The 212,442-nt window shown below is 66.5% G+C and carries 149 protein-coding genes, 8 tRNA genes and 6 pseudogenes; 116 read left to right on the top strand and 47 right to left on the bottom strand.

Annotation, left to right across the window (positions count from 1 at the left end; all coding sequences use genetic code 11):
• Positions 1 to 446: 446 nt before the first annotated feature.
• Entirely contained in the window at positions 447 to 1,112 is a 666-nt protein-coding gene (gene eda / locus DSM100685_RS02355) for a bifunctional 4-hydroxy-2-oxoglutarate aldolase/2-dehydro-3-deoxy-phosphogluconate aldolase (protein ID WP_152349752.1), read from the bottom strand.
• Positions 1,113 to 1,183: 71 nt separating this feature from the next.
• Positions 1,184 to 2,173, bottom strand: a complete 990-nt coding sequence (locus DSM100685_RS02350) for a sugar kinase (RefSeq protein ID WP_152349751.1) — start codon at positions 2,171 to 2,173, stop codon at positions 1,184 to 1,186.
• 365 nt (positions 2,174 to 2,538) lie between these two features.
• On the opposite strand from DSM100685_RS02350, the gene DSM100685_RS02345 reads away from it, so the two are divergent.
• Positions 2,539 to 3,978, top strand: coding sequence for an MFS transporter (locus DSM100685_RS02345; RefSeq protein WP_152349750.1), 1,440 nt, complete (start codon positions 2,539 to 2,541; stop codon positions 3,976 to 3,978).
• A gap of 813 nt (positions 3,979 to 4,791) precedes the next feature.
• Here the strand turns inward: DSM100685_RS02345 and uxuA are convergent.
• The 3 genes from uxuA to uxaC all read right to left on the bottom strand — a co-directional run bounded on the left by uxuA (position 4,792) and on the right by uxaC (position 9,141).
• A complete protein-coding gene (gene uxuA / locus DSM100685_RS02340; protein ID WP_152349749.1) occupies positions 4,792 to 5,922 on the bottom strand; it encodes a mannonate dehydratase in 1,131 nt (376 codons plus the stop codon).
• Between the two features lie 121 nt (positions 5,923 to 6,043).
• Positions 6,044 to 7,681 (bottom strand): mannitol dehydrogenase family protein, encoded by a 1,638-nt coding sequence (locus DSM100685_RS02335; RefSeq protein ID WP_152349748.1) that lies wholly within the window; start codon positions 7,679 to 7,681, stop codon positions 6,044 to 6,046.
• 44 nt (positions 7,682 to 7,725) lie between these two features.
• Positions 7,726 to 9,141 (bottom strand): glucuronate isomerase, encoded by a 1,416-nt coding sequence (gene uxaC / locus DSM100685_RS02330; RefSeq protein ID WP_152349747.1) that lies wholly within the window; start codon positions 9,139 to 9,141, stop codon positions 7,726 to 7,728.
• 188 nt (positions 9,142 to 9,329) lie between these two features.
• On the opposite strand from uxaC, the gene DSM100685_RS02325 reads away from it, so the two are divergent.
• From DSM100685_RS02325 to DSM100685_RS02305, 5 genes are all read left to right on the top strand, one after another.
• Positions 9,330 to 10,373: a LacI family DNA-binding transcriptional regulator gene (locus DSM100685_RS02325; protein ID WP_152349746.1), complete on the top strand. Its 1,044-nt coding sequence runs from the start codon at positions 9,330 to 9,332 to the stop codon at positions 10,371 to 10,373.
• A gap of 525 nt (positions 10,374 to 10,898) precedes the next feature.
• Positions 10,899 to 12,263, top strand: a complete 1,365-nt coding sequence (locus DSM100685_RS02320) for an ABC transporter substrate-binding protein (protein ID WP_152349745.1) — start codon at positions 10,899 to 10,901, stop codon at positions 12,261 to 12,263.
• A 184-nt stretch (positions 12,264 to 12,447) separates the two neighbouring features.
• Entirely contained in the window at positions 12,448 to 13,386 is a 939-nt protein-coding gene (locus DSM100685_RS02315; protein ID WP_152349744.1) for a carbohydrate ABC transporter permease, read from the top strand.
• Between the two features lies 1 nt (position 13,387).
• Complete coding sequence (locus tag DSM100685_RS02310; RefSeq protein ID WP_152349743.1) at positions 13,388 to 14,296, top strand: carbohydrate ABC transporter permease; 909 nt, start codon at positions 13,388 to 13,390, stop codon at positions 14,294 to 14,296.
• Between the two features lie 641 nt (positions 14,297 to 14,937).
• On the top strand, positions 14,938 to 15,834 hold the full coding sequence (locus tag DSM100685_RS02305) for a YesL family protein (RefSeq protein ID WP_152349742.1): 897 nt from the start codon (positions 14,938 to 14,940) through the stop codon (positions 15,832 to 15,834).
• 261 nt (positions 15,835 to 16,095) lie between these two features.
• On the opposite strand, the gene DSM100685_RS02300 is transcribed toward DSM100685_RS02305, so the two are convergent.
• Entirely contained in the window at positions 16,096 to 17,046 is a 951-nt protein-coding gene (locus DSM100685_RS02300) for a hypothetical protein (protein WP_152349741.1), read from the bottom strand.
• 666 nt (positions 17,047 to 17,712) lie between these two features.
• Here DSM100685_RS02300 and DSM100685_RS10665 point away from each other — a divergent pair.
• The 7 genes from DSM100685_RS10665 (at position 17,713) to DSM100685_RS02260 (ending at position 29,272) form a co-directional block, all read left to right on the top strand.
• On the top strand, positions 17,713 to 20,757 hold the full coding sequence (locus DSM100685_RS10665; RefSeq protein ID WP_163200860.1) for a 3-keto-alpha-glucoside-1,2-lyase-like domain-containing protein: 3,045 nt from the start codon (positions 17,713 to 17,715) through the stop codon (positions 20,755 to 20,757).
• Positions 20,758 to 21,146: 389 nt separating this feature from the next.
• The gene (gene rplJ / locus DSM100685_RS02285) at positions 21,147 to 21,668 is read left to right on the top strand and encodes a 50S ribosomal protein L10 (RefSeq protein WP_152349740.1); all 522 of its coding nucleotides are present in this window, start codon (positions 21,147 to 21,149) and stop codon (positions 21,666 to 21,668) included.
• 99 nt (positions 21,669 to 21,767) lie between these two features.
• On the top strand, positions 21,768 to 22,151 hold the full coding sequence (gene rplL / locus DSM100685_RS02280) for a 50S ribosomal protein L7/L12 (protein WP_150353962.1): 384 nt from the start codon (positions 21,768 to 21,770) through the stop codon (positions 22,149 to 22,151).
• 236 nt (positions 22,152 to 22,387) lie between these two features.
• Positions 22,388 to 23,755 carry an MATE family efflux transporter gene (locus DSM100685_RS02275; protein WP_420837367.1) on the top strand — a complete coding sequence of 456 codons (1,368 nt, stop codon included), beginning with the start codon at positions 22,388 to 22,390 and terminating at the stop codon, positions 23,753 to 23,755.
• A 123-nt stretch (positions 23,756 to 23,878) separates the two neighbouring features.
• The gene (locus DSM100685_RS02270) at positions 23,879 to 25,183 is read left to right on the top strand and encodes an FHA domain-containing protein (protein WP_240811871.1); all 1,305 of its coding nucleotides are present in this window, start codon (positions 23,879 to 23,881) and stop codon (positions 25,181 to 25,183) included.
• Between the two features lie 13 nt (positions 25,184 to 25,196).
• Complete coding sequence (locus DSM100685_RS02265) at positions 25,197 to 28,811, top strand: helicase (RefSeq protein ID WP_152349738.1); 3,615 nt, start codon at positions 25,197 to 25,199, stop codon at positions 28,809 to 28,811.
• 275 nt (positions 28,812 to 29,086) lie between these two features.
• Positions 29,087 to 29,272 (top strand): hypothetical protein, encoded by a 186-nt coding sequence (locus tag DSM100685_RS02260; RefSeq protein WP_152349766.1) that lies wholly within the window; start codon positions 29,087 to 29,089, stop codon positions 29,270 to 29,272.
• 571 nt (positions 29,273 to 29,843) lie between these two features.
• Here DSM100685_RS02260 and dapB read toward each other — a convergent pair.
• Positions 29,844 to 30,596 (bottom strand): 4-hydroxy-tetrahydrodipicolinate reductase, encoded by a 753-nt coding sequence (gene dapB, locus DSM100685_RS02255; RefSeq protein ID WP_152349737.1) that lies wholly within the window; start codon positions 30,594 to 30,596, stop codon positions 29,844 to 29,846.
• 749 nt (positions 30,597 to 31,345) lie between these two features.
• Between dapB and DSM100685_RS02250 the strand changes: the two are divergent.
• The 9 genes and pseudogenes from DSM100685_RS02250 to DSM100685_RS02210 all read left to right on the top strand — a co-directional run.
• Positions 31,346 to 31,666, top strand: a pseudogene (locus DSM100685_RS02250) (5-formyltetrahydrofolate cyclo-ligase); the annotation flags it as partial.
• 255 nt (positions 31,667 to 31,921) lie between these two features.
• A pseudogene (locus tag DSM100685_RS11170) lies at positions 31,922 to 32,059 on the top strand (5-formyltetrahydrofolate cyclo-ligase); the annotation flags it as partial.
• 48 nt (positions 32,060 to 32,107) lie between these two features.
• The gene (locus tag DSM100685_RS02240; RefSeq protein WP_152349736.1) at positions 32,108 to 32,305 is read left to right on the top strand and encodes an FmdB family zinc ribbon protein; all 198 of its coding nucleotides are present in this window, start codon (positions 32,108 to 32,110) and stop codon (positions 32,303 to 32,305) included.
• Positions 32,306 to 32,725: 420 nt separating this feature from the next.
• Positions 32,726 to 33,535: an SAF domain-containing protein gene (locus DSM100685_RS02235; protein ID WP_163200858.1), complete on the top strand. Its 810-nt coding sequence runs from the start codon at positions 32,726 to 32,728 to the stop codon at positions 33,533 to 33,535.
• A 5-nt stretch (positions 33,536 to 33,540) separates the two neighbouring features.
• Positions 33,541 to 34,446 (top strand): 4-hydroxy-tetrahydrodipicolinate synthase, encoded by a 906-nt coding sequence (gene dapA, locus DSM100685_RS02230; RefSeq protein ID WP_152349734.1) that lies wholly within the window; start codon positions 33,541 to 33,543, stop codon positions 34,444 to 34,446.
• Positions 34,447 to 34,500: 54 nt separating this feature from the next.
• Entirely contained in the window at positions 34,501 to 36,282 is a 1,782-nt protein-coding gene (locus DSM100685_RS02225) for a ribonuclease J (RefSeq protein WP_152349733.1), read from the top strand.
• A gap of 120 nt (positions 36,283 to 36,402) precedes the next feature.
• On the top strand, positions 36,403 to 39,012 hold the full coding sequence (gene pepN, locus DSM100685_RS02220) for an aminopeptidase N (RefSeq protein WP_152349732.1): 2,610 nt from the start codon (positions 36,403 to 36,405) through the stop codon (positions 39,010 to 39,012).
• A gap of 507 nt (positions 39,013 to 39,519) precedes the next feature.
• Complete coding sequence (gene glmM / locus DSM100685_RS02215) at positions 39,520 to 40,905, top strand: phosphoglucosamine mutase (RefSeq protein ID WP_152349731.1); 1,386 nt, start codon at positions 39,520 to 39,522, stop codon at positions 40,903 to 40,905.
• 60 nt (positions 40,906 to 40,965) lie between these two features.
• Complete coding sequence (locus tag DSM100685_RS02210; protein ID WP_152349730.1) at positions 40,966 to 41,619, top strand: peptide deformylase; 654 nt, start codon at positions 40,966 to 40,968, stop codon at positions 41,617 to 41,619.
• Positions 41,620 to 41,723: 104 nt separating this feature from the next.
• On the opposite strand, the gene DSM100685_RS02205 is transcribed toward DSM100685_RS02210, so the two are convergent.
• Both DSM100685_RS02205 and DSM100685_RS02200 read right to left on the bottom strand, forming a co-directional pair.
• Positions 41,724 to 42,149 carry a type II toxin-antitoxin system VapC family toxin gene (locus tag DSM100685_RS02205; protein WP_204314241.1) on the bottom strand — a complete coding sequence of 142 codons (426 nt, stop codon included), beginning with the start codon at positions 42,147 to 42,149 and terminating at the stop codon, positions 41,724 to 41,726.
• Complete coding sequence (locus DSM100685_RS02200; RefSeq protein ID WP_152349729.1) at positions 42,149 to 42,424, bottom strand: FitA-like ribbon-helix-helix domain-containing protein; 276 nt, start codon at positions 42,422 to 42,424, stop codon at positions 42,149 to 42,151. The genes DSM100685_RS02205 and DSM100685_RS02200 overlap by 1 nt, the downstream gene beginning before the upstream one ends.
• 125 nt (positions 42,425 to 42,549) lie before the next feature.
• Here DSM100685_RS02200 and DSM100685_RS02195 point away from each other — a divergent pair, with 125 nt between their 5' ends.
• A complete protein-coding gene (locus DSM100685_RS02195; protein ID WP_152349728.1) occupies positions 42,550 to 43,518 on the top strand; it encodes a Ppx/GppA phosphatase family protein in 969 nt (322 codons plus the stop codon).
• 286 nt (positions 43,519 to 43,804) lie between these two features.
• On the opposite strand, the gene DSM100685_RS02190 is transcribed toward DSM100685_RS02195, so the two are convergent.
• Complete coding sequence (locus DSM100685_RS02190) at positions 43,805 to 44,590, bottom strand: carbohydrate-binding protein (protein WP_152349727.1); 786 nt, start codon at positions 44,588 to 44,590, stop codon at positions 43,805 to 43,807.
• Between the two features lie 557 nt (positions 44,591 to 45,147).
• Complete coding sequence (locus DSM100685_RS02185) at positions 45,148 to 47,022, bottom strand: oleate hydratase (protein WP_152349726.1); 1,875 nt, start codon at positions 47,020 to 47,022, stop codon at positions 45,148 to 45,150.
• Positions 47,023 to 47,750: 728 nt separating this feature from the next.
• On the opposite strand from DSM100685_RS02185, the gene DSM100685_RS02180 reads away from it, so the two are divergent.
• Complete coding sequence (locus DSM100685_RS02180; protein WP_152349725.1) at positions 47,751 to 48,503, top strand: DUF4391 domain-containing protein; 753 nt, start codon at positions 47,751 to 47,753, stop codon at positions 48,501 to 48,503.
• 877 nt (positions 48,504 to 49,380) lie between these two features.
• On the opposite strand, the gene pgm is transcribed toward DSM100685_RS02180, so the two are convergent.
• Both pgm and DSM100685_RS02170 read right to left on the bottom strand, forming a co-directional pair.
• Positions 49,381 to 51,057 carry a phosphoglucomutase (alpha-D-glucose-1,6-bisphosphate-dependent) gene (gene pgm, locus DSM100685_RS02175; RefSeq protein WP_152349724.1) on the bottom strand — a complete coding sequence of 559 codons (1,677 nt, stop codon included), beginning with the start codon at positions 51,055 to 51,057 and terminating at the stop codon, positions 49,381 to 49,383.
• Positions 51,058 to 51,200: 143 nt separating this feature from the next.
• On the bottom strand, positions 51,201 to 52,571 hold the full coding sequence (locus DSM100685_RS02170) for a sugar porter family MFS transporter (RefSeq protein ID WP_170284980.1): 1,371 nt from the start codon (positions 52,569 to 52,571) through the stop codon (positions 51,201 to 51,203).
• Positions 52,572 to 53,083: 512 nt separating this feature from the next.
• Here DSM100685_RS02170 and DSM100685_RS02165 point away from each other — a divergent pair.
• The 4 genes from DSM100685_RS02165 to ptsP all read left to right on the top strand — a co-directional run bounded on the left by DSM100685_RS02165 (position 53,084) and on the right by ptsP (position 58,159).
• Positions 53,084 to 55,207, top strand: coding sequence for a glucose PTS transporter subunit IIA (locus DSM100685_RS02165; RefSeq protein ID WP_152349722.1), 2,124 nt, complete (start codon positions 53,084 to 53,086; stop codon positions 55,205 to 55,207).
• Between the two features lie 26 nt (positions 55,208 to 55,233).
• Complete coding sequence (locus tag DSM100685_RS02160) at positions 55,234 to 56,115, top strand: PRD domain-containing protein (RefSeq protein ID WP_152349721.1); 882 nt, start codon at positions 55,234 to 55,236, stop codon at positions 56,113 to 56,115.
• A gap of 74 nt (positions 56,116 to 56,189) precedes the next feature.
• Positions 56,190 to 56,462 carry an HPr family phosphocarrier protein gene (locus DSM100685_RS02155; RefSeq protein WP_152349720.1) on the top strand — a complete coding sequence of 91 codons (273 nt, stop codon included), beginning with the start codon at positions 56,190 to 56,192 and terminating at the stop codon, positions 56,460 to 56,462.
• A 5-nt stretch (positions 56,463 to 56,467) separates the two neighbouring features.
• Positions 56,468 to 58,159 carry a phosphoenolpyruvate--protein phosphotransferase gene (ptsP, locus tag DSM100685_RS02150; protein WP_152349719.1) on the top strand — a complete coding sequence of 564 codons (1,692 nt, stop codon included), beginning with the start codon at positions 56,468 to 56,470 and terminating at the stop codon, positions 58,157 to 58,159.
• Positions 58,160 to 58,292: 133 nt separating this feature from the next.
• Here the strand turns inward: ptsP and DSM100685_RS02145 are convergent, their stop codons facing one another.
• On the bottom strand, positions 58,293 to 59,423 hold the full coding sequence (locus DSM100685_RS02145) for a diacylglycerol/lipid kinase family protein (RefSeq protein WP_152349718.1): 1,131 nt from the start codon (positions 59,421 to 59,423) through the stop codon (positions 58,293 to 58,295).
• Between the two features lie 370 nt (positions 59,424 to 59,793).
• On the opposite strand from DSM100685_RS02145, the gene serS reads away from it, so the two are divergent.
• Together serS and DSM100685_RS02135 are read left to right on the top strand one after the other, a co-directional pair.
• Positions 59,794 to 61,080, top strand: a complete 1,287-nt coding sequence (gene serS, locus DSM100685_RS02140; protein WP_152349717.1) for a serine--tRNA ligase — start codon at positions 59,794 to 59,796, stop codon at positions 61,078 to 61,080.
• Positions 61,081 to 61,200: 120 nt separating this feature from the next.
• Positions 61,201 to 61,285 (top strand) — tRNA-Ser (locus DSM100685_RS02135).
• A 436-nt stretch (positions 61,286 to 61,721) separates the two neighbouring features.
• Here DSM100685_RS02135 and DSM100685_RS02130 read toward each other — a convergent pair.
• Entirely contained in the window at positions 61,722 to 62,600 is an 879-nt protein-coding gene (locus DSM100685_RS02130) for a LysR family transcriptional regulator (protein ID WP_152349716.1), read from the bottom strand.
• Positions 62,601 to 62,766: 166 nt separating this feature from the next.
• Here DSM100685_RS02130 and DSM100685_RS02125 point away from each other — a divergent pair, with 166 nt between their 5' ends.
• From DSM100685_RS02125 to DSM100685_RS02060, 14 genes are all read left to right on the top strand, one after another.
• Positions 62,767 to 63,558, top strand: a complete 792-nt coding sequence (locus DSM100685_RS02125; protein WP_476727155.1) for an AzlC family ABC transporter permease — start codon at positions 62,767 to 62,769, stop codon at positions 63,556 to 63,558.
• Positions 63,558 to 63,893: a branched-chain amino acid transporter permease gene (locus DSM100685_RS02120; protein WP_152349763.1), complete on the top strand. Its 336-nt coding sequence runs from the start codon at positions 63,558 to 63,560 to the stop codon at positions 63,891 to 63,893. Before DSM100685_RS02125 ends, DSM100685_RS02120 begins: the two co-directional genes overlap by 1 nt.
• Positions 63,894 to 63,975: 82 nt before the next feature.
• Positions 63,976 to 64,779, top strand: a complete 804-nt coding sequence (locus DSM100685_RS02115; RefSeq protein WP_152349715.1) for a PhzF family phenazine biosynthesis protein — start codon at positions 63,976 to 63,978, stop codon at positions 64,777 to 64,779.
• An 89-nt stretch (positions 64,780 to 64,868) separates the two neighbouring features.
• On the top strand, positions 64,869 to 65,564 hold the full coding sequence (locus DSM100685_RS02110; protein ID WP_152349714.1) for an aspartate/glutamate racemase family protein: 696 nt from the start codon (positions 64,869 to 64,871) through the stop codon (positions 65,562 to 65,564).
• Between the two features lie 1,408 nt (positions 65,565 to 66,972).
• On the top strand, positions 66,973 to 68,325 hold the full coding sequence (locus tag DSM100685_RS02105) for a CapA family protein (RefSeq protein WP_152349762.1): 1,353 nt from the start codon (positions 66,973 to 66,975) through the stop codon (positions 68,323 to 68,325).
• Positions 68,326 to 68,367: 42 nt separating this feature from the next.
• Positions 68,368 to 69,387 carry an NAD(P)-dependent oxidoreductase gene (locus DSM100685_RS02100; RefSeq protein ID WP_152349713.1) on the top strand — a complete coding sequence of 340 codons (1,020 nt, stop codon included), beginning with the start codon at positions 68,368 to 68,370 and terminating at the stop codon, positions 69,385 to 69,387.
• A 26-nt stretch (positions 69,388 to 69,413) separates the two neighbouring features.
• Complete coding sequence (locus tag DSM100685_RS02095) at positions 69,414 to 70,055, top strand: IMPACT family protein (protein ID WP_152349761.1); 642 nt, start codon at positions 69,414 to 69,416, stop codon at positions 70,053 to 70,055.
• Between the two features lie 52 nt (positions 70,056 to 70,107).
• Positions 70,108 to 70,788 carry an AbrB family transcriptional regulator gene (locus tag DSM100685_RS02090; RefSeq protein ID WP_152349712.1) on the top strand — a complete coding sequence of 227 codons (681 nt, stop codon included), beginning with the start codon at positions 70,108 to 70,110 and terminating at the stop codon, positions 70,786 to 70,788.
• Between the two features lie 104 nt (positions 70,789 to 70,892).
• Positions 70,893 to 73,058 carry a 4-alpha-glucanotransferase gene (gene malQ, locus DSM100685_RS02085; protein WP_152349711.1) on the top strand — a complete coding sequence of 722 codons (2,166 nt, stop codon included), beginning with the start codon at positions 70,893 to 70,895 and terminating at the stop codon, positions 73,056 to 73,058.
• Positions 73,059 to 73,311: 253 nt separating this feature from the next.
• Complete coding sequence (gene rplM / locus DSM100685_RS02080; protein WP_152349710.1) at positions 73,312 to 73,761, top strand: 50S ribosomal protein L13; 450 nt, start codon at positions 73,312 to 73,314, stop codon at positions 73,759 to 73,761.
• 23 nt (positions 73,762 to 73,784) lie between these two features.
• A complete protein-coding gene (gene rpsI, locus DSM100685_RS02075) occupies positions 73,785 to 74,276 on the top strand; it encodes a 30S ribosomal protein S9 (RefSeq protein WP_152349709.1) in 492 nt (163 codons plus the stop codon).
• 274 nt (positions 74,277 to 74,550) lie between these two features.
• A complete protein-coding gene (rplK, locus tag DSM100685_RS02070) occupies positions 74,551 to 74,982 on the top strand; it encodes a 50S ribosomal protein L11 (protein WP_152349708.1) in 432 nt (143 codons plus the stop codon).
• A 14-nt stretch (positions 74,983 to 74,996) separates the two neighbouring features.
• The gene (gene rplA, locus DSM100685_RS02065) at positions 74,997 to 75,689 is read left to right on the top strand and encodes a 50S ribosomal protein L1 (protein ID WP_152349707.1); all 693 of its coding nucleotides are present in this window, start codon (positions 74,997 to 74,999) and stop codon (positions 75,687 to 75,689) included.
• A gap of 446 nt (positions 75,690 to 76,135) precedes the next feature.
• Positions 76,136 to 77,164 carry a LacI family DNA-binding transcriptional regulator gene (locus DSM100685_RS02060; RefSeq protein ID WP_152349706.1) on the top strand — a complete coding sequence of 343 codons (1,029 nt, stop codon included), beginning with the start codon at positions 76,136 to 76,138 and terminating at the stop codon, positions 77,162 to 77,164.
• Positions 77,165 to 77,190: 26 nt separating this feature from the next.
• Here the strand turns inward: DSM100685_RS02060 and DSM100685_RS02055 are convergent, their stop codons facing one another.
• The gene (locus DSM100685_RS02055; protein ID WP_163200856.1) at positions 77,191 to 77,940 is read right to left on the bottom strand and encodes an SGNH/GDSL hydrolase family protein; all 750 of its coding nucleotides are present in this window, start codon (positions 77,938 to 77,940) and stop codon (positions 77,191 to 77,193) included.
• Between the two features lie 394 nt (positions 77,941 to 78,334).
• On the opposite strand from DSM100685_RS02055, the gene DSM100685_RS02050 reads away from it, so the two are divergent.
• The 4 genes from DSM100685_RS02050 to DSM100685_RS02035 all read left to right on the top strand — a co-directional run bounded on the left by DSM100685_RS02050 (position 78,335) and on the right by DSM100685_RS02035 (position 85,237).
• A complete protein-coding gene (locus DSM100685_RS02050) occupies positions 78,335 to 79,675 on the top strand; it encodes an ABC transporter substrate-binding protein (RefSeq protein WP_152349704.1) in 1,341 nt (446 codons plus the stop codon).
• Between the two features lie 71 nt (positions 79,676 to 79,746).
• Positions 79,747 to 81,855 (top strand): hypothetical protein, encoded by a 2,109-nt coding sequence (locus DSM100685_RS02045; RefSeq protein WP_239512616.1) that lies wholly within the window; start codon positions 79,747 to 79,749, stop codon positions 81,853 to 81,855.
• An 871-nt stretch (positions 81,856 to 82,726) separates the two neighbouring features.
• Positions 82,727 to 84,016, top strand: a complete 1,290-nt coding sequence (locus DSM100685_RS02040; protein WP_163200854.1) for an ABC transporter substrate-binding protein — start codon at positions 82,727 to 82,729, stop codon at positions 84,014 to 84,016.
• Between the two features lie 168 nt (positions 84,017 to 84,184).
• Positions 84,185 to 85,237: a LacI family DNA-binding transcriptional regulator gene (locus tag DSM100685_RS02035; protein ID WP_152349702.1), complete on the top strand. Its 1,053-nt coding sequence runs from the start codon at positions 84,185 to 84,187 to the stop codon at positions 85,235 to 85,237.
• Between the two features lie 147 nt (positions 85,238 to 85,384).
• Here the strand turns inward: DSM100685_RS02035 and DSM100685_RS02030 are convergent, their stop codons facing one another.
• The 4 genes and pseudogenes from DSM100685_RS02030 to DSM100685_RS02020 form a co-directional block, all read right to left on the bottom strand.
• Positions 85,385 to 88,363, bottom strand: coding sequence for a family 78 glycoside hydrolase catalytic domain (locus DSM100685_RS02030; RefSeq protein ID WP_204314235.1), 2,979 nt, complete (start codon positions 88,361 to 88,363; stop codon positions 85,385 to 85,387).
• A 420-nt stretch (positions 88,364 to 88,783) separates the two neighbouring features.
• A pseudogene (locus DSM100685_RS11245) lies at positions 88,784 to 89,176 on the bottom strand (helix-turn-helix domain-containing protein); the annotation flags it as partial.
• 39 nt (positions 89,177 to 89,215) lie between these two features.
• Positions 89,216 to 89,671: pseudogene (locus DSM100685_RS11240) on the bottom strand (PucR family transcriptional regulator); the annotation flags it as partial.
• Positions 89,672 to 90,459: 788 nt separating this feature from the next.
• The gene (locus DSM100685_RS02020) at positions 90,460 to 91,077 is read right to left on the bottom strand and encodes a biotin transporter BioY (RefSeq protein WP_152349700.1); all 618 of its coding nucleotides are present in this window, start codon (positions 91,075 to 91,077) and stop codon (positions 90,460 to 90,462) included.
• Positions 91,078 to 91,352: 275 nt separating this feature from the next.
• Here DSM100685_RS02020 and DSM100685_RS02015 point away from each other — a divergent pair, with 275 nt between their 5' ends.
• The 7 genes and pseudogenes from DSM100685_RS02015 to DSM100685_RS01990 all read left to right on the top strand — a co-directional run bounded on the left by DSM100685_RS02015 (position 91,353) and on the right by DSM100685_RS01990 (position 109,789).
• The gene (locus tag DSM100685_RS02015; RefSeq protein WP_152349699.1) at positions 91,353 to 92,402 is read left to right on the top strand and encodes a biotin--[acetyl-CoA-carboxylase] ligase; all 1,050 of its coding nucleotides are present in this window, start codon (positions 91,353 to 91,355) and stop codon (positions 92,400 to 92,402) included.
• Positions 92,399 to 94,261 carry an ATP-binding protein gene (locus DSM100685_RS02010; RefSeq protein ID WP_152349698.1) on the top strand — a complete coding sequence of 621 codons (1,863 nt, stop codon included), beginning with the start codon at positions 92,399 to 92,401 and terminating at the stop codon, positions 94,259 to 94,261. Before DSM100685_RS02015 ends, DSM100685_RS02010 begins: the two co-directional genes overlap by 4 nt.
• Positions 94,258 to 95,904 carry an acyl-CoA carboxylase subunit beta gene (locus DSM100685_RS02005; protein ID WP_152349697.1) on the top strand — a complete coding sequence of 549 codons (1,647 nt, stop codon included), beginning with the start codon at positions 94,258 to 94,260 and terminating at the stop codon, positions 95,902 to 95,904. Before DSM100685_RS02010 ends, DSM100685_RS02005 begins: the two co-directional genes overlap by 4 nt.
• A 62-nt stretch (positions 95,905 to 95,966) precedes the next feature.
• Positions 95,967 to 103,347, top strand: a pseudogene (locus DSM100685_RS02000) (fatty acid synthase subunit beta domain-containing protein); the annotation flags it as partial.
• An 80-nt stretch (positions 103,348 to 103,427) separates the two neighbouring features.
• Positions 103,428 to 105,461 (top strand): annotated as a pseudogene (locus DSM100685_RS11165) (beta-ketoacyl synthase N-terminal-like domain-containing protein); the annotation flags it as partial.
• 1,234 nt (positions 105,462 to 106,695) lie between these two features.
• Positions 106,696 to 107,247 (top strand): holo-ACP synthase, encoded by a 552-nt coding sequence (locus tag DSM100685_RS01995; protein ID WP_152349695.1) that lies wholly within the window; start codon positions 106,696 to 106,698, stop codon positions 107,245 to 107,247.
• 649 nt (positions 107,248 to 107,896) lie between these two features.
• Positions 107,897 to 109,789, top strand: a complete 1,893-nt coding sequence (locus DSM100685_RS01990; RefSeq protein ID WP_152349694.1) for an amylosucrase — start codon at positions 107,897 to 107,899, stop codon at positions 109,787 to 109,789.
• A gap of 121 nt (positions 109,790 to 109,910) precedes the next feature.
• Here the strand turns inward: DSM100685_RS01990 and DSM100685_RS01985 are convergent, their stop codons facing one another.
• On the bottom strand, positions 109,911 to 111,134 hold the full coding sequence (locus DSM100685_RS01985; protein WP_152349693.1) for a MalY/PatB family protein: 1,224 nt from the start codon (positions 111,132 to 111,134) through the stop codon (positions 109,911 to 109,913).
• A 185-nt stretch (positions 111,135 to 111,319) separates the two neighbouring features.
• Between DSM100685_RS01985 and DSM100685_RS01980 the strand changes: the two genes are divergently transcribed.
• Positions 111,320 to 111,393 (top strand) — tRNA-Gly (locus tag DSM100685_RS01980).
• 11 nt (positions 111,394 to 111,404) lie between these two features.
• Here the strand turns inward: DSM100685_RS01980 and DSM100685_RS01975 are convergent.
• On the bottom strand, positions 111,405 to 111,824 hold the full coding sequence (locus tag DSM100685_RS01975) for a type II toxin-antitoxin system VapC family toxin (RefSeq protein WP_152349692.1): 420 nt from the start codon (positions 111,822 to 111,824) through the stop codon (positions 111,405 to 111,407).
• Complete coding sequence (locus DSM100685_RS01970) at positions 111,821 to 112,048, bottom strand: DUF6364 family protein (RefSeq protein ID WP_152349691.1); 228 nt, start codon at positions 112,046 to 112,048, stop codon at positions 111,821 to 111,823. The genes DSM100685_RS01975 and DSM100685_RS01970 overlap by 4 nt, the downstream gene beginning before the upstream one ends.
• A gap of 292 nt (positions 112,049 to 112,340) precedes the next feature.
• Between DSM100685_RS01970 and DSM100685_RS01965 the strand changes: the two genes are divergently transcribed.
• The 4 genes from DSM100685_RS01965 to DSM100685_RS01950 all read left to right on the top strand — a co-directional run bounded on the left by DSM100685_RS01965 (position 112,341) and on the right by DSM100685_RS01950 (position 119,692).
• A complete protein-coding gene (locus tag DSM100685_RS01965; RefSeq protein ID WP_152349690.1) occupies positions 112,341 to 112,538 on the top strand; it encodes a hypothetical protein in 198 nt (65 codons plus the stop codon).
• Positions 112,539 to 112,586: 48 nt separating this feature from the next.
• A complete protein-coding gene (locus DSM100685_RS01960; protein ID WP_152349689.1) occupies positions 112,587 to 116,483 on the top strand; it encodes a DUF7601 domain-containing protein in 3,897 nt (1,298 codons plus the stop codon).
• Positions 116,484 to 116,631: 148 nt separating this feature from the next.
• Positions 116,632 to 118,131, top strand: coding sequence for an isopeptide-forming domain-containing fimbrial protein (locus DSM100685_RS01955; RefSeq protein ID WP_152349688.1), 1,500 nt, complete (start codon positions 116,632 to 116,634; stop codon positions 118,129 to 118,131).
• A gap of 127 nt (positions 118,132 to 118,258) precedes the next feature.
• Entirely contained in the window at positions 118,259 to 119,692 is a 1,434-nt protein-coding gene (locus tag DSM100685_RS01950) for an FRG domain-containing protein (protein ID WP_152349687.1), read from the top strand.
• Positions 119,693 to 120,092: 400 nt separating this feature from the next.
• On the opposite strand, the gene DSM100685_RS01945 is transcribed toward DSM100685_RS01950, so the two are convergent.
• Positions 120,093 to 121,487: an ATP-binding protein gene (locus DSM100685_RS01945; RefSeq protein WP_152349686.1), complete on the bottom strand. Its 1,395-nt coding sequence runs from the start codon at positions 121,485 to 121,487 to the stop codon at positions 120,093 to 120,095.
• A 578-nt stretch (positions 121,488 to 122,065) separates the two neighbouring features.
• Here DSM100685_RS01945 and DSM100685_RS10925 point away from each other — a divergent pair.
• The 4 genes from DSM100685_RS10925 (at position 122,066) to DSM100685_RS01920 (ending at position 127,409) form a co-directional block, all read left to right on the top strand.
• Positions 122,066 to 122,800, top strand: coding sequence for an HTH domain-containing protein (locus DSM100685_RS10925; protein WP_239512615.1), 735 nt, complete (start codon positions 122,066 to 122,068; stop codon positions 122,798 to 122,800).
• Positions 122,801 to 122,880: 80 nt separating this feature from the next.
• Entirely contained in the window at positions 122,881 to 123,576 is a 696-nt protein-coding gene (locus DSM100685_RS01935) for a hypothetical protein (RefSeq protein WP_152349685.1), read from the top strand.
• Between the two features lie 585 nt (positions 123,577 to 124,161).
• A complete protein-coding gene (gene rpsO, locus DSM100685_RS01930; protein WP_152349684.1) occupies positions 124,162 to 124,431 on the top strand; it encodes a 30S ribosomal protein S15 in 270 nt (89 codons plus the stop codon).
• Between the two features lie 242 nt (positions 124,432 to 124,673).
• Positions 124,674 to 127,409, top strand: coding sequence for a polyribonucleotide nucleotidyltransferase (locus tag DSM100685_RS01920; protein ID WP_152349683.1), 2,736 nt, complete (start codon positions 124,674 to 124,676; stop codon positions 127,407 to 127,409).
• A 1,334-nt stretch (positions 127,410 to 128,743) separates the two neighbouring features.
• On the opposite strand, the gene DSM100685_RS01915 is transcribed toward DSM100685_RS01920, so the two are convergent.
• Positions 128,744 to 128,832, bottom strand: a tRNA-Ser gene (locus DSM100685_RS01915).
• A gap of 272 nt (positions 128,833 to 129,104) precedes the next feature.
• Entirely contained in the window at positions 129,105 to 130,043 is a 939-nt protein-coding gene (locus DSM100685_RS01910) for a hypothetical protein (RefSeq protein WP_152349682.1), read from the bottom strand.
• Between the two features lie 127 nt (positions 130,044 to 130,170).
• On the opposite strand from DSM100685_RS01910, the gene nusA reads away from it, so the two are divergent.
• From nusA to ribF, 5 genes are all read left to right on the top strand, one after another.
• Entirely contained in the window at positions 130,171 to 131,214 is a 1,044-nt protein-coding gene (gene nusA, locus DSM100685_RS01905) for a transcription termination factor NusA (RefSeq protein WP_152349681.1), read from the top strand.
• Between the two features lie 379 nt (positions 131,215 to 131,593).
• Entirely contained in the window at positions 131,594 to 134,434 is a 2,841-nt protein-coding gene (gene infB / locus DSM100685_RS01900) for a translation initiation factor IF-2 (RefSeq protein ID WP_152349680.1), read from the top strand.
• Between the two features lie 577 nt (positions 134,435 to 135,011).
• Positions 135,012 to 135,575, top strand: a complete 564-nt coding sequence (gene rbfA / locus DSM100685_RS01895; protein ID WP_152349679.1) for a 30S ribosome-binding factor RbfA — start codon at positions 135,012 to 135,014, stop codon at positions 135,573 to 135,575.
• Between the two features lie 350 nt (positions 135,576 to 135,925).
• A complete protein-coding gene (gene truB / locus DSM100685_RS01890) occupies positions 135,926 to 136,987 on the top strand; it encodes a tRNA pseudouridine(55) synthase TruB (RefSeq protein ID WP_240811870.1) in 1,062 nt (353 codons plus the stop codon).
• A gap of 45 nt (positions 136,988 to 137,032) precedes the next feature.
• A complete protein-coding gene (ribF, locus tag DSM100685_RS01885; RefSeq protein ID WP_152349677.1) occupies positions 137,033 to 138,223 on the top strand; it encodes a bifunctional riboflavin kinase/FMN adenylyltransferase in 1,191 nt (396 codons plus the stop codon).
• Positions 138,224 to 138,269: 46 nt separating this feature from the next.
• Here ribF and radA read toward each other — a convergent pair whose 3' ends face one another.
• Positions 138,270 to 139,772 carry a DNA repair protein RadA gene (gene radA, locus DSM100685_RS01880; protein WP_152349676.1) on the bottom strand — a complete coding sequence of 501 codons (1,503 nt, stop codon included), beginning with the start codon at positions 139,770 to 139,772 and terminating at the stop codon, positions 138,270 to 138,272.
• 303 nt (positions 139,773 to 140,075) lie between these two features.
• Between radA and DSM100685_RS01875 the strand changes: the two genes are divergently transcribed.
• The 5 genes from DSM100685_RS01875 (at position 140,076) to DSM100685_RS01855 (ending at position 145,949) form a co-directional block, all read left to right on the top strand.
• On the top strand, positions 140,076 to 141,146 hold the full coding sequence (locus tag DSM100685_RS01875) for a phosphotransferase enzyme family protein (protein WP_152349675.1): 1,071 nt from the start codon (positions 140,076 to 140,078) through the stop codon (positions 141,144 to 141,146).
• 103 nt (positions 141,147 to 141,249) lie between these two features.
• Entirely contained in the window at positions 141,250 to 142,752 is a 1,503-nt protein-coding gene (locus DSM100685_RS01870; RefSeq protein ID WP_152349674.1) for an amino acid permease, read from the top strand.
• 375 nt (positions 142,753 to 143,127) lie between these two features.
• Positions 143,128 to 144,492 (top strand): aspartate aminotransferase family protein, encoded by a 1,365-nt coding sequence (locus tag DSM100685_RS01865; protein WP_152349673.1) that lies wholly within the window; start codon positions 143,128 to 143,130, stop codon positions 144,490 to 144,492.
• A gap of 8 nt (positions 144,493 to 144,500) precedes the next feature.
• Positions 144,501 to 145,268 carry a GntR family transcriptional regulator gene (locus DSM100685_RS01860; protein ID WP_152349672.1) on the top strand — a complete coding sequence of 256 codons (768 nt, stop codon included), beginning with the start codon at positions 144,501 to 144,503 and terminating at the stop codon, positions 145,266 to 145,268.
• Between the two features lie 21 nt (positions 145,269 to 145,289).
• Positions 145,290 to 145,949, top strand: a complete 660-nt coding sequence (locus DSM100685_RS01855; RefSeq protein WP_152349671.1) for an HAD-IA family hydrolase — start codon at positions 145,290 to 145,292, stop codon at positions 145,947 to 145,949.
• A 65-nt stretch (positions 145,950 to 146,014) separates the two neighbouring features.
• On the opposite strand, the gene DSM100685_RS01850 is transcribed toward DSM100685_RS01855, so the two are convergent.
• From DSM100685_RS01850 to DSM100685_RS01830, 5 genes are all read right to left on the bottom strand, one after another.
• Positions 146,015 to 147,781: an alpha/beta hydrolase family protein gene (locus DSM100685_RS01850; RefSeq protein WP_152349670.1), complete on the bottom strand. Its 1,767-nt coding sequence runs from the start codon at positions 147,779 to 147,781 to the stop codon at positions 146,015 to 146,017.
• A 202-nt stretch (positions 147,782 to 147,983) separates the two neighbouring features.
• A complete protein-coding gene (locus DSM100685_RS01845) occupies positions 147,984 to 148,625 on the bottom strand; it encodes a DUF4125 family protein (RefSeq protein WP_152349758.1) in 642 nt (213 codons plus the stop codon).
• A 44-nt stretch (positions 148,626 to 148,669) separates the two neighbouring features.
• The gene (locus DSM100685_RS01840) at positions 148,670 to 150,679 is read right to left on the bottom strand and encodes a DUF4037 domain-containing protein (protein ID WP_152349669.1); all 2,010 of its coding nucleotides are present in this window, start codon (positions 150,677 to 150,679) and stop codon (positions 148,670 to 148,672) included.
• Between the two features lie 238 nt (positions 150,680 to 150,917).
• On the bottom strand, positions 150,918 to 152,108 hold the full coding sequence (locus tag DSM100685_RS01835) for an MFS transporter (protein WP_152349668.1): 1,191 nt from the start codon (positions 152,106 to 152,108) through the stop codon (positions 150,918 to 150,920).
• A gap of 327 nt (positions 152,109 to 152,435) precedes the next feature.
• Positions 152,436 to 152,509: transfer RNA gene (locus tag DSM100685_RS01830), tRNA-Pro, on the bottom strand.
• Between the two features lie 139 nt (positions 152,510 to 152,648).
• Between DSM100685_RS01830 and lysS the strand changes: the two genes are divergently transcribed.
• From lysS to DSM100685_RS01805, 5 genes are all read left to right on the top strand, one after another.
• The gene (gene lysS, locus DSM100685_RS01825) at positions 152,649 to 154,337 is read left to right on the top strand and encodes a lysine--tRNA ligase (protein WP_163200852.1); all 1,689 of its coding nucleotides are present in this window, start codon (positions 152,649 to 152,651) and stop codon (positions 154,335 to 154,337) included.
• A 586-nt stretch (positions 154,338 to 154,923) separates the two neighbouring features.
• Positions 154,924 to 155,976 (top strand): 1,4-dihydroxy-2-naphthoate octaprenyltransferase, encoded by a 1,053-nt coding sequence (menA, locus tag DSM100685_RS01820; RefSeq protein WP_163200864.1) that lies wholly within the window; start codon positions 154,924 to 154,926, stop codon positions 155,974 to 155,976.
• 361 nt (positions 155,977 to 156,337) lie between these two features.
• Positions 156,338 to 157,078, top strand: coding sequence for a phosphoglyceromutase (locus DSM100685_RS01815; RefSeq protein WP_152349665.1), 741 nt, complete (start codon positions 156,338 to 156,340; stop codon positions 157,076 to 157,078).
• A gap of 294 nt (positions 157,079 to 157,372) precedes the next feature.
• On the top strand, positions 157,373 to 158,614 hold the full coding sequence (locus DSM100685_RS01810; protein WP_152349664.1) for an MFS transporter: 1,242 nt from the start codon (positions 157,373 to 157,375) through the stop codon (positions 158,612 to 158,614).
• A gap of 521 nt (positions 158,615 to 159,135) precedes the next feature.
• Complete coding sequence (locus DSM100685_RS01805) at positions 159,136 to 160,488, top strand: MFS transporter (protein WP_152349663.1); 1,353 nt, start codon at positions 159,136 to 159,138, stop codon at positions 160,486 to 160,488.
• Positions 160,489 to 160,724: 236 nt separating this feature from the next.
• On the opposite strand, the gene phoU is transcribed toward DSM100685_RS01805, so the two are convergent.
• The gene (phoU, locus tag DSM100685_RS01800; protein ID WP_152349662.1) at positions 160,725 to 161,405 is read right to left on the bottom strand and encodes a phosphate signaling complex protein PhoU; all 681 of its coding nucleotides are present in this window, start codon (positions 161,403 to 161,405) and stop codon (positions 160,725 to 160,727) included.
• Positions 161,406 to 161,740: 335 nt separating this feature from the next.
• On the opposite strand from phoU, the gene DSM100685_RS01795 reads away from it, so the two are divergent.
• On the top strand, positions 161,741 to 162,862 hold the full coding sequence (locus DSM100685_RS01795) for an ATP-binding protein (RefSeq protein WP_152349757.1): 1,122 nt from the start codon (positions 161,741 to 161,743) through the stop codon (positions 162,860 to 162,862).
• Between the two features lie 3 nt (positions 162,863 to 162,865).
• Here DSM100685_RS01795 and DSM100685_RS01790 read toward each other — a convergent pair whose 3' ends face one another.
• Positions 162,866 to 163,120, bottom strand: coding sequence for a DUF2530 domain-containing protein (locus DSM100685_RS01790; RefSeq protein WP_152349661.1), 255 nt, complete (start codon positions 163,118 to 163,120; stop codon positions 162,866 to 162,868).
• Positions 163,121 to 163,189: 69 nt separating this feature from the next.
• Between DSM100685_RS01790 and manA the strand changes: the two genes are divergently transcribed.
• Positions 163,190 to 164,536, top strand: a complete 1,347-nt coding sequence (gene manA / locus DSM100685_RS01785; RefSeq protein WP_152349660.1) for a mannose-6-phosphate isomerase, class I — start codon at positions 163,190 to 163,192, stop codon at positions 164,534 to 164,536.
• A 136-nt stretch (positions 164,537 to 164,672) separates the two neighbouring features.
• On the opposite strand, the gene serC is transcribed toward manA, so the two are convergent.
• A complete protein-coding gene (gene serC / locus DSM100685_RS01780; protein ID WP_152349659.1) occupies positions 164,673 to 165,815 on the bottom strand; it encodes a phosphoserine transaminase in 1,143 nt (380 codons plus the stop codon).
• A gap of 290 nt (positions 165,816 to 166,105) precedes the next feature.
• On the opposite strand from serC, the gene DSM100685_RS11070 reads away from it, so the two are divergent.
• The 3 genes from DSM100685_RS11070 to DSM100685_RS01765 all read left to right on the top strand — a co-directional run bounded on the left by DSM100685_RS11070 (position 166,106) and on the right by DSM100685_RS01765 (position 169,355).
• Positions 166,106 to 167,086, top strand: coding sequence for a CHAP domain-containing protein (locus tag DSM100685_RS11070; protein WP_152349658.1), 981 nt, complete (start codon positions 166,106 to 166,108; stop codon positions 167,084 to 167,086).
• Positions 167,087 to 167,254: 168 nt separating this feature from the next.
• The gene (locus DSM100685_RS01770; protein ID WP_239512613.1) at positions 167,255 to 168,073 is read left to right on the top strand and encodes a C40 family peptidase; all 819 of its coding nucleotides are present in this window, start codon (positions 167,255 to 167,257) and stop codon (positions 168,071 to 168,073) included.
• 229 nt (positions 168,074 to 168,302) lie between these two features.
• Positions 168,303 to 169,355 carry a universal stress protein gene (locus DSM100685_RS01765; protein ID WP_152349657.1) on the top strand — a complete coding sequence of 351 codons (1,053 nt, stop codon included), beginning with the start codon at positions 168,303 to 168,305 and terminating at the stop codon, positions 169,353 to 169,355.
• A gap of 105 nt (positions 169,356 to 169,460) precedes the next feature.
• Here DSM100685_RS01765 and DSM100685_RS01760 read toward each other — a convergent pair whose 3' ends face one another.
• Complete coding sequence (locus tag DSM100685_RS01760) at positions 169,461 to 169,874, bottom strand: OsmC family protein (protein WP_152349656.1); 414 nt, start codon at positions 169,872 to 169,874, stop codon at positions 169,461 to 169,463.
• 134 nt (positions 169,875 to 170,008) lie between these two features.
• Here DSM100685_RS01760 and DSM100685_RS01755 point away from each other — a divergent pair, with 134 nt between their 5' ends.
• From DSM100685_RS01755 to DSM100685_RS01740, 4 genes are all read left to right on the top strand, one after another.
• A complete protein-coding gene (locus DSM100685_RS01755) occupies positions 170,009 to 170,881 on the top strand; it encodes a thymidylate synthase (protein ID WP_152349655.1) in 873 nt (290 codons plus the stop codon).
• Between the two features lie 111 nt (positions 170,882 to 170,992).
• Positions 170,993 to 171,652: a dihydrofolate reductase gene (locus DSM100685_RS01750; protein WP_152349654.1), complete on the top strand. Its 660-nt coding sequence runs from the start codon at positions 170,993 to 170,995 to the stop codon at positions 171,650 to 171,652.
• A gap of 46 nt (positions 171,653 to 171,698) precedes the next feature.
• Complete coding sequence (locus tag DSM100685_RS01745) at positions 171,699 to 172,223, top strand: low molecular weight protein-tyrosine-phosphatase (RefSeq protein ID WP_152349653.1); 525 nt, start codon at positions 171,699 to 171,701, stop codon at positions 172,221 to 172,223.
• 283 nt (positions 172,224 to 172,506) lie between these two features.
• A tRNA-Glu gene (locus tag DSM100685_RS01740) sits at positions 172,507 to 172,578 on the top strand.
• Here the strand turns inward: DSM100685_RS01740 and DSM100685_RS11160 are convergent.
• Together DSM100685_RS11160 and DSM100685_RS01725 are read right to left on the bottom strand one after the other, a co-directional pair.
• A complete protein-coding gene (locus DSM100685_RS11160; RefSeq protein WP_420837366.1) occupies positions 172,541 to 173,698 on the bottom strand; it encodes a tyrosine-type recombinase/integrase in 1,158 nt (385 codons plus the stop codon). The genes DSM100685_RS01740 and DSM100685_RS11160 overlap by 38 nt on opposite strands.
• Before the next feature lie 173 nt (positions 173,699 to 173,871).
• Positions 173,872 to 174,663, bottom strand: a complete 792-nt coding sequence (locus tag DSM100685_RS01725) for a helix-turn-helix domain-containing protein (protein WP_152349652.1) — start codon at positions 174,661 to 174,663, stop codon at positions 173,872 to 173,874.
• A 207-nt stretch (positions 174,664 to 174,870) separates the two neighbouring features.
• Here DSM100685_RS01725 and DSM100685_RS01720 point away from each other — a divergent pair, with 207 nt between their 5' ends.
• The 15 genes from DSM100685_RS01720 (at position 174,871) to DSM100685_RS01665 (ending at position 184,537) form a co-directional block, all read left to right on the top strand.
• Positions 174,871 to 175,098, top strand: a complete 228-nt coding sequence (locus tag DSM100685_RS01720; RefSeq protein WP_152349651.1) for a helix-turn-helix transcriptional regulator — start codon at positions 174,871 to 174,873, stop codon at positions 175,096 to 175,098.
• A 51-nt stretch (positions 175,099 to 175,149) separates the two neighbouring features.
• Complete coding sequence (locus DSM100685_RS01715; RefSeq protein WP_152349650.1) at positions 175,150 to 175,734, top strand: hypothetical protein; 585 nt, start codon at positions 175,150 to 175,152, stop codon at positions 175,732 to 175,734.
• A 3-nt stretch (positions 175,735 to 175,737) separates the two neighbouring features.
• Entirely contained in the window at positions 175,738 to 177,171 is a 1,434-nt protein-coding gene (locus DSM100685_RS01710; RefSeq protein WP_170284979.1) for a hypothetical protein, read from the top strand.
• Between the two features lie 237 nt (positions 177,172 to 177,408).
• Complete coding sequence (locus DSM100685_RS10655; protein WP_163200850.1) at positions 177,409 to 177,576, top strand: hypothetical protein; 168 nt, start codon at positions 177,409 to 177,411, stop codon at positions 177,574 to 177,576.
• Positions 177,577 to 177,751: 175 nt separating this feature from the next.
• A complete protein-coding gene (locus DSM100685_RS01705; protein WP_152349648.1) occupies positions 177,752 to 178,042 on the top strand; it encodes a hypothetical protein in 291 nt (96 codons plus the stop codon).
• Positions 178,043 to 178,056: 14 nt separating this feature from the next.
• Positions 178,057 to 178,593 (top strand): hypothetical protein, encoded by a 537-nt coding sequence (locus tag DSM100685_RS01700; protein ID WP_152349647.1) that lies wholly within the window; start codon positions 178,057 to 178,059, stop codon positions 178,591 to 178,593.
• A 400-nt stretch (positions 178,594 to 178,993) separates the two neighbouring features.
• A complete protein-coding gene (locus DSM100685_RS01695; protein WP_152349646.1) occupies positions 178,994 to 179,185 on the top strand; it encodes a helix-turn-helix domain-containing protein in 192 nt (63 codons plus the stop codon).
• A gap of 143 nt (positions 179,186 to 179,328) precedes the next feature.
• Positions 179,329 to 179,478, top strand: a complete 150-nt coding sequence (locus DSM100685_RS10650) for a hypothetical protein (protein WP_163200848.1) — start codon at positions 179,329 to 179,331, stop codon at positions 179,476 to 179,478.
• On the top strand, positions 179,475 to 179,708 hold the full coding sequence (locus DSM100685_RS01690; protein ID WP_152349645.1) for a hypothetical protein: 234 nt from the start codon (positions 179,475 to 179,477) through the stop codon (positions 179,706 to 179,708). The genes DSM100685_RS10650 and DSM100685_RS01690 overlap by 4 nt, the downstream gene beginning before the upstream one ends.
• The gene (locus DSM100685_RS01685) at positions 179,705 to 179,950 is read left to right on the top strand and encodes a hypothetical protein (protein ID WP_204314228.1); all 246 of its coding nucleotides are present in this window, start codon (positions 179,705 to 179,707) and stop codon (positions 179,948 to 179,950) included. The genes DSM100685_RS01690 and DSM100685_RS01685 overlap by 4 nt, the downstream gene beginning before the upstream one ends.
• Positions 179,947 to 180,180 carry a hypothetical protein gene (locus DSM100685_RS01680; protein WP_152349644.1) on the top strand — a complete coding sequence of 78 codons (234 nt, stop codon included), beginning with the start codon at positions 179,947 to 179,949 and terminating at the stop codon, positions 180,178 to 180,180. The genes DSM100685_RS01685 and DSM100685_RS01680 overlap by 4 nt, the downstream gene beginning before the upstream one ends.
• Positions 180,177 to 180,551, top strand: coding sequence for a hypothetical protein (locus DSM100685_RS01675; RefSeq protein WP_152349643.1), 375 nt, complete (start codon positions 180,177 to 180,179; stop codon positions 180,549 to 180,551). The genes DSM100685_RS01680 and DSM100685_RS01675 overlap by 4 nt, the downstream gene beginning before the upstream one ends.
• Positions 180,548 to 180,886: a hypothetical protein gene (locus DSM100685_RS01670; RefSeq protein ID WP_152349642.1), complete on the top strand. Its 339-nt coding sequence runs from the start codon at positions 180,548 to 180,550 to the stop codon at positions 180,884 to 180,886. Before DSM100685_RS01675 ends, DSM100685_RS01670 begins: the two co-directional genes overlap by 4 nt.
• Positions 180,887 to 181,885: 999 nt before the next feature.
• The gene (locus tag DSM100685_RS10645) at positions 181,886 to 182,041 is read left to right on the top strand and encodes a hypothetical protein (protein WP_170284978.1); all 156 of its coding nucleotides are present in this window, start codon (positions 181,886 to 181,888) and stop codon (positions 182,039 to 182,041) included.
• Between the two features lie 1,131 nt (positions 182,042 to 183,172).
• Positions 183,173 to 184,537 carry an NAD(P)/FAD-dependent oxidoreductase gene (locus DSM100685_RS01665; RefSeq protein ID WP_152349641.1) on the top strand — a complete coding sequence of 455 codons (1,365 nt, stop codon included), beginning with the start codon at positions 183,173 to 183,175 and terminating at the stop codon, positions 184,535 to 184,537.
• A 441-nt stretch (positions 184,538 to 184,978) separates the two neighbouring features.
• Here DSM100685_RS01665 and DSM100685_RS01660 read toward each other — a convergent pair whose 3' ends face one another.
• Positions 184,979 to 185,254: a hypothetical protein gene (locus DSM100685_RS01660; protein WP_152349640.1), complete on the bottom strand. Its 276-nt coding sequence runs from the start codon at positions 185,252 to 185,254 to the stop codon at positions 184,979 to 184,981.
• Between the two features lie 381 nt (positions 185,255 to 185,635).
• Positions 185,636 to 185,708 (bottom strand) — tRNA-Arg (locus DSM100685_RS01655).
• Between the two features lie 589 nt (positions 185,709 to 186,297).
• On the opposite strand from DSM100685_RS01655, the gene DSM100685_RS01650 reads away from it, so the two are divergent.
• Positions 186,298 to 187,287, top strand: coding sequence for an endonuclease/exonuclease/phosphatase family protein (locus DSM100685_RS01650; RefSeq protein WP_420837365.1), 990 nt, complete (start codon positions 186,298 to 186,300; stop codon positions 187,285 to 187,287).
• Between the two features lie 145 nt (positions 187,288 to 187,432).
• Positions 187,433 to 187,633, top strand: coding sequence for a hypothetical protein (locus DSM100685_RS01645; RefSeq protein ID WP_152349638.1), 201 nt, complete (start codon positions 187,433 to 187,435; stop codon positions 187,631 to 187,633).
• Positions 187,634 to 188,070: 437 nt separating this feature from the next.
• On the opposite strand, the gene DSM100685_RS01640 is transcribed toward DSM100685_RS01645, so the two are convergent.
• A complete protein-coding gene (locus DSM100685_RS01640) occupies positions 188,071 to 188,358 on the bottom strand; it encodes an exodeoxyribonuclease VII small subunit (RefSeq protein ID WP_152349637.1) in 288 nt (95 codons plus the stop codon).
• A 57-nt stretch (positions 188,359 to 188,415) separates the two neighbouring features.
• Positions 188,416 to 189,696 carry an exodeoxyribonuclease VII large subunit gene (gene xseA, locus DSM100685_RS01635; RefSeq protein ID WP_239512612.1) on the bottom strand — a complete coding sequence of 427 codons (1,281 nt, stop codon included), beginning with the start codon at positions 189,694 to 189,696 and terminating at the stop codon, positions 188,416 to 188,418.
• A gap of 329 nt (positions 189,697 to 190,025) precedes the next feature.
• On the opposite strand from xseA, the gene nrdD reads away from it, so the two are divergent.
• Together nrdD and nrdG are read left to right on the top strand one after the other, a co-directional pair.
• Complete coding sequence (gene nrdD, locus DSM100685_RS01630) at positions 190,026 to 192,419, top strand: anaerobic ribonucleoside-triphosphate reductase (protein WP_163200846.1); 2,394 nt, start codon at positions 190,026 to 190,028, stop codon at positions 192,417 to 192,419.
• A 302-nt stretch (positions 192,420 to 192,721) separates the two neighbouring features.
• Positions 192,722 to 193,420, top strand: a complete 699-nt coding sequence (gene nrdG, locus DSM100685_RS01625) for an anaerobic ribonucleoside-triphosphate reductase activating protein (protein ID WP_239512611.1) — start codon at positions 192,722 to 192,724, stop codon at positions 193,418 to 193,420.
• A 122-nt stretch (positions 193,421 to 193,542) separates the two neighbouring features.
• On the opposite strand, the gene DSM100685_RS01620 is transcribed toward nrdG, so the two are convergent.
• Genes DSM100685_RS01620 through DSM100685_RS01610 form a run of 3 tightly spaced genes read right to left on the bottom strand, consistent with a single transcriptional unit; the run spans position 193,543 to position 196,161 of the window.
• A complete protein-coding gene (locus DSM100685_RS01620) occupies positions 193,543 to 194,862 on the bottom strand; it encodes a ferredoxin reductase family protein (RefSeq protein ID WP_152349634.1) in 1,320 nt (439 codons plus the stop codon).
• A 28-nt stretch (positions 194,863 to 194,890) separates the two neighbouring features.
• Positions 194,891 to 195,664: an FAD:protein FMN transferase gene (locus tag DSM100685_RS01615; protein WP_152349633.1), complete on the bottom strand. Its 774-nt coding sequence runs from the start codon at positions 195,662 to 195,664 to the stop codon at positions 194,891 to 194,893.
• Between the two features lie 2 nt (positions 195,665 to 195,666).
• Complete coding sequence (locus DSM100685_RS01610; RefSeq protein ID WP_152349632.1) at positions 195,667 to 196,161, bottom strand: FMN-binding protein; 495 nt, start codon at positions 196,159 to 196,161, stop codon at positions 195,667 to 195,669.
• Between the two features lie 437 nt (positions 196,162 to 196,598).
• Between DSM100685_RS01610 and DSM100685_RS01605 the strand changes: the two genes are divergently transcribed.
• The 5 genes from DSM100685_RS01605 (at position 196,599) to DSM100685_RS01585 (ending at position 208,585) form a co-directional block, all read left to right on the top strand.
• Entirely contained in the window at positions 196,599 to 201,734 is a 5,136-nt protein-coding gene (locus tag DSM100685_RS01605) for an acyl-CoA dehydratase activase-related protein (RefSeq protein ID WP_152349631.1), read from the top strand.
• 104 nt (positions 201,735 to 201,838) lie between these two features.
• On the top strand, positions 201,839 to 203,110 hold the full coding sequence (locus tag DSM100685_RS01600) for a glutamate-cysteine ligase family protein (RefSeq protein ID WP_152349630.1): 1,272 nt from the start codon (positions 201,839 to 201,841) through the stop codon (positions 203,108 to 203,110).
• 1,046 nt (positions 203,111 to 204,156) lie between these two features.
• Positions 204,157 to 204,660, top strand: coding sequence for a MarR family winged helix-turn-helix transcriptional regulator (locus DSM100685_RS01595; protein ID WP_163200844.1), 504 nt, complete (start codon positions 204,157 to 204,159; stop codon positions 204,658 to 204,660).
• Positions 204,657 to 206,546 carry an ABC transporter ATP-binding protein gene (locus tag DSM100685_RS01590; RefSeq protein ID WP_152349629.1) on the top strand — a complete coding sequence of 630 codons (1,890 nt, stop codon included), beginning with the start codon at positions 204,657 to 204,659 and terminating at the stop codon, positions 206,544 to 206,546. Before DSM100685_RS01595 ends, DSM100685_RS01590 begins: the two co-directional genes overlap by 4 nt.
• Positions 206,543 to 208,585 carry an ABC transporter ATP-binding protein gene (locus DSM100685_RS01585; protein ID WP_152349628.1) on the top strand — a complete coding sequence of 681 codons (2,043 nt, stop codon included), beginning with the start codon at positions 206,543 to 206,545 and terminating at the stop codon, positions 208,583 to 208,585. The genes DSM100685_RS01590 and DSM100685_RS01585 overlap by 4 nt, the downstream gene beginning before the upstream one ends.
• A gap of 117 nt (positions 208,586 to 208,702) precedes the next feature.
• Here the strand turns inward: DSM100685_RS01585 and trmB are convergent, their stop codons facing one another.
• Positions 208,703 to 209,545, bottom strand: a complete 843-nt coding sequence (gene trmB, locus DSM100685_RS01580; RefSeq protein WP_152349627.1) for a tRNA (guanosine(46)-N7)-methyltransferase TrmB — start codon at positions 209,543 to 209,545, stop codon at positions 208,703 to 208,705.
• Between the two features lie 222 nt (positions 209,546 to 209,767).
• On the opposite strand from trmB, the gene galE reads away from it, so the two are divergent.
• The 4 genes from galE to DSM100685_RS01560 all read left to right on the top strand — a co-directional run bounded on the left by galE (position 209,768) and on the right by DSM100685_RS01560 (position 211,921).
• Positions 209,768 to 210,781 (top strand): UDP-glucose 4-epimerase GalE, encoded by a 1,014-nt coding sequence (galE, locus tag DSM100685_RS01575; protein ID WP_152349626.1) that lies wholly within the window; start codon positions 209,768 to 209,770, stop codon positions 210,779 to 210,781.
• Between the two features lie 150 nt (positions 210,782 to 210,931).
• The gene (locus DSM100685_RS11065; RefSeq protein ID WP_152349625.1) at positions 210,932 to 211,621 is read left to right on the top strand and encodes a DUF4190 domain-containing protein; all 690 of its coding nucleotides are present in this window, start codon (positions 210,932 to 210,934) and stop codon (positions 211,619 to 211,621) included.
• A gap of 125 nt (positions 211,622 to 211,746) precedes the next feature.
• Positions 211,747 to 211,820, top strand: a tRNA-Asp gene (locus DSM100685_RS01565).
• A 25-nt stretch (positions 211,821 to 211,845) separates the two neighbouring features.
• Positions 211,846 to 211,921: transfer RNA gene (locus tag DSM100685_RS01560), tRNA-Phe, on the top strand.
• A gap of 424 nt (positions 211,922 to 212,345) precedes the next feature.
• On the opposite strand, the gene DSM100685_RS01555 is transcribed toward DSM100685_RS01560, so the two are convergent.
• Positions 212,346 to 212,442 (bottom strand): IS3 family transposase (locus tag DSM100685_RS01555; protein WP_152349624.1); only part of this gene is annotated, 97 nt, incomplete at its 5' end.

Genomic DNA, 212,442 nt, shown 5'->3' with positions numbered 1-212,442 from the left:
TGATCTCGGGCGCGTTGATGCGGTCGTCGTAGAACAGGCCGACGACCATGCGCTTGACGTCCTTGCGGTACATTGCGGACTCCAATCCGGACGCCAAAGCGTCCAACTTTTCGTCCGCACCCCCATGTGGGCCGTCGCGCACTGGATTCGCTCATTCCTCGTGTTCCGGTCTGCAGATTGAGCGGATCGGATGCGTGAGGACGTGAATCGGGTCCGCATCGCACTGGATTCGCTCAATCTGCGGTGCGCGGGATACGGAATGAGCGAATTGAGTTGCGCGGCGATCGTTCATCGGTTCCGCTCGTGAGGATGATAGAAGGAGCTACGGCGTCCCTCCGTCCGGGGAACATCCGAATCGCCTGAATCATCCGGAATGACGGCAACGAAAAGGGGCCGGCCCGAACCATGGAAAGTTCGGAGCCAGCCCCTTTGTCGCTTAGCCGCGATCAGGCGTTCTTGGAGGCGATGATCGGCTCGACGATCGCACGGGCGTCCTTGCAGGCCTGCGCGACGGCGGCCCAGTCGCCCACCTTCTGAGCGGCGGACGGCACCGGGAAGGAGCCGCCGATGGCGAAGACGTTCTTGAGGCCGATGTACTCGGCGGCGTTCTTCAGGCTCACGCCACCGGTCGGCAGGAACTTCATCTCGGCGAACGGGCCGTTGAGGGCCTTGAGGGTCTTCACGCCGCCGTAGGCCTCGGCCGGGAAGAACTTCACGTAGCGCATGCCGCGCTGGTACGCCTTGTCCACGTCGGACGGAACGGCGGTGCCGGGCAGGATCGGGACGTTGTTCTCCAGCGCCCAGTCCACGATCTCCTCGGTGAAGGCCGGGGTGACGAGGCCCTTGGCGCCGGCGTCGATGGAGGCCTTGGCCTGATCGAGCGTGTGCACGGTGCCGGCCACGAGCGTGACGCCCGGGACCTCGGCCGCGATCTTCTTCATGCCTTCGATGCAGAAGGGGGAGCGGAAGGTGACCTCGGCCACCGGCACGCCGCCCTCCTCGAGGGCCTGGGCCAGCGGGACGGCCTCGTCCAGGGAGTGCAGGGTCACCAGCGGGACGACGCCCAGCTGCTCAAGGTAGGGGAGAAGCTCTTCGCTCTTCGTAACTGCCATGTGAATCTTCTTTCTTGTTGGTGATCGTTGGTTGGATCAACAGTTGCTATTGCCGTATGCCCGGCCGCGTTTCAGGCCGCACGGTGGTGCGACGACTTGAACGCCTCGAGCTCTTCCGGCGTGGGCAGGCCCTCGTTGTCGGAGACGAACTGGGTCTGGATGGCGCCCAGCGCGCAGCCGCGCTCCATGGCCTCGGAGATGGTCTTGCCTTCGAGCAGGGCGGACAGGGTGCCGGCCGCGAAGCCGTCGCCCGCGCCGACCGTGTCCACCACGGTGTCCACCACGAAGCCGGGCACGTACGCGCTCTCGGTGCCGTTGGTGGCGTAGGCGCCCTTCGGGCCGTCCTTGACGACCACGTACTTCGCGCCGTTGTCGATGAACGCCTTGGCGGTGTCCTCGATGGTCTCCGCGCCGAACAGCTCGCGGCCCTCGCCGATGCCGGGCAGGACCAGATCGGCCTGCGAGGCCAGCTCGCGCAGCGTGTCGCGCATGAGGTCGAGGCTTGGCCAGATGGCGGGGCGCAGGTTCGGGTCGAAGGAGACGAACGCGCCGTTCTCGCGGGCGCGCTTGACCAGTTCGTGCGAGGCGGCCAGCGTGGTGTCCGACAGGGGCGGCAGGATGCCGGTCAGGTGCACGACGGAAATGTCGGAGAAGTCCACGGCGTCCACGTCGTCCGGGCCCATGGTGGAGGCCGCGGAGCCCTTGCGCCAGTAGTAGGTCTTCGGATCGCCGTGCGAGACCTTGGACTTCATCATGAAGCCGGTCGGGCGGGACGGGTCGATGGTGACCAGCGAGGTGTCGATCGCATTGCGCTCCATGAACGCGCGGATGCGGTCGCCGAACGGATCCGGGGCCAGCTTGGTCATGTACACCGGCTTCTGGCCGAGGCGGGCCAGACCGACGCAGACGTTGAGCTCGGCGCCGGCCACGGACGCGTTGAACGTGTCCACGGCACCCAGTTCGCCCTCCTCCATTGCGGTGAACAGCGCCATGGCCTCGCCCACGAGCAGGACCTTGCCGGGCTTGAGGCCCTCGACCGTGAAATCGGCGGTAGTCGTCATATTGCAGAACTCCCTTGTAGCATTGGTGCTCCTATGCACCCTCCACACTAGCGCACCTTGGGCTGGGATGGGGTGTTGTTGCACGAAAATGCCGTGTGAGGCGTGCCACGGGGGCGGCGGCTCGCGCGAGGCAGACGGAGGTTTGCACGGAAGGTCGTGCGGAAGGTCGTGCGGAAGGTCGTGCGGAAGGTTGCGCGGAAGGTTGCGCGGCGGCCCGGTCGGACGTCCGATGAAAACGCGTGAAAGAAAATCGTTTGCCGGCAAATTCGCGTACATTCGAATCAGGTCGGCAGAGCAGCCGACGCAAGGCCCGCTGGGAATGCGAATCGGCGGGCGTTTAGGAAAGGCCTACAAAGGAGAGACCAATGAGTGCTGCAACCAGCGTGCCCGCGGAGGTGCGTCCCTTCGGCATCAGGGACAAGGTCGGTTACCTGTTCGGAGACTTCGGCAACGACTTCATGTTCACGTTCGCCAGCTCGTTCCTGCTGATCTTCTACACGAAGGTCATGGGCATCAACGGCGGCATCGTCGGCACGATGTTCCTCATCGCCCGCATCATCGACGCCTTCGCGGACGTCACCGTGGGCGTCGTGGTGGACAAGATGCCCGCCGGCAAGGGCGGCAAGTACCGTCCGGTCATGATGAAGATGGCCCCGCCCGTCGTCATCTTCTCGTTCCTCATGTACCAGACCTTCGCCATCGGCGCTCCGATGTGGGTCAAGATCGTCTACATGTACGTCACGTACGTCATCTGGGGCATCCTGTACTCCTGCGTGAACATCCCCTACAGCTCCATGGCGTCCCTCATCTCCGCCGAACCTGAGGACCGCACCTCGCTGTCCACCTTCCGCACCGTGGGCTCCACCTGCGCCAGCCTCGTGATCGGCGTCGTGGCCCCGATCATCATCTACACCGCCGACGAGAACGGCAACCAGATCATCCGCGGCGGCGAGGGCACCCAGGTGTTCGCGTTCGTCTCCGGCGTGTTCGCGGTGCTCGCCATCCTGTGCTTCTTCGCCTGCTACAAGCTGTGCACCGAGCGCGTCAAGCCCGAGAGCCACCACGTGGCCGGCGAGTCCGCCGCCGAGGAGCGCAAGTCCACCTTCGGCATGATCGGCAACGCCCTGAAGAGCCGCTCCCTGTGGGGCCTCATCCTCATGTCCCTCTCGGCCACCATCGCCATGCTCTTCCTCATGCAGATGGTCAACTACATCTACGCCGACTACTTCGGCACCGCGGCCATGATCTCCCTGACCGTCATGTGCGGCTCCCTGGCCATGCTCGCCTGCGCGCCGATCGCCAAGCCGCTGTCGCGCAAGATCGGCCACAAGGGCTGCGCGGTCCTCGGCCAGGCGTTCGCCTGCTGCGTGGTCGCCGTGCTGTTTGTGCTGCACACCGACCAGCCGATGGTGTTCACCGTGGGCTACGTGCTCATCTTCCTCGGCGTGGGCCTGAGCAACATGGTCTGCTACGCCATGGCCACCGACACCATCGACGACATCGAGGTTCACCAGAACATGCGCGAGGACGCCACCGTCTACTCGGTGTACTCCTTCGGCCGCAAGGTCGGCCAAGCCATCGCGGGCTGGATCTCCGGCAACGCGCTCGCCTGGGTGGGCTACCAGTCCGGCGCCACCGCGGTGCAGACCGATCAGGTGCGCAACAACATCTACAACTTCAGCACCATGATCCCGGCCGTCACGCTGTTCATCGGCGTGCTGCTGCTCATCTTCCTCTACCCGCTCAACAAGAAGCGCGTGGATTCCAACGTGGCCATCCTCAAGGCCAAGCGCGGAGAGAAGTAAGGCTTCGGCTTCCTCCCGTCCGTTCTTCCTCCCTCCATCCCGAAGCGGGCAAGGCCCCGTGCGGCGAGCTTCCAAGGCTCACGCCGCACGGGGCCTTGCCGTATGCGGGGGTTGGGCGGCGGCGGACTCGCGGTGGCTGGACGGCGACTGTGCGGTGGCTGGTGCGGGCAAATTTCGGAGGGTATTTCCGGGGCGAGCGGCGGAATTCCGGTCGCCGGGTCGATAATCGGGCGGGAAATTTGTCGGTAGGACGCCGCATCCGGGCAAATTTTCGGGGAGAATATTCGCCGAACCGGCGGAAGGCCAACGATCCGGCCGGAAATATGCCCGAAAGTTTGCCCCGGACGAAAGTAGATTGACCAAGCGGATGCGGATTGATACATAGGGAAGTCCTCCCGTGTCCCGATCCGCATCCACTTTCAGAATTGGTGGCGATCTAAGACACAGGGAAGGCGGCTTGTGTCTTAATTTGCATCCATTCCCGGATTTGGTGGCGGATTGAGACACAGAGGGCGCCGATTGTGTCTCGGATCGCATCCAATTCCGAAAGTGGATGCGGATTGAGACACAGGGAGGGGCGCTGATGTCCCGATTCGCATCCGATTTGCGCGGACGGGTGCGCCGGTGCGCCGAGCGTGCATTGGGTGCCATGTTCCGGAGCGCCGCGAAGGCCCAAAGCAACACGAAGGCCCCGGAGCACGGTCGGGAACCGTGAACTCCGGGGCCTTCGTCATGCGGTGGGCGCGCCGTGATCACACGTCGGTCAGCGCGGCAAACGCACGCCAATCAGCGCAAATGCGCGCGCCGCCCGCCTTACTTGTTGTACTTGTAGGCGTCCCACACACCCAGCAGGTACTGGATGCCGAGGGCGCGGTCGTACAGGCCGTAGCCGGGGCGCGGACGGCCGGCCTCGGTGTTCTCGCTCCACAGGTGACGGCCGTGGTCCGGGCGGATGTAGCCCTGGTAGTCGGCCTCGGCGTAGGCCTTCATGATGCCCACGGTGTCCACGTCGCCCTCGGACGCGCGGTGGCCCACCTCGGAGAAGGAGCCGGCGTCGTCGAGGAACTTGATGTTGCGCACGTGCGAGAAGTGGATGCGGTCCATGAACGTCTTGACGGCGTCCACCGGGTCGTTGCCGCGGCGGGAGCTGAAGGAGCCCAGGCACAGGCACAGGCCGTTGTACGGGGACGGGTTGAGGTCGAGCACGCGCTGGATGCCCTCCTTGGAGGAGACCACGCGCGGCCAGCCGAACAGGTCGAAGGCCGGGTCGTCCGGGTGGACGGCCAGCTTGACGTCGTACTTCTCGCAGGTCGGGATGACGGCGTCGAGGAAGACCTTGTAGTTCTCGTAGTACTTCTCGTGGTCGATGCCCTTGTAGGCCTCGATGAACTCGGACAGGTGGGCCAGACGCTCCGGCTCCCAGCCCGGCATGGTGAGGTTGCCGGCGCCGTTGAGGGTCTCGTCGATCAGGGCCTGCGGGTCGGTGAGCTGGGCGACCTTGTGGGCGTCGTAGTACAGGGCCGTGGAGCCGTCCGGGGACGGGTGGAACATGTCGGTGCGCAGCCAGTCGAACACCGGCATGAAGTTGTAGGTGACGACCTTGACGCCGGCCTTGCCGAGGTTCTCGATGGTCTTGATGTAGTTGTCGAGCGCCTCGTCGCGGCTCATGCCCAGCATGGTCTTGCCGGTCTTGATGGACTCGTGCACGTTGACGGACTCGACCACGTCGGCGTTGAACGTCTTGGTCACACCGCGCTTGCGGTCGTCCTCGGAAAGGCCGGTGATCTTCTTCATCTCGGCCTCGATCTCCTCCGGCTCCCACAGCTCGCCGGCCTGCTTGTGGTGCAGGGACCAGACGATGGTTTCGACGCCGGGGATCTGGCGAATGTCGTCCAGCGAGATGGTGTCGTTGCCCTCGCCGTACCAGCGGAATCCCATATGCATGGTGATTGTTCTCCTTTGAATGGTTTGCTTACAGTTTCAGTGTAATCCGGGGCCCGGCGTTTCGCTTGGGCCGGACCCCGGTCAATCGCGTCCGGTCAGACGGGCGCGTATCGGGCGCGGATCAGGCGAGCGCCTTCTCCAGCACGGCGTGCACGCTGCCGGTGCCGGCGGCGAACTGCTTGAAGTAGTCCAGCACCTTCGCGGCGAGCGGGGTCGTGTTGAGGTCGGTGCCGAAGATCGTGGTGTCCGCGAGGATCGGCTTGATCACGTCGTCGGCCTTGGCGAGGTCGCCGCCGAGCGAGAGCGGGGCGAGCTTCTCCTGCAAGTCCTTCAGACGCGGGTCCGGGCTCAGGGCCACGTTCTCGCCCTTGTCGTTGGTGGCGACGCCGTTCTCGCCGAGCAGCAGGCGCAGCCAGCCGGCGATCACCAGCGGGATGGCGGTCAGGGAGCCGAGGTCCTTGGACGGATCCTCGACGTACTTCTTGATCGTCACGCCGTAGCGCACCGGGATCTTCTGCGAGGTGTCGGTGGAGATGCGGGCCGGGGTGTCCGGGATGTTCGGGTTCGGCACGCGCACCTCGATGACCTGGCGCAGGAACTCCTTGGGGGAGAAGATCTTCGGGTCGGTCACCACGGGCAGGCCCTCCACGTAGCCCAGACGCTCCACGAGCTTCTTCAGGTCCGGGTCGGCGATGGTGGCGCTCATGGACGGGTAGCCGAGCAGCATGCCGAAGGTGGCCAGCGCGGTGTGCAGCGGGTTGAGGCAGGTGGTGACCTTCATCTCGTCGGCGTCGTTCACGGTGGCGCGGTCGGCCACGTACACGCCGGCCTTCTCGAGGGCCGGGCGGCCGTTCGGGAACTTGTCCTCGACGACGAGGTACCAGGTCTCCTCGGTGTTGGCGAAGGGGGCCACGTTGGTGCGCTTGGCGGTGTGGATGATCTGCGTGTCGCCGAAGCCGTCCTTGGCGAGCTGCTCGGCCACGGACTCGGCCGGGTTCGGGGTGATGCGGTCGATCATGGACAGCGGGAAGGTGACCTTGGACTCGTCGTTGAGGTAGTCGAGGAAGTCCTGGCCCACGAAGCCCTTTTCCTTCCACAGCTCGGCGAACTGCTTGATCGCGGCGCCGAAGCGGTCGCCGTTCTGGGAGAAGTTGTCGGTGGAGACCATGGCGATCGGGTAGGCGCCGGCCTTGAAGCGCTCGAGCAGCAGGGCGGTGATGGCGCCCATGGCGGAGACGGCGGATTCGGGGCCGTTCTCGACCTCGGGCTCGATCCACGGCAGGATGTCGCCGGCCGGGTCCGTCAGCGCGTAGCCCTTCTCGGTGATGGTGACGGTGGTGAACTGGAGCTCCGGGTTGCGGAACACCTTGGCGAGGCCCTCCCACGCGGCGTCCTCGTGGTTGCGCACGCCGTAGGCGGCGGCCACGGAGGCGATGAGGCGGTTGTCGACGGAGCCGTCGGACTTGAGCACGACCTGCAGGCAGCGGTCGTCGAACGGCTTGTAGGCCTCGTCGACGATGTCCGCGTCGAAGGTCTCGGCCACGATCACGCCGGACTTGGTCTCGCCGGCCTCGATGAGGTCCTGGGCGATGGCGGCGTGCACGGCGCGGAACAGATTGCCGGCGCCGAAGTGGACCCAGTACGGGTGCTCGGCGGTGTTGGCGCGCACGTCGGCGGTGTCGAACGCGGGCAGCTTGATGCCGGCTGCGGCCCAGGCGTCCTTGGTGGCGTTCAGGTCGTCGGTGAGATGAAGAACCATGATGTGTTTCCTTTCTGAAAAATTGCGGCTGAACCGACGGTCGATTACAGCTTGAAGACCTTGGTGGGCTGCGCGACCACGGAGTCGACCACGATCTGGCGGCCCTCCTCGAGGGTCAGGCGGTGGTCAGCGACCAGACCGGCCACGTAGCGGGCGGTCAGGCGGCGGTTGGTGTCGTGGCGGGCCGGGATGGAGCACAGGGCGCGCGTGTCGTCGATGAAGCCGGACAGCTTGGTGAAGCCGGCGTTCGGCACGACCTCGGCGTAGTAGCGCAGGATCGGCTCCGGGGCGTCGATGAACCACCACGGGGCGCCGATGTACAGGCTCGGGTAGAAGCCGGCCAGCGGGGCCAGCTCGCGGGCGTACACGGTCTCGTCCATGGTGAAGGCCACGAAGTGGAAGTCCGGGTTGTTGCCGTACTTGTTGAGCAGGGGCTTCAGGTCCACGGTGAACTCGGCCTTGGCGGGCACGTCGCCGCCGGTGTCCTTGCCGTACTCGGCGAGGTTGGACGGATCGTAGGAGCGGTGCACGTGCGGGTGCACGGTCATCACGAGGCCGTCCTCCTGAGCCATGCGGACCTGATCGGAGAAGAAGTGGCGGCGCAGGCGGGTGGCGTCGTCGGCGGAGATGGTGCCGGCGAGTGCCTCGGCGTACAGCTTGTTGACCTCGGCGTCCGAGAGGCGATCGGTGCGCACGTCGGCGTGGGAGTGGTCGGACAGCACGGCGCCGTGCTCCTTGAAGTACAGGCGGCGGCGGCGCAGGGCCTCGGTGAAGCCGTCGTACGTGGAGGTGTCCACGCCGGCCACGTCGCCCAGCTTGCCGACCATCTCGGCCCAGCCGGCGGTCAGCGGCTCGAGGTAGACGTCCGGGCGGAACGCCGGGGCGAGGCGCGCCGGGAAGTCCGGGTCCGCGTTGGTCTCGTCGTGCAGGTGCAGGTCGTCCAGCGTGTCGTCGGTGGTGGAGATGAAACCGATGTTGAACTTCTTGACCAGCTCGCGGGTGGTGAACTCCGGCTGCTTGAGCAGGTCCTTGAGCTCGTCGTAGATGTGGCCGGCGGTGTCCGGGCCGAACTTCTCGTGGATGTCGAAGACGTTCTGCAGGGAGTCCTCGAACCAGTAGCGCATCGGCGTGCCGGCGTACGCGCCCCAGTTCTTGCCCCAGATGAGGAAGGCGTTGCGGGCCTGCTCGGGGGTGAAGTCTTTCTGGTTGACGCCCAGATCCTTGAGCGCCACGCCCTGCGAGTGCATCACGCGCGTCACGTAGTGGTCGGGCGTGATGAACAGGCTCGTCGGGTCGGAGAAGTGGTAGTCCTTGTCATGGAACCACTCGACCGGCACGTGGCCGTGGGGGGAGATGATGGGCAGATCCTTCACCGCCGCGTACAGGTCGCGCGCGATGTCGCGCTCGACGGGATCGGGGGGAAGAAGACGATCGGGATTGAGATCATACTTCGTTGTCATGCCTCCCATTATCGTTTCTTGACTCCGGCACTGCCCGACGTTGCCACGTTTTGACGGCAAAAGCGCCCCTGCCGGTAGAATGGGGCTTCGATGCCCGGCGGGTCGGCTGGCCGGAGGGGCGGACCAGAGGGGCCTCTATACCTCTATATATGGGCCCTATATATACGGACTGAAACGAGGGGAGCGTCATGGCGCAAAACGAACGGAACGGGAGCGAGCCGGCGGCCGAGGGCGGGGAGCATCGCGTCACCATCCGCGACGTGGCCCGCGAGGTGGGCGTATCGCCGTCCACGGTGTCGCGCGCCTTCGCCCGCCCCGGCCGCGTGAGCGCCGAGACCGCGAAGAAAATCCGCGAGGTCTCCGACCGTCTGGGATACCGCGCCGCGCCCATCTCCTCGTACGATCCCTCCGGCGGGGCGACCGACCAGATCGCCATCGTGGTCTCCGACCTCGCCAACCCGATCTTCGCCGACTACGTCAAGGCCGCCCAGCACCGCTGCCTCGACTTGGGCTACGGCCTGCTCGTCATCGACTCCGAGGAGACCGGCGCGATCGAGAAGAACGCGGTGGAGATCGCCCGCCCGCACGTGGACGGCATCATCCTCGGATCCTCGCGCCGCTCCGACTCGGCCATCCGCAAGCTCGCGGAGACCAAGCCGGTCGTCGCGCTCAACCGGTCCATCCGCGGCGTCAAGTCGATCATCGGCAACGTGCAGACCGGCCTCGAGGAGGCGGTCAACCATCTGACGCAGCTCGGGCACACGGAGCTCACCTATATATCCGGCCCGCAAACCAGCTGGCAGGAGGGCACGCGCTGGCGCATCATGACGGCCCTGTGCTCCATGCGCGGCGTGCGGCTCAAGCGCATCGCGTCCGACGCGCCGAGCTTCTCCGGCGGCTACCGCTGCGCCGAGGCGTTCCTGAGGAACCCCACCACCGCGGTGCTCGCCTACAACGACATGATCGCCATCGGGTTCATCGCCGCCCTGCGCGCGCAGCACGTGTCCGTGCCCGGGCAGGTCTCGGTGGTGGGCATCGACGACATCCCGGTGAGCTCCCTGGTCACCCCGGCCCTCACGAGCGTGCGCATGCCGAGGCGCGAGACCGCCGCGCTCGCCGTGGACGAGCTGGTGGGCCGCCTGCGCCGCATCAAGTCGCAGGAGGGCATGAAGCCGATCGTGGTGGACTCCACGTTCGTGCCGCGCGCCAGCACCGCCCCGGTGGTGCGCTGAATCCGGTAGGGGAGCGCGGCCGGCGGACGCGGCGTGCGCGCGGCGGTCCGGTGCGTATGCGGCGGTCCGGTGTGCGCGCGGGTGCCCGGTGCGTGCATGATGGCCCGGTGCGTGCATGATGGCCCGGCGCGCGTGGCTGCTCGGAAGGCCGTCCGGGAGGCTGCTCGGTGAGGCCGGGCCGGAAGAGCGCTCCGGAACGCTTGTGATCGGTTGTGATCACGCGCGAAACGCCCGAACGGGCCTTGGATGACTGGAACTGAGCATTTCCTGAACGGCGTTTTGATCATGAATGAACGAAATGATCACCTCCCGAAACCCCTTGAAAACACTGGCAAACGCCGGTGTTGCAACGTTTACCGGCCCGTGCCCCCGCCTCGCGTGGCGGATATTTTCAAGGCAAATAATGGCAACAATCAGAAGTGATCAATAGGGCGCGGTATAGTAATAACCAAGAACGGAACAGATCACGTAGCAGCGATCAGTTCCGGTCTTAGCAAAGATGCTAGGAAGGAAGAAAGGAACATCATGAAGTACACGCGCACCGCTCAGGCTGCCGCCATCGCTTCCATTGCCGCCATGGCGCTGTCCGCCTGCGGTTCCTCCAACAGCGGCAGTGACGTCGCCAACGCGACCCTCGATCCGAACGCCAAGGTCGAGATCAGCTTCGCCGGCTGGTCCCTGAACTCCACCCCGGAGTTCCAGACCCTCGTGGACGCCTTCGAGAAGGAAAACCCGAACATCACGGTGAAGATCAAGGAATACTCCGCCGATGACTACGACAAGCAGCTGACCACCGATCTCTCCGGCGGCACCGCCCCCGAGGTCTTCCCGATCAAGAACCTCCAGAAGTACTACACCTACGCCGTCGAGTCCCAGGGCCTCGCTGACCTGAGCTCCATCGCCGACACCTACAAGAACGACAAGAACATCGACATCTCCCAGTACAACCTGGACGGCAAGTACTACGCCATGCCGTACCGTCAGGATTCTTGGGTCCTGTTCTACAACAAGACCATGTTCGAGAAGGCCGGCGTGGCCATCCCGGACGGCACTTGGACTTGGGACGACTACATGAAGGTCGCCGAGGAGCTGAAGACCAAGCTGCCGGCCGCCGGCTACGACGCCAACTCCGTCTACCCGACCTACCACCACACCTCCTGGCAGTCCGTGACGCAGTCCTTCACCACCGCCCAGTCCGCGGCCACCGTTGACGGCGCCAAGAAGAACTTCCTGTCCGGCGACTACAGCTACATGGCCGACATGTACAAGAACGTCTTCCTCAAGGCCCAGGACGAGAACCTGACGGTCAACTACAACACCGTCACCGCCAACAAGGTTCAGTACCAGGCTCAGTTCGGCACCGAGAAGGCCGCCATGCTGCCCATGGGCACCTGGTACGCCGCCACCCTCGTCTCCCAGCAGAAGTCCGGCGACGCCAACAAGTTCGAGTGGGGCATGGCTCCGATCCCGCAGTCCTCCACCGTGAAGAGCTCCGACGGCAAGCCGATCACCTTCGCTGATCCGACCGGCCTCGCCATCTCCGCCGGCGCCTCCGGCGACAAGCTCGCCGCCGCCAAGAAGTTCGTCGAGTTCGCCTCCGGCGAGAAGGGCGCCGAGGCTCTCGCCGCCATCTCCACCACCCCGGCCTACTTCTCCGACAACGTTGTGAAGACCTACTTCGGCGTTGACGGCATGGCCAACGACGATCAGTCCAAGAAGGCTTGGCAGGAGCACGACACCCGTCCTGAGAACTACGTGGACAAGGCCACCAACGATGTCCAGGGCATCCTCAAGACCATGATGTCCACCATCATGACCGAGACCGGCACCGTCGACCAGGCCATCCAGAAGGCCAACGACGACATCGCCTCGCAGGGCATCCTGAAGTAAGCTCCACAGGCGACTGACTGAAGAAAGCGGGTCGTGTTTTCAACAACTGAACGCACGGCCCGCTTTTTCAATGCCGTAAAACGGTTCGACACCGCGCTACGCTTTCAACGGCGGGTGCTGGATACACAACGGCTCTCACACATTTAGGGAAATCATTAGGAAGGTCTTTAGGGAGGAGATTCCAATGACTGAAGTGGCAAGCAAGCCGGCGGCGCCGGCCAAGAAGTCGAAGGGCGGTGAACTGACGACGAACGCCATCGGGCGGCGCAACCTGCGCAACGGCCTGCTGTTCATCGCGCCGAACTTCATCGGCTTCCTGTTCCTGGTCCTCGGCCCGGTGCTGTCGCTGTTCTACGTCGCGTTCTCGAAGTGGAGCGCGTTCGGCTTTCCGCAGTTCAACGGTCTGACCAACTGGCAGCGCATGGCGCACGATTCCCAGTTCTGGGCGTCGTTCTGGCAGACCATCTACTACGCGGTCGTGCACATCCCGCTGACGCTGATCCTCGCGTTCGCGCTGGCCGTCATCCTCAACTCGAAGCTCAAGGGCAAGGCGTTCTTCCGTACGGTCGCGTTCTTCCCGTACATCACCTCGATCGTCGCCGCCGCGCAGGTCTGGAACATGCTGTTCGACCCGAACGCCGGCGTGGTCAACCAGTTCATCCGCTTCTTCACCCGCGGCTGGGCCCCGGGCTGGCTGTCCACCACCGAGTGGGCCATGCCCGCCGTGATCATCGTGGGCACCTGGCGTGAGGTCGGCTACTTCATGATCCTGCTGCTCGCCGGTCTGCAGACCATTCCGCACGAGCTGTACGAAGCCGCCGAGGTCGACGGCGCCAACGGCTGGCAGCGCTTCTGGAAGATCACCGTCCCGTGCATGCGCCCGACCCTGTTCTTCGTCATGGTCACCCTGACCATCGGCTCCTTCAAGATCCTTGATCTGACCCTGGTCATGACCAACGGCGGCCCCGGCACCTCCACCTACGTGCTCGCCCAGTACGTGTACGAGCAGGCGTTCGACCGCGGCAACTACGGCTACTCCGGTTCCGTGTCCCTGGTCCTGTTCGCACTGTGCATGGTCGTGACGATCATCCAGTTCGTCTACAACAACGCGAAGGAGAAGTGAGATGACGAGCGTTACCTCTTCGCCCGTGGCCGTCAAGGGCGCACCCTCCGGCTCCGCGGACATTCCGTTCAACAAGCAGCCCTCCAGCCCGCTGAAGATCGTGGGCACCGTCGTCGGCTACGTGGTCATGATCGCGCTGGCGATCTTCATGGTCATCCCGTTCGTGTGGATGTTCCTGTCCGCCGTCAAGCCGAACAACGAAGTCTACATGGTCCCGATCCAGTGGTTCCCGTCCGTGTGGCACTGGGAGAACTACGTCAGCATCTGGACCAAGGCCGACATGGGCCTGTGGACCGGCAACACCGTCTTCTTCGCCATCTGCGTGACGTTCCTGCAGGTGTTCACCGGCTCCTTCGCCGCGTACGGCTTCGCCAAGATCAAGTTCCGCGGCCGCAACGCCCTGTTCCTCACCTACATCGCCACCATGGCCGTCCCGTGGCAGTCCTACATGGTGCCCCAGTACAAGATGCTCGCCGCCCTCGGCATCGCGAACACCCGCTGGTCCATCATCCTGCTGCAGGCGTTCGGCGCCTTCGGCGTGTTCATGATGAAGCAGTTCTACGACACCATCCCGGATGAGCTCTCCGAGGCCGCCCGCCTCGACGGCCTCTCGGAGTGGGGCATCTACTCGCGCATCGTGCTGCCGCTGTCCGGCCCGTCGATCGCGGCCCTCGCCATCATCACGTTCACCAACACGTGGAACGACTACATGGGCCCGTTGATCTACTTGCGCGACAACAAGCTGTGGACCATCCAGCTCGGCCTCAAGACGTTCATCGGCCAGTACTCCGCCGATTACGCCATGATCATGACCGGCTCGGTCCTCTCCGTCCTCCCGATCCTGATCGTGTTCCTCATCGGTCAGAAGCAGTTCGTCGAGGGCATCGCGACCTCCGGCATGAAGGGCTGAGCCCGACTGGCGGGAGTCCGATGGACTCCCGCCAGGGCTCGCTCAGCCTGAGCGGTCCACGTCGGCCGCGAAGGTCGGATTGAGCCTCGCCCGCAGGGTGAGTCCATAATTGCAGGTCCGAAGGCGACTGCCATGACGCCGCCCAACGGGCCGGTTCCCGCTTGGCAATGAGGAAGTTATTATTCCTCACCCAACGGGCCGGGAACCGCCGGCTGGTATGAAGTCGCTTTCCGAAAACGGACCGGCTCGCGTCCCCGCCCCGCAATCTACGCCCAATCCGTTCCGCTAGAGGGGAATCAATTAAGCTTCCTTCCGAACTAGCAACCAATAGGCCCCTCCTCCCCAATCGGTGGAGGGGCCTATCCTTTATCATCGTAGGTAAACGTTGAAATCCATCCTCTGAAATTCGTACCCGCGGGGCCGGGCGGGCCGTGCTGACCCGTGCGCATGGGCCGGGCGTCCGTCCGTCGGCAATCGACCATCGTCGGCAGGCGCCTATTGGCGTTCGTCCATCGGCGTTTGTCCGTCGGCGAGCGCCCGTCCGCAATCGCCCGTCGGTCGGCAAACATCCATCGGCAAATATCCGCCGGCAATCGCCCATCGGCGTCCGTCCATCGGCAAGCGAGAGTAAGGTAGGCACAATGGCGTCCTCATTCAGCAAGCAATCATTCAACAAGGCGTTCACCACCGTGGCCAACAGCATCTACCTGATGCTCATGGCCGGCTGGCTCACGCTGCTGTGCGCGCTGCCGCTCACCATCTGCCTCATGACGCGCGTGCCGATCATGTACTATCCCACCTACGCCGGCGCCCTCGCCCTGAGCGCGCCCGCCTTCGCCGCGCTGTTCGCCATCTTCCGCGACCAGCCCACCTTCAACTCGCGCGACGCCCAGCTGCGCATCAAGCTCACCGAGGACCACGCGAAGGACCCGAACTTCCCGCCGGACTGGATCGCCGCGCCCTACGTGCCGTCCGACCGTCCGACCGCCATCTTCAAGCCGTTCTTCCGCGCCTACGCCAAGCTGTTCCTGCGCGCGCTGGCGGTGGGCTTCAGCTGCTGCCTCGCGATCTTCGCGTTCGGCTACGACCTCCAGCTTTCCCAGCAGTTCCAGTGGGGCGCGGCGCTCGTGCCGGTCCTGCTCGTGGCCATGGCCATCTTCCTGCAGGCGTACTTCGTGGGGCTCGTGATCGTGGTCGAATACCCGAAGGCCAAGTGGTGGAGCGTCATGAAGAGTGCGGTGCTGCTCTCCGTGCGGCGCTGGGTGGCGCTGCTCATCGCGCTCGTGGTCATGGTCGGCTTCTTCTGGGGCGTCATGTGGAGCCCGATCCTCGTGCTGCTGCTCGGCACCGGCATGGTCTTCTACATCGAGTACGCGGCCGCCCGCTGGCAGGCGCAGATCCTCTTCGCGCAGATGGCCGCCGAAAGCGGGGACAAGCGCATCCGCGACATGTACTCCGTGGGCGCCGACGCCAAGTCCTCCCGTCGCGGGCGCGGCGGCTCCTCCTTCTGGCGCGGCGGCACCGACGTCATGCAATGAGGTTGCGGCGGGGACCGACCACGGAACGGGCTAATTCTTGGACCGGCCGTTGGAATACCGCCGACTGATGAAAAATGCCCGCCTTTCGTGACCATCTGGCGCATCCTCGGCTGACAAGCGAACAAGGGTTTTCACCGTCCGAAGTTCGGTTTTCCGCGGTTTGGTCAGAAAAAGTCGCCATTCCGTTGCCGCACGTGCGCATGCCGTCGGCAACGGAATAGCGACTTTCCGCTGTCTGGGGCCGCCATGTCTGGGCTGATGTCAGAAAAATCGCTCTTCCGTTGTCAGAGGGCAAATGTCATGCCGCGTCTTTCTGGGCCGGCCTCTTACTGGATCGGTGAGCTGCAGGACGGTCAGCGGCTCCACGTAGGCGTGGCCGATCGGCGCGCCGGCATTGCGCAGTGCGTTGGCTACATTCTCGAAAAGTTGATATGCCAGACGGGGGTCGCGGGCGGTGGTGGCGGTGGCTTGGAAGACGATCCACCCGGTGGCGAGAACGGCGTTGACCCGGTCGACGTCCGCCTCATATTGGTCACGATGGTGCGATCCCTGATATTCCAGGCCGATCCGGTATGGCGGCCATCCCATGTCGAGACGTATTTCCCATGGCTCTTTGGCGATGACGACATCCGTTTGCGGGCAGGGCAGACCATGGCGCAGCGCATCAAGGCGCAGCAATGTCTCAGCCGGGGAGTCGGTGTTCGGCCGGAGCAGCCCCATGGCACGGATGATGTCCGGGCGTCCGACGAATCGTCCAGCCCGATCGAGGAATTGTTGCAGGTCGTCGATGGTCATCCTTCTGAGTGTGCGGTCCCGGCATAAAAACGAATCTCCGAGGACCACCAGATCGGTCAGGGAGCAACAAGCGGCCATGTGACATAAGGTTGCGGCCGGAGAAGTGCATTGGATGCCGTTCACCGTGATGATCGCTCCCGGTGCGCCGAGCGGACGCCATGCCCTGCGCTCGGCCATACCCGCGCGGCGTACGGCTGAGGGTTCGGGGAAGATCGCGAATGGCCGCCCATCCTGTTGCGGGAATGATCGCGGTACCTGTCGGCCCAACAGGTTCGTGGCGGTTGACAGCCCGTAGGTCAGATCGCGTCTGACTGCGGCGTTGAGTGATCGGCATGCGGCGACGGCGGATTGGTTGGTGGCCCATGAAGCATGGCGCATGATGTGCGAGGTGGACGGCTCTTGCCGGAATTCGAACATGGAGGGACCTTCTTCGTTGCTGTATCCCTCGCCGTCAAATCTATCATGGGACTTCGATGGGCCCGTGCGCGGGCGTCGAGTTTCGTCGGTTGCATGGCGCAATGCCGGCTTGGCGGGTGGCGGTCTCACCGTGGCCGTTCGTCCGTGTCGCGGCCTTGTCTCCGTGCCGTGCCGGCAATGGAGGGTCGATTTTTAAAGGCAAGTCGGTACCATGACGGGATTGTCGCCGAAAAATTCCCGGTTCCCTTGTCGCTCCACGGCTCCGCTTGGCAACGGAAGACGCATTTTCCGCCTGAATGTCCACTGTCCGGTCGAAATTCCCGGTTCCCTTGTCGGCGGAGAAAGGGCGGTGACAATGGAACCGGGAATTTTCTCCATAATCGGCGGAGTGGCAACGATGCGGGAGCAAAAATCCGCATTCCGTTGTCGGGGCATCGGGCCGGGCTGGCAACGGAGTCAAGGTTTTTCCCCGAAATTGGCGGAATGGGGCGCATACGAAGGAGAAAATCCGCATTCCGTTGTCACGGGACTGACCGGGCAAATGCTCAGATCTTCCGGCATTTGTCATCCGGCCTTCCGACACACGCGGGCGGCGGGGTGGTGATGATCGCAGATGATCGAGTATGATCGTTTCAACAAAATGTTTTCGTTAACAGTGGGGTTGAGATGACGATCAAAACTCAGGAAACCGACAAGTTGGCGGACGATCAGACGAAGGGCGTCGATCCGAAGGCCATCCAACCGAAAGACGGCGTCCGGCCGGCGGGCGACGATCAGCCGACCGTGGACGTGCTGCTCGCCAAGCGCGACGTGGACAAGGCGGCGGCCAACCGCAACGGTCTCACGTACAAGGGCTTCGGCGTGCTGTCCGGCAACGCCACGTCCAGCCTGCTCATGGACTACAAGGCCGAGCACCCGGACGTGTACTGGAAGCTCGTCGAGACGCTGTTCGGCGGCGATCGGCCCATGATGAACACCGTCAAGGTGGAGATGGGCAACGACCGCAACAACTCCACCGGCCCGAACGTGGCCACCATGCGTGACCGCGACGAGTACCCGGCCGTCACGCGCGAGCCCGGCTTCCAGCTCGCCGCCGACGCCCGCCGCTACAACCCGCGCCTGCACGTGAGCATCCTGCGCTGGCACGCCCCCACGTGGGTGAGGACGAACGACGACGTCTACCGCTGGTACAAGAACACCATTCTGGCGGCGTACCGCGAGTACGGCTTCATGGTCGACTCCGTGAACCCGGACGTCAACGAGCGCACCGCCGACCTCGACTGGGTCAGCGAATTCTCGCGCCGCGTCAAGGCCGACGAAACCGGCTTCGAGGGCAACGGCCCGGACGATCCGAACGCAGGGTTCGCGAGCGAGCGTGAGCGCGAACTGTTCCACCGCATCAAGACCATCACCTCCGATGAGGAGGTCACCGGCACGTTCGGCGACGACATGGTCGGCAACGCCGAGTACCTCAGGTCCATCGACGTGGCGTCCTACCACTATTCCGTGGAGGACGACCCGCACGGCAACTTCACGCGCCTCGCCGACGAGTTCGACAAGGAGGTGTGGAACTCCGAGGCGCAGGCCACGTTCTCCTGCTCGGCCGACCGCCCGAACAACACCAACGACGACGGCACGGAAGCCGGCGCGGGAGTCGGCGCGGAAGCCGGCACGGGAACCGGCGCGGACGACGCCGCGAAGCACTACGCCGGCACCGGCATCGGCGGCCAGAACGGCCCGCTCGAAATGGCCAACACGCTCGTCAAGGGCTTCGTGGAGTCCCGCCGCACGTGCGCGCTCTACCAGCCGGCCATCGGCAGCTTCTACGAGAACATGGAGTACTCCTACAAGGAGCTCATCTCCGCACGCGACCCGTGGAGCGGCTGGATGTACTACGACGCCGGCTGCGCGGTGCTCGAGCACTTCGCCCGGTTCGCGAACCTCGGCTGGGTCGGCGTGGACGACGAGGACGGCCGCCGCCCGATCTGGCGCGCGATCCCCGCGGCGTCCGGTTGCGAGGTCGGCGGCAACAACCCGGTCAACGGGGCGCGCCACGGCGAGCCGAGCTACCTGACGCTCGCCGCGCCGGACGGCTCCGACTTCTCCGCGGTAATCGTCAACGACAGCGCCTACGAGAAGCACTACCGCTTCGCCGTGGACGCCGCGCTCGCCGCCGCGGGCAGGCCGCTGACGGTGTGGGAGACCCGCGCCGCCGAGTCCGGCGAACCGTACGACGCCCGCTGGCTCGCCAAGAGGGGCGTGCTGCAGCCGGCGCGCTATGCGGTGCGCGGAGGCGAGGACGCGAGCGCGGCCACGCAAGCTACGCACGCCCCGCACGCCACGATGGAGTCCGCGTTCGACGCCGAGCCGACCGTGGGCGGCGCCGACGGCGAGGCCCGCGAAACCGTGGAGTATGACATCACGGTCGCCCCGTGGTCCATGATCACCGCCACCACGCTCGCTGACAATGAATCCGCCGGCAGCGCATCCGACGGCACCGCGGTGGCCGTGGGAGAGTCCGCGAGCCGGCTGCCGCGCGCCGCCGAGCACACCCGCGCGGTGCTGGACCAGGATCCGGAGCGCGGTGTGCTCTACGCCGACGACTTCCGCTACGAGGACGCCCCCGACGTGCAGGTGTTCAAGGGTGACGCGTTGGTCACGGAACCGTACCTCGCGTCCCGCGGCGGCGACGCGGGGGCCACGCCGCGCTACACGACCGACACCAACGGCGCCTTCGAAGTGGTGCCCGACCCGGAGCGCGGCCGTGTACTGCGCCAGCAGATCGACTGGCCGCACGCCGGCAACGCCTGGATCGAGGGCGACCCGCGCACCGCGATCGGCGACATGCGCTGGACCAACTACCGCGTGAGCGTGGACGTGCGCTTCGAGCCGTACGAGGGCCGCGCGCCCTACGTGCTGCTCGGCGCGCGCGAGATGGCCGGCGGCAAGTTCACCACCGACATCTGCGCGTACGACGTCAAGCTGCGCGCGGACGGCGTGTACCTGCTGCGCCGCTTCGGCGACGAGAAGCGCCGCGGTCACCTGGAGGACCTGCGCAAGCGCGCCAAGGCCGCCCTCGCCCGCGCGTTCGAGCCGGGCGCCGACGTGTGGAACACCGTGAGCCTCGAAGTGGCGGGCGACACCGTCACGTTCGCGGTCAACGGCGTGGACATCGCCTCCTGGCGCGACGAGCACCCGCAGTCGGCCGGCCGCATCAACCTCGGCACGAGCTTCAACCACGTGCGCTTCTCCAACCTGCGCGTCGAGCGCATCCCCGGATTCGCGCCGTACTACTCCGAGCTCATCGACGACCTGCACACCGTCTCGTGGGACGACACCGCCACGCCGCGGCTCTCGTACGCCGGCCCGTGGATCCACGAGACCGGCAAGGGCATGTACGACTACAACCGCACGACCACCACGTCGCTGGGCGCCGGCGCATCGGTGTCCCTCACGTTCGACGGCGTGGGCCTCGACGTGTTCGGCCGCTCCGACGGCAAGGCGCGCCTGACCGCGACGGTGGACGGCGAGCCGTGGAACGGCGACGCGGAGGGGAACACATCCGCGACCCTTCCCGTCATGCCCGCCGACGGCTCCCTGCGCTGCGAGTTCCAGCTGCACGGCCTCACCCCGGGCCGCCACACGGTCACGCTCGCCACCGCCACGGACCACCCGTTCCTCATCGACGCGATCGGCACCCTCCACGAGTGATCGCCCGGCCGCGTCGCCCGCCGAAAATCGCAAACTTGTGACAATGCGTCTCTGAGAGGCTGAATTCCACCGAATTCGCCCGCTTGGAGACGCATTTTCACAAATTTGCGATGATGCGCCGCCGCGACACGCCCGGATTGCGCGGCGGGGCTTGGGCGTGTACTCTAGCCATCCGTAAACCACAGACCGTTGGTTGAAGATCGCAAAGTCTTCTGAAGTTTGGTTCGCCAAGGCCATCGCAGGTTGAGAGATATAAGCCCGCAAGGGTTCGCAAGTTCGCTTGCGGTTGTATGTTGCTCTGCCTGTGCGCAGGGCTTTTTTGTTGCCCTGTGAACCTTGACCCGAAGCGTCCGGACTCCAGACCAATGGCCGATCTAGGAAGGAACGCCATGAAGAGGCCCGAAAAGGAAGCGGTGGTCGCTCAGCTTACGGAGCAGTTCCGTAACGCTGACGCTGTCTACCTGACCGAGTACCGCGGGCTTACCGTTCCGCAGGTTTCCGAACTGCGCGAAAAGCTAGGCCGCGATACTTCCTACACTGTGGCTAAGAACACGCTGGCGCGCATCGCCGCCAAGGAAGCGGGCATTGAGGGTCTTGACGACCTGCTCAAGGGCCCGACCGCCATCACCTTCGTGAAGGGCGACTTCATCGAGGCTGCGAAGACGCTGCGTGACTTTGCCAAGACCAACAAGGCTCTCGTTATCACGGGCGGCTATGCCGATGGCACCGTCTACGACGCCGAGGGTGCCAAGAAGCTGGCGGATCTCATGTCCCGCCCGCAGCTGCTCTCCAAGTTCGCCGGCGACCTCAAGGCCACGACCGCCAAGGCCGCGTACCTGTTCGTCGCTCTGCCCACCAAGGCCGTGCGTACGATCGACGCCCTGCGCGAGAAGCAGGAAAAGGCAGCTTGATCCCCGTGCGGCTTGCCGCATGACATTCGGAAAACAACAAAAAACATTGAGACGGCCGAGCGCCACGTTGCGAGACCGTCAGCATGAAAGGAAGCCATCATGGCTAAGTACACCAACGAAGAGCTGCTGGAAGCTTTCGGTGAAATGACCCTCGTCGAGCTCTCCGAGTTCGTGAAGGCCTTCGAGGAGAAGTTCGACGTCGAGGCCGCCGCCCCGGTCGCCGCCGTTGCCGCCGCCCCGGCTGCCGGCGCTGCCGCTGAGGAAGAGGAGAAGACCGAGTTCGACGTCGTCCTGACCGCTGTCGGCGACAAGAAGATCCAGGTCATCAAGGCCGTCAAGGCCATCACCAACGCCGGCCTGGCTGAGGCCAAGGCTCTGGTGGACGGCGCTCCGAAGGCCATCCTCGAGAAGGCCAAGAAGGAAGACGCCGAGAAGGCCAAGGCTCAGCTCGAAGAGGCTGGCGCCACCGTCGAGCTCAAGTAATGCACGCGGGAGGGAATCCCGCTCATTGCAAGGCTTTTGGGAAGACCCCGCACGGATTCGCTCCGCGCGGGGTCTTCCGCGTTGTGGGGAGCTTTGCTCGGTCCACCCGTGATCTCAGCTCGCACGGGATCTCCGTCCGCCCGGGGCGACGGGCAGCAGGGCGACACCGGCAACGCCGTGACACGATCGGGGCCCGTCGTCCCGCGCGGTGATAGGGTATGCCCGTGACGTTGTCGATGATGAAGACCATGAGCGCGGCCGAGAAGTACCGGCAGATGACCGGCAGCCCGGTCCGTCCGCTGATCCTGAGGCTGTGCCTGCCCGCGGTGATCTCCAATCTGGTCACCATGGCCTACAACCTCACCGACACGTACTTCATCGGCCGGCTTGGCACCGCGCAGTCCGGCGCGATCGGCATCGCGTTCTCCGTCATGACCGTCTTTCAGGCCATCGGCTTCTTCTTCGGCAACGGCTCGGGCAACTCCATGAGCCGTGAGCTCGGCAAGCGGCACAACGACCGTGCGGCCCGCCTGCTCGCGGTCGGATTCGCCGGCGCGGTGCTCATGGGCGCGACCGTGGGCCTGAGCTTCCTCGCCGCGCTGCATCCGCTGGTCTACATGCTCGGCTCCACCGATACGATCGCCCCGTTCGCCGTGCAGTACCTCACGCCCATCCTGCTCGCCGGCCCCTGCGTGTGCGGGTCGTTCGCCCTGAACGGACTGCTGCGGTATCAGGGCCAGTCGGCGTTCGGCATGCTGGGCCTCGTCTCCGGCGCGCTGCTCAACTTCGGTCTGGCGCCGCTGTTCATCTTCGTGCTCAACATGGGCATCTTCGGCGCGGGCCTCGCCACGGCCATCTGCCAGACGCTGAGCTTCGCCATCCTGACGACCATGAGCGCGAAGTTCGGCGTGATCGGCCTCGACCTGCGCCGCTGCAGGCCCGACGTGCTGCTCATGCGCGAGATCGTCGGCGGCGGTCTGCCCTCGCTCATCCGGCAGAGCGCCAACTCCATCTCCGTGACCTGCGTGAACCTCGCCGCCAACCCGTTCGGCGACGCGGCCATCGCGGCCATGGCCATCGTGATGCGCATCACCATGTTCGCCAACTCCGTGATCATCGGCCTCGGGCAGGGACTCCAGCCCGTGTGCGGCTACAACTACGGCGCCGGCAAGTACGGGCGCGTCAAGGAGGGCTACTGGTTCGTGGTGCGCACGGCCACCTGCACGCTCGCCGTGCTGGCGGTGGGCATGGCGGCGTTCGCTCCGCAGCTGATCGAGCTGTTCCGCTCCGACCCGGCGGTGATCGCGGTGGGCGTGGTGGCATTGCGCGTGCAGTGCCTGACCGTGGCGTGCAACGGCTTCAACATGACGTCCAACATGATCCAGCAGACCATGGGCAAGACGTTCATCGCCTCGTTCCTCGCCCTGTGCCGTCAGGGCCTGTTCCTCGCGCCCACGGTGGTGATCCTCTCGCACGCGATGGGCATCACGGGCCTGCAGATCTCGCAGTCGGTGTGCGACGTGCTCACGCTGCTCGTCACCATCCCGTTCCAGGTGGTGGTGCTGCGGGGCCTGAGCGAAAAGCCGGCGAATCGCGGAAATTGACGATTGTGGGTCAATACCCGCCGACATGCGTTAACATTTCAGGCTTTCATGACACAATGGCAGATAGTGCGTGCGGCGCACCGTCCGTCGCGCCATGCCCGATTTCAAGGAGGTCGACCAACAGTGAGCGAACAGCGACCGGCCCAGCAGTGGATCGTGAAGGTCAACGGCGTCGAGGAAGTGCGCCTGGACCCGGGGGAGAGCTTGGAAATCGGGCGCAAGCCGCTGCGACCGCTCGCCGATGACGGCATGCGGCGTCTGGACGTGCCGGACCAGACCAAGTCGATGTCCAAGCGCCACGCCGCGTTCAGCGTGTCCGCGCAGGGGGCCGGCTCGCTCAGGGACCTCAACAGCACCAACGGCACCTACGTGGTGCGCGACGATGGCGAGCTCATGCGCATTCCGCCGCAGGCCGACTTCCTGTTGCCGCGCGCCACCATGCGCTTCCAGTTCGGCGACGTGCCGGTGGACTTCGTGCGCGTGGAGGTGACCGCCGCGGACGAGGCGGCCGGGGAGGACGTGCCCAACCTGTTCTCCTACGCCTCGACCGGCGCGCAGGACGCCGAGCCCGACGCGGCGGACATGTCCGTGGACGACATCCTCGACCTGCGCGCGGGGGAGCCCACCGGTGCGTTCGACGCGAGCAGCGTGCGCAGCCGGATCGGCGCCCTGCACGACCGCGCGGTGGCGTCCGGCACCGGGGCGATCATCGCCTCCGACGGCGGCCAGCGCGATCTGTTCGCCGACGCGATCGACGAGGTGCAGGCGGGCGTGCCGGCGGCCGATGCCGAGCCGTCGCCGTTCGTCGGGGCGGCGGACATCGCGGCGGCAGCGCAGGCTTCGACGCCGACCGTTGTGCCGTCCGCTGGCGTGCCGGGTGTTGGCGTGCCGACGGAATCGGCGCATCCGGTGGCGCAGACCAGCCCGTTTGCGCAGTCCAATCCGGTGGTCCAGCCGTTCGTCCAGCCGACCGTGCAACCGGTGCAGACCGTGCAGCCCGCGCAGGAGGCCGCACAGCCCGTGGTGCAGCCCACGGTCCAGCCGGTCATCCAGCAGCAGCCGGTCGTGCAGCCCCAGCAGGTCCAGCCCGTCCAGTCGACCGCCCAGCCCGTGCAGACCGCGGCCCCGGCGTCCACCTTCGAGCCGGGGTCCGTGTTCGAGATGGTCTCCCGCCGCACCGCCGAGGCCGCCCGACCCGCGGCCATCGAAGCCGGCGGCCACACGTCCGACCAGGCCAAGGTCACGCGCGACTTCGCCGCGCAGTTCGACATGGCCCGCTACCCGCAGCTGCTGCCGTTCCTCGCCATGAACCCGGCGCTGTACGACGATCTGTACGCGTGGCTGTCCGCGCTGGGGGACAAGGACATCGACGCCGCGCTCGAACGCAACGAGGGCTACCGCGACTACCGCAAGGCCATGGGGAAGTGAGGGAAACCGATCAATGAGCGACAAGAACCTATCGGCGCTGGACCGCATCCGCGCATGGCGTCAGGCGTACCAGACCGCGTCCGGCACCACGCCTCTGGAGGACATCTCCCAGCTGGCCGCGCAGCTTGACCTCACGCACGCGCACCCGTCCGGCATCGCCCAGCTGTTCGCCTCCGGTCAGGCGCATCTGGACTCCCTGTTCCGCGACAACGGCATGCTGCGCGCCGCCAACCGCCGGCTCGAGCGCGTGCTCGACGACCGCGCGGTCAAGGAGCGCGTGAGCGGCTGCTCGGAGCTCTCGCTCGTCGTGGGCGTGGCCACGTGGAAGGGTGCCGCCATGCCGGTGCTGCTCTACCCGGTCGAGGTGGTGCCGTCGGCCACGTCGCCGTCCAAGACCGCCATCCGCTTCACCGGCAAGGTGGAACTCAACTCCGTGTTCGTCTCCGCCATGCGCGCCCGCGGCATCACGCTCAACGCGGCCGAGCTGTTCGACGTCTCGCACTACGAGGGCGGCACCCCGGAGACCTCCGCGCTGTTCAACGCGATCACCGCCAAGACGTTCCAGGTCATCGACGACTTCACCATCGAGCGGACCATCGTGCTCGGCTGCTTCGTGGAGCCGTCCTCGCTGCTCATCGGCGAAAGCCTGACCATCATCGACCAGCTGGCCGACGGGCCGACCGGCAACACGCTGCTCGACGCGATCGCCGGCAACGAGGACGCCCGGCAGTCCCTCAAGGCCACGATCCCCGAATACAGCCCGTTCGACGGCGACCCGCACAACGAGTACGAGATCGGCGATGTGGACAACACCGTGCGCTACGCCGCCCAGCTCGCCGCGGCCGGCCATTCGCTGTTCCTCGACGAGCCGGCCAACCGCGACACCGCCGTGCAGTCCGCCGCGATCGCGTCCCGCTGCATCATGGAGGGGCGCAATGTGCTGTACGTGCCGTGCGTGATGGAGTCCAAGCGCCGGTTCATGCAGGAGATCCGCACCAACGAGATGAGCCCGCTGGTGCTCGACGTGACCGACGCGGCGTCCAACAAGGCGATCGACCGCCAGCTCATCGGCGCGGTAGGCTTCCAACCCGGCACCGCCACGAGCCACTTCGAGCAGCTCGCCGACGAGCTCGTGGGCGTGCGCTCCCGCCTGACCCGCTACCTTGGCGACCTGCACGGGGCCAACGAGCGCTGGGGCTTCTCCGCCTACGAGACGATCCAGAACCTCGCGAGCATCGCCACGCTGTCCACGCACCCGGCCACGCGCGTGCGCCTGTCGGCCACCACCGCGCACGCCATCAAGGACTCGCTCGATGAGTGGGGCGGCAAGCTGGAGCAGGCCGCGCGGCTCGGCGAGTTCACCATCACCCCGTCCGACACCGCGTGGTTCGGCGCCTCCCTGTTCAGCGAGGACGAGGCCGTGGACGCCTACCAGCGCGTGGTGCGCTTGCTCGAGAAGATCCTGCCCGCCACCCGCGAGCACGTGGCCGCCACCGCGCAGACGTGCGGCTTCCCCATCCCCACCACCGCGCAGGAGTGGGGCAAGCAGGTGCTCGTGCTCAAGAACCTGCGCCGCGTGCTCGACGTGTTCCAGCCGGGCATCTTCGAGCGCGACATCCCGGCCATGATCGAGGCCACCCGCTCGAAGGCCGACCGCAAGGCGTCCGGCACGTCCATGGGCTTCTGGGAGCGCCGCCGCCACATCAAGGAGGCCAAGAGCCTGCTGCGCGTGGGGGCGCAGATCGAGGACCTGCACGAGGCGCTCATCGTGGTGCTCAAGCAAGCCCAGCAGTGGCGCACGTTCGTGCCCGCCGGCGGATGGCCCGTGCTGCCGCCGAAGCTCGACCAGATCATCGAATCGCAGGACGCCCTGAACCGCGACCTGACCGCGCTCGACACCGTGCTCGCCACCACGCCGGCCGGCGGCAATCTGGGCACCACGCCGCTCAACGACGTGGAGGCCCGCCTGAAGGCCCTGTTCGACGACCACACCGCGCTCGACACCCTGCCCGCGCGCGCCTGCCTTGAGCGCGACTTCAACGCGGCCGGCCTGCAGGACCTCGTCGCCGACCTCAAGAACCGTCAGGTCGCCGAGCCCGCCGTGGCCAACGAGCTGCGGCTCGCGTGGTGGACGACCGTGTTCGACGACATCGTCCACTCCTCGGCCATCATTTCGAACCAAGATGGTTCGGCGCTGTCCAACGCGGCCGACCGGTTCAGCCAGGTGGACACCGAGCACGTGCGCTCGATCGGCGCGATGGTCGGCCAGGAATCCATGCGCCGGCTTTCGGAGATGCTGTTCGCGCACACGCAGGAGGCCAACCAGCTGCACACCATGCTCGCCTCCTCCGCGCGCGTGCCGCTCGACCGGCTCATGCACACGTACCCCACGATCATGAAGCTCGCCAAGCCGATCCTCGTGGCCACGCCCGCCACGCTGGCCGCCATGACCGACCCCGAGGAGCTCGCCGACGTGGCGATCATCGACGCGGCCGCGCACATCGCGCCCATCGAGCTGCTGTCCGTGCTGCGCCGCGCCCGTCAGGTCGTGGTGCTCGCGCACGGCTCCACCATCACCAGCGACAGCGTCAAGCTGCTCGCCTCGCTGCTGCCGCGCGTCGAGATCGCCGGCCGTCCGGGACGCCGCGCCCCGCGCGTGGCCGCGTTCCTCAAGGAGCACGGCTACGGCGACGTGAGCTTCGACATCGCCACCGAGGCCGCGCGCGGCAACGTGTCCTACACCGGCGTGGACGGCGTGGGCGTGCCCGTGCTCACCTCCGGGCTCGTGGAGTCCAACCAGCAGGAGATCGACGCCGTGGTGGAGATGCTGCGCCGCCGCGCCGCGGGCTTCACCATCGTGCCCGCCTCGTACCTGCTCACCATCGTCACGCTGTCCGGCACGCACCGCACGCGACTCGGGGCCGAGCTCAAGAACTGCGCCGCCAAGGACGCCGCGTTCGGCAAGTTCCTCCATCACGTGCGCATCATCGGGCTCGACGAGGTTGCCGGCGCGCAGTCCACCGACGTGATCATCTCGCTCGGCTTCGCCAAGACCTCGCACGGCCGTCTGCTCCAGCAGTTCGGCGACCTCGAGGGCGAGGGCGGCGCCGGCATGCTGCTCGACGCCATGGCGCTCGCCGGACGCAACCTCGACATCGTGTCCGCGTTCACGTCCGCCGACCTTGAGGAGGACCGTCTGCACCAGCCCGGTCCGAAGCTGCTGCGCGAGATGGTCATCTGGGCCGAGCAGCTGAGCCCCGAGCCGTTCCGCCCGTCCGAGCACGACCCGTCCGTGCGCAACGTGCTGTTCGCCGACCTCGCCGAACGCGTCCGCGCCCGCGGGCTCAACGTGGCCGTGGACTACGGCTTCGACGACGACCCGTCCGCGCGCATCCCGCTCGTGGTGGGCGTGCCCGGCAAGCCGTTCGCGCTCGCCGTGCTCACCGACGACGCGAACTTCATGGGCGTGCAGTCCACGCGCAAGCGCAACCGTCTGCGCATGGAGGACCTGCAGATGCTCGGCTGGTCCGTGATGACCGTGTGGTCCGTGGGCACGTTCGTCAACCCGGACAAGGAGGTGGACCGCATCGTCGCCCACCTCGCCAGCGTGTACGGGGACCTGCGATGAGCGGGGATGCCGTGCATGATGCTGTTGACGCTGCTGTGAACGGCGGCGGCTTGGCTGAAGTGGGCGGCGTTGCCGGGACGGGTGACGAAGTTACTGCGGGTGACAGTGTTGCTGACGATGACGTTGTTGGTGACGCCGCGGGCATTGCCATTGACCTGAATGGTGGCGTTGCGGTCGGCAACCCGGCGAACGACGATGCCGCCGTGCATGATGCCCCCGTTGCGCGTGACGTCGCCGCGGGCGCCGGCTCGCACGTAAACCGCGAACCCGCCCCGCTGCCGCGCACCAAGCGCGGGCAACATCGTCGCGTGGTGCGCAAGGGCACCGAGTGGTTCGACGCCGACGGCGTGAAGCTTGAGCCCTCCGACGAACGCACCGCCGCCCAGCGCGAGGCCGACGACGACCGCCGCATCCTCAGCGAGCTGCCGCCTCACTGGGCCGTCTTCAACGAGAAGCGCTGAGAAGTTCCGGTGGCCGGCCCGATGCGACGTCCTTCGCGGCCGTGGCGGTCGCCCGCTTCATCCTGACCGGCCCATCCCACAAGCCTGTTGTGCTCATTCGGTCCAATCTGCACGCTTTCCGGCGCAGGTTGGACCGAATGGTGTATTTGAGGGCTCCTACGCGGGTTGTTTTTCGCCCGTTCGGTCCAAACTGCGCATTCTGTGTTGCAGGTTGGACCGAATGGCATATTTGTGGACCTTGCGAGGTCTGTTTTCGTTCATTCGTTCCAACTTGAGCGCCTCGTGATGCATGTTGGAACGATCAACGCGTTTTGGGACCCCTATGGGGGCCGTTTTTCCGTCGTTTGTTCCAATTTGCGATTCTGCTGGGACAGATTGGAACGAATGACGTATTTGAATGTCCTTGCGAGGTCTGTTTTCGGTCATTCGTTCCAACTTGCGCGTCCTGCGTTACACGTTGGAACGATCAACGCGTTTTGGAGCCCCTATGAGGGCCGTTTTGCCGTCATTCGTTCCAATCTTCGATTATGCGGGCGCAGATTGGAACGAACGACGGCAAAACGGTCAATCGTCACAGATCGAGGAAGTGGTCCAATCCGACGGTCAGACCCGCGTGGCCTCCCTCGGCGAGCTTGCGCACGGCAAGCAGCACGCCCGGCATGAAGCTCGTGCGGTCGAAGCTGTCCGCGCGGATCGTGAGCTGTTCGCCGGCGTTGCCGAACAGGATCTCCTCGTGCGCGTTGAGTCCGCGCAGGCGCACGGCATGCACGTGGATGCCGTCGACCACCTGTCCGCGCGAGCCGCCGTCGGTCTCCGTCGCGTCCGGCACCGGGCCGAGTCCGGCGGCCTTGCGCGCGGCGGCGATGCCCTGCGCGGTGTGGAACGCGGTGCCGGAGGGGGCGTCCACCTTGGTCGGATGATGCAGCTCGATCACCTCGGCGGACTCGAAGTAGCGGGCGGCCACGGTGGCGAAATGGTCGGCCAGCACGGCGCTGATCGCGAAGTTCGGCGCGATGAACACGGCCTGATCCTTGCGCGGCGCGGCGGCGAGGGCCTCGCGCACCTTGTCCAGCTTTTCCGCGGTCCAGCCGGTGGTGCCCACCACCACGTCCACGCCCTGCGCGACGAGCACCAGCACGTTGCCGAGTGACACCGACGGCACGGTGAACTCGACCGCCACGTCGGTGTTGTCCGGCGTGATTGCGGCCAGATCGTCGCCGGCGTCCAGCGTCAGCGCCAGCTCCGTGTCCGGGGCGCCCTTGACCGCGTCCACCACATGACTGCCCATGCGCCCTTTGGCGCCCACCACGGAAACCCGAACCATTCGTCGCTCCTTCTATTCGCGTATTGTCCGTTCCGGACGGTCCGCTCGACCGTCAACCGCTCTCATTATGCGTGATGCGGCGCCGGCCCGCCCATCGGAGTCCATGGACGGCTTGCCTGGCTTGATGACGCCGACCACGGAACGCCGATTTTTTCTGCGGAATGGCGGAAGACCAGTGCACCTGCCGGGAATGTCGCGCTTCCGTTGTCGGAATGGTCGGCCATTGCCGGGCATTTGATCGGAGGAACGACAACGGAACGCCGACTTTTTCCGCGGAATGGCGGAATGCCAACGCCGTTGCTGGAAATATCGCGCTTCCGTTGCCGGGGCGGGCTCCTTCGCGGTCGGCGGGGCCGGGAGCCACAATAGGAATCATGACGATGACGGAAAAGACGACGGACAAGACGACGGGTCAGACCGCGGGCGGAATGACGGACTCGGCGGAGGTCACGGCCGCGAAACGTGACCTGCGCAGGGTGGTCCTTCGTCGCAGGAAGTTGACTAGCGAGGCCGGGCGTCTTGCGGCGGGGGAGCGTCTCGCCGCGGCGTTGGGCGCGAGCGGGCTGCTGGACGCGCTGATCGCCAAGCGAAACGACGTTCGCGGAGTCGGCGGCATGAAGCCGAACCCGTCCGCACCTGCTCTCGTCGGGTCTCACGCCGATGTGCTGACCGTCGCGCGGACCGACGTTCATGGTGGAAGTGTGGATTTGAAACAATCCGCCCACGCGCCAGCCGGGCCTCATGCCGCACCCACCGTGGCCGCGTACGTGTCCATGGACACGGAGATCGAGACGCGCCCGCTGCTGCGACTGTTGCTTGACCGGCATATCCGCGTGCTTGTGCCGCGGCTGGGAAGCGGTCTGGACGTCGGTTGGAGCGAACTGCGGTCGCTGGACGATCTGCGCGCGCCCGGTCCTCACCGGCCCGCGGAGCCGATGGATGCGCCCGTGCTGGATGCGTCGGGTGCGTTGCGGGATGCGGACATGGTGATCCTGCCCGCGCTCGCCGTGAGCACGCTGGACGGGACGCGGCTCGGGCGCGGCGGCGGGTGGTACGACCGTGCGATCGCCGTGCCGGGCATGGGAGCCAAGGCGAATGAGACGGAGGCGCCGGACGAAGCCGTGGAACCGGACAGCGCTGCGGAATCGGATAACACTGCGGTGTCGGACGAAGCCGGAAAGCCGGACGAAGCCGGAAAGCGGGACGGAACCGCGAAGCCGGACGAAGCTGCGGAGTCGGATACGCCACATGAGTCGGACAAATCGGGGAGCGGATCGACGGCTGGCGTCGCACCTGTACGGGCTCCATGGTCTCATATCCCGCGCCTGATCGCCGTGTGCTGGCCGTGGGAGCTCACGGACGGGCCGCTGCCGCACGAGGCGCACGACGTGCCGGTCGACGCCGCGCTTACGCCGGACGGCATAACGATGGTCGGGCGTGTCTCCGGCGCGACTAGGATATGAACGGTTGAACCGCGAAGAGGAACTTTCGTCAAGCATGTGGAGGGAATAATGCCTACGTACCATTACCGTTGCAAGAACTGCGGCTACGACTTCACCAAGGTGCAGTCGTTCACCGACGACCCCGTCACCGTGTGCCCCGAGTGCCATGAGGAGCAGGTGCGCAAGGTCTACTCCGCCGTCCCGATCGAGTTCAAGGGCCACGGCTTCTACCGCACCGACGGCGCCTCGCACTCCTCGTCCAAGTGATCGCCGGACGCCGGCCGCTGATCGATGATCGCCGATCAGCGGCCGCAATCCGGCAGGTTTGCAGAATCAGCGCGGCTGGTGGTCATAAGACCGCTGGCCGCGATTGTTTAACGGTCTCACAATCTCGCAAATGCCTGTCGTCGGCAAGTCGACGTCCTTAGGATGACTCCCGCAGGATGAAGACCGCGCGGCCGATGGCTCGATGAGGACGGGTGTCTCGATGGGACGGATACCTCGATGGGGACGAATATCTCGATTGAGCGGGCGTCTTGGCGGGGCTGATGGTCCGGAGGCTCTGCGCCGACACGCCCGAACGCCTCGCGTGGCATGCCAAAACGGCGGAATGCCGACGCTCGCGCACATTCGACCACAGGGTCGCTCCGAATTGACCCACGTTTCCAGACCGCCCATGATGCGGCTATGAAGCCATTTCGCATATCGGAAAACACGCTGGCACGTCGCCGTCTGATCGCCGCCGCGCGCCGGTGGGCGGCCGCCTGCTGCGCCGCGCTGGCCGTGTTCGTCGCGCTCCAATACGTGGGCTCGCTGGTCCGCATGGAAACCGTGGTCGTGGCGTCGGCGGACATCGCGCGGGGTCAGGCCGTGGACGCTTCGAGCCTCGCGGTCGCCGAGGTCCCGGCCGCGTCCACGAACGCCGCGGCGTTCCATCGCGTGGAGGATGTGGGGGCCGCGACCGCGCTGGTCGCCATCGCCCGCGGGCAGCCGGTGTTCGCCGGCATGGTGTCCGACGAGCCGAAACCACCGGACGGCACCACCGCCGTGGAGGTGCGTCTGGCCAGCATGCCCGACGGTCTGCTGCCGGGGGACAAAGTGGATTTGGTGTCCTCGTCCGGCTGCGGGCAAGGCGGCGGACAGGGAAACGGACAAGGCAATGGACAGGGAAGCGGGCAAAATAGCCAAAACAGCGGTCAAGCCGGCAGTCAGGCCAACGGTCAAGCCGGCAGTCAAGCCGCCGGCAAGCCCTGCACGCTGGCCAGCGCCGCATTGACGCTGAGCGTCCCGGTCGCCGCCAATGCCCGGAACGGGAACGGCGGCACGGCGGACTCCGGCTCCGGACTGTTCGGCGCGAACGGGAATGCGGACGGCAGCGGCGGGGCCTCGCGCACGGTCGCCTTCGCGCTCAAACCCAAGGAGGCGCTGGCCGTGCTCGCCCAGCAGGAGGCCGGCCCGCTCTTGGCGGTGGCGCGTCCCGCCCGCGAAGTACGGTGAGCAGTATGAGTGACGGTGAAATGCATCTTCTTGACCCTGCCCCCTTCGGTCGTATTCTGCCCGCCATGGTGACCCCGATGAAGGCCGACGGCTCGGTGGACTACGAGGCCGCCCAGCAGCTCGCCAAGTCGCTGGTCGCGGACGGCGCCGACGGTCTGGTGGTCAACGGCACCACCGGCGAGTCCCCGACCACCCACATGGACGAGAAGGTCGAGCTCGTGCGCGCCGTCAAGGAAGCCGTGGACGTGCCGGTGATCTCCGGCGCGGGCTCCAACGACACCGCCCACACCGTGCGCATGGTCGAGCAGACGCAGGAGGCGGGCGCGGACGCCGTGCTCGTCGTCATGCCGTACTACTCCCGCCCCAGCCAGGACGGCGTCGTGGGCCACTACAAGGCCGTGGACTCCGTGGCCGAGAAGCCGATCATCGTCTACGACGTGCCGGGCCGCACCGGTCTCAAGGTGAGCGTGGAGACCTACGACCGCCTCGCCGAGCTCGAGCACGTCAAGGCCGTCAAGGACGCCACCGGCGACCTCGCCGCCGCCGTGGAGAAGCAGCAGCGCACCGGGCTGGCCTGGTACTCCGGCGACGACGGGCTGTTCCTGCCGTTCCTGTCCATCGGCGCGGTGGGCATCATCTCCGTGATCGCGCACGTGGCGTCCAACCCGATGCGCCGTCTGGTCGAGGCGTTCGACCAGGGCGACATCGCCACCGCCCGCAAACTCGCCAACCAGCTCGCCCCGCTGGTGCACGCCCTGAACGGCGACGGCTATCAGGCCGTCATGGCCAAGGCCGCGTGCAGGATCAAGGGCACCATCCCGAGCACCGCGATGCGTCTGCCGAACATCGGCCCGAACGCCTCGCAGCTCAGCAAGGCCGAGGAGGGCATGCGCGCCGCCGGCCTGCTGTAATCGTCGCCCCCGCGACAGGCGGAGGCAAAGACAAGGAAAATACAGAACACAAGTATGGCTAGAAACAACACCAGAAGAAACAACTCGCGGTCCCGGAAGCCCGCGAAAACCACCACCTCGCCCCAGCAGGGCACGCTTGTCGCGCCCCCGAAGTACCGCAAGGGCTCGATGCGCATCGTGCCGCTCGGCGGTCTCGGCGAGATCGGCCGCAACATGAACGTGATCGAATACAACGGTCACCTGCTGCTCATCGACTGCGGCGTGCTCTTCCCCGAGGAGGAGCAGCCCGGCGTCGACCTCATCCTGCCCGACTTCGGCTACATCCGCGACCGTCTGGACAAGGTCGAGGCGCTCGTCCTCACCCACGGCCACGAGGACCACATCGGCGGCGTGCCCTACCTGCTCAAGCTGCGCGAGGACATCCCGCTCATCGGCTCCAAGCTGACGCTCGCCTTCGTGGATGCCAAGTGCAAGGAGCACCACGAGAACCCCACCAAGGTGGAGGTCAAGGGCCGCGACCGCATGAAGGTCGGCCCGTTCGACCTCGAGTTCGTCACCGTCACCCACTCCATTCCGGACGCGCTCGCCGTGCGCGTGAAGACGCCGGCCGGCTCGATCATCGATACCGGCGACATCAAGCTCGACCAGCTGCCGCTCGACCACAAGATCACCGACCTCGTGGAGTTCGGCAAGCTCGGCGAGCAGGGCATCGACCTGCTCATGATGGACTCCACCAACGCCGAGGTGCCGGGCTTCGTCAAGCCGGAGACCTCCATCGGCCCGGCGCTCGACCACGCCTTCGCCGAGGCGACCCGCAAGATCATCGTCGCCAGCTTCTCCTCGCACGTGCACCGCGTGCAGCAGGTGGTGGACGCCGCGCACAAGTACAACCGCAAGGTCGTGTTCGTGGGCCGCTCCATGGTGCGCAACATGGGCATCGCCGCGGACCTCGGCTACCTGCACATCCCCGAGGGCACCGTCGTGGACCTGAAGCAGGCGCGCGACATTCAGGACGACCAGCTCGTCTACATGTGCACCGGCTCCCAGGGCGAGCCCATGGCCGCGCTGGGCCGCATCGCCGACGGCGTGCACCCGGACATCCAGATCAACGAGTTCGATACGGTCATCCTCGCCAGCTCCCTCATCCCGGGCAACGAGCACGAGGTGTACAAGGTCATCAACAAGCTCGTGCAGCTCGGCGCGCGCGTCGTCAACCGCGACAACGCCGCCGTGCACGTGTCCGGCCACTGCAACGAGGGCGAGCTGCTGTACATGTACAACATCGTCAAGCCCAAGTGCGCCATGCCGATCCACGGCGAGAACCGCCACTTGGTCGCCAACGGCCTGATCGCCGTGAAGACCGGCGTGGACCCGCAGAACGTGGTGCTCGCGCAGGACGGCGACGTGGTGGACCTCTACCACGGCAAGGCCGCGATCGTGGGCTCCGTGCCCTGCGGCTACGTGTACGTGGACGGCGACTCCGTGGGCGAGCTCACCGAGGACGAGCTGGAGAAGCGCCGCATCCTCGGCACCGAGGGCTTCGTCTCGAGCTTCGTGGTCGTGGACACCGAGACCAGCGAGGTGGTCAGCGGCCCGAAGATCTTCCTCAACGCCGTGGCCGAGGACGCCAGCGAGTTCGAGCAGGTGCGCGAGCAGATCGTCTCCGTGCTCGAGGACGCGATGATCCACGGCACCAAGGACGTCCACCGCCTGCAGCAGGTCATGCGCCGCACGCTCGGCAGCTGGGTGGCCCGCAAGCTGCGCCGCAAGCCGATGATCGTGCCCGTCGTGGCCGACATCGCCGACGTGGACGCCAACAACACCATCGAGCAGTGACGGAACGTCGCCGATCGAACCGTCGATCGATAACGCAGTAACGAACCGCATGCGGGGAGAGACGCCGGGACACGATTCCGACGTCCCTCCCCGCTTGCATGACACGAAGGAGAAACACACATGCCAGGAGCAAACCTCACCCGCGTCGAAGCCGAGGAGCGCCACGGCGTCGTCGCCGGCCCGATCCACTACGCGGTCGACCTCGACCTGACCGTGGGCGGCAGGAACTTCGGCTCCACCGCCACCGTCACGTTCGACGCCAAGCCCGGCGCCGCCACCTTCCTCGACCTCATCGCCGACGAGGTGAGCGAGGTCACGCTCAACGGCGAGGCGCTCGACCCGTCCGCCGTCTACGCCGACAGCCGCGTGGAGCTCAAGGGCCTCAAGGAGCACAACGAGGTCACCGTCAAGGCGCTGTGCCGCTACTCCAACACCGGCGAGGGCCTGCACCGCAGCGTCGACCCGTCCGACGGCAACGTGTACCTGTACTCCCAGTTCGAGGTGCCGGACGCCCGCCGCGTGTACGCCGTGTTCGACCAGCCCGACCTCAAGGCCACCTTCGACTTCACCGTGACCGCCGCCAAGTCCTGGCTCGTCACCTCCAACATGCCGGTCGCCTCCGTGGAGGAGCTGGACGCCGTGACCGCCGAGGGCACCCTCGCCGACCACGCCCCGGAGACCACCAAGCGCTGGACGTTCGAGACCACGCCGAAGATGAGCTCCTACCTCACCGCCATCTGCGCCGGCCCGTACGCCGAGTGGCACACCGAGTACGCCAACGAGGACGGCCGCACGGTCACCATGGCCCAGTACTGCCGCCAGTCCCTCGCCGAGGCGTTCTCCAAGGACGTCGACTACCTGTTCGACATCACCAAGAAGGGCTTCGCGTTCTACGCCAAGACGTGGGGCGTGCCCTACCCGTACGCCAAGTACGACCAGATCTACGTGCCCGAGTACAACGCCGGCGCCATGGAGAACATCGGCATGGTCACCATCCGCGACCAGTACGTGTTCGACTCCAAGGTGACCGACGCCCTCGCCGAGCGCCGCGTGGTGACCGTGCTGCACGAGCTCGCCCACATGTGGTTCGGCGACCTGGTGACCATGAAGTGGTGGAACGACCTGTGGCTCAACGAGTCTTTCGCCGAGTTCACCTCCACGCTCGCCACCGCCGAGGCCACCGAATGGCACGACGCCTGGGCCACGTTCTCCTCCGGCGAGAAGAGCTGGGCCCTGAGGCAGGACCAGCTGCCCACCACGCACCCGATCGTGGCGCCGATCAACGACCTCAACGACACGTACGTGAACTTCGACGGCATCACCTACGCCAAGGGCGCCTCCGTGTTGAAGCAGCTCGTCGCCTACGTGGGCCGCGACAAGTTCTTCGAGGGCATCAACCACTACCTCAACAAGCACGCGTACTCCAACGCCACGCTCGCCGACCTGCTGCACGAGCTGGAGCTCACCTCCGGCCGCGACCTCAAGGCGTGGAGCGCCCAGTGGCTCGAGGAGTCCGGCATCAACACCATCGCCGCGGACGTCCAGACCGACGCCGAGGGCGTGATCACCGAGCTCAAGCTCACCCAGACCGCGCCCGAGGACCACCCGGTGCTGCGCGCCCACCGCCTCGCCATCGGCTTCTACGACGAGGACCCGAACACCGGCAAGATCGTGCGCACCGACCGCATCGAGCTCGACGTGGACGGCGAGACCACGCTCGTGGCCGAGGCCGTGGGCAGGAAGCGCCCCGCCGTGATCCTCATCAACGACGACGACCTGACCTACACCAAGATCCGTCTGGACGTGGATTCGCTCGACTTCGCGGTGAAGAACCTGTACCGCTTCGACGACGCGCTCGCCCGCTCCGTGATCTGGCTGGGCCTGTGGGACATGACCCGCGACGGCGAGTTCGAGGCCTCCCGCTTCGTGGCCCTGAGCCTCAAGGCCCTCGGCACCGAGACCGAGTCCACCACGTTCCGCTACGCGCTGGCGCAGATCAGCACCACCGCGCACCACTACGTGGCCCCCGCCCGCCGCGACGTGATCCTGTCCAGCGTGGCCGCCGGCCTGTGGACGCTGGCCGCCGAGGCCACCCCGGGCTCCGACCAGCAGTTCCAGCTCGTCACCGCGTACCTCGGCTACGGCACCGAGGAGGACGAGACCTTCGCCCATCACGCCGAGGGCCTGCTCGACGACTTCGTGCGCTTCAAGGGCCTCGAAATCGACAACAACTTCCGCTGGACCATCATGTCCGCGCTCGCCAACACGAACAACACCGACGTGGACGGCATCAACGCGGAGCTGGCCCGCAAGGAGACCACCGAGAACCGCGAGTTCGCGCTGGGCGCCCGTGCGGCCCTCGCCACCGCCGAGGCCAAGGCTTGGGCGTGGGATCAGGCCCTGCACAACGACGAGCTGACCAACATGCAGCTCGAGGCGATCGCCCGCGGCTTCGCGGCCACCCCGCGCCCCGACCTGGCCGAGCCGTACGCGGCCAAGTACTTCGAGGCCGTGGACTGGATCTGGAAGAACAAGACCTACCACATGGCCGACGCCCTGCTCAACGGCCTGTACCCGATCTACGCCGATCCCGAGACCCTGACCCGCCTCGGCGACGCGTGGCTCGAGAGCCACAAGGACGCCGACCGCGCGCTGCGCCGCATCATCATCGAGAACGTGGCCAGCTCGCACCGCACCCTCATGGTCCGCAAGTACAACGAGAAGGCGTGAGCGCAGTCGCGTAGCAGTCTGCATCGCCGATGACGAGCGGCTCCTTTCCCGGTTCGGGGGAGGAGCCGCTCGTGTATGGTGGATAGTCCAAGGAAAAGCGTGAGCGGCGGTTCATATGATCCGCTCGTGACGCGCTGAACGTTGTGTGTCTTGATCGTTCGCCGATCGTGCCAGCGCATCAGGCCCCTTCCTGACCGGGAAGGGGCCTTTTCGTTTTTTGCCCAATCTGCGCCCGGATTTTGCGATATTGGGCAGAAGCGGCGAATTGGAGGGCCTTCGGGGACTGTAATCCTCCGATTGTGCCCAATATGGCAATCTGGAAGCACAGATTGGGCAGAATCGGGTCGCGGACGGGTAGACTGGAACCGCCGCGTAAGCTACCGTGACCGAATTGGGCAGGATCGCGCGTCGCGCGGGACGGGCGGCGGGCGGTTGGGTACGATGGTGCTCGTATTCGGGAGCCCGCGGCGGCAAACCGCGGGCGGTTGACAAGCGAGGATGTGGAACATGCCCAAGATGTTCGGAACCGATGGTGTTCGTGGATTGGCGAACAAGGATCTGACGGCCCGTCTGGCGTTGGATCTGGGAGACGCCGCCGTGCGCGTGCTGGGGGACTCCGGCACCAAGGACGACCAGCCCGAGGGGCGCCGCCGCGCGCTCGTCGGCCGTGACACGCGCGTGTCCGGCGACTTCCTCGCCGCCGCGCTGTCCGCGGGCATGGCCGCCGGCGGCTTCGACGTGATCGACGCCGGCATCATCCCCACCCCGGGCGTCGCCTACCTGACCTCCGTGCTCAACGTGGAGATGGGCGCGGTCATCTCCGCCTCCCACAACCCCATGCCGGACAATGGCATCAAGTTCTTCGCGCGCGGCGGCTTCAAGCTGCCGGACAGCAAGGAGGACGAGATCGAGGCCGTGCTCGGCCAGGACTGGGAGCGCCCGACCGGCGCCGGCGTGGGCCGCGTGAGCCACGACACCAAGACCGCCACCGACCTGTACATCGACCATCTGGTCTCCACCATCGCCCCGATCGGCGCGGACAAGGTGCAGCCCAAGCCCCTCAAGGGCCTGAAGATCGTGGCCGACTGCGCGAACGGCGCCACCTCCGTGGTCGCCCCCACCGCCCTGCGTCGCGCGGGCGCCGAGGTGATCGTCATCAACGCGTCCCCGGACGGCTACAATATCAACCGCCACGCCGGCTCCACGCACCCCGAGCAGCTGCAGGCCATGGTCAAGGCCTCCGACGCGGTCATGGGCGTGGCGTTCGACGGCGACGCCGACCGCTGCCTCGCCGTGGACGAGGACGGCAACATGGTCAACGGCGATCAGATCATGGGCATCCTCGCCCGCGCCAAGAAGCGCCAGGGCAAGCTCAACCACAACACGCTCGTCGTCACCGTGATGAGCAACCTCGGCCTCAAGCTGGCCCTCAAGGACATGGGCATCTCCACCGTGCAGACCGCCGTGGGCGACCGCTACGTGCTCGAGGAGATGCTGCGCGGCAACTACTCGCTGGGCGGCGAGCAGTCCGGCCACGTGATCAACCGCGAGTTCGCCACCACCGGCGACGGCACGCTCACCGCGCTCACCCTGTGCAACGAGGTCGTGCAGTCCGGCAAGAGCCTCAAGGAGCTGGCCGCCGACTTCCCGCAGCTGCCTCAGCAGCTCGTCAACGTGCCGAACGTGGACAAGATGGCCGCCACCACGAACGCCAAGGTGCAGGCCGCCGTGGAGCGCGAGTCCAAGCTGCTCGGCGACACGGGCCGCGTGCTCCTGCGCCCGTCCGGCACCGAGCCGCTGGTGCGCGTGATGGCCGAGGCCGCCACGCAGCAGCAGGCCGACGAGGTCTGCGAGCGTCTGGCCAAGGTCGTGGCCGACGAGCTGGCGCTGTAGGACGCCGTACATCCGACCGTTCCGAGACCCACGACGAGACCCACGAAAGGCCAACCACCCATGTTCGGAAAGAACGCGAAAGTCAACATCGCGCTGACCAACGAGATCGAGCAGCTGCTCAAGGAAGGCGGCAAGGAGAAGATCCTGCCGATCGTGCAGGCCGGTGAGCCCGTGCTGCGCCAGCAGTGCGTGCGCTACGACGGGCAGCTGCGCAAAGGCACGCTCGCCAAGCTCATCGACGTGATGCACACCACCATGCTCGAGGCGCCGGGCGTGGGTCTGGCCGGTCCGCAGATCGGCCTCAACCTCGCCATCGCCGTGGTGGAGGATCACATCCGCGACGACGAGGACGATCCGCGCGAGATCGCCGAGTTCCCGTTCCACGCGATCATCAACCCCAAGTACGAGCCGATCGGCGAGGAGACCCGCAGCTTCTACGAGGGCTGCCTGAGCTTCGACGGGTACCAGGCCGTGCGCCGCCGCTGGCTCGACATCACCGCCGAATGGGACGACGAGCACGGCCAGCACCACAAGGAGCGCCTGCACGGCTGGCCGGCGCGCATCTTCCAGCACGAGACCGACCACCTCTCCGGCGAGCTGTACATCGACCGCGCGGAGATCCGGTCCCTCACCACCTACGAGAACCTCGAGGACCTGTGGTGCGACGACCCGGTGCCCACCGCGGCCGCCAAGGAGCTCGGCTTCGAGCTGTAGGTCGGGGCTTTTCCGGCGTTTTGAGCGAAGGCGAAGGATTCTTTACGGGTCCTTCGCCTTCGTTGTATTGAGCTGGGGTAGGGGTCAGTGGGACCATCCGCCGGTCAGTCCCACGGGTTGATGAGATCGGTGCTCGTGAACTCGAAATCCCTGACGTTGCGCGTGACCAGCGCGCATCCGTTGACCTGCGCGATGGCGGCGATCTGCGCGTCGGCCAGCTCCATCGGGCGCCCCTTGGATTCCCGGTCGCATAGGATCAGCGCGCATTGCGCCGCTGCACGGTCGTCGAACGGCAGCGTGCGCTCGCGGTAGTGGTCGATGACATCCATCACCGCGCGGGTGAGTCGGTCTCGCCTCCGGCCCTCCGGCAATCGTCGCGCGCCGTACAGCAATTCCGTGACGGTGATCGCGCCGAGACGCAGATCGGCGTCACGCCGCCGGACCAGCCAATCCGCCACGCGCTCGTCGGCATGCGGTTTCATGAGCTCGGAGACGACGTTGGTGTCCAGCAGCATCAGGCCGGACGGCATCAGGAAAGCTCCACAGTGCGTGGGCGGTCCCCGGTGCGCGGGCGTGGCCGGAGAGATTCGGCATTCTCATCTTCGGCGTCCCCGTCCAGCAGGTCGCGGCGGATTTGGGCGAAGAAGTCGGCGTCGCACGCCCGGTTCGCCACCCAGGACGCGGTGAACTCCTCCAGCACCGATCGGGCCTGCGCCTCGGTCGATCGCCCGTTGGCCCTCGCCGCTTCGGCAAGGCGTTCCTTGACCTCGTCCGGCAATCTGCGGATCAGCAGCGACGTCGTCATGACGGTCCCCTTCCATTACTCGATCGGCATATTGATATCAAAAAGATATCATATACCCGGTCCTATGGCGCGAGCGTGAGGGGAGGGGCGCCCGCCGCCCGCCAACGGTGCTAGGCTCGTAAGTTGTGATTAATCTGCGCTCCCACACCACCCGACTCGGCGTGCTCGACATCGGGTCGAACACCGTGCACATGCTCATCGTCGACGCCGCCCCCGGCGCGCGCCCCGAGCCCGAGGCCTCCACCAAGACCACGGTCCGTCTGATGAAGTACCTCAAGGATGACGGCTCCATCAAGAAGTCCGGCGTCGAGGCGATCCTCGAGGCCGTGGACCAGTGCATGAAGCTGGCCGAGGAATACGACATCACCCAGCTGCTCGCCATGGCCACGTCCGCCATCCGCGAGGCGCCCAACGGTAATAAGATCCTGCACAAGATAGAGGAGCGCATCGGTCAGGGCGTCACCGTGCTGTCCGGCACCGACGAGGCGCGCCTGACGTTCCTCGCGGCCCGCCGCTGGTACGGCTGGGACGCCGGCCGACTGCTCGTGCTCGACATCGGCGGCGGCTCGCTCGAAGTGGCCATGGGCTCCGACGAGGAGCCGACCGTGGCGCTGTCCGTGCCCGCCGGCGCCGGACGCATCACCACCAAATACCTGCCGGAGGGCACCGCCACCGCCGAGGAGCTTGAGGATGTGCGCGCCCATGTGCGCAAGATCCTCGAGCCGATGGTCAAGTCCTTCCCCAAGTCCAAGATGCCGAACCACGCCGTCGGCACGTCCAAGACGTTCCGCTCGCTGGCCCGCCTCGCCGGCGCGGTCATGCGCTCGCCCGGCCGCGAGGATTCGTGGATCATGACCCGCGAGCAGCTGGAGGACTGGATTCCGCGCCTTGCCGCCATCGAGCCCGAGCAGCGCGTCGCCCTGCCCGGCATCACGCCCGAACGCACCATGCAGATCGTGGGCGGCGGCATCGTGGCCGACGAGATCATGAAGGCGCTCAACGTGCAGGAAGTCGAAATCTGCCCGTGGGCGCTGCGCGAGGGCGCCATCCTGCGGTGGCTGGACCAGTTCGGCCGCACGCGCCTCGGCTTCTGATCGTACGGCTTCTGGTCGGACGCCGGCGGAGCGTTTCCTGCGTTGTTCCTCGGTCGACGTGCTCAGCACGCCTTCCCTCGGTGCGCCTTGGAACCGCACGCGCCTGGGATTCTGATCGAACAATGAAATATGGGGCATTCCCCGCCGTAATGGCAGGGGGTGCCCCATATTTCGTCCGTGGCTGATTGGTGCGGCGGCGCGTGCGACCTCTAGGCGTACCGAGGGAAGGCGTGCTGAGCACGTCGACCAAGGAACAACGACGAGGGCGCTCCGTCAGCACCCTATTTCAGGCGTTGCGGCCGTAGGCTTCGAGCTGCACCAGCGCCGCCCACGGGGACGGGTCGTCGGCCTTGACGAGGTTGCCGACCTTGACCCACGTGACGCCCTTGGCGTCGACGGGGAAGCGGTGCGGCTGGTCGCTCTTCTCCATATGCACGGTCCGGGTCTCGCCGTTGGAGAAAGTGAGGTCGACCTGCGTCCACCAGTTGTCGTGCGGGAAGTCGGCGCGGGTGACGAGCACAATCTCGTCCAGATCCACCGGGCGGCCGAACTCGACGGTGATTTCGGCGTCGTCGCGGCTGTCGTTGCCCCACGTGGCGAAGGGCCACAGGCCGTGCGACGCGTTGGCGGTGACGCCGTCGATGGCGTTGCGGGCGAAGAAGACGGGCTCGTTGCGGGTCTCCGCGTTGGCGCTCGCGTGCGGGTAGACGCCCGGCTCGTCGTGCTGGTCGATCGGGTTGAGGGCCAGATTGCCGTAGGCGTTGGCCTCCTCGTCGCTGGCCGCGCGCAGGGAGACGAGATGCAGGTCGCCCTTGAACGCCTTGGGATTGTAGGGGATCGCGGCGTCGTCGAACGGCACGGTGAAGGCGAATCCGTCGCCGGTCAGGTACACCAGCGACTCGGCGACCACGTCGTCCACGCGCACGCGGTAGTAGCCCGGTCGGGGCACGGCGAAGCGGATGCGGTCGCCCGGCTGGTATTCCGCATGATAGGTGAGCACGGCGCGGTCGGCGGCCTCGATGCTGGACAGCGTTTCGCCGGAGGCGTTTTCGACGGCGATCTTCAACGTCATTGTCGGTTCCTTTCGTGGAAAAGAGTGGTCACGCACCAGTATGCCATCTTCGACCGGTAAAGTGAAACCGGTTTCACAAGAATTGCCGACAACGGAATCGGGACTTTTCTTCAGGATTGGCGGAATGCCAACCCGGGCTGTGGAAAAGTCCCGGTTCCTTTGTCAAAAATACGGATGATTGGCCAACTCAATGGGCTGTCGGGCCGGTTTGCCGATTTCTCTGGCCACGGAAGCGGGACTTTTCTTCAGGATTGGCGGAATATCAACCAATGCCGTGGAAAAGTCCCGCTTCCGTGGTCGGAGAAGTCGGTCGAAAGGGCAGATCGGTGAGCTGTCCGGCCGGTGGCTTGGCGGCTCGCGTGCCCCCCATTGACCACGGAAGCGGGACTTTTCCGGCAAGATCGGCGGAATGCCAACCCGTGCCGTGGAAAAGTCCCGGTTCCGTGGTCGGGCCGAGGCGTCTTCGGCCAAAAGGCGGCCGGTCAGGGGATGGCCGGTCAGGGGATGGCCGATCGGACCAACCCCATCGGACCGATCGGCCATCCCAGCGCGGCCGATCAGACTGCACCGTACTCCCGGAGCAGCTTGCCGATGTCGGTCCCGTCGAGCTTCTTGAGGACCTTGCCGAGCACGGCCTTCTCCACGAAGTTGAGTTTCATGGCCGTCACCGGCGCGCCGTCGCGCAGCTTCACCGTGGCGTTGAGCAGGTTGCGCACGTCGTACACGCTGCCCCACACCTCCGGCACGCCGCGGTCCACGCCGGCCAGCGTGTAGACGGCCTCCATGCCGGTGCGCATGGAGTACTCGGTGGTGAAGATCGTGTCACGCGGGGTCTCGGCGAACTGGCCCAGGAACGCGAAGTTCACGGCGCCGTCGGGCACCACGTCGGGGCGATCGCCGGCCGCGCGCGGCATGAAGAACGCGGTGATGTACGGCATCATGACCGGCACGGTGTTGGCGTGGTCGTGCGCGAGCTCGTGGATGCGGTCCTCGGGCACGCCCATCTGCCACAGCCACTCCTCGCAGATCTCCTCGCCGGTGCATTCGGTCATCGGCTTCTTCACGTAGTTGCCGGGCTTGTCCGGGAACAGGCCGTACACCCACACGCACAGCTGGTCCTTCGGCTGGTCGCGGAACTGCTGCTGGCGGTTCAGGGTCCAGCTCATGAGCCAGTTGGAGTCGGTGCATGTCACGATGCCGCCGGTCACCACATGGCCCGTGAACGGGTCGCGCTTGCAGATCTTCTGGATGTAGGGCGGGATCTCGCCGTCCAGCGTGGTCACCGTGGCGCTCATCCACTTGGTGGCCTGCGGGTCGGAGCAGAACTTGTCCGGGTGACCGAAGCTCGGGTCCTGCTTGGCGATGCGACGCCACATGTCCCAGCCGCCGCCGGGCTTGATGTCCGGGTTCCAGCCGGCCGACTCGGTCTGCGAGCCCATCGTGGAATTCTCCACGCAGCCGCCGTTGGTGATGAACACGAAGTCGTCCTCGGTGAGGTCGACGGCCTGCATGTGGCCTTCCGCGTCCGTGAGCACGATGCGTTTGGCGAGCTTGCGGGTGGAGCTGGAGTACGGGTTGCGGGCGAACTGCGCCTGCTGGATCTTCTGGATGGTGTCCTGGCCGGTGCCGGTCACCGCGCGCTTCGGGCCCACGCCGCCGCCGATCTCGAACTCCACGTTCTCCACCTTGGTGTTGAAGTGGAACTGCACGCCCGCCTTCTTGAGGTACTCGATCATGGGCAGGATCATCGACTCGTACTGGTTGTAGCGCGTGAAGCGCAGCGCGGAGAAGTCCGGCAGGCCGCCGATGTGGTGGATGTAGCGCTTGATGTACAGCTTCATCTCCAGCGCGGAGTGCCAGTTCTCGAACGCGAACATGGTGCGCCAGTACATCCAGAAGTTGGAGTTCAGCACCTCGTCGTCGAAGAAGTCGGTGATCGGCTTGTCGTACAGCTCCTCGTCCGGCGTGAAGAACAGCTTCATGATCTCCATGGCCGCCTTGTCGGAGAGGCCGAACTTGCCTTCGGTGCCGGCGTCCTCGCCGCGGTTCTTCGTGGCGCGGCACAGGGAGAAGTTCGGATCCTCCTTGTTGAGCCAGTAGTACTCGTCCAGCACGGACGCGCCGGGCGTCTCGATCGACGGGATGGAGCGGAACAGATCCCACATCACCTCGAAGTGGTTGTCCATCTCGCGGCCGCCGCGCATCACGTAGCCGAGGCCGGGGATGTCGAGGCCGTCGCAGGCGCCGCCGGGCACGGAGTCCTTCTCGTAGACGTGGATGTGGTCGCCGGGCATCTGCGCGTCGCGGACCAGATAGCAGGCCGCGGACAGGGCCGCCAATCCGGTGCCGATGATGTACGCGTTCTTGTGGTCGATGCCGGTGGGCTTCTTGGGGCGCGCGAACGCCTCGTAGTTGCCGCTGGAGTAATACATGCCGCCCTCCTTCGGGGTTCGTGCGGGCGGGCGGTGCGGGACCTGCGAGGCCTCGCGGTCCGTTGCAGGGCCGGTGCTGGACCGGTGCCGGACTGTTGCCGGGCGCTGCCAGACCAGTGCCGGGCCGTTGCTGGGCCTTGCGCCGAGGGACTTGCCAAGTTTCCGAGGGACTTGCCAGGTTTCCGCGGGACTTGTCGGGTTCCCGCGGGGCTTCGCGGGTCCGGTGGGCTGGCGTTGGTCCTTGGGGAACTTCGCCGGGCCGTTGCCGGGCTTCGTGCCGTCGAGCCTCGCGGGGTTCCTTGCGGGTTCCTCGCGGGGCTTCGCAGATCTCGCGTCCGTCCGCCGTTCGTTCGCCTCCATTGTGCCCCATATTTGCTGAACGTTGTCCGAACGAGTGAACAGCGTGTTGTCTATTTTAGGGTGGAAGATGATGGTGGGCGCGGATTGGACGATTTGCATGTCGCGCTGGATCCGCGGCATGCGGCGCGGATTGGGCGGTCGCCGTGCGGGCGTGGCGGCGATTGCCATGTCGCGTCGTGTCATGCCGTGATCGTGTTGCTTCGGCCTTGATGCCGTCGGGTTGGCGCCGTGCCGATCGATCGGCGATCGCGCATGGCGATGTCCGCTCCGCCGTCTGCGAATACGGTCCGACGCAACCGGCGTTCACACGCGGCGGGTATAGTTGCAGACCAACGCGGCATGGCGCCGCCGAGGAAGGAAGGCCAGTGATGTCCGCCGCCACCTGTGGTTCCGTATCCGTCCTGACGCTGGGGCTGCCCGCGTCCGCCGCCGTTCCGGCCGAGAAGGGCGCCCTGCCCAAGGCCGCGTTCGTGGGTCGCGGGCCGATCTCCGCCAAGCTCAAGGCCCGTCTCGTGGGCGACATCGCGTCGATCACGCTGCTCGGACTGCTGCGTCCGGCCAACACCGGGGCCGCGGAGGGCCGGCGCGTCAGGGAGATCCTCGTGCTGGGGCTGCGGCTGGCCGGTTCGGCGGCGGCCGGTGGAACGGGGGAACCGCGCGTGCCGGTGGAGGTCATCGAGCACATCGCGGCGCAGCGGCCGGGCGGCATCCTGTTCGTCTGCGTGGCCGATGGTGCGGCGGATGGCGGCGAGGCTGATGGCAAGCCCGCCGAACGATGCGTGCTGGCCGTGCGCCGGCGTCTTCCGGGCCGGGCCGGTCATGTGGAGCGGTTCGCCGTGTACGCCGGTGAGTGGTCGGACCCGGCCGATGTGCTGGTGGAGGCCGCCGGGGCGACGATGGACGAGGTGTGGGATTCCGTATGCTCGCAGGTGATCTTCGGCACGGAGGATCCCGCCGATCTGGACGCGCGGCTGCTGCGGCGGGATCGGATCGCCGTGCTTGAGGCGGAGGAGACCCGGCTGGTCGGCGACCACAAGCGCGCCAAGGATGCCGTCAAGCGCAATGAGGCCTTCGCCAAACTCGCCAAGGTCCGCGCCGAGCTCGCCCAGTTGCGCGGATAGCGGCCGTGCGGTGCGTGGAAAACGGTCTGCGTGGTGCAAATAATGTGGTCCTGTATGGAAACGGGCGGATGGAACCGTTATGCGGCTGGAATCGTATATGGCTGTATGAATCCGGACGATGGAACTGTGCGGGAAGTGGCAATCATACGGGTCTGCATGGGATCTGACGCTGGACGGCGGTTGGCGGCGTAGTCTCCGTACGGATCGGTACAGGAACGGACGGATGCGGTCACTATATGGCGGAAATCATATACGACCGTATGAATTCGGACGCTCAGTGGTGGCCGGTGGCGTAAATCATGCGATGAGATATTGTTTCCGCCGCTGGGCCACTGTTGATGTCCGGAATCATATCGCGGCGATACGGAATCGTACGCGGGGAGGCGGCTGGTGTACGGAATCGTATCGGTCCGATACGGAACAGTGCGCAGGGCGACCGTAAACGTTCGGTCCTGTATCGCTCTGATACGGAAACGGACGCGAGGAACTTAAACAACGGTCAAGAGGCGGCGGGGATACGGCAATGGGGCGGTGGGGATCGGTGATGGCGGGGTCGGCAACGGGCGGTGGGAGCATGGCGACGAGGAACCTCAACAACGACCGAGGGGCAGTCCGCCACGCGCCCGTGAATGGGTGACGTGGTGGACCGCCCCTCAGTGAGTCAGGCCGGAAGTGGGTCAGGCAAATCCAGCGGATCCGACGGACCGTCCCTCGGCGAAATCCGCTGTGGACTGGGCCGGCAACGACCGAGGGGCGGCTCGTCGCGCACCCGTGAATGGGTGACGTGGCGAGCCGCCCCTTAGTGATTCAAACCGGAAGTGGGTCAAACCGGAAACCGGCAGCCCAGACCGTCGAACACGGAATCCGAACGGGAACCCTACTCGGCGAGGGCCTTGTCCACGACCTCGGTGGCCTCGGCGAGCACCTTGTCCAGCGCCTCGGGGGACTCGAAGGACTCGGCGTACACCTTGTAGATGTTCTCGGTGCCGGACGGGCGGGCCGCGAACCAGTTGTCCTTGGTGGTGACCTTGAGGCCGCCGATCTTGGCGTGGTTGCCCGGCGCCTCGGTGAGCTTGGCGGTGATGTCCTCGCCCGCGAGCTGCGTGGCGGTCACGTCGTCGCCGGTGAGCTTGGCGAACTTCTGCTTCTGCTCGAGGGTGGTGGGGGTGTCCACGCGCTTGTACCAGGACTCGCCGAAGCGGGCCACCTGGTCCTTGTGCAGCTCGGCCGGGTTCTTGCCGGTCTTGGCGGTGATCTCGGCGGCCAGCAGGTCGGGGATCAGGCCGTCCTTGTCGGTGGTCCACACGCGGCCGTCGCGGCGCAGGAAGCTCATGCCGGAGCTCTCCTCGCCGCCGAACGCCACCTCGCCCTTGAACAGCGGGTCGACGAACCACTTGAAGCCCACCGGCACCTCGATGACCTTCGCGCCGATGGATGCGGCCACGCGGTCGATCAGCGAGGAGGAGACGAGCGTCTTGCCCACGGCGGCGCCCTCGGGCCAGCCCGGGCGGTTGCCGCCGAACAGGTACTCCACGCACACGGCGATGTAGTGGTTCGGGTTCATGACGCCCCAGTTCGGGCACACGATGCCGTGGCGGTCGGCGTCCGGGTCGGTGCCGCCCACGAGGTCGTACTTGTCCCACGCGCCGGCGTTGAGCTCGTCCACGAGGCCCTTCATGGCGTACGGGGAGCTCGGGTCCATGCGGATCTTGCCGTCGTGGTCGATGGTCATGAAGCGCCAGGTCGGGTCGACCTCCGGACGCACCACGCCGATGTTCAGGCCGTACTTCTCGTTGATGAGCGGCCAGTAGTTCACGGACGCGCCGCCGAGCGGGTCGATGCCCAGACGCACGCCGGAGTTGCGGATCGCGTCGAAGTCGATCACGTTGCCGAGGTCGGAGACGTAGTGGTCGCGGAAGTCGAAGCCCTCCACGAACTCGGACTTGACGGCCTCCTCGTACGGCACGCGCTTGACGGACTTGTAGTCGCCGAGCAGCTCGTTGGCGCGGGCGGCGATCGCGTTGGTCACGTCCGCCGGGGCCGGGCCGCCGGTGACCGGGTCGTACTTGAAGCCGCCGTCGGTGGGCGGGTTGTGGGACGGGGTGACCACGATGCCGTCGGCCAGGCCGTCGCCGGTGAAGCGCTGGGTGCCGTCGGCCGCGCGGTTGTGCGTCAGGATGGCCTGCGAGACGACCGGGGTGGGCACGAAGTCGCCGCGGGAGTCGACGCGCACGTGCACGCCGTTGGCGACGAGCACCTCGATGGCGGTCTTGCGGGCCGGTTCGGACAGGGCGTGGGTGTCGGAGCCGAGGTACAGCGGGCCGGTGACGCCGGCCTTCTTGCGGTATTCGGCGATGGCCTGGGAGATGGCCACGATGTGGGCCTCGTTGAACGAGGTCTTCAGGGACGATCCGCGGTGGCCGGAGGTGCCGAAGATGACGCGCTGTTCGGGCACGGACGGATCGGGGACGAGGTCGTAGTACTTGCCGATGACTTCGTCGACGTTGATCAGATCAGCTGGGGTGGCGGGCATACCCGCATTTTTTGCAACCATAAGCCCATATTGCCACGCCAAAACGACCGCAACGCGGACAGGGGGTGAACATCCGGGGCCGGTTCGATTGATTTTCCGGATGTTCTCCCTCCGTCCGCGTTGCGGTCGGGGAGCGGGCTGCGGCCGCGAAGGCCGCGCGGGGTTCAGCGCCGGGTGAGCTCCTCCTCGATCTGCTCGAGCGACTTGCCCTTGGTCTCCGGCACGAAGCGCATGACGAACGGGATGGACAGGGCCGCGAACACGCCGAAGATGGCGAACGGCCCGCCCACGTTGTTGCCGAACGCGTCGAGGAGCATGAGGAAGAACTGCGAGACGATGAAGTTGCCCAGCCAGTTGGCCGCGGAGCCGAACGAGGAGCCGATGCCGCGCACGGACAGCGGGAAGATCTCGCCGATGAGCACCCACGCGATCGGGCCCCACGAGACCGCGAAGCCGAGGATGTAGAACGCGATGAGGATCATGGTGGGCACGGCGAGCACGGCGACGTCGCCCACGAAGTTGAGCACGGCGAGGATGGCCAGCGAGACGGTCATGACGACCGAGCCGAAGATGAGCAGCTTCTTGCGCGGGAACCTGTCCATGATGAGCGTGGCCACGATGGTGGAGACGAAGTTCACCACGCCGATGCCCACGGACACCCAGATCGCGTCGCCCTCGGGGAAGCCGAAGCCCTTGATGAACACCTGCGGCAGGAAGTAGATGACCGAGTTGATGCCCACGAGCTGCTGGAAGAGCATGATGCCCACGGCCGCCACGAGCGCCGGTCGGGCGATGCGGAACAGCTCGCGCACGCCGCCCTTGGTGTCCTGCGCGGCCACGGCCTTGATCTCGTCGAGCTCGAGCTGGACCTGCGTCTGGTCCACGTCCTTGCGGATCAGGGTGAGCACCTTGAACGCGTTGCGCTCGTCGCCCTTGTTGACGAGGTAGCGCGGCGACTCGGGCAGCAGGATGCCGCCGATGAGCAGCAGCGCCGCCGGCACGAGCGCGGAGCCGAGCATCCAGCGCCAGTCGGCGAAGCCCAACAGGTCGTGGTGCAGGAACCCGAGGTTGGAGGCGTAGGCGAGCAGGATGCCGAACGTGATCATGAGCTGGAACAGCGTGGACAGCGAGCCGCGGCGCTCCTTGGGGGCCAGCTCGGCGAGGTAGGCGGGCGTGAGGGCGGAGGCCGCGCCCACGGCGAGGCCCAGGATGATGCGCGCGGCGACCATCATGAGGAAGCCGGTGGCCGTGGCGCACAGGCCGGAGCCGAGCAGGAAGAGGATCGCGGAGACGATGAGCAGCTTCTTGCGGCCGAACCGGTCGGACAGCGCGCCGATCGACAGCGCGCCCACGCACGAGCCGATGAGCACCGAGGAGGTGATGAATCCGGTCTGCGAGACCGTCAGTCCGAAGTCGGACTCGATGAGGGGGCTCGCGCCGGAGATGATGCCGGTGTCGAAGCCGAAGAGCATGCCGCCGAGCGCGCCGAACGTGAAGATGAACGAGCTGTTGAGCGGGAACCGTGAGGAGTTCATGGGGTCTGGTCCTTCCGTCGCCATTGAACGGGATGTACGTCTTGGGGGAGCCGCGGGGACCGGCCCCGAAAACGAAAAAAGACCCGGGACCTCGCGGAAAACCACCTTGCTCCGCGGGCCTCAGGTCTTGCCTCGAATCGAGTCACAATCCTTCGCGCTTCGTATGTTGACGATCAGTATACGATTCGCCGGCCGGATCGCGCGCACCGGCGTGTCGGGCGCCGGGACGCGGAACACGCCGGGGTTGCCGTGGTCTGGCGCGGGGTCGTATACTGCGAGGCAACTTCACCTTTGCAGGGTTGCAAGTCGCACGGATCGCCGGCGCATGGAAGCGCGGGCGCCAACAGCAGACGCAAGACCTGAGGCATCGCCATGCCTCGGGTCTTTTTTGTTGTTCGGAACCGGTTCGGGTCGTTCCGGACCGGTCCGCGCGGCGGCGGTCCCGCAAAGGGGACGGAACAGGGAATGCAACGGGGATTCCTCCGGGGATCCGGCACGGAAAGGAACCAGCGATGGCTTCATCAACGGCATCGCAGATCATCGCCGCGGTCGGCGGGGCTGGCAACGTCACCAGCCTGACCCACTGCGCGACGCGACTGCGCTTCGAACTCGTCGACGCCGGCAGGGTCGACCAGAACGCCCTCGACCACATGGACGGCGTGCTCGGCGCGGTGCCCCAGGCGGGCAACCGCTACCAGGTCGTCATCGGCGGCGCGGTCGCCACCATGTACGAGGAGATCATGCACCTGCCCGAAATGGCGAACGTGGGCACCGCCAAGCAGATGTCCAACGCGGACGTCAAGGCCGCCGCGCGCGCCAAGGGCCGCGGCAAGGTCGCCTGGCTCGACTCGTTCTTCGAATACCTGGCCGACTCGTTCCGCCCGATCCTGGGCGTGCTGCTCGGCGCCTCCATCATCATCGCGCTCGTCAACCTGTGCATCTCGCTCGGCTGGATCGCCAACGACGAGGCGAACACGTCCCTCATGTTCGTCAAGGCCATCTGGAAGGGTGTGTTCTACTTCCTGCCCATCATGGTCGCCTACAACGGCGCCAAGAAGCTCAAGGTGGACCCGTGGCTGGGCGGCGCGATCATGGCCATGCTCATGACCCCGCAGTTCACCGCGCTCGCCGACGCCTCCAAGTGGGGCGACGCCGTGCAGTGCGTGGAGAACGCCACCCTCGGCACCACCGACTGCACCGCCACCGTGTTCGGCCTGCCCATGCAGCTGTCCGACTACTCCGGCAACGTGTTCGTGCCGCTCATGATGGCCGCCGTGCTCGCGCTCGTCTACCACGGCCTCAAGAAGATCATCCCCGACAGCGTGCAGCTCGTGTTCGTGCCGTTCTTCTCCATGATCATCGTGGGCGCGCTCACCGCCTTCATCATCGGCCCGCTGGGCGTGTGGGTCGGCAACGGCCTCGGCGTGGTGCTCGCGTGGATGAACATGCACGCGCCGTTCATCTTCGCCATCGCCATCCCGCTGCTCTACCCGTTCCTCGTGCCGCTCGGCCTGCACTGGCCGCTCAACGCGCTCATGCTCATGAACATCCAGTCGATGGGCTACGACTTCATCCAGGGCCCGATGGGCGTGTGGAACTTCGCCTGCTTCGGTGCCACCGCCGGCGTGCTGTTCCTCTCCATCCGCGACCGCGACAAGGAGATGCGCCAGACCGCCATCGGCGCGCTCGCGGCCGGCCTGCTCGGCGGCGTGTCCGAGCCGAGCCTCTACGGCATCCATCTGCGCTACAAGCTCATCTACAAGCGCATGCTCATCGGCTGCGGCACCGGCGGCGTGGTGATCGCCGTGCTCGGCTGGCTGTTCCCGTCCGTCGTCGCCTCCGGTCAGGCCGTCAAGGGCGTGACCACCACCGCGTTCGCGTTCACCTCCCTGCTCACCATCCCGGTGTTCGACCAGATGTGGGTGTACGGCGTGTCCATCGCCGTCGCGTTCGCCGTGTCCATGGCCCTGATCGTCATGCTCGACTACCGCACCCCGGAGCAGAAGGCCGAGGTGCTCGCCAAGGTCGCGCAGGCCGAGGAGGACATGCGACTGGAGCGCGAGGCCAAGTCCGGCGCGTCCGAGACCGTCGTCGCCCCGGCCGTCCCGGCAGCCGCCCCCGTCCCGGCCGCGCCCGCCGCTGCCGCCGCGCAGCCCGAGGCCCCCGCCGAGCCGGCCGAGCCGACCCGCGAGGTCGTCGCCCCGGTCGCCGGCCACGTGATCGACCTGTCCGAGACCGGCGACGCCGTGTTCGCATCCCGCGCGCTCGGCGAGGGCGTCGCTGTCGTGCCCACCGAGTCCGTGGTCAAGGCCCCGGTTTCGGGTACACTGAAGACGGTCGCCAAGACGGGCCACGCATTCGGCATCAAGACCGACGACGGTGTTGAGGTCCTGGTCCACATTGGCATCGACACGGTGAAGATGGAAGGCGATGGCTTCACCGTGGCCGTCGCCAAGGGCCAGCGCGTGAAGGCCGGCGACGAACTCGCCACCGTCGACTTCGACAAGGTGACCGCCGCGGGCTACAGCACCGCCACCATCATCGCCGTGACCAACACCAAGAAGCTCACCAAGGTGACGCCGCTGACGGGCAAGGACGTCGTGGCCGGCGACGCGATCATCGAGGTCGAGCGCTGACGGACGACGCAAGGAAGCGGGATGCCATGGAAATACTGCGCGTGTTCAACAACAACGTCGTGCTGGCCAAGGACGACGCTGGCGGGCAGGTGATCCTCACCGGCCGCGGCCTGGGCTTCCAGGCCAAGCCGGGGCATCCCGTGGACCGGTCCAAGGTGATCCGCACGTTCGTGCCCTCCGACGGGCGCGACCCGGACCATCTGGCGCAGATGCTGGCCGACGTGCCGCCGGAGATGATCCGCGCGGTCGTGGACGCCATGAAGGAGGCCGGGCTGGGCGAGCGGGAGCTCAACAGCACCACGCTCGTGCTCGCCCTCTCCGACCATGTGAACGGCGCGGTCCAGCGGCTCGCCAAGGGCATTGAGGTCACGTACCCGCTCGTGGGCGAGGTGCGCAACCTCTACCCGCAGGAGTACGAGCGGGGCAAGGCCCTGCTCTCCGCGATCAACAGGCGACTCGGCGGGCTCACCCTGCCGCAGGGCGAGGAGACCGCGCTCGCGATGCATCTCGTCAACGCCGGGTTCTCCACGGGCGACCTGTCGTACACGTACACCATGACCGGCGTGATCCAGCAGATGCTCGACATCATCGAGAGCAGCTACGGGGTCGCGCTCGACCAGAGCTCGGTGAACGTGGGCCGCTTCATCACCCACCTGCGCTACCTGTTCGTCCGCATCCACCAGCACCGCCAGCTGAACGACGAGCCCGAGCCCGTCACCGCCGCGATCCGCGAGTCCTATCCGGACGCGCTCAAATGCGCGCGGACCATCGCGGCCGTGCTGGAGCTGAGGCTCGGCACCGACGTGAGCGAGGATGAGATCGCGTACCTCGCGCTTCACGTGGCCCGCGTCACCAAGGGCGCGGCACCGGCCCGCGCGACCGAGCAAACCCGCCCGGCCGGACACTGAGTTTCCCGGATATTCCGGTTGGCCGGATTATCCGGACCAAATCATCCACATCCATCCAACAGAAAGGAACCATCATGATCACCCGTACCGCAGTCATCGGAGCCTCCGTCGGTCTTCACGCCCGTCCCGCCGCCCTGTTCGCGCAGGCCGTCGACGACAAGGGCATCGACGTCACCCTCACCTTCGACGGCGAGGAGGCGGACGCCGCCAGCGCCCTCGAGATCATGACCCTCGGCGTCAAGGGCGGCGACACCGTCACCCTCACGACCGACGAGGAGGGCGCCGAGGCCGAGGCCGCCATGGACGACCTCGCCGCGATGCTGACCCGCGACCTGGACGCGGAGTGAGCGGCATGACGAGCGAACACCGCATCCTTCACGGCATCGGCGTGTGCGCCGGCACCGCCAGCGGCAAGCTCGCGCTCGTGCGCGAGGCCCCCGGCGTGGACGAGCACGAGCCCGCATGCACCGATCCGGCCGCCGACCTCGAACGCGTCAAGACCGCCATGGCCGCCGTGGTCGCCTCGCTGAAGGCGCGCGCGGACAAGGCCACCAGCGACAAGTCCCGCGCCGTGCTCGAGGCCACCGCCCAGCTCGCGGGAGACCGCGGACTGGTCAAGGCCATCGGCAAGCGCCTCAAGGCCGGCGACGGCGTCACCCACGCCGTGGCCAACGCCGTGGAGGGCTACGCCGAACTGCTCAAGAAGCTCGGCGGCTACATGGCCGAGCGCGTCACCGACCTCCACGACGTGCGCAACCGCACGATCTGCGAGCTGCGCGGCCTGCCCGCCCCCGGCGTGCCGGACCTGAGCGAGCCCGTGGTGCTCGTGGCCCGCGACCTCGCGCCCGCCGAAACCGCCACGCTGAGCCCGGAGACCGTGCTCGGCGTGATCACCGAGGAGGGCGGCCCGACCAGCCACACCGCCATCCTCGCCGCCCAGCTCGGCATCCCGGCCGTGGTGCGCGCCGACGGCGTGCTCGCCGCCGTGGCCGAGGGCGACGTGATCGCGCTCGACGGCGGCGTGGGCGAGATCATCGTCTCCCCGACCGACGAGGAGGCCGCCCAGCTGGCCGAGCGCTCCCGCCGCCGCGCCGCCGCACTGGCCGGATCCAGCGGCGAGGGCAGCACGCGCGACGGCCACAAGGTCAAGCTGCTCGCCAACATCGGCACCATCGCCGACGCCGAGAAGGCCGCCAAGTTCGACCTCGAGGGCTCCGGCCTGTTCCGCACCGAGTTCCTGTTCCTCGGCCGCGAGTCCGCCCCCACGCTCGAGGAGCAGACCGAGACGTACACCAAGGTGCTCCAGGCCTTCGGCGACCGCCGCGTGGTGGTGCGCACCCTCGATGCCGGCGCCGACAAGCCGCTCGCCTTCGCCGACCTCGGCGAGGAGGAGAACCCGGCCCTCGGCGTGCGCGGCCTGCGACTGAGCCAGCGCCGCGAGGACCTGCTCGACACGCAGCTGCAGGCGCTCGCCAACGCGTACGAGGCCACGCACGGCGACCTGTGGGTCATGGCCCCGATGGTCGCCACCGTGGACGAGGCCGAATGGTTCGCCAACAAGGTGCGCGCGCTCGGCCTGCCCAAGGTCGGCATCATGATCGAGGTTCCCGCCGCGGCCATCCGCTCCGCGCAGGTGCTCTCCGTGGTGGACTTCGCCTCGCTCGGCACCAACGACCTCGCGCAGTACACCATGGCCGCAGACCGTCTCAAGGGCGACCTGGCGAACCTGCTCACCCCATGGCAGCCGGCCGTGCTCAACATGATCAAGATGGCCTGCGACGGCGGTCGCGCCACCGGCAAGTACGTCGGCGTGTGCGGCGAGGCCGGCGGCGACCCGCTCCTCGCGCTCGTGCTCACGGGCCTCGGCGTGGGCTCGCTGTCCATGGCGCCCAAGAAGGTCAACGCCGTGCGCGCGGCCCTGCGCATGCACGACATGTCCACCTGCCAGCAGATGGCCGCCTACGCGGTCGACGCGCGCACCGCCGCGGACGCCCGAGCCGCCGTGATCGCGCTCGCCGACCCGATGCTGCTCGACCTGCTCTGATCGGTGCGGCCGGCGTCGATGGATGCCGGCTGTCCTCCCTCCCAATTGCCCTAAACGTTTGAGGCCCCTTCCTCCGGTTGCATCCGGAGAAAGGGGCCTCAAACGTATGTGTGTGCGTATGCGGGTTCGCCGCCTACAGCGCCATGATGCCGGTCGGCTCCTCGGGCACCTCCGGCACGCGCACGCACAGCGCCTGCTTCTCGATCGAGAAAGCCACGTGGCGGGTCTTGCCCAGCACGTCGCCGTCCACCTGCGCGAGGATCGGGCGGTCGAGGCGGATCTCCGCATGGCTGCCCTTGATCTGGTCGATGCGCGAGTTCGTGGACAGCGGGCTCTGCTTGGCCTTGCCGGTGATGGTCTGGTGCACCACGTCGCCGAACAGGTTCGCCCAGCCGATGATGCCGCCGGTGGTGTCGATGAGCTCGAAGTCGAGGAAGCCGTCGTCGCTGACGGCCTCCGGCATGAGGCTCAGGGCCGGGATCTGACCGCAGTTGCCGGCCATGAACGTGCGGAACGCGAGGCCGGTGAACGTCTGGACGTCGCCGCGCTGGTCGGTGATCGTCAGGTCGCCGTGGTTCTTGGGGGAGAACAGGTGCTTGATGGCGGGTGCGAAGTAGGCGAGCCAGCTGATGTTCTTCTTGAGCTTGGGGTTCGTGTCGTCGATCATGAGCGCGTCGAAGCCGATGCCGCCCACGATGAGGAAGCCGTGGTCGTGCTCCGGCTCGTCGGAGTCGAGCACGCACAGGCGGCCCATGTCCACGTGGCGGCTGCCGTGCGAGGTGGCGACCGTCAGCGCCGCGTCCACGTCGTCGATCGGGATGCCCATGTTGCGGGCGAACAGGTTCGCGGTGCCGATCGGCACGATGCCCATCGGGATGCCGTCGAACTTGGCCATGGCGGAGGCCACCGTGCGCACGGTGCCGTCGCCGCCCACCGCCACCACGCCGGTCGCGCCGCGCGCCACGGCCTCGCGGGCGCACGCGTTGCCGTCCTTGTCCAGCTGGGTGTCGATGAAGAAGTGGTCGATGTCCCGCTCGTCGCAGAACGCCTTGATGTGCTCGCGCAGCTCCTCGGCGTGCGGCTTGGACGGGTTGATGACGAAGGCGTAGCTGCCCTTCCTGGTGTCGTCGTCGCGCTGCTCGACCGCCGCGTTGAGCCGTTGCCGCTTGTATGCCCGCCAGAAGAGGAGCACGGCGGCGGCGAAGGCCAGGGCGAGGGCGAGGACGCAAAGCGTGACAATCAGCGTTTCGGGCATGCCTCCCATTGTGTGCGCCGGACGGCCACCGCTTCGCCGGCTGGCGCATTTGTGAACGATTCCTGCACGTCCCCCGCCTATCCGTCCTGCGTCCCCGGCACGTCCCCGGCGGACGGGCCGGCGGCGGGCTGGCGGCGTCCCGCTCCTGAAATACGGGCTCAAACCGACGGATTCGCGGGGGTTTCGCGCTTGGAATCCGGGATTTCGTCGTTTTGGGCCCGTAATGCGGGCGGGATGCGGGTGTGTGATGCGGGTGTGTGATGCCCGGTCGTATGGGACGGCGGCCGTTCGGTCGGCGGGACGACGGCCCGCGGCGGGGCATCCATATATTAAGGAGGCGGTCTTGTGGCTGTCGGAACGCGGCACTAGGCTGGGGGCCATGCTTGATATTCAATTCATTCGCGAACATGCCGACGTGGTGAAGGAATCGCAGCGCAAGCGCGGCGAGTCCGTGGAGCTCGTCGATGAGGTGCTGCGCTCCGACGAGGCCCGCCGCACCGCCCTCAAGGAATTCGAGGCCGCCCGCGCCCAGCAGAAGGAGATCGGCAAGAAGGTCGCCGCCGCCCCGGCGGACGAGAAGGCCGCGCTGATCGCGCAGACCAAGGAGCTGTCCGCCAAGGTCTCCGAGTACAAGTCCGCCGCGGACGCCGCGGCCGAGGAGTACACCACCGCCATGTGGAAGCTGTCCAACATCGTCGAGCCCGAGGCCCCCGAAGGCGGCGAGGACGACTACGTGGTCGTCAAGAAGGTCGGCCAGCCCCGCGACTTCGCGGCCGAGGGCTTCGAGCCGAAGGACCACCTGACCCTCGGCGTCGGCGTGGCCGGCATCGACATGCGCCGCGGCGTGAAGGTCAGCGGCTCCCGCTTCTACTTCCTGCGCGGCCAGGTGGCCCGCATGCAGATCGCCATGCTCACCATGGCCGTCGATCAGGCCGAGCAGCACGGCTTCACCCTCGCCATCACCCCGACGCTGGTGCGTCCCGAGGTCATGGCCGGCACCGGCTTCCTCAACTCCCACGCGGACGAGATCTACCGCCTGCGCGAGCCCGACGACCAGTACCTCGTCGGCACCTCCGAGGTGGCGCTCGCCGGCATGCACGAGAACGAGATCCTCGACCTGTCCAACGGCCCGCTGCGCTACTGCGGCTGGAGCTCCTGCTACCGCCGGGAGGCCGGCGCCGCCGGCAAGGACACCTCCGGCATCATCCGCGTCCACCAGTTCGACAAGGTGGAGATGTTCGTCTACACCAAGCAGGAGGACTCCTACGCCGAGCACAAGCACCTGCTCGCCATGGAGGAGGAGATGCTCGCCAAGGTCGAGGTCCCGTACCGCGTGATCGACACCGCCGCCGGCGACCTCGGCTCCTCCGCCGCCCGCAAGTTCGACACCGAGGCGTGGATCCCCACCCAGGGCCGCTACCGCGAGCTCACCTCCACCTCGAACTGCACCGAGTACCAGGCCCGCCGCCTCAACATCCGCGAGCGCACCGAGGACGGCTCCACCCGCGCCGTCTCCACGCTCAACGGCACGCTGGCCACCACCCGCTGGCTCGTGGCGATCCTCGAGAACCACCAGCAGAAGGACGGCTCCATCGAGATCCCGAAGGCCATGCGTCCGTACATGGGCGGCCGCGAGGTCATCGAGCCCACCAAGTGGGAGGCCTGATCCTCTGACAATCAGTCCCGTTGCAGCCCGCGCGGCGCTCCGTGGCGTCGCGCCGGCTGAGGGACTGATCTTCGGTCGGTGATAAACTGACCATTCGTGCCCTTTTGAGCGCACGAACAAGGACAGATGTCTGAGCGGTCTAAAGAGACGGTCTTGAAAACCGTTGGAGCGCAAGCTCCCGCGAGTTCGAATCTCGCTCTGTCCGCTGTGAAGCCCCGGCTGTTGCGTACAGCCGGGGCTTTTCGCGTTTCCGGTTCCGTTGCGCCGATGCTGAAAGTAAGTTTTGGGCTTGAAGCTGCCGAACGTTGCGGAAACTATGCCGTTGGGTTCGGCGGCGGCGAGTTTTCGCGGTTCCGGCGGATGGTATTTCCGATTTGTGTGGTCGAATTCGCGGCCCGGCCGGATAGTCCTATTGCGATATGGGCGAAACCGCGTCACGGATACTCGGGAAAAGATGCGAAAACCACCACACAAATCGAAAGTACGCGGTTTGGGGCCACTACGTAGTCTCCAAAGGGGTGCGATCGGCGCGAGGGTGGCGGGAATCGGGCAGGATCGGAAGCGGACTGCCGAGCTGAATCGCCGTGCCCGGTCGTACTGCCGTACTCGGCCGGTTTCGGTCCGATTCGGTCCGGTCCGGCTCAGGGAAGGGCGTCGATGTTGTCCCGCAAGTGCCTGATGAATCGTCTGGCCGCCAGAGAAAGCCTGCCGCGGTCGGCATAGGCGATGGCGATGGTGCGGTCCACAGGCGGATCGGTGGGGCGTAGGGCGAGACGGTAGTTGGTGCTGATGCGGTGAAGGATGAGTTCGGCGAGGATGCTGAAGCCCAATCCGGCCTCGACCATGGTCATGATCGAGTAGTCGTCGTGGATGCGCAGCCGCACGTTCGGCCTGAGACCGACCGACGCGAACGCCTCCAACGGCTCGGAATAGTGGCCCTCCTCCAGCAGGATCATGGGTGCCTTGGCGAGCGCGGCCAGCGGCACGCGGTCGAGTGCGGCGAGCGGGTGGTCGTGCGGCAGGACGGCGAGCATGGCGCCGCGTTTGATGGTGATGGTCTCCACGTCGCGCGCGGCGGCGGGGTTGATGAATCCGAAGTCAACGGTGCCATTGTGGATCCATTCCTGAATGGTGGTGTAGTCGCCCTGATGCAGTACGAATCGCACGTTCGGGTGACGCCGTTGGAATCCGCTGATGAGTCCGGGCAGCCAGTGGGCGGAGATGCTGGCGATGGTGCCCATGCGGATTACGCCGGTGTCGAGGCCGAGGATCTCATCGGTCCGTTCGCGGATGCGCAGGCCATCCTCCACGTAGCGCTCGATGAGCGGGTAGAGCTGGCGCCCCTCCTCGGTGAGCGTGCATCCGCCGCGCTGCCGGTTGAGCAAGGTGACGTCGAGTTCCTTTTCCAGCGAGGCGATCATCTGGCTGACGGCCGATTGGCTGCATCGCAGTTCGTCGGCGGCCGCGGAGAAGCTGCCGTATTCGACGATGTGCCGCAGGGCGAGATACCGGTTGTCCATGATTCCATCATAGAGACTTTATAAGCATTGCTTATGCGTTCATTAGCGAAGTTGATTGTACTTATCGTATGCGGCCTGCGTACGATGACCGCCGTCGGACATGCCCGGCGCATCCGGACCGTTCGACGAATTCATATGGGCGTCGACGAAGGAAGGACTTTCCGATATGGCGTTGTTGCGCACGGCGTTCCGGGCGGCGCTGCCGCCCACGCTGCCGATTGCCGCCGGCTTTCTGTTCTTCGGCGGATCCTACGGGCTGCTCATGCATGCCAAGGGATTTGCGATCGTGTACCCGCTGGCCATGGGCTACGTCATCTTCGCCGGATCCATGGAATTCGTCACCGTGAATCTGCTGTTGTCCGCGTTCGATCCGTGGGCCGCGTTTCTGCTGGCGATCATGGTCAATGCGCGGCATCTGTTCTATGGCCTGTCGATGCTGGGCAAATTCCGCGGACTGGGCTGGAGGAAACCGTACCTGATCTTTACGATGATCGACGAGACGTTCGCCATCGATTCAAGCGTTCATGTTCCGGCATCGGTCGACCGGGGCTGGTTCATGGTGTTCGTCTCGGCCCTGTGCCGCTCCTACTGGTTCGGCGGAATAGTGCTGGGCTGGCTGGCCGGCGGCGTGCTGCCGTTCGACACGACGGGCATCGAATTCGTGCTCGCCGCCCTGTTCCTGTCGATCCTTCTTGGGCAGTGGGATGACGATCGGAATCGGAGGGGAGCCGGCGGAAGCCGATCGCGCTCGGCGATTGCGGATCTCGCGGATTCGGCGTGGCCCCATGCGCCCGCGTTGGTCGGGCTGCTGGTGCCCGCGGCCTGTCTGATGCTGTTCGGCCCGGACCGGTTCATGATTCCGGCCATGGCGCTGATGCTGGCGGCGTTCCTGATATTGCGCTCAAGGCTGGAAGACGCGGACGGAACGGATGGCGTTCGGAATGGGGAGGGACGATGATGACCATGACCACATGGCAGGCCGTTGCGACCATCGCGGCGGTCTCGCTGGGCACCATGCTCACCCGATTCCTGCCGTTCGCGCTGTTCCCCGATTCGCGTCGGCCGCCCAGGACCGTGACGTACCTCGGCGGGGTGCTGCCTCATGCGATGACCGGTCTGCTGGTGGTATACGCGCTTAAGGACGTGTCGCCGTTTTCCGGATTCCATGGGGTGCCCGAGGCGGTCGCGATCCTTACGATCGTGCTGCTGCACCGATGGCGCCACAGCATGCTGGTGTCCGTCGCCGGCGGAACCATCATGTATATGGTGCTCGTCCAGCTGGTGTTCGTCTGACGGGCTTGTGGCTTCCTGCTTCGGTGGGGGAATTCACGGCGATAAGCATCCGGCGATGGATGATGGAAAGGTGATTGTGGGTATGAGGCAGTATGTGGTGGATGCGTTCGCGGATAGGGTGTTCAAGGGCAATCCGGCGGCGGTGTGTCTGCCGAAGGCCTGGCCCTCGGACGGGCTGATGGCGGACATCGCGATGGAGAACCGGTTCTCCGAGACCGCGTTCATCGTGCGCGAGCCGGAAGGGTGGCGTCTGCGCTGGTTCACGCCCGGCGGCGAGATCGACCTGTGCGGGCATGCGACGCTCGCCGCCGCCTACGTGGTGCTGCGGTTCGTGGAACCGGACGCCGACGTGGTGCGGTTCCGCACGATGGGCGGCATGCTGACCGTGACCCGGCGGCGCGGCGAAGGTGGTGCCGCCGACGTGTTCGCGATGGACTTCCCGGCTTTTGACCTCAAGCCCATGCCGGTCACCGACGCGATGGAACGGGCGTTGGGCGCCCGGCCGGTCGAGGCGTGGCTCGGACGCGATCTGCTGTGCGTGATGGAAGACGAGCGGGTCGTGCGCGGCCTCGACCCCGATCCGGAATTGCTCAGGAATCTGCCCGGTCTGCTGGCGAACGTCACGGCGGCCGGCGACCCGGACGGCGGCTTCGACTGCGTGTCCCGTTCGTTCGCACCGAAACTCAACGTTCCCGAGGATCCCGTCTGCGGCTCGGGGCACTGCCACATCCTGCCGTATTGGAGTAGGCGTCTCGGCAAACCCTCACTCGTCGCATATCAGGCGTCGGCGCGCGGCGGCGTCATCCGCGCCACGGTCGGCGGCGGGCGCGTCAGCCTTGGCGGAAGCGCAGCGCTGTTCTCCGCGGGGACCATACTGCCCGACTGATGGGCGATGAGCTGGAAACCGGGAATGCCGCAGGTCGTTGGCGAATCAGCGGGCCACGATGAAGCGCGGGAACGCGAAAGGAAACGGATATGAGGAAATTGGGATTGATCGGCGGCACCGGACCGGAATCCACGGTGATCTACTACAAGAAGATCACCGACGGGGTGCGCAGGCGTCTGGGGCGTGGCCGGTTCCCGCATCTGTGCATCGAAAGCCTGGACGTGTTCGAGGTGTTGGACTTCTGCAAACGGGGAGACTATGACGGGCTTGCCGACTACCTGACCCGTGGAATCGCCGATCTCGCCGCCGCCGGGGCCGAGTTCGCCGCGTTCACGGGCATCACGCCGCATGTGGTGTTCGACGAGGTCGCGCGGCGCTCGCCCATCCCGATCGTCAGCATGCTGGATGCGTCCTGCCGGTATGCGGTCGGCCGGCATTACGGTCGCGTTGCGCTGCTGGGCACCGGTCCGACCATGGACGGCGATTTCTTCCATCGGCCGTTCCGGGCGCATGGCATCGACGTTGTCACGCCGGACGATGCAGACAAACGCTGCATAGCCAAGGCCATCGAAACGGAACTGGAATACGGCATCGTCCGGCCGGCGACGCAGAAGGCGTTGGAAGACATCGCCGTTCGGCTGGCCGAGCAACGGCATGCGGACGCGATCGTACTGGGCTGCACGGAACTGCCATTGGCGTTCGATGGCGTCGATCTGCCGGTAGATGTCATGGATGTCATGGACATCCACATCAATGCCCTCATCGATCGCATCATCGGCGAATGATTGCAGCGGGCCTTTCCGGCGGCATGTTCGCCCGTGCGCGGAAGCCGCCCAAGTCGGCTGGGCTGAGGGCTGATGACCGTCGTTGCCGTCCGGTGGCGGCGATGCGCGCAATGTGGCGTCAGACGGATCTTGCGCCCCGCAGCGCAAGGATTCGATCAGAGGCATTGCTCTGCGTCCGATTCCGCTCCACCCGTGCTTTTGGCTCCCGTCGTTGCGTGCGGACGGGGCTTTTTGTGTGTTTTCGGTTCCTTGCGCCGGTGATGCGGCCGGCGTGGAAAGTGAGTTTTGGCCTCGGAGCTGCCGAATGTTGCGGAAACTACGCTGTTGGGCTCGGTTGTGACGAGTTTTCGCGGTTGAGATGGATTGTATTTCCGATTTGTGCGGTTGATTTCGCGGACCCGGCCGGATAGACCCATTGCGATATGGCCGAAACTGCGCCGCGGATACTCGGGGGACTGCCCGAAAACCACCGCACAAATCGAAAGTACGCAGTTTGGTGCCGCTACGTAGTCTCCAAAGGGGCGTGACTGAGATGAAACGGGGAGAAAATGAATCGGGTTGCCGGGCTGAGCGGGTGGCTCTGGGCGCGTCCGGGCGAATCCGGGTGCGTCCGGGTGCGTTCGGGTGCGCCCGGACGGGAAGGACCGTCGATGCAATGGCCAAGACGTTGGGGTCGTCTGGGGAATGGAATCGATGAGTGCACGTCGGTTTCGGAATGCGAATCGGGAGGAAACCGAGGGGGCAAGTCGAAGAAGAGAATGAAATGCAAAGGCGATAACGGCGTGCAAGCAAGGGGGACAGAAGGTACGCCGTTGTCCGCCTGTCTCCTCATGTCATTGTATGGGAGGGGTGTGGCGGCCGCAAAGAGAGCGCTCACAATGGCGGTATGACGCCAAAGCGTGCGTGTCGTTGAACATATGGCGCATATTTGGCGATCGCGACGGCCCGCGTGGATGCATGGTGTGCGTGCGCGGACCACGCCGACCGCCGCGTCGCAGCGGAAGCAATGCGCGGCTCCGCGTACGGGGCATTTGAGGCATCGGGAATGGGCGGATTGCCGGATGGGCGGCAGTGCGACGCGCGGATGTGCGTGCGGGGCTCTGCGTGGGGGAACGGGCGGATTGCCGCGCCGGTCGGGTGCGTTGCGCCGGTCGGGTGCTGCGGTGCCCGAGGATTGCGGTGCCCGGATGCTGCGGTGAGTCGGGGATTGGGCGGAGCGGTATTGCGGCGAGTAGAGTGGCGTGCCAGAGAGTTATAGGAACGGGAAGGTTACGCTATGGGTCAGAGCGGTCGTCGTGTGGTGTCCGGAGAGAGAACGAACAAGCCGGGGGATGCCGCGTTTCCGTCCGTGACCGATCCAGGGTCCGTGATCGAGCCGCGGCTTCAGGAGGTTCCGGGCCGAGACGGCATGGCCGCCGGCTCCCGCGCCCGCTCCAAGGCGCATTCCCGGGCCCGTTCCACGGCGCGCTCCAAGGCCGTCGCCATTCTCGCTGCGCTGCTGGCCGTGGCGCTGGTGGTCTGCCTCGGCGTGGCATGGCGTCTGCGCTCGAACGGCGGTTCGGGCGCGGACGGCGCCGGTCTGGGTGGGGGCAGCGCCGAGCTCAGCCGTGCCAGCGCCGCGCCCGCCCCGCCGGACAGCCACCCCGGCAACTCCCCGGACTGCCCGGACCTCGACTGCATCGCCCTGCTCGTCAACGGCGACATGCTGTTCCACGCCCGCCTGTGGAACAACTTCGCCGGCGCGAACACCGCCGCCACGGACGGCACGGCCTACGACTTCACCGAGCTGTTCGTGCCCATGGCCCGCTACCTCAAGGCCTCGGACATCTCTGTGTGCAACTTCGAGACGCCCGTCTCCAAGCCCGGCGGCCCGTACGCCGACTATCCGTCGTTCAACATCCCGCCCGAGACGGCCGCCGCGGTGGCCAAAATCGGCTACACGGCCTGCACGCATGCCACCAACCATTCGTGGGATCAGGGCCTCGCCGGCATCCAGCGCCTCAACGACACGCTCAATCAGGTGGGTCTCAAGCAGACCGGTTCGTACACCGACGAGGCGGACTCCATGAAGCCGCTGGTGCTCGACTCGCCCACCGGCGGCGGCAAGCTCGCGGTGATCGCCGGCACCGTCTCGCTCAACGGCAACAAGCCGAGCGAGGACTGGATGGTCGACCGTCTGAGGGGCAAGGAGGACCCGCACCACCAGTCGGACATCGACCGCGCGGTCGCCAAGGCCAAGGCCGCGCGCGAGCAGGGCGCCGATCTGGTGACCGTGGCCATGCACTCGGTCGTCGAGTACATCGACTACGCGGACGACTGGCAGGTCTCCGAGGCGCACGCGCTCGCCGACACGGGCGCGTTCGACCTCATCTTCGGCACCGGAAGCCACTCCGCGCAGCCGATCGAGTACTACAACGGCACGTGGATCATCTACGGGCTCGGCAACGCGGTCACCGTGAGCGCCCCGCCCGAGCGCGTCGTGAACAACCAGGGCGTCACCGCGCGCATTCAGTTCGCCGGGCGCAAGGGCGTCGCCGGGTCGTGGCGCGTGAGCCGCATCGACTGGCTGCCCACGGCCAACATGCGTCAGGGCCTGTACCGCTGGTGCCCGATCGCCTCCGACCATCCCGACGGCACGTGCTGGACCGACGATCAGGACGCGCAGGTGCACGACCGCATCCGGCAGGTGCTGTACGCCAAGGGCGCCGACCCGAACGTGGTGCGCGAATGGCGGATCACCGACGAGGCCGCCGCGCAGTAAGCGCAGCGTGCCCGGGCGCGCCCGCCGACTAGGCTTGGGCGCATGAGCTTCATCGATCTTCCCGCGGACGTCGTTTCGGACGCCGCCCGGTCCGGCGCCGCCCTGCCGCAGGTGACGCTGCCCAGCTGCGTGCCCGCCCTCGTGCCCGCCTACCGCAAGCGGCTCACAACCCTGCACGACGTGTGCCGCGTGCGCATGTACGACGACTCGATCACCGACGGCAAGGAGTTCCTGCGCCGCGTCGAGGGCGCCGACCTCGCCGTGATCGCCGGCTTCCACATCGCCGACGACGTGCTGCGCCGCATGGCCGGCCGTGTGCGATGCCTCGTGTTCAGCGGCACCGGCATCGCGAGCTTCGTCAACGTGCCGCTCGCGCGCGAGCTCGGCGTCACGCTGTGCAACGCCGAACATTACGGCGACGCCTCGGTCGCCGAGCACGCCGTCGCCCTGCTCTTCGAGATCGCCCGCCGCGTGGGCCGCCAGAACGCGAGCCTGCACGCCGGCGACTGGTTCGACGAGGGCGGCATGCTGCAGCTGGAGGGCCTGACGATCGGGCTCGCCGGCTTCGGCGGCGTGGGACAGGCGGTCGCGCGCATCGCGGACGGCCTCGGCATGCGCGTCAAGGTGTGGTGCCGGCACCCCGACCCGGCGCTGCTGGCCCGGTACCGCGCCGAGTCGGTCCCCACGCTGGCGGACCTGTTCGCCTCCTCGGACGTGGTGAGCCTGCACCTCGCGCTCAACGAGGCCACGCGCGGCATGATCGGCCCGCGCGAGCTTGACCTGCTGCGCCCCGGCTCGATCCTCATCAACACGGCCCGCGCCGAACTCATCGCCCCCGGCGCGCTGGTGGAGCGGCTCTCGTGCGGCGACGTGCAGGCCGGCGTGGACGTGTACGACCACGAGCCGCTTGCGCCCGACGACCCGATCCTCGCGCTCGGCAACGTGGTCGCCACCCCGCACACCGCGTGGAAGACGGCCCGCGCGCTGGACAACGTGGCGGCCCAGAACGCCGAGACGATCCGCGCGTTCTACGCCGGCGCGCCCGAACACGTGGTGGCCTGACGATGGGCGCGAACACGGGACCGCAGATCTTCACCCTGCTCAACGCATCGGACGATCCGGCACACGACGCGCTGGTGGAGAAGAAGTCGGAGTTCATCGGCGACGCGTGCCACGTGGACTCGCTCGACGAGGCGCTCGCCTTCGTGGCCGCGATCCGCGAGTGGCACCCCAAGGCGAGGCACGTGGCGTACGCGGCGATCTGCGGCGGGGCGGACGGCCGGCAGTCCGAGCGCATGAGCGACGACGGCGAGCCGTCCGGCACCGCGGGCAAGCCGATCCTCGACGTGCTGCGCCAGGGCGGGCTCACGGACACGGCCATCGCCGTCACCCGGTACTTCGGCGGCATCCTGCTCGGCTCGGGCGGGCTCGTGCGCGCGTACTCGTCGGCCGCGTCGCTGGCGGTGAAGGCGGGCAGGCTCGCGCGCATCGAGGCGTGCCGGCGCTACCGCGTCACCGTCGCCTACCCGCAGCTGGGCGGGCTGCAGCAGATTCTGGCGTCCGTGGACGGGCGGGCGACCGAGGAGTCGTACACGGACACCGTGAGCATGGTCGCCGTGGTGCCGGCCGGGGCGTGCGACCGCTTCGAGGCGCGCGTGACCGAGGCGTTCAACGCGTCCGTGGCGCCGGAGCCGCTCGACATGGTCAACCGGCCCGTGCCGCTGGAGTAGCGGGAGCGGCCGGAGCGGAGCCAAGGCCAGCGGGGGCGGTATGTTGGATGGCATGACCGATTCCGCACCCCAGCCGAACGCGCAGCCGGCCGCGCAGCCGACCGCCAAGCAGCACGACGACGACACCCTGCCCGACGACTTCGAGCCGCTCACCGTCACCTACGAGCGCCTGCGCCACTCGACCGACCCGTCCGAGCTGAGCGAGTTCGCGCGCACCCCGCTGCCGGACCGCGCCGACCAGGCCGCGTTCTCCCGCGCCACGGCACTGCTCGAGGCGGTGGCCGGCAATCCGCACACCCCCGTGGAGGACCGTGTGTTTCTGGGGGAGACCATGCCGTTCCCGAACATCCTCGTCAAGCTGTCGAGCGACCCGGAGGCGTCGGTGCGCCGGGCGGTCGCGGCCAACACGGCGGACAAGAACTGGCTGGTCGGGCGCCTGACCAAGGACCCGGTGCCCGAGGTGCGCGACGCGGCGCTCGTCAACCCGCGCACGTCGTGGAAGATGCGCCTCGAGGGCGCGCAGAGCCCGGACGCGGACGCGAAGGCCTTGGAATTCCTCGGCAAACTGGGCGTGGAGCTCGAACCGGACGCCCCCGCGGTGCTCTCCTCGATGGTCCGCCGCGCCGTGGCCGCCAACCCCAACACGCCCGCGGAGACGCGCGAAAAGCTGGCCGGCGACGCCAGCGCCGAGGTGGCCCGCTGCGCGAAGCGGCATCTCGGCGGGGACGCCTGATCGGTCAGAGATCGGGCGCCCGATCGCGGCAGCGGCACTGCAAACGTTTTCACTATATTGACGCACGCTGGCCTGTCGCCGCCGCGTGGCGCTAGACTGGCGGTATGAGTCAAAACCGTGAATCCCGCGAACGCCTCGAGCGTCCGCTCATCCGTCTCGCCAAAGCAGTCGGGGTGGCCACTTCGTACGTCGGCATGAGCAACGACTACCATGAGATCGCCGACGACGTGCTCGTCGCCGTACTTGCCGCGCTGGGCATCGACGCCTCCAACGACATGGCGATCAGCACGTCCCTCAAGAACCTGCTCGACGAGCGCCACCGCCGTCTCACGCCCCCCACCGTGCTGCACATCGAGGGCGCCGAGTCCAAGGTGCCGGTGCACGTGGGCGTGTTCGACATCCCTCAGGCGACCATCACGCTGGAGGACGGCAGCGAGTACACGGGCGTGCTCGAGCCGGACGCGGGCGACGGTTCCATGGCCTACTGGATGGACGACGCGTTCGTGACCACCGCGTCGATCGTCATCCCGCGCGACCTGCCGATCGGCTACCACACGCTGCACGTGACCGTGGGCGACCGCACCGAGGACGCCACGCTCATCAGCGCGCCCAAGCGCATCGAGCTCATCGACGCGATGAAGGACCACCGCCTGTGGGGCTGGATGGCGCAGATCTACTCCATCCGCTCGCACGAGTCGTGGGGCGTGGGCGACTTCGTGGACCTCGGCACCATGCTCACCGACGCGAAGGCCAAGACCGGCGCCGACTTCATGCTCATCAACCCGGTGCACGCCGGCGAGCCCGTCACCCCGCTCACCCCGTCGCCGTACCTGCCCATCTCGCGCACGTTCCTCAACTTCACGTACATCCGCCCCGAGGCGATCGAGGAGTACAACCTGCTCGGCGAGGAGTCCCGCACGCGCGTGGCCCAGCTGCACGACTCGGTCCGCCCGCTCAACGAGAACGCCGACCACATCGACCGCGACGCCATGTGGGCCGCCAAGATGCAGGCCCTGTGGCTGATCTTCAAGGTGGGCCGCTCCCCGGAGCGCCAGGCGCAGTTCGACGCGTACAAGCGCGCGCACGGCGAGGGGCTCGAGGCCTACGCCACGTGGTGCCTCGCCTACGACAAGTGGGGCGCGCCGACCGCGTCGCCGTCGTCGTGGTTCAGGACGACCGACCGCAACTCGCAGCCGGTGCAGGACCTGCGCAACCGCTACCCGGACACGCTGGACTTCTACCGCTGGATGGAGTGGATCGCCAGCGAGCAGCTCGCCGACGCGCAGAACGCCGCGCGCAAGGCCGGCATGGCGCTGGGCGTGATGGCGGACATGGCCGTGGGCGTGCACCCGCTCGGCGCGGACGTGTGGTGGAACCCCGACCGCTACGCCAAGGGAGCCACCGTGGGCGCCCCGCCGGACATGTTCAACCAGCAGGGCCAGGACTGGAGCCAGCCGCCGCTGAGCCCGATCTCCCTGGAGAAGACCGGCTACGAGGCCTACCGCGAGATGGTCCACGGCATGTTCGCGCAGGCCGGCGCGGTGCGCATCGACCACATCCTCGGCCTGTTCCGCCTGTGGTGGATCCCGGCCGGCATGGGCGCCAAGAACGGCACCTACGTGACGTACGACTCCGCCGTCATGCTGGGCATCCTTGCCCTTGAGGCCGCGCGCGCCCACGGCGTGGTCGTCGGCGAGGATCTGGGCGTGGTGCCCGAGTACGTGGCCTCCTCGCTCGCCTCGCACGGCGTGCTGGGCTGCGCGGTGGAGTGGTTCGAGCAGATGGACGGCGCCTTCCGCGACCCGCGCAAGTGGCGCGAGATGGCGCTGGCGTCCGTGGACGTGCACGACATGCCGCCGTGCGCCGGCTACCTGCAGTACGAGCACGTCAAGGTGCGCGCCGAGCTGGGCCTGCTCGAAGGCCCGGTGGAGGAGTTCCAGGCGTCCGCCGAACGCGAGCAGAAGGCCATGCTGCGCATGCTCGTCAACGGCGGGTGGGTCTCCGGCGAATGCGTCAACGACGTGCCGGGCCACATCCGTGAGATCGTCGAGGGCATGTACCGCGCGATGACCGCGTCGCCGTGCAAGCTGCTCGCCGCCGCGATCGTGGACGGCGTGGGCGAGGTCCGCACGCAGAACCAGCCGGGCACCAACAACGAGTACCCGAACTGGCGCGTCCCGCTGGCCGACGGCGAGGGCAACCCGGTGCCGGTCGAGGGACTGTTCGACCGCGAGGGCATGCAGTCGCTGGCCCGCGTGCTCAACGCGTAGGGGCCGTGCAACGATTGACCCGTCCGGCGTGTCGTGCCGGGCGGGTTTTGTTGTGCAATGTCAAGGGTGGCGATATACTAGTCGATTGTTGTGTTTCCCTAAGGGGTCCTTCAAAGCGCTTTCCCACTCGCCACCGAGGACTTTCAGGGAGCCCACGGATAATGAGGCCGAAGCCTCCCGGTCCGCACGCCCTAACCACGCGTACGCCGGGCAGCCGAAGCCCGGAACACAATAGTCAAGAAAAGGTATAACAGTGAAGACTTTCACTCCGAAGCCAGCTGATCTGAGCCACGACTGGTACATCATCGACGCCACCGACGTGGTGCTGGGCCGTCTGGCCACTCAGGTCGCCACGCTGCTGCGCGGCAAGAACAAGCCCACCTTCGCCCCCCACGCCGATTCCGGCAACTTCGTCGTCGTCATCAACGCGTCCAAGATCGCGCTGACCGGTGACAAGATGGGCAAGGAGCTCTACTCTCACTCCGGTCGTCCCGGCGGCCTGCGTCGCGACAGCTACGCTGAGCTGCTCGCGAACAAGCCGGAGCGCATCATCATGAGCGCCGTCAAGGGCATGCTCCCCAAGAACCGTCTGGCCAAGGTCCAGCTCGGCCGCCTGCGCGTCTTCGCCGGCGAGGAGCACCCGCACACCCCGCAGAAGCCCCAGGTCTTCGAGATCGCTCAGGTCTCGCAGCAGGCCAAGTGAGAACCGAAGGGAGATAAGACATCATGGCTGAAAACACCAACGATTCCGCGGTTCTCGAGACCGAAGAGGAGCTCACCAGCTACTCCACCGAGACCAACGCCGGCGCCGGCACCGGCACCTCCGCGATCGCTCCGGGCTACGGCACCGGCCGTCGCAAGGAGGCCGTCGCCCGCGTCCGCCTGATCCCGGGCACCGGCAAGTGGACCGTCAACGGCCGCACGCTGGAGGAGTACTTCCCGTCCCGCCTGCACCAGCGCGAGGTCAACTCCCCGATCGTGCTCCTCAAGCTCGAGGGCAAGTTCGACGTGGTCGTCCTCGTTGACGGCGGCGGCGTGACCGGCCAGGCCGGCGCCATCCGCCTCGGCGTGGCCCGTGCCCTGAACCAGATCGACCGCGACGCCAACCGTCCGGCCCTGAAGAAGGCCGGCATGCTGACCCGCGACGCCCGCGTCGTCGAGCGCAAGAAGGCCGGTCTGCACAAGGCCCGCCGCGCCCCGCAGTTCTCCAAGCGTTAATGCCGCTTGGCGCTGCGGCGCCGCATGGTTGCCGCGTGCACGCGTTCGGAAGGCCCCGTGGAATTTCGGTTCCGCGGGGCCTTCCCGCATGTTCGGGCGTGCTTCGGCGTGTTGCGCGGCGCACGGTGTCCGCGGTGCCGAGCATAATGAGAAAGCTTGTGTCTGGAGGGGCATCCCGCTAGCACAGCACAGCAATGCAAGTTGCGGGAGGAGTCCGTCCGCGTGAGCGGGCGTTCGCCACTATCACCGCTTCATAGAAAGAAGAACCAACAGCATGGCTCCCAAGAAGAAAGTCACCGCGCTGATCAAGCTGCAGATTCAGGCCGGCAAGGCCAACCCGGCCCCGCCGCTGGGTCCTGCGCTGGGTTCGCATGGCGTCAACATCATGGACTTCTGCAAGGCGTACAACGCCCAGACGCAGGACAAGATGGGCCAGGTGATCCCTGTTGAGATCACGGTGTACGAAGATCGTTCCTTCACCTTCATCCTGAAGACCCCGCCGGCCGCGGCTCTGCTGCTCAAGGCCGCCGGTATCCAGAAGGGCACCGAAAACCCGCTGACCCACAAGGTCGGCTCCGTCACCAAGGACCAGGTCCGCGAGATCGCCCAGATCAAGATGGAAGACCTGTCCGCCCGTGACATCGAGGCCGGCATGAAGATCATCGAGGGCACCGCCCGTTCCATGGGCATCACGGTTACCGACTGAGAGGAGAAGGACTGATGGTTAAGCGTTCCAAGAAGTACCGCGAGGCGGCCGAGAAGATCGATCGCAACAACCTGTACACCGCCTACGAGGCCATTGCCCTGCTCAAGAGCATGCCGGCCTACAACTTCGACCAGACCGTCGAGGCCGTGTACCGTCTGAACGTTGATCCGCGCAAGGCCGACCAGCTGGTCCGCGGCACGGTCAACCTGCCCCACGGCACCGGCAAGACCGTGCGCGTGGCCGTGTTCGCCCGTGGCCCGAAGGCCACCGAGGCCGTTGAGGCCGGCGCCGACATCGTCGGTGACGACGACCTGATCGCCAAGGTTCAGGGCGGCTTCCTCGACTTCGACGCCGTGGTCGCCACCCCGGACATGATGGGCAAGGTCGGCCGTCTGGGCCGTGTGCTCGGTCCGCGCGGCCTCATGCCGAACCCGAAGACCGGCACCGTCACCATGGACGTGGCCAAGGCCGTCGCCGACATCAAGGGCGGCAAGATCGAGTTCCGTGTGGACAAGCACGGCAACCTGAGCTTCCTGATCGGCAAGCTGTCCTTCGATGAGAAGGCTCTGGACGAGAACTTCAAGGCCGTGGCCGACGAAGTCAAGCGTCTCAAGCCGTCCACCGTGAAGGGCCGCTACATCACCAAGGCGACCGTCACCTCCACGATGAACCCGGGCGTTCCGGTCGATCCGAACACCCTCGCCTGATTGGCGTCTCGCTGATCGGTCCCGCCGGCTTGGTTCGGCGGGCCGTTCATCCGGACAGCAAGGAGCCCGGCTTTCCGCATTCCGCGGGGAGCCGGGCTCCTTTGCGTTTCCCGGTCGGGCCGGGAGTGTTCTGCTGGACGGGGAGCGCTCTGCCGGACGGGGAGCGCTCTGCCGGACAGGGAGCGCTCTGCCGGACAGGGAGCGCTCTGCCGGACAGGGAGCGTGTTCTTCGGACAGGGAGTGCCCGCTCCCTGTCCAAGCGGTGAAAAATCGTTGAAAAATGGCCGTTTTTCAATCCGCTGGACAGGGAGTGAGCGCGCCCGGTCCAAGAAGGCGCGCCCTGTCCGGTAAGGCGCGCCCTGTCCGAGGCATGGGACCGTACAATGGGACGCGGGCATGGCGGAATCCGGTCATGACGGAGATATGACATAAGGGAGTGCAACGATATGGTGACGTCGGAGGAAGTGGCCCAGCGCGCCGGGGTGTCGCGCGCCACCGTGTCGTACGTGATGAGCGGCAAGCGCACGATCTCCGAAAAGACGCGGGCGAAGGTGCTGCGCGCCATGGACGAGCTGGGCTATTACCCCAATGCGAACGCGCGGGCGCTGGCCGGCCGCCGCAGCGGGGTGATCGGCGTGGTGTCGCGTTTCGACGAGGGCGTGCAGATGCCCGAATTCCTGCCGTTCTTCTCCGCGATCCTCTCCACCGCGCGCAAGCGTGGATACGACGTGATTCTGGTGCCCGGCGACGAGGGCGTGGACGGGATTCGCCGCATGGTCGGCCAGTCGCTGGTGGACGGGGTGCTGGTGTTCGACATCCGCCGGGAGGACGACCGTTTGGAGCCGATCGCCGCGATGCACGTGCCCGCCGTGCTCATCGGCACCACGGCGGACGCGCACGGGCTGGCCTGCGTGGACGTGGATTATGCGATGGTCGCGCGGCTCGCGGTGGACGAGGCGGCGGATTGCGGCGCGAACCGCATGCTGTTGGTGGCGGACCGAAAGCCGATCGCCGATGAATTCGTCTTCGCCGCGACCTTCGAGGACGTATGCGAGCGTCGTGCGCGGGAGCGTGGTCTGGCATACGAGGTGTTCCGCCCGGAGATCGCGGGATGGAGGGGATTTGGCCCGCTGGGGGATCTCTTGGAACGCCATGCGGACGGGCGGCACGCGGACGATCGCTGCGCGTTGGTGACGCGCACGCCGCGGCAGCTGGATTGGACGCTGCAGCTCATGCTGGGGCGAGGCATCCGGGCGGGGGAGGACATGGCCGTGATCGGCGTGTGCGTGGACGGCTACGCCACGTCGCTCAGAGTGGACGTGACGAACGTCGACCCGCACCACGGTCTCGTGGCCGAGCGGGCGACCGACGAGCTGCTCGACCTCATCGACGGCAAGTCCGCCGCCAATCCGCTGACATTGGTGCGGCCTGAGCTCCATCGGCGGACCACGACGCTGGACTTCCGGCGCCCGTAGGCTTCCGCGGGCCGGTGGCCGGTGCGTCAGCCCAGCGCATTGGAGGGCGCATCGACCGGGAATGCGGCGAACAGGTCCGGGTGCCGGGCGATGGCTTCGTTGGTCAGCCGTTCGATTTCGTCGGCGATGGCGACGTATCCGTAGGCGGAGAAGTGGCCGTTGAGCCGGTATTGCAGGTCGTCGAGCGTGACCGCCGATTCGCGGGCCACGTCGACGAGCAGGCAGCGCTTGTACGATGCCGCGATGGTGCGGATCACGTCGTCGTAGCCGTCGTCGTCCTTGCGGGAGTACAGGGTGCAGCACATGATGACCGAATGCGGGGCGTAATCGCGCACGGCTTCGATGATCCGGCGGTAGCGGCCGGCGAAGGTGTCGGCGGTCGGGCCGTCGTCGGCGTCGCCCAGCGGATAGCAGTCGCGGAACCGGTCGTTGGTGCCGAGCGCGAGATAGTAGCCGTCGCGCGGCGTGGATTCGCCGGTGAGATCGTCGAGGAACCGGTCGAGCCAGTCGGCGCAGGTGAGCCCGCCGCTGCTGAAGCACCGGTAGTCGATGCCGTATTTGCGCGACAGATGCGCCAGCCATGAGAAGCGCGGCCGGTCGATGTAGGCCATGGTGCCGTCCGCGTTGGCGGTTTCGATCTCGCCGGAGGAGAGGCTGTCGCCGATCACGCCGAGGGAGTTGAACATACGGATCAGGCCGGCCCGGGCGATGGGGGCGGTGTCCGCGGAGGACAGGGCGGCTGCAGCGGTCGCGGCTGTGGCGTCGGTGGTGGTCATCTCGTGTCCTTTGTCTCTGATTCTGGCGTTGTGGCGTTGCGGCATCGGCCGACGGCGTTGCGGCGGCCAATGACGTTGCGGCGTCCGTGGCCGGTCTTGGCTGACGGACCGGGTGCCTTGCGGGGCGGGCGCGTGCGGCTGGTCCGGGTCGGGTGTTGGACCGGGGACGTCCGGTGCGTCGGTGCGAGCCGGTAATCCCCACGATTCATTAGTTTACGCGCGTCAACAACGGGTGCGCAATCGTGACACGCCGGCGGAAGCGTTGCCGCCATTGCGCTGCGCGGCTGCGGCAAGCGCGCTGCACAGCGGCATATTTTGCTGACGAAACCCTTTGTGTTACAGTAGGTTACGCGCATCAACGTTGACGCGCGTCAACAAGGCAAAGGAGATCGTCATGAACCGCCATCCGAAGTCATCGTCGAAGCAATCCATGGCCCGGACCGCCGCATCCCTCGTCGCCGTCGCGGCCATGGTCGCGTCCACGGCCGCGTGCGGCAATGCCGGCGGAGACGCCTCGGCGTCCGAAGTCAAGCCGTCCGAGGGCGAAGTCACCCTGCACATCAACTGGTGGGGCTCCGACGCACGCGTCAAGCTCACCGAGGAGGCCATCGCGGGGTTCGAGAAGGCGCATCCGAACATCAAGGTGGAGACCGAATACACCGACTGGGGCGGCTACTGGGACAAGCTCGCCACCCACGCGGCCGGCGGCGACATGCCCGACGTGGTCCAGATGGACGAGATGTACCTAGCATCCTATGCCTCGCAGGGCTCGTTGTACGATCTGGGCAAGGTCACCGACTATCTGGACCTGAACCAGATGTCGTCGTCGCTCAAGGGCACCGGCGTGTATCAGGGCACGCAGTACGCGGCGCCGATCTCCTCCGCGGCCTACGCGATCATCGTCAACAACGATGTGCTCGACAAGTACGGCGTCACCCTGCCGGACACGAACACGTGGACGTGGGACGACCTGGTCAAGGTGGGCGAGGAAATCGTCGAGAAGAGCGGCGGCGAAGTGACCGGCGTTCCCGCCATGGTCGACAGCTCCGGACTGACGCAGTGGGCGCGCCAGCACGACGAGGAGCTGTTCAAGGACGGCAAGGTCGCCATCAGCGAGAAGACCCTTGCGTCGTTCCTGCAGATGGCCTACGACTGGACGCACGGCACTGCGATCTCCGGCAGTCCCGACCGCTGGGCCGAACCGGCCACGCAGGACCAGAGCGACTTCGCGCAGAACAAGCAGGCCATGATCCTCGCACAGGCCGCCATGATCACGTCCAACGCCAAGATGGCCGGCACGGACAACATGTCGGTCGTGCCCATCCCGTCCGTCGATCCGACCAAGAAGTCCGCGTATTTGAAGCCCAGCCAGTACTGGGCGATCTCCTCCAAGACCGAGCATCCCGCCGAGGCCGCCATGCTCATCGACTACCTCATCAACAATGAGGAGGCCGGCAAGATCCTCGGCACCGAGCGCGGCATGCCGGGCAACGACAAGATCCGCGAGGAACTGGCCAAGTCCACCACCGGCACGGACAAGAAGGCCATCGAGTTCCAGGACGTGATCGCGGACAAGCTCGGCGACGCCCCGGAGATCACGCCCAACGGCGGTTCGGACATCATGAACGTCACCAAGCGCTACGCCCAGCAGGTCGCCTTTGGGCAGAAGACCTCCGCGCAGGCCGCCAAGGAGATGATCGCGGAACTCCAGAGCAGCATCGACTCCGCGGCGTGACGGGCGGCGGGCCGGCTGACGCCACCAGCACTATTTGACACCATTTGACACCATCGAAAGGAACAACGACGATGAGCGACGGCATGATCCTGCGGCTCGGCGCGGGGCGAATCGTTCTGGACCGTGCGACCGGCGCCCCGACGCGCATCTTCCGCGGCGATCGGGAGTACCTGCTCGACCCCGGGCTGCCGTGGCACACGGCGTCGCACTACTGGGGTTCCGGCCACGCGGTGACCGACCTCGGCGCGGCGCAGTGGGCCACGGCCGGCGACTGGAGCTTCGACGTCGGCGCGCAGACCCAAAAGCTCTGGTTCGACCTGACCGCCGCGGGTCTGTCGCTCGAAGTCACGCGCCGGATCGGGGCTGTGGACGGCGTGCTGCGCGAACGCTACGTGTGGCGCAACGTCGCGGGCCGCCCGGTGCGCATCACGGGCCTCGGCGTCCAGACGCCGTGGAACGACCGGTACCCCGGCGCCCGGCAGTCGCTCGCGCAGTGCGTCAACGCGCATGTCTTCGCCGGCGGCGAGGGTGCCTGGACGCTCGCCGTGCCCATGTCCGGCGAGGGCCCGCGGCTCGGACTGGTCGTGCATGAGGGCGCGGTCAACGCGTATTCCGTCGAATCGCGCAACAACAGCACGCTGTCCAACGTGCGCGGGCACATCGTGATGCAGGTGACCGACCATGCGCGCAACCCGAGGGCCTTCGGCGGCCAGCCGGAGATACGGCTCGCGCCGGGGGAGTCCTATGCGCTGGCATGGGAGCTGCGGTGGTATGCGGACGACGATTCGTTCCTCGCCGACGCGATGGGCGGACTGCGGCTGTCGGCACTCGCGGCCGAGGCGGGCTGTGATGACGGCGATGGCGGTGATGCTGACGGCATTCGCATCTCCGGCGCGCATCTGGTCGATCCCGCTGCCGCCGCGGCTGCACGGACCGGGCTGGCGATCGATGCCGATGGCGACGGCGTGCGCATCACCGCCGCACGGCCGGGCATGGTCCCGCTTGATCTGGTCAGGGATGCCGACGGGCGTCGCGTGCGCACCGAAGTGCTGTTCCACGAGCCGCTGCGCACGGTGATCGCGGAGCGTGCGCGCTACATCCTCGCCCATCAGCGCGCGGCGGAGCGTCCGGGCGACCTCGCCGGCGCGTTCGTGCCGGTGGACACGCGCACGGGTCTGCGCGTCGACGCCGGCGGATGGGCCGACTGGTCGGACGGCTCCGAGCGCATCGGCATGGCCGTCATGCTGCAGCGGGCGTGGGTGCAGGGCATGCTCCCCGCCGATCTGCGTGACCCCGTGCGCCGTGCGCTCGACGACTGGGCCGCATTCGCCCGCGCGCATCTCATCGACGATACCGGTGCGATCCGCCGCGGCTCGTTTTTGCCGGCCAGCGCGTTCGGCCAGCGCATCTACGATGCCCCGTGGATGGCCGAGCTGTTCGCCGTGCGCCACCGCATGACGGGGGATCCGGCCGATCTGGATCTGGCTGTGCGCATCGTGCGGCGGGCGAATGAACTCGGGGCCGAGCGCTTCCTCGCCATCGGCTACGCGGAGGTCAACGAGGAGCTCGTCGGGCTGCTGGAGGCCTCCGGGCGGGACGACGATGCATCCGCCGCCGCCGAGCTGCGGGCCGCCGTGACGCATTCCGCCGACCATTTCCTCGCGCTCGGCGCGGATCTGCCGGCGCATGAGGTCAGCTACGAGCAGTCGATGGTTGCGCCGCTCGTCAATCTGCTCCTCGGCGCGTACCGGCTCACCGGGGACGCGCGATACCTCGAAGCCGCGCGCGAACGGCTCCACTGGCTGCTCGCGTTCGGCGGCCCCCAGCCGGACGCGCGGCTGTACGGCGTGGCGCTGCGCCACTGGGACGGCTACTGGTTCGGGCTGCGGCGGCAATACGGCGACGTGTTCCCGCACTATTGGAGCGCGCTGACCGCCACCGCGCTCGCCCGACTGCCGGAACCGCTGCGCACCGATCGCACCGACGCGCTCGCCATGGCGATCATGCGCGCCAACATGGCGAACTACCGTCCCGACGGCACCGCCACCTGCGCGTTCGTCTTCCCTTCCGCGGTGGATGGCGTGCCCGTCCATGCCGCCGATCCGTTGGCCAACGACCAGGACTGGCATCTGGCCATCTGGCTGCGGCTCATCGACCGCGAGGGCTTCGCGGGGGCATAGGTTTTCGCGGAGGCGCAGACCGAAATGCCGGCCGAGGCGCTCGGACATGTGCTGCATGTGATCTGCTGACATGTGCGGTTCGTGCGGTAAAAGCCCGGTTTTCGCGTCGTGCGGGAACCGGGCTTTTTCGTGTTTCTCGGACATGGAGCGTCTTACTGGACTGTGCCGGACCGGGAGCGCCCACTCCCTGTCCCGGACATCACAAAACGGCCATTTTCCAACGATTTTCCATACCTGCGGACAGGGAGTGGGCGCTCCCGGTCCAGCGGTGGTGTTCCTTGTTCGGGGGGGGCGGCGTTTCCTGCGCTGTCCTGTTCCTCGGCGTTCCGCTTGCAGCATCGGATCCGCTCAATTTGGGGGCCTTGCTGCGCGGATTGAGCGGATTCAGTGCGCTGATGGGGGAAATGGGAGCCTAGGGCACTGGATTCGCTCAACCCGCGAATTGTGTTGCATGGATTGAGCGAGTTGAGTTTCCTATGCGGCGGTGAGGGGACTTGCCGCACTGGATCCGCTCAATGTGTGGGTGGACAAGGCGGACGGATTGAGCGGCTTGGGTGGATTGAGCGGATTGATCGGCCTGAATGGATTGAGTAGTTTGGGCAGATTGGGCAGTTCGGGCGGGTTGGGATGGCCTTTCCCTCGCTGGGGCAGAGTATGCGGCAAACTTGTACAAGTTGCATGAAACCGCATTGCGGCGTATTGTGTAGACCGTAACACAAACTCTTGTAAATATGGCTTTATGAGAATGTGTGTTACGGTCTACAAACAGTGTTGCGCACAGCGGTGTGCGGATTGGATGCAACGGCAAGGAAAGGTGAGGACGATGAGGTCTCTCGGCAATAGGGCGTTTGGCAACAGGCTGGTCGGCGGTATGGCGGCTGCATGCGCGATGGCGATGGCCCTGGCCGGCTGCGGCTCGGGCAATGCGGGCGGATCCGGCGGCGAGGCGAAGGCGGCGGACGGGCCGGTGACGCTCACCATCAGCTGGTGGGGCTCCGACGCGCGGCTCAAGCTCACCCAGCAGGCCATCGACGCGTTTCACGTCAAACATCCCAACATCACCGTGAATTTCGAATACACCGATTGGAACGGCTACTGGGACAAGCTCGCCACGCAGAACGCCGGCGGCGAGGTTCCTGACGTGCTGCAGATGGATGAGATGTACTTGGCGTCCTATGCATCCCAGGGAAGCCTGTATGATCTCAACAAGGTCTCGGACTATCTGGACCTGAACCAGATGGACGCCTCGCTCAAGGGCACGGGCCAATATCAGGGCACGCAGTACGCGGCGCCGATTTCCGCCGTGCCGTATGCGATGATCGTCAACAACGACGTGCTCGACAAGCTGGGACTGGAGCTGCCGGACACGAACACATGGACGTGGGATGACTTCGTCGCGTTCGGCAGGCAGATCGTGAACCGGTCGAACGGCGAGATCACGGCCGCCGGCAATATGATCGACAGCACCGGCCTCACCCAATGGGCGCGCCAGCACGGCGAGGACCTGTTCAAGGACGGCAAGGTCGCCATCAGCGAAAAGACGCTGGCCGGATTCTTCCAGATGTCGTACGACTGGACGCACGGCGATCAGATCGGCGGCAGCGCGGACAGGGGCGCGGAACAGGCCGCCGGCACGCAGGACCAGAGCGACTTCGCGCGGAACAAGCAGGCCATGGTCTTCGCGCAGGCCACCATGATCACATCGAACGCCAAGGCGGCGGGCACCGACAACATGAGTCTCGTGCCGATTCCGTCCGCCGACCAGTCGAAGAAGTCCGCGTATCTGAAGCCCGGGCAGTACTGGTCCATCTCCGCCAAGAGCGAGCATCCCGTGGAGGCTGCGATGCTCATCGATTATCTCATCAACGACGAGGAGGCCGGTAAAATCCTCGGCACCGAGCGCGGCATCCCGGGCAACAACAAGATCCGCGCGATGCTGGCCGAATCCACCACGGGCACGGACAAGAAGGCCCTCGAGTTTCAGGACGTGATCGCGGACAAGCTCGGTGACGCCCCGGAGATCACGCCCAACGGCGCTTCGGACGTGATGAACATGATCAAGCGCTACGGGCAGCAGGTGGCGTTCGAACAGAAGACCGCCGATCAGGTGGCCAAGGAGATGATCGCCGAGCTGCAGAGCAACATCGACTCGGCGGCCTAGGGCAGGCGGCGGAACATCGCGACGCACGATGCGACGGCGGATCGTCCGGAAACAGACGGGCGGTCCGCCGTCTTCGCTGTGCGGGGAACAGGGAATCGGCACAATGGAGAAGCGCGAAGTGCAGACGGGAAGATCGGGAATCGCATGAACGGCAATACACTGGGTGTTATGAACGCAGCATCGAACGCAGCACCGGACGCGCCGGGAAACGGCAGGGCGCCCACCATCAGGGACGTGGCGAGGGTCGCGGGGGTGTCGGCGTCCGCGGTGTCCAAGGTGCTGCGCGACGCGTACGGGGTTAGCGACGACATGCGCGCCAAGGTCACGTTCGCGGCGCAGATGCTGGGATACCGTCCCAAGACCGCGGCGAGGGCGCTGCGCGGACGGTCGTATTCCATCGGCGTGCTCACGCCGGGGCTTGGGCCGTTCCCCACGCAGATCGCCGAGGAGATCAACCGGCACTTCGCGGGGTCGTCCTACCGGACCATCATCGCCATCTACGGCGGCGACGAACATGACGAAACCGAGGGGCTGGAATCCATGCTGGACCGCAACGTGGACGGCGTCATCCTCATCACACCGCACATCGCCGTCGAGCGCTTGGAGAGGTTCGCCGCGTCGCTGCCCATGGTGCTCGTCTCCCGCAACGGCAGGGGCGCGCACTTCGATTCGGTCACGGACGACGGCTTCGCGGGGGCCGAGGCCATGGTCGGGCACCTGGCCGGGCTGGGGCACCGGCGGATCGCGTACATATCGCAGTCCGATCAGGGACTCGAACCGCCGTACGTGCTGTCGTCCGCCTCGCGCGAGGAGGGCTATGCGCATGCGATGGCCGATCGGGGACTTGCGCCGTGGGTCGTGCGCGCCTCATACTCCGAGGACGGGGGCTATGGGGCGGCGTGCGCGCTGCTGGACGCGGACGAGCCGCCGACCGCGATCTTCGCCGGGGCGGACGTGGCGGCGTTCGGCGTCATGCGCGCCGCGTACGAGCGGCATGTGGCCGTGCCCGCCGAGCTGAGCGTCGCCGGCTACGACAACGTGTTCGCCTCGGGATTGCACGGCGTGGACCTGACGACCGTCGATCAGGCGAGCGTGGGCATGGGGGACATCGCCGCGCGTCTGCTGGCGGAACGATTGGACGGTCGGACCGAGCCGAAGTACGAGGTCGTCGCGCCGAAGCTCGTGGTGCGCGGGACGAGCGTCCCGCCGCGTGTGGAGTGACGATTGTCAGGGCTGGGTGTGCGTGGGCGTGGGTGGACGGCGGTTGGCGTTTATCCACGCGGATTTCGCGGTGAGGGGTGAGGGGTTCATTCGTGTGATGCGGATGAACCCCTCACCGTCGTATTGGCCGTATTGCCCGGCCGTTCCTCACGCGCCGGCTGATTGCGGTTGCGGCCGGTCGCCCGCGGCCGCATGCCAACGGTACGTGCCCTGCCCGGTCACGGTTGCGGTCCGGCCGTCCGGCAGCATGACATTGGCCCGCACATTCGGCGGCAGGGCGGCCTCAAGCGCGATGCCGCTGCCCTCGCGCCGCCACGCGACCTCAACCATGCCGTACGGCGTCAAGTGCCGGGCTTCGGCGTGGTCGAGCCCGTCGAAGCAGATCGGCTGTACGTCCACGGTCCGCCACCCGGGCGAGGTCGGGCGAAGGCCCGCGATGGCGCGGACCATCCAATCGGCCACCGTGCCGAGCGCGTAATGGTTGAAGCTCGTCATGCTTCCCGGGTTGATCGACCCGTCCGGCAGCATCGAATCCCATCGCTCCCAGATCGTGGTCGCGCCCATCGTCACCTGATACAGCCACGACGGGCATGCCGTCTGCGTGAGCAGCCTCCACGCCACGTCCGCATGCCCGGTCTTCGCCAGCGCGTCGCACACGATCGGCGTGCCCACGAATCCCGTGGCGATGCGGCAGTCCGCCTCGGCCACCAGCTCGGCGAGACGGTCGCCGGCCAATGCCTCAAGCCGTGCGTCCCCGAGCAGACGCCATTCGATCGCCAGCGCGTACACGGTCTGCGCGTCCGACGCAATGCGCCCGTCGGCGGTCACATATGCGTCCCGGAAAGCCCGGCGCACTTCGGTGGCCAGTCTTCCATAGCGTTCGGCCGCATCCTCATCCCCGATCACGCGCGCGGCCTCGGCGGCGACGGCGGCGCAGCGGGCGAAGCAGCCGGTGGCCACCACGTCCGGATCCGCCTTCGCCCGGAACGGGTCCTCGGGCGGCGCCGACGGGTCCAACCAGTCGCCGTACTGGAAGCCGCCGCGCCACAGATGCGACGGGCCGGCCAGCGCGTCCATGCAGTCCACCCACGCGGTCATGCTGCCGATCTGCCGGCGCAGCACGTCCTCGTCGCCGGTCGCCAGATACACGTTCCACGGCACGATTGTCGCCGCGTCGCCCCACGCGCATGCCGGCGGATCGACGCGTTCGGCGTCCGGCTCGGGCACCACGTGCGGCACGTTGCCGTCCGGAAACTGCTCGGCCCTGAGGTCCTTGAGCCAGGAGACGAGCAGTCCGGACGCGTCGAACAGGTACAGGGCCGTGGGACTGAACACCTGAATGTCGCCGGTCCAGCCGAGCCGCTCGTCGCGCTGCGGGCAGTCGGTCGGGATGTCCACGAAATTCGAGCGCGCGCCCCAGACGACGTTCTCGAACAGGCGATTGAGCCGATCGTCCGAGCAGGAGAACCAGCCGCGGCGCTCCATGCCGGTGCCCACGACCACCTGCTCGACGTCTTCGGCGCGCAGATCGGACACGCCGGTCACTTCGGCGTAGCGGAAACCGTGCAGGGTGAAGACCGGCTCGAGCGTGCGCCCGCCATCTCCCGCGAGCACGTACCGGTCCGTGGCCTTGGCGCCGCGCAGCGGACGCGTGCCGAGCTCGCCGTACTCCAGCACCTCGGCGTGACGGACGGTGACGGTTTTGCCCGCCGTTGCGTTTCCGCCGCGCACGCGCAGCCGCACCCAGCCGACCGCGTTCTGGCCGAAGTCCACCAATGTTTTGCCGGCGGGGGAGCTCCAGACCTTGACCGCCGGGCGCGTGGCGATGCGCTGGATCGCGGGGCCGTCCGGCGCGACCAGTTGGACGGGCTGCGTCGCGGCGTCTCTGGTGTGCGCGGCGTCCGTGGATGCGTTCGCGGGAGCGTGCGTGGGTGCGCCCACGACTTCGACGGGGAACGACGGCATGCTTCGCGTGGCCGCGTCGATGCCGACCGGGCGCCGCAGGTCGATCGTCGAACCGTCGTACAGCGAATTGGCCATGACGGCGCTTTCGCACGCGCGCCACGACGGATCGGTGGCGACGGTGACCCGACTGCCGTCCGCGCACATGACCTCCAACTGCGCAAGCAGGGCGAGCCGGCTGCCGTAGCGGTTCGGCTTGTTGTCCCACTTGAGGTTGCCGCGCCACCACCCGTCGCCCAGCAGCGCGGCGACGCGGTTGCCCGCGCCCGCATGCAGCAGCGGCGTCACATCGAACGTGCGGTAGCGCAGACGGTGGCGGTACGACGTCCAGCCCGGATCCAGCACGGATTCGCCGACGGACGTGCCGTTGATCTCGGCCGCGAACAGGCCGTGCGCGGTGACGTGCAGCCGGGCGGAGACGGGCTCGGCGGGCAGGGCGAAATCCGTGAAGACGATCGGAGCCGGTTCGCCGAACGCGCCGATGGCCGCGTTGGGGCCGTTTGCGGGGGAGATGAACGCGGCGGTCCAATCCGTGGGCTCGAGCAGTCCGGCCTCGACGGCGACGGGTTCGCTCCAATCGGACCACACGGGTTGTGCGGTTTGGGCGGGGTTTGCGGCGGACGCAGCGGAGACGGTGGTTTCGGCGACCACATTGGTGGTGACGATGGCGGGGGCGGACGTGACGGGGGCGGTGGTTTCGGCGGCTGGGTCGTGTGACGCGGCTGCGGTTGTGGCGGCTTGCGCGTGTGGGACGACCACGTCTGCGGAGACTGTGCTAGCGAAGGCGGCTTCGACGATCGCGTTGGTGCCGCCCGCATTGTTTGCACCGTTTCCGTTGATCGTGGCACTTGCGCCGATGATGTCTGTGCTTGTGTCTGTGCCTGTGCTTGTGCCCGCGACGCGCACGCGAATAATCGCACGCTCCCGTGACGCCAACGCCCGCCCCGGCCACGGCACCAGCGCGCGGTCGGGCGAAGCGGCTTCATATGCGCGCGGCTCTCCGTCCCCGTTCGCATACGTCAGCTCGATGGCGTAGGCGTTCTGCCGGAACCCGTCCGGCGCATCTTTGATCCGCCACGAGATGCGTGGCTTGGCCTCGCCCATGCCCAGCGCAGTCGGCGCCGGGTTCCAATGCTCGAATGCGATGTCGGTGACGGTCGTCATGGTCGCTCCTTTGCGGTGAATCGCGCGTGGGCCGGCCGCTTCGCCGGCGTGCGTTTGACGCGGGATCGTGTGTTGACCCTGCCCGCATAAAAGTGTATAACGGTCTACACGTTTGTGCAATGGCGGGTGCGGTTGGAACGCACGGGGTATGGGTGCTGATGTGGGTGCGTGCTGGAGCATCGCATCTGACCGGACCGTTGTGCTGACCGGGAGCGCTCTACCTATCGGACAGGGAGCGTTCTACCGGACGGGGAGCGTGTTCTTCGGACAGGGAGCGCCCACTCCCCGTCCAAGCGGCGAAAAATCGTTGAAAAATGGCCGTTTTAGAATCCTCTGGACAGGGAGTGGGCGCTCCCGGTCCGGCAATGCGCTCCCGGTCCGGCAATGTACGCCCTGTCCGATGCGCGGTGCCGTCGTCGCCTACCGCCGGGCGTCCATGATGCGGCCGATTTTGATGGCGGTGAGCAGCACGTAGGCCTCGCGCGGGGTCATGGGGTCCCAGCCGGTCAGCTCCACGGAGCGCTTGAGGCGGTATCGCACGGTGTTCGGGTGCACGTTGAGCTCGCGGGCGGCGGTCTCCAGCGAGCTGCCGGACAGGAGGAACGCGGAGACCGTGGCAAGCATGGGGCTGTCGACGTTGCCCGCGGAGCCGTTGCTTGCCGATCCATCGCCGGAACCGCCGCCGGATCCGTTGCCGGCCCCGCCGTTGCCGCCGCGCAGGGAGAGGTACACGTCCCGGTAGAGCTCCTCGCGCGCGTCCGCGTCGCCGAGCAGGGCGCGTTCGGGCAGCACGTCGTCGGCGCGCAGCGGGCGGTGCATCTCGTCGATCGCCGGCACCGCGTCCATGGTGCTGAGCGCCGCGTGCACTGACGTCGCCGCGCCTTCGATGCCGTGGCGCAGGGGGCCGAGACACAGCGGCTGCGTGCGGGCGAAGTCGTCGTCGACCGCCGCGCAGAAGTCCTCCGGCTCGCCGCCGCGCGGATTGATCAGCACCACGACCAGATCGTCGCGGTGTCCCAGCAGGCAGTCGCCGCCCAGACGGCGCACGGCGTCGCGCACATGGCGCTGCAGGAATCCGGCGCGCATCTCGCCGTCCTCGGCGGGCGTGCCGACGAGCGCGAAGCAGTCGTAGTCGGCCGGCCAGCCCAGCATGGTGAGCCTGCTGGAAACATGATGGCCGGTGTCCCCGTCGATGAGGTCCTCGATGGCGAGCGCCTCAAGCCGCGCGTCCCAGTCGGTGCGGGCCTCGGCGGAGGACGCGTACACGTTGGCGGCGGAGAAGGCCACCTCGCGCGCGTAGTAGAGCATCGCCGTGCGCGTGGCCTCCTCGCGGCCGCGGCGGGCGAACTTGCCCACGTTGCGTTCGAGGATGTCCACGATGAGCCGCGTCACGTCCAGCGCCTGCTTCAGGCTGATCGCCTTGGTGAACTCCACGGGCGCCACGAAGAAGATGTGGTCGGTGGACGGCGGGGCGCCGGCCTTGCGCGCGCCGGAGAAGACGTTGGTGTTGAGCCATGCGATGAAGTCGGCGACTGCGGTTTCGATGATGAGGTTGAGCTGGTCGCGGTCCGCGGGGGTCAGGGCCTTGTACCAGGGCAGATCCCGGTCGAGGCGCCGCTCGGCTTTGTCGACGACGATCCAGACCTCATTGGGCAGCTGCGGGCGCGCGGCGGCGTTGCCGGCGGCGGGGGAGCCGCCCTTGGCGGATTTGCGGGGAGCGCCGCTGCCGGGCGTGCGCGCGGGGTCCGCCGGATCGGGCGTTTTGGCGCGCGAAATGGGCATGGAGGCCCCTCCGTCCGGCTTCACGTCGTCGGACGGTTTGGTTTTGGCTCCCCAAGGCACCCATGGACTCACAACGTATGAGTATATATACAGAAATCCGGTTCACAAGATTGGACGACCCCCATCTTGCGAACCGGAAACGAACGTTTCCTCACGTCGCGGTTGGACGTGAACGGCTTGATTCCGGCGAAAACGGTGTGCGGATGAGCATGGTGCCGGTTCACGGGGCGGCAGGGGCGACATCCCGCGAACCGGCGAACAGCCCGACGAGTTGTCTGACGGAGTCGTCCGACAACTCGGGCGGTGTCGGCGGCTCAGCGCCGCGCGCCCAGCTTGGCGACGCCCGCGGCCACCAGCGACGCCACGACGGCCTTGATCACGTCGCCGGCCACGAAGCCCATGGACGCCAGCGCGACGGCGGCGAGCGGGGCGCCGGTGAAGGCCGACTGGATCACGAAGCCGAACGCGTAGACCACGCCCACGCAGCCGACCAGCGCCGCGCCGAACAGGCGGGCCAGACGCAGCGCCATGCCCGCCGCGCCCGCGCCGGTGGCGGAATCGCCCTTGAGCAGGGCCGTCGCCACCACGCCGGGCAGGAAGCCGATGAGGAAGCCGGCGCTCGGTCCGAGCAGCGCGGCGGTGGAGGCACCGCCCGCGAACACCGGCAGGCCCGCGGCGCCGGCGGCCAGATACACGGCGACCGAAGCGCCGGCCTCGCGCCAGTTCAGCGTCAGTGCGGCCAGCATGACCACGAAGGTCTGCAGCGTGATCGGCACCGGCGTGCCCGGCACCGGGATTTCGCCGGCGGCCGCGGCGCCCCACAGCAGTGCGGCGAACAGGGCCACGCGTCCGGCGGGGGCCAAGACGCGCAGGGCGGCGGGCGCGGCGGCGCCGGCGGTGATCGAAGAAGACTGGTGATGGTTGACGGACATGGCGTTCCTTTCTGTCAGGATGTCTGCCAGGACGCGCCCCGCGGCAACGGTCGCCGCGAAGCGTCCGGCCCGAAGCGAAGGCGTGCGCCGGGCCGTCGGCCGGGGCGCGCGAAGCCTCGAGACGAATGGAGGCCCCGCGCGATCGCCCGGAATGGTACGGCCATGGTAGGGCCGTCGACGCTACGGAGGCGTTTGTGGGAATCCACAAAACCGGCGCGGGTTTTTTGTCGGGCCCGCCCATGACCGCTCCCGGCGTCCGGCCCTAGGTTGGAAACATGACCGTTTTCGCCGTTCCCTCCATGCCGCTCACCGAGCGGGCGTCCGACGCGTTCGACGCGCTCGCCGAGGTGGATTCCACCAACGCCGAGCTGCGCCGCCGGTGCCTCGCCGGGGATCCGTTCGTGCGCCGGCTCGAGGCGCTCGCGAACGGGCGGGGAAGCGATGCGAAGACGGTGAAACAGGGGGAAGGCACCGCGCCGATTGGCGTGCTGGCCGCGCAAACCCAGTCGGGCGGCCACGGGCGGTTGGGGCGCTCGTGGTCCGACGCCGCGGGCGAATCGTTCGTGGCGTCGTTTCTGGCCGTCCTGCCGCGCGGCCTCGTATTTGGCGACGACGCCGGCTGGCTGACCATGGCCGCCGGCGTGGCCGCCGTGGACGGCGTGACAAGCGTGACGGCCGTGACCGGCGCGCTGCCCGACCATGACGGCGGCGCGGCGGTGCGCCTCAAATGGCCGAACGACGTGTTCGTGACGGACGCCGACGGGTCGCACGGCCGCAAGCTGGGCGGCATCCTCACCGAAGCCGCCGAGCTGACGGGTGGTACGGACAACGTCGCGCTCATCATCGGCATCGGCCTGAACCTCGCCATCCCCGCCGACCGTCTGCCCACCGATCTGGCCACCTCGCTGCAGCTGCGCTTCGGCCCGCTGCCGCCGTTCGACGAACTGCGCGACCGGATCGGCGCCGGCATCGTCGCGACCCTGCGCCGCGAACTGGGCGCGCTGGCCGCCGATCCGGCCGCCGCCTCCCGTGCGCTGCACGAACGCGTGCGGGCGCTGTGCTGGACGATCGGCCGGCCGGTGGAGGTCCGCCGCGTGGACGGGAGCGTGCTGCGCGGCGTGGCGAGGGACATCGCCGCCGACGCGTCGCTGATCGTCGGGGACGAAACGAGCGGCCCGGACGGAACCGGAGTCGAACATGTGGTGCGCACGGGGGACGTGGGCGTGCTGGCGCCGGAGACCGACGCCGCGCCCGGCGCAAACGAGAACACGAACGCGAATAACACGGACAACGACAACACGGACAACACGGAAAGGAACGCATGAAGAAGCTGCTGGTCGCCAACCGAGGCGAGATCGCGCTGCGCGTGGTGCGCACGGCCCAGGAGATGGGCATCGCCACCGTGGCCGTCTACGCCGATCAGGACCGCGACGCCCAATACGTGCAGATGGCCGACGAAGCCTATCTGCTGCCGGGCGACACGTACCGCGACACGTATTTGAACGAGGACCTGCTCATCGACATCCTGCGCCGATCGGGCGCGGACGCCGTGCACCCCGGCTACGGGTTCCTTTCGGAGGTGGCGGACTTCGCGCGCAAGGTGCAGGAGGCCGGCGCGGTCTGGGTGGGCCCGGCGCCGCACGCCCTGACCGCCCTGGGCGACAAGATCAGCGCCAAGCGCGTGGCCAAAAACGCCCGCGTGCCCTCGATCCCCGGCATCGCCGAACCGGTGAAGGACCTGCGCACGCTGCTCGACTTCGCGCACACGCACGGCTACCCGATCATGATGAAGCGCACGGACGGCGGCGGCGGACACGGCATCACCGTGGTGCGCAACGACGACGAGATGCGCGGCTTCTACCTGAACCACGACGCGCTGCAGGGCGGCGACCTCGACGAGTACTTCATCGAGAAGTTCATCGACCGCTCCCGCCACGTGGAGACCCAGTCCGGCCGCGACAGCCACGGCAACTTCACCGTGTACTCCACACGCGACTGCACCGTGCAGCGCCGCAACCAGAAGCTCATCGAGGAGGCGCCCGCCCCGTTCCTGACCGAGGACACGCTGCGCCAGCTCACCGGATACTCCCGTCATCTGTTCGAGGAGGTCGGCTACGTGGGCCTCGGCACCTGCGAGTTCATGGTCACCCCGGCCGGCAAGGTCTACTTTCTCGAGGTCAACCCGCGCCTTCAGGTGGAGCATACGGTGAGCGAGGAGGTCTCCGGCCTCGATCTGGTGCGCGAGCAGCTCACCATCGCGTCCGGCGGCGAGCTTACCGAGGCCCCGGCCCCGCGCGGCCACAGCTTCGAGCTCAGGATCACGTGCGAGGACCCGGCCACCAACCTCACACCGAGCGCCGGCACGCTCACCAAGCTGGCGTGGCCGTCCGGCCCGGGCATCCGCGTCGACTCCGGCGTGGAGGAGGGCGACACGGTCTCCCCGAAGTTCGACTCCATGATGGGCAAGCTCGTCGTCACCGCACAGAGTCGCGAGGCCGCCGTGGCCCGCGTGCGCCGCGCCCTGCGCGAGCTGACCGTCGAGGGCGTGCCCACCCCGGCGAGCCTGTACGCCAAGATCTTCTCCGACCCGTGTTTCACCGCCGAGCACGGCCACCCGTTCGACGTGAGCACCAAGTGGCTCGAGCGCACGTACCTCAACCGCGAGCCGCAGGCCGTGAACTCCGGCCAGCCCGCGTCGCTCGCCGCGCCCGCCGCCGCGCCCGAGCGCCCGCTCACCGAGACGTTCGTGATCGAGGTGGACGACCGCCGCGTCAAGCTCACCGTGCCGCAGGAGATCGTGGACGGCCTGACCGGCTCCCCGCGCCTCCAGCACGGCGGCGCGCGCCGGCCCACGCAGCCGTTGCGCGGCTCCGGGCTGCACTCCGCCGATCCGGCGGCCAAGCGCGCGGACGAGTCCAAGTCCGGCGTGATCGCCTCGCCCATGCAGGCCGTCGTCACGCGCATCTCCGTGGCGGAGGGCGAGCAGGTGGCCAAGGGCGACCTGCTGGTGGTGCTCGAGTCCATGAAGATGGAGAACTACGTGTACGCGCCCGTCAAGGGCACGGTGACCAAGATCTTCGTCTCGCCCGGCGACGGCGTGGAGGCCGGCGCGACGCTCGTCACGCTCGACGTGAACGCGCCCGCCGCCAAGCCCGCAGCCGATCAGGGGAAGGAGCAGTCATGACCGACATCATCAGCGCCCCCGCCACGCAGCGCGCGATCGACGCGGATTCCCGCGCGAACGCCGCGAACGCCGCGCGGCGGCCTCAGGACGCCCCGCGTACCCAGCCGCTGCGCCAGGCCGTCGTGCGCGCCGCCCAGCTCGCCCGCGACGCCGAGGAGCACGCCCGCACCCGCCAGCACGCCAAGGGCAAGCGCACCGCGCGCGAACGCCTCGACCTGCTGTTCGACACCGGCACGTTCGAGGAGATCGGCCGCTTCGCCGGCGGCAACATCAACGAGGGCGTGGCCGGCAGCGCCGTGATCACCGGCTTCGGCGAGATCTACGGGCGCAAGGTGGGCGTGTACGCGCAGGACTTCTCCGTCAAGGGCGGCACGCTCGGCGCCGCCGAGGGCGCGAAGATCTGCCATCTCATGGACAAGGCGCTGGACCTGAAGGTCCCGGTCGTCGCCATCGTCGACTCGGGCGGCGCGCGCATCCAGGAGGGCGTGGCCGCGCTCACCCAGTACGGCCGCATCTTCAAAAAGACCTGCGAGGCGAGCGGCTTCATCCCGCAGATCTCGCTCATCCTCGGCCCGTGCGCGGGCGGCGCGGTCTACTGCCCGGCCCTGACGGACCTCATCATCATGACCCGCGAGCACTCGAACATGTTCGTCACCGGCCCCGACGTGGTCAAGGCCGCGACCGGCGAGACGATCAGCATGGACGAGCTCGGCGGCGGCTACGTGCACAACGCGGTCTCCGGCGTGGCCCACTACCTCGCGCAGGACGAGGCCGACGCGATCGACTACGCGCGCACGGTGCTCGCCTACCTGCCGTCCAACAGCGGCGAACAGCCGCCGGTCTACGCGTTCGGCTCGGGGCGCACGGAGCGCGAGGCGGCCAAGCGGCTCGCCTCGATCGTGCCGGAGAACGACCGCCAGCCGTACGACATGCTCGAGGTGATCCGCGCGATCGTGGACTACGGCGAGTTCGTGCAGGTGCAGGAGCTGTTCGGCGCCTCCGCGGTGGTCGGCTTCGCGTGCGTGGACGGGCGGCCGGTGGGCGTGGTGGCCAACCAGCCCAACGTGCGCGCCGGCATCCTCGACGTGGACTCCTCCGAGAAGGTGGCCCGGTTCGTGCGCCTGTGCGACGCGTTCAACCTGCCGGTCGTGACCCTGGTGGACGTGCCCGGCTACAAGCCCGGGTCCGACCAGGAGCACGCGGGCATCATCCGCCGCGGCGCCAAGGTGATCTACGCGTACGCCAACGCGCAGGTGCCCATGGTCACCGTCGTGTTGCGCAAGGCGTTCGGCGGCGCGTACATCGTCATGGGATCCAAGGCGATCGGCGCGGACATGAACTTCGCGTGGCCCACCTCCCAGATCGCCGTGCTCGGCGCGACCGGCGCGGTGAACATCATCCACCGCAAGGACCTGCTCAAGGCCAAGGAGGCCGGCAAGGACGTGGAGGCGTTGCGCCGCAAGCTCGCCGACGACTACGAGCGGACCACCGTCAACGCGAACCTGTCGCTCGAAATGGGCGAGATCGACGCGATGATCGACCCCGAGCAGACGCGCGAGGTGATCGAGGAGTCGCTGCGGCTGCTCGCCACCAAGCGGCGCGTCAGGCGCACCGGCAAGCACCACGGCAACCAGCCGCTGTAGTCGACCGGCCGCCCGCAATCACACGTACACCCGAGAAACCAGCAAATACAAAGGAAACCCACATGACAGACGCATTCTTCCTCACCCGCCTCGCCGACCAGCCGCACGCGCTGGCCTTCGCCGGGCAGTCCACCCCGTGGCCCGTCGCGCTCGCCGACGAGACCGCCGACCCCGCGCTCGACGCCTCCCTGCGCGCCCACGCCGCCGAGGCCCGCCGCATCCTCACCCCGGTGGCCGCCGACCTGCTCGCCACCACCGGCCGCCCGGTCGACCTGTTCGGCTTCGAGCCCAACCCGGCCCGCCTCGGCGCCGCGGCGGACGCCCCGGCCAGCGTGCCCGGCATCGCGCTCGCCCAGCTGGGCGCCCTGCTCGACGCCCGCGCCCTCGGCTACGACGCCGCCACGGCCAAGCCGCTCGCCGTGCTCGGCCACTCGCAGGGCATCCTCGCCGTGCACATGGTGCAGGCCGCGCGCAGGGCCGGCTCCTTCGAGGCCGCCGCACGAGAGATCGACGAGATCCTCGCCATCGCCACCCTGATCGGCGTGGCCGGCACGCGTCAGGCGCGTCTGAAGGCCCTGCACTCGCGCTCCGGCGAGGCCACCCCCATGCTCAGCGTCAAGAACGCCACCCGCGCGCAGGTGGACGCCCTGATCGCGCGCGTCGCCAACCCGCGCGGGCCCATCGCCATCGCCGTCACCAACTCCGCCAGCCACTACGTGCTCTCCGGCTACCCGGAGGACCTCGGCGCGTTCGAGGTCGAGGCCGGCAAGGAGCACGCCCGCCAGGCCAAGCTGCGCGAGGAGAAGGTGCGCGGCGGCCGCGTGTTCGACCCCACGCTCGAATACCTCGACGTGACCCTGCCGTTCCACTCGCCGCTCATGGCCGACGCCGTCGAGCAGACCGTCGAGTGGGCCGAGGCGTGCGGCCTCGACGCCGGACACGCCCGCGCGCTCGCCGGGGAGGTGTTGCTCAACCACGTGGACTGGGCGTCCCGCGTGCGCGAAACCATGCAGTCCGTCGACCCGGCCACGCTGTGGGTCGTGGACTTCGGCCCCGGCGCGATCGTCGGCAAGCTGCTCGCCACCGTGGCGCAGGGCACCGGCGTGGGCGTGGTGGACGCCTCCACCACGGCCGCCCGCGCCGCGCTGTCCACGCTCGAGGGCGAGCCGGCCCGCGCGCAGAACTGGGCCCGCTTCGCCCCGCGCGTGGCGCACACCCCGGCCGGAGACAAGGTCGTCACCGCGTTCAGCGAGCTCACGGGCAAGCCGCCGGTGCTGCTCGCCGGCATGACCCCCACCACCGTGGAGCCGGAGATCGTGGCCGCGGCCGCCAACGCCGGCTATTGGGCCGAGCTCGCCGGCGGCGGCCAGGTGACCGCCGAGGTGTTCGACCGTCACGTGGCCGGGCTCGAAAAGGAGCTCGAGGAGGGCCGCACGGTCGAGTTCAACGCCATGTTCATGGACCGCTACCTGTGGAACCTCCAGTTCGGCTCGCAGCGCATCGTGCCGAAGAAGCGCGCGTCCGGCGCGCCGATCGACGGCGTGGTCGTCTCCGCCGGCATCCCCGAGCAGGACGAGGCCGTCGAACTGGTGAAGTCCCTCAACGCCGACGGATTCCCGTACGTGTGCTTCAAGCCCGGAACCGTCGAGCAGATCCGCGCGGTGGTGCGCATCGCCAAGGCCGTGGCCCCCGCGAAGGTGATCGTCGAGGTGGAGGGCGGCGCGGCCGGCGGCCACCACAGCTGGGAGTCGCTGGACGACCTGCTCACCTCCACGTACGCCGAAGTGCGCGAGCAGCCGAACCTCGTGCTCGTGGCCGGCGGCGGCATCGGCACCCCGTCCCGCGGCGCCGACTACATCACCGGCGCGTGGTCGCTCGCCTACGGCCTGCCCGCCATGCCGGTCGACGGCGTGCTCGTGGGCACCGCCGCCATGACCGCCAAGGAGGCGCACACCAGCCCGCAGGTCAAGCGCATGCTCGTTGAGACGCCCGGCATCGACCCGAAGGCCGCCGACGACGACCCGTTCGCCCCGATCGGCGAGCGCTGGGTGCCGTCCGGCAAGTCCGTGGGCGGCGTCGCCTCGGGACTCAGCCACCTGCACGCGGACATCTACGAGGTGGAGAACGCCTCCGCCCGCTGCGGCCGCCTGCTCGTGCGCGTCATGAAGCACCCGGAGGAGCTCGAATCCCGCCGCGGGGAGATCATCGAGGCGCTCGACGCGACCGCCAAGCCGTACTTCGGCGACCTCGCGTCCATGACCTACCTCGACTGGGCCCGCCGCTTCGCCGATCTTTCGTTCCCGTGGGCCGACCCGACCTACGCCGACCGCTTCCTGCACCTGCTGCAGCGCATCGAGGCCCGCGTGCGCGACCAGGAGTCCGGCGAGTTCGCCTCCCTGTTCGCCGGCCGCGCGGACGTGGAGGACGACCCGGCCGCCGCGATCGACCGCCTCGCCGAGGCGTATCCGGCCGCGGGCGAGCTCAAGGTGGTGCCGGCCGACGTGGCGTGGTTCCCCGTGCTCGTGCGCGAATACCCCAAGCCCATGCCGTTCGTGCCGGTCATCGACAACGACCTGCTGCGCTGGTGGGGTCAGGACCAGCTGTGGCAGTCCGAGGACCCGCGCTATTCCGCCGATTCCGTGCGCGTGATCCCCGGCCCGATCTCCGTGGCCGGCATCACGAGCGTGGACGAGCCGATCGCGGACATCCTCGGCCGCTTCGAGCGGGCCATGGTCGAGCGCGTGGCGGGGGAGGCGCAGCCCGCCTCCGACGCCGCCGATTCCGCCTTCGCCACGCTGGGCGCGGCCGAGACCCCGGAGGCGTTCATCCGCCGCAGCCCGAACATCTCGTGGGTCGGCCACCTCATGGCCAACCCCGCGTACGGCACGCCGGACGGCAGCGAGGACTACGAGATCCGCCACGTCGCCTCCACTGAGCGCGGCGACCTGTACGACCTCGACATCCACCTCGACACCTACTGGGACAACGACCCGGACGGCGGCCGATCCAAGCACGCCGTGCACGACATCGTCATCCCGCTGCTCGTGGACGCCGGCGAACCCGGCCGCGTGCCGGTCGTGGACCGCGAGACCCTGCCGGAGCACGTGTACGCCATGCTCGCCGCCACCGCCGGCATCGGCAACACCGCCATCACCGGCGACAGGCTCGAGGCCATGCCCGCGGTGGACGCGTCCGCCGCCGCCAGGGACGCCGGCCACCCGTTCGGCGTCGCCCACGCCTCCTACACGCTGTCCGCGAACCTCGGCTTCGACCACGAGGCGGCCACCGGCGGCGCCCTGCCCGCGAGCCTCGTGCCCTCGCGCATCGCCCCGGACGCGCTCGTCGGCCCCGCATGGCCGGCCATCTACGCGGCCCTCGGCTCCGTGTACGTCAACGGCTTCCCGGTCATCGAGGGCCTGCTCAACGCCGTGCACCTCGACCACCTCATCGCGCTCGAGGTCACCGAGGCGGAGCTCCTCGGGCACACCGGCGAAACCGTCTCGCTGACCAGCTGGGCGGAGGACTACCTCGAATCCGCGTCCGGCCGCGTGGTGACCATCCACGTCACCCACACCGCCGCCGACGGCACCGTGCTCGCCCGCGAGACCGAGCGCTTCGCCATCCGCGGCCGCGCCTACTCCGACGCCCTGCCGCCCGAGGCCCCCGACCACGGCGGCGTCGACGCGGACGTGCTCGGCACCCCGCGCCGCCTGCTGCGCCGCGTCACCGTCGCCGCCCCCGGCGACATGACCGCGTTCGCCCGCACCTCCGGCGACTTCAACCCGATCCACACCTCCGTGCGCGGCGCCCGCATCTCCGGGCTCGCCGCCCCGCTCGTGCACGGCATGTGGCTGTCCGCCACCGCGCAGCACGCCGTGCAGGCCACGGACGACAAGGGCGCCCACTACGAGATCGCCGGATGGACGTACAACATGTACGGCATGGTCCAGCTGAACGACAAGGTGGAGATCAGCGTGGAGCGCGTGGGCAAGGTGAACCACGGCGGCATGGCGCTCGAAGTCACCAGCCGCATCGACGGCCAGCTCGTCTCGCGCGGCACCGCCGTGGTGCGCGCGCCCAAGTCCGCGTTCGTCTACCCCGGCCAGGGCATCCAGAAGCAGGGCATGGTGCTCGACGAGCGCGCCAAGTCCGCCGCCGCCCGCGACGTGTGGGAGCGCGCCGACAGGCTCACCCGCTCCAAGCTTGGGTTCTCGATCCTCGCCGTCGTGCGCGATAACCCCAAGGAGCTCACCGCCAACGGCGTCACCTACCGTCACCCGGAGGGGCTGCTCAACCTCACGCAGTTCACGCAGGTCGCGCTCGCCACCGTGGCGTTCGCCCAGACCGCCCGACTGCGCGAGGCCGGCAGCGACATCTGGCCCGCCTACTTCGCCGGCCACTCGCTCGGCGAATACAACGCGCTGAGCTCCTTCGCCGGCATCATCCCGCTGGAGACCGTGCTCGAGCTCGTGTTCCACCGCGGCTCCACCATGCACCACCTCATCGAGCGCGACGCGCAGGGCCGCTCCAACTACCGCATGGGCGCGCTCCGCCCCAACCAGTTCGGCGTGGGCGACGACGGCGTGAAGGACTACGTGTCGTCCGTGGCCAAGGCGAGCGGCGAGTTCCTCGAGATCGTCAACTACAACCTCGCCGGCGCGCAATACGCCGTGGCCGGCACGATCGCGGGCCTCAAGGCGCTCGCGGCCGACGCCAACCGCCGCGCCAAGGAGGCGGGCGGCAAGCCGGCGTTCATGCTCGTGCCCGGCATCGACGTGCCGTTCCACTCCACGCTGCTTCGCAAGGGCGTGCCGGAGTTCCGCGACAAGCTCGACGCCCTGCTGCCCAAGACCATCGACTACCGCGGCCGCCTCGTGGGCCGCTACATCCCGAACCTCGTGGCCTCGCCGTTCGAGATGACCCGCGAGTTCGCGCGGAAGATCCTCGACGTGGTGCCCTCCGAGCGCATCCGCAAGGCGCTCGAGGACCCGGCCATGTGGGATTCCTACGCGGCGGACGACCAGAAGCTCGGCCGACTGCTGCTGACGGAGCTGCTCTCGTGGCAGTTCGCCTCCCCGGTGCGCTGGATCGAGACGCAGGCGCTGCTCTTCGGCGACGAGTCCCGCGGCGGTCTCGGCGTGGAGGAGTACGTGGAAGTGGGCCTCGGCAACGCGCCGACCCTCGCCAACCTCGGCTCCAAGACCCTGCGCCTGCCCGACTTCAAGCACCGCCATGTGACCGTCTACAACGTGGGACGCGACGAGGGCAGGGTATATATGACGGATTCGGACTCGCTTGTGAGCGAGGACGAATCCGTGGCTGAGCCGACGAGCGGAAAGCCCACTGGGCTTTCCTCCGGCGAAGGCGGGCGCGACAGCGCCCGCAACGGCGGCGCAGCCGCCACACCGCAGACCGCTCCTGCCGCCCCGGCCGCTCAGCCCGCCGCCGCGTCCGCCCCGGTCGCCGTGACCCCGGCCGCCGGTTCCGCCGTCGCCGACCTTGGCTCGACCGCAGCCGGTCCCGCCGCGGACCTGCCCTTCAAGGCCGCCGACGCGATCGGCGTGCTCATGGCCTACGCCGCCAAGGTGCGCCTCGACCAGATCGGCTCCGACGACACCACCGACACGCTCACCAACGGCGTATCCTCCCGCCGCAACCAGCTGCTCATGGACATCAGCTCCGAGCTCGGCGTGGCCAGCGTGGACGGCGCCGCCGAGGCGACGCTCACCCAGCTCGCGCAGCTCGTCAACAAGGTGGCCCCGAACTACAAGCCGTTCGGCCCGGTGCTCTCCGAGGCGATCCGCGACCGCATGCGCGCCCTGTTCGGCGCGGCCGGCGTCAAGCCCGCGCACGTCCGCGAGCGCGTCACCGGCACGTGGCAGCTCGGCGAAGGCTGGGTGGCCGCCGTCACCGCCGCGCTTCTGCTCGACACCCGCGAGGGCGCCAGCTCCCGCGGCGGCGACCTCGCCAAGCTGCCCACCGGCGCCGTGGCCAACGCGGCCGCCGCGGACCAGCTCATCGACGACGCCGTGGCCCTGGTCGGCCAGACCAAGGGCGTGGCCGTCTCCAAGCCCTCCTCCGGAGCGGGCGCGGGCGGCGCGGTGGTCGACTCCGCCGCGCTCGACGCCTTCGCCGAGAAGGTCACCGGCAAGGACGGCGTGCTCGCCGCCACCGCGCGCTTCGTGCTCAAGGAGCTCGGCGTGGCCGCCCCGGCGCCTGAACCCGGCGAGGACGAGAACGCCGCCGTCGTGGCCGCCGTGGACGCCGAGCTCGGCTCCGACTGGCCCAAGCAGGTCGAGCCGCGCTTCGACGCCAACAAGGCCATCCTGTTCGACGACCGCTGGGCCTCCGCCCGCGAGGACTTGGCGCGCGCGTTCTACGACCGCGACGCCGACGAGCTCGACGGCTCGTTCCTCGGCCTCGGCAAGGCCGTCGCGGACGAGGCCGCATGGTTCGCCTCCCGTCTGGGCGACGCCGACGGCTCCGACGCCGCCGCGCTCAAGGTCGCCTTCGCCCGCGTGGCCGCCGAGGCCCTCGAACCCGTCTCCGACTCCGCGGACGCCAGCCGCTTCGCCGGCGACGTGGCCGTGGTCACCGGCGTGGCCCCCAACTCCATCGCCGGCGAGGTCGTCACCGGGCTCTTGGCCGGCGGCGCCACCGTGATCGCCACCTCGCACAGCTTCCGCCTGTCCGTCAAGGCGTGGGCCAAGAAGGTCTACCGCGAGCACGCCGCCGGCGACGCCCGCCTGTGGCTCGTGCCCGCCAACCTGTCCAGCTATCGCGACGTGGACGCGCTGGTCAAGTGGGTCGGCGGCGTGCAGAAGAAGGTCAACGGCGCCACCACCACGATCCTCAAGCCCGCCTACGAGCCGAGCCTGTTCTTCCCGTTCGCGGCCCCGCCGGTCCACGGCACGCTCGCCGACTCCGGCCAGTTGTTCGAATCCCAGGCGCGCCTCATGCTCTGGGGCGTGGAGCGCGCGATCGCCGGCCTCGCCGCCATCGGCGCGGACACCGACGTGCAGCACAGACTCCACGTGGTCCTGCCCGGCTCCCCGAACCGCGGCCGCTTCGGTGGCGACGGCGCGTACGGCGAGGTCAAGTCCGCGTTCGACGCGATCGTCAACCGCGCCCGCGCCGAGCGCAACTGGTCCGACCGCGTCACCTTCGTCCACCCGAAGATCGGCTGGGTGCGCGGCACCGGCCTCATGGGCGGCAACGACCCGCTGGTCGAGGTCGTCGAGCGCCACGGCATCCACACGTACTCCACCGCGGACATCGCCGTGCGCCTGCTCGACCTGTGCACGGCCGACGCCCGCTCCCGCGCCGCCGAGGCCCCGCTCGACGTGGACCTGACCGGCGGGCTCGGCGACGAGCCGATCGACATCCGCGCGCTGCGCGCCGAGGCGGAGAGGGATGCCGCCGAACGTGCCGCCCGGGCCGAGGAAGCGGAGGAAACGGACGCGGCTGGCGCCGCGGCCGCCGGCGCCGCCTCGCGCTCGATGGGATCGCGCTCGGCGGCCGCGCTCAAGGCGCTGCCGACGCCGCACGTTCCCCGTCAGGCCCCGGTCGACCTTGATGCGTGGAAGTCGGTCACCGCGCGTCCCGAGGACGAGATCGTCATCGTCTCCGTGGGCGAGCTCGGCCCGTGGGGCTCCGGCCGCACGCGCTTCGAGGCCGAACTCGGCATCCACCCGGACGGCACGGTCGACCTGTCCGCCGGCGCGGTGCTCGAACTCGCGTGGAACATGGGCCTGCTCACCTGGCAGGACAGCCCCAAGCCCGGCTGGTACGACGCCGACGGCAACCTCGTTCCCGAGGAGGACATCGCCGAGCGCTACCACGACGAGGTCGTGGCCCGTTCCGGCATCCGCCCGTTCGACGAGGGCATGGGCGGCGACTACAAGGACGGCGCCGACGAGGAGGAGGCCGAGGTCTATCTGGACCACGACGTCGCCTTCTCGGTGCCCACCGAGGACGTGGCGCGCGAATACGCCAAGCTCGACGAGGCCCACACCTCCATCGAACGCGACGCCGAATCCGGCGAGTGGACCGTCACCCGCCACGCCGGCTCCATGATCCGCGTGCCCCGCCGCGCCACCATGACCCGCACGGTCGGCGGCCAGTTCCCCAAGGGCTTCGACCCGGTCAAGTGGGGCATCCCCGCCTCCATGGTGGGCGACGTGGACGAGATCGCGCTGTGGAACATCGTGACCACCGTGGACGCCTACCTGTCCGCCGGCTTCACGCCCGCCGAGATCCTGCGGTCCATCCACCCCTCGCTCGTCGCGAGCACGCAGGGCACCGGCTTCGGCGGCATGGCCTCCATGCGCAAGCTCTACCTCGACCGGTTCCTCAACCACGAGATCCCGACCGACATCCTGCAGGAGGCGCTGCCGAACGTGGTCGCCGCGCACGTGATGCAGTCGTACATCGGCGGCTACGGCAACATGGTCCAGCCGGTCTCCGCCTGCGCCACCGCGGCCGTCTCGCTCGAGGAGGGCTTCGACAAGATCGCCCTCGGCAAGGCCGACTTCGTGGTCACCGGCGCGATCGACGACATTGGCGTGGAATCCGTGATCGGCTTCGGCAACATGAACGCCACCGCCAACTCCGCGGAAATGTATGGCAAGGGCATCGACGCGCGGTTCTTCTCCCGTGCGAACGACCGTCGCCGCGGCGGCTTCGTGGAGTCCCAGGGCGGCGGCACGATCCTGCTCACCCGCGGCGACATCGCGCTCAGGCTGGGCCTGCCGGTCGCCGGCGTGATCGGGTACGTGCACAGCTTCGCGGACGGCGCCCACACGTCCATCCCGGCCCCGGGCCTCGGCGCGCTGGCCGCCGGCATGGGCGGACGCGACTCGAAGCTGGTGCGCGACCTCGCCCGCCTCGGCGTCGCCCCGGACGACATCGCCGTGGTCTCCAAGCACGACACGTCCACCAACGCCAACGACCCCAACGAGTCCGAGCTGCACAACACGCTGGCCCACGCCATCGGGCGCACGGACGGCAACCCGCTGTTCGTCATCTCGCAGAAGACCCTCACCGGCCACGCGAAGGGCGGCGCCGCGATCTTCCAGATCAACGGCCTCACCCAGCTGTTCCGCTCCGGCGTCATCCCGGCCAACGCGTCGCTCGACTGCGTGGACCCGAAGCTCGCGCGCGACGACCACATGGTCTGGCTGCGCACCCCGCTGCACGTCGGCGCGGGCGCGGTCAAGGCGGGCCTCGCCACGTCGCTCGGCTTCGGTCACGTCTCCGGCTTTGTGGCCGTGGTGAACCCCGGCGCGTTCGAGGCCGCCGTGGCGCACACCGCGGGCGCCGAAGCGCTGGAGACGTGGCGTCGCCGCGCCAACGAGCGCCTCGCCGCCGGCCAGCGCCGCCTCGAGGAGGGCATGATGGGCCGCGCCCCGCTGTACGAGCCCATCGAGAACCGCCGCTTCCGCGAGGACGGCACGAAGCTCGCCGACGGCACGCGCTACAACGCCCACGAGGTCGAAAAGGCCATGCTCCTCAACCCCGACGCCCGTCTCGGCGCCTCCGGCTTCTTCGAAGCCTGAGCCGTTCGAATTTGGGTCCCGCCTTCCGGGTTCCGCCGCCTCTCCGGAGGCGGAACCCTCGTTCGCGGTGTATGGCAGGCGCCCGAATCGGTGAAATGGTCCAGCTTCGTGACAAGCTGGCAGGAAAATGAGCTTTCGCGCGCTGTCTGCTCTGCTACTTGCCTTTCCTAGGGCAGATTTTGGCTCTGTCGGACATCTACTCGCTCTTCCGAGGGCACTTGCTTTTGGACAGCGCCTTATGCCCGCATTGCAATATGGCCGTTTTCCGGTCATTGTTCACCGCGGATTGGCCGGACGGCGTCGTGCCGGTGCCCTCGGAAAGGCGAGTAGATGTTCGCAATGCACGGAATCTGCCCTAGGAAGGGCGAGTGGCGCGACGTTGGCGCTTTCCCATGGGAATTGCGCAGTCCATTGTGCAGTATTTGCGCAGTGTGCAGCGGATCCTTCGGTGCGCGGACGCCCATCTGCATAGTGCGCAGTACCCTCCGTAGCAGTGATGCTTCACGCATGATGCAAAAGGGCGGAATTCGCCCTTGCGAAGAGGATTTTTCCGGTGGCGCGGGCGGGCATGTACTGCATACTATGCAGATAGGTGTTTTCAGCATCCGAAATCTGCCGCACACTATGCGAATAGTTCGTCCAGCCGTGTTGGGTGGCTTCGGCGGAACCGCGGAGTTGCTTTCGCGCTGACATTGTGCCGCGCTGGGTCGTAATCCGCACGGGACGACCATCGTATTGCAATGGTATTTACCGCATTCCGCCTCCATAACGCCTGTGCATCGCATTCCCGGATTGCGTTCATTGTGCCGCCGATGCGCCGCGTTGGGAAGATGCGGGCGTACCGCAACGGCGGCATACTGCGTTGGGGGTGTGCGACCGCCGTGCCGCAGCGGCATTCCTTTCCATTTCACCTGCACATTGCATCCCTGGGCTGTGAAGTCGTTGCATCGCCGACGCATCACACTGAGAAGAGACCGCTGTTCCGCAACGGTGTTTATTCCCTGTTCCTCCCGCACGTTGCGTTCCCGGTTTGCGTTGCCGCGTGCGCCGCGTCGGCGTTTTCCGGGTCATCTCATGGTCTGCCATGTGGTCTGTCTCCATGACGCAGGGGGCATTTTTGCCGTTCCACACGTGTGCTGCGTTCCCGGCTTGCGGCCTGACGTACGGGCGGCGCGTCGAATTGCCTCGTAATAGGATGGTGGTCGGAAACGCATGCGGTATATAAGGAGCGCACATGATCCTCGGATTGGGCCATGACGTGGTGGATCTGGCCGCGTTCGCCGGGCAGCTCGCCGAGCCGGGCACCCGCATGCGCGCCCTGTTCTCCGCCCGCGAGCTGCGGCAGGCCTCGGCCCGTGCGGCGGCGAAGCACGACGCCGAGTCCACGCATCTGGCCGGCAAGTGGGCCGGCAAGGAGTCGGTGCTCAAGGCGTGGTGCGAGGCGCTGGGGGAGAGGCCCAACCCGTACACGCTCGACGATTTCCCCTGGTCCGGCGTGGAAATCCTCGACGATTCCCGCGGCCGCCCGGGCGTGGTCCTCCACGCGAACGTGCACCGCGCGCTGGCCGAGTCGTTGGCCGAGTCGTTGGGCGAATCGTTAGCCGGGCCGCCGGCCGGGTTGCTGGGCGGGCTGTCGGGTGGATCGTCGGTCGGGCCGTTGAATGAGCCCCCCTCTCAAATGCCGCCCACCGCACGCGAGGCGCCATTCATCTGGCACATCTCGCTGAGCCACGATGGCGGCGTCGCCTCGGCGGTGGTCCTGCTGGAGGTCCGCGCCCGGGCATAGGCTTCCCGGCCGCCTTCCGCCATGCGCAAGCGCATCCCGCCCGTGCAAAAGTTGCAGATCCGAGCGCATACAGTCGAATATAAGGCCGATACGCGCACGGTTCTGCAACTTTTGCCATATAGATGAGGTGCAGCCGAGGGCGGCATGCGGTCGGCGTGGTGAAATGAGCTGCGGCGCGACATGGTGTGCGGGCGTGAACCCGCAACACCCGTAACGCTTCCCTGTGCATTCCAGTGTGTCCGGCTCCGTGCAAAAGTTGCAGAACCGTGCGTATACAGGCCTCATATCGGATCGGATGCGCACGGTTCTGCAACTTTTGCACAGGGCCGGGGCGCGGCTGGGCGAGACGTGTCGCGGCGCACGGCAATGAGGTGTGGTATGCGGCAATGAAGTGTGGTATGCGGCGCTGGGCGGAGGCTCGCATACACGAGTTGCGACGTCCGCGTAAACAAATCCACCTGCCCGCATAGCGTGTCGAACCGGTTTGATATAGTCTGTTCCCAAGCGTCAAAGGTCTGACGCCCACATATAACCGTGCACCGACGCGCCGGCACATACCGCTGTGCACCGCTCACCGCCATGGTCCGCCATGGACATATGCCGCCACGCACCGGTCATGCACTTGAGGAAGGAACGAAGGAGTTCGCCCATGGCCCAGGCAAACACTCAGGCACACACCCCGGCTCGCCCCCAGCCGTCCACCAGCGCCCGCGCCGCCGAGAACCGCGCCGCCCACGCCCCCAACGCCGCATTCGCCGCCCGCCTCGCCCGCCACCGCGACGAGCTCGAGTGGCTGTTCATGGAGCTCTACGACGACCGCACCGCGCTCGACGCCCTGACCGCCGCCATGGCCGAAGCCGCCGCGGCCCGCCCCGACGACCTGCGGCGGCTCGACGTCGAACGCGAGCGGGACCCCGAGTGGTACAAGCGCGGCGACATGTTCGGCATGACCATGTACAGCGACCTGTTCGCCGGCGACCTCAAAAGGCTCGCGAAGAAGATCCCCTATTTGAAGGAGCAGAAGCTCACCTACCTGCACCTCATGCCGCTGCTGCAGATGCCGCATCCGAACAACGACGGCGGCTACGCGGTCGAGGACTTCGACAACGTGGACCCCCGCTTCGGCACCAACGAGGACCTCGCCGCGCTCACCAAGCAGCTGCGCGCCAACGGCATCAGCCTGTGCCTCGACTTCGTCATGAACCACACGGCCTCCACCCACCGCTGGGCCAAGGCCGCGCAGGCCGGCGACCCCGAGTATCAGGACTACTACTTCTGCTACGACGACCGCACCGTCCCGGACGAGTACGACGCGCACGTCCCGCAGGTCTTCCCCAACACCGCGCCCGGCAACTTCAGCTGGAACGAGCGGATGGGCAAGTGGGTCATGACCCAGTTCTACCCGTTCCAGTGGGACCTGAACTACCGCAACCCGAAGGTGCTCGTGGCCATGATGAGCTCCGTGATGCACCTCGCGAACCTGGGCGTGGAGGTGTTCCGCCTCGACGCCGTGCCGTACATCTGGAAGGAGCTCGGCACCAACTGCCGCAACCTGCCGCAGGTCCACACCATCGTGCGCATGCTGCGCATCGTGCTCGAATGCGTCTGCCCGGCCGTGGTGCTCAAGGGCGAGGTGGTCATGGCGCCCAAGGAGCTCGCCGCCTACTTCGGCACGCCGGAGAAGCCGGAATGCCACATGCTGTACAACGTGTCGATCATGGTGAACCTGTGGAGCGCGCTCGCCAACGGGGACGTCCGCCTGCTCAAGGCGCAGATCGACGCGCTGGACGCCCTGCCCTCGAACTGCTGGTTCGTCAACTATCTGCGCTGCCACGACGACATCGGCTGGGGTCTCGACGAGGACGAGGAGCGCCGCCTCGGCATCGATCCGCTCAAGCACAAGAAGTTCCTGTACCACTTCTACGAGGGCGCGGTGCCCGGCAGCTGGGCGATGGGCGAGCTGTACAACTACGACGAGACGTCCGGCGACGCGCGCAGCTGCGGCACCACGGCGAGCCTGACCGGCGTGGAGCGGGCGATCATCACGCATGACCGTCCCGCGCTGGACACGGCGGTGGACCGCGATCTGCTGCTGCACCGCGCGATGTCGTTCCTGCGCGGCTTCCCGATGTTGAGCTGCGGCGATGAGATCGCCCAGCTCAACGGCTGGGACTACAAGGAGGACCCGGACCGCATCGAGGACAGCCGTAACCTGCACCGCAGCAAGTTCGACTGGGCCAAGGCCGAGCTGCGCCACAAGCCCGGCACGCTGCAGAACCGCCTGTGGGAGGGCATGGAGGGCCTGCGCGAGATGCGCTCCGACGCCTGTTTCGCGCCCGACGCGTGGGTGACGTCGTGGGACGCGCACAACGACGCGGTGCTCGCCATGCTGCGCAAGGAGGGCGACCGCACGATCGTCGGCCTGTTCAACTTCTCCGCCGACCCGCAGTCCGTGCAATTGGACGCCGATCCGGCCTCGGGCGTGGCGTCCGGCCTCGCCGCCGACCTGAAGCCCTACGAGGCCCGCGTCGTCGAGCTGTAGCGCGGTGGTCGGCAGCCGCGGCGGCCGCGGAAAATAAATGATCGGGCCGGTCTTCCCAGCTGTGGAAGACCGGCCCGATCGTCGTCTCATCGGAGTTCCGGAGTCCCGGTGTCCCGGCGCCTCACTGCTCCGTGAACGCGTACTCCGTCATGCGCCGCAGCGCCTCCTCGACGCGCGACTTCGGCAGCGCAAGGTTCACGCGGATCGCGCACGGGTGCTCGAACAGTCGGCCGTCCTCCCACGCCACGCCCACGTCCCAGCCGCGCCGGACGAGCTCGCCGATTTCCACGCTGTGCGCCGCGCACCACTCGGTGCAGTCGAGGAACAGCATGTACGTGCCCTGCGGCATGGCCGTGTCCACGCCGGGGAAGTGCGCGCGGATGTAGTCGACCGCGAGCCGCGCGTTGTCGGTGAGCACGCCGAGCAGCTGGTCGAGCCACTCGCGTCCTTCGGGCTTGTAGGCGCCGATCAGCGCGTGCATGGACAGCACGTTCATGGCGTTGTAGATGGTCTTGTCGCTCACCGAGACGAGCCGGTCGCGCAGGTACTTGTTGTACGCGATGTGGTAGCTGCCCACGAGCCCGGCCAGCGAGAAGGTCTTGCTCGGCGCGTAGAAGGCGATCGTGCGTTCGCGCGCGTCGTCGCTCACCGACTGCGTGGGGATGTGGCGGTTGCCGGAGAGGATGAGGTCCGACCAGATCTCGTCGGAGACCACCACGCAGTCGTTCGCGCGGTACACCTCCATCGCGCGCTCGATCTCCCAGCGCTCCCACACGCGGCCCGTGGGGTTGTGCGGGCTGCAGAACACGGCCACGTGGATGTTGTTCTCCTTGAGCCGGCGGTCCATGTCGTCGAAGTCCATGCGCCACACGCCGTCCGCGTCGCGCCTCAGGGGGCTGTGCTCGATGCGGAAGCCGTTCTGCCCGATCGCGTGCGTGAAGCCGTTGTAGGTGGGGGAGTGAAGCAGCACCGCGTCGCCCGGCTGCGCGAACGCCTTGAGCGCGCTGACCACGCCGCCGAGCACGCCGTTCTCGTAGCCGATGTGCTCCGGAGCGAGCCCGGTCACGCCGTTGCGGTCGCGGTGCCAGTCGATGATGCTCCGGTAGTACGCATCGCTCGGGTCGAAGTAGCCGAACATGGGGTGCTCCATGCGATGGATGATCTCCTCGCGCACGGACGGGGCGGTGGGGAAGTTCATGTCCGCCACCCACATGGGGATCACGTCGAACCCCGGCTTGGGGGCGGACGGCGCGAATCCGGGCCTCGTCGTCGATCCCACCGCGTCGATGGCGATGGCGTCCTTGCCGTGCCTGTCGATGATCGAGGTGAAATCGTACTGTGCCATGCGTGGTGCTCCTTGCTGCCGTCGTCGCCTTGTGGGCGTGGGTCGATGGATTGACGCATGGCATTCTAACGCGTTCGCCCCGTCGACGCCCCGCGCGCCGCGTCCTCTTATATAGGGGCCGGCCGATTTTGCAAAGTCCGCGGGTGTATGCCATAATCGTGCACCGGAAGTTTCGCGGCTTCCATGCGGACGTAGCTCAATGGTAGAGCCTCAGTCTTCCAAACTGATTACGCGGGTTCGATTCCCGTCGTCCGCTCCACTGGGGTGACTTCATTCGCCGTTGATGCGGCTGAGGTATTCGATCGGCGTGATGGCGGGAATGGGCGACAGGGCGAAGTCCTTCACATTGTTGGTGACGATGAACGTTGCGTGCTCGCGTTCCGCGATGGCGGCGACGAATGAATCTTCGGTGTCCTTGAAGTTGTAGGACAATCCCCGCAGAATCGTCGTCTCGTCCAGCGGCGCCACGTGGGCGATGCCGAGGCAGAGCGACAGTGCCTGCCGCGCCCTGCCCCGGTTGGCGTTGGCTTCGACGATGTAGGCGATGGTCGCGGCGGCGTGCGCCGGCATCAAAAGCTCATGATCGGGACGGGTTGAGAGGCTCAGCAGGGCCGCGGAGGCGTCGCAGAGCGGCTTTCTTGACAGAATGACGTCAAGGAACACGTTGGTGTCGACGATGAGGCGGTTCATTGGTATTTCTCCACGAGATGGCGCCGATAGGCGTTCTCGTCCGCCGGCCCCCGTCCGATGCCCATGAGCGCCCGCACGGACGGCGATGGCGTTATGGCCTCGCCGCCTCCCAATGCGCTCAGGTAATCCTCCACGATGGATGACAGCGTGCGCCCCTGCTTTTTGGCATATTGCTTGCCGTTGGCGATGACTCGTTCGTCAATGCTGAGGGTCAGTTTGGCCATGGCGACACTCCTCGATCGGTGTACGTATATATGTGCTCATTATATACGTACACCAATGGAGCATGCGTTTCGTTGTGTTGCCCTCCCCGTTTCCCCCTATGTGGACGAGATCACAGAAAATCGTCGGCGATCATCGAGGGGCCCACGTTCCCGCCATTCGGGCATTTGCTCGCGTCTCGGGTAGCCGAACCCCACCATTCGGGTGGTCTCATCTTGGGTGTCTTCCGGCTAGCTTTCCCAAATAGTAGAAGCTTGCGGAACCGTCCGCATATAGGAGATGGGCTGAAAAGCTATGCGAGGGATTGCTGATTTGTTCTCCGCCATGCGCCCGACGACGAGGAAGTTCGTCGGCCGCGCCATCGCGGGAGTCGTCGCCGTGTCCATGATCGGAGCCGGCGTGGGATTCGGCGTGAGCGCCTACGCCGAGGACGCGAAGGGCGTTGCGGGGGCCGCAGCCACGCCGAGTGGACAGATTGATGCTGCGCGGTGAGCCAAGGCCTCAAATTCTGTTGCGACCGTGTCGCCGAGCGGCGCCACGATGACGGTAAACGACTACTGGGGCTACAGCTACAATTTACCGGGCAATTCCAGTCATCTGCTGGGGCAGACGGATAAGGCTACAGCTGGCCAATCTGGTCAGGAGGGCAATCTCTGGAACCACGTTTCGGACTACAGCTATGACTTCGTGCCGACAGATCCGCGACTGGATGGAGTTAGTCACGAAAACAGTGGCATCAATCAGGGTGCGTTGAAGTTCTCGCTGCACAGCTGGAACACCATTCGCAACGGCACAACGTACACGCCGTGGATGAATGTGTCCGCTTCTGCCAGCCTCAAGACGGCTCCGGGAGCTTACGGCGGTGCGCGGCAGGGCATTGTCGCACCGACACTCGGGCAGGATGGCTATCCGCATTTGTCCGGCGACCAAAACATCACCGGCGGTGCAACCGATTCGCTGAAGTATCTGTTCGATACTGAGGATGCTTCTTCTTGCACCGATGATTCGGTAACCTGCTACAAGACTTCTTATAGCGTGGCTCCGAACCTGTTCCAGCTGAACAACGGCTACTACGAGTATGACAGCGACCAGACGCATGCGCAGTTGTCTGCCGCTCCTGATTCCAAGGGCACCTATTCGTGGGAGGAAACCTCGGATGCCATCAACAAGAATAACAGTTCCACAAAGAACCTTGGCTTCTTCCCCTTCAATAACGGCACTGTCAGCCCATCAATCAGTGATGTCATCAAGGATTGCACGAAGGAAAAGGGCGAGTACAAACTGACCGAATGCGGTGGTCTGAACCACAGCTTCGGTCTGACGATGGATGTGCCGTTCACACAGCCTGTGGATGGCAAGACCGGAGGCAATGACACCACGTTCGCCTTCTCCGGCGACGATGACGTGTGGGTGTACCTCGACGATACCTTGGTCCTTGACATTGGCGGCCGTCATGGCAAGGTCAACGGCACGATCAACTTTGCCACCGGCGAAGTGAAGGTGTGGCCGCAGGATTCGAGCAAGGGCACTGAATTCTCCACCACGCTGGAAGCTATGTACCGTGCTGCCGGCTACACGGACCGGGATTTCGCAAACAGCGCGAATTGGACAAAAGCCGCAAACGGCCAGTACATTTTCGCCGACGACACTTCGCACACGCTGCATTTCTATTACTTGGAGCGTGGCAACGACCAGTCGAACATGAAGCTCACGTTCAACCTTCGCAAGACCCCGCAGAACGATGTGCTGAAGGTCGATCAGGTGGGTGACCCAATTGCTGGTGTCAACTTCAATCTGTATGAAGCCGATGCAAACTACAAGAAGACGGATGAGACCGCTGTCGTCTCCGGTACGACTGATGGTGACGGTCAACTGGCCTTCAAAGCTGCGGACAGCAATAAGCTCGTGACATTGAATCAGCTGTATGCCAAGAGCCATTACTACATTCTTGAGGAACAAACTCCGGAGGGCTATCGCGGGACTAAGCCCGTGCATCTGGAACTAAAGCAGGACGTGAACGGTGATACCTACGCGGTGTCCGCGAACAAATTCGAAACGGGTGCCGTGGCCACGCCGAAGGTGCAGACGACGATCGTGTCGCCGAAGTTCACCGGTGAGCGCAATTCCGGTGCGGATACCAAGGAGTTCACGGTGTCTGATGTCGCCAAGGCGGATGGCAAGTTCGTCGCGGTGGTCATGCGGTGTGTGGCTCAAAATGACGCCGACTGCAAGAGCAAAGCGCCGGACGTAAACAACTGGCAAGCCGTGGTGGGTGATCCTATTGACGGCTGGAGCGAAATGGGCACCGGTTTCGCGGGTGTGCTCGCGGCGGCGCAGGCGAATTATAAGCATGGGGATGAATACAACACCTTCAAACTCAATGACAGCAATCAGCCCCAGATTGAGGTCGTTGATCTGCCAGGCGAAGTTGGCGAATACTATTATGCGGCCGGAGACAATGACCCGGTGCATTACGCCATCGGCTACTACTACATTCCAACCACGCTGCTCAAGGCGTCCGATGCGTCCGATACGGGAGGCATGTACAGGTTGATCAGCGATGATAAGTCGTTTGATCGTACATACGCTACGGAACTTCAAGTGCCGAACATCAAGAACGTGTTGATTGCGCAGAAAACCGATGCAAACGGTAACGCCGTTGATGCCACGGATGTGATGAATCAGGCTGGCTTTACGCTGTATGCGGACGACAACGGCAAACCGAATGAGTCCGCCCCGTATATTGCCGAACACAAGACGGCCAATCAGAGCGTTACCGATGCTGACGGTGTGAATCGCTTGGCTTTGGCCGGATCGGTGAGCTTCCCCGCAAACAAGCTGGATAAGCCATTGAAGAACGGAGTGTACTGGCTCAAGGAAACCACTGCGCCGCAAGGGTACTTGCTGAACGAACACTATGTGAAAGTGGTCGTTGACGATGCCGGCGTGCATGCGGATGCCACTGCGTACATCAAGGGAATGGACGGCGCAATGACCGCTGTGACAGCTGGCGAGAAAGACAACGTCTCGGTCAATGTCGGCCTTGGCACGCTGGTGCGAACTATGACCCAATGGGCCGGTGACGGCGGCGACGATCCGCTGCAGTATGTCACGGGCACGTTACAGACCAGCACCACGGTTACGAGCAATTCCGTGGCGAACTGGCAAGACGCAAGTCCATCGCAGACCAAGAACTTCCAATACAGCTACGGGGTCACCTATCCCACGCCGTTGCTGAAGTATGGTTATCTGGCGTTGGGAACCGATAATAAGTTGCAGGATCAGAGCCTTGACAGGACGACGTTTGGTGTGACCGATGGTTTTGCCCGTGTCACCATGGCGCCGACTGCCAACAATGACTATCTGAAGGATGCAACGCCGCTGTTCGTCGGCTCCACCATCGTGCGCGTCGGGGACGTCAAGGCGACCACGCTGAACATCTCCAAGACGGTCAGCGGCGTCGGCACGAATCCGGACGGAGAAGCGGACTTCACGTTCACTGTGACGCTCACGGATGGTGACGGCGAGAATGCGAAGAATCTGTCTGGCGAGTTTCCGTACACCGTGCATGCGCTGAACCAGGACGACACGGTTGGCGATCAGATCGTCGGAAACAACGCCAATGGCAAGTTGACGCTGATCAACGGTTCCGGCACTCTGACCTTGAAGAAGGATCAGGTGGCGGTGATCACCGGTTTGCCCGAAGGCACACATTATGTGGTGACCGAGCAAGTAGATACGCAGAACCGATTCCATCAGGTTTCCAAGAGTGGCGATACCGGTGAGACAAGTTCGGAAGCTGATAAACAGGCATGGGCTAAGTTCGTCAACGGATTCGGTCAGCCCGCAACGGCGACGCTTTCCGTGAAGAAGACCGTGCAGGGCGCTGATTGGACTCAGCCGGACGGCAAGAACTTCACGTTCGAGCTCAAGCGCACGGACAGCACTTCTGGTGACGTGACTTACCAGAAGGATGGCATGACCACAAAGCTCACCACTGGTGGCGACACGTTGACCGTGTCCACGAGCGGCCACATCGCCAACGGCACCACCACGGATCCTCTGAATTTCGCGGAGCTGTCCTTCTCCCAGACGGGCACCTACGCCTTCTCCATCAAGGAGCAGACACAGGATCACGCGCAGGGCTGGACCTACGACACCACGGAATACACCGCCACGGTCGAAGTCGCAGAAGCCACGGCTCCCGCCTCCGGTCTGACCGCAACGGTCACCTACACGAAGGGCGACGTTCCGCTGACTGGCGATGACATACCCATCTTCACCAACACGTTCACGGCCGTGTCCGCACTGCCGCTGACGGGCGGGCCGGCGTCGGCGCGCGATTGGCTGATCGGCGGCGGCATGTTCGCCGTGATGGCCGGTCTGGCGATGGCCGCCATGCACGAATGGCGTCGCCGCGGGGGCCTGAGCCTCTAGCCGACGAACCGGCTGGCGGGCGGTCCCGACGCCGCCCGCCGACAACCAAACAGGATTTGCGGATCGCGGAGGTCTTGGAAAGGGCCTCGGCCTCCGCGATTGCAAGAGATACAGCAATAACAACAAATGAAAGGAAGAGAGGTTTCTCATGAAGATGAGGAAGCTTTTCGCAGGTCTCGCCGCAGCGGCGACCCTGCTCGGTGGCCTCGCCATCGGCACCACCACCGCAAATGCGGCGGAGAACGATGCCTCGTTCACTGTGAACGCGGGTGCTGATTTCACGTTTGAAGACAATCAACTTCATGCGTACTACATCGGTGCCTATTCCAACCCGCAATTTGGCGCTGATGACAAGGCCACGAATGTTGACGTGACTGCCGCTACGGATGCAGTGAAGACTGCTGCTGCCGCTTCGACCGATATCACGGACTTTGGCGGTTATCCGGATGCCGTTGCCTATTTTGCGGCGGGCAATGGCACTGCCGCTCAGCTCAAGGCGTTCGCCGATGCTTTGGCCAACAAGACTGGTCAGCTGGGCACGGTTGTCAACCCGACTCTGGACACTGATAAGAAGGTGTCGACCTTCTCCAACGTGCAACAGGGCTGGTACCTCGTGACTGATGCCAGCGGTTCCGCATTGCTGGTTGGCACCAAGATCTGGAACAAGGATGCCGATAACGGCTCCGGTGCTTTCGTTGACTTTGCCAATCAGGAGCTCGGCACCGCGAATGCGAAGCCGTCCAGCGTTCCTACTCCGGGCAAGACCGCAAACAAGGATTCCGTGACCGTCGGTGATCAGGTGAAGTACACGCTGACTGGCAATATCCCAAACTACACCGGCTACGATACCTACGATTACAATTTCGTTGATACGCCGTCCGATAAGCTCGCTATCGATGCGAATTCTGTGACCGTGAAGATTGACGGTCAGGCGGTCGCATCTTCGGATGACCAGAGCACTGGCGTCAAGGTCACCTATCCTGCCGATAATAACACGAAGCTGACCATCGCTATCAACGCCGCCAAGTTCGTCATCGGTGCCGACATCGAGATCACTTACACCGCTACCGTGAAGGGTGATGCTGAAGGAGATATCGTTAATCGCGCCGTTATCGAGCACGATAACAACGAATCCGGCACTCCTGGTTCTCACACGGTGAAGACCACTCCGGTTCAGTTCAAGAAGATCGGTGTGGATGAGGATGCCAACGGTCTTGCTGGTGTCAAGTTCACCATTACGCCGAAGGACGACAACAAGACCCCGGCTCTCCCGACTGGCTACACCGCCACGGTGACCTCTGGTGCCGACGGTACCGTGAAGTTCGCAGGTCTTGCCAACGGCACTTATATCATCACCGAGTCCAGTTATGCCGACAACTTCAAGGGTGGGTACCTGAAGACCCCGCTGTCCTTTGAAGTGACGGTCAATGATGGTAATGTCAAGTTCACCAAGGATCTGCTTGGCTTGGTCACGCCAGGTACTGGCGATACCGTCACTACGGTCCTCAACGTGAAGAACATTTCCCAGCTTCCGCAGACCGGTGCCGCGGGCATCGCGCTGTTCACGGTGATCGCCGCGCTCCTCGCGGGCGCCGCCGCCACGGTGTACGGCAAGTCCCGCAAGGCCAGCGCCGCGCTTCGTGCGTGAGCTGATGTGATTGAGCGTTAACCGCTGAATCGCCCATCATGGGTCTGAATGACGGATATGAACCGTTATTCAGACCCATTTTTCTATTTCGAGAATGTACTGTTCCTGCGTTGAACTTATGGATACCATGGGTGTCATAGAACGCCAATGTATGGATGGGGTTGCGATGGCCGGGAAATGGGATGCGGCAAAGATACGCGATTTGCGGATGGGCGAGATTGCTCTTGACCGCTATTGGGCGGATGAGCAACTGAACGTATTTGAAGTGTCGGATATCAATACCCTTATTCAGGCGGTTGGATACTTAAAATACAGCACCGAAGGGAAGGTGTTTTTCCGGGGGCAGCACGATATCTATGAGGATCGTGGAAGATTGTTCCCCCAACCGTCGTTGCTCCGCAGCTCAACGCAGAAACGTTTGCACCTCGCATCGGACGACGACGCGAGAAAGTATATCTATGAGACCATCGCGTTGGCAGGACAATGGCCGATGCCGGACCTGAAAAATTATGGGGAACGCATTCTGCTGCAGCAGGATGTCATGATCGGTAGCGGCGAAGATGGTTTGGTCTGCCACGAGGTTCCTTTGTATGCCGTCGAGCCGTTGCTGCAGCACTATGGCTCGGAAACACGATGGCTGGATTTGACCGAGTCGTTGCCATATGCGCTGTTTTTTGGACTTGTGCGGTATGGAAAGCCAATCACGGTCCCGCAGCTGAACCCTGGTTCCGAGAGTGTCGCCGTCGGTTCGGGATATGCCAAAGCTAGGGAGTCTTGTCTCTCGCCAATATTCCAGAACATTCCCGTGTACATACCCGATACCGTTGATTTCCCTCAATATTCGGATTATGTGTATCTCTATGCAATTTCGCCGGGAACGCCGTTGCCGTCTTTATCCGATTCGGATAGCAGCCTGAGACGCAAAGGCCTATCCCGATACAGTGGCGGATACGTGATCGACATGCGCGAGGCGGTTCCGTCGTTTTATTTGCGTCCGCATGCGCAGCACGGGTTGCTTTGGCTCCCCAGCGAATCCGTGGTCAGTGCGACTGGGAAGGATATGGTTGATGGGGCACAGGTCTGTGTGTTCAAGATTCCAGCCGCTGCAGTGTTGCGCTGGCTGAGCTCGGCGGGAATGTTCGCGCCGTCGAGCATTTATCCGCCTTTGCGACACAATGCCAGATCCTCTGGACGGGAACATATTACGCTCTCGGCTGAATCCGTTGCTCGTATGTCCCTCAATATTGAACATGTCCGTGATACGAAGGATCCGAAACAGTCCAAGGAGCCCGGCACACGTATCTTGCTGGAATTTGATGATGAAACGTCGACGATGGAGCGATCCTTCTCCGATGGACAAAAGCTTCGCGATGTTGACCGGGGCTTTTTGCAATGGGAGAAACGGTTGTATCGATTGCAATATGAGGGACGGCCGCATTTTGGAAACGCTGAAAATAAGAAAGCTCTGAAGCGTTTCGGACGCTTGCAGAACTACATCACGGCCGATACGTTATTCCGGGATTTTCTAGGCGATGGCACGTTCGGCATGGAAGCGAAATAAGTCGGTTCGTCTTAGTCGCAATCGGTCGTCTCACGATGTTTCAGACCACGGAAGCGGGGTATTTCTTCGCCGACCGGCGTCATTCCGCCATCGGGCGGTGAAATATCCCGCTTCCGTGGTCGTCTGCACTTCCCGCCCGGCAAATTTTCCGGGGAATTGTCCGCGCAATCCGCATCATTCCAACACGGCCGGCCGAAATGCCGTTGATTATTTGTCGGGGAATCGGAATTCATAAGGCCAACGTCGGGCGGCCGACCACGGAAGCGCGACATTTCCCCGTCAATCGGCGTCATTCCGCCATTCGCCAGCGAAAATTCCCGCTTCCGTGGTCGGCTCCGTGGTCGGCCTCGCGGCAAGCCCCGCAGCCAGCCGCCCGGCCCGTCCGCCATGCTCGTCCCGCTTAATCCGCATCCGCCTCGGAGCCCTCGCCCAGCATCCACTGCCATGCGGGCACCGCGGTGATGACGCCGGAATCGACGGCGATCCTGCGCGGGCCGTCCAATGCGTCGTTCAATACGATCAGCGTGCCTGTGCGAAGTCCCGTGTTGCCCATGGCCGCGGCGAGGTTGCCGACTTCGCTGCGGTATTTTTTGCCGCTTTGGCCGCCGGCGTCTGACGAATCGCCAAGACCGGCGCTGACCGCCACCTGAATGAGCTGATAGGGCTCGCCGTTGGCGATGTCGCCGATGACGAAATCCACTTCGGGGCAGTTGGCCGCCGAATAAGTGGAGATCACATTGTCCCGATTCTCCCCGTAACGGCGCTTCAGCTCCACGAACACCGCGGTCTCCAGCCTCTGTCCAATGTCCAGATGACTGGCCGGTGCCACGGCAAGGGACAGTCCGGGATCGACCGAATACACTTTGCAGGATGACTTCGGATTCTCCTTCAGAGATAGCGTGAAATCGCGCACCTTGAACAGCAGATGGGCGTCCTCGAAGTCGTCGAGCAGGGCGTAGAGCTTGTCTGCGGAGATCGGCGTGCCCGTTCCCCGGATGCTTTTCACCTGCGCGTTGACGGAGAATTTGAGCCCGGTGGATCGCAATGCGGTGCGCGAAAACCGTGCGGCAGTTCGCAACGAAGCGGTGTTGAACCGCTCCAGCACGTCCTTGATGACGATTTCGTCGGCATAGCCCTGCAGCAGGCGCATGCGGTCCAGCGTTACCATGTGCTGCACGGCGGGGAATCCTCCCACATCCAGATAGCTGCCGAGTGCGTTCTGTAGACCGCGTCGCGTTGCGGGCGAATAGGCGCCGGCGACGCCGTCCGACGTCACGTTTTGGAAGGCGCAGTACTCGGCGAAACTCAGCGGCCACATCTCGCGGGACAGCGATCGCCCGCGGAAATTGGTCGGAATGTCGGACGACAGCAGCTTGGACGACGAACCGGTGAGCACGATGGTGACATTGTGCTGTTCCGCAACCCGACGCACGAAGTTCGTCCAATACGGGGCCTCCTGAATTTCGTCGAACAGCAGGTAGCACCCGTTGACGGCGTCGGGCACCATGCGGTAGTACTCGTCGAGCAGATTGGCGAGCGTATGGTCCTCGAACGGCATGATGCGCTCGTCGTCGAACGAGAAATGAAAGAGATGGCTGCGCGGCACCCCGGATTTGAGGAGCCGGTCCATCAGCTGATACATCGCATAGGTCTTCCCGCAGCGTCTGACGCCGGTGATGGTGGTGATCACATTGTTGCGGGCCGGCGCAGGAACGGTGATGTCGGCCTGGGGACGCAGGACGTATGGCGGAATCCGGAAGTCAAGGTATTCGGCGATGAGGGAGGACATCATCATGGCTGATCCAATCTTTACTGATATTTAGTAAAGATTGTACCTGATCTTTACTCAAATTCGGTAAAGATTTGTGCAACGGGAGTGCTTTGACGGTTTCTTGCGGTTCTTCCGACCACGGAAGCGGGGTATTTCTTTGTCGATCGGTGTCATTCCGCTATTCGCCGGTGAAATATCCCGCTTCCGTGGTCGGGAATCGCCCCGTGGCCGGGAATGCCTTTCCTCTCCGACAAAACTTTCGGGGGATTATCCTTGCAATCTGCGTCATTCCGACGTTGTCCGCCGAAATGACGCCGATTATTTGGCGGAGAATTGTAAAACCGGAATCCGGAAGGTCGGCGCCGGATGTCTGACAACGGAAGCGTGGTTTTTCCTGTCGATCGCTGTCGTTCCGCCGTTCGTCGGTGGAAAATCCCTCTTCCGTTGTCGGACGCTCCTACCGCGCGGCAATCTCGGGGAAAATCACCCTATTAGGGGGTATACGTGTGCCCCCTCGCATTACTATCATATTCCCCGAAAACAGCCGGACGCCGTACCAATGGGGCACCGCGGACGGATGGCTGAATCGTGGAGAGAAGACCATGGGCAATAAAGGCGGAATGTTCAGCTCGGAGGAGATCGCGTATCTCAAGTCCCTGCCTGCGGTGGTGGAGGCGACCGCGAAGCGCATCACGTACTCCAACGCGTTCAAGGAGTACTGCATGCGGCGCTACGCGGAGGGCGCGTCGCCGGTCAAGCTGTTCCGCGAAGCCGGTCTGGATCCGTCTTTGGTGGGCAGCAAACGCATCGAACGGTGCTTCGCACGGTGGCGCGAGGAGGTCTCGCGACGGGGGAGCGGCGAGGACATCGCCAAGGAACGCACGGCCCAGCTCCACGGCATGAAAAAGCGGGGGGGGGTGTCTCCTCAAAGCCAAATCCGATCCCTGCACTCCAGCGATCCGGAGGGCTTCGATCTGGAACCCGGCCGGCGCACGATCGTGTTCCCGGCGGTCGGCGGCGAAAGCGTGGAGGACCTGCGCGACCTGCTGATCGCCCAGCAGGTGCGCCGCATCGCCGAACTGGAGCGTCAGGTGGACATGCTGCGCGCGATGATCGACGGCAAGCGCGCCGACGGAATGCGCGCCGACGGGAGGCGGATCGACAGGTCGCTGGTCGCCGGCGACTCACAGGCTGAAGTCTCGAACCCTGAAGTTCCAAACTCCGAAGTTTCGCGGGCCGCCGAAGCACAGACCGACGCATCGCCGGACGCCACCCCGCAGTCTGGCTCGCAGTCCGATCCGCAGCCATCCGCCGAGTCCGCGCAGCCGGACGCCTGACCCTCGATTGGCGTTCGCCGGCAAAGAAATGTAGAATCGCCACGCAACGAAACATGGATGCGATGGAGTGACGAAGCGGAATGACGGGTGAAGACGCTGCGCGGCATGGGCGCGATGACGGGCGCGAACGCGGCCCCGTCACCCCCGACGAGGAGCGCTCCGACGAACTGTTCGAGGCGGCCGCCAAGCAGCCCCAGTCCGATCTGTCGCTGGCCGACGTGGAGCGCCGCCGGTTCCACCCGCTCGCATGGATCGGCTTCTTCGCGCTCGTGCTCGCCGCCGTCGTGGCGCCGTACGGGGTGGGCCGCGACCTCGCCATGAACCACACCGGCTGGGTGATGGCGCACATGGACATGTTCGAGCCGCGCGGCATCGCGCTGGCGTCGTGGGCCGTGACCCTGTTCGCCTTCACCGGGCTCGGCATGGCGGTGGTGCAGACCAAGCGCTGGGTGTGGCGCTTCGTGTTCGTGATCGCGCTCGCCGCCGAGCAGTTCCTGGCCGGCGTATGCCTGCTGCGCTCCAACTTCTGGTACGCCACCTACGTGGTGTACGGCCGCAACGCGCAGCTGGCCAACGCGGGCGATCTGGGCATCATCGCGGCCGGGGCCGGCGTGGCGGCGTTCGCCCTGCTGTTCGTGGCGATCCTGGTGCTCATCCGCAAGGATTCGCCGCTCAACGTGCTCACCCGCAGCTGGGCCGCCTTCTCCCTGTTCTTCGTGGTCGAGATGATCGCCCTCGCCATCGTGCTCTTCGGCGGCCTGCTCACCACGGTGTGAACCGTCGCCGGCACACGCCCCGGCCGCTCACGGTTCGGCCGCGGTTCGGTCGCAGACCAATCCGAGCGTTGTCTCGTCATTCGTTCTTCGTCCGTCCGTCTTTCCGATTGTTCGTCATCGGTCCTTCGCTCATCCCGCGTCTGGTCCTTCGCTTCCATCCCTCATTCCGTCGTTGATCATCCTGTCGTTGATCATCCGTCCCTCATCCGCCTTGCCAGGGCGGGGACGAGATGATGTTTTGCACCGGTGGTGACAATGTGCCCACGCTGTGCCCACATTGTGCCCACGCTGTCACCAGTCAATGTAAACGGGATATGGGTGCCGGGGCCGCGGCGGGAGGTCGGAGAACAGCCGGAAAGAGGGAACGGAGAAATGGGGGAACGGGGAGGATTAGCTGAATGAGTCGGCACGCCGGTCCGTTGCCTGTCGGCTCGAGCATGGGCGAGTTGCCCCGCACGCCTCGGCGCGTCGCCGGTCCGCCCCGTCTCGTATAGTATCTCGTTGGCGTGTTTCGCCCGCGGATAGAGAGCGCCCCGGCACAACGTCGGGTGCACCGCGCAGCCATGGACTGTATAAGGAGGAACTGTGGCACTTTCTAACGCTGAGAAGCAGGAGATCATCACGAAGTTCGCGACCCATGAGGGTGACACGGGCTCCCCGGAGGTCCAGGTCGCGCTGCTGTCCAAGCGCATCTCCGACCTGACCGAGCACCTCAAGCAGCACAAGCACGATCACCACTCCCGCCGCGGCATGCAGCTGATGATCGGTGACCGTCGTCGTCTCCTCGACTACCTCAAGGGCGTCGACATCAACCGCTACCGTGCTCTCATCGAGAAGCTTGGTCTGCGTCGATAGCCAATACTTCCGCCCGAGCGCCTACTATGGTGCTCGGGCGTTTTGCATATCGCCGTCCAACGGCAACAAGGAAGATGGGCCGGGAGTCGGGCCGCAGGGTGCGGTCGCGAATAGAGGGGCCCGCCGGAAGAGTTGACACGAGGAAAACGGCCAAGGGGCCGCACGGGAATGTGAAGCACGTCCGCTGAAGAGGACAACCGCAGTAGGTATTGAATAACAGAACACAAAGGAGGAACCCCGACATGGAGGGTCCCGAAATCAAGGCCGTAGAGGCCGTCATCGACAATGGATCATTCGGCAAGCGCACGCTGCGCTTCGAGACGGGTCGTCTCGCCCAGCAGGCGGATGGGGCAGTGGCCGCCTATCTTGACGACGATTCGATGGTGCTGTCCACCACCACCGCCGGAAGCAGCCCGAAGGAGAACTACGACTTCTTCCCGCTGACCGTGGACGTGGAGGAGAAGATGTACGCCGCGGGCAAGATCCCGGGCTCCTTCTTCCGCCGCGAGGGCCGTCCGAGCTCCGAGGCCATTCTGGCCTGCCGCATCATCGACCGCCCGCTGCGCCCGCTGTTCCCGCACACGCTGCGCAACGAGGTGCAGGTCGTCGAAACCATCCTCGCCGTCAACCCGGATGACGCGTACGACGTCATCGCCCTGAACGCCGCCTCCGCGTCCACCATGATCTCCGGCCTGCCCTTCGAGGGCCCGGTCTCCGGCGTGCGTCTGGCGCTCATCGACGGCCAGTGGGTCGCCTTCCCGCGCTGGAGCGAGCGCGAGCGCGCCGTGTTCGAGATCGTGGTCGCCGGCCGCGTGATCGAGGGCGGCGACGTCGCCATCGCCATGATCGAGGCGGGCGCCGGCAAGAACGCCTGGCACCTCATCTACGACGAGGGCCAGACCAAGCCGGACGAGGCCGTCGTGGCCCAGGGCCTCGAGGCCGCCAAGCCGTTCATCAAGGTCATCTGCGAGGCCCAGAACGAGCTCAAGGCCAAGGCCGCCAAGGAGACCAAGGAGTTCCAGCTCTTCCCGGAGTACACCGACGAGCTGTACGCCCGCATCGACGAGATCGCCCACGCCGACCTCAACGAGGCGCTGTCCATCGCGGAGAAGCTGCCGCGTCAGGACCGCATCCACGAGATCAAGGAGCACGTGCGCGAGGTCCTCGCCGGCGAGTTCACCGACATGGACGACGCCGAGAAGGAGAAGGAGCTCGGCAACGCGTTCAAGGAGCTGCAGCGCCAGATCGTGCGCCGCCGCATCCTCACCGAGGACTACCGCATCGACGGCCGCGGCCTCAAGGACATCCGCACCCTGTCCGCCGAAGTGGACATCGTGCCGCGCGTCCACGGCTCCGCCCTGTTCCAGCGCGGCGAGACCCAGGTGCTCGGCGTCACCACGCTGAACATGCTCAAGATGGAGCAGCAGATCGACGCCCTGTCCGGCCCGCAGTCCAAGCGCTACATGCACAACTACGAGATGCCGCCGTACTCCACCGGCGAGACCGGCCGCGTCGGCTCCCCGAAGCGCCGCGAGATCGGCCACGGCGCCCTCGCCGAGAAGGCCCTCGTCCCGGTGCTGCCGAGCCGCGAGGAGTTCCCGTACGCCATCCGCCAGGTCTCCGAGGCCATCGGCTCCAACGGCTCCACCTCCATGGGCTCCGTGTGCGCCTCCACCCTGTCCCTGCTCGCCGCGGGCGTGCCGCTGAAGGCCCCGGTCGCGGGCATCGCCATGGGTCTCGTGTCCGGTGACGTGGACGGTCAGCACGTCTACAAGACCCTCACCGACATTCTGGGCGCCGAGGACGCGTTCGGCGACATGGACTTCAAGGTGGCCGGCACCTCCGAGTTCATCACCGCCCTGCAGCTCGACACCAAGCTCGACGGCATCCCCGCCGACATTCTGGCCGCCGCCCTGCAGCAGGCCAAGGAGGCCCGCGCCACGATCCTCGAGGTCATCAACGAGTGCATCGACGGCCCGGCCGAGATGAGCGAGTACGCCCCGCGCATCATCACCACCACCGTTCCGGTCGAGAAGATCGGCGAGGTCATCGGTCCGAAGGGCAAGATGATCAACCAGATCCAGGAGGACACCGGCGCCGAGATCGCGATCGAGGACGACGGCACCGTCTACATCTCCTCCGAAGGCGGCGAGGCCGCCGAGAAGGCCAAGCAGATCATCGACTCCATCGCCAACCCGCACGTGCCGGAGGCCGGCGAGACCTACAACGGCAAGGTCGTCAAGACCACGTCGTTCGGCGCCTTCGTGAACCTCACCCCGGGCACCGACGGCCTGCTGCACATCTCCCAGATCCGCAACCTCGCCAACGGCGAGCGCATCGACGCCGTGGAGGACGTGCTCAAGGAGGGCGACACCGTCGAGGTGGTCGTGCAGGGCGTGGACGACCGCGGCAAGATCTCCCTGGCCATTCCGGGCTTCGAGGATCAGGAATCCTCCGCTCCGGCCCGTGGCGGCCGCGGTGGCCGTGACGACCGTCGTTCCGACCGCGGCGACCGTGATGACCGCCGTCGTGGCGGCCGCGGCGATCGCGATGACCGTCGTTCCGACCGTGATGACCGTCCGCGTCGCCGTTCCGACCGTTCCGATCGTGACGACCGCCGCGATGATCGCGACTATGACGACCGTCCGCGTCGCCGCCGCTCCGACGACTACGACGACGACCGCGACTACGATCGCGATGACCGTCGTTCCGACCGCCGTTCGGACCGTTCCGATCGTTCCGACCGTGATGACCGCGATTACGATGATCGTCCGCGTCGCCGCCGTTCCTCCGATCGTGACGACCGTGACTACGACCGCGACGATCGCCGCGACCGTGGCTCCCGCGGTGGCCGTGGCGGCCGCAACCCGCGCTACGCCACCGACGACCACTACGACGAGTACCGCGAGGAGCGCGAGGAGCGTTCCGAGCGTCCGCGCCGCCGCGTCCGTCGCGACTTTGATCCGTTCGAGGACTGATCGGCTGTCTGATCGTTTCCTCGCGGATCTCTCGCGTCCGTGGTGGCCGCTCGCCTCGCCTACGGGGAATCCACTGGATTCCCCGCTTGACGGCTCGGCATTCGAGGACTGATCGTCCCCTCGCGGATCCCTCGCGGCCGTAGTGGCCGTGAGATGACCGTGGGCTGATTGACGCTATGAAGGGCATGGGTCCCGCGTTGCAATGCGCGGAATCCATGCCCTTTCCGCATATGTGGGTATGCGGGTTTTCTGGGTATGTGGGTTTTCTCATCCGATCGGACGCATCATTCCCACTTATTCTGTTTCACGTGGCCCCGCTAACCGTCTTTCCATCGCAAATTGAGCGAATCCAGTGCGGCGCATACCGTCCCGGAGTGTTTGGCACTCGATTCGCTCATTCTGCATTCGCCATGTTGCGGATTGAGCGAATCCAGTGCGTCACGAACCATTTCAGCGCGCTACTGCACTGAATCCGCTCACTTTGCAGCTGTCCCAACGCAAATTGAGCGAATCCAGTGCGCTATGGTTCCAATTTGGCTCCTGCGGCATCTAATTCGCTCAATCCTTGTTCGGAATGCCGCGGATTGAGCGAATCAAGTGTGGCGATCATCGTTCCCCGCGAATTCATCCGCCGTTTCCCGAACGCACGCACAACGGACATCATGATCGGCTATTCCGTAAGGTGACAATGCAAAGCTGGCGAAAGGAGCCATCATGCAGGAGAGCAACGCCCATCATCCGAGCGTCGATCACGAGTCCGCCCGTCACTTCGACGACGTCTACGACAACTACGCCTACACCGAGTACGGCATCGAAATCTGACCACGGAGGTCGGCATTGTTCCGGTATGCGCATCGCCGCTCCTGACGTGTGCGCCGGTCCGATGTGCCCGACGGCCTGACGCTTACGACGGTAATTCGCGCGCGCAATATCGCTGTGCGCCTTTTGCGCGTCGTGCGATCTTTATTGGCGTGCATTGCTGCACGTCCTGTTTCCGTTTTTTGGTCCTGTTCTTGTTTCTGTTCCTGCCCAATCTGTGACGTCAGATTGCAATATTGGGCAGATGCGTCGTCTTAGAGCCTCGCGAAGCCCGCTAATCCCATGTTCCTGCCCAATATTGCAATTTCCACGCGCAAATTGGGCAGAAAAGAGGCGAACAGATGGAACATAGTGGTGGTCACTAACATAGGGCGTCACCGGACTCGCATGCCATGCGGTGGGGATCGGTGAGTCCGAGCCGATCTCATCAGTGTACACGGTCGATTCGAATGCCCGTCGTCCGTCGTATATCACGCAACGAAAAAAGGGTTCCGATCGAAAGACCGGAACCCTCATGGCGGATAAGGCGAGATTCGAACTCGCGGAGGGGGTTGCCCTCACACGCTTTCGAGGCGTGCTCCTTAGACCGCTCGGACACTTATCCATGCGCTGCTCATTCAAGCAACTTGTCCATTATGCCACAGAATCGGGATTTGGCAACTCGATTGTTCGTCAGCGTGGCGGAAGTGACGGAATCCACGGGATACGTCCATCGTCCATGGAGATTCATGACAGCAACGGGCTTTAGACGACGCAGCGCGCCGCAGGAGACTCGCGGCGTCAACGAGGTCTGAATGTCGGATGCGCCCATGGAACTCGTGGTGCCAATGGGTCTGAATGCTGGAACTGAGCTGCGCCCGTGGGGAATTTGCGGGGTCAGCGGGCCTGAACGCCGGAAGCGCCAGCCGCGCCGGCCGCGTCAACCGAACCGACAACCCCGGCAGCGCCAGTAAACAACGCAGCGTCATACGTGGGGTAGCCGAGCGCGAACGCCTGCGCGGCCTCCTCGCTCAGCAGCGCGGCAAGCGTGGTGGCGGTGGAAGCGTCGGAGATGACGATGTCCCCGTCGCTCCCGCTCCCGTTTTCGCCGTCCCCGGCCAGCGCCTGCAACTGCTCGCGCACGGCGTCCATCTCCACCACGGCGGAGGTGCTGGCGCGCAGTCCGTTCGCGTCGTCGACGGTCGTGGACGGGTCGGTGAGCAGCCGCTGCACCGAATAGACCTTCTGCCGCGTGTCGCTGCTGCCGTTCCCGTTGCCATTCCCGCTGCCATCAGATCCGGCATCCCCGGACGAGGCATGCGCGGCGAACCCGGAGCCGAGCGCCTTGTGCCGGTCGCTCAGCGTGAGCAGCGTGGGATCGGACTTGAGCTTGGCGGACAAGATCTCCATGGCGAATCCGGCGCGGTCCTGCGCGAGCGCGAGCCCCGCGGCCTGTGCGGCGGACAGCTTCACCTCCGTGTGCTCGTCGATCGTCGTTCGGTCGGCGGGGGAGGAATACTCGACACGAAGCCTGCCCGCCAGCTGCGCGGCGCGGTGGCTCATCCGACCGCTCTCCAGCACGCCCTCGGCGAACCGGCCGGGGCATGCGACCGCGGCGTCGCGCCACAGCACGGCGGCGCGGGCGGCCTCGCGGTAGCGCACGTAGGAGGGGTTCGCGCCCGCAAACGCGCCGGCGCGGGCGTCCTCGGCGTCGGCCAGCGACTGCTCGCACGGGCTGGGCGTCATGGCGGCCTCAAGACCGCCGGACACGCGTGGAACCGCGGAACACGCCGAGGCCGCGGCGACCATGCCCACGGCCGCGATCACAGCCGTCACCCGTATCGCCGTCCGCAAAGCATGCCTTCCCCAAACCGTACGTGTCTCCATGAATCGTTAGACTAATAGCCATTACAGACCGCAGGGAACGGTAGGCGGCAATAACTTCATAAGGAGGTCTTCGAAGATGGAACTAGACCTGGCAAGCATGCACCAGTTGGCCGTGGAGCAGGGGATCGATCGGGAAACTTTGGATTCGGCGCTTTCCGAGGCGCTGCTCATGGCGTATCAGAAGACGCCCCATCCGGCCAAGCACGCGCGCGTGGAGCTGGACGACCGCGCCGGCACGTTCACCGTGTGGGCGCGTGACGAGGAGCCCGTCGAGCCCACCGAGGAGGACCCGCATCCGGCCCCGAAGCTGGGCGAGGAATACGACGACACCCCGAAGGACTTCGGCCGTCTGGCCGCCGCGACCGCGCGTCAGGTGTTCACCCAGCTGTTCCGCAAGGTCGAGGACGAGAAGGTCTTCGGCGCGTTCTCCGGTCAGAAGGGCAAGCTCGTCACCGGCATCGTGCAGCAGGACGTCAAGGATCCGTCCAACGTGCACATCGCCATCGGCGACGTCGAGGCCATCCTGCCCCGCCGCGAGCAGGTGCCGGGGGAGCGCTACCGCCACGGCGAGCGTCTGCGCGTGTACGTGGTGAACGTGGCCCGCGGCTTGAAGGGCCCGGAGATCGTGGTCTCCCGTTCCCACCCGGAGCTGGTGCGCCGCCTGTTCGAGCGCGAGGTCCCGGAGCTGGTCTCCGGCGCCGTGTCGATCATGGCGATCGCCCGCGAGGCCGGCGCCCGCACCAAGATCGCGGTGCGCGCCAACACCGAGGGCGTCAACCCCAAGGGCGCGCTGATCGGCCCCGGCGGCGCCCGCGTGCGCGCGGTCATGGAGAACCTCGGCCCGGAGAAGATCGACATCGTCGACTGGTCCAGCGATCCGGCCAAGTTCGTGGCCGCCGCCCTGTCCCCGGCCGTGGCGACCGGCGTGCAGGTGATCAGCGAGAAGAACAAGACCGCCATCGCCTTCATCCATGACGACCAGCTCTCGCTGGCCATCGGCAAGGAGGGGCAGAACGCGCGTCTGGCCGCCAAGCTCACCGGCTGGAAGATCGGCATCGAATCCGCCGAGGCCCACGCCGCCAAGGTGAAGGCTCAGGAGCAGCAGCCCAAGGCCGAGTAAGCCGGGGCCGGGGCATAGGTCTGCGCATAAGCCTGCGCGACGGTCTCGGGAATGTTGCTTCTCCGCACGTTTCCGCCGCACGGCCCCGCCAGCAGACCGGCCCGTCTTCCTTCGTTCCGCCGTCCAGTTGATTGCAGTCGATTGCCGTTGATCGCAGTCACGGACGGCGGCTTTTTCCGTGCCAACACGGCGCGTCGATCATCCAGCCACTCGAGTATGCTCATGATTCGGTATCCGAAAAGGGTGCACTATGCCCTGACTCGGCACAGAGATATGAGGTACACCACGATCATGGTCGCACGATGAGTGAGAAACGCATCACCGTCATCGGACGATAGCCGCGCCGAACCTACGCGTGGCTGATGGATAGGAGAAATTAGTGCCCAAAGCACGCGTATATGAATTAGCCAAGGCGCTTGGCGTGGACAGCAAGACCGTCCTCGAGAAGCTCAAGGACATGGGTGAGTTCGTCAAGTCCGCTTCCTCCACCGTGGAGGCGCCTGTGGTCCGCAGGCTCAAGGAGGCGTTCCCGCAGTCGAATCCGAACGCATCCAAGGGCGGCAGCAACGGCAACGGAGGCCGCAAGCCCGCCGCGCCCTCGCCGCGTCCGCAGCAGCAGGCGAAGCCGGGCCAGCCCCGTCCCGCCGCGACCCCGGGCATGCGTCCCGGCCCTCGTCCGGCCGCGCCGCACCCGCATCAGCCCGGCGATGGCCGCGATGGCCGCAACGAGCGCAATGAGCGCAATGACCGCCGCCATCAGGGTCAGGGCGGTCGTCCCGGCCCGCGCCAGCACGATGGCCGCGATGGCCGCAATGAGCGCAATGAGCGCGGCGAGCGCGAGCATGGCAACGCCGTGCCGAACATCCCGCGTCCCCGCGGCGGCAACGCCACGCCGGGCCCGCGTCCGCACGGTGCGAACCACGGCGCCGGCGCAGGCGCCCCGCGTCCGGGCAACAACCCGTTCAGCCGCCGTCAGGGCATGACCACGCCCACGCCGGGCGACATCCCGCGTCCGCATCCCATGGCGCGTCCGACCGTGAACGACAACCGTCGCGGCGGCCGTCCGGGTCAGGGCGCCGGCGCCGGCCGCGGCGGATTCCGCGGTCGTCCCGGTCAGGGCACCGGCGCGAAGCCGGGCCAGTGGGGCCACAGCCGTCCGGGTCAGGGCGGCGCGCAGGGTCGTCCCGGTCAGGGCGCCGGCAACCGCTTCGGCGGTCAGGGCGGCAGCAACTTCCCGAGCTCGGGTTCCTCCAACGGTCCCGCGCGCGGCGGTCGCGGCGGTCGTGGCGGCGCCGCGGGCGCGTTCGGCCGTCAGGGCGGCAAGTCCTCGAAGGCCCGCAAGAACAGGCTCGCGAAGCGTCATGAGTACGAGGAGCTGAAAGCGCCGACCATCGGCGGCGTGCGCATCCCCAGCGGCAACGGCCAGACCATCCGCCTGCGTCAGGGCGCGTCCCTCGCCGACCTCGCGGAGAAGATCAACGTCAACCCGGCCGCCCTGGTGACCGTGCTGTTCCATCTGGGCGAAATGGCCACGGCCACGCAGTCCCTCGACGAGTCCACGTTCCAGATCCTGGGCGAGGAGATCGGCTGGAACATCCAGCTCGTCTCCGCCGAGGAGGAGGACAAGGAGCTGCTCCAGCAGTTCGACATCAACCTGGACGAAGAGGAGCTGCAGGAGGACGAGGACCTCAAGCCGCGTCCGCCGGTCGTCACCGTCATGGGCCACGTCGACCACGGCAAGACCAAGCTGCTCGACCGCATCCGCCAGACCAACGTCGTGGCGAAGGAGGCCGGCGGCATCACCCAGCGCATCGGCGCCTATCAGGTGACCGTCGACCTTGACGGCGAGAAGCGCAAGATCACGTTCCTCGACACCCCGGGCCACGAGGCGTTCACCGCCATGCGTGCCCGCGGCGCGGAGATCACCGACGTGGCGATCATCGTGGTCGCCGCGGACGACGGCGTGATGCCGCAGACCGTCGAGGCCATCAACCACGCGCAGGCGGCCCACGTGCCGATCGTCGTGGCCGTCAACAAGATCGACAAGCCCGGCGCGAACCCGGAGAAGGTGCGCGGACAGCTCACCGAGTACGGCCTCGTGCCCGAGGAGTACGGCGGCGACACCATGTTCGTGGACATCTCCGCCAAGCAGGGCACCAACGTGGACAAGCTGCTCGAAGCCGTGCTGCTCACGGCCGACGCCGAGCTGGATCTGCGCGCGAACCCGGACATGGACGCCCGCGGCGCCACCATCGAGGCGCGACTCGACAAGGGCCGCGGCGCCGTGGCGACCGTTCTGGTGCAGCAGGGCACCCTGCACGTGGGCGACGCGATCGTCGCCGGCACCTCCTACGGCCGCGTGCGCGCCATGCTGGACGAGAACGGCAACCACATGAAGGAGGCCACCCCGTCCACCCCGGTGCAGGTGCTGGGCCTCACGTCCGTGCCGACCGCAGGCGACCTCTTCCTCGTCGCCTCCGACGACCGCACGGCCCGCCAGATCGCCGAGAAGCGCCAGGCCACCGAGCGCGCCGCCCAGCTGGCCAAGCGCCGCAAGGTCGTCTCGCTCGAGAGCCTCAAGGAGCAGTTCGCCAAGGCCGAGGTCGACATGCTCAACATCGTCATCAAGGGCGATTCCTCCGGCTCCGTCGAGGCGCTCGAGGACTCCCTGATGAAGATCGAGGTGTCCGACGAGGTCGGCATCCAGGTGATCCACCGCGGCGTCGGCGCCATCACCCAGAACGACGTCAACCTGGCTTCCGTGGACAAGGCCGTCATCCTCGGCTTCAACGTCCGCCCGAACCGTCAGGTGCAGGAGCTCGCCGACCGCGAGGGCGTGGAGATCAAGTACTACTCGATCATCTACAAGGCCATCGAGGACGTCGAGGCATCCCTCAAGGGCATGCTCAAGCCGGAGTTCGAGGAGGTCGTCACCTCCCACTCCGAGATCCGCGAGATCTTCCGCTCCTCCAAGTTCGGCAACATCGCCGGCGTCATGGTGCAGGACGGCGAGGTCAAGCGCGGTACGAAGTGCCGCATCCTGCGCAACGGCGTGGCCACGGTCAACGACCTGGAGATCTCCTCGCTGCGTCGTTTCAAGGACGACGTGCAGTCCGTCAAGGAAGGCTACGAGGCCGGCATCAACCTCGGCTCCTTCAACGACATCCAGATCGGCGACGTCATCGAGACGTTCGAGATGCAGGAGGTCGAGCGCAAGTAGCCGCTTGGTTTGATCGGCTGATCGGACTGGTTATCTGATCGGACTGGTCAGACGATTGAGCTGCTCGCGTGATCGAGCTGCTCGCGTGATCGCCCGGGCGCCCACACCGATGTTTCATTCGGTGCGGGCGCCCTTTTGTTTTTCTATGTTCTTTTTCCTTGCGCCCCTTGCTTGTGACCGACTGCTTGGGACTGGCGGTTTGTGATTGGTTGTCTGTGGCTGGCGGTTTGTGATTGGGCACCTGTGGCTGGTTGCTTGTGGCCGGCACTCGATTCGCTCAAACGACGGGCATGCTTCCGTGGATTGAGCGATTGGCGTATGGCGGAGGGTCCTTAACTCGGTTTATGCACTGGATTCGCTCAATCCGCAGTCATGTTTTCGTGGATTGAGCATATTGGATGTGCTGTGGTCGGTTTTGGCGTCCAAGGCACTGGATTCGCTCAATCCGCACGTGGACGGACGAGGATTGAGCGAATCGGATGCGGTACGGCGGCACGGGTAGACTGTTGGCGATTATGGTAAAGCGTGATTGAGCAATCACGGCACATGAACGACGTAACGACTTAAGGAACGACTTATGGCAGGAACCAATCCCCGCGCGGCGCGCATCGCGGCCCTGATCCAGCGCGTGATCGCATCCAACATGGAGATGCAGCTGCACGACAAGCGCCTCGCGAACGTGACCATCACCGAGGTGCGCGTGACCAACGACCTTCAGATCGCCAGGGTCTACTGGACCCAGCTCGGCCACACCGGCAAGGAGGAGGGCGAGCGCCAGCGCGCCAAGCAGGCCCTCGAACAGGCCAAGGGTCGTCTGCGCTCGCTCGTCGGCGCCAAGGCCGGTCTGCGTCTGACCCCGCAGCTGCAGTTCGTGTTTGACGAGGTGCCGGGCGAGGCCACCGAGATCGAGGACATCCTCGCCGTGGCCCGCAAGCGCGACGAGGAGCTGGCCCGCGCGCGCGAAACCGCGCAGTACGCCGGCGACGCCGACCCGTACAAGCATCCCGAGGAGCGCGACGAGGATGATGATTGGGACGACGAGGACGACGACGATTGGGATGATGCCGAGGACGAGGAGCCCGAGACGGAGTCCGCCGAGTCCGAGGCCGACGGGTCCGAAGCCGCTGAGTCCGAGGAGTAATCCGACGGCCTGAGCGCGCTTCCCGGCATCCCGCGCGGAATGCGCGGGTCGCGGGTGTGGGACCGAAGAGCCCTTCGCCCGCGGTGCCCCCGCCTTCGTTCGAGGGAGGATGACGGGCTGGGCGCGCCGCACGGCGGATGACGGGGAGACGGACGTTCCTCGGAGAAGACGGGGAACAGGTACTTCCCCTGCGGTGCCGGACAAAAGGCGCAGCGGCCGCGCACCGCGCACCACTCAGCATGCACCGCTCAGCACACGCGCCGTCGCGCGCCGCACCACACAGCAGCAAGCTGCAAAAACACCAAGCGCCAATCAACGCAACAGCACAACACATACGAGCAAGGAGCACCGTGCCGGACACTTCAGGTCTGCTGATCATCGACAAGCCGCAGGGCGTCACCAGCTTCGACGTGGTGGCGGCCGTGCGCGGCGCGCTGCACCTCAAGAAGGTCGGCCACGCCGGCACGCTCGACCCGATGGCCACCGGCGTGCTCATCGTCGGCTTCGGCGCGGTCACCCGTCTGCTCAACCCGATCGTCGGGCACGACAAAACCTACGAGGCCACGATCCGCCTCGGCCAGCGCACCACGACCGACGACGCCGACGGCGAGATCATCGAGCCGCAACCCTCCGAGACGCGCCCGGCCGCGCTGCCGGACCTTGCGACCATCAAGCGCACCATCGCCGAACGACTGACCGGCGAAATCATGCAGGTGCCCAACGCCTACTCGGCCATCAAAATCCACGGCCAGCGCGCCTACGACCTCGCGCGCGAGGGCAAGGACGTGGAGCTTGAGGCCCGCCCGGTCACCATCCGCGCGTTCGACGTGCTCGCCGCGCGCGAGGGGCTGACAGCGGCCGACGGCACGCCGGTGACCGACCTCGACGTGCGCGTGGACTGCTCGTCCGGCACGTACATCCGCGCCCTCGCCCGCGATTTGGGCGACATGCTCGGCGTCGGCGGCCACCTGACCCGTCTGCGCCGCACGCGCGTGGGCCGGTTCGACCTGTCCGACCCCGCGATCGCCGCGCATGTGGTGCACGCCCACACGGAGGAGAGGGCCTTCACCAACCGCGAGGGCGAGACCGTCACCCGCAACCGGGCCGTGCTGGACCTGCCCGGCGAGTTGCCCGGCGGCCTGCCCGGTCCGTCCGGGAACCAGCCCGCCTCGACCGGCGCCGCCCGCGCGCTGGCCCTCATCGACCGCGCCCTGCCCGCCGCCGACGCCGCGCGCCTGTGCATGCCGAGCCTTGAGATCACCGACGACGAAGCCCGCGAACTGCGCTTCGGCCGGCGCATCGAGCGTGCGATCGCGCAGCCCGCCGCGGCCATCGCCGGCGACGACCTCGTGGCGATCGTCGACCGCGCCAACGCGCATCAGGCCAAACCCGTCACCGTGTTCGCGGCGTAGCCCGCCGCCCATCAGACCAAATACCCAGCAAGAAGGAACGAACGGATGAAGATCATCAGACTGACCCCCGACGCCACCGGGCTCGTGGCATGGCCCACGCTGAGCGCGGCGAAGAAATCCGTGGTGACCGTCGGCGTGTTCGACGGGATGCACCGGGGGCATCAGGCGGTGGTCAGCCGCGTGGTGGAGCTCGCCGGCAAGTACGGCGCACTGTCCGCCGTGGTGCTGTTCGACCCGCGTCCGGCGCTCGTGCACGGCTGGGCCAAGGCGCACGGCGGCGAGGAGCCGGGGGAGGGCGTGGCGGACGCCGACGCGCTGACCGACGCCGACGAGCGCATCCGCATGATGCGCGCGATGGGCGTGGACTACGTGCTCGTGGTGCGCTACACGCTGGCGTTCGCCGCCAAGTCGTACCGGTTCTTCCTGGGGCAGATGGTGGGCAAGCTGGGCATGCGCACGCTCGTGCTCGGCCAGGACGCCGCCATGGGCGCCGGACGCGCGGGCGACGTGAAGGCCATCCGCACGCTCGCCGAGGGCACCGGCGTGTTCGAGCTCGACGTGGTGGACGACCGCGGCCCCGGCTACGTGCGCGTGCCGGCCGTGATCGAACCGCGCATGCCGGAGGTCCACGGCGAGCCCGCCGACCCGCTGGCCGGACTGAGCAAGGCGGAGCTGCGCGCGTGGAGCAAGGCCCACAACGCCAAGCTCACCCGCGTGTGGAGCTCCACCAACGTGCGCTGGCTGCTCTCGCAGGGCCGCGTGCGCGACGCCGCCGAAGTGCTCGGTCATCCGCACGCCGTCGAGGGCACGGTGGTGCACGGCGAGGAGCGCGGGCGGACCATCGGCTTCCCGACCGCGAACCTCGGCGATGAGATCGCCGGCTACCTGCCCGTGGACGGCGTGTACGCCGGCTGGCTCGTGGATATGGGTCCGGACGACGACGGGGATGCGGGGGAGCTCAACGAGCAGTCCCGTCTGGCCGCCGGTTCGCCGTGGCGCTGGCCCGCCGCGATCTCGATCGGTACCAAGCCCACGTTCAGCGAGAAGACCGGCCGCCACGAGCGCGTGGTCGAGGCGTACGCGGTGTCCGACGACTGGCTGGACCTGTACGGCCACCGGGTGCGCGTGGAGTTCGTGGGCTATCTGCGCCCGCAGATCCGCTTCGACGGCGCCGACGAACTGGTCGCCGAACTCAAGCGCAACGTGGAGGAAACCAAGCGCCTCACCGCCGAGTGACGGAAGGCGTTCTCCCCGGTCGTGCTGATCGGTCGTTCCGACCGGTTCAGTCCGCCGCGCCGATTCCCAGCGCGCCGAAGGCGTCGCGCAGGGAATTCACCTCCACGATTTGTAATCCGTCCACCTTGAGTGGCCGGCCCCTGCGGCGGCTCACCGGCACCACGGCCCGCGTGAACCCCAGTCGGGCCGCCTCCGCGAGCCGGTGCTCCAGCCGCGGCACCGGGCGGATCTGCCCGGTCAGCGAAATCTCCCCGATCGCGCACATGCCCCGGCGGATCGCCACGCCCTTCGTGGCGCTCGCCAGCGCGGCCGCCACCGCCAGATCGCACGCCGGCTCCTTGGCGAGCCCGCCCGCGATCGTGGAGACGTACAGGTCGTTGGCCAGCATGTTGATGCGCCCGTGCCGGTAGATCACCGCCACCAGCATGGCGAGACGGTTCGCGTCGACGCCGTTCGCGGCCCGTCGCGGCGTGGGCAGCACCGAACTCGTCACCAGCGCCTGCACCTCGATCGGCAGCGATCGGTGGCCGTCGAGCGTGAACGTGACGCACGTGCCCTCGGCGGACGCCCCGCCGTTTTCGCCGTCCGCGCCCGGCCCGCCGCCGGACAGGAACAGGCCGGACGGGTCGGTCACCTCCTCGATGCCCTCGCCGCTCATGTCGAAGCAGCCCACCTCGTCCGTGGGCCCGAAGCGGTTCTTCACCGCGCGCAGCATGCGCAGGGCCGTCTCCGCGTCGCCCTCGAACTGGCACACCACGTCCACCAGATGCTCCAGCGTGCGCGGGCCGGCGATCGACCCGTCCTTGGTCACATGGCCGACGAGCAGCACCGGCACGTCCAGCGTCTTCGCCGTGTCGATGAGCGCGCTCGCCACCTCGCGCACCTGCGTGGAGCCGCCGGAGATGCCGTCCACGTCCTGCGAGGTGATGGTCTGCGCGGAGTCCACGATCGCCAGCGCCGGCATGGTCTGACCGATCAGCCCCAGCACCGTGGCGAGGTCCGTGGTGGCTGCGAGCAGCAGGTTGTCCTCCACGGCGTTGATGCGTTGCGCCCGCATGCGCACCTGGGCCTGCGACTCCTCGCCGGAGACGTACAGCACCGTGCCGCCGTTCGCGGCCGCCGCGCGGGCCACGTTGCCGGCCGTCTCGAGCAGCAGCGTGGACTTGCCGATGCCCGGTTCTCCCGCCACGAGCACCACCGAGCCGGGCACGATGCCGCCGCCGAGCACGCGGTCGAACTCCGAAAATCCGGTCGGGATGCGCGTGACGCTCTCCGTGCCGATGCGCGTGATCGGCGTCGCCACGCCGTCCGCCACGGCCGCGGCCCTCGTATGCGCGCGCGGCGCCCGGCCGCCCTCGCCGGAGCCGGCCGCGCCCGCGCCCGCGCCCATGCCCATGCCGGCCGCCCCGGTACGGGCCCTTGCCGCCGGACGCGCCTCGTGAAACTCGTCGATCGTGCCCCACTGGCCGCACTCCGGGCAGCGGCCGAACCATTTGCCGCCGCTCCAGCCGCATTCGGAGCACAGGTACTGTACGGAATTCTTCGCCATGCCCCGACGCTATCCACACCGTGCGGACAATCATGGGGAAAAGAGGCCGCAGGGAGGCGGTCACGGGTGGTCACGGGGGAGACGAGTGCGAAGACCGCAGGATGGCGATCATGGCGAGAATCCATCGGCGGCTCGCGAATCCGGGTAACAGACCATTAATATTCGCACGATCATTCTTTACCGCCCAGTAACAGCGCGCGTGCGATTTCCATCGCCGGTTCTGCCACAATCTCATGTCAAACGATACGAAAGGTGCCCGCAATCCACGGAATCTGCGGACGCGCACGGAAATCGGAGGACGACATGGCACAGCAACTCGCAAGCCTCATCGACAGCCCCACGCAATCGGTCAGCCTCGACACGTTCAGCGGCCTGACCAAGGGCGACCCGGCCCCGTTCTGGCTGTTCCAGGGCGTGTGCGGCGCATGGGGCATCAACCACGAGCGCGCCGAGCTCAACCTCATCACCGTCTCCGAGAACGCGACCTTCGTGCTGCTCCTCGACGGCAAGCCGGAGGGCGTGGTGCGCGTCTCCCAGCCCGGCTACGTGGGCGGGCCGGAGGCCGTCGCCTCGGAGATCAGCTGGCTCAATGCCCTGCACGACATCGACGGCATCAGCCTCATCAACCCCGTGCCCACCGTGCGCGGCACGTTCGTCACCAAGATCCACGACAACAACCAAGTCGGCTGGACCGTCATCTCCACGAAGTTCGTGGAGGGCACGGTGCTCGAGGACCTCGACAACCCGGCGCCCTACTACGAGACGATCGGCAGCTGGGCGGCCAAGTTCCACGAGCAGTCCCGCCACTGGGCCAAGCCCTACGGCTTCAAGCGCTTCAACTGGGACATCTCCAACATGGTCGGCCCCTCGCCGCGCTGGGGCCGCTGGGAGACCGCGGACCTCACCGACGACGAGAGGGAGCTGTGCAACGAGGCCCTGTGGAAGGCCATGGACGTGGTCATGAAGGTGCCGCGCACGCCCGAGACGTGGGGGCTCATCCACGCCGACCTGCGCCCGTCCAACGTGATCAAGGGCCCGGACGGCAAGCTCACCATCATCGACTTCGACGACGCCGGCTACAGCTGGTACCTCTACGACTACGCGTCCTCGCTGAGCTTCATCGAGCACGAGCCGTACGCCCCGGACCTCGCCAAGGCGTGGGTCAAGGGCTATCAGGAGGTGGCCGGCGACTTTACCGACGACGAGCTGCACGTCATGAGCGCCCTGTCCATGATCCGCCGCCTCCAGATGCTCGGCTGGACCACCAACCACCGCGCCGACGCCCTGCCCGACGGCATGGCCGCCGAGGAGGCGCCCGGCAGCGTCACGGTCGCCGCCCGCTACCTCGACGACCCGCTGTGGCTGCTGCACTGAGCGCGCTTCGGAATTTCATAACTGAACAATCCCATCCACCAACCAACAACCAATCCCGCAAAGGAACCCATACGACAAACCGTTAGAGAGGAAGGCGGTCACCATGTCTGCCACGGCAACGTCGACGACCTCGGGCTCGGGCCTGAGCAGCGTCACCTACGTACACACCGACAAGGATTACTTCGAAAAGAGGCAGCTCAAGCGAACCGCGGGCGCGTTCGGCCTGTGGGCCATCGGCATCGCGGCCGTCGTCTCCGGCGACTTCTCCGGATGGAACGGCGGCATCGCGCAGGCCGGCTGGGGCGGCATGCTCGTCGCCGCGCTCGTGGTCTACGTGATGTACGTGCTCATGCTCAACTCCATCTCCGAAATGGCCTCCGCCATGCCGCACACCGGCGGCGCCTACTCCTTCGCCCGCGCGGCGATGGGCCCGTGGGGCGGCTTCTTCACCGGACTCGCGGAGACCATCGAATATGTGATGACCGCCGCCACGATCGTCTACTTCTCCTCCGCCTACGCGGACGCGATCCTCGCCGACCTCACCGGCTTCTCGCTGGACGACGCCGGCCTGCAGTGGGTCTGGTGGCTCGCCCTGTACGCGATCTTCGTGGTCGTCAACTGGCTCGGCGCCGAGACCTCCTTCCGTTTCGCCGAGGTCGTCTCCATCGCGGCGCTCGCCATCGTGGCCCTGTTCGGCTTCGGCGCGGTCGTGACCGGCAAGGCCGACTTCGGCTCCCTGCTCAACATGGCCCCCGAGGGCGGCAACTCCGCGTTCCTGCCGTTCGGCTTCGGCGCGATCTTCTTCGCCATGCCGTTCGCCATGTGGCTGTTCCTCGGCATCGAGCAGCTCCCGCTGGCCGCCGAGGAGGTGCGCGACCCGGAGCGCAACATCCCCAAGTCCTCCCGCCTGTGCATCTTCACCCTCGGCCTGTCCGCCCTCATCATCGTGTTCCTCAACCCTGCGGTGATCGGCTCCGAGGCGCTGTCCGGCTCCGATGAGCCGCTGCTCGACGGCTACCGCGCCATCCTGCCCGGCAACGTCGCGGCCGTGCTGTCCGCCTTCGCGCTCATCGGCCTGCTCGCCTCCATCCAGGGCATCATGTTCGCGTACGGCCGCAACCTCTACTCCCTGTCCCGCGCGGGCTACTACCCGGCCTTCCTGTCCCTCACCGGCAAGAAGAAGACCCCGTACTGGGGCCTGATCGTGGGCGCCGTGATCGGCTTCGCGGCCCTGTTCATCATCGCGTACGGCGGTGAGGGCGCGGGCTCCGTGGTGCTCAACATCGCCGTGTGGGGCGCTGTGCTGGCCTACCTGCTGCAGATGGTCTCCTACGTGCTGCTCAAGCGCAACATGCCGAACATCAAGCGTCCGTTCGTCTCCCGCTTCGGCGTACCGGGCGCGGTGATCGCCGGCCTGCTCGCCTTCGCGATCTTCGTGGCCGTGCTGCTCAACCCCGACTACCGTCTGGCCGTCTACACCATGGTCGTGATCTACATCCTCGCCACCGTGTTCTTCGCGCTCTACGGCCGCAAGCACCTCGTGCTCTCCCCGGAGGAGGAGTTCGCGGCGTCCGGCGGCAAGTCCGAGTACAGGACCGACGACTGATCGGCTGACCTGCCAGCCGGCCGGTTTCGGCTTCGGTCGACATCCCCTCCCCATACCCGTTGCGGTCTCGCACGCCCATTTCGGGCTTCGCGGAGAGCCGCGGCGGGTATTTTTTCGCGTTTGCGCGGCGAATCCGACCACGGAAGCGCGGTTTTTCCAACCGTGATGGCGGGATTCCGGGGAAGTGCGCGAAAATATCCCGCTTCCGTGGTCATGATTGAGCCGTCAACGGCATCCAAGTCACAGTTTTTCAACCAATAAGCCTCGCCACGCCGCAAATGGTTTGTTACCACGGCGTATCCTGAGCGCGTCGGCGGGCAATATTGGCGGATTATCCTCGCCACTGACAGCAACCCAAGGAGCAAAGAAGGAATCATGGCAACGCGATCGACGATCATGGACACCAACAGCTTCCGCCCGGAGATGGCGGCGGCGCTCGATCCCGAGACCCGCAAGCTCACCGAGGAACGCGAGGTGCTGGGCCCGGCCTATCGTCTGTTCTACCGCAACCCGGTGCATCTGGTGAAGGGCCGCGGCTCCCACCTGTGGGACGCGGACGGCGTCGAGTACCTGGACGTGTACAACAACGTGGCCTCCGTGGGCCACTGCCATCCGCGCGTGGTGGAGGCCCTGTCCAGGCAGGCGTCGCTGCTCAACACGCACACCCGCTACCTGCACGAGAACATCCTGCACTACGCGGAGGATATCCTCTCCACCATGCCCGACGAGATCGACCGCATCATGTTCCAGTGCACCGGCTCCGAGGCCAATGACCTCGCCGTGCGCGTGGCCCAGACCTACACCGGCGGCGAGGGCGTGATCGTCACGCACGAGGCCTACCACGGCAACTCCGCACTGACCTCCAAGCTGTCCCCGGCGCTCGGCACCGCGCAGACGCTCGGCCTGACCATGCGCATGATCCCCACGCCGGACACCTACCGCCTGACCATCGACGGCAAGCTCGCCGCCGAATGCACCGCCGAGGAGTTCGGCGGCTGGATGGCGAACGAGGTGCGCAAGGCCGTCGCGGACATGAACCGCCACGGCATCAAGTTCGCGGCCCTGCTCGCCGACTCGATCTTCTCCTCCGACGGCGTCTACCCGGATCCGGTCGGCTACCTCAAGCCCGTGATCGACACCGTGCACGAGCTCGGCGGCGTGTGGATCGCCGACGAGGTGCAGCCCGGCTTCACCCGCACCGGCGACGCGTTCTGGGGCTTCGGCCGCCAGGGCATCGTGCCGGATCTGGTCACCTCCGGCAAGCCCATGGCCAACGGCCTGCCCACCTCCCTCATGGCCGCCCGCCACGAGGTGCTCGAGCCGTTCGCCGGCTCCATCCCGTACTTCAATACGTTCGGCGGCAACCCGGTGTGCATGGCCGCCGCGCAGGCCGTGCTCGACGTGATGCGCGACGAGGACACCATGGGCAACGCCAAGCGCGTGGGCGCCGTGTTCAAGCAGGCCGTCGCGGGCCTCATGGACGCGCACCCGTGCATCGGCGACGTGCGCGGCGCGGGCCTGTACATCGGCTGCGAGATCGTCAAGCCCGGCACCAAGGAGCCCGACCAGAAGGCCGCGCTGGACATCCTCGAAACCCTGCGCGACAACCGCATCCTCACCTCCGTGTGCGGCCGCTTCGGCAACATCCTCAAGCTCCGCCCGCCGCTGGTCTTCAGCGAGTCCGACGTCGACTGGTTCATGGACGGCTTCACCAAGACGCTCGCCACGCTCGGACTGTGACGGGCGCCATGGACGGGTCGCGGCACCGCATGCCGGTCAGCGAGATCATCTACCGCGTGCGCTCGCTGATCCGCGACCGCGAGCTCGAACCGGGAGAGAAGCTCGGCTCCGAGCGCGGCCTGTCCGCCGACTTCGGCATCAGCCGCTCCGACCTGCGCGTCGCCCTGGCGAGCCTCGAATCCACGCACGAGGTGATCCGCAAGATCGGGCGCGGCGGCGGCATCGTGGTGGCGGACCGGCGGCTCGAACGCAACTTCAACACGTCCGAGTCGCTGCCCGTCATCGCCCGGCGGCAGGGCTTCACACTCTCCTCGGTGGTGCTGCGCGCGGTCATCACGCCCGCCTCGCCGTCCGACGTGCGTCTGCTCGAACTCGCCGGGCCCTCGCCCATGATCTACGACGTGACGCGCCTGCGGCTCATCGACGGCGAGCCGCTGAGCGTGGAGGCCAGCCGCCTGCCGGCCGACCTGTTCCCGCAGTTCCTCATGCGCGACCTGACCGAGCCGTTCTACACCATGTTCGAGCGGTACTACGACGTGCATCCGGTGGCCGTGGACGAGACGATGGAGACGATCGCGGCGGACGCGGACATCGCCTCCAAGCTCGGCGCGGCCCCCGGCACGCCGCTGGTGCGGATCCGGCGCATCGCCCGCGACGCGCTCGACCGGCCGTGCGAGCGGGCCGTCGACTGCTACCTCGCGGACCGCATCCGCTTCACCATGCACCATTCCGGCTACGTGCGCCTGTCCGCCACGCGCACGCCCGTTCCCCGGTAAGGTGGCGGTAAGGTGGCTCGTATGACAGACAACGCTCCCGTTTCCGCCGTTTTCGCCGCGGCCGCGCATGCCCCCGCGCCCGCGTACACCGATGTGATCTTCGACTTCTGCGACGTGCTGCTCGACTGGCGGCCGCGCATCCCGCTCGAGGGCCAGTACCCGCCCGGCGTGATCGACATGTTTTTCGACCGCGCGGACGAGTACGGCTTCTGGCACTACGACGAGCTCTCGGACCTCGGCTGGAGCGAGGAGAAGATCCTCGCCGACTACGAGGCGCACCACGGCCCGGCCGTCGCGTGGGTGTTCCGCGTGTACTTCGAGCGCCAGCGCATGGCCCTCGCCGGCATGATCCCCTGCATGGAGACGCTGCTGCACGACCTCGACGCGGCCGGCGTGCGCTGCTGGGGGCTCACCAACTTCACGGTCAAGTACGTGGACGCGGCGCGCGAGGCGTTCCCCGCCCTGGGCCTGCTGCGCGACGTGGTGGTCTCCAGCGCCGAGCGCATCCACAAGCCGGACACGGAGATCTACCGCCGCGCGATCGACCGCTTCGGCGTCGACCCGGCGACCACCGCGTTCGTGGACGACAAGGCCCGCAACGCCGACGCCGCCGGAACCGTGGGACTCACCGGCATTCAGTTCACCGGCGCCGACGCCCTGCGCGGGCGCCTGTTCCGCTAAGGGTTTCCTCCGTCATTCCCGGAAAGAGCCACCCCGAGAAAGCCCTGTGGAACCTCTCCGGGGCATCACAGCGCGAACATGCCGCAGAACACCAGCGCGCCGGTGGCCAGCGCCGCGCCCGTGAGCGTGACGGCGGCGATCGCCCACCCGCCGAAGCCATGCGAGAAGCCGCAGGCAAGGCCGTGCGCGTGCGCGTCCGCTGTTTCCCGATCGGCACGCCGCCCGTCCCACAGCCGCAGCAGCAGCGACGCCCACAGAAGGGCCACCGCCGCCGACAGCGCGCGCATCATGGCCCACCCGCCGTCGAACAGCGGGGGATCGGACCGCAGTTGCAGCGCGTCCATCGTCATGAGTCCCACATAGGCGACGGTCAGGTACAGCGCCACAACGGTGGCGATCCCCAGCGCCGCCAGCCGGACCGCCGCGCCCTTGCCGAACAGGCCGGTCCGGACGCCCAGCCGATCGTTGAGTCCGCGTGGATCGTTGAGACTGTGCAGGCCGTGCAGTCCGTGCAAATCATGCAGACCGTGCATATCGTGCGTGCCCCGCGGACCGGACCGGGCTGCCGCCCGCATGTCCACCGCCTCGGAAGCTGCCGTCCGACGCCATGCCGGTGAGCCCGGCGCCCGTACCGGCATTCGCACGAACGCCATAATCGCCGCCGCAATGCCGGCCATGAGCAGCAACGCCGGCCCGCCGACCATGAACACCGCCACCTGCGCGAGCGACCGCAGCGACAGCGGCCCGGGCTCCATGGACCCGTCCGCGTCGCCCGGTTCGTCCGTGGCGAAGAGCTGGTCCGGCGTTGCGCCCGCCGTCATCGGCGTGGACCAGCCATCCGCCGGAGTGCCCGCCGCGGCGCCCTGAATCCACGAGGCGACGTCGCACACATACCGCCCGTCGAGCGGCAGGCCGGGCTCGTCCAGCTCGGAGCCCACGCGCAGCTGATGGTTTGCCGGGTAGTAGCGCAGCGTGACGTTGGCGTTGCCCGAGCCGTCGCGCGCCCGGTCGCGGATCTCCAAGGCCCCCTGTTCGACGGGCATGGACGCGTCGAGCGTGCCGTACGTCACCAGCGCGGGCTGCGTGAGACGGCCGTAGTTCGGCAGTGCGTCGAAGTCCGCGTAGTCGAGGTGCGCGAACGAGTAGTCGAGCACCGCCACCTTGGGAATGTCCGCCGCGATCTGGCCGGGCACGCCCGTGCGCGCGAAGTACGTGCTCGCCGCCGCGGTCAGCTGCTCGCGGCCCGAATACACCGGCGCGGACGCGATGACGGTGAACGCGACGTCCGGCCGCTCGGCGGTCATCACCGAGCTGATCCACGTGCCCTCCGACTCGGCGTACACGCCGGTCCTCGCCGCATCCACGCCCGGCAGGGCGCGCAGCGCGTCGAACGCCTTCTCGTAGTCGTGCGCCATGGCAACGTAGTCACGGTGCGTAAGACTGTAGTTGTCCGTGCGCTTGTCCGGCACCATGGTCACGATGCCGGCGCTCGCGAGCTGCGGGGCGATGTCGCCGTAGGCCTCGCCGGCTTCGTCGGTGCCGGCCCCGTGCAGGAACAGCACGGCGGGACGGTCGCCGGTCGCCCCGACCGGTTCGCGCACGATCGCCCGCACGCTCACGGCGTCGGTCAACGGCACGGTGACGGTGGATTCCCTCACCGCATAGGTGCCGACCGGCGTGCCAGACCCGGTCAGCGAGGAGACGACCGACGTGTCCGGGGAATCCGGCGTGACGTGCCGATCATACGGCTGCGACCGCCACGGCGGCGTCATGAGCGCGCCAAGCACGGCCAACACCGTCCAGATCGCCGCGGTTGCAACGACCAGCCTCACGAGCCGAACCGCCCGCGGCATCATGCGTTGCGGCGCCACCCGCCTCGGCGCCGATCCACGCGTCTTCGCCCAGTCCGTATGCGCGCTTCCTTTCCCAAACCGATCCTTGCAAATTTGTGATGATGCGTCCCCGACGGGCTCAAATCGGGTCTTTCGCCACTCTCGGAGACGCATGATCACAAGTTTGCGATAATGCGCGGCACTATGCGCGGGCCAGCTGCGCCTCCGCGTCGTCCAGCCCGTCGAACCCGCCGATGCGCACGGTGTTGAGGATCGTGAGCTCGGTGAGGTTCTCCCCGGCCTTGCGACGCGCCTCGACCATCACCTCGTACAGCGCGAGCGTGCGGTCGGAATACGTGCCGAGTTCGCCGCGCAGATACGTCTCGAACGACGTCTTGTCCGGCGTGTCCTCCGCGGTGGTGAGCACGCGCATCGCCTCGCCCAGATGCGGGTAGCGCGCCCGGAAGTCGGCCGCCCACGCCACCTGCCGGCGGATGACCGCCTCCTGCCTCGCCACGCGCTCCGCGGACAGCTTCGGAATGTACGGCTCGATGGTCTTACGGTACTGCTCGGGCGCTGTCGAGGCCATCATGCGCCCGTACTTTTCGGTGACGAGGTTGCGGCCCACGCGGTCGGCCTCGTCCAGATCGTCCGCGTAGCTGCGGCGCAGGCCTTCGGGCCACGTGAGGAACTGGCTCAGGCGCATCTGATGGAACACGGGCCAGTTGCCCTGGCAGGACGCGCGTCCGCCCTCGTTGTTGGTGTTCTGGAACTGGTTCCATTCGTGGCGCACGATCGCCTCGGCCAGTTCGTCGTCGCCGGCCGGCTTGTTCTCCTCGCTCATCGCATTCTCCGCCATTATGCTCTCCGCCATTGCATTCTCCGCCATCACAGGCTCCTCAGCGCCGGGTCGGCGCTCTCGATGTGCTCCTCGACGTACGGCCGCTGCCATTCGAGGAACGTTTCGGACGACGTGGTCAGGCCCTCGCGGTTGAGGGTCTTGACGATCTCGGCGCAGATGTTCTCCACGGTCCGGTTGATCTGCTCGATCGCCGGGCCCGCGCCCTTGCCGCCCTCGCCGAAGGCCGCGCCGCCGTAGCAGGCCGCCGAGCCGAGGCGCATGACCGTCTCGAGCTGCTCGGGCACGTCGCCGAGCACCGTGGCGATGCGGCGCGAGAGCTTGCGCAGCGCGGCGAAGCTCCACTTGTAGTACGGCAGGTAGCCCACGGACACCGGGTTGTTGATGAGGTAGACCAGCGAGGCGGTCGCCTTGACGAATTCGCCGATCGACAGCCACGCGGCCGCGCCGTCGCCGCGCTTGAGCATGCGCGGCAGGTTGTACTGGCCGGCCTGCGCGATCATGCCGAGCCTGCGGGAGACGAGCGAGAGCACCACGTCCTGCGGCATCATCTTGAAGCCCTGGCGCACCTTGGAGAAGCGGCCCAGCGGGTCGGTGAACACCTGCCCGTTCGTCGCCGCGGCCAGCGTGGCCTCGTCGAGCATGAGCCACTCGTGCGGCGCGTCATCGGCGGGCGCCTCGGCGTATCCGGTGATCGACTCGAAGAACGCGCCGATCTCAAACACGCCCACACGGCGGCCGGCGCCCTGCGCCCGCGCGGTCTGCTCGCGCGGGCCGTAGCCCTCGAACGTCTGGGGGAGCGCCTCGTAGTCGGCCTGCAGCTGCTCGCCGATCTTCGCGTAGTCCTCGGCGGTGAGCCACAGGCAGAAGCCGGGGCCGAAGTCGTGGTCCTGCGAGATCTCGTCGTCGAAGCCGTAGCATTCGGAGCCGTGGCCCACGAGGCCCGCGGCGATGCGGCCCTTGTACTCGGGGTACTTCTCCTCGATGAGCGGCTTGCCGTACGCCTGCCAGTAGGCCTTCGCGAGCTGCAGGCCGGTCATGGGCTTGCGGTCGAGCGTGGCGGCGATGTCCGCCTGCTCGGCCTTGTCGTCCTTGAGCAGCGCGTCCGAGGCCGTCGGGGCCGGTGCCGCGGCCAGCGCAGTGGTGTCCTCCGGCTGCTCCGCCTTGCCCCTGCCGCCCGCGTACGGGTTCTCGTCCGGCACCTTCATGCCGAGCTCCCTGGCGGCGCGGATCGCGTCCTTGAGGTTCGATTCGGTGACGCGCCAGTAGTCGTTGTCCGTGCCGTAGCACTCCTCGATCACCGCGAGCGCATGGCGGTACGCGTCCACCGCGTCCACGAACAGCGACGTGTGGTAGCACACCTGCGCGTATCCGGCCAGCGCGGAGGCGTAGTGCGCGCTGTGCTCGAGGTGGCCGTCGCGGTAGATCTCCAGCGCCTTCCTGGCGTGGGCCGCCGCGCCTTCAGTCTTGTCCTCGGCGAGCAGGGTGAGCGCCAGATTGGTGTGCGTGGACGCCACGTCCAGATCCTCGTTCGCGTTGGGGGAGGAGGACTCGAGGATGCGCAGCGCCTCGCGCAGCTCCGCCTCGGACTTGTCGAGCCGCTTGGTCTCGCTGTACAGGATCGACAGGTTGTTGTGCAGCGCGGCGAGGCGGCGGTCGGTCGGCTCGTAGGTCTTCAGCGCGGAGTCGAGCGCTTGGCGGTACAGGTCCTCGGCCTGGTCGTACTTGCCGGCGGCGCGCATGCTCGTGGCCGCGTTGATGAGCGTGGTGGTCCACGCCTCCGTGCCCTCGATGCCCATGCGCGAGGCGAGTTCGAGCGCCCGCTGCACCATCCACTGGTTGTCGTCGTGGCGCGACTGCGAACGGTAGAAGCCCATGATCTCGTTGAGCACGGTGAGCTGCCCGGCCTCGTCGTGCGCGTTCTCCGCGTCCGTGAGCGCCTGCAGCAGATAGGGCTCCGCCTTCTTGGCCTGCTCGTGCGCGTCGAAGATCGCGTCCAGACCCTTGAGGAACGCGTTCGCGTCGAAATGATCCGCCATGCCAGCCTCCTTGGTGACCTCGAAAAAGCGGTGATACTACTCCTCTCGACAGTCTAGGCCGGCCGGCGCCTCCCGGCCCCCGTGTTCGCGCGCGGCGGCCTGTGATGTTGCGCACAGTTGCGGTGGATCATGCGATTGATATGGCTTGCCCCGGTCGAAACGGACGATTCGAGCCGTGGAATCGTCCGTTTCGACCGGGGCAAGCCATATAGGGAGACAGCTGGGGCGACCGGGGCGCTTAGCCCACCTTCACCTCGCGCAGGCGGTCCGCCGCCTCGGTGTCCGTCTCGCAGCGCCACGAGTAGAACGCGAGCAGCCCCACGGACAGCGCGGCCAGCGGCACGCCGCCGAGGCCGGTGAAGCGGTAGTCCATGGCGAAGGCGTTGAGCATCGCGCCGCCCACGATCGAGCCGACCGCGTTGCCGAAGTTGAACGCCACCTGCACGGCCGCGCCCGCGATGAGCTCGCCGCCGCCGCGGCCGGCCTCGGTCATGAGCAGCTGCTGGGGCGCGGAGATGAAGAACAGGCCGAACGCGATCCAGAACGTGAGCATCGCAGTGGTCCCGTGGTTGCCCGGCAGCAGCAGCACCATGATCAGGCCGGTCAGGGAGAACGCCTGACCGAGCGCCGCCGTGCCCGCGTGGCGCCAGCGGTCGGTGATCTTGCCGCCGATCTGGCCGCCCACCACCATGCCGAATCCGGCGAGCATCATGAGGAACGGCACCAGGTCGCTCGGCCAGCCGCCGGTCTTCTGCAGCCACGGGGAGACGTAGCTCCACCAGCAGAACACGCCCGCGTTGCCGGTGAACACGGCCGCGAGGATCACCCACGGGCCGCGGCGGGTGAGGAAGCGGAACTGGCCGGCGATGCCCGCGTCCTTGATCGGCGGCACGAACGGGATCCACGCGAGCGTCAGGACGATGGTCATGGCGGCCCACGCGGCCAGCAGCGCGAACGCGAGGCGCCACGAGACCGATTCGGCCATGAGCGTGCCGGCCGGCACGCCGAGCATGTTGGCCACGGTCTGGCCGGTCACCATCGCGGCGATCGACTGCGCCTCCTTGCCCGGGTCCGCCAGCGTCTTGGCGATGAGCGTGGCCGTGCCGAAGAACGCGCCATGCGGCAGACCCGCGATGAAGCGCGCGGCGATGAGCATGGGCGCGTTGAGGGAGACCGCGGACAGCAGGTTGCCGACCAGCGCGATCACCATGAACAGGATGACGAGGTTCTTCGGCGGCACTTTGCGGCCGAACACGAGGATCAGGGTGCCCACGCACACGCCGATCGCGTACGCGGAGATGAAATGGCCGGCGGTGGGGATGTCCACGCCCATGGTCGCGGCGGCCTGCGGCAGGATGCCCATCATGACGAATTCGGCCGCGCCGAGGATGAACGCGCCGGAGGCCAGCGCGAGCAGGCTTTTCTTCATGGTCTTCCCTCTGTGACTTGTGATGTGTGGGATGTTTGGGAGCCGTTGGGCGCTGTTGGGAGCGCTCACAAAAGCGTGGCCCAGCTTATCGCGCCGGGCATACGAGTGGGCGGCGGGGAGGGATCGTGCGGGCCGGAGCCGTGAGCCGGGTCATGGATCGGTCGCATGGGCCGGGGCATGGGGGAGTGCGGGCCGGAGCCGTGCGGTCCATGATCCGTGGGTCTATAGGCCGATCCGTGGGCCGGAGCCGTGATTTGCGGAGCCGTGATTTGGCCCGTGCGAATATGAAAAAACCGGACCGCTGAATCAGCGATCCGGTTGTACCGGTCGGGCTGGCGGGATTTGAACCCGCGGCCTCTTCGTCCCGAACGAAGCGCGCTACCAAGCTGCGCTACAGCCCGTTTGGCAACAGGAGGTAATAGTACACGTATTGGAGGCGAACGCCAATTCATCGGCGTGCCGCCCGGAATTCCGCCGTTTTCGCGGTGTCGGAAAATGACGGGCAAGGCAAGTACTCGCCGCACACTACACTGTGCAATCATGGCTGAAGCAGTAGAGAACGTTACCGAAAACGCTGAAAATCCCGAAACCCCCGCCGTGCCCCAGATGACCACGGTCGAGCGCGCCGAAATGCTCCTGAAGCAGGACGCGACGATCCGCGAGAAGATCGAGAACGGCGCCACGCTGGACGAGGCCGTGGACCCCTCCAACAAGGAGTTCGGCCCGCTCGCGCACCCCGAGCAGGTGCAGATGCGCGTCGCCAAGCGCGCCATGATGCTCAAGGACGGCATGCAGCCGTACCCGGTGCATCTGGACGTGACCGCCACCATCGAGGAGGTCCGCGCCAAGTACGACGGCAAGCTCGAGCCTGGTCAGGAGACCGAGGACATGGTCGGCATCGCCGGCCGCGTCCTGTTCCTGCGCAATGCCGGCGGCCTGTGCTTCGTGCAGCTCGCCGCGGGCGACGGCACCAAAATCCAGGGCATGATCTCCAAGAAGGAGATCGGCGCCGACTCCATCAAGCAGTTCAAGCAGCTCGTGGATCTTGGCGACCACCTGTACTTGAAGGGCCGCGTGATCGCCTCCAAGACCGGCGAGCTGTCCGTGTTCGCCACCGAGTGGGCCATCGCCGCCAAGGCGCTGCAGCCGCTGCCCGCCCTGCACAAGGACCTCAACGAGGACACCCGCACCCGCAAGCCGTACATCGGCATGATCGCGGACGAGAAGATCCGCAACATGGTGCGCAACCGCTCCAAGGCCGTCGCCTCCCTGCGCCACACCTTCGCGAGCCACGACTTCCTCGAGGTCGAGACCCCCATGCTGCAGACCATCCACGGCGGCGCCGCGGCCCGACCGTTCACCACACACATGAACGCGTTCGACCTCGACCTCTACCTGCGCATCGCCCCGGAGCTGTTCCTCAAGCGCTGCCTCGTGGGCGGCATCGACCGCGTGTTCGAGATCAACCGCGACTTCCGCAACGAGGGCGTCGACGCCACGCACGCCCCCGAGTTCACCATGGTCGAGGCGTATCAGGCGTACGGCACGTACGACACGATCGGCCAGCTCGTCAAGGAGCTCGTGCAGAAGACCGCCATGGACGTCTACGGCTCCCACAAGGTCACGCTGCTCGACGGCACCGAGTACGACTTCGGCGGCGAGTGGAAGACCATGAGCATGTACGGCTCCCTGTCCGAGGCGCTCGGCGAGGAGATCGTGCCCAACGGCGGCCCGGACAACCCCGGCACCTCCGTGGAGCATCTGGGCGAGATCGCCGACAAGCTCGGCGTGGAGCGCGACGAGGTGGAGAACCACGGCAAGCTCGTCGAGCACCTGTGGGAGCACTTCTACGAGGACAAGCTCTATGAGCCCACCTTCGTGCGCGACTTCCCGGTCGAGACCTCCCCGCTCGTCAAGGGTCACCGTTCCAAGCCCGGCGTGGTGGAGAAGTGGGACCTCTACGTGCGCGGCTTCGAGCTCGCCACCGGCTACTCCGAGCTCAACGACCCGATCGTGCAGCGCGAACGCTTCGTGGCGCAGGCCAAGGACGCGCTCGCCGGCGACGAGGAGGCCTGCGACATCGACGAGGACTTCCTCGAGGCCCTCGGCGTGGGCATGCCCCCGGCGGGCGGCATGGGCATGGGTATCGACCGCCTGCTCATCGCCCTGACCGGTGCCACCATCCGCGAGACCATCACGTTCCCGCTCGTCAAGCCCCTCGTCGGCTGACGCGCGGCCGGCCGACGGCTTAATCGGCTGCCGGCCGGTGGCCGATTGAGCCGATTCGGCCGTTTCCCAAGGCCCTCCTTGGCGGATTTTCTCCGCTGGGAGGGCCTTTTCGTTTTCTGCGGGTGCATGCCGATTTCTGACCGCATGCGCAGGCAAGGAACACCGAAACCACGCTTCCACGCAATGTCGTTCCGCCGTTTTCAGGCGGTCGATGCGGGGTTCCACCCGTTTCGCTAGGTCAGAGATCAAGGTTTGCCTGTCCTGTAGTCGTTCGTGTGCTGCGGCGGTGTTGTTACGGTGGCGCTGCGGCGTGACGGTGACCGGAGACATGACAATGGCCGTGACAGTGGCCGCGTCCCGTCCGTAGTTGCAATGCGAAAACCGCGGAATTCCAACGGTTTTGAGATGCCGTGACGTTGACCGTCCGCGCTCCGTCACGGTCAGTGTCACGGTCGACAGTCTGGCCGGTATTTCGGCTGGCACCCCGGCGCTCCATGTCCCCGGATGTCTTCGCCGTCCACGATCCGCCGTCGTCCCAGGGCCTTGGCTGGCCGCTTATATTGGAGGCATGACGACTTCCTCCCGCATTTCCCCATGTCTCTGGCTCGTCGGCGCCCGTCCGCGCACCTTGCCGGCGTCGATCGCGCCCGTGGCCGTGGGTGCGGCCGCCGCGTGGCGATCCGTCCTGCCGCCCGCCTGCCCCGAACTCTTCCCCCAGCCCGGGTGGTGCACGGCGGCGCAGATGCGCTACCAGATGTTCGGATCCCGGTTCTGGGTGGTGACCGTCCTGTGCGCCGCGGTGGCGTTGCTCCTGCAGATTGCGGTCAACTTCGCCAACGACTATTCGGACGGCATTCGCGGCAGCGACGCCAACCGCGGGGAGTCGAGCGGGGAATCGAGCGGGGAACCAACGGCGAAGGCATCGGTGCGCTCCGGTGCGGATCCGTCCCGTCCCGGTGCGTTCCAGCGGCTCGTCGCATCCGGCGTGCCGCCGCGGCTGGTGCTTGCGGCCGCCGGCGTCGCGTCCGGGGCGGCATGCGTCTGCGGCTTGGCCGCCATTGCGGTCACCCGCGCGTGGTGGCTGTTGGCGGTGGGCGCGGTCAGCCTGCTCGCCGGATGGTTCTACACGGGCGGACGCCACCCCTACGGATACGCCGGATTCGGGGAGCTTTCGGTGTTCGCGTTCTTCGGCCTCGCGGCGGTGTTGGGCACCGAATACGCCCTGACCGGCGGCCTCGACCCGCCCGGCGCGCTCGGGGCCGTCTGCTGTGGGCTCAACGCCGTGATGCTGCTCATGGTCAACAACTTGAGGGACTTGAACGACGACCGCGCGCACGGCAAGCGCACGCTGGCGGTCCGGCTGGGGGAGCGGGCCGCCCGGGCGGCTCTCGCGGTCTGCGCGGCCTCGGAGGTGCTCGTGGGCGCGGCGGCCGGATGGCTGCTGTGGGGCGCGGTCGGCGCCGCGGCTATGCTGATCGCCGGCGCGGTGCTGCCGTGGCGTCTGGCCCGGTGTGCATGGGCGCGTGCGTTCCGGCCGGCGTTCATGGCCGCCAGTGGGCAGAGTCTGGCGTTCGCCGCGTTGTTCGTGCTGTGCGCGGTGCTGCCGGCCATGGTGCCCGGCTTGTTCCTCGGTGTGTAGCCGTCGGTTTGTGGCCGTCCGTGCGTGGGTCGCACCCGTTGGCGAGCATGTAGTCGTGGCACACATTGCCTTGTGGCCGTCCGTGCGCGGGCTGCACGCCGCATCCCGCACGCTATTCGGCGTTCCGACCGATGTCTGGTCGATGTCCGGTCGATGTGCGGCCGGCGTGCCGCATGAACCGCGCCCCCGGTCGGCCCGGTCCCATGCCGGTGGTTTTCTTACGCCGGAGCTGTCGGGAATGCCGGTCGGCGCGTCCGGTCGGTGAACGGTCGGTGAACGCCGCGCCCATCGCCGCCCAAAGGCCGGACAATCGGCCGCGCGACCCTCGATTTTGGCCGTGCCGGGCGCTAGACTGCGAACTATGACTTACAAACTAGTACTGCTCCGTCACGGACAGAGCGCATGGAACAAGACCAATCAGTTCACCGGCTGGGTGGACGTCCCGCTGACCGAGCAGGGCGAAGCCGAAGCCAAGCACGGCGGCGAGCTGCTCAAGGAGAAGAACGTCCTTCCGGACATCGTGTTCACCTCCTTGCTGCGTCGCGCCATCAACACCGCCAACATCGCCCTTGACGCGGCCGATCGCCTGTGGATCCCCGTCGAGCGCAGCTGGCGCCTCAACGAGCGCCACTACGGCGCCCTGCAGGGCAAGAACAAGACCCAGATCCGCGAGGAGTACGGCGACGAGAAGTTCATGCTGTGGCGCCGCTCCTACGCCACCCCGCCGCCCGAGATCGACCCGAACGACCAGTACGCGCAGAACAACGACCCGCGCTACGCCGGCGATCCGGTGCCGGAGGCCGAGTGCCTGGCCAACGTGGTCGACCGTGTGAAGCCGTACTTCGAGTCCGCCATCGAGCCGGAGCTCCGCGCCGGCAAGACCGTCCTGATCGCGGCCCACGGCAACTCCCTGCGCGCCATCGTCAAGATGCTGGACAACCTGTCCGAGGACGAGATCGCCAAGGTCAACATCCCGACCGCCATCCCGCTGCTCTACGAGCTGGACGAGAACTTCAAGCCGATCAAGCCGCGTGGCGAGTACCTGGACCCGGAGGCCGCCGCCGCCGGTGCCGCCGCCGTCGCCGCCCAGGGCCAGAAGTGAGTCTCTGAGGTCATTTGACGTCGAAAGGGGCCGTTTCCATGGTGATATGCCGTGGAAACGGCCCCTTTGGCGTTATCCCCTTGACATATCCGGGGCATGCTGCTCCGCGCATCCGGCTCACGGAACGAGGGCGTTCCCGTTCCGTGAATCCGCAGTCTGTGCGATTGGGCTGCCGATTCCCCGGAAAATGGCGGCCGGTCGTGTGCGGGTATGATCGGTGATGTTGGTTTTCCGACTCACGGAACAACGGCACCATGATTCCGTGCATCGGATTCCTCCAAGGAGGCCCCGAACATGGCGCAACCCAGCCATTCCCTGTGGAAATCCCGCCGCTACCGCCTGTGGTTCGCCTCCGACTCCGCGGATTCCTTCTCGCGCCAGCTGAGGCTGTTCGCCGTTCCGCTCATCGCCCTGTCCCTGTCGAATTCCCAGTTCGTCGCGGGCCTGACCGTCGCCGCGGGACAGGTCGTCGCCATGCTGTGCATGCCGTTCGGCGGCGTGCTGGCCGACCGCCACGACCGCCGGCGCATGATGCTCTGGCTCGGCGGCATAGGCACCGCGCTGGCGCTCGTCACGGCGGCCGGTCTGTGGCTGCACGCGCTGAACCCGATCACCTTCGGGCTGCTGATGGTGCTGTTCGCGCTCAACACCGGTTTGCTCGGCCCGTCGAACAACGCGATCCTCAAATCCCTGATCCCGCTCGAAACCTTCGCCCGCGCCCACGCCATGCGCGAAACCCGCGAATCGGTGCTCGGCATGGCCTCCGGCGCCATCGCCGGCGCGCTGTACCGGGCGTCCTCGTCCGTGCCGTTTCTGGGCGCGGCCGCGCTGCACGCCGCCAGTTCCCTCACCGCGATCGGACTGCCGGCGAACGACCCGACCCGCGACGGCGAGTCTCGGTCCCGCCAGTCCTTCTGGTCCAGCCTGCGGGAGGGGCTCGCGTGGGCGGCCGGCAAACCCCGCTTCCTGTGGTTCACCGTGTCCGCCACGGTCATGAACGTCGCCTGCTATGCGGAGACGCTGGGCGTGTCGCTCATGCTCGCCGCGCGCGGCACGGACCCGGTGCTCATCGGTCTGGTGGACACGGGCGCCGGCGTGGGCATGCTGCTCGGATCCCTATGCGCGGTGAAGATCAGCGACACGTTCCCCTCCGGTCTGGTGAGCATCGCCAACTGCGTGGTGTTCACCGCCTGTCTGGTGTCCATGACGGTCAGCGCCGACTACGCGGTCATCCTCGCGTGCATGACCGTATCCTCGTTCCTGTTTCCCGCGGACAACGCCGGCATGCTCGGCTTCATCTATGGCAAGATCCCCGTGCGCATGCAAGGGCGCGCCGACGCCGTGCTCAACACGGGGGCGGTGATGCTCAGCGCCTTCGTCCCGGCGCTCGTCGGGTGGATGCTCCAGTCGGGTCCGGGCTTCCACGGCGTGATGGTCATGTGCTGCGTCTTTGCGCTCGTCACGCTCGCCATCACGGCCCTCACGTCCCTGCGCACCATTCCCGCGCCCTCCGACTGGGCCGACGCGGAACTGTGACCGGCCGTATGCTGCCGGGGAACCCGCCGGAATTTGGCGCGCATGGGGGGCATGATACGCTGGACGCATCATTTGATTCCGGGCGGCGAGGGTGCCGGCCGGGTTTCTAAGGAGTCGTCATGATCATCATGACCGAAGAGGACCGCTGATTCATACGGTTGTTGGACGGTGAGGCGCGCGGCGCCCGGTTCCGGCTGAGTGCAATGCCGGCGGGGTCGCGTCGCACGGGTTTGCCGCGCCCTCCGCGCTGTGCGGTGTTTTCCGTATCGCGCGGGGCGCAGGCCGATGACCGATCACCATGCCATATGTCGACGACGCCGCCATGCCGTGCCGTGCCGCGATGCGATGCGCGGAAGCCGGCTCGTTCCTTTCACATCGCCATGCGTTCGCCGTTGCGGCCGCATGTGCTGTTGCCGCCGTTCAGCCACGCGCCGGTCCGTTTGCGCCGGCCCGCTTGCGTTTGCGCATCCGCAGCCATATCGCGCGCGTTTACCCGCGTGTTTTACCGTTAAGGAATCATCATGTCCAGCCAATCCATCCCCTCATCCGTCGCCGCCGATGCCCCGGAGGCCAAGCCTCAAGCCCGGTCCCTGTGGCGCACGCCGCACTACGCCATGTGGTTCACCGCGGACACCGCCGACGTGTTCGCCGACGCCCTCCAGACCTTCGCCCTGCCGCTCATCGCCTTCGAGATCTCCCGCTCCGAATTCGTGGCGGGCGCGCTCGCCACCGTTTCCATGGTCGTCATGATGGTGCTCATGCCCGTCGGCGGCGTGATCGTGGACCGCCATGACCGCCGCAGGCTCATGATCGGTCAGGGGCTCGGCCAGTGCGCCGTCGCCGCCGTATTGGCGGTTTGCGTGGCGACCGGCACGCTCACCGTGCCCGTTCTGGTCGTCGCCGTGCTCGTGCTCGGCATGATCTCCGGCCTGCTCGGCGCCTCCACGGACGCCATCCTGCGATCGCTCATCCCCACCGAACGGTTCGCCAAGGCGCAGGCCGTACGCGAGGGCCGCGAGTCGGCGGTCGCGCTCACGTCCAGCCCCGTCTCCGGCGCGCTGTTCGGCGTCGCGGCGTGGCTGCCCATGGCCGTCTCCGCCGTCGTCTCCCTCGTCGGCGGCGCATGCTCGGCGCTGCTGCCCAAGCGGGGCGAGGCGGCCGGGGACATCGCCGAACCCGCCGATGCCGCTGACTCCGCCGTACCCGCCGCCGTGACAGCAGCATCCCGTCGGTCGTTCCTTGCGAACTTCGCGGCCGACTTCGCCGCCGGCTGGCGCTGGACCCTCACGCGCGCGACCCTGCCGTGGATCATCCTCTTCGGCGCGCTGCTCAACATCGGTTTCGCCGGATTGGAGACTGCGGCGCAGCTCAAGCTCATCGCCGACGGGGAGAGCGGCTTCAGGATCGGCCTCATCTTCACCGGCATGGGCGTGTGCTCGCTCGTTGGCGCGTTCCTCGCCGGCAAGGTCGCCGACCGGCTGCCGGTGGGCCCTACCGTCGTCGCCTCCACGGCATTCAACCTGTGCTGCTTCGCGCCGCTGGTGTTCGACGCCTCGTACGTGACGATCTTCGTGTGTCTGTCCGCGATCGGTCTCGTGATGCCCACGCTCAACGCCGGCCTGTTCGGCTTCATGTACGGCCGCACACCGGAGGACATGCAGGGTCGCGTCTCCTCGGTGTTCGAAACGCTGGTCGGTCTGCTGGGCGGGTTCGCGCCGATGGCCGCCGGCTGGACGCTGCAGTACGTGCCCGGCGGGTTCACCGTGATGGCGTCGGCGACCGTCGTGTTCGGCGTGCTGGGCCTGCTCATCGCGGTGCTGTCGCCGATCCGCCGCATCCCCGCATCCAAGGACTGGGAGCGCTTCGAGGTGTGACGCGCCCTCCGCCACGGACAATCCGGACCGGGAGCGCCCACTCCCTGTCCACGACGGTGATAATCCTTGCAATTCCGCCATTCCTGAACGCCTTGGACAGGGAGTGCCCGCTCCCGGTCCTTCAGGAGGGCACTCGAATACGCGAAGGCCGCCCGGGAACTATCCCGAGCGGCCTTCGCATGGAGATTGCGGAGATTGCGGAAACGCCGAAAACCGGCGATCAGCGATCAGCGCGATCAGTCGATGTTGGTGCCCTCGTCCGGGCCCGGCTTCTTGGACGGATCGAAGCCGGAGACGATGTACACCACGCGACGGGCGGCGGACACGGCGTGGTCGCCGAGGCGCTCCAGGAAGCGGCCGAAGAGCACCAGGTCGATGAGGTGCTGCTTGTCGCCGTCGTAGTTGTCCGAAAGCATGATGTCGAAGGTCTGGTGGTGCAGCTCGTCGAGCTTGTCGTCGTCGAGGATGACCTGCTGGGCGATCTTGGTGTCGCGGTCGGACAGCATGGCCGGCAGACGGTCGGCGGTGGTGTCCAGGAACGCGACCATTTGCTCGACGACCGGGCGGGCCTCGTCGGTCAGCGCGGACTGCGGGTAGGTGCGGCGGGCGGTTTCGGCCACGTGCTTGGCCAGATCGCCCATGCGCTCGAACGTGGCGGCCAGGCGGATCGTGGAGACGACCACGCGCAGGTCGGTGGCGACCGGGTTCTGCTTGGCCAGCAGCTTGACGCACTGGTCGATCACGCTGGATTCCAGCGCGTCGATCTCGATGTCGCCGTCGATGACGGTCTGGGCGGCCTCAACGTCGGAGTTGAGCAGCGCCGCGCCGGCGCCCTTGATCGCCTTGCTGACGTCCTGGGCCATGCGGTCGAGATCATCGGCGACGGCCTTCATCTCCTCATTGAAAATAACGCGCATTTTGAGCCTTTCCTCTTAGGTTACAACCTATGCCATTCTATTCGCTGAAAACGATGCACGCCAAAGGAAACGGCAAAAGAAACCGCGTGTTGGCTGAATGTTCACCTTCCTGTTCCCCCGGAATTTGTCCGGAAACGGCCGTGAGCGCTCACGCAAAAAGACGTCCGGCGGCATTGCGCGCGTCGTTCGTCTGCCACAATGGAGGTATGGATGCGCTGATTTTCGTGGTGTTTGGGCTGCTCGCGCTGGCCGTGGCGGTGTTCGTGGGGTTCGCGGTGTACGGCGCGGTGCACGACCGCGTGTCGGAGAAGACGGGAAACGTGCCGGTGACCAGCATGGTGGGGGCGTGGTGGCACCGTTGGAGCAAGGACCACCGAGCCTCGCGGCAGTCCGGCGACGAGGCGGACGCGGACGACCTCGACGACGAGACCGCGTCGCTGCTGTCCATGCTGCCGCTCTGCTCGATCGTGGTGGATGCGGACGACGAGGTGATCCGCTGCAATCCGCAGGCCTACCGGTTCAATGTGGTGCGGGACGACGCGATCGTGGACAAGGCCGTGCTCGAGGCCGTGGACCGCGTGCGGCGCACCGGCGGCAAGGAGACGTTCGACCTGACCACGCACACCGCGCCCGGCCGGTCCGACGACGGGGACGCGGGCGCTGGCGTGGCGCAGGGCGTGTCCCGCCCCAACTGGCTCAAGGTGTCGGTCGGGCGCGTGGGCGGCTTCGTGATCGTGCTGCTCAACGACGTGAGCGACGCCGTGCGCTTCGCCGAAACGCGCGACTCGTTCATCACCAACGTGTCCGAGCAGCTGCTCAGGCCCACCGCCGCGCTGGAGCGCCTGTCGTTCGACATCGCCAACAGCGCGGACGACCCGGCCCGCATCGCCGAGGACGCCGGCGAGGTGCGCCACACCAGCCGCCGGCTCAACCGCATGGTCTCGGATCTGCTGCTGCTCATCAAGGCGCAGGAGCCGATCGTGCCGTCCAGCGCCAACCGGCTCTCCCTGCTCGGCCAGGCGCGCGAGGTGGTGGACGCGCTTTCCGCCACGGCCAAAGGGCAGGGGATCAAACTCGCCTTGGGCGGCGACCGGGAGCTCACGGTCAACGGCGACGGCGACCAGATCCGCGTGGCGCTCACCAAGCTCGTGGAGAACGCGATCGGGTATTCGAACGAGGGCGGCACGGTGAACGTGGCCGTGGCGAAGACCAAGGACGGCGCCCATGCGGTGGTGCGCGTGATCGATCAGGGCGTCGGCATTCCCAAGGCGGAGCAGGAGCGCGTCTTCGAGCGCTTCTACCGCGGCTCGCAGCAGAACGACCGCACGGCCGACGGCATCGGACTGGGGCTCGCGATCGTGAAGCACGTGGCGCTCACCCACCACGGCACCGTCGCCGTGTGGAGCATGCCCGGCTCCGGCAGCACGTTCACCCTCACGCTGCCGCTCGCGCAGTAAGCGTTATTTGCCCAGCCGGCGGTAGTCCCACCGGTGGAAGTGCTCCCAGATGAGCATGAGGATGCCGATGACCGTGCCCGCCACGCACACGATGAGCGGCTGCATGCCGATCACCTCCATGGCGAGCAGGATCGTGGCGACCACCAGCGCCACCACCCATACGGCGGTGACGGCCAGAAATGCTTTCTGCAGGTCCACCTGAATGGGCTTGGGGGCGGGCTTGCGCACCGCGGGATCGAATATCGGCGCCAACTTCATAGACTTCACTGTACCGCAACGGTAGGCTTGAGGCGGATCGATGGCCGGATGAGTCGGAAGGAGCCGCGCGTGATCGAGATCGAGCCGGTCGCCAAGCGCTATGCGTGGGGCTCGCGCACGCGGCTGCAGCGGCTGTTCCGGCTGGATTCATCGGACGCCGGGCCGCGCGCCGCCGGCCCGCTCGCCGAAATGTGGTTCTCCGGCCACGCCGGATCCCCGTCCCTGCTGCGTCCGGCGTCCGGGGCGCCGATCCCGCTGGACGAGGCGATCCGACGCGACCCCGACGCCATGGTGGGGCCCGTGGTCTCGCGCGCGTACGGCCCGGTGCTGCCGTACCTGTTCAAGATCATCGCCGCGCGCGTGCCGCTGTCCCTGCAGGTGCATCCCGTGGGCTTCGAGGCCCGCGCGGGATTCCACCGCGAGCAGTCCGCCGGTGTGCCGGTCGACGCGCCCGAACGGTCGTTCCGGGACACGCTCGCCAAGCACGAGATGGTGGTGGCGCTCGGATCGTTCGCGGCGTCCGTCGGGTTCCTGCCGCCCGATCTGGCGGCCCGCGCGCTCGCAGGCGTGAATCATCCGCTGGCCGTCCGCATGGCCCGCGCGCTCGGGGGAGGGGACGCCGGCGACGTTGGACGCGACGCCATGATGCCGGACGCGGCGATCGCATGGCCTGAATCGCGCCGGCGGCTTTTCCGGGCCTTCCGGACGGCGGTGACCGCCGGCCCCGGTGAGGCCTCGGGAATCGCGGACGCGCTGCATCGGGCTCTCGGGCGCATGACGGACCGGGCGCGCGTCGGGCTCGCGCTGGAGCACGCGCTCGTGGCCGCCGAGGCGTTCCCCGGAGACCCGAGCGTGATGGCGCTGGCGCTCATGAACCCGATGCGCCTCAAGGACGGCGACGCCGTGTTCATCCCGGCGGGCCAGCCGCACGCGTACCTGCACGGCATGGCCGCGGAGATCATGACCAACTCGGACAACGTGCTGCGTGCGGGCATGACCGTCAAGCACCGGGACATCCCGAACCTGCTGCGCAGCCTCGACTGCGCGCCCGCCGTGCCGATCGACCCGCGCGTCGGCGGCGATGGCGGCGAAGGCGCGGCGGCACGGACGGACGGGTCGCCGGTCTCCCCGTGGCTCACGGCATACCGTCCTCCGATCGACGCGTATGCGCTGACGTACGGACGGATCGGAGACTTCGCCGGCGCGACCGGATTCGATCTGCCCCAACGCGGCCCGCGCGTGCTGCTGTGCCTCGACGGCCGCCTGCGCTGCTCGGACGACGAGGGGGCGCGCACGCTGGAACGTGGCGACGCCATGTTCATCCCGGCCGGCGCCGGCGGTCTCGCCGTTGAGCGTCTGGACGATCCGTCCGGCGGCCGCCGGGGAGCCTTCCTGCTCGCCGCCACCCCGTTCTAGATCGATCCGGATTCCGGCCGTCCGCGTTCCCGCAGCCTTCGCCTCGCTCCGCCCGTTCGGATGGCGGCAAGAGAAAGCCCGCCCGCCCAAGCGCATGCCTGAGCGGGCGGGCTTTCAACAAGCGGATTCCAACCGGTTACAGGTGCTCGACCACGTAGTCGATACACTGGGTGAGCGCGGCCACGTCGGACGGCTCCACGGACGGGAACACGCCCACGCGCAGCTGGTTGCGCCCCAGCTTGCGGTAGGCGAACGTGTCGTAGATGCCGTTGTCGCGCAGCAGCGCCACCACCTGCGAGGCGTTGATCTCGTCGTTCAGGTCGACGGTGACCACCGAATGCGAGCGGATGGCCGGGTCCTTGACGAACGGCGTGGCGTAGTCGCTGCGCTCGGCCCACGAGTACAGCAGCGAGGCCGACTTGGCGCAGCGCGCGGTGGCCCACGCCATGCCGCCGTTGTCGTTGAGCCAGCGCACCTGATTCTCCATCATCACCAGCGTGGCCACGGCAGGCGTGTTGAGCGTCTGGTCCTTGCGGGAATTGGCCAGCGCGGTCGTCAGGGACAGGAACGGGGGCACCCAGCGGCGGGCCCCGGCCAGCGACGCGGACTGCTCCACGCGTTCGGCGCGCTCCACCGCGGCGGGGGAGAGGACCGCCACCCACAGGCCGCCGTCGGCGCCGAACGCCTTCTGCGGGGAGAAGTAGTAGGCGTCGGTCTCGCGCACGTCCACCTTGAGGGCCCCGGCGGCGCTGGTCGCGTCGATCAGGGTGAGCGCACCCTGATCCACGCTGCCCGGCACGCGGCGGATCGGCGCCTCTACGCCGGTGGAGGTCTCGTCGTGCGCCCAGCAGTAGGCGTCCACGCCCTCGGTGTATTCGGGCAGACGGCAGGTGCCGGGCTCGCCCTCGTAGATCACCGGCGGCTCGAGGAACGGCGCCTTGGCCGCCGACTGGGCGAACTTCTTGGAGAACGAGCCGTACACGCCGTAGGCCGCGCGGCGGTTGATGAGCGAGGCGCACGCCACCTCCCAGAACGCGCTGGCGCCGCCGTTGCCGAGCGCGATCTCGTAGTCGTCCGGCATGGAGAAGAACGCGGCCAGCCCCTCGCGGATCGAGGCGACCAGGTGGCGCACGGGCGGCTGTCGGTGGGACGTGCCCAGAATCGTCTTGCCGGCGGCGGCGAGGGCGTCGACCTGTTCGGAGCGGATCTTGCTTGGGCCGGAGCCGAACCGGCCGTCTTCGGGAAGCAATGCGGCGGGAATCGTCATCTCAATAGTCATACGGACCAGCGTAGCCGGAAAGCGGTCGGGCCGTAATGGAATGTCCAATGCGACACGCCGATGGCGTCGGGCGGTTCCCTCCCCGTGGCGTGCGGGATGGGGGAGCGTGCCCGCGCCGGAAAATCAGGGCCCACGCCCGACCCCGAACCCCGTTCCTATATATATGGTGCAACCTGACGGATCACGGGGAATTGGACGGATGACACATGTGAGTTGTATGGTTACGACTTGTGATGGTTGTGTGACGCGCCGGTCCGTGCGTCCCCATCGCGTTCAAGGAGTGATTGTTTATGAGCCATGCAGCGCACAAGGCCCCCAAGGCCGCCCGCGCCAAGCGCACGAACAACAGCACTTCCGCATCCGCACTTTTCGTACCGGCCGTTGACCTTGCGCTGGCCGCCAAGCTCAACGAAGTGGCGCCCATGACGCGCCGCGCCATGCGCCAGGCCGCCAAGGCCACCGCCCGCAGGAACCACATGATGGCCGGCTCCGCGATCGTCGCGCTGTTCGGCACCGCCGCGGGCGCCATCGCGTTCGCCAACCCGCTGAACGGCTCCGCTGCGCTCGCCGAGTCCGACCAGACCGAATCCGTCACCGCCGCGACGGCGATCACCGCCACCTCCGGCGTGGCCTCCCGTTCCGAGAGCCGCAAGGCCCTGCCGACCACCGCATCCACCGAAGCCGCCCCGACCGAGGGCTCCGGCGACGGCGACGCCGCGCAGGACTCCGGCACCGTGCTCGACGATTCCATGGTCTCCGGTTCCGATGCCTCGGCCGCCTCGTGGTCCATGGGCGACGACAGCGCCTCGCTCGACGTCTCCAAGATGTCCAAGTCCGCCGCGGACAACCCCGTGGTGGCCCAGCTCATGGACGCGAACGCCGCGGATCTGCCGGAGGGCTTCAACCCGAACCATGCCACCAACGACTATGGCTCCTCGTACTCGTTCAGCCAGTGCACGTGGTGGGTGTACATCCGCCGCCACCAGCTCGGCCTGCCGGTCGGCACGCACTACGGCAACGGCCACATGTGGGCCGACTCCGCCCGCGCGCTCGGCTACTGGGTGGACAACACCCCGCGCAACGTGGGCGACATCATGGTCTTCCGCCAGGGCCAGGAGGGCGCGAGCTCGCAGTACGGCCACGTGGCGATCGTGGAGGCCATCAACCCCGACGGTTCGGTCACCACGTCCGAATGCGGCGCCTCCTACAACGGCAGGACGTTCAGCCGCACGTTCACCAACGTGCACGACTTCCAGTACATTCACTACTGACGTTGACGATCGGTCGTCACCGATCTTTTCCTCCCAAAAGGGAACACGGCGTGTCGCCAATGTTCCCTATGTGTTTGAGCGTGATCGTTCTTCACGGTTCATTCACGCGACATGGTTCGTATGTTAAGGTGTGCCCTGATGATGAAGATGAATGCACGTATTAAAGCGATGGTAGTCGTGGCGGCGGCGTCCGCCTCGATGTTCACGTTCGCCGTGCCCATGGCGGGCGCCGCGGACGGGGCCGCCGGCGGCACCGTCACGTCCGCCCGTTCGTTCCCCAAACTCAACGCCACGCACGTGGACCTGCTGGTCGAGTCCGCGTCCGTGTCCGTGGACACCGACAGCTCGTGGGAGAGTGAATCCCTGAGCGTGCCGCAGACCAAGTCCCAGGCCGAGAAGGACGCCGAGGCCAAGGCGCAGGCCGAAGCCGAAGCTCAGGCCCAGGCCGCGGCCGCCGCGCAGGCCGCAGCAGCGCAGGCCGCGAGCCGCGCCTCGTCCCGCAGCTCCATTTCCTCCTCGTCCTCCAGCTCCTCTTCGTCCTCGAAGTCCAGCTCGTCCTCCAAGTCCTCGGGAACCACCGGCTCCTCCAGCTCCACGGCGACCGGTTCCTCCTCCGCCGCGACCTCCGCTTCCAGTGCGTCCACCTCGACGTCCGGCAGCGTGGCGGCCATGATCGCCTTCGCCCTGCAGTATCAGGGCGTCCCCTATGTCGTCGGCGGCAACACCCCGAGCGGCTGGGACTGCTCCGGCTTCACCCAGTACGTGTACGGTCACTTCGGCGTGAGCCTGCCGCGCACGTCCGAGGCCCAGCGCGGCTCCGGCACCCGCGTGTCCGACCCGCAGCCCGGCGACCTCATGTGGAAGCCCGGCCACGTGGGCATCTACATCGGCAACGGCAAGATGATCCATGCCACCAAGCCCGGCGACGTGACCAAGGTCGCCAGCACCAACTGGTACTCCGGCTGGGAGTACTACCGCGTGATGTAATCGCGCCCCGCCGCGTGTTCCACGGCGTTCGTCTTCCGCGTGAAGCGCCCCGCATGCTCGTGCGGGGCGCTTTTGCGTTTGCATGCGCTTCGTCCGCCCGATCGCCGTGCCAAGCGAAAATTCCGGGCGAAAATTCCTAGCGGACGTTCAGCCAATTCGCAACGTTCCGGGAGTATTCTTGGGTCTTACAGGACGGCGCACGGTCGCGCCGCCGAGTAAGGAGGACATCATGATTGACGACAAGGCCATTCTGGTTGGCGTCGACGGATCGGATGCAAGCTACAAGGCCACGTGGTGGGCGGCGAACTACGCGAAGCACGCGGGCCTGACGTTACAGATCGTATGCGCCTACTCGCTGCCGAGCTATGCGGCGGTCTCCTTCGACGCCACGTACACCGCCATGGGCGACGACAACGCCGCGCACTCCGACGCACAGGAGATCCTGTCGCGCGCCAAGGCCATCGCGGACGAGCAGGGCGTGGAGGCCGCCACGCTGATCGTCACCGGCGACCCCGCCTCCGTGTTCGTGGAACTGTCCCGCAACTATAACCTCATCGTGATCGGCAACCGCGGCAAGGGCGGCCTCGCCGAGCGCCTGCTGGGCACCACCAGCTCCTCCCTGCCCGCCTACGCGTACTGCCCGGTCGTCGTGGTGCCGTACACCGACGACGACGGCAACCTCATGCACCTCAACAACACCATCACCAAGGTGGCGGTCGGCGCCGACGAGTCCAAGTGGGGCGTCAAGGCGCTGTCCATCGCCGCCGCCTTCGCGGACAGCTGGGGCGCCGAACTCGACGTGATCTCCGCCGTGCCGAAGATCGAGGGCGTCACCGGCTCCGGCAGCGACGAGGAGCACGGCGTCATGGAGTCCTATCTGGACGACCTCGAAGTGCGCGTCAAGCCGCTGCGCGAGGATCACCCGAACCTCGTCATCAACAAGCGCCTCGTGCCCGGTTCCGCGGTGAACGCGCTGACCGAGGCCAGCCACAACCACGACGTGGTGATCGTGGGCTCCCGCGGCCGCGGCGGCTTCACCGGCCTGCTGCTCGGTTCCACCAGCCAGGGCCTGCTCCAGCACTCCGTGAGCCCCGTCTACGTGGTGCCACGAAAGTACGTGGAGGCCGCCGAGCAGCGCCTCGACACCGTGCCCGCCTCGCCCGCCGAGGTGAAGCCCAAGGCGATCTCCGACATCAGCGGCGTGGAGGAGGTGCCGGTGCCCAAGGCCGACGCCGACGTGGCCCACGACATCGAGTCCACCATCGACCCGCTGCACAAGTAGCGCCGTGCAGCCGTTCCCGCACGGCATGGCGCAAAGGCATGAAAAAGGCTCCTTCATGGCAAAGGAGCCTTTTTCGTTGCGGAACGCGGCCGTCAGCGGCGGATCTCAGTGGCGGATCGTCACGTCCATGCGCACCGGCGTCACCTGCTCGTAGGTATGCTTGACCGTGCAGCCCTTGTCGATGTGGCGGGTGATGCGCTCCTTGAGCTTCGCGGCGTCCTCGTCGGAGAGGCCGGCGTCGATCGCGTCCACCACGACCTGCTCGTTGAAGTTGATGTACGCGTCGTTGTCGGCGTCGTAGGTGCCGTCCACGACCACGCGCGCGCCCTTGCCCTCGCCCAGCGTGTGCGAGACCGCGAACTCGCTGGACAGCGCGGCGCAGCCGGCCAGCGCGATCTTCATGAGGTCGCCCGGGGTGAACACGCCCGCGCCCTTGCCGAACTTGATGTGCGCGCCGTCCTCGGAGAACGCGTCCCACGAACCGTCCTTGTTCTTCTCGACCCACAGTCGCTTGCCCATATGTCCTCCTTGGTCAGGGATCGCCGACGGCGATCGTCACCAATAATGTAGCGCGACCGTGCGTCCCGCGTCACCCCACGGCTGAATCCGGCGCGCTCGCCATGATCGCCGCCGCGCTTGCTAGACTGGGCCGCATGGCTTTGACACCCGAACAACTCGCGGACATCCGCGCCCGCATCCCCGCGCGTCCCGTTACGGACATCCCCATGCCGTACGAGGATCTGGTGCGCACCATCCTCACCGAGGGCACGCTCAAGTCCGACCGCACCGGCACCGGCACGATCTCCCTGTTCGGCCGGCAGATGCGCTTCGACCTCAAGGACTCCTTCCCGCTGCTGACCACCAAGACCGTGTTTTTCAAGGGCCTCGCATACGAGCTGCTGTGGTTCCTCAAGGGGTCGAGCAACGTGCGCTGGCTGCAGGAGCACAACGTGCACATCTGGGACGAGTGGGCGGACGAGAACGGCGACCTCGGCCCGGTGTACGGCGTGCAGTGGCGCAGCTGGCCCGCGCCCACGCCGGACGATCCGAACCGCACGATCGACCAGATCGCCAACGTGCTCGAGCTCATCAGGACGCACCCCGACTCGCGCCGCATGGTCGTCTCCGCGTGGAACCCGGCCGAGGTGGAGCGGATGGCCCTGCCGCCCTGCCACGCCCTGTTCCAGTTCTACGTGGCCGACGGGCGTCTGAGCTGCCAGCTCTACCAGCGCTCGTGCGACATGTTCCTCGGCGTGCCGTTCAACATCGCCTCCTACTCGCTGCTCACGCTCATGATGGCCCAGCAGACGGGGCTCGAGCCGGGCGAGTTCGTGTGGACCGGCGGCGACTGCCACGTGTACGACAACCACATCGAGCAGGTGCTCGAGCAGCTCTCCCGTGAACCGTACCCGTACCCGCGCCTCGAGATCGACAAGGCCGACTCGCTGTTCGACTACCGCTACGAGGACTTCCACGTCATCGACTACCGCCACCATCCGACCATCAAGGCACCGGTCGCGGTCTGACGGGTCTCCGGCCGGCCGGCGCTCCGGTATCCCGGTCGTCGGCCGGCCCGGCGGTCTGGCGCATCGCATACACTGGCGTCCAGTTGGAAAACCCTCAAGGAGTGATCTGAAATGGAGCACGACAGTAGCCGCAGCGGCTATCACGAACCCGAGCCCGGCGAGTCCGGGCTGCAGGAGGCCGAGGACTGGGGCGACGACATGCCCAAGACCTTCTCGGTCAATCTCATCTGGGCCGAGGCCGAGGACCGTCAGGGGCGTCCCGGCGCGATCGGCTATCACGGCGGCATGCCGTGGCACCTCAAGGAGGATCTGCGGCACTTCCGCGATCTGACCATCTCCCATCCGGTCATCATGGGCCGTCGCACGTGGGAATCGCTGGACCCCAAGCACCGTCCGCTGCGCAACCGCGACAACATCGTCGTCTCGCGCAACCCGCGGTTCGCGGCCCCCGGCGCCACCGTGGTCGCGAGCCTCGACGACGCGCTGGACCTGGCCCGGCAGGAGGCCATTCCGGACGACGGCATCGAGCGCTCGGAAATCTGGGTGATCGGCGGCGGACAGCTCTTCAAGGAGGCGCTGCCGGTGGCCAACAAGGCGTTCGTGACGCTCATCCGCACGCAGGTGGACGCCGACGCCTACGCGCCGGACATGGCCGCGCTCGTGGACGGCGAACTGTGGCACGTGACCGACGAGACCCCGTGGACCGCGCCCGAGGACGCCTCGAGTGGCATTTCCGCGTACCGCTACGTGACGTTCGAGAAGACCCGCTGAACTCCGCTGAATTCCGTTGAATCCGCCGAAGACCGATAAGGAAGCCATGACCGCCGCCAAGCCGTACACCATCATGACCGTCTGCACCGGCAACATTTGCCGTTCGCCCATGGGCGAGATCATCCTGCGCCACTGGGTGAACGAGCGCGGGCTCGCCGACCGCGTCGCCGTCGAGTCCAGCGGCGTCTCCGACGAGGAGTGGAGCCATCCGATCGACCCGCGCGCCGTGCGCGTGCTCAAGGAGCGCGGCTACGGCCCGGAGATCCCGCAGGACCACTTCGCGCACCGCATCACGCCCGACGAGATCGAGCGCACCGACCTGTTCCTGCCCATGACCGCCTCGCACATGCGCGCCCTGCTGCGCCAGCTGCCCGCCGGCAAGCGCGCCGAGGTGCACATGTACCGCTCGTTCGACCCGGACCTGCCCAAGCCGGCGCCGGGCCGCGAAAGCGACATCGACCTCGTGGACCCGTGGTACGGCGGCCGTCACGAATTCGAGGTGGCCATCGACCAGATCGAGCACGTGGCGCCGTACATCATCGACTGGGTGCAGCGGCAGATCGGGGCGTGACGCGGATTCGCCGCGTCGCTCATCGCCGTGCCGCTGCGCGCCGCTTCATTGCGCCGCCGTATTCTGCGCCTTGCGCGTTGTGCCTTGTGCGTTGCATGCGTTGTGGGCGTTGCGCATGATGCGCCGGGTATGACGCATTGCGCGGAACGATCGGCGGCATGCCGTGGAGTTGCCTCGGGATTCGGGGTGTGATTCGGCATATGTCCCGTGTCCCCGGTCTTGTCCCGGCGTGTCGCCGATTTGCGCGTTCGTCGCCTAACCAGTATTATCAATCAAGTTGTCTGCCCCCTTCGTCTAACGGTTAGGACATCAGACTTTCACTCTGACAACGAGAGTTCGACTCTCTCAGGGGGTACTCGGGCGGACTGCCATGAGAAGCGCTGGAATTCAAGTGTTCCGGCGCTTTCTTGTTTTTCGGCCCGGACCGTTTTGGACGGATTTTGGACGGCGACGGTATTGGCCGGGTTGTTCAGGGCTTCCGCGATGAGCTTCGCCTGAGCGGCTTCCGCCTCTTTGTCCAGCTCCTTGCCGTACACGAAAAGATCATCCGTGAACAAGTCCGCGTAATAGTCCATCGTCATTGAGAACGTCTTGTGTCCTGCAATGGCCTGAACCACCTTCGGCGGCACCTTCGCGTGAACGGCAAGGCTCACGGCCGTATGCCGAAGGTCATGCAAGGTCATCGAAGGCAAGCCCGCCGCCTCAACCGACGTGGCAAACCATCCGTCTTTGCTGTCCGGTGGCCGCATGTAATCCGCTTGCGTCAAATGCCGGCCGTCATTGACGGAGCCGGGACGCTCGAACACGAGCGCGTCCGCATCCTTGGACTTAACTGCCTTGCTCAGCAAATCGCCCAGCAAACTCGTGGGGAATACCACGGTTCGGTCCTCGTTGTTCTTCGCCGTGTGCAAATGCCATCCGCTCTTGGACCATACCGAGTTTTCGCACACGCGCACGGAACCTTTGCCTAAATCGAGGTTCTTCACGCGCAAGGCGGTCACTTCACCGAACCTCATGCCGGTGGTCCCCATAAACAGCACCATCGTCCCGTAACCGGGATTCCTGCGAGCGCTCGCGGATTCCGCCAACAGCAACAGTTGACGCATGTTCAGATACCAGCGCGGCTTCTTGACAACCATCCTGGGCAACTCGATGCCGTCACACGGATTGTCGGCTATCCTTTTGTCCTTCACGGCGCGCTTCATTATCATGCCGAACACACTGAGTATGGAGGCGGTCTGTTTGGTGCTGAGCTGCTGCGCCTTGCCGCTTATCCAGCGCTGCACGTCAACATGCCGCACATTGGCAACTGGCGTGGCTCCCCATTTGGGCTTGATATGCGTTTCCCACAGTCCCTCGTATTTGTCGTATGAGTCGGGCTTGATCACGCCCTTCTTGGTTTCCAACCATGCCGCGCCGATTTTCTCGACCGGCTGCTTGCCGCGCTGTGGGTCGATATAGTGGCCCGCGTTCATTTCGGCAAGTATGCGGCTGCGCTCGCGTTCCGCGTCCACTCGCCGCTCGAATCCGCGTTGCTTGTGTTCATGGCCCTGTTGATCGGTGTACCGGAAGCCGAAGCCGTAGCCTTTGGGGAATTTCTTGGCCGCGTACTTGAAAACGCCGTTGCGGGACTTCTCCGTGGTATTGCTCATGCCTGATCGCCCCACATGTCGTGTGCTTCCGAGCTCGTGGTGACGATTTCGTATGGGGCTATCTCGCGGCGTAGTTTTTCCACGCCCTCCTCGGTGAACCGTTTTGCCACGGCGTCGTCCGTGTCCTCGGGGAAGATCACGCCCAGCGTGTCGAGTGTTTTCCTGTCATCGAGAAACGCCTTCCATGCGTCCCATAGTTCGATATTTGCACTTGTGTGTTCGCGTTGCGCGAGTTCGGCCGCGTTGGGAACCTCGATGTACTCGCCGGGTTGATATATGTCTTCGACAAGTTCAGTGTCGCATTTGTCGTTGAATTCGGGCATTGACTCGATTTGCCTAAGTTTTTCAAGATGCTTGCGCGCCATGAGGTGACGATAAGTGGCATCGTCAAGCGCTATGCCGACTCGCTGCGCCTTTTCCATGAAATCGGGGATGGTTCCGGCGAAGGAAACGTGTCCAGTGAACCGGCGCATTGCCTGATAGTTCAGCAATCCGTCGAAGCCGGGGAAATCCGCGCGCAAGAAGGGCTGTTCAAGGTCGATCATGAGGCACAGGGGCGATACCTTGAGCACGTGCGCGAAGCGCAACACCTCACCCATGGTCACGCCTTCGAGCTTGCGGCCCGTCTCTATCGCGGTTATCACGCTGCGCGTCGTGGTACCCTCGCCGTATTCCTCGTTTACTAGTTCCGCGAGTTTTTCCGCGCCGATTTTCTGTGTCTTGCGGCAGCGTTGGAGCCTCTGCCCGAACGTGGATATGGGGGCGTCCGTCGTCTGAGTTTGAGTCATCGTGTCACCGAAGCCTTAATGTTTGCTAAAACTACAACACGCCGATTGTATGCCATGTGAGATTTATATGTCAAACATGAGTTAATGTGATGTCCATCCGGGTGCCAGCCGGACGAAAAAGGGGCCGCGCCGGGTACCAGCCGACGAAGCCCCAATAAGACCACACGCGGCGAACCGCCGCGCCTTCCAACCACGAAAGAAGGTCTCATGGGACACACTAACCCAACTAAGACGCCCGCGAGCGCCGGCGCGTCCGCCATGCTCACCAACGCGCAAACCGCCGCCAAGCTCGGCGTGACCACGAAATACCTCAACAACATGCGTTACAGCGGCCGTGGGCCTGCGTTCATCCGCCTGAGCAAGCGCCGCGTCGTCTACAAGAACGATGTCGTGGAGGCGTGGATGAGGGCCAACACCATCGAAGTGGGTGCGTGACCAGTGAGAGCCGCTGAGATAAGACAAAACCCCGCGTTGGGCGGGGCTTCGGTGACGAACACCACACTACCACCGAACCGGCCCGAGGGCGCTTCTACGCTGGACTATGCCAATTCGCCGGCCTATGTGCTGTCCATGACCGGCCGGTACCTGCTCGAAGCCGCATACGGCCCCTACCGGCTCGCCGTCAGCCGCCATATCGAGGACACGGCCCGCTTGGCCGCGCTGACCGTGTACGCCGGGCACGTCGCGCCCCAGCCGGTCACGTTCACGGCATGGACCGGCGACCCCGCCGCGTGCACGATAACCGCGCTCGCCGCCCTGCTGCTGCCTACCGGCGTGATCATGTCCGCGAGCGCGTTCCACCCGTCGAATCCGGTGGTCAAGGTGGCCGGCTTGGACATGGACGTGAGGACCGGGACGCTGATCGATATGCAGTTGCTGCCTTCACATGCCCGGATGGACGCGGGCCATGTGCGCAACCGCATTGCCGACAGCGCGCGCGCCAACCGGCTGGCGGTGATCGACGCGAGCGAACGGCGTGCGTGTTCCGTGCTCTGCGCGGTGGCCGGGCTTGCGGGCGGTGATTGGCCGCGCGTGGCCCGTCTGCTGGCGGGTGGCATCGATGGGAGGTGAACGGTGGCGGTGTATGCGAACGATGATGAGTTTTGGGAGTCGTCCGACCGGCTGCGGTACATCCGTGACACGGCGAGGGCGACAAGGAGCGCGCCGTGGGCCGTGTTGCTGGCGACGCTTGTGCGCGTGGCGGTTGTGACTCCGCCCAACGTGGTCACGCCCAGTTTTGAGGGCAAGTGTCCCGGCCCCTTTAACATGTTCGGCGCGATCATCGGCCGGAGCGGTGACGGCAAGGGGCTTGCCACGGGCGTGGCGGCAAGCTTGGTGCCGGACTTGCGGGGTGCGGCCACGACTATCCCGGTGTCGGGCGAGGGACTGCCGACCCTGTTCAGCGTGCGCGAACCCGAGGATGGCGGGGACGCGGACGCCGGCGACGAAGGCAAGGGCCGGACCGTGCTCAAGTGCGTGAACACTCGCGCGTTCCTGAACGTGCCCGAGGTGAGCGTGCTGGGCGCGGCCATGAACCGACTCGGTTCGACGCTCACTGGCTCGCTCGCTAGCGTGTGGAGCGGGGAAACGCTTGGCGGGCAGAACGTCAACCCGGCCAAGCGGCTGAAGGCGGTGGCCTATGGGTATCGAGTGGGCATGATCGTCGGCGTGCAACCGGGCAACGCGGACGCGCTGACCGGTGAGGACACCACGGGCATACCCCAGCGCATCCTATGGGCCACGACCTTGGACCTTGACGCGCCGAAGGTCAGGCCCGAAGAGCCGGCCGGAGAGTTCGGTTTCGACGCCGCCAAGCTCAAGGGTTATGAACCCACGCCGTTCAACCTGAGCGGCCTGTACAAGTCGGGCGACTACTGGAGCTACCGCAACAGTGACACGGGCAAACCCCTGTACCCGCTGCACCATCTGACATATCCGCAATGCGTGTACGACGCGATGGACCCCGACGCCTACGACCGGTTGCACGGCACGCGCCCGGACGGCATGGACGGACACGCCCTGTTCTCCATGGCTAGGACGGCCGGCGTGCTCGCCATCATGGAGCAGCGCGAGGGCATGGAACTGACCGTGACGGAAGACGACTGGGCACGCGCCGAATACATCGCCAAACGATCACGCGAGTTCCGCGAGCAGTGCATGAACGCGGGACGTAGGGAACGCCGTGGCAAACGCCGCGACGCGCTCGCGGACGAACTCGTAGCCAAGGACGAGGCGCAAGAGATAGCCGAGCGCGAGAAGGCGGAACGCGACTATCGCCGATACGCCAAGCGCGTTGAAAACGCCTTGACGAAGCACGACGCGAAGCGTGAGGGCATGGCCGGGTACATGGTTCAGAAGAAAACCGGCATATCGACCGCCGACACCTACCGGACCATCGAACGCATGTACACGGAAAACATGCTGGACAAGATCGGCCCCGACCTTGGCGAAGGCCACACGGCGTCGCAACTGTGGGCGCTTGTGAGCGCGCCCACGCCCAGTGTCTAGCGCCTAGACCGTTAGACACCTACTGCCGCAAGGGATTACGGCATTCTAGACAAAACCGTCTAGAAACTAGACGACCCTCACAGTCTAGAAGTCTAGAACCCGTCTAGAATGCCGAAACCCAATAAACACAACGTGTCTAGCACTCTAGCCGCTAGACAAGCCATGTGAGCGCGAACGACCGGACGAAACGAAAACCGGGCCGCGCTCGCCGGCATTCATCGAAGGGAGATTCACACCATGGATTACGACAAGGTGCGCCGCCGCTTGGACGTGGTGGCCGAGGGCCGGGCGTCCGACCGGCAGTTGCTGGCGGTGATCGCCGGCGCGTTGGTTGACTTGGCCGAGAGCCAAGCCCACATAGCCGCCCTATTGGAACGCATGACGGACGAAAGGGGGCAGGCGTGATGGGCAAGCCCAAGCGATTTCGGATGAATTCGCCGTTTTACCGCTCGTATCTGAAGGCGAAAAGGGCGAACGAGGAACGGCGGAAGGCGGAACGCGCGAACCGGGATTGCCCCGAGGGGCCGAGCCGGGACACTGCCGGGACGGAGCCGGGACAAGAGCGGGACGGAGGCGAACGATGAGCGGGCCGACGAGACGCGACCTGTGGCCGACGCAACGGGCGTTGAACTTGGACTTTCACGCGGACCCGTCGAGGCAGCGCACCGACGCCAAGCATATGGCGGTGGAGTGTATGCGGGCGATGGCCCACGCCTTGCAGACGGGCGGGGTGGAGCGCTTGAGGGTGAACGTGCCCGCCGACCCGGCGACCTCCGCCGTATTGGGCGCGAGCCTGCTGCGGTTGGCCGCGCAGATCGACGGCACGGCCCACGAGGTGAAGCGGGCCCCGGTTCGACGCCGCGGCCGCTAGTGAGGAGGTTTGAAATGAACGGACATGCCGACACTTGGGAGGGGCTTATCTTGGAGCGGCCCACCGACAAGCGGGGGCGTAACGATATGCCCGCGCTGCTGTGGGACGCCTACGTGAACGATTGGTTGCCCCTCGAACAATTCGCCATAGGCCTAGAGGACGCTTGGGTGGGTTGCGAGTGGCCGGGGCGTCAAGTCCTTGGTAGTGGTTGCGGGGAAGAGTGGAACGAGATGTTCGAGCATTGCGGGTACTTGGAGAACACGACCATATCCGCCTATCCCGAGACGCCGCCCGCCATTCTCTACCGTGCCGCGCCCGAGTTCTACAAGACTGGCATGAGCTGGACGGACGATTTGGAACAAGCCAAGTGGTTCAACGACCGCAATAACGGATACTTTCATATTCAATCGAGGATATGGACATACAGGCCTTCCGGCACTCGGGAGCTTTTAGCCCATTTTCACGACCCGGTTAACTCGCGCGGCGAGCATGAATGGGTATTGAACGACATGGAGATTGACGAGGAACGGATAACGCCCCTCGGTGAGTGAGAACGTTCCAGTGAACCGGGGGCATACCCCCATATGCCCCCTCCCGCCTGGCCTCGGCTCTCCCCGGCGCATAGCGCCAATATCTCCCCGGTTTCCGGTAACAGTAACGCGTTACGGCAACGGCATCGGCGTCGCCTGCCGTAACGCCATCCGTGGCGAAACGGGCTGGTGCGGCGGCGCGACGGCGCCGAAGATCGAAGCCCGGCCGTGTGGAAAAGCGATCGTAAAAAAATCCCGACTGTGCCCGAGGTTCGGACTGGACATGTGGGCGGGGGTGGCCCCCCACTCCGGCGCGGTGGCGTTCGCGCGAAGTTCTGACGAACGGCGGCACGCCGACTTGCGTTAGTCTACTTAACTAGTCTAAAATGTATAGGTAGGTAGACAGAAAGCGAGGTGATGAATGACCCTTAAGGAACTCCGAGAGGCGAAGGGCTGGAGCCAAGCCAAGCTAGCCGAGGCAAGCGGAGTGCCGCGCCCGGTAATAGCCGATTACGAGCGTGGCGCGAAGGATTGGCGGAACATGCCGTTGGAGCGGGCGATAGCGCTCGCGAACGCGCTTGGCTGCGACGACCTTCGACTGATCGGAGAGTGAAATGTGAAAGGCCCCGAGGCGATGGAACCGCCCCGAGGCCGGACGCTTCACAGATAACGAAACCCTCACCTAGAGCAAATCATTAGCCGGAAGCACGCTCCATCATACCCGTGGGCGTGCCTTCCGGCATGGAAGGAAACACCATGAACCGTTACGCACTCACGTTCGCCCTGTGCACCACAGCGTGGGCGACCTGCGAAACCCAACCGCTCACGGCCCTGTTGTTCGCCGCGTTCGCGCTCGCCGCCCTGCCATGGCGCAAGCGCACGAGCCGGAAGGGGGCGACCCGATGAACACGAGCATTCGCGTATGGAACTCGAACCCCAACTACCGGTACTCGAACCCGTTGGAGTTCGACAATCAGGCCGACCCCGGCCGTCCGCTCCACGTCAAGGTGTCCGACGACGGCACCGTGACGATCATGATAGGCGACCGGTACCCGGCCGTCGCCACGCTCAACTGGCGTCAGGGCGAAGACCTCGCGCGTTTCCTCACCGGCGTGAACGAGGAGGTGGAGCGATGAGCCACGTCATAAAGTGCGATCGCTGCCGCCGCCGTTTCCGCATGGGAGCCAAGGACGCCGAATATTGGAATCTCGTTTTCAGGGACGGCCGGCCCACGGCGGTCCTGTGCCCCGACTGCCAAACCGACGCGGAGGCGCTGGAGGCGCAAGTGAACGAGGCCACGCTGGACTACAGGCGCGCCCGCGTCCTGCCCGACGGGCGCGCCTGCGCGCCCTACAAGAGGACGGAGGCCCTGCGATGACGCGACCCCGCTGCAACGACTGCCGCCGCCCCTACGACATCACGGCCCCCGACGCCCACATGTGGGAGTGCGTGAGAACCCGAGACGGCCGCGCCCTGCGCGTCCTATGCCCGAGCTGCGCGAACCGGTACCGGTTGCCCGCGAGCGCGTCCGTGAGCCTGTGGGACGCGCTGCGCATGGACGCGGCCCGCCGTCTGCGCCGCACGATGGTGAGGGGAGGCGTGAGATGAGCACGCCGATAATCGCGCTGAAACCCCCGACGGAACCCCTGCCCGACCTCTCTCTGACCCATTCGCCCGGTTTCGTGCGCGCGCTGGACGAGGCGCAAGGCTCGCTAATCCTGTTCGAGAGCGCGCAATCCGATTTCGCCCTGTCATTCACATGCTCGATGACGTGGTTCACCGAAGGCGAGCATGAAACCCGCCTGTCGTTCTACATGGAGCCGGACGCCGCCTATTGGCAGTTCGAGGGGCCAAGCGAACCGTGGAGGCTCGCCGGACAGTCAACCATGCTGGCCGTGTGGCTGCGCGACGTGACCCGCGTGATCGATTGGGTCGTGCGCGCCTACCCGAACGTGCGAATCGAGGGGGAAACGCTATGAACGCCACTGTGACCGCCGTGACGCCGCGCCCCCTGCTGCACGCCGAGCATTCGCCCGGCTGGACCAACGAAACCACTGGCGACGGCGTGACAGTCCTGTTCTCAAGCGTGCAACCGGATTTCGGATGGCAGTTCGAGACGGACCGCATGGAGTCGGGCGACCTGTCCGCGTGCCTGTGCCCCGACACTGGGGCGCGCCGCCTGTTCAGCGAGGAGATAACCCCCGACATGCTCGCCGACCTCGGCAATGCATGCGACCGGTTGCAAGCGTGGCTGGACGACTGCGCCGAGGCGCTGGCGTGGCTGCAAGCACGGGAGCGGGAGGCCGGGAACTGAAGCACGCCGGACGGCGCGCCAACGCCGCCCGGCCGGCACAACCATCGCGCCCCGGCTCCACCGCCACACGCCGCCATCCCAGGCGACGCGGGAACCGGACGCGCAACCCCGGTGAGAACCACGGAACCAAAAGAAAACCCAGCGACGAAGGCCACGGAACGCTTGCAGCACCCGCAAGCGCCGTGGCCTTCACCGCGTTCGACGTGGGGGAGGACTCCGCAACCGAAGCCGGCGAAACCGCCGGTTGGCATGTCAGATCATGCGTGCGCGCAAAATCCCTGTTTTTCCCGTCGAACCCGCGCGTCCGCCGCGTTTCACCGCCTGCGACGAAATACCGGGACCCTTGCGGCTATTGCGCTCGCCAACGATGTCGAGGGCCGCAACGATATTCGCGGAAGCCTTGCGCGAGGGGTGGGGGATAACCCCGTGGGCCGGTCGGGAGACCGCCGGTGAGGCGACTCGGAAGTTTCTTGAAATCAAACATTTTGGAGGCGGGCCGGACGCCGGAACTTTTACGGCGGGCGGCGGCGGTGATCGTGGCCGGAGCCAAGGGTAGGGGCGGTGAAATCCTAGAATCCACGCCGGCCGGAACACTACCCGCGTATGCGCTGTTCCTCTCTCCCCGAGTTCGCCGTGAAAATGCCGGGGGTCGCGCGCGAGGGGCGGTTTCAAGCCGTTTGCGCCGTGTTCGGCCTTACATGCGTAGGCAATACAAGAAACGGCCCTGTGGAGTCTCGCGCGCGCGATGGGGTACCCGATACCGGAGGGAGAGGCGCAGCGGCCACGCGTGTGGTGCATCGGAGCCGTTTCGGCCGGGGATTCCACCGCCCCCACCCGGTTGGCGGATGCTGCTAGGATGCTGCGCGACGCCGTAACACGCGGTGTCCCCGTTGATATGACGGGCCGTTACCGGCGGAAGCTGGTAGCAAAAAGGCCCGGTGCTGGAACATCGGGCCTTGTTGTGGTTATCGGCTTTCGCCCCTAACCAAAGGTTACGAAATGAATCATATCACGATGCACGGCAGCATCACCGTGAACGGGCGTACCGTGATCGTCCACGTGGGCGACGGCGAGGCGTTCGCCACGGTTGACGGCACGCGCTTCAATGTGCGGAGCCTATGGCAGCTGTACCAGCTGCTGAAGCTGATCGTGTAGCGTTCACGAAAGGGCGCGGCGACCTTCGGGCCGTCGCGCCTGTAACCTGACCCCGAGACGTCCGCGAGCGCTCGCCGTCTTTTTGGACGGATTTTGGACGGCATCAGCGTGATTTATGATGTTTAACGTGATATGCATGATAGCCGGAAACGTTGGAATTCCGCTATTCCCAGCTATCGCAACGGCCATTACTTAGAATTCGACTCTCTCAGGGGGTACCACGGTAGAGGCCTTGTGAATCGCAGTGATTCCAAGGCCTCTCGCATATTCGGCGTGGGAGCGGCCCCACGTTTTAACCCTTAACCCTTTTTGGGAGCGATTTGGGAGCATGCCGTTAGGATTCCGTCGCTTCGTCGTCCGCTGCCTTCGCATAGTCGTCCAGATCGGACTCTCTGGGGATGCTCGCCGGCTCCGGGTTCCATGGGGTATCGTGGCCCGGAGCCTTTTGCTTCCAACGGCTTCGGGTCATCGGCGCGGCACTCGGTCGCTCGTGCGGGAACCCCGGCGCCGGCCGATGCCACCAACAATGCCATCATTGGCGCTACTCCGCCTTCCTAGGGCGGACTGCGCGGCGTGCGGACATCTACCCGGCCTTCCGAGGGCACCACGATGTGTGGATCGGCGGGCTCCATACGTGTAGCAACCGCGGTATTCCGCGGTATTTCAAGCTTCCGCAGAATCTCGAGCCCGCCAATGCCTCCGGTCAATGCCCTCGGAAGGCCGGGTAGATGTCCGCAAACATCAAAATCTGCCCTGGGAACGGGGGATATCGCGTATTTTGCTGGCATACGGTCCGTATTGCGTGGATCGCACGCTCGTTGCATCGATCGGCGTTGTCTTTGCTCCGGGACCAGCTTCCTCCGCACTGGATTCGCTCAATCCGTGCATGCCGAACCATGGATTGAGCGGATCCAGTGCGTTGCAAGCCCCAGTGGCCCGGTAGCGCACTGGATTCGCTCATTATGCCCCAATCGGTCCGCGGATTGAGCGGATTCGGTGCGGGCGGGCGGACGGAACTCGGCATGCCAGTCCGCATGCGCCGGTCATCGCCATGCCTTGCTACGCTGGACTGCGGCATGAACGTCCAACGGGACGAGTCCATCCAGTCCATCAAGACAAGGGAGCCTTACGATGAGCACCGTGAATGAGAAGAACACCGCCGTCGCCGTGATCGGCTGCACGCACGCCGGCACGTTCGCCGCGCAGTCCATCCTGCAGGAGCACCCCGATTGGCGGGTGCACGTGTTCGAGCGCAACGCCACGCTGTCGTTCCTCTCGTGCGGCATCGCGCTGTGGGTCGGCGACCACGTGTCCGACCCGAAGAAGATGTTCTACTCGTCGCCCGAGGCGCTCGCCGCGGCCGGCGCGACCATGCACATGCGCACCGACGTGACCGCCGTGGACGCGGCCGGCAAGACCCTGCACGCGCGCGACCTCGAAACCGGCGAGGAGAAGGACTACGCGTTCGACAAGCTCGTGGTGACCACCGGCTCCAAGCCCGTCATCCCGCCGATCCCCGGCATCGACTCCGAACACGTGCTGCTGTGCAAGAACTGGGATCACGCGCTGGCGATCAAGGAGCGCGCCAAGGACGCGAAGTCCGTGGTCGTGGTCGGCTCCGGGTACATCGGCGCCGAACTGGCCGAGCAGTTCAGCCTCGCCGGCGTGAAGACCACGCTCGTGGACGCGATGGACCGCGTGCTCGCCAACAACTTCGACGAGCCGATCACCGCGCAGGTGGAGCGCGCGTTCGCGGACCACAGCGTGGAACTCGCGCTCGGGCAGAAGGTCACCGCGTTCGAGGACACGGGCGACGGCGTCACGGTCGTCACCGAAAAGGGACGGTACGACGCCGACTTCGCCGTGCTCGCCGTCGGATTCCTGCCCGCCACCGAACTGCTCAAGGGACAGGTGGACATGCTGCCCAACGGCGCGATCGTCGTGGACGAGTACATGCGCGCCAGCGTCCCGGACGTGTACGCGGCCGGCGACTCCGCCACCGTGTTCTACAACCCGACCAGCAAGCACGACTACATCCCGCTCGCCACCAATGCGGTGCGCCAGGGACTGCTCGTCGGGCGCAACATCGACAAGCCCACGCGCAAGTACATGGGCACGCAGGCCACGTCCGCCGTGCAGCTGTACGATCTGTCGCTGGCCGCCTCCGGACTCACGCAAGGCGGCGCCGAGCGTCGCGGCCTCGACGTGCGGCTCACGGAGCTCACCGACGACTACCGTCCCGAGTTCATGCTCACCACCACGCCGGTGACGAGCCTGCTCGCGTGGGACCCCGCCACGCGCGAGGTCAAGGGCGGCCAGTTCCTCGCCAAGGCGGACATCTCCGGCGCCGCGAACGTCATCTCTATGGCCATTCAGGCGCACTTCACCATCGACGATCTCGCCAACGTGGACTTCCTGTTCCAGCCGAACTTCGACAAGCCCGTCTACTACGTGGGCGCGGTGGCCATGAAGGCCGCCGCCGAAGCGGGGGAGTAGCGCGGTCCGGTCCGATCTGGTGCCGGGATGCCTTGATGGCGGAACGGCCTGATGGCGGCCCGGCGGGCTCCGGTCCGTGTCCCGGATCGCATCCGTAATCGGAATCGGATGCCGTATCAATCCGCATCCGTTTTCGGTCACGGATGCGGATTGAGACACGGCGGCCGCCGAATCTGTCTTGGACCGCATCCATTTCCATTTTTGGATGCGATCCGGGACGCAAAGGCCGCCGAATCTGTCCGCAATCGCATCCCGGCTCCGGCCCATGGAAGCGCGAATCGATTTCTGACCTAACGCGTCGGCAAAGAGGGCCGAAAACCGCGGTTTCCGTGACGTCATTCCGCCGTTTTCGAATGGCCTTCCGGCTCTGCTGCCCCGCGCATAGGTCAGAAATCGATAGCCACGTCTGCGGCGGGAATATCGGCGTCGATCCGCGGCCGTTCAGTCGTAGTAGCGTCTGCCGGAGCATTCCATGCGCAGCTGCTCCTTGCGCTCCAGCAAATCCGACCTCAGAAAGACCGCGGAATTCCCCTGACGATGCTCCGTCTGCCTCGCATAGTTTTCGCGGAAGTAGACCTCGCTGACATGGACGGCTTCGGCCGCGTCCCGCACGTTTCCGTATATCGGATCGTTGATTCGCCTGTAGACGTCGGTGAAGCCTTCGATCGCAGTGGACAGGCGGTTCATCGCTCTGATGAGTTGGGCTTCGTTGGCCATGGTATCCTCCTTGATTGTTGTTTCGCCCACATGGCGTTGAGCGCCGGGCGCTGCGTTGCGTCCGACGGTTGCCCAGCATAATGGATGCGACGGCTGCACCGGCGGTCATTGGATGGATGAAGATTGCGCCTCCACTTTGGTCCGCTGCATGGTGCCGTGCTTTCCGGCGGGAGACTGTTCGGGACTCTGGCGGCGTAAGCTTCCGCCTTCTTGCCGTTCCGTCTTTCGTCGGTGGTCGTCCGGAAGGCGTGCCGTGGCGTTTGCCATAGCGCGTGGTGTGACGGTTGGCGTGGCATGCCCTTGCTCACAGGGTGAATGCAGCTGGATGACATAAGGAGGAAAGACGAAAACCGTTGGTGTTTCAACGGTTTTGCTGGAGAGTGCCCCGGATGCGATTCGAACGCACGACACCCGCTTTAGGAGAGCGGTGCTCTATCCCCTGAGCTACCGGGGCAACGGTGTTCCATTGTACATGGGTTTCGCGCCGGGACGCGCTGTCTCAGCGCAAATGTTCCAATCCGCGGCCCCGTCATTCGCAGGTTGGAACGAATGACGGCAAAATGGCCCTTCCGCGGGGCTGATTATGCGTCATATGGTCCAAGCTGCGTGGAAGGGATCGCAGGTTGGAACGAATGACGTGGGAAGCGCGAGACGAGATGGGAGTGCTGGAGGAAGCGGCGGAGAGGACGGGAGAGACGGAAGGGGCGGAAGAGCGCAGGCGGCGCTCGGCTCCGCCCGGAACAACGGTGGAAGTGCGGTAAATGATCGGCGTGGCGCGGGCACCGGATGGGATCGGGCCGGTAGGGTGCGAAGTCGGTGCCGAAAATGCGGGGTGCGGGAAAGGCGGTCACATGATACGGGAATCCGCGAAGCGCGGTGCGGGGCGGTTCGGAAGGCAACCCGGGGGAAGCTCCGGGACGAAATTGACGGGGAAGTACGGTACGCCGCCGCGGGGAGTCCGCAAGCGCACCAAGGCCGTCAAGGTCGTCAACGCTCCCAAAGCCGGACGGTCGTCCCGGTCCCGCCGCTCTCCCTGGCGTGCGATCCTCGGTGTGCTCGCATTGGCCCTCGGCGCGGCGGCCGGGCTCGGCACGCTGGCCCGCGTGCTGCCGGGGGAGCTCATGGCGCTGCCATACGTGCCGATCGTGGTGGCGTTCGAGCCGTGGTTCGCGCTGGTGGCGCTGGTGGCGCTGCTGCTGTCGCTCGCGTCGCGCCGGTGGCTGACCGCGCTGATCATGATCGTGTGCATCGCCGCGCAGGCGTGGTGGCAGTACCCGTTCTTCAGCCCGTCGTCCGCGCTGCCGTCCGGCGCGACCCGCGCTCTTTCCACGGCCAACCCGAACCCGATCGACATGTACGCCCGCGTGATGACGTGCAACGTGTACAAGGGCGCGGCGGACGCGGAGGCGATCGTGGAGGCCGTGCGCGACGAGCGCGTGGAGGTGCTCGCCCTGCAGGAGACCACCGCGGACTTCGTGTCGCGGCTCGAAAAGGCGGGCATCGGCAAGTATCTGCCGTACAGCAAGGTGTCGTCGTCGGACGGCGTGTACGGCAACGGGCTGTGGTCGGTGACCCCGTTCGCGGACACGGTGGACGACGAGGTGGATTCGAGCGCGTCGTTCATGCCGGCGGGCACGGTGACGTTCGGCGACGGCAAGGCGCAGGTGCGGTTCGTCTCCGTGCACACCACCGCGCCGGTGCCGGGGTACTGGTCGCTGTGGAGGAAGTCGCTCGACGAACTGGGCATGATGCGCTCGCGGGCCGACCGGCGCTACGTGTTCATGGGCGATTTCAACGCGACGTACGACCATGCGCCCTTCCGGGAATTTCTGGGCGACCGGTTCACGGACGCGGCGCGCTCGGCGGGCAGGGGCCTCACGCTCACATGGCCGACCGACAAGTCGCCGGTGCCGCGGTTCGCCGGGATCGACCATGTGGTGGTCGACCGGGGGATCGTGGCCGGGCGGATGGAGACCAAGGTGATTCCGGGGTCCGACCACGCCGCGCTGCTGGCGACGATCGCCGTGTCCTGACGGCTGCGGACCGCCCGCCAAGGCAAAGGATGGCACGTTGTTTTGCTCTGGGTGAAATCCCTACCCATGCCGCGCGCAGCGGATTAATACAGGAGGCGAGAAGGGCCTGTGAGGTATCGGGCCCGGCTAGTGATTGGAGTTTCTCATGGCTGAGAAGGAATTGGTCGCGGAGCTGAGCGGCGCTCAGGTGGTTCAGGACGTGCTGGCCATCGCCAAGAAGTACGGCAAGGACATCACCTTCGAGCAGGCCGACAAGCTGTTCGGCCACATTCTGCAGACCAAGTCGGATACCGCCGCGCTGGACGGCGATACGCTGGAGAAGCTGGTCGACGAGTACTTCGGCTGATCGGCTGAACTCATAAGACGATTGGGGCCGGTTCCGCATGGACGCGGGACCGGCCCTTCGCGTTGTTGAAGACTTTGTCTGGGCTGCCCGTAGGCGAGGTGAGGGGCCGTGAAGGCCCCGAAGGGCACTCAGGACAGATTGTTCTGGGCCGAGCCGTGAAGCGGGTAGCCCTGTGGGCTGCCCGTAGGCTCGGCCGAGCGCCCGTGAAAAGGGCGCAAGGAATGAGCGAGGCTCGCCGGCAGGCGAGTCAGTGATTGCAGGGCCCGAAGGGGAGCCGTATGGCGGGAGCCCCGGTGGGGCTTCCGTAGGCGAGGGGAGTCGCCGCGAAGGCGGTGACAGGTACTCAGGATAAATTGTCCTGGGCCGAGCCGTGAAACGGGTAGCCCGGTGGGCTGCCCGTAGGCGAGGGGAGCCGCCGCCAAGGCGGCGACGGGCACTCAGGATAAATTATCCTGAGTGCCGGCGGTCGCTTCGTTTGCGCGCTGCTCGGCCTGAGCGGCGTCGAGCTTGGCGCGCACCTCGTCGAGGAGGCCCTGCGCGCGCTTGGCCAGCGCCTCGCCGAGCTCCCACTGGCGCATGGACTGGTCGAGGTCGAGACCGCCGGTTTCGAGGGCCTGCACGGCCTTGATGAGCTCGTCGCGCGCCTGCTCGTACGGCATCCTGGCGATCGTCTCGCGCTCCTTGTCGGTCAGGCTCGAGGCGGGGGTCTTGGATTCGTCGGTCATGGTCGCATCTCCTACTTTGTTAAGTTCCACTAAGTTTTGCCGGGTTCTCGGATTTTCCTAGGCTTCGGCGGTCGCGTCGCCGACGGCGTCCGCGGTGGCCGTGATGCGCCCGCGGCGCAGGGTCAGGGTGAGTTCGTCCCCGGGCCGGACGGCGGAGGCGTCGGCGAGCACGTGGCCGTCGGCGGTCTGCACCACCGCGTAGCCGCGGTCGAGCGTGGACTGCGGGCTCAGCGCGGTGAGCGAGGCGCGCAGCTTCTCCACGGTCATGGTCTCGTAGTCGGCCATGCGCCGCAGGCCTATGTCCATGCGCTGGCGGGCGTCGTCGAGGAAGCGCTGGTGGGGTTCGAGCATGGTGAGCGGCTGCCTCAGGCTCGGACGGTTCGCGTAGCCTTCGATGAGCCGGATCTCGCCGGCGATGCGCCCCTCGATCCGCAGGCGCATCTGCTGGCGGGCGGAGGCGACGAGCTGGAGCTGCTCGCGCACGTCCGGGACCACCTTCTTGGCGGCGTCGGTGGGCGTGGAGGCCCTGAGGTCCGCGGCGAGGTCGATGAGCGTCCAGTCGTCCTCGTGCCCCACGGCGGTGACGAGCGGGGTGACGCAGTCGGCCGCCGCGCGCACCACGCCCTCGTCGGAGAAGCCGATGAGGTCCTCGAACGCGCCGCCGCCTCGCGCCACGATGATCACGTCCACGTCCGGGTCGGCGTCGAGCTTGCGGATCGCGTCGATCACGTCGGCCGGGCACTGCTCGCCCTGCACGTGCACGTGCACCACCTTGAAGTCCACGACCGGCCAGCGCAGGCGCACGTTGGTGATCACGTCGCCCTCCGCGCGGGCCTGCGGGGCGCAGATGAGCCCGATGCAGCGCGGGAACTCGGGCAGCGGCACCTTGCGGTCGGCGTCGAACAGGCCCTCGCCCTTGAGCGTGCGGCGCAGCTGGTCGATCTGCGCCTTGAGGCTGCCTCCGGCGCCCACGCGCACGATCGCGTCGCCGCGGAAGCTCAGGGAGGTGCGCTTCATCCACACGTTCGGCCGGCCGTGGATCGTCACGCGGTCGCCCTGCACGAACGCGGACGCGGCGGCGGCGAACTGGCCGAAGCCGTTGACCTCCATGGCCACGTCCTCGAAGTCGTCGCGCAGGGTGAGGTACACAGAGCCGGCGCGACGGGAGTTGATCTGCGTGATTTGGCCGGTCACCCACGCGCCGGGCCAGCGCTCCACGGCGTCATGGAACTTGCCGGACAGCACGCTCACCGGCCACGGCCGCTCGACCGTGGTGTCCCGGGCGAGGCGGGGCAGCTCCTGTGACGTCTGGGCGTCGGCGTTTGACATGTCGATCATGGTCATTACTTTGGGTCACCGGCCCGACAATCACGGGGCTCTGCGCCGAGGATGCGAGGGGAGTGTGACGACGCTCACAAAAGGCCCTGCCGAGGCTTGTCCAAGGCCCGCCGGACCCGTGCGGGCAACACGCCGGGACCGGGCGCGAGGGCGTCCGATTTTGGGCGGAATGACGCCGAAATCACTAACCCTAGTGTTTTTCCGTCACATGTTAACTAGATATTGGGGTCGGGTTGTCGTACATTCTTCTATAGCAATCCGACTTACACGAATGTAATTTGCCGCGCCCCGGGGAGGGGACGGCCACGAGAAGGAGCATAAGGAGCGTCATGGAGACCAACATGCTTGAGCGTCCGCAGACCAGCGCCGCCACCGCCACCGTGCTGGTGGAGAAGCGCGACGGTCGCGTGGTCGATTTCGACCCGGTGAACATCATCAACGCGGTCAAGTCGGCGTTCGGGGACCTCAACAAGCAGGTCGGTCCCGAGGAGGACGCCATGATCCGCGGCTTCGCCAATCAGGTGGAGGGCGAGATCAAGGAGCGCTACGCCGGCCCGGCCAAGATCGAGGACATCCAGAACCTCGTGGAGCACGCCCTGATCGACGCGCACCTGTACGACGTGGCCCGCGCCTACACCAACTACCGCCTCGACAAGGACATCCAGCGCGCCAAGGCCACGGACGTCAACGAGGCCGTCTCCCGGTTCATCAACCAGGACCCGACCCTCATCCACGAGAACGCGAACAAGGACGCCAACGTCTACGCCACCCAGCGCGACCTGCTCGCCGGCGCCGTCTCCAAGGCCGCCGCGTTCAACATGCTGCCCCCGGCCGTCTCCAACGCGCACATGAAGGGCGACATCCACTTCCACGACGCCGACTACTCGCCGTTCACCGCGCAGTCCAACTGCTCGCTGCCCAACTTCTGGGACATGCTGGCCAACGGCTTTACGCTGGGCAACGCGCCCATGGCCTCCCCGAAGTCCATCGCCATCGCCGCCACGCAGATCACGCAGATCATGAAGGACGTGGCCTCCAGCCAGTACGGTGGCCAGACCGCCAACCGCGCCGACGAGCACCTGTCCGTCTACGCCCGCCTCGACTACGAGAAGTTCCTCGAGGAGGCCCGCGAGATGATCCCGGACGACATGCCGGTCGAGTTCGCGCGCCGCCAAGTGGCCAACGCCAAGGCCAACGAGCCCGCCAAGCTGCACTTCGAGGCCAACCGCGAGCCGCTGCCCATGGACACGCCGTTCCACGCGGACGCCGACGAGCTCGAGCAGGAGCGCGAGATCCTCGCCAAGATCCGCACGCGCAAGTCGATCTACGACGCCATGCAGACCATGGAGTACCAGATCAACTCCAACCGCGTCTCCAACGGCCAGACCCCGTTCGTGACCATCGGCTTCGGCCTCGGCACCGACTGGTTCGCCCGCGAGATCCAGCGCGCGATCCTGCTCAACCGCATCCGCGGCCTCGGCAAGGAGCACCACACCGCCATCTTCCCGAAGCTCGTGTTCACCTTGAAGCACGGCGTGAACGCCGACCCGGGCGACCCGAACTACGACCTGAAGCAGCTCGCCCTCGAATGCGCCACCAAGCGCATGTACCCGGACGTGGTGTTCTACGACAACATCGTGAAGATCACCGGCTCCTTCAAGGCGCCGATGGGCTGCCGCTCGTTCCTGCAGGGCTGGATCAACCCCGAGACCGGCGAGGACGAGGAGGACGGCCGCATGAACCTCGGCGTCGTCTCGGTCAACGTGCCGCGCATCGCCATCGAGTCCCACGGCGACAAGGACCGCTTCTGGAAGCTGTTCAACGAGCGCATGGAGGTGGCCCACCAGGCCCTGCAGTTCCGCATCATGCGCTGCAAGCAGGCCACCCCGGTCAACGCGCCCACCCTGTTCCGCTTCGGCGCGTTCGGCCGCCTCGGCGCGAACGACAGCGTGGACAAGCTGTTCCGCGGCGAGCGCGCCACCGTGTCGCTCGGCTACATCGGACTGGCGGAGGCCACCGCCGTGTTCTACGGCAAGAATTGGATCCGCGACCACGGCTGGGACCCGGAGGGCAAGGAGTTCGCGCTGTCCATCGTCAAGCGCATGAGCGAGCTGTGCAAGCAGTGGAGCAAGGCGGAGGGCTACCACTACTCCGTGTACTCCACGCCGGCCGAGTCGCTCACCGACCGCTTCAACCGCATGGACCGCGAGAAGTTCGGCGTGATCGAAGGCGTGACCGACCACGACTTCTACACCAACTCGTTCCACTACCCGGTGTGGCTGCAGCCCACCCCGATGGAGAAGCTCAACTACGAGAAGGACTTCCCGTACTACGCGTCCGGCGGCTTCATCAACTACTGCGAGTACCCGTGTCTGCAGGACAACCCGAAGGCGCTTGAGGCCGTGTGGGACTACGCGTACCACATCGGCATCGGCTACCTCGGCACGAACACCCCGATCGACCACTGTTTCGTGTGCGGCTTCCAGGGCGACTTCGAGCCGACCGAGGAGGGCTTCAAGTGCCCGGAGTGCGGCAACGCCGACCCGGACAAGTGCAACGTGACCAAGCGCACCTGCGGCTACCTCGGCAACCCGGTGCAGCGCCCGATGGTCCACGGCCGCCACGAGGAGATCGCCCACCGCGTCAAGCACATGGCGGGAGAGACCGGGCGCGTGACGCTGTCCAACGGCGAGACGCGCGAGTGGTTCGAAGATACGAAGTGACGCGTCAGTAGCCGCTCCACAACGATCGGGACGCACATCCCGCGACACGCTCCGGGCCGCTCAGGCCGAGTCTTTACGGTCGCGGGACGTGCGTCCCGATCGTCGTTCCGCTACTATCGATCGTCACGGGTTCGTTGGAGCGCCAAAAGAGAGGTGGGGTTCACGACACGCTCGAGGCCGCTCGGCCAAGCCTACGGTCGTGAATCATGTGCCTTTCCCATCCCGCGTTCCGGTGAGCATCCTTGACGTCACGGGTTCGGCGAAGCGGTGACATTGGAGTGATGAGCGGGAAGGAGACGCCGATGGCGGGACGGGATTTTGCGGCGGGGGAGACCGGGCGTGGGCCGGGGGTGCCGTCGCGCGGGCTGGCGAACGATCCCCGGGCCGGGCAGTGGGACGGGCGCGTGCTCTCCAAGCGCATGATCGCCGACTACAAGCCGTTCGTCGTCACCGACGGCGAGGGCATCCGCTGCTCCCTGTACGTCTCCGGCTGTCCGTTCCACTGCGAGGGCTGCTTCAACGCGTCCATCTGGGACTTCCGCGCCGGCCACGAGTACACGCCCGCGCTGGAGGAGAAGATCATCGCCGACCTCGCCCAGCCGTGGGTGCAGGGCATCACGTTCCTCGGCGGCGAGCCCCTGCTCAACACGCCGGTGCTCGTGCCGCTCGCGCGGCGCATCCGCCGCGAGTTCGGGCACTCCAAGGACATCTGGAGCTGGACCGGCTACACGTGGGAGGAGCTCATGCGCCCCGGCGAGACCCCGGACAAGCGCGAGCTGCTCGAACTCATCGACGTGCTCGTGGACGGCCGGTACCTGAAGGACGAGCACGACTCGCTCCTGCAGTTCCGCGGCTCCAGGAACCAGCGCATCCTCGACGTGCCCGCCTCGCTCGCCGCCGGCAAGCCCGTCGTCTGGGCCAAGCTCCACGACCAGGAGCGCGACGTGCCCGAAATCTACCTCAAGGATCGCGCCGCCGGCGAATCCCGGCAGGCGTCGTAGGTACGGGATCGCAAACGTGTGATTTTCGCCCTCTGAGAGGCGAAAGCGCCCTTTCCGGCTCGCAGGAAGCGCAAAATCACAAGTTTGCGAATTCGTCCGTCCCGTCCGGTCCACCCGTCCGCCTACATGGAGAACGGCTCGTAGTACATGGCGTCCGCCGGCACCCCATGCGCGAGCAGAGTGCGGCGCACGGCGGTCATCATGCCCTGCGGGCCGGCGATGAGGTAGGCGGCGCCGGGGCGGATCATCGGCGCGATGATGGATTCGTCCGCGCGGCCCGTCAGCAGGCGCACGCGTACGTTGGCGTGGGCGTCGCCGAAGCGCCGCAGCTCGTCACGGTAGATGAAGTCGCGCTCGCCGCGGACCGTGTAGAGGAAGTCGATCGGTCTGCCGGTGCCCGCGTACGCGGACAGCACGCCGATGAGCGGCGTGACGCCAATGCCGCCGGCGATGAGCACAAGAGGGGCGCGGCCGCCACCGTGCCCGTCGCGTTCCTCGATGAAATGCGCATACCGGCCGTACGGGGGAATCACGCGCGCCGGGGTCCCGGGCTTTAACGCGGCGAGCCGGGTGGTGAAGTCGCCGTCGGCTCGGACCGCGAACGTCATGTCCGGCGTCGCGTCCGGCGTCGTGTTCGGGCGCGCGTTGGTCAGCGAGAACGGATGGTATTCGTGCATGCCGGGCACGGTGGGGAATGCGATGAAGGCGAAATCACCCGGACGCCATGTGGCGCGCCGGCCGTTGCCGCCGTCGAGCCTGATCGTCAGCTCGGTCACACGATCGGCGATCGGCCGTACGGAAGCCACCCTTCCCCCGAGCGCATAGGCGCGGCGGCTCACCACGCTCCACGCGTAATAGGCGAGCACGGCGATGGTGAGCGCGTCGAACAGCAGGATGAATGGCCTGATCGCCGCGATGTAGTCGATCACATGCACGTGCAGCACGATCAGCCCGATCGCCACCAGATTGAGGCGATGCAGCCACACGCTCATTTCGTGGCGGAACACGCGCTCGAGGAGCCGTTTGGCCGCGGCGAGCCACGTAATCCGGCTCGTGAGCCACCCGGCCAGAAACACCATCGACCACACCGCCACGCCCGTGAACAGGTACAGGCCCATGTGGCCGGTCAGACCGATCAGCGCGCCCGCGCCCGGCAGCAGCGACTGGTGGACGAAGGCGGCCGCGATGGCCAGAATCGCCAGCACGCCGTGGATCATGTACATGTGCGGCAGGCCCACGGTCCGGTCCACCCAGCGCGGACGGCACGCGAGGTATACGGCGGCGAGCATCCACGTGTAGGCGATCACGCCGATTTCGATGCCGAACAGCTGATCGGAATAGACGGACGGCAGTCCGTATGCGAGGGTGGCGAGCAGCGGCAGCGGAACGACGAACAGGACGACGGTCCATGCCAGCGTGATGGTGGTGTTCAGGCGTTTCATGGGATTCGGACTCCTTGGATGGGCGGCGTTATTCGATCTCGGCCACCGTGCGGTCGGCGCGTACGAGCACGGCCATGACGCGGTGTTCCCGATGGCGGTCGATGAGGGTGCGGAACGTGCGCTCGCCGGCGGCGACGGCCGCGGTGGCCCACATGTCCGCGAAGGTCAGATGGTCGTCCACGACGGTGGCCTGCGCCAGATCGTGGGCGGTGCGGGTGATGTGCTCGCCGCGCTTGGACGTGCCGGAGGTGGCCACGCCGCCGTTGCGCAGGCTGATCGTGCGCAAGGTGCGGCCGTCGTCATGGGGGTCTCCCACTCCCACGCGCCAGACGAAGTCGGAGTCGTTCCCCACCGCGGTCTGTATGTCGCCGCCCCCTCCCAGTGCGGCTGCCGCGACTTCGCCGGATCGGATCAGCGGCATGAGGAACAGCCCGTGCGCCCGTTCGACGGCCCAGCCCTTGACCAGTCCGGTCGGGTCGTAGACTCCGGCGTGCGTGGCGCTGAAGTGTCCGTCGGTGAGCCGCTCCGCCTGTTTGGCCAGCATATGCACCTCGGCGAAGTCCGGGTGATCCAGCAGCGCCTTCCAGTCGCCTATCCGGGCGCGACCGACCAGGGAGTCCTCGCGGAACGGCGAGAATGCCGTTTCCGCGCGATCGAGCCAGGCCTTGATCCGTTCCGCCGCACGGTCGGCTAGCACGTCGAACCGTTCGGCTCCGGTGCCGGGTGCGGCGACCAGCTGGACGGTGAACGGGACGGTCATGGCGTGAACCACGCGGGCTCGGATGAGTGGGGCGGACTGCATGGCTACTTCCCGGCGTTGAGCGACTGGTTGATGGCGTCCTGCAGTGAGTTCGCGAACGCGGTGGAGGTCTCCGTGGCGCCGGACACATACTGGATCCGTGCGCTTTGCGCGCTGATCGCCCGGTCGATGAGCTGCGGAATGGCCTGTGCGCTCACCGCCTGCGAGCGGTTGGTGTGGTTCGGGTAGGCGATGGCCGCGATGTCGGTGATCGCGCCGCCGGAAACGGTGACCTGCAGCTGCACCTCGCCGTACTCGTTCGGCGTGGCGACGCTGGTGTACGTGCCGTCCCGCAGTGCGGATCCGGAATCCGCGGCTTCGGAGGATGCGGTTCCGGAGGATGGGGACGGCGAGGATCCGCCGATCGCCCCGGACGCAACGGACCGCGAGCCGGCCGTTCCGTTGCCCAGATGGGGTTTGACGAACAGCAGGAAGGCGTCGCCGATCACGGCGAGGCCCGCGACGACGGCGATGAGCGTTTTCGTGGCGTTGGCGTTCATGCGTTTTTCCCCTGATGTATTGGTGCGATTGGCATGGGATGCGGCGGTTCCCGGCCGCCGCGACCGTTTCGAGCCTAAAATGCGCAGTTGAACGTTCGGTGCATGGCAACTGGGAGCCGGCTGGGAATCGGCCCATTGCGGGGCGCCTCGGCATATGCGCAAACGTGTGATTTGCGCCTTCTGAGAGGCGAAAAGCGTCCTTTTCCGGCTCGCAGGAAGCGCAAAATCACAAGTTTGCGAATTTGGGCAATATGCGTCAGGGTGTCGGGTTTAGGGGTTCTTTGTCGGCTAAATCACACCGTTGGATTCGGCGCTGGGCGCGGCCCCGACTACGCTAGCGGATAGTGGGCAGCCGGGCCCAGGGACGATCCGCGCCGCAGTGGGTATGACGAAAGGCGCGTCGTCCGCCCCGGACACGAGGAACGATTGAGGTAAGTATGGTTGAAGCGACGGGAACGCTGCGCGTCGGGTTGGACATCGGATCCACGACGGTCAAGGCCGTGGTGCTGGGCGACTCCAACGATCTGAAGGATGCCCTGTTCTCCGACTACCGCCGCCACCACGCGAACGTGCGGCAGGCCGTGGCGGGTCTGCTCGCGGACGTCAAGGAGAGTCTGAGGGACAAGGGCATGGAGAACCGGCCGATCCGGTTCGCCATCACCGGCTCCGGCGGCCTCGAACTCGCCAACCAGCTCGGCTGCGAGTTCATCCAGGAGGTCATCGCGGAGACCGACGCGATCAACGTCACGCACCCCGAGGCGGACGTGATCATCGAGCTCGGCGGCGAGGACGCCAAGATCACGTACCTGAAGCCCGTCCCGGAGCAACGCATGAACGGCTCCTGCGCGGGCGGCACCGGCGCGTTCATCGACCAGATGGCCACGCTGCTTAACACCGACGCGCCCGGCTTGAACGAGCTCGCCAAGCAGTACAAGACGCTGTACCCGATCGCGTCGCGCTGCGGCGTGTTCGCCAAGTCCGACCTCCAGCCGCTCATCAACGACGGCGCGGACAAGGAGGACCTTGCGGCCTCGATCTTCCAGGCCGTGGCCACCCAGACCATCGCCGGACTCGCCTGCGGGCGCCCGGTCAAGGGCAACGTCGTGTTCCTCGGCGGTCCGCTGTTCTTCATGTCCGAGCTGCGCGAGGCGTTCAAGCGCATCCTCGAGGGCAAGGTGGAGCACTACATCGTGCCCGAAAACGCGCATCTGTACGTGGCGTACGGCGCCGCGCTGGAGGCGGGGGAGTCGGCCAAGGCGACCGTGGAGCGCACGGCCGGCGTGGAGGGCAACCCGCTCTCGGAGGACGTCAACGACCCGTTCGGCCCGGCGTTCTGCATGCTCGAGGACATGAAGGACGGGCTCGCCACGCTCAAGGTGAAGCGCGGGGAGGCCGCGGACGAGGCCGAAGCCGCCGCCGAGCAGGCCAACAACCCGCTGCACTTCTCCAACGGCGAGTCCCAGACCCTCTCCGAGGTGGAGACGCGGGGTCACTTCGACCTGACGAGCCTCGACGGCGTGCTCGACGCCCTCGACTCGCTCAAGAACCGCCCCAACACCGCGCGCACCATCCGCCCGCTGTTTTTGAACGACGAGGAGAAGCGCGAGTTCGACGAGCGCCACGCCAAGCAGAAGATCGCCGTCGGCACCCTCGAGGGCGCGCACGGCCCGCACTTCCTCGGCATCGACGCGGGCTCGACCACCATCAAGGCCACGCTCGTCAACGACGACAAGACCATCGTGTGGTCGTCCTACGCCACGCACAAGGAGAACCCGCTACTCGCCGCCGCGGACATCGTCAAGACCATCACCGCCGCCCTGCCCGAGGGCGCGTACATCGCCCGCGCCTGCGCCACCGGCTACGGCGAGGGCCTCATCACCGCAGGGCTCCACATCGACGAGGGCGTGGTGGAGACCATGGCCCACTACCGCGCGGCCGAGGAGATCAGCCCCGGGGTGACGGCCGTGATCGACATCGGCGGTCAGGACATGAAGTACATGGACGTCAACGACGGCGTGATCGACTCGATCTGCGTCAACGAGGCGTGCTCGTCCGGCTGCGGCTCGTTCCTCCAGACCTTCGCGCAGTCGCTGGGCCTGACGATCCAGCAGTTCACGCAGGAGGCGCTCCGCTCCAAGGCGCCGGCCGACCTGGGCTCGCGCTGCACGGTGTTCATGAACTCGTCCGTCAAGCAGGCGCAGAAGGAGGGCGCGGCCCCGGAGGACATCGCCGCCGGCCTGTGCTACTCCGTGGTGCGCAACGCGCTGTACAAGGTGATCAAGCTGCGCGACGCCAACGCGCTGGGTCCGGTCGTGGTGGTGCAGGGCGGCACGTTCCTCAACGACGCCGTGCTGCGCGCCTTCGAGCTGCTCACCGGTCGCGAGGTCACCCGACCGAACATCGCCGGCCTCATGGGCGCGTACGGCGCGGCCCTCACCGCCCGCATGCACTGCCCGGCCGAGGCGGAGGACGGTACCCACGCCGTGTCCACCATGCTCACCGGCGAGGCGCTCGACCACCTGAGCATGACCACCACGCACGACGTGTGCAAGCTGTGCCAGAACCACTGCAAGCTCACCATCACCGAATTCGAGGACGGCTCGCGCTACGTGACCGGCAACCGCTGCGAACGCGGCGGCGACAAGAACAAGAAGCGCTCCGACCGCCCGAACCTGTACGACTTCAAGTACAAGCGCGCGTTCGCCTACCGCCGCCTCACCCCGGCCAAGGCCACCCGCGGCGACATCGGCATCCCGCGCGTGCTCAACATGTACGAGGACTACCCGTTCTGGTTCACGCTGCTGACCAATCTGGGCTTCCGCGTGATCATCTCCGGCCGCTCCGACCACAAGCTGTTCGAGGAGGGCATGGACTCCATCGCCTCCGAGAACATTTGCTACCCGGCCAAGCTCGTGCACGGCCACATCCGCGACCTCATCGCCAAGGGCGTCAAGCGCATCTTCTACCCGTGCGTCTCCTACGAGCAGCAGCTCGTGCCGGACACGCAGAACCGCTACAACTGCCCGATCGTCGCCAACTATCCGGTGGTGATCGAGGCGAACATGCCCGAGCTCGCGGACGAGGGCGTCACGTTCATGCGCCCGTACTTCAACCTCGCCAACAGGGACAAGATGGTCGACCGCATCGTCGAGGTGTTCGGCGCCGACGGCGTGACCCGCGAGGAGGCCGAGCTGGCCGTGACCGCCGCCTACCGCGAGGACGCCGTGTTCAAGAACGACGTCAAGCAGGAGGGTCTGCGCGCACTCGCCTACATGCAGGAGCACCACGTGCGCGGCGTCGTGCTTGCCGGCCGCCCGTACCACGTCGACCCGGAGGTCAACCACGGCATCCCGGAGACGATCTGCGCGCTCGGCATGGCCGTGCTCTCCGAGGACTCGGTGTGCGAGCTCGACCCGCACCACATGCCCAAGATCACCGAATATCTGAACGACGACAAGGCCCAGCGCGCCCTCGAGGCCAACCGCGAGGCCGACGGGTTCCGCAAGACCGTGCCCGCGTTCGACAAGGACCACAAGATGCCGCTGCGCGTCTTCAACCAGTGGGCCTACCATTCGCGCCTGTACGAGGCCGCGCGCTTCGTGTCCGAATACCCGAATCTCCAGCTCGTGCAGCTCGTGAGCTTCGGCTGCGGCGTGGACGCCATCACCACCGACCAGGTGCAGGAGATCCTCGCGGACAAGGGCGACGTGTACACGCAGCTCAAGATCGACGAGGTGTCCAACCTGGGCGCCGCGAAGATCCGCCTGCGCTCGCTCAAGGCCGCCATGGAGGAGCGCGACCGCAGGGACAATCTGGCGCTCGGGGCCGGCGTCACCGCCATGCCCACCAAGCGCGACGGTTCCGTGGCGGACGGCGCCGCGTCCGACGGTTCCGGCCGCGAGGCGGGGAAGACCACCGGCTGGGTGAAGACCTCGCACGAGCCGTTCGATCAGGCGATCATCGACACGTCCGCCAAGCCCCGCCACCCGCTGGCCGGGCAGTTCGCGGCCGCGGGCGAATCCGCGCCGGCCGCCGACGCTTTGGACGACGCGACGGTGGACATCGTCGCCAAGGGCATGGCCAGCGAGCACGTGAGCCTCGACGAGGCCAAGGCGACCATCGCTGAACTCGCCGGATTCGTGGCGAAGCGCGACGTCTCGGCCACCTCGGGCATCGCGGTGGGCAAGCGCCCGGACGCGCGGCCCGCCAAGGTCGCCAAGCCGGGGAAGTCCACGAAGGCGGCCAAGCCGAAGACCTCCGCGGACGTCAAGCCCTCGCTGACCAAGTACAAGACGCTGCACCCGTTCACCAAGGCCATGGCGCACACTTACACCGTGCTCGCCCCGCAGATGAGCCCGGTGCACTTCTCGCTCCTCAAGTCCGTGTTCACCTCCGGCCACTACAAGTTCGAGCTGCTCACGCACGCCAGCCAGGAGGACATCGAAACCGGCGTGAAGTACGTGAACAACGACGCCTGCTTCCCGGCCATCATCGTGGTCGGCCAGCTCGTCAACGCGTTCCTCACCGGCAAGTACGATCCCCACCGCTGCGCGCTCGTGATCACGCAGACCGGCGGCATGTGCCGCGCCACCAACTACCTCGCGCTGCTGCGCAAGGCGCTCGCGGACGCCGGCTACGACTACGTGCCGATCATCGCGCTGTCCGTGCAGGGCTTCAACGACAACCCCGGCTTCTCCGCCACCCCGGCGCTGGCCCACCGCGCGGTCAAGGCGTTCTATCTGGGCGACATCCTCTCCCAGCTGCTGCTGCGCGTGCGCCCGTACGAGGCCGAGCCCGGCTCCGCGAACCGCCTGTACCGCCTGTGGGACACCATCACGCGCGAGACGATCGAACACCACGGCTACTCCGCCACGTACGCGAAGCACTACCACCGCCCCGGCCTGCTCACCTACGGCCACCTGATCCGCCGCATGACCGAGGCGTTCGACAAGCTCCCGCTGCTCGACATCCCGCGCAAGCCGCGCGTGGGCGTGGTGGGCGAGATCCTCGTCAAGTACCATCCGGACGCCAACAACCACGTGGTCGACCTCATCGAGGAACAGGGCTGCGAGGCCGTGCTGCCGGGCATCTGCGACTTCATGCTCAACGGCATCTATTCGGCCGACTGGAACGAGGAGCACCTCGGCACCGGCGGCAACCTGAAGATGAACCACATGATCCGGCGCATCGCGGACCTCTACCGCCGCCCGATGGTCAAGGCGTTCGAGGCCAGCCACGGCAAGTTCGAGGTCCCGTGGCCCGTGGACAAGCTGCGGGACAAGGCGGCCACCGTCACGTCGATCGGTGTGCAGGCCGGCGAGGGCTGGCTGCTCACCGGCGAGATCGTGGAGCTCATCGAGACCGGCGCCCCGAACGTGGTGTGCGCGCAGCCGTTCGCGTGCCTGCCCAACCACGTGACCGGCCGCGGCATGTTCGGCAAGATCCGCCGCGTGTACCCTGAGGCCAACATCGTCTCGATCGACTACGATCCGGGCGCCTCCGAGGCCAACCAGCTCAACAGGCTCAAGCTCATGATCGCGGCCGCGAAGAAGAATTTGACCAAGGCGGACTGATCCGCGGCCGCCTTCGTCGACGCTGCGGCGGCAAGAACCCGTTATCGATTTTCCGTATGGGATTGCCGCCGCACCGCCCGCCGCGGTCCGCTAAGCTGAACCCCATGAGCGCACCGAGAACCAGCTATGCACATTTGCTGACCAAGCCGAACCCCAAGCACGTCGCCAGCCTGCTCAAGTTCTTCGAGAACGGCAGGTCGCAGCGCGGCACCGGCGGCTTCGGCGTGGAGATCGAGCACCTGCCCGTGCACAACGCCGACGACACCGCCGTGAGCTACTACGAGCCGAACGGCATCGAGACGCTGCTCAGGCGCATCGCCCCGTACTACGACAAGGACAGGGAGTACTGGGAGAACGGGCATCTAGTGGGGCTCGGGCGCGAGGGCATCGCCGTCTCTCTGGAGCCGGGCGGGCAGGTGGAGTGCTCGCTGGGCATCCTCAGGCAACCGAGCGACCTGCACGCCCTGTACCGCGCGTTCCGCCGCGACGTGGACCCGGTGCTGGACGACCTCGGCTTCCGGCTCGTCAACTACGGGTACCAGCCCAAGTCGAGCTACGCGGACGTGAAGGTCAACCCCAAGGACCGCTACGACGCCATGACCGCCTATCTGGGCCGGGTGGGCCAGTTCGGCCCGTGCATGATGCGCTGCTCCGCCTCCACGCAGGTGAGCATCGACTTCGTGGATGAGCGCGACGCGATCGACAAGATGCGTCTCGGCACGGTGATCGGCCCGATCCTCGCATGGTACTTCCGCAACACCCCGTACTTCGAGGGCCGCGAGAACCCGTGGCCCCTGCTGCGCCAGCGCATGTGGGACTTCCTCGACTTCCAGCGCACCAACGTGATCCCGGGACTCTTCGACCCGCGCTTCGGCTGGGAGGACTACGCGGTGGACGTGCTCTCCACCCCGCTCATGTTCGCCGACCTCACGCACACCCCGGAGGCCGAGGGACTGTCCGGCAAGGAACTGCACCACCCGGCGTTCTATGAGAACGCGGCCGACGTGTATCCGGACCGCGAGCTCAACCCGTACGAGATCAACCACGTGATCTCCACGCACTTCAACGATGTGCGCCTCAAGAACTTCATCGAGCTGCGCCACTGGGACTCCCTGCCCATCCTGCGCGCCGAGCGGCTTACCGAGATCATCGGCTCGCTGTTCTACGATCCGAAGAACCGCGACCGCCTCGAAAGCTACTTCGACGGCATTCGCGAGGAGGACGTGTTCGAGGCCAAGTGGAACCTGCAGGCGCACGGCCGCGACGCCACGCCGTACGGTCAGCCGCTCGAGTTCTGGCACGCGTTCCTGGGCCTCGAGGGTCTGCTGGCCGACGAGCCGGGCGACCCGAAGCACCCCGACGTGTTCCAGGCGTAGGCGGCGCCTGCCAACTTACGGGCTCAAAAGGACGTTTTGGGGGCTGATTTCGTCCTTTTGAGCCCGTCTTTTGCGTTGCCGCCGGCCGGTCAGTTATGAGGTCGATGATCGGCCGGCCGGTTGAGGCTGATGATCGGCCGACCCGGGTGCGGTTCCGTCCGTCTGTCCGCGTCCGCTTGCGTATCGTGGCGATATTATTTCGGCCGCTTGGCCGTTGCAGGAGTCCGTTTTTATATCAATTCGATATTATTTCGGACTTTGGCGGGGCCGTGGCGTCCGGTTGCGTATCGTGATGATATTATTTTGGACGTTTGTCCATTGCCGGAGTCCGTTTCCGTATCAATTCGATATTATTTCGTATTCTGATGGGACCTTGGCGTCCGGTTGCGTATCGTGGCGATATTATTTCGGCTGCTTAGCGGCTGTCGGAGTCCGTTTGTTGGAGTCCGTTGTTGCGCGGGACTGTATTATTTCGGCCGATTGTCGGTCGCCGGAATCCCCTTTCATGTTTGTCCATATTATTTAAGACGTCTGGCGGCTGTCGGGGTCCGTTTTTGTATCAATTCGATATTATTTTGGACTCTGACGGGACCGTGGCGTCCGGTTGCGTATCGCGACGGTATTATTTCGGACGTTTGGCCGTCGTCGGAGTCCGTTTCCGTATCAAACCGATATTATTTCGGACTCTGGCGGGACCTTGGTGTCCGGTTGCATATCGCGGCGATATTATTCGGGACGCTGACAAGGTATCAGCGTCCGTTTCCGTATGCGACCGTATTGTTTCGGTTGCATAGCGGTCGTTCGAGGCCGTTTTTATATCGGTTTGCGTGATTTGTCTTCTCGATCATCCGCATCGATCGTCCACTGTGCCCGTCGGTCGGCATCCGTTTCCCATACCCTCGTCGTTCCGACACGCCGATTGTTGCATGTGCAACTGTTGTATGTGATGCGTATTACACTGTCATAGCGCAAGAACAAGTTGCATATACAACAAAACCGTATGCGGCAAACCGTATGCAGCAATACCGTGACGGAGGCGATGCCATGTGGACCACCACATTCTGAGCATGGAGATGAGGGCGCTCGGCAAGGTCATCAACCGCTACCTCGGCGAGACGATGCCCGAATCCGCCAAGGAGGCGACCGGCGGCAACGCGAACATCATCATCTTCCTGGCGCGCAACCGCGACCGGGAGATCTACCAGCACACCATCGAGGAGAAGTTCTGCGTCACGCGGTCCACCGCGTCGCGCGTGCTCGCCCTCATGGAGAAGAAGGGGCTCATCGTGCGCGAACCGGTCGCCCATGACGCCCGTCTCAAGCGCATCGTGCTCACCGGCAAGGCCGACGCGATCGTCAACGACCTCAAGGCCAACGGCGACCGCACCGAGGCGCTGCTGTTCGGCGGCTTCACGGAGGAGGAGAAGGGCATGCTGCACGACTGCCTCCACCGCATGCGGGCGAACATCGACGCCGCGCAATGCGACTACGAGGCGAGGCACGGCATGAGGCACGATACGAAGGACATCACGAAGGAGGAAGGCGAATGACCGACACCGCAGCCGTCGAGGAACGGCGTGAACGGGCCGACGAACCGGCGCGTCCGAAGCACATCATCCGCACGCTGGGCGCGTCCCTGCGCGAATACAAAAAGGCAAGCTGGCTCGCCCCGGCGTTCGTCACCGTCGAGGCCGTCCTGGAAATCCTCATCCCCACGGTCATGGCCTCGCTCATCGACGAGGGCATCACCGGCGGCTCCATGCCCGCCATCGTCAAGTTCGGCCTGATCCTGCTCGCCTGCGCCATGGTGTCGCTGGCCTGCGGCTTCATGGCCGGACGCTACTCGGCCATCGCCGGCGCCGGCTTCGCCAAGAACCTGCGCCACGACCAGTTCGAGAAGATGCAGGGCTTCAGCTTCACCAACATCGACAGGTTCTCCACCGGCTCGATCATCACGCGCCTGACCACGGACGTGACGAACCTGCAGATGGCCTACTCGATGATGATCCGCATGGGCGTGCGCGCCCCGATCATGGTCGTGGTCGCGTGGATCTTCTCGTTCCGCATCAGCCCGTCCATCTCGCTGGTGTTCCTCGCGTGCGTCCCGATCCTCGGCATCGGCCTGTGCGGGCTCGCGGTGCTGGTCCACCCGGTGTTCAAGCGCGTGTTCCGCACGTACGACAAGCTCAACAACGTGGTGGATGAGAACCTGCAGGGCGTGCGCGTGGTGAAGTCCTTCACCCGCGAGGACTTCGAGATCGCCAAGTTCGGGCGCATCTCGCAGCGCATCTTCAAGGACTTCTCCAAGGCCGACCGCATCATGAGCTTCAACATGCCCATCATGATGGTGTGCATCTACGGCTCCATGCTCATGATCTCGTGGATGGGCGCCAACCAGATCGTCGCCTCGGGCAACGACCCGGCCGTGGGGCTGACGACCGGCGACCTGACCGCGCTGGTGACCTACGCCATGCAGATCCTCATGGCCATGATGATGCTCTCCATGATCTTCGTCATGGTGATCATCTCCCAGGCCTCCGCCGAGCGCGTCTGCCAGGTGCTGCAGGAGGAGAGCACGGTGAGGAACCCCGAACGCCCGGTCACCACCGTGGCCGACGGCTCTATCGAGTTTGACGACGTGACGTTCCGCTACTCCGACAGCTCCGAGAAGCCCGTGCTCGACGACGTGAACCTCACCATCCGCTCCGGCATGACCGTGGGCGTGGTGGGCGGCACCGGCTCCGCGAAGTCCAGCCTCGTGCAGCTCATCCCGCGCCTGTACGACGTGTCCTCCGGCTCGCTCAAGGTGGGCGGCCGCGACGTGCGCGAGTACGACCTCGAGGTGCTGCGCGACCAGGTGGCCATGGTGCTGCAGAAGAACGTGCTGTTCTCCGGCACCATCGCCGAGAACCTCAGGTGGGGCAACCCGGACGCCACCGACGAGGAGATCCGCCACGCCTGCCGCCTCGCGCAGGCCGACGGGTTCGTGCAGGAGTTCCCGGACAAGTACGACACGATGATCGAACAGGGCGGCACCAACGTCTCCGGCGGCCAGCGCCAGCGTCTGTGCATCGCCCGCGCGCTGCTCAAGAAGCCGAAGATCCTCATCCTCGACGACTCCACCAGCGCCGTGGATACCAAGACCGACCAGCTCATCCGCGCCGCGTTCCGCGACGAGATCCCGGACACCACGAAGATCATCATCGCCCAGCGCCTCGCGTCCGTCGAGGACGCGGACATGATCCTCGTCATGGACGAGGGCCGCATCATGGCCCGCGGCACCCACGCCGAGCTGCTGGAGACCTGCGACGAGTACCGGTCCATCTACGAATCCCAGACCAAGAACCAGGGCGGCCCCGAAGCCGCGGCCAACGCGGCCAGCGTGGCTGAAGCGGCCGAGGCGGCCCGGACGATCAAGGAAGGAGAGGCCCGATGAGCAAGTCCGAAACTCAGCCCGCAACCAAGCCCGGCAAGAACTTCGCCGGCCGCAAGCCCGGCATGGGCAAGCCGGCCCCCGGCACCACCAAGCGCATCTTCGGCTACATCATGCAGTACCGGTGGCGCGTGGTCGCCATCGTGGCGTGCATCCTCGTCGGCGCGGCGGCGCAGGCCGGCTCCGCGCTGTTCCTCCAGTCGCTCATCGACTCGTACATCCTGCCCATGGTGGGCGTGGCGAACCCCGACTGGTCGCCGCTCATCCGCGCGCTGACGCTCATGGGCTGCCTGTACGCGGCCGGCATCGTCGCGGGCTGGGCGTGGCAGTGGATCATCGTCACCGTCGAACAGGGCGTGCTCAAGAAGATCCGCGACGACATGTTCGCCCACCAGCAGCGCCTGCCGATCCGCTACTTCGACACCAACGAGCACGGCGACATCATGAGCCGCTACACCAACGACACCGACACGCTGCGCCAGGCCATCTCGCAGTCGTTCCCGCAGATGTTCTCCTCGATGATCTCCGTGGTCGCCGCCGTGGTCTCCATGCTGTGGCTGTCCGTGCCGATCACCGTGTTCGTGCTGCTGTTCACCGTGCTGCTGTTCTTCGTGATGCGCAAGGTCGTCTCCCGAGCCGGACGCTACTTCGTCAAGCAGCAGCACTGGCTCGGCGACGTGAACGCGTTCGTGGAGGAATCGGTCAACGGCCAGAAGGTCATCAAGGTGTTCAACCACGAGGAGACCACCCAGAAGACCTTCGATGAGAAGAACGAGGAGCTGTTCCAGGCCTCCGCCGAGGCGAACACGTGGGGCAACGTCACCATGCCGATCGTGGGCAACATGGGCTACGTGCTCTACATCCTGCTCGCCATCGTGGGCGGCGCCATGGCGCTTTCCGGCGTGGGTAACTTCGGCCTGTCCGGCTTCGGCACCCTGACGCTCGGCACGCTGGTCTCCCTGCTCACCCTGTCCCGCTCGTACATCAACCCGATCGGCCAGGTCTCCATGCAGTTCAACATGGTGATGATGGCGCTCGCCGGCGCCTCGCGCATCTTCGCGCTCATGGACGAGCCGGTCGAGTCCGACGGCGGCACCGTGACGCTGGTGAACGTGGAGCTCGCCTCCGACGGCCGCACCATGACCGAGACCGACCGCGTGACCGGCCACTGGGCGTGGAAGCGCGAGGCCGGCGACGACGGCACGCGTTCGCTCAAGGCCGCGGAGAAGCTCAAGGGCTCCGCGCGCGAGGTGGCTCTGAAGGCCAAGGAGCAGGCCGTGTCCTCGCCGGACGGCCGCCTGACGCTCCTCAGGGGCGACGTGCGCTTCACCAACGTGACGTTCGGCTACGACCCGGCCAAGCCCGTGCTGCACGACATCACGTGGTTCGCCAAGCCCGGTCAGAAGATCGCCCTCGTGGGCGCGACCGGCGCCGGCAAGACCACGGTGACCAACCTCATCAACCGGTTCTACGACATCCAGGAGGGCCAGATCCTCTACGACGGCATCTCCGTGGCGAACATCCGCAAGCCGGACCTGCGCCGCTCGCTCGGCGTGGTGCTGCAGGACGTGAACCTGTTCACCGGCACCGTGATGGACAACATCCGCTACGGCAAGCTCGATGCCACCGACGAGGAGTGCATCGAGGCGGCGAAGCTGGTGAACGCGGACGGCTTCATCCGCATGCTGCCCGACGGCTACCAGACGGTGCTCGAGGGCGACGGATCGGGCCTGTCGCAGGGCCAGCGCCAGCTCATCTCCATCGCCCGCGCCGCCGTGGCCGACCCGCCCGCGCTCATCCTCGACGAGGCCACCTCGTCGATCGACACGCGCACCGAGGAGGTCGTGCAGGCCGGCATGGACGCGCTGATGAAGGGCCGCACGGTCTTCGTGATCGCCCACCGCCTGTCCACCGTGCGCAACTCCGACGTGATCATGGTGCTCGATCACGGCCGGATCATCGAGCGCGGCTCGCACGACGAGCTCATCGCGCAGAAGGGCGAGTATTACCAGCTCTACACCGGTGCCGTGGAGCTGGAGTAGTCGGCTTGTGGCCGGCTTTTGGCTGGCCGGCTTGCGGGCTATATGCAAACGGCGGGGTTTCCCAACCAGTGCGTTGGGAAGCCCCGCCGTTTGCATATGCCGCCGGAAGCTATGGCATCACGCCTTGCGATAGGTGAAGTCGTGGATCACGCGGTCCGCCGCGAGACCCTTCTTTTCGAAGTTGGTCAGGATGCGCCCGTCGAAGCGCTCCGACTCGATGAAGTCCGCGTGGGGGAGCGCGGCCGCCTCGTCCGCGTTGCCCTTGCCCACGTGCTCGGTGGGCAGGCTCACGGTGATCGTGCCGGCGTTGGCGAACCCGAGCGAGCCGTCGTCCATCACCTCGTGCACGTGCAGCGCGTAGTCCTCGATGTCCGTGGCGATGCGCCACACGCCGCCGTCCGCGAGGGCCCGGCGCACGTGCGCGGCGAACGACGGCTGCACGATGCGGCGCTTGTGGTGGCGCATCTTGGGCCACGGGTCCGGGAAGAACGTCCAGATCTCCTCCGCCACGCCGTCCGCCAGATGCCCGAAGAACTCCTGCGCGTCCACCTGCGCCACGCGCAGGTTCTCCAGCCCGTCGCGCCCGGCGAACAGCAGCGCGTGCGCCACGCCCGGGTCGTACACCTCGAGCGCCAGGAAGTTGAGCTCCGGATGCGCCTTGGCCGCGGCGGCCACGTTCTCGCCCTGACCGCTGCCCACCTCGATCACGAGGCCGTGGTCGTTGCCCCACGCCCGGCGCACGAAATCGCGGTCGAGGACGAAGTCGTCGGCGACCTCCAGATCGCGTTCCCCGCGCGGCATGTCCAGCAGGAAGTGGCCGGCGTAGCGGTCCCACGCGCGCTGCAGGCGGTCGTCCAACCGGGCCGACCGGCGAACGAAGGACTTGACCGGGTGCAGCCGCTGCAACTCCTCGCCGGTCAGCGCCACGGACGGTTCCTCGCTCTGCTCGCTGTGAGCCATGTGTTCGCTCCTTTATATATGTTGGTACGCGTATGTTGGTATACGGTTGACAATCGCGGAATACCTCAAACATCCGGTAACCGCGAGACAATGGAGGTGGCCTGCGGGCGGTGTGTGTTGGACTGTTCGCATGCTATACTCAAAACTGTCAAAAGATAACAAAAACGGAGCAAAAGCGAACATCCGCAGTTGGCGGCGCGCTGCTCCAAAGGAAGGCTACACATGACTGTTCTCGTCACTGGCGGTTGCGGCTACATCGGCGCCCATGTGGTCCACGCCCTTCATCAGGCCGGCGAAAACGTCGTCGTCGTCGACGATCTGAGCTACGGCAAGCCCACGCGCATCGAGGGTGCGCGCCTGTACGGCATGGACATCTCCGCCCCCGGCGCCGGCGACCGTCTGGCCGAGATCCTCGACGCGGAGAACGTCGAGGCCGTCATCCACTTCGCCGCGCGCAAGCAGGTCGGCGAGTCCGTCGAGAAGCCGCTGTGGTACTACCAGCAGAACATCGGCGGCATGCTCAACGTGCTCACCGGCATGACCAAGTCCAAGAGCGCCAAGAAGCTCGTCTTCTCGTCCTCCGCCGCCACCTACGGCGTGCCGCCGGTCGACGTGGTGCCCGAGGACGTGGTCCCCATGCTCCCCATCAACCCCTACGGCCAGACCAAGCTGTTCGGCGAGTGGATGGCCCGCGCCTGCGAGGGCACCTACGGCATCCGCTTCTGCGCGCTGCGCTACTTCAACGTGGCCGGCTGCGGCCCGGTCGAGCTTGAGGACCCGGCCATCCTGAACCTCATCCCGATGCTGCTCGACCGCCTCAAGAAGGGCAAGGCCCCGCTGATCTTCGGCGACGACTACCCGACCCCGGACGGCACCTGCGTGCGCGACTACATCCACGTCTCCGATCTGGCCGACGCCCACCTCGCCGCCCTGAAGTACCTCGACCGCGACGAGCGCAAGTACGACGCCTTCAACGTGGGCACCGGCGAGGGCACCTCCGTGCGCCAGATCGTCGACGAGCTCAAGAAGGTCACCGGCCTGCCGTTCCAGGAGCACGTGCAGGGCCGCCGCGCCGGCGATCCGCCGCACCTGATCGGCTCCCCGAAGCGCATCAACGAGGAGATGGGCTGGCACGCCAAGTACAACGTCGAGGACATCGTGAAGTCCGCGTGGGAGGCCTGGCAGGCGAACCCGGAGCACCACATCGACGTCGCCAACTGGAAGCAGGCCGACTGAGGCTTGTTGGGCTGATCGGCTGATCGGCTGATCGGTTGATTGGCTGATCGACCGATCAGCCGTCCGATTGATTGGACCACGGAGGGGCGTGGCGGATTGCGGTCCGTCGCGCCCCTTTCGCATGCGCCGCGGGGCGTCTATGCTGGATGTATGAGCGACAGCAACTTCACGCCCCAGTATTCGCAAGGCCCCGACGATTCCGGGGCTTCCTCCCAGTCTTCCTCCTCTTCCGAACCGAATTCGTCGGCGCAGAGCCCGTATGGCCAGCCGCAATCCGCCGCGCAGGGCGGTCCGGCGGCCGTCGGCGGTCAGAGCGCGTTCGGTCAGGTGCCCTATGGGCGGCCCGCGTCCGGTCAGGCGTCATACGGTCAGGCCCCTCAATACGGGACGCATCAGGGGCAGCCCTACGGTCAGCCCGCGTCTGGCCAGCCGTATGGGCAGCCGCAATACTCGCCGTACTCGCAGTATGGTCAGCCCGCGTACGGCTACCAACCCTACTATCCGCAGTCGCAGCAGTGGAACGTGCTGTCGATCATCGGATTCGCACTGAGCTTCTTCATCGCGCCTGCCGGACTGATCGTCTCGATCATCGCGCTCGCGCAGATCAACAAGTCGGGGGAGAAGAGCAAGGGCCTCGCGATTGCCGGCATCGTGGTCAGCGCGGTCCTCACGCTGCTCGCCGTGATCGGCATCGTGGCGTTCGCCTCCCTGTTCGCGGAGATCATGAAGCATCCCGAGATGTACGGCGACTATTACTACGGCGGCGGATCGGACGCCGACGACCTGTATGACATGGCCTTGCGCACCGCGAACTTCGCCACGGCTTTTCTGATTCGCTGAGCGTCGCCGATTGCGCAAATCGTTGAAATCACGCGGCAACACGCCGTGTGACGGCTCGATTTGCGCAATGCGCCGATTCCTGTAATATATTCATTCGTTGCCTCGCACAAGCGAGTCCACAACACGGCCCCGTAGCTCAGTTGGTTAGAGCGCCGCCCTGTCACGGCGGAGGTCACCGGTTCAAGTCCGGCCGGGGTCGCTGGAATGGTCAACAACTATTCTCTGGCTCTGTAGCTCAGTTGGTAGAGCGAGCGACTGAAAATCGCTAGGTCAGCGGATCGATGCCGCTCGGAGCCACCACGGGAAACCCCGCAAGCCAAGCATTGCAAGGCCTGCGGGGTTTTCGCACATTCGGGCGATGATGGCTATGAAGCCGATTCCCTACATAAACCCTACGGATTCAATGGCATGCGAGCCTCGGGAATCGTTGGTGCGGGCACCCCGTCGTACTTCGTGGAAACGCGAGACCGGGGGGCTTGCCCGATGCCGGGCATGTGCCGTTGGCGGGGTGGTTCGTGCGGTTTCGGATCCGATGACGGTGATCTCAGAGTCCGCCCGGTTGAAACGGACGATTTCGGGCGTAAATTCGTCCGTTTCGACCGGGTGGGCCGACGGAACGGTTTGGAGCGTACTGGATTCGCTCATTCCAGGCGCCCCGAAATGCGGATTGAGCGAATCCAGTGCATGACGGGCCGATTGGGGGTGCGGACTTTTTCTTGGACGGCTACACCGCCAGCCCAAGGTGTCTGCGGTATTGCACCGGGCTCATCCAGCCCAGCGACTTCTTGATACGGGTCCCATTGTAATGGGACAGGTAGGCG

It is taken from the genome of Bifidobacterium avesanii, assembly GCF_009299475.1.
In the GTDB taxonomy this organism is placed as follows: domain Bacteria; phylum Actinomycetota; class Actinomycetes; order Actinomycetales; family Bifidobacteriaceae; genus Bifidobacterium; species Bifidobacterium avesanii.
This window is presented reverse-complemented; position numbering and strand designations above follow the sequence as displayed.

Excerpts from the sequence above, each read along its gene's own strand:
- serS (WP_152349717.1), top strand. The coding sequence starts at position 59,794 with ATGCTTGATATTCAATTCATTCGCGAACATGCCGACGTGGTGAAGGAA.
- DSM100685_RS01700 (WP_152349647.1), top strand. The coding sequence starts at position 178,057 with ATGAACGGACATGCCGACACTTGGGAGGGGCTTATCTTGGAGCGGCCC.
- DSM100685_RS01680 (WP_152349644.1), top strand. The coding sequence starts at position 179,947 with ATGACGCGACCCCGCTGCAACGACTGCCGCCGCCCCTACGACATCACG.
- DSM100685_RS01845 (WP_152349758.1), bottom strand. The coding sequence starts at position 148,625 with ATGAGCGAGGAGAACAAGCCGGCCGGCGACGACGAACTGGCCGAGGCG.
- DSM100685_RS01985 (WP_152349693.1), bottom strand. The coding sequence starts at position 111,134 with ATGGCACAGTACGATTTCACCTCGATCATCGACAGGCACGGCAAGGAC.
- DSM100685_RS02205 (WP_204314241.1), bottom strand. The coding sequence starts at position 42,149 with ATGCCGTCCGGCCTGATGCTGCTGGACACCAACGTCGTCTCCGAGCTC.
- rplA (WP_152349707.1), top strand. The coding sequence starts at position 74,997 with ATGGTTAAGCGTTCCAAGAAGTACCGCGAGGCGGCCGAGAAGATCGAT.
- DSM100685_RS01745 (WP_152349653.1), top strand. The coding sequence starts at position 171,699 with ATGACCGCCGCCAAGCCGTACACCATCATGACCGTCTGCACCGGCAAC.
- rplK (WP_152349708.1), top strand. The coding sequence starts at position 74,551 with ATGGCTCCCAAGAAGAAAGTCACCGCGCTGATCAAGCTGCAGATTCAG.
- DSM100685_RS02125 (WP_476727155.1), top strand. The coding sequence starts at position 62,767 with ATGGCGTTGTTGCGCACGGCGTTCCGGGCGGCGCTGCCGCCCACGCTG.
- DSM100685_RS02005 (WP_152349697.1), top strand. The coding sequence starts at position 94,258 with ATGACCGACATCATCAGCGCCCCCGCCACGCAGCGCGCGATCGACGCG.
- serC (WP_152349659.1), bottom strand. The coding sequence starts at position 165,815 with ATGACTATTGAGATGACGATTCCCGCCGCATTGCTTCCCGAAGACGGC.
- DSM100685_RS02060 (WP_152349706.1), top strand. The coding sequence starts at position 76,136 with ATGGTGACGTCGGAGGAAGTGGCCCAGCGCGCCGGGGTGTCGCGCGCC.
- DSM100685_RS02310 (WP_152349743.1), top strand. The coding sequence starts at position 13,388 with ATGACGAGCGTTACCTCTTCGCCCGTGGCCGTCAAGGGCGCACCCTCC.
- DSM100685_RS01675 (WP_152349643.1), top strand. The coding sequence starts at position 180,177 with ATGAGCACGCCGATAATCGCGCTGAAACCCCCGACGGAACCCCTGCCC.
- DSM100685_RS01860 (WP_152349672.1), top strand. The coding sequence starts at position 144,501 with ATGGACGGGTCGCGGCACCGCATGCCGGTCAGCGAGATCATCTACCGC.
- DSM100685_RS02305 (WP_152349742.1), top strand. The coding sequence starts at position 14,938 with ATGGCGTCCTCATTCAGCAAGCAATCATTCAACAAGGCGTTCACCACC.
- nrdG (WP_239512611.1), top strand. The coding sequence starts at position 192,722 with ATGGCGGGACGGGATTTTGCGGCGGGGGAGACCGGGCGTGGGCCGGGG.
- DSM100685_RS01750 (WP_152349654.1), top strand. The coding sequence starts at position 170,993 with ATGGAGCACGACAGTAGCCGCAGCGGCTATCACGAACCCGAGCCCGGC.
- DSM100685_RS01865 (WP_152349673.1), top strand. The coding sequence starts at position 143,128 with ATGGCAACGCGATCGACGATCATGGACACCAACAGCTTCCGCCCGGAG.
- DSM100685_RS01870 (WP_152349674.1), top strand. The coding sequence starts at position 141,250 with ATGTCTGCCACGGCAACGTCGACGACCTCGGGCTCGGGCCTGAGCAGC.
- DSM100685_RS02040 (WP_163200854.1), top strand. The coding sequence starts at position 82,727 with ATGGCGGCTGCATGCGCGATGGCGATGGCCCTGGCCGGCTGCGGCTCG.
- DSM100685_RS01760 (WP_152349656.1), bottom strand. The coding sequence starts at position 169,874 with ATGGGCAAGCGACTGTGGGTCGAGAAGAACAAGGACGGTTCGTGGGAC.
- DSM100685_RS01855 (WP_152349671.1), top strand. The coding sequence starts at position 145,290 with ATGACAGACAACGCTCCCGTTTCCGCCGTTTTCGCCGCGGCCGCGCAT.
- DSM100685_RS01960 (WP_152349689.1), top strand. The coding sequence starts at position 112,587 with ATGACGGTAAACGACTACTGGGGCTACAGCTACAATTTACCGGGCAAT.
- xseA (WP_239512612.1), bottom strand. The coding sequence starts at position 189,696 with ATGATCGACATGTCAAACGCCGACGCCCAGACGTCACAGGAGCTGCCC.
- ptsP (WP_152349719.1), top strand. The coding sequence starts at position 56,468 with ATGACGAGCGAACACCGCATCCTTCACGGCATCGGCGTGTGCGCCGGC.
- DSM100685_RS01990 (WP_152349694.1), top strand. The coding sequence starts at position 107,897 with ATGGCCCAGGCAAACACTCAGGCACACACCCCGGCTCGCCCCCAGCCG.
- DSM100685_RS01790 (WP_152349661.1), bottom strand. The coding sequence starts at position 163,120 with ATGAAGTTGGCGCCGATATTCGATCCCGCGGTGCGCAAGCCCGCCCCC.
- DSM100685_RS02180 (WP_152349725.1), top strand. The coding sequence starts at position 47,751 with ATGTCCGCCGCCACCTGTGGTTCCGTATCCGTCCTGACGCTGGGGCTG.
- DSM100685_RS02130 (WP_152349716.1), bottom strand. The coding sequence starts at position 62,600 with ATGGACAACCGGTATCTCGCCCTGCGGCACATCGTCGAATACGGCAGC.
- DSM100685_RS02345 (WP_152349750.1), top strand. The coding sequence starts at position 2,539 with ATGAGTGCTGCAACCAGCGTGCCCGCGGAGGTGCGTCCCTTCGGCATC.
- DSM100685_RS02020 (WP_152349700.1), bottom strand. The coding sequence starts at position 91,077 with ATGTCCGTCAACCATCACCAGTCTTCTTCGATCACCGCCGGCGCCGCC.
- nrdD (WP_163200846.1), top strand. The coding sequence starts at position 190,026 with ATGGAGACCAACATGCTTGAGCGTCCGCAGACCAGCGCCGCCACCGCC.
- DSM100685_RS01815 (WP_152349665.1), top strand. The coding sequence starts at position 156,338 with ATGACTTACAAACTAGTACTGCTCCGTCACGGACAGAGCGCATGGAAC.
- DSM100685_RS02100 (WP_152349713.1), top strand. The coding sequence starts at position 68,368 with ATGAGCTTCATCGATCTTCCCGCGGACGTCGTTTCGGACGCCGCCCGG.
- DSM100685_RS01945 (WP_152349686.1), bottom strand. The coding sequence starts at position 121,487 with ATGATGATGTCCTCCCTCATCGCCGAATACCTTGACTTCCGGATTCCG.
- dapA (WP_152349734.1), top strand. The coding sequence starts at position 33,541 with ATGAGTGACGGTGAAATGCATCTTCTTGACCCTGCCCCCTTCGGTCGT.
- pgm (WP_152349724.1), bottom strand. The coding sequence starts at position 51,057 with ATGGTTGCAAAAAATGCGGGTATGCCCGCCACCCCAGCTGATCTGATC.
- DSM100685_RS02275 (WP_420837367.1), top strand. The coding sequence starts at position 22,388 with ATGATGAAGACCATGAGCGCGGCCGAGAAGTACCGGCAGATGACCGGC.
- DSM100685_RS01690 (WP_152349645.1), top strand. The coding sequence starts at position 179,475 with ATGAACACGAGCATTCGCGTATGGAACTCGAACCCCAACTACCGGTAC.
- DSM100685_RS01965 (WP_152349690.1), top strand. The coding sequence starts at position 112,341 with ATGCGAGGGATTGCTGATTTGTTCTCCGCCATGCGCCCGACGACGAGG.
- DSM100685_RS02115 (WP_152349715.1), top strand. The coding sequence starts at position 63,976 with ATGAGGCAGTATGTGGTGGATGCGTTCGCGGATAGGGTGTTCAAGGGC.
- DSM100685_RS01660 (WP_152349640.1), bottom strand. The coding sequence starts at position 185,254 with ATGGCCAACGAAGCCCAACTCATCAGAGCGATGAACCGCCTGTCCACT.
- DSM100685_RS02225 (WP_152349733.1), top strand. The coding sequence starts at position 34,501 with ATGGCTAGAAACAACACCAGAAGAAACAACTCGCGGTCCCGGAAGCCC.
- DSM100685_RS01585 (WP_152349628.1), top strand. The coding sequence starts at position 206,543 with ATGAGCAAGTCCGAAACTCAGCCCGCAACCAAGCCCGGCAAGAACTTC.
- DSM100685_RS02325 (WP_152349746.1), top strand. The coding sequence starts at position 9,330 with ATGGCGCAAAACGAACGGAACGGGAGCGAGCCGGCGGCCGAGGGCGGG.
- DSM100685_RS01955 (WP_152349688.1), top strand. The coding sequence starts at position 116,632 with ATGAAGATGAGGAAGCTTTTCGCAGGTCTCGCCGCAGCGGCGACCCTG.
- DSM100685_RS01805 (WP_152349663.1), top strand. The coding sequence starts at position 159,136 with ATGTCCAGCCAATCCATCCCCTCATCCGTCGCCGCCGATGCCCCGGAG.
- DSM100685_RS01720 (WP_152349651.1), top strand. The coding sequence starts at position 174,871 with ATGGGACACACTAACCCAACTAAGACGCCCGCGAGCGCCGGCGCGTCC.
- DSM100685_RS01615 (WP_152349633.1), bottom strand. The coding sequence starts at position 195,664 with ATGCAGTCCGCCCCACTCATCCGAGCCCGCGTGGTTCACGCCATGACC.
- DSM100685_RS01935 (WP_152349685.1), top strand. The coding sequence starts at position 122,881 with ATGACGGGTGAAGACGCTGCGCGGCATGGGCGCGATGACGGGCGCGAA.
- DSM100685_RS02155 (WP_152349720.1), top strand. The coding sequence starts at position 56,190 with ATGATCACCCGTACCGCAGTCATCGGAGCCTCCGTCGGTCTTCACGCC.
- DSM100685_RS01950 (WP_152349687.1), top strand. The coding sequence starts at position 118,259 with ATGGGTGTCATAGAACGCCAATGTATGGATGGGGTTGCGATGGCCGGG.
- DSM100685_RS02300 (WP_152349741.1), bottom strand. The coding sequence starts at position 17,046 with ATGTTCGAATTCCGGCAAGAGCCGTCCACCTCGCACATCATGCGCCAT.
- DSM100685_RS01755 (WP_152349655.1), top strand. The coding sequence starts at position 170,009 with ATGGCTTTGACACCCGAACAACTCGCGGACATCCGCGCCCGCATCCCC.
- DSM100685_RS01670 (WP_152349642.1), top strand. The coding sequence starts at position 180,548 with ATGAACGCCACTGTGACCGCCGTGACGCCGCGCCCCCTGCTGCACGCC.
- DSM100685_RS02105 (WP_152349762.1), top strand. The coding sequence starts at position 66,973 with ATGGCCGCCGGCTCCCGCGCCCGCTCCAAGGCGCATTCCCGGGCCCGT.
- galE (WP_152349626.1), top strand. The coding sequence starts at position 209,768 with ATGACTGTTCTCGTCACTGGCGGTTGCGGCTACATCGGCGCCCATGTG.
- DSM100685_RS01770 (WP_239512613.1), top strand. The coding sequence starts at position 167,255 with ATGGTAGTCGTGGCGGCGGCGTCCGCCTCGATGTTCACGTTCGCCGTG.
- DSM100685_RS02165 (WP_152349722.1), top strand. The coding sequence starts at position 53,084 with ATGGCTTCATCAACGGCATCGCAGATCATCGCCGCGGTCGGCGGGGCT.
- rbfA (WP_152349679.1), top strand. The coding sequence starts at position 135,012 with ATGGCAGGAACCAATCCCCGCGCGGCGCGCATCGCGGCCCTGATCCAG.
- DSM100685_RS02145 (WP_152349718.1), bottom strand. The coding sequence starts at position 59,423 with ATGGGAGGCATGCCCGAAACGCTGATTGTCACGCTTTGCGTCCTCGCC.
- DSM100685_RS02200 (WP_152349729.1), bottom strand. The coding sequence starts at position 42,424 with ATGACGACGTCGCTGCTGATCCGCAGATTGCCGGACGAGGTCAAGGAA.
- DSM100685_RS01795 (WP_152349757.1), top strand. The coding sequence starts at position 161,741 with ATGGTGGGGGCGTGGTGGCACCGTTGGAGCAAGGACCACCGAGCCTCG.
- pepN (WP_152349732.1), top strand. The coding sequence starts at position 36,403 with ATGCCAGGAGCAAACCTCACCCGCGTCGAAGCCGAGGAGCGCCACGGC.
- DSM100685_RS11065 (WP_152349625.1), top strand. The coding sequence starts at position 210,932 with ATGAGCGACAGCAACTTCACGCCCCAGTATTCGCAAGGCCCCGACGAT.
- DSM100685_RS01835 (WP_152349668.1), bottom strand. The coding sequence starts at position 152,108 with ATGAAGAAAAGCCTGCTCGCGCTGGCCTCCGGCGCGTTCATCCTCGGC.
- DSM100685_RS01995 (WP_152349695.1), top strand. The coding sequence starts at position 106,696 with ATGATCCTCGGATTGGGCCATGACGTGGTGGATCTGGCCGCGTTCGCC.
- DSM100685_RS11160 (WP_420837366.1), bottom strand. The coding sequence starts at position 173,698 with ATGAACGCGGGCCACTATATCGACCCACAGCGCGGCAAGCAGCCGGTC.
- DSM100685_RS01600 (WP_152349630.1), top strand. The coding sequence starts at position 201,839 with ATGAGCGCACCGAGAACCAGCTATGCACATTTGCTGACCAAGCCGAAC.
- DSM100685_RS02190 (WP_152349727.1), bottom strand. The coding sequence starts at position 44,590 with ATGACGTTGAAGATCGCCGTCGAAAACGCCTCCGGCGAAACGCTGTCC.
- rpsI (WP_152349709.1), top strand. The coding sequence starts at position 73,785 with ATGGCTGAAAACACCAACGATTCCGCGGTTCTCGAGACCGAAGAGGAG.
- DSM100685_RS01665 (WP_152349641.1), top strand. The coding sequence starts at position 183,173 with ATGAGCACCGTGAATGAGAAGAACACCGCCGTCGCCGTGATCGGCTGC.
- DSM100685_RS01705 (WP_152349648.1), top strand. The coding sequence starts at position 177,752 with ATGAGCGGGCCGACGAGACGCGACCTGTGGCCGACGCAACGGGCGTTG.
- DSM100685_RS02235 (WP_163200858.1), top strand. The coding sequence starts at position 32,726 with ATGAAGCCATTTCGCATATCGGAAAACACGCTGGCACGTCGCCGTCTG.
- DSM100685_RS02030 (WP_204314235.1), bottom strand. The coding sequence starts at position 88,363 with ATGACGACCGTCACCGACATCGCATTCGAGCATTGGAACCCGGCGCCG.
- DSM100685_RS01605 (WP_152349631.1), top strand. The coding sequence starts at position 196,599 with ATGGTTGAAGCGACGGGAACGCTGCGCGTCGGGTTGGACATCGGATCC.
- DSM100685_RS10665 (WP_163200860.1), top strand. The coding sequence starts at position 17,713 with ATGACGATCAAAACTCAGGAAACCGACAAGTTGGCGGACGATCAGACG.
- rplL (WP_150353962.1), top strand. The coding sequence starts at position 21,768 with ATGGCTAAGTACACCAACGAAGAGCTGCTGGAAGCTTTCGGTGAAATG.
- dapB (WP_152349737.1), bottom strand. The coding sequence starts at position 30,596 with ATGGTTCGGGTTTCCGTGGTGGGCGCCAAAGGGCGCATGGGCAGTCAT.
- DSM100685_RS02110 (WP_152349714.1), top strand. The coding sequence starts at position 64,869 with ATGAGGAAATTGGGATTGATCGGCGGCACCGGACCGGAATCCACGGTG.
- DSM100685_RS02240 (WP_152349736.1), top strand. The coding sequence starts at position 32,108 with ATGCCTACGTACCATTACCGTTGCAAGAACTGCGGCTACGACTTCACC.
- DSM100685_RS02045 (WP_239512616.1), top strand. The coding sequence starts at position 79,747 with ATGAGCGACGGCATGATCCTGCGGCTCGGCGCGGGGCGAATCGTTCTG.
- DSM100685_RS01685 (WP_204314228.1), top strand. The coding sequence starts at position 179,705 with ATGAGCCACGTCATAAAGTGCGATCGCTGCCGCCGCCGTTTCCGCATG.
- DSM100685_RS01875 (WP_152349675.1), top strand. The coding sequence starts at position 140,076 with ATGGCACAGCAACTCGCAAGCCTCATCGACAGCCCCACGCAATCGGTC.
- DSM100685_RS10925 (WP_239512615.1), top strand. The coding sequence starts at position 122,066 with ATGGGCAATAAAGGCGGAATGTTCAGCTCGGAGGAGATCGCGTATCTC.
- eda (WP_152349752.1), bottom strand. The coding sequence starts at position 1,112 with ATGGCAGTTACGAAGAGCGAAGAGCTTCTCCCCTACCTTGAGCAGCTG.
- DSM100685_RS02170 (WP_170284980.1), bottom strand. The coding sequence starts at position 52,571 with ATGAACTCCTCACGGTTCCCGCTCAACAGCTCGTTCATCTTCACGTTC.
- DSM100685_RS02160 (WP_152349721.1), top strand. The coding sequence starts at position 55,234 with ATGGAAATACTGCGCGTGTTCAACAACAACGTCGTGCTGGCCAAGGAC.
- DSM100685_RS01920 (WP_152349683.1), top strand. The coding sequence starts at position 124,674 with ATGGAGGGTCCCGAAATCAAGGCCGTAGAGGCCGTCATCGACAATGGA.
- DSM100685_RS11070 (WP_152349658.1), top strand. The coding sequence starts at position 166,106 with ATGAGCCATGCAGCGCACAAGGCCCCCAAGGCCGCCCGCGCCAAGCGC.
- malQ (WP_152349711.1), top strand. The coding sequence starts at position 70,893 with ATGAGTCAAAACCGTGAATCCCGCGAACGCCTCGAGCGTCCGCTCATC.
- DSM100685_RS02335 (WP_152349748.1), bottom strand. The coding sequence starts at position 7,681 with ATGGTTCTTCATCTCACCGACGACCTGAACGCCACCAAGGACGCCTGG.
- DSM100685_RS02350 (WP_152349751.1), bottom strand. The coding sequence starts at position 2,173 with ATGACGACTACCGCCGATTTCACGGTCGAGGGCCTCAAGCCCGGCAAG.
- DSM100685_RS02015 (WP_152349699.1), top strand. The coding sequence starts at position 91,353 with ATGACCGTTTTCGCCGTTCCCTCCATGCCGCTCACCGAGCGGGCGTCC.
- DSM100685_RS02055 (WP_163200856.1), bottom strand. The coding sequence starts at position 77,940 with ATGACCACCACCGACGCCACAGCCGCGACCGCTGCAGCCGCCCTGTCC.
- DSM100685_RS02320 (WP_152349745.1), top strand. The coding sequence starts at position 10,899 with ATGAAGTACACGCGCACCGCTCAGGCTGCCGCCATCGCTTCCATTGCC.
- DSM100685_RS02050 (WP_152349704.1), top strand. The coding sequence starts at position 78,335 with ATGAACCGCCATCCGAAGTCATCGTCGAAGCAATCCATGGCCCGGACC.
- DSM100685_RS02090 (WP_152349712.1), top strand. The coding sequence starts at position 70,108 with ATGACCGATTCCGCACCCCAGCCGAACGCGCAGCCGGCCGCGCAGCCG.
- lysS (WP_163200852.1), top strand. The coding sequence starts at position 152,649 with ATGGCTGAAGCAGTAGAGAACGTTACCGAAAACGCTGAAAATCCCGAA.
- DSM100685_RS02035 (WP_152349702.1), top strand. The coding sequence starts at position 84,185 with ATGAACGCAGCATCGAACGCAGCACCGGACGCGCCGGGAAACGGCAGG.
- DSM100685_RS01810 (WP_152349664.1), top strand. The coding sequence starts at position 157,373 with ATGGCGCAACCCAGCCATTCCCTGTGGAAATCCCGCCGCTACCGCCTG.
- radA (WP_152349676.1), bottom strand. The coding sequence starts at position 139,772 with ATGGCGAAGAATTCCGTACAGTACCTGTGCTCCGAATGCGGCTGGAGC.
- ribF (WP_152349677.1), top strand. The coding sequence starts at position 137,033 with ATGAAGATCATCAGACTGACCCCCGACGCCACCGGGCTCGTGGCATGG.
- DSM100685_RS10655 (WP_163200850.1), top strand. The coding sequence starts at position 177,409 with ATGGATTACGACAAGGTGCGCCGCCGCTTGGACGTGGTGGCCGAGGGC.
- DSM100685_RS02265 (WP_152349738.1), top strand. The coding sequence starts at position 25,197 with ATGAGCGACAAGAACCTATCGGCGCTGGACCGCATCCGCGCATGGCGT.
- phoU (WP_152349662.1), bottom strand. The coding sequence starts at position 161,405 with ATGCGCGTTATTTTCAATGAGGAGATGAAGGCCGTCGCCGATGATCTC.
- rplJ (WP_152349740.1), top strand. The coding sequence starts at position 21,147 with ATGAAGAGGCCCGAAAAGGAAGCGGTGGTCGCTCAGCTTACGGAGCAG.
- DSM100685_RS01765 (WP_152349657.1), top strand. The coding sequence starts at position 168,303 with ATGATTGACGACAAGGCCATTCTGGTTGGCGTCGACGGATCGGATGCA.
- DSM100685_RS01975 (WP_152349692.1), bottom strand. The coding sequence starts at position 111,824 with ATGAACCGCCTCATCGTCGACACCAACGTGTTCCTTGACGTCATTCTG.
- trmB (WP_152349627.1), bottom strand. The coding sequence starts at position 209,545 with ATGGCTCACAGCGAGCAGAGCGAGGAACCGTCCGTGGCGCTGACCGGC.
- nusA (WP_152349681.1), top strand. The coding sequence starts at position 130,171 with ATGGAACTAGACCTGGCAAGCATGCACCAGTTGGCCGTGGAGCAGGGG.
- DSM100685_RS10645 (WP_170284978.1), top strand. The coding sequence starts at position 181,886 with ATGAATCATATCACGATGCACGGCAGCATCACCGTGAACGGGCGTACC.
- glmM (WP_152349731.1), top strand. The coding sequence starts at position 39,520 with ATGCCCAAGATGTTCGGAACCGATGGTGTTCGTGGATTGGCGAACAAG.
- DSM100685_RS01645 (WP_152349638.1), top strand. The coding sequence starts at position 187,433 with ATGGCTGAGAAGGAATTGGTCGCGGAGCTGAGCGGCGCTCAGGTGGTT.
- DSM100685_RS01640 (WP_152349637.1), bottom strand. The coding sequence starts at position 188,358 with ATGACCGACGAATCCAAGACCCCCGCCTCGAGCCTGACCGACAAGGAG.
- DSM100685_RS01695 (WP_152349646.1), top strand. The coding sequence starts at position 178,994 with ATGACCCTTAAGGAACTCCGAGAGGCGAAGGGCTGGAGCCAAGCCAAG.
- DSM100685_RS01590 (WP_152349629.1), top strand. The coding sequence starts at position 204,657 with ATGACCGACACCGCAGCCGTCGAGGAACGGCGTGAACGGGCCGACGAA.
- DSM100685_RS02185 (WP_152349726.1), bottom strand. The coding sequence starts at position 47,022 with ATGTATTACTCCAGCGGCAACTACGAGGCGTTCGCGCGCCCCAAGAAG.
- DSM100685_RS02315 (WP_152349744.1), top strand. The coding sequence starts at position 12,448 with ATGACTGAAGTGGCAAGCAAGCCGGCGGCGCCGGCCAAGAAGTCGAAG.
- DSM100685_RS10650 (WP_163200848.1), top strand. The coding sequence starts at position 179,329 with ATGAACCGTTACGCACTCACGTTCGCCCTGTGCACCACAGCGTGGGCG.
- DSM100685_RS01725 (WP_152349652.1), bottom strand. The coding sequence starts at position 174,663 with ATGACTCAAACTCAGACGACGGACGCCCCCATATCCACGTTCGGGCAG.
- uxuA (WP_152349749.1), bottom strand. The coding sequence starts at position 5,922 with ATGCATATGGGATTCCGCTGGTACGGCGAGGGCAACGACACCATCTCG.
- DSM100685_RS01840 (WP_152349669.1), bottom strand. The coding sequence starts at position 150,679 with ATGGCGGATCATTTCGACGCGAACGCGTTCCTCAAGGGTCTGGACGCG.
- DSM100685_RS02010 (WP_152349698.1), top strand. The coding sequence starts at position 92,399 with ATGAAGAAGCTGCTGGTCGCCAACCGAGGCGAGATCGCGCTGCGCGTG.
- DSM100685_RS02210 (WP_152349730.1), top strand. The coding sequence starts at position 40,966 with ATGTTCGGAAAGAACGCGAAAGTCAACATCGCGCTGACCAACGAGATC.
- uxaC (WP_152349747.1), bottom strand. The coding sequence starts at position 9,141 with ATGACAACGAAGTATGATCTCAATCCCGATCGTCTTCTTCCCCCCGAT.
- DSM100685_RS02120 (WP_152349763.1), top strand. The coding sequence starts at position 63,558 with ATGACCATGACCACATGGCAGGCCGTTGCGACCATCGCGGCGGTCTCG.
- DSM100685_RS01970 (WP_152349691.1), bottom strand. The coding sequence starts at position 112,048 with ATGGCCAAACTGACCCTCAGCATTGACGAACGAGTCATCGCCAACGGC.
- DSM100685_RS01620 (WP_152349634.1), bottom strand. The coding sequence starts at position 194,862 with ATGAAACGCCTGAACACCACCATCACGCTGGCATGGACCGTCGTCCTG.
- DSM100685_RS01610 (WP_152349632.1), bottom strand. The coding sequence starts at position 196,161 with ATGAACGCCAACGCCACGAAAACGCTCATCGCCGTCGTCGCGGGCCTC.